191 protein-coding genes, 2 tRNA genes, 1 other RNA gene, 3 pseudogenes and 1 riboswitch (2 of these 198 running past the window's edge) are annotated in these 230,686 nt (G+C 46.9%); of the genes and pseudogenes, 139 read left to right on the top strand and 58 right to left on the bottom strand.

Translation table 11 applies throughout. The annotated features are described in order from the left end of the window. Positions 1-9, top strand: partial view of a DUF1254 domain-containing protein gene (locus AC4PM4_RS17060; RefSeq protein WP_095206068.1) — the final stretch only. The gene continues 1,386 nt to the left of window position 1, outside the view; only the last 9 of its 1,395 coding nucleotides appear in the window; its start codon lies beyond the left edge, outside the window; the stop codon is at positions 7-9. Positions 10-106: 97 nt separating this feature from the next. On the opposite strand, the gene AC4PM4_RS17055 is transcribed toward AC4PM4_RS17060, so the two are convergent. After that, a complete protein-coding gene (locus tag AC4PM4_RS17055; RefSeq protein ID WP_063564918.1) occupies positions 107-991 on the bottom strand; it encodes an SDR family NAD(P)-dependent oxidoreductase in 885 nt (294 codons plus the stop codon). Between the two features lie 205 nt (positions 992-1,196). Here AC4PM4_RS17055 and AC4PM4_RS17050 point away from each other — a divergent pair, with 205 nt between their 5' ends. Next, positions 1,197-1,634: a MerR family transcriptional regulator gene (locus AC4PM4_RS17050; protein WP_491614081.1), complete on the top strand. Its 438-nt coding sequence runs from the start codon at positions 1,197-1,199 to the stop codon at positions 1,632-1,634. A 61-nt stretch (positions 1,635-1,695) separates the two neighbouring features. Here AC4PM4_RS17050 and AC4PM4_RS17045 read toward each other — a convergent pair. After that, a pseudogene (locus AC4PM4_RS17045) lies at positions 1,696-2,109 on the bottom strand (helix-turn-helix domain-containing protein); the annotation flags it as partial. Positions 2,110-2,171: 62 nt separating this feature from the next. On the opposite strand from AC4PM4_RS17045, the gene AC4PM4_RS17040 reads away from it, so the two are divergent. From AC4PM4_RS17040 to AC4PM4_RS17030, 3 genes are all read left to right on the top strand, one after another. Next, positions 2,172-3,074: a LysR family transcriptional regulator gene (locus AC4PM4_RS17040; protein ID WP_053783582.1), complete on the top strand. Its 903-nt coding sequence runs from the start codon at positions 2,172-2,174 to the stop codon at positions 3,072-3,074. Between the two features lie 104 nt (positions 3,075-3,178). Continuing rightward, entirely contained in the window at positions 3,179-3,928 is a 750-nt protein-coding gene (locus tag AC4PM4_RS17035; RefSeq protein ID WP_491614080.1) for a spermidine synthase, read from the top strand. Positions 3,929-4,108: 180 nt separating this feature from the next. Beyond that, positions 4,109-5,725: a sensor domain-containing diguanylate cyclase gene (locus AC4PM4_RS17030; protein WP_063564913.1), complete on the top strand. Its 1,617-nt coding sequence runs from the start codon at positions 4,109-4,111 to the stop codon at positions 5,723-5,725. 77 nt (positions 5,726-5,802) lie between these two features. Here the strand turns inward: AC4PM4_RS17030 and AC4PM4_RS17025 are convergent, their stop codons facing one another. The 4 genes from AC4PM4_RS17025 to AC4PM4_RS17010 all read right to left on the bottom strand — a co-directional run bounded on the left by AC4PM4_RS17025 (position 5,803) and on the right by AC4PM4_RS17010 (position 9,043). Then, positions 5,803-6,162: a winged helix-turn-helix transcriptional regulator gene (locus AC4PM4_RS17025; protein WP_063564912.1), complete on the bottom strand. Its 360-nt coding sequence runs from the start codon at positions 6,160-6,162 to the stop codon at positions 5,803-5,805. Between the two features lie 207 nt (positions 6,163-6,369). Beyond that, positions 6,370-6,765: a DoxX family protein gene (locus tag AC4PM4_RS17020; protein WP_063564911.1), complete on the bottom strand. Its 396-nt coding sequence runs from the start codon at positions 6,763-6,765 to the stop codon at positions 6,370-6,372. Positions 6,766-6,822: 57 nt separating this feature from the next. Beyond that, positions 6,823-7,815, bottom strand: a complete 993-nt coding sequence (locus AC4PM4_RS17015; protein WP_090805049.1) for a Gfo/Idh/MocA family protein — start codon at positions 7,813-7,815, stop codon at positions 6,823-6,825. A gap of 40 nt (positions 7,816-7,855) precedes the next feature. Further along, positions 7,856-9,043 (bottom strand): adenosylhomocysteinase, encoded by a 1,188-nt coding sequence (locus AC4PM4_RS17010; protein WP_491614079.1) that lies wholly within the window; start codon positions 9,041-9,043, stop codon positions 7,856-7,858. A gap of 234 nt (positions 9,044-9,277) precedes the next feature. On the opposite strand from AC4PM4_RS17010, the gene AC4PM4_RS17005 reads away from it, so the two are divergent. After that, positions 9,278-9,361 (top strand) — tRNA-Leu (locus AC4PM4_RS17005). A 60-nt stretch (positions 9,362-9,421) separates the two neighbouring features. On the opposite strand, the gene AC4PM4_RS17000 is transcribed toward AC4PM4_RS17005, so the two are convergent. Then, a complete protein-coding gene (locus tag AC4PM4_RS17000) occupies positions 9,422-9,601 on the bottom strand; it encodes a hypothetical protein (RefSeq protein WP_063564909.1) in 180 nt (59 codons plus the stop codon). Between the two features lie 159 nt (positions 9,602-9,760). Between AC4PM4_RS17000 and AC4PM4_RS16995 the strand changes: the two genes are divergently transcribed. Continuing rightward, entirely contained in the window at positions 9,761-10,915 is a 1,155-nt protein-coding gene (locus AC4PM4_RS16995; RefSeq protein WP_491614078.1) for a sn-glycerol-1-phosphate dehydrogenase, read from the top strand. A 675-nt stretch (positions 10,916-11,590) separates the two neighbouring features. Here AC4PM4_RS16995 and AC4PM4_RS16990 read toward each other — a convergent pair. Next, entirely contained in the window at positions 11,591-12,187 is a 597-nt protein-coding gene (locus AC4PM4_RS16990) for a helix-turn-helix domain-containing protein (RefSeq protein ID WP_024629188.1), read from the bottom strand. Between the two features lie 439 nt (positions 12,188-12,626). Between AC4PM4_RS16990 and AC4PM4_RS16985 the strand changes: the two are divergent. The 10 genes and pseudogenes from AC4PM4_RS16985 to AC4PM4_RS16940 all read left to right on the top strand — a co-directional run. After that, positions 12,627-13,019 (top strand): annotated as a pseudogene (locus tag AC4PM4_RS16985) (phage holin family protein); the annotation flags it as partial. A gap of 284 nt (positions 13,020-13,303) precedes the next feature. Beyond that, a complete protein-coding gene (locus tag AC4PM4_RS16980; protein WP_491614077.1) occupies positions 13,304-13,591 on the top strand; it encodes a Dabb family protein in 288 nt (95 codons plus the stop codon). Positions 13,592-13,762: 171 nt separating this feature from the next. Next, positions 13,763-14,224 carry a DUF86 domain-containing protein gene (locus AC4PM4_RS16975; protein WP_063564905.1) on the top strand — a complete coding sequence of 154 codons (462 nt, stop codon included), beginning with the start codon at positions 13,763-13,765 and terminating at the stop codon, positions 14,222-14,224. Positions 14,225-14,235: 11 nt separating this feature from the next. Continuing rightward, positions 14,236-15,141, top strand: coding sequence for a DUF4261 domain-containing protein (locus AC4PM4_RS16970; protein ID WP_063564904.1), 906 nt, complete (start codon positions 14,236-14,238; stop codon positions 15,139-15,141). Between the two features lie 186 nt (positions 15,142-15,327). Continuing rightward, positions 15,328-15,714, top strand: a complete 387-nt coding sequence (locus AC4PM4_RS16965) for a YtxH domain-containing protein (RefSeq protein WP_063564903.1) — start codon at positions 15,328-15,330, stop codon at positions 15,712-15,714. 225 nt (positions 15,715-15,939) lie between these two features. Further along, positions 15,940-16,749: a glutamate racemase gene (racE, locus tag AC4PM4_RS16960; RefSeq protein ID WP_072733426.1), complete on the top strand. Its 810-nt coding sequence runs from the start codon at positions 15,940-15,942 to the stop codon at positions 16,747-16,749. 240 nt (positions 16,750-16,989) lie between these two features. Continuing rightward, positions 16,990-18,204, top strand: coding sequence for a M14 family metallopeptidase (locus AC4PM4_RS16955; RefSeq protein WP_371129211.1), 1,215 nt, complete (start codon positions 16,990-16,992; stop codon positions 18,202-18,204). A gap of 231 nt (positions 18,205-18,435) precedes the next feature. After that, positions 18,436-18,693, top strand: a complete 258-nt coding sequence (locus AC4PM4_RS16950) for a hypothetical protein (RefSeq protein WP_062322197.1) — start codon at positions 18,436-18,438, stop codon at positions 18,691-18,693. A 143-nt stretch (positions 18,694-18,836) separates the two neighbouring features. Then, positions 18,837-19,139: a hypothetical protein gene (locus AC4PM4_RS16945; protein ID WP_063564902.1), complete on the top strand. Its 303-nt coding sequence runs from the start codon at positions 18,837-18,839 to the stop codon at positions 19,137-19,139. A 21-nt stretch (positions 19,140-19,160) separates the two neighbouring features. Continuing rightward, positions 19,161-19,382, top strand: coding sequence for a YuzB family protein (locus AC4PM4_RS16940; protein WP_024629198.1), 222 nt, complete (start codon positions 19,161-19,163; stop codon positions 19,380-19,382). Between the two features lie 91 nt (positions 19,383-19,473). On the opposite strand, the gene AC4PM4_RS16935 is transcribed toward AC4PM4_RS16940, so the two are convergent. Then, positions 19,474-19,872, bottom strand: a complete 399-nt coding sequence (locus AC4PM4_RS16935) for a hypothetical protein (protein WP_079694868.1) — start codon at positions 19,870-19,872, stop codon at positions 19,474-19,476. Positions 19,873-20,075: 203 nt separating this feature from the next. On the opposite strand from AC4PM4_RS16935, the gene AC4PM4_RS16930 reads away from it, so the two are divergent. Both AC4PM4_RS16930 and AC4PM4_RS16925 read left to right on the top strand, forming a co-directional pair. Beyond that, positions 20,076-20,357: a hypothetical protein gene (locus AC4PM4_RS16930; RefSeq protein ID WP_063564900.1), complete on the top strand. Its 282-nt coding sequence runs from the start codon at positions 20,076-20,078 to the stop codon at positions 20,355-20,357. Between the two features lie 175 nt (positions 20,358-20,532). After that, positions 20,533-21,363 carry an aldo/keto reductase gene (locus tag AC4PM4_RS16925; protein WP_063564899.1) on the top strand — a complete coding sequence of 277 codons (831 nt, stop codon included), beginning with the start codon at positions 20,533-20,535 and terminating at the stop codon, positions 21,361-21,363. A gap of 379 nt (positions 21,364-21,742) precedes the next feature. Here the strand turns inward: AC4PM4_RS16925 and AC4PM4_RS16920 are convergent, their stop codons facing one another. From AC4PM4_RS16920 to AC4PM4_RS16905, 4 genes are all read right to left on the bottom strand, one after another. Continuing rightward, complete coding sequence (locus AC4PM4_RS16920) at positions 21,743-22,477, bottom strand: DsbA family oxidoreductase (RefSeq protein WP_491614076.1); 735 nt, start codon at positions 22,475-22,477, stop codon at positions 21,743-21,745. Positions 22,478-22,633: 156 nt separating this feature from the next. Continuing rightward, positions 22,634-23,059, bottom strand: a complete 426-nt coding sequence (locus AC4PM4_RS16915; RefSeq protein WP_063564955.1) for a cytidine deaminase — start codon at positions 23,057-23,059, stop codon at positions 22,634-22,636. Positions 23,060-23,147: 88 nt separating this feature from the next. Next, positions 23,148-25,145 carry an LTA synthase family protein gene (locus AC4PM4_RS16910; RefSeq protein ID WP_491614075.1) on the bottom strand — a complete coding sequence of 666 codons (1,998 nt, stop codon included), beginning with the start codon at positions 25,143-25,145 and terminating at the stop codon, positions 23,148-23,150. Positions 25,146-25,358: 213 nt separating this feature from the next. Continuing rightward, positions 25,359-26,510: a THUMP domain-containing class I SAM-dependent RNA methyltransferase gene (locus AC4PM4_RS16905; RefSeq protein ID WP_063564896.1), complete on the bottom strand. Its 1,152-nt coding sequence runs from the start codon at positions 26,508-26,510 to the stop codon at positions 25,359-25,361. A 241-nt stretch (positions 26,511-26,751) separates the two neighbouring features. On the opposite strand from AC4PM4_RS16905, the gene AC4PM4_RS16900 reads away from it, so the two are divergent. Continuing rightward, positions 26,752-27,384, top strand: a complete 633-nt coding sequence (locus tag AC4PM4_RS16900) for an O-methyltransferase (RefSeq protein WP_063564895.1) — start codon at positions 26,752-26,754, stop codon at positions 27,382-27,384. A 130-nt stretch (positions 27,385-27,514) separates the two neighbouring features. Here AC4PM4_RS16900 and AC4PM4_RS16895 read toward each other — a convergent pair whose 3' ends face one another. Next, on the bottom strand, positions 27,515-28,726 hold the full coding sequence (locus AC4PM4_RS16895) for an asparaginase (RefSeq protein WP_063564894.1): 1,212 nt from the start codon (positions 28,724-28,726) through the stop codon (positions 27,515-27,517). Positions 28,727-29,232: 506 nt separating this feature from the next. Between AC4PM4_RS16895 and AC4PM4_RS16890 the strand changes: the two genes are divergently transcribed. After that, the gene (locus AC4PM4_RS16890) at positions 29,233-30,435 is read left to right on the top strand and encodes a cytochrome P450 (RefSeq protein WP_090805079.1); all 1,203 of its coding nucleotides are present in this window, start codon (positions 29,233-29,235) and stop codon (positions 30,433-30,435) included. Between the two features lie 114 nt (positions 30,436-30,549). Here the strand turns inward: AC4PM4_RS16890 and AC4PM4_RS16885 are convergent, their stop codons facing one another. After that, positions 30,550-31,761, bottom strand: coding sequence for an MFS transporter (locus tag AC4PM4_RS16885; RefSeq protein WP_063564892.1), 1,212 nt, complete (start codon positions 31,759-31,761; stop codon positions 30,550-30,552). A 204-nt stretch (positions 31,762-31,965) separates the two neighbouring features. Between AC4PM4_RS16885 and hemE the strand changes: the two genes are divergently transcribed. The 6 genes from hemE to AC4PM4_RS16855 all read left to right on the top strand — a co-directional run bounded on the left by hemE (position 31,966) and on the right by AC4PM4_RS16855 (position 38,510). Next, a complete protein-coding gene (gene hemE / locus AC4PM4_RS16880; protein WP_063564891.1) occupies positions 31,966-33,030 on the top strand; it encodes a uroporphyrinogen decarboxylase in 1,065 nt (354 codons plus the stop codon). After that, positions 33,023-33,973 carry a ferrochelatase gene (hemH, locus tag AC4PM4_RS16875; RefSeq protein ID WP_063564890.1) on the top strand — a complete coding sequence of 317 codons (951 nt, stop codon included), beginning with the start codon at positions 33,023-33,025 and terminating at the stop codon, positions 33,971-33,973. The genes hemE and hemH overlap by 8 nt, the downstream gene beginning before the upstream one ends. Beyond that, positions 33,973-35,397 carry a protoporphyrinogen oxidase gene (gene hemY / locus AC4PM4_RS16870; protein WP_063564889.1) on the top strand — a complete coding sequence of 475 codons (1,425 nt, stop codon included), beginning with the start codon at positions 33,973-33,975 and terminating at the stop codon, positions 35,395-35,397. The genes hemH and hemY overlap by 1 nt, the downstream gene beginning before the upstream one ends. Positions 35,398-35,580: 183 nt before the next feature. Further along, positions 35,581-36,990, top strand: coding sequence for a CapA family protein (locus AC4PM4_RS16865; RefSeq protein ID WP_491614074.1), 1,410 nt, complete (start codon positions 35,581-35,583; stop codon positions 36,988-36,990). Between the two features lie 27 nt (positions 36,991-37,017). After that, positions 37,018-37,770, top strand: a complete 753-nt coding sequence (locus AC4PM4_RS16860) for a glycerophosphodiester phosphodiesterase (protein ID WP_090805083.1) — start codon at positions 37,018-37,020, stop codon at positions 37,768-37,770. A gap of 104 nt (positions 37,771-37,874) precedes the next feature. After that, on the top strand, positions 37,875-38,510 hold the full coding sequence (locus AC4PM4_RS16855) for a fumarylacetoacetate hydrolase family protein (protein WP_491614073.1): 636 nt from the start codon (positions 37,875-37,877) through the stop codon (positions 38,508-38,510). Positions 38,511-38,629: 119 nt separating this feature from the next. Here AC4PM4_RS16855 and AC4PM4_RS16850 read toward each other — a convergent pair whose 3' ends face one another. Then, complete coding sequence (locus tag AC4PM4_RS16850; protein ID WP_491614072.1) at positions 38,630-39,037, bottom strand: hypothetical protein; 408 nt, start codon at positions 39,035-39,037, stop codon at positions 38,630-38,632. Positions 39,038-39,396: 359 nt separating this feature from the next. On the opposite strand from AC4PM4_RS16850, the gene AC4PM4_RS16845 reads away from it, so the two are divergent. The 9 genes from AC4PM4_RS16845 (at position 39,397) to AC4PM4_RS16805 (ending at position 48,869) form a co-directional block, all read left to right on the top strand. Continuing rightward, positions 39,397-39,954, top strand: a complete 558-nt coding sequence (locus tag AC4PM4_RS16845; RefSeq protein ID WP_090805096.1) for a MarR family winged helix-turn-helix transcriptional regulator — start codon at positions 39,397-39,399, stop codon at positions 39,952-39,954. A gap of 46 nt (positions 39,955-40,000) precedes the next feature. After that, positions 40,001-41,440, top strand: a complete 1,440-nt coding sequence (locus AC4PM4_RS16840; RefSeq protein WP_090805100.1) for an aryl-sulfate sulfotransferase — start codon at positions 40,001-40,003, stop codon at positions 41,438-41,440. 21 nt (positions 41,441-41,461) lie between these two features. Continuing rightward, entirely contained in the window at positions 41,462-42,517 is a 1,056-nt protein-coding gene (locus AC4PM4_RS16835; RefSeq protein WP_491614071.1) for an ABC transporter substrate-binding protein, read from the top strand. A 27-nt stretch (positions 42,518-42,544) separates the two neighbouring features. Further along, on the top strand, positions 42,545-43,321 hold the full coding sequence (locus AC4PM4_RS16830) for an ABC transporter ATP-binding protein (protein WP_063564882.1): 777 nt from the start codon (positions 42,545-42,547) through the stop codon (positions 43,319-43,321). 16 nt (positions 43,322-43,337) lie between these two features. Beyond that, positions 43,338-44,111: an ABC transporter permease gene (locus AC4PM4_RS16825; RefSeq protein ID WP_063564881.1), complete on the top strand. Its 774-nt coding sequence runs from the start codon at positions 43,338-43,340 to the stop codon at positions 44,109-44,111. A 237-nt stretch (positions 44,112-44,348) separates the two neighbouring features. Further along, positions 44,349-45,158 carry a DUF92 domain-containing protein gene (locus AC4PM4_RS16820; protein WP_400343469.1) on the top strand — a complete coding sequence of 270 codons (810 nt, stop codon included), beginning with the start codon at positions 44,349-44,351 and terminating at the stop codon, positions 45,156-45,158. Between the two features lie 13 nt (positions 45,159-45,171). After that, entirely contained in the window at positions 45,172-45,750 is a 579-nt protein-coding gene (locus AC4PM4_RS16815; RefSeq protein WP_063564880.1) for a TetR/AcrR family transcriptional regulator, read from the top strand. A 79-nt stretch (positions 45,751-45,829) separates the two neighbouring features. Then, the gene (locus tag AC4PM4_RS16810; RefSeq protein WP_491614070.1) at positions 45,830-47,764 is read left to right on the top strand and encodes an ABC-F family ATP-binding cassette domain-containing protein; all 1,935 of its coding nucleotides are present in this window, start codon (positions 45,830-45,832) and stop codon (positions 47,762-47,764) included. Between the two features lie 166 nt (positions 47,765-47,930). Further along, positions 47,931-48,869 carry a hypothetical protein gene (locus AC4PM4_RS16805; protein ID WP_491614069.1) on the top strand — a complete coding sequence of 313 codons (939 nt, stop codon included), beginning with the start codon at positions 47,931-47,933 and terminating at the stop codon, positions 48,867-48,869. A 189-nt stretch (positions 48,870-49,058) separates the two neighbouring features. Here AC4PM4_RS16805 and AC4PM4_RS16800 read toward each other — a convergent pair whose 3' ends face one another. The 5 genes from AC4PM4_RS16800 to AC4PM4_RS16780 all read right to left on the bottom strand — a co-directional run bounded on the left by AC4PM4_RS16800 (position 49,059) and on the right by AC4PM4_RS16780 (position 53,155). Then, positions 49,059-50,099 (bottom strand): M42 family metallopeptidase, encoded by a 1,041-nt coding sequence (locus tag AC4PM4_RS16800; protein ID WP_063564877.1) that lies wholly within the window; start codon positions 50,097-50,099, stop codon positions 49,059-49,061. Between the two features lie 117 nt (positions 50,100-50,216). Then, positions 50,217-50,606, bottom strand: coding sequence for a LapA family protein (locus AC4PM4_RS16795; protein ID WP_063564876.1), 390 nt, complete (start codon positions 50,604-50,606; stop codon positions 50,217-50,219). Positions 50,607-50,741: 135 nt separating this feature from the next. Then, positions 50,742-52,532, bottom strand: a complete 1,791-nt coding sequence (gene pepF, locus AC4PM4_RS16790) for an oligoendopeptidase F (protein ID WP_274570512.1) — start codon at positions 52,530-52,532, stop codon at positions 50,742-50,744. Between the two features lie 200 nt (positions 52,533-52,732). Beyond that, entirely contained in the window at positions 52,733-52,918 is a 186-nt protein-coding gene (locus AC4PM4_RS16785; protein ID WP_024629224.1) for a hypothetical protein, read from the bottom strand. A 3-nt stretch (positions 52,919-52,921) separates the two neighbouring features. Continuing rightward, complete coding sequence (locus AC4PM4_RS16780) at positions 52,922-53,155, bottom strand: hypothetical protein (protein WP_024629225.1); 234 nt, start codon at positions 53,153-53,155, stop codon at positions 52,922-52,924. A gap of 163 nt (positions 53,156-53,318) precedes the next feature. On the opposite strand from AC4PM4_RS16780, the gene AC4PM4_RS16775 reads away from it, so the two are divergent. Then, positions 53,319-53,516 (top strand): cold shock domain-containing protein, encoded by a 198-nt coding sequence (locus AC4PM4_RS16775; RefSeq protein WP_017689394.1) that lies wholly within the window; start codon positions 53,319-53,321, stop codon positions 53,514-53,516. A 149-nt stretch (positions 53,517-53,665) separates the two neighbouring features. Here AC4PM4_RS16775 and AC4PM4_RS16770 read toward each other — a convergent pair whose 3' ends face one another. Then, positions 53,666-54,835: an MFS transporter gene (locus AC4PM4_RS16770; protein ID WP_063564874.1), complete on the bottom strand. Its 1,170-nt coding sequence runs from the start codon at positions 54,833-54,835 to the stop codon at positions 53,666-53,668. 36 nt (positions 54,836-54,871) lie between these two features. Continuing rightward, positions 54,872-56,212: a multi antimicrobial extrusion protein MatE gene (locus AC4PM4_RS16765; RefSeq protein ID WP_491614068.1), complete on the bottom strand. Its 1,341-nt coding sequence runs from the start codon at positions 56,210-56,212 to the stop codon at positions 54,872-54,874. 179 nt (positions 56,213-56,391) lie between these two features. Here AC4PM4_RS16765 and AC4PM4_RS16760 point away from each other — a divergent pair, with 179 nt between their 5' ends. Together AC4PM4_RS16760 and pfkA are read left to right on the top strand one after the other, a co-directional pair. Beyond that, positions 56,392-57,471 (top strand): tetraprenyl-beta-curcumene synthase family protein, encoded by a 1,080-nt coding sequence (locus AC4PM4_RS16760; protein ID WP_175381611.1) that lies wholly within the window; start codon positions 56,392-56,394, stop codon positions 57,469-57,471. A 54-nt stretch (positions 57,472-57,525) separates the two neighbouring features. Further along, entirely contained in the window at positions 57,526-58,497 is a 972-nt protein-coding gene (pfkA, locus tag AC4PM4_RS16755; protein WP_053783630.1) for a 6-phosphofructokinase, read from the top strand. A gap of 81 nt (positions 58,498-58,578) precedes the next feature. Here the strand turns inward: pfkA and AC4PM4_RS16750 are convergent, their stop codons facing one another. From AC4PM4_RS16750 to AC4PM4_RS16735, 4 genes are all read right to left on the bottom strand, one after another. After that, entirely contained in the window at positions 58,579-59,940 is a 1,362-nt protein-coding gene (locus AC4PM4_RS16750) for an MATE family efflux transporter (RefSeq protein ID WP_491614088.1), read from the bottom strand. Positions 59,941-60,147: 207 nt separating this feature from the next. After that, the gene (locus AC4PM4_RS16745; RefSeq protein ID WP_079694852.1) at positions 60,148-61,329 is read right to left on the bottom strand and encodes a putative glycoside hydrolase; all 1,182 of its coding nucleotides are present in this window, start codon (positions 61,327-61,329) and stop codon (positions 60,148-60,150) included. A 161-nt stretch (positions 61,330-61,490) separates the two neighbouring features. Continuing rightward, positions 61,491-61,679 carry a hypothetical protein gene (locus AC4PM4_RS16740; protein ID WP_170867818.1) on the bottom strand — a complete coding sequence of 63 codons (189 nt, stop codon included), beginning with the start codon at positions 61,677-61,679 and terminating at the stop codon, positions 61,491-61,493. Between the two features lie 175 nt (positions 61,680-61,854). Next, a complete protein-coding gene (locus tag AC4PM4_RS16735) occupies positions 61,855-62,667 on the bottom strand; it encodes a YitT family protein (protein ID WP_371121400.1) in 813 nt (270 codons plus the stop codon). Positions 62,668-62,981: 314 nt separating this feature from the next. Here AC4PM4_RS16735 and cshA point away from each other — a divergent pair, with 314 nt between their 5' ends. From cshA to AC4PM4_RS16715, 4 genes are all read left to right on the top strand, one after another. Continuing rightward, positions 62,982-64,574 (top strand): degradosome RNA helicase CshA, encoded by a 1,593-nt coding sequence (cshA, locus tag AC4PM4_RS16730; RefSeq protein ID WP_063564799.1) that lies wholly within the window; start codon positions 62,982-62,984, stop codon positions 64,572-64,574. A gap of 183 nt (positions 64,575-64,757) precedes the next feature. Further along, the gene (locus AC4PM4_RS16725; RefSeq protein ID WP_063564798.1) at positions 64,758-65,594 is read left to right on the top strand and encodes a YesL family protein; all 837 of its coding nucleotides are present in this window, start codon (positions 64,758-64,760) and stop codon (positions 65,592-65,594) included. Between the two features lie 51 nt (positions 65,595-65,645). Continuing rightward, a non-coding RNA gene (gene ssrS / locus AC4PM4_RS16720) (6S RNA) lies at positions 65,646-65,837 on the top strand. Between the two features lie 186 nt (positions 65,838-66,023). Next, complete coding sequence (locus AC4PM4_RS16715; RefSeq protein ID WP_024629239.1) at positions 66,024-66,416, top strand: DUF1499 domain-containing protein; 393 nt, start codon at positions 66,024-66,026, stop codon at positions 66,414-66,416. A gap of 73 nt (positions 66,417-66,489) precedes the next feature. Here AC4PM4_RS16715 and tpx read toward each other — a convergent pair whose 3' ends face one another. Next, positions 66,490-67,008: a thiol peroxidase gene (gene tpx, locus AC4PM4_RS16710; RefSeq protein ID WP_063564797.1), complete on the bottom strand. Its 519-nt coding sequence runs from the start codon at positions 67,006-67,008 to the stop codon at positions 66,490-66,492. A 148-nt stretch (positions 67,009-67,156) separates the two neighbouring features. Between tpx and AC4PM4_RS16705 the strand changes: the two genes are divergently transcribed. Together AC4PM4_RS16705 and gltC are read left to right on the top strand one after the other, a co-directional pair. Beyond that, on the top strand, positions 67,157-67,783 hold the full coding sequence (locus tag AC4PM4_RS16705) for a rhomboid family intramembrane serine protease (protein ID WP_063564796.1): 627 nt from the start codon (positions 67,157-67,159) through the stop codon (positions 67,781-67,783). Positions 67,784-67,853: 70 nt separating this feature from the next. Next, positions 67,854-68,765: a glutamate biosynthesis transcriptional regulator GltC gene (gltC, locus tag AC4PM4_RS16700; protein ID WP_024629242.1), complete on the top strand. Its 912-nt coding sequence runs from the start codon at positions 67,854-67,856 to the stop codon at positions 68,763-68,765. Positions 68,766-68,799: 34 nt separating this feature from the next. On the opposite strand, the gene AC4PM4_RS16695 is transcribed toward gltC, so the two are convergent. Then, positions 68,800-69,480, bottom strand: a complete 681-nt coding sequence (locus AC4PM4_RS16695) for a zinc metallopeptidase (RefSeq protein ID WP_063564795.1) — start codon at positions 69,478-69,480, stop codon at positions 68,800-68,802. Between the two features lie 29 nt (positions 69,481-69,509). Further along, positions 69,510-69,938: a MerR family transcriptional regulator gene (locus AC4PM4_RS16690; protein WP_063564944.1), complete on the bottom strand. Its 429-nt coding sequence runs from the start codon at positions 69,936-69,938 to the stop codon at positions 69,510-69,512. A gap of 354 nt (positions 69,939-70,292) precedes the next feature. Here AC4PM4_RS16690 and AC4PM4_RS16685 point away from each other — a divergent pair, with 354 nt between their 5' ends. The 3 genes from AC4PM4_RS16685 to AC4PM4_RS16675 are packed head-to-tail and all read left to right on the top strand — an operon-like array spanning position 70,293 to position 73,555. Further along, complete coding sequence (locus AC4PM4_RS16685; RefSeq protein WP_063564794.1) at positions 70,293-71,693, top strand: ammonium transporter; 1,401 nt, start codon at positions 70,293-70,295, stop codon at positions 71,691-71,693. Positions 71,694-71,726: 33 nt separating this feature from the next. Continuing rightward, the gene (locus AC4PM4_RS16680; RefSeq protein WP_465118277.1) at positions 71,727-72,821 is read left to right on the top strand and encodes a DUF294 nucleotidyltransferase-like domain-containing protein; all 1,095 of its coding nucleotides are present in this window, start codon (positions 71,727-71,729) and stop codon (positions 72,819-72,821) included. Continuing rightward, positions 72,818-73,555 carry an exonuclease domain-containing protein gene (locus AC4PM4_RS16675; RefSeq protein WP_063564793.1) on the top strand — a complete coding sequence of 246 codons (738 nt, stop codon included), beginning with the start codon at positions 72,818-72,820 and terminating at the stop codon, positions 73,553-73,555. The genes AC4PM4_RS16680 and AC4PM4_RS16675 overlap by 4 nt, the downstream gene beginning before the upstream one ends. On the opposite strand, the gene AC4PM4_RS16670 is transcribed toward AC4PM4_RS16675, so the two are convergent. Further along, positions 73,541-74,029, bottom strand: a complete 489-nt coding sequence (locus AC4PM4_RS16670) for a M67 family metallopeptidase (RefSeq protein ID WP_491614066.1) — start codon at positions 74,027-74,029, stop codon at positions 73,541-73,543. The genes AC4PM4_RS16675 and AC4PM4_RS16670 overlap by 15 nt on opposite strands. Positions 74,030-74,213: 184 nt before the next feature. Between AC4PM4_RS16670 and AC4PM4_RS16665 the strand changes: the two genes are divergently transcribed. Further along, complete coding sequence (locus AC4PM4_RS16665) at positions 74,214-74,765, top strand: TlpA family protein disulfide reductase (RefSeq protein ID WP_072733430.1); 552 nt, start codon at positions 74,214-74,216, stop codon at positions 74,763-74,765. A gap of 78 nt (positions 74,766-74,843) precedes the next feature. Here the strand turns inward: AC4PM4_RS16665 and cimA are convergent, their stop codons facing one another. Further along, entirely contained in the window at positions 74,844-76,463 is a 1,620-nt protein-coding gene (gene cimA / locus AC4PM4_RS16660) for a citramalate synthase (protein ID WP_269055319.1), read from the bottom strand. 546 nt (positions 76,464-77,009) lie between these two features. Here cimA and AC4PM4_RS16655 point away from each other — a divergent pair. The 3 genes from AC4PM4_RS16655 (at position 77,010) to AC4PM4_RS16645 (ending at position 80,288) form a co-directional block, all read left to right on the top strand. Beyond that, the gene (locus AC4PM4_RS16655; RefSeq protein ID WP_072732307.1) at positions 77,010-78,314 is read left to right on the top strand and encodes a DNA polymerase IV; all 1,305 of its coding nucleotides are present in this window, start codon (positions 77,010-77,012) and stop codon (positions 78,312-78,314) included. Positions 78,315-78,433: 119 nt separating this feature from the next. Next, the gene (locus AC4PM4_RS16650; protein WP_024629252.1) at positions 78,434-78,676 is read left to right on the top strand and encodes a ferredoxin; all 243 of its coding nucleotides are present in this window, start codon (positions 78,434-78,436) and stop codon (positions 78,674-78,676) included. A gap of 172 nt (positions 78,677-78,848) precedes the next feature. After that, positions 78,849-80,288 (top strand): L,D-transpeptidase family protein, encoded by a 1,440-nt coding sequence (locus tag AC4PM4_RS16645; protein WP_072732308.1) that lies wholly within the window; start codon positions 78,849-78,851, stop codon positions 80,286-80,288. An 86-nt stretch (positions 80,289-80,374) separates the two neighbouring features. Here AC4PM4_RS16645 and AC4PM4_RS16640 read toward each other — a convergent pair whose 3' ends face one another. Continuing rightward, positions 80,375-80,512 (bottom strand): hypothetical protein, encoded by a 138-nt coding sequence (locus tag AC4PM4_RS16640; RefSeq protein ID WP_162842436.1) that lies wholly within the window; start codon positions 80,510-80,512, stop codon positions 80,375-80,377. Between the two features lie 256 nt (positions 80,513-80,768). On the opposite strand from AC4PM4_RS16640, the gene AC4PM4_RS16635 reads away from it, so the two are divergent. The 3 genes from AC4PM4_RS16635 to AC4PM4_RS16625 all read left to right on the top strand — a co-directional run bounded on the left by AC4PM4_RS16635 (position 80,769) and on the right by AC4PM4_RS16625 (position 83,298). Then, on the top strand, positions 80,769-81,866 hold the full coding sequence (locus AC4PM4_RS16635) for a quinone-dependent dihydroorotate dehydrogenase (RefSeq protein ID WP_079694941.1): 1,098 nt from the start codon (positions 80,769-80,771) through the stop codon (positions 81,864-81,866). Positions 81,867-82,001: 135 nt separating this feature from the next. Continuing rightward, the gene (gene yjbM / locus AC4PM4_RS16630; protein WP_053783647.1) at positions 82,002-82,817 is read left to right on the top strand and encodes a GTP diphosphokinase; all 816 of its coding nucleotides are present in this window, start codon (positions 82,002-82,004) and stop codon (positions 82,815-82,817) included. Then, positions 82,804-83,298, top strand: coding sequence for a DUF309 domain-containing protein (locus AC4PM4_RS16625; RefSeq protein ID WP_063564787.1), 495 nt, complete (start codon positions 82,804-82,806; stop codon positions 83,296-83,298). Before yjbM ends, AC4PM4_RS16625 begins: the two co-directional genes overlap by 14 nt. A gap of 212 nt (positions 83,299-83,510) precedes the next feature. Here AC4PM4_RS16625 and AC4PM4_RS16620 read toward each other — a convergent pair whose 3' ends face one another. Beyond that, positions 83,511-84,059: a thioredoxin family protein gene (locus AC4PM4_RS16620; RefSeq protein WP_064639191.1), complete on the bottom strand. Its 549-nt coding sequence runs from the start codon at positions 84,057-84,059 to the stop codon at positions 83,511-83,513. A 221-nt stretch (positions 84,060-84,280) separates the two neighbouring features. On the opposite strand from AC4PM4_RS16620, the gene AC4PM4_RS16615 reads away from it, so the two are divergent. The 6 genes from AC4PM4_RS16615 (at position 84,281) to AC4PM4_RS16590 (ending at position 91,235) form a co-directional block, all read left to right on the top strand. Continuing rightward, complete coding sequence (locus AC4PM4_RS16615; RefSeq protein WP_400343511.1) at positions 84,281-85,954, top strand: RsmB/NOP family class I SAM-dependent RNA methyltransferase; 1,674 nt, start codon at positions 84,281-84,283, stop codon at positions 85,952-85,954. After that, entirely contained in the window at positions 85,951-86,697 is a 747-nt protein-coding gene (locus AC4PM4_RS16610) for a pseudouridine synthase (RefSeq protein WP_491614065.1), read from the top strand. The genes AC4PM4_RS16615 and AC4PM4_RS16610 overlap by 4 nt, the downstream gene beginning before the upstream one ends. Before the next feature lie 344 nt (positions 86,698-87,041). Further along, positions 87,042-87,845 (top strand): Cof-type HAD-IIB family hydrolase, encoded by an 804-nt coding sequence (locus AC4PM4_RS16605; protein WP_063564783.1) that lies wholly within the window; start codon positions 87,042-87,044, stop codon positions 87,843-87,845. A gap of 99 nt (positions 87,846-87,944) precedes the next feature. After that, the gene (locus tag AC4PM4_RS16600; protein ID WP_063564782.1) at positions 87,945-89,000 is read left to right on the top strand and encodes a hypothetical protein; all 1,056 of its coding nucleotides are present in this window, start codon (positions 87,945-87,947) and stop codon (positions 88,998-89,000) included. A gap of 101 nt (positions 89,001-89,101) precedes the next feature. After that, positions 89,102-89,656 (top strand): GNAT family N-acetyltransferase, encoded by a 555-nt coding sequence (locus AC4PM4_RS16595; RefSeq protein WP_072732310.1) that lies wholly within the window; start codon positions 89,102-89,104, stop codon positions 89,654-89,656. Positions 89,657-90,104: 448 nt separating this feature from the next. Beyond that, positions 90,105-91,235, top strand: coding sequence for a glycosyltransferase family 4 protein (locus AC4PM4_RS16590; protein WP_063564780.1), 1,131 nt, complete (start codon positions 90,105-90,107; stop codon positions 91,233-91,235). 90 nt (positions 91,236-91,325) lie between these two features. Here the strand turns inward: AC4PM4_RS16590 and AC4PM4_RS16585 are convergent, their stop codons facing one another. Further along, on the bottom strand, positions 91,326-92,384 hold the full coding sequence (locus AC4PM4_RS16585) for a YkvI family membrane protein (RefSeq protein WP_063564779.1): 1,059 nt from the start codon (positions 92,382-92,384) through the stop codon (positions 91,326-91,328). Positions 92,385-92,588: 204 nt separating this feature from the next. On the opposite strand from AC4PM4_RS16585, the gene AC4PM4_RS16580 reads away from it, so the two are divergent. From AC4PM4_RS16580 to AC4PM4_RS16565, 4 genes are all read left to right on the top strand, one after another. Continuing rightward, positions 92,589-93,170: a xanthine phosphoribosyltransferase gene (locus tag AC4PM4_RS16580; protein ID WP_063564778.1), complete on the top strand. Its 582-nt coding sequence runs from the start codon at positions 92,589-92,591 to the stop codon at positions 93,168-93,170. 98 nt (positions 93,171-93,268) lie between these two features. After that, the gene (locus tag AC4PM4_RS16575) at positions 93,269-93,598 is read left to right on the top strand and encodes a hypothetical protein (protein ID WP_024629266.1); all 330 of its coding nucleotides are present in this window, start codon (positions 93,269-93,271) and stop codon (positions 93,596-93,598) included. 123 nt (positions 93,599-93,721) lie between these two features. Further along, positions 93,722-93,940, top strand: a complete 219-nt coding sequence (locus AC4PM4_RS16570; RefSeq protein WP_063564777.1) for a hypothetical protein — start codon at positions 93,722-93,724, stop codon at positions 93,938-93,940. Between the two features lie 117 nt (positions 93,941-94,057). Beyond that, positions 94,058-94,387, top strand: a complete 330-nt coding sequence (locus AC4PM4_RS16565; RefSeq protein WP_062322073.1) for a carboxymuconolactone decarboxylase family protein — start codon at positions 94,058-94,060, stop codon at positions 94,385-94,387. A gap of 104 nt (positions 94,388-94,491) precedes the next feature. On the opposite strand, the gene AC4PM4_RS16560 is transcribed toward AC4PM4_RS16565, so the two are convergent. Then, positions 94,492-94,956 carry a C40 family peptidase gene (locus tag AC4PM4_RS16560; RefSeq protein WP_491614064.1) on the bottom strand — a complete coding sequence of 155 codons (465 nt, stop codon included), beginning with the start codon at positions 94,954-94,956 and terminating at the stop codon, positions 94,492-94,494. A 5-nt stretch (positions 94,957-94,961) separates the two neighbouring features. Continuing rightward, a riboswitch (cyclic di-AMP (ydaO/yuaA leader) is annotated at positions 94,962-95,093 on the bottom strand. A 413-nt stretch (positions 95,094-95,506) separates the two neighbouring features. Between AC4PM4_RS16560 and pelA the strand changes: the two genes are divergently transcribed. The 14 genes from pelA to AC4PM4_RS16490 all read left to right on the top strand — a co-directional run bounded on the left by pelA (position 95,507) and on the right by AC4PM4_RS16490 (position 125,052). Next, the gene (gene pelA, locus AC4PM4_RS16555; RefSeq protein WP_491614063.1) at positions 95,507-96,466 is read left to right on the top strand and encodes a pectate lyase; all 960 of its coding nucleotides are present in this window, start codon (positions 95,507-95,509) and stop codon (positions 96,464-96,466) included. 117 nt (positions 96,467-96,583) lie between these two features. Next, positions 96,584-96,667: transfer RNA gene (locus tag AC4PM4_RS16550), tRNA-Leu, on the top strand. Positions 96,668-96,997: 330 nt separating this feature from the next. After that, positions 96,998-100,888 (top strand): X2-like carbohydrate binding domain-containing protein, encoded by a 3,891-nt coding sequence (locus AC4PM4_RS16545; protein ID WP_491614062.1) that lies wholly within the window; start codon positions 96,998-97,000, stop codon positions 100,886-100,888. A gap of 419 nt (positions 100,889-101,307) precedes the next feature. Further along, positions 101,308-103,422 carry a helix-turn-helix domain-containing protein gene (locus AC4PM4_RS16540; RefSeq protein WP_240321374.1) on the top strand — a complete coding sequence of 705 codons (2,115 nt, stop codon included), beginning with the start codon at positions 101,308-101,310 and terminating at the stop codon, positions 103,420-103,422. A gap of 326 nt (positions 103,423-103,748) precedes the next feature. After that, complete coding sequence (locus tag AC4PM4_RS16535; RefSeq protein WP_143805411.1) at positions 103,749-104,633, top strand: ABC transporter permease; 885 nt, start codon at positions 103,749-103,751, stop codon at positions 104,631-104,633. Positions 104,634-104,648: 15 nt separating this feature from the next. Continuing rightward, complete coding sequence (locus tag AC4PM4_RS16530) at positions 104,649-105,548, top strand: carbohydrate ABC transporter permease (RefSeq protein WP_063564773.1); 900 nt, start codon at positions 104,649-104,651, stop codon at positions 105,546-105,548. 97 nt (positions 105,549-105,645) lie between these two features. Beyond that, positions 105,646-107,289, top strand: coding sequence for an extracellular solute-binding protein (locus AC4PM4_RS16525; RefSeq protein ID WP_090805183.1), 1,644 nt, complete (start codon positions 105,646-105,648; stop codon positions 107,287-107,289). Between the two features lie 155 nt (positions 107,290-107,444). Further along, positions 107,445-109,166: a right-handed parallel beta-helix repeat-containing protein gene (locus tag AC4PM4_RS16520; protein ID WP_491614061.1), complete on the top strand. Its 1,722-nt coding sequence runs from the start codon at positions 107,445-107,447 to the stop codon at positions 109,164-109,166. Between the two features lie 29 nt (positions 109,167-109,195). After that, positions 109,196-111,568, top strand: a complete 2,373-nt coding sequence (locus tag AC4PM4_RS16515) for a glycoside hydrolase family 95 protein (protein ID WP_491614059.1) — start codon at positions 109,196-109,198, stop codon at positions 111,566-111,568. A gap of 132 nt (positions 111,569-111,700) precedes the next feature. Beyond that, positions 111,701-113,755, top strand: a complete 2,055-nt coding sequence (locus tag AC4PM4_RS16510; protein WP_491614058.1) for an alpha-galactosidase — start codon at positions 111,701-111,703, stop codon at positions 113,753-113,755. A 154-nt stretch (positions 113,756-113,909) separates the two neighbouring features. Further along, on the top strand, positions 113,910-116,240 hold the full coding sequence (locus AC4PM4_RS16505; RefSeq protein WP_063564769.1) for a glycoside hydrolase family 95 protein: 2,331 nt from the start codon (positions 113,910-113,912) through the stop codon (positions 116,238-116,240). Positions 116,241-116,340: 100 nt separating this feature from the next. Further along, entirely contained in the window at positions 116,341-117,873 is a 1,533-nt protein-coding gene (locus tag AC4PM4_RS16500) for a response regulator (RefSeq protein ID WP_063564768.1), read from the top strand. Between the two features lie 296 nt (positions 117,874-118,169). Next, positions 118,170-122,765, top strand: a complete 4,596-nt coding sequence (locus tag AC4PM4_RS16495; protein ID WP_491614056.1) for an S-layer homology domain-containing protein — start codon at positions 118,170-118,172, stop codon at positions 122,763-122,765. A 166-nt stretch (positions 122,766-122,931) separates the two neighbouring features. Beyond that, positions 122,932-125,052 carry an alpha-galactosidase gene (locus tag AC4PM4_RS16490; RefSeq protein WP_491614055.1) on the top strand — a complete coding sequence of 707 codons (2,121 nt, stop codon included), beginning with the start codon at positions 122,932-122,934 and terminating at the stop codon, positions 125,050-125,052. A gap of 68 nt (positions 125,053-125,120) precedes the next feature. On the opposite strand, the gene AC4PM4_RS16485 is transcribed toward AC4PM4_RS16490, so the two are convergent. After that, complete coding sequence (locus AC4PM4_RS16485; RefSeq protein ID WP_161490576.1) at positions 125,121-126,878, bottom strand: cache domain-containing sensor histidine kinase; 1,758 nt, start codon at positions 126,876-126,878, stop codon at positions 125,121-125,123. A 223-nt stretch (positions 126,879-127,101) separates the two neighbouring features. Between AC4PM4_RS16485 and AC4PM4_RS16480 the strand changes: the two genes are divergently transcribed. From AC4PM4_RS16480 to AC4PM4_RS16470, 3 genes are all read left to right on the top strand, one after another. Then, positions 127,102-128,058, top strand: coding sequence for an ABC transporter permease (locus tag AC4PM4_RS16480; RefSeq protein ID WP_063564765.1), 957 nt, complete (start codon positions 127,102-127,104; stop codon positions 128,056-128,058). Positions 128,059-128,086: 28 nt separating this feature from the next. Further along, positions 128,087-128,977 carry a carbohydrate ABC transporter permease gene (locus AC4PM4_RS16475; RefSeq protein ID WP_063564764.1) on the top strand — a complete coding sequence of 297 codons (891 nt, stop codon included), beginning with the start codon at positions 128,087-128,089 and terminating at the stop codon, positions 128,975-128,977. A gap of 133 nt (positions 128,978-129,110) precedes the next feature. Next, positions 129,111-130,715, top strand: a complete 1,605-nt coding sequence (locus AC4PM4_RS16470) for an extracellular solute-binding protein (RefSeq protein WP_079694826.1) — start codon at positions 129,111-129,113, stop codon at positions 130,713-130,715. Positions 130,716-130,797: 82 nt separating this feature from the next. Here AC4PM4_RS16470 and AC4PM4_RS16465 read toward each other — a convergent pair whose 3' ends face one another. After that, a complete protein-coding gene (locus AC4PM4_RS16465) occupies positions 130,798-133,236 on the bottom strand; it encodes a glycosyl hydrolase family 95 catalytic domain-containing protein (RefSeq protein ID WP_491614054.1) in 2,439 nt (812 codons plus the stop codon). Positions 133,237-133,446: 210 nt separating this feature from the next. Between AC4PM4_RS16465 and AC4PM4_RS16460 the strand changes: the two genes are divergently transcribed. Together AC4PM4_RS16460 and AC4PM4_RS16455 are read left to right on the top strand one after the other, a co-directional pair. Beyond that, positions 133,447-134,343, top strand: coding sequence for an AraC family transcriptional regulator (locus tag AC4PM4_RS16460; protein ID WP_063564761.1), 897 nt, complete (start codon positions 133,447-133,449; stop codon positions 134,341-134,343). A gap of 76 nt (positions 134,344-134,419) precedes the next feature. Beyond that, positions 134,420-135,364 carry a divergent polysaccharide deacetylase family protein gene (locus tag AC4PM4_RS16455; RefSeq protein WP_240321373.1) on the top strand — a complete coding sequence of 315 codons (945 nt, stop codon included), beginning with the start codon at positions 134,420-134,422 and terminating at the stop codon, positions 135,362-135,364. On the opposite strand, the gene AC4PM4_RS16450 is transcribed toward AC4PM4_RS16455, so the two are convergent. Next, positions 135,339-136,112, bottom strand: a complete 774-nt coding sequence (locus tag AC4PM4_RS16450; RefSeq protein ID WP_090949000.1) for an N-acetylmuramoyl-L-alanine amidase family protein — start codon at positions 136,110-136,112, stop codon at positions 135,339-135,341. The genes AC4PM4_RS16455 and AC4PM4_RS16450 overlap by 26 nt on opposite strands. A gap of 194 nt (positions 136,113-136,306) precedes the next feature. Between AC4PM4_RS16450 and AC4PM4_RS16445 the strand changes: the two genes are divergently transcribed. Beyond that, positions 136,307-136,531 carry a YqzE family protein gene (locus AC4PM4_RS16445; RefSeq protein ID WP_063564759.1) on the top strand — a complete coding sequence of 75 codons (225 nt, stop codon included), beginning with the start codon at positions 136,307-136,309 and terminating at the stop codon, positions 136,529-136,531. Between the two features lie 95 nt (positions 136,532-136,626). Here the strand turns inward: AC4PM4_RS16445 and AC4PM4_RS16440 are convergent, their stop codons facing one another. The 3 genes from AC4PM4_RS16440 to AC4PM4_RS16430 are packed head-to-tail and all read right to left on the bottom strand — an operon-like array spanning position 136,627 to position 140,846. After that, positions 136,627-137,838, bottom strand: coding sequence for a hypothetical protein (locus AC4PM4_RS16440; protein WP_491614053.1), 1,212 nt, complete (start codon positions 137,836-137,838; stop codon positions 136,627-136,629). A 27-nt stretch (positions 137,839-137,865) separates the two neighbouring features. After that, the gene (locus AC4PM4_RS16435; protein WP_491614052.1) at positions 137,866-139,083 is read right to left on the bottom strand and encodes a YqhG family protein; all 1,218 of its coding nucleotides are present in this window, start codon (positions 139,081-139,083) and stop codon (positions 137,866-137,868) included. A gap of 2 nt (positions 139,084-139,085) precedes the next feature. Beyond that, the gene (locus AC4PM4_RS16430; RefSeq protein WP_072732325.1) at positions 139,086-140,846 is read right to left on the bottom strand and encodes a DEAD/DEAH box helicase; all 1,761 of its coding nucleotides are present in this window, start codon (positions 140,844-140,846) and stop codon (positions 139,086-139,088) included. 190 nt (positions 140,847-141,036) lie between these two features. Between AC4PM4_RS16430 and AC4PM4_RS16425 the strand changes: the two are divergent. Next, a pseudogene (locus AC4PM4_RS16425) lies at positions 141,037-141,729 on the top strand (HAD family hydrolase); the annotation flags it as partial. Positions 141,730-141,789: 60 nt separating this feature from the next. On the opposite strand, the gene msrA reads toward AC4PM4_RS16425, so the two are convergent. Next, entirely contained in the window at positions 141,790-142,305 is a 516-nt protein-coding gene (msrA, locus tag AC4PM4_RS16420) for a peptide-methionine (S)-S-oxide reductase MsrA (RefSeq protein ID WP_072733433.1), read from the bottom strand. Positions 142,306-142,524: 219 nt separating this feature from the next. Here msrA and AC4PM4_RS16415 point away from each other — a divergent pair, with 219 nt between their 5' ends. From AC4PM4_RS16415 to AC4PM4_RS16380, 8 genes are all read left to right on the top strand, one after another. Then, positions 142,525-143,085 carry a flavin reductase family protein gene (locus AC4PM4_RS16415; RefSeq protein WP_491614050.1) on the top strand — a complete coding sequence of 187 codons (561 nt, stop codon included), beginning with the start codon at positions 142,525-142,527 and terminating at the stop codon, positions 143,083-143,085. Between the two features lie 514 nt (positions 143,086-143,599). Further along, positions 143,600-145,693, top strand: a complete 2,094-nt coding sequence (locus tag AC4PM4_RS16410; protein ID WP_090805239.1) for an acyltransferase family protein — start codon at positions 143,600-143,602, stop codon at positions 145,691-145,693. Positions 145,694-145,918: 225 nt separating this feature from the next. Further along, positions 145,919-147,232, top strand: a complete 1,314-nt coding sequence (locus tag AC4PM4_RS16405) for an extracellular solute-binding protein (RefSeq protein ID WP_491614049.1) — start codon at positions 145,919-145,921, stop codon at positions 147,230-147,232. Between the two features lie 144 nt (positions 147,233-147,376). After that, entirely contained in the window at positions 147,377-148,255 is an 879-nt protein-coding gene (locus tag AC4PM4_RS16400) for a carbohydrate ABC transporter permease (RefSeq protein WP_063564751.1), read from the top strand. Positions 148,256-148,295: 40 nt separating this feature from the next. After that, positions 148,296-149,150, top strand: coding sequence for a carbohydrate ABC transporter permease (locus AC4PM4_RS16395; protein WP_371121405.1), 855 nt, complete (start codon positions 148,296-148,298; stop codon positions 149,148-149,150). 29 nt (positions 149,151-149,179) lie between these two features. Then, positions 149,180-150,985: a cache domain-containing sensor histidine kinase gene (locus AC4PM4_RS16390; RefSeq protein ID WP_491614048.1), complete on the top strand. Its 1,806-nt coding sequence runs from the start codon at positions 149,180-149,182 to the stop codon at positions 150,983-150,985. Then, positions 150,982-152,565 carry a helix-turn-helix domain-containing protein gene (locus tag AC4PM4_RS16385; protein WP_491614047.1) on the top strand — a complete coding sequence of 528 codons (1,584 nt, stop codon included), beginning with the start codon at positions 150,982-150,984 and terminating at the stop codon, positions 152,563-152,565. The genes AC4PM4_RS16390 and AC4PM4_RS16385 overlap by 4 nt, the downstream gene beginning before the upstream one ends. Positions 152,566-152,657: 92 nt before the next feature. Further along, on the top strand, positions 152,658-155,234 hold the full coding sequence (locus AC4PM4_RS16380; RefSeq protein WP_491614046.1) for a beta-mannosidase: 2,577 nt from the start codon (positions 152,658-152,660) through the stop codon (positions 155,232-155,234). A 102-nt stretch (positions 155,235-155,336) separates the two neighbouring features. Here the strand turns inward: AC4PM4_RS16380 and AC4PM4_RS16375 are convergent, their stop codons facing one another. Both AC4PM4_RS16375 and AC4PM4_RS16370 read right to left on the bottom strand, forming a co-directional pair. After that, complete coding sequence (locus tag AC4PM4_RS16375) at positions 155,337-156,443, bottom strand: FAD-dependent monooxygenase (protein ID WP_091000750.1); 1,107 nt, start codon at positions 156,441-156,443, stop codon at positions 155,337-155,339. 252 nt (positions 156,444-156,695) lie between these two features. Next, positions 156,696-157,220, bottom strand: a complete 525-nt coding sequence (locus tag AC4PM4_RS16370; protein WP_063564746.1) for an NAD(P)H-dependent oxidoreductase — start codon at positions 157,218-157,220, stop codon at positions 156,696-156,698. A gap of 189 nt (positions 157,221-157,409) precedes the next feature. Here AC4PM4_RS16370 and AC4PM4_RS16365 point away from each other — a divergent pair, with 189 nt between their 5' ends. After that, positions 157,410-157,892: a MarR family winged helix-turn-helix transcriptional regulator gene (locus AC4PM4_RS16365; RefSeq protein ID WP_274570410.1), complete on the top strand. Its 483-nt coding sequence runs from the start codon at positions 157,410-157,412 to the stop codon at positions 157,890-157,892. Positions 157,893-157,979: 87 nt separating this feature from the next. Here the strand turns inward: AC4PM4_RS16365 and AC4PM4_RS16360 are convergent, their stop codons facing one another. Next, complete coding sequence (locus AC4PM4_RS16360) at positions 157,980-158,279, bottom strand: hypothetical protein (RefSeq protein ID WP_072732330.1); 300 nt, start codon at positions 158,277-158,279, stop codon at positions 157,980-157,982. Positions 158,280-158,492: 213 nt separating this feature from the next. Here AC4PM4_RS16360 and AC4PM4_RS16355 point away from each other — a divergent pair, with 213 nt between their 5' ends. From AC4PM4_RS16355 to AC4PM4_RS16345, 3 genes are all read left to right on the top strand, one after another. Continuing rightward, positions 158,493-160,517 (top strand): Na+/H+ antiporter, encoded by a 2,025-nt coding sequence (locus AC4PM4_RS16355; protein ID WP_063564743.1) that lies wholly within the window; start codon positions 158,493-158,495, stop codon positions 160,515-160,517. A gap of 88 nt (positions 160,518-160,605) precedes the next feature. Beyond that, a complete protein-coding gene (locus AC4PM4_RS16350) occupies positions 160,606-161,544 on the top strand; it encodes an aldo/keto reductase (protein WP_072732331.1) in 939 nt (312 codons plus the stop codon). A gap of 67 nt (positions 161,545-161,611) precedes the next feature. Next, positions 161,612-162,388, top strand: coding sequence for a polysaccharide deacetylase family protein (locus tag AC4PM4_RS16345; RefSeq protein ID WP_491614045.1), 777 nt, complete (start codon positions 161,612-161,614; stop codon positions 162,386-162,388). Positions 162,389-162,524: 136 nt separating this feature from the next. Here AC4PM4_RS16345 and AC4PM4_RS16340 read toward each other — a convergent pair whose 3' ends face one another. Together AC4PM4_RS16340 and AC4PM4_RS16335 are read right to left on the bottom strand one after the other, a co-directional pair. Beyond that, positions 162,525-164,075 (bottom strand): DHA2 family efflux MFS transporter permease subunit, encoded by a 1,551-nt coding sequence (locus AC4PM4_RS16340; RefSeq protein ID WP_063564740.1) that lies wholly within the window; start codon positions 164,073-164,075, stop codon positions 162,525-162,527. Positions 164,076-164,083: 8 nt separating this feature from the next. Continuing rightward, positions 164,084-164,719: a biotin/lipoyl-containing protein gene (locus AC4PM4_RS16335; protein ID WP_053783698.1), complete on the bottom strand. Its 636-nt coding sequence runs from the start codon at positions 164,717-164,719 to the stop codon at positions 164,084-164,086. A gap of 200 nt (positions 164,720-164,919) precedes the next feature. Here AC4PM4_RS16335 and AC4PM4_RS16330 point away from each other — a divergent pair, with 200 nt between their 5' ends. From AC4PM4_RS16330 to AC4PM4_RS16320, 3 genes are all read left to right on the top strand, one after another. After that, positions 164,920-165,390: a hypothetical protein gene (locus tag AC4PM4_RS16330; protein WP_269055472.1), complete on the top strand. Its 471-nt coding sequence runs from the start codon at positions 164,920-164,922 to the stop codon at positions 165,388-165,390. 126 nt (positions 165,391-165,516) lie between these two features. Next, on the top strand, positions 165,517-165,723 hold the full coding sequence (locus AC4PM4_RS16325; RefSeq protein ID WP_063564738.1) for a YwbE family protein: 207 nt from the start codon (positions 165,517-165,519) through the stop codon (positions 165,721-165,723). Between the two features lie 21 nt (positions 165,724-165,744). Beyond that, positions 165,745-166,335 (top strand): DUF4269 domain-containing protein, encoded by a 591-nt coding sequence (locus tag AC4PM4_RS16320; protein ID WP_491614044.1) that lies wholly within the window; start codon positions 165,745-165,747, stop codon positions 166,333-166,335. A 13-nt stretch (positions 166,336-166,348) separates the two neighbouring features. Here AC4PM4_RS16320 and AC4PM4_RS16315 read toward each other — a convergent pair whose 3' ends face one another. Next, entirely contained in the window at positions 166,349-167,785 is a 1,437-nt protein-coding gene (locus AC4PM4_RS16315; protein ID WP_491614042.1) for a hypothetical protein, read from the bottom strand. A 369-nt stretch (positions 167,786-168,154) separates the two neighbouring features. On the opposite strand from AC4PM4_RS16315, the gene AC4PM4_RS16310 reads away from it, so the two are divergent. The 20 genes from AC4PM4_RS16310 (at position 168,155) to AC4PM4_RS16215 (ending at position 197,562) form a co-directional block, all read left to right on the top strand. Further along, complete coding sequence (locus tag AC4PM4_RS16310; RefSeq protein ID WP_491614041.1) at positions 168,155-169,954, top strand: sensor histidine kinase; 1,800 nt, start codon at positions 168,155-168,157, stop codon at positions 169,952-169,954. Then, the gene (locus AC4PM4_RS16305) at positions 169,929-171,548 is read left to right on the top strand and encodes a response regulator transcription factor (protein WP_063564734.1); all 1,620 of its coding nucleotides are present in this window, start codon (positions 169,929-169,931) and stop codon (positions 171,546-171,548) included. The genes AC4PM4_RS16310 and AC4PM4_RS16305 overlap by 26 nt, the downstream gene beginning before the upstream one ends. A 174-nt stretch (positions 171,549-171,722) precedes the next feature. Further along, a complete protein-coding gene (locus AC4PM4_RS16300; RefSeq protein WP_072732336.1) occupies positions 171,723-172,709 on the top strand; it encodes an ABC transporter permease in 987 nt (328 codons plus the stop codon). 17 nt (positions 172,710-172,726) lie between these two features. Then, entirely contained in the window at positions 172,727-173,635 is a 909-nt protein-coding gene (locus AC4PM4_RS16295) for a carbohydrate ABC transporter permease (protein ID WP_053783705.1), read from the top strand. Between the two features lie 182 nt (positions 173,636-173,817). Further along, the gene (locus AC4PM4_RS16290) at positions 173,818-175,344 is read left to right on the top strand and encodes an ABC transporter substrate-binding protein (protein WP_072732337.1); all 1,527 of its coding nucleotides are present in this window, start codon (positions 173,818-173,820) and stop codon (positions 175,342-175,344) included. Positions 175,345-175,466: 122 nt separating this feature from the next. Next, positions 175,467-176,165, top strand: a complete 699-nt coding sequence (locus tag AC4PM4_RS16285) for a hypothetical protein (RefSeq protein ID WP_072732338.1) — start codon at positions 175,467-175,469, stop codon at positions 176,163-176,165. Between the two features lie 331 nt (positions 176,166-176,496). Further along, positions 176,497-178,242, top strand: a complete 1,746-nt coding sequence (locus AC4PM4_RS16280) for a sensor histidine kinase (protein ID WP_072732339.1) — start codon at positions 176,497-176,499, stop codon at positions 178,240-178,242. 89 nt (positions 178,243-178,331) lie between these two features. Continuing rightward, positions 178,332-179,954: a response regulator gene (locus AC4PM4_RS16275; RefSeq protein WP_090949028.1), complete on the top strand. Its 1,623-nt coding sequence runs from the start codon at positions 178,332-178,334 to the stop codon at positions 179,952-179,954. Between the two features lie 124 nt (positions 179,955-180,078). Continuing rightward, the gene (locus tag AC4PM4_RS16270; RefSeq protein WP_063564727.1) at positions 180,079-181,764 is read left to right on the top strand and encodes a type 2 periplasmic-binding domain-containing protein; all 1,686 of its coding nucleotides are present in this window, start codon (positions 180,079-180,081) and stop codon (positions 181,762-181,764) included. 247 nt (positions 181,765-182,011) lie between these two features. Then, a complete protein-coding gene (locus AC4PM4_RS16265) occupies positions 182,012-182,902 on the top strand; it encodes an ABC transporter permease (RefSeq protein ID WP_062321959.1) in 891 nt (296 codons plus the stop codon). 29 nt (positions 182,903-182,931) lie between these two features. Then, positions 182,932-183,810, top strand: a complete 879-nt coding sequence (locus AC4PM4_RS16260) for a carbohydrate ABC transporter permease (RefSeq protein WP_064639146.1) — start codon at positions 182,932-182,934, stop codon at positions 183,808-183,810. Between the two features lie 32 nt (positions 183,811-183,842). Next, entirely contained in the window at positions 183,843-184,952 is a 1,110-nt protein-coding gene (locus tag AC4PM4_RS16255) for a glycoside hydrolase family 53 protein (protein WP_274570417.1), read from the top strand. 34 nt (positions 184,953-184,986) lie between these two features. Beyond that, positions 184,987-187,059 (top strand): beta-galactosidase, encoded by a 2,073-nt coding sequence (locus AC4PM4_RS16250; RefSeq protein WP_274570418.1) that lies wholly within the window; start codon positions 184,987-184,989, stop codon positions 187,057-187,059. A 281-nt stretch (positions 187,060-187,340) separates the two neighbouring features. Continuing rightward, positions 187,341-188,780, top strand: coding sequence for an NAD-dependent malic enzyme (locus AC4PM4_RS16245; RefSeq protein WP_400343610.1), 1,440 nt, complete (start codon positions 187,341-187,343; stop codon positions 188,778-188,780). A 1-nt stretch (position 188,781) separates the two neighbouring features. Beyond that, the gene (locus tag AC4PM4_RS16240; protein WP_072732342.1) at positions 188,782-189,507 is read left to right on the top strand and encodes an HD domain-containing protein; all 726 of its coding nucleotides are present in this window, start codon (positions 188,782-188,784) and stop codon (positions 189,505-189,507) included. Between the two features lie 257 nt (positions 189,508-189,764). Next, positions 189,765-190,832: an FUSC family protein gene (locus tag AC4PM4_RS16235; protein WP_063564722.1), complete on the top strand. Its 1,068-nt coding sequence runs from the start codon at positions 189,765-189,767 to the stop codon at positions 190,830-190,832. Between the two features lie 141 nt (positions 190,833-190,973). Continuing rightward, complete coding sequence (locus tag AC4PM4_RS16230) at positions 190,974-191,435, top strand: hypothetical protein (protein WP_072732343.1); 462 nt, start codon at positions 190,974-190,976, stop codon at positions 191,433-191,435. A gap of 240 nt (positions 191,436-191,675) precedes the next feature. Further along, the gene (gene helD, locus AC4PM4_RS16225) at positions 191,676-194,051 is read left to right on the top strand and encodes an RNA polymerase recycling motor HelD (protein WP_491614040.1); all 2,376 of its coding nucleotides are present in this window, start codon (positions 191,676-191,678) and stop codon (positions 194,049-194,051) included. A 343-nt stretch (positions 194,052-194,394) separates the two neighbouring features. Further along, the gene (locus AC4PM4_RS16220) at positions 194,395-196,251 is read left to right on the top strand and encodes an adenine deaminase (RefSeq protein ID WP_079694801.1); all 1,857 of its coding nucleotides are present in this window, start codon (positions 194,395-194,397) and stop codon (positions 196,249-196,251) included. A 390-nt stretch (positions 196,252-196,641) separates the two neighbouring features. Next, positions 196,642-197,562: a hypothetical protein gene (locus AC4PM4_RS16215; RefSeq protein WP_491614039.1), complete on the top strand. Its 921-nt coding sequence runs from the start codon at positions 196,642-196,644 to the stop codon at positions 197,560-197,562. A 154-nt stretch (positions 197,563-197,716) separates the two neighbouring features. On the opposite strand, the gene AC4PM4_RS16210 is transcribed toward AC4PM4_RS16215, so the two are convergent. Continuing rightward, the gene (locus AC4PM4_RS16210; protein ID WP_072732347.1) at positions 197,717-198,631 is read right to left on the bottom strand and encodes an AraC family transcriptional regulator; all 915 of its coding nucleotides are present in this window, start codon (positions 198,629-198,631) and stop codon (positions 197,717-197,719) included. 172 nt (positions 198,632-198,803) lie between these two features. Here AC4PM4_RS16210 and yicI point away from each other — a divergent pair, with 172 nt between their 5' ends. The 4 genes from yicI (at position 198,804) to bcbE (ending at position 206,687) form a co-directional block, all read left to right on the top strand. Continuing rightward, entirely contained in the window at positions 198,804-201,122 is a 2,319-nt protein-coding gene (gene yicI, locus AC4PM4_RS16205) for an alpha-xylosidase (RefSeq protein WP_274570422.1), read from the top strand. Between the two features lie 141 nt (positions 201,123-201,263). Then, the gene (locus AC4PM4_RS16200; protein ID WP_491614038.1) at positions 201,264-202,280 is read left to right on the top strand and encodes a phosphotransferase family protein; all 1,017 of its coding nucleotides are present in this window, start codon (positions 201,264-201,266) and stop codon (positions 202,278-202,280) included. 15 nt (positions 202,281-202,295) lie between these two features. Then, positions 202,296-205,208: a glycoside hydrolase family 3 C-terminal domain-containing protein gene (locus AC4PM4_RS16195; RefSeq protein ID WP_491614036.1), complete on the top strand. Its 2,913-nt coding sequence runs from the start codon at positions 202,296-202,298 to the stop codon at positions 205,206-205,208. Between the two features lie 177 nt (positions 205,209-205,385). Further along, positions 205,386-206,687 (top strand): bacillibactin exporter BcbE, encoded by a 1,302-nt coding sequence (gene bcbE / locus AC4PM4_RS16190; protein ID WP_072732351.1) that lies wholly within the window; start codon positions 205,386-205,388, stop codon positions 206,685-206,687. Between the two features lie 94 nt (positions 206,688-206,781). On the opposite strand, the gene AC4PM4_RS16185 is transcribed toward bcbE, so the two are convergent. Both AC4PM4_RS16185 and AC4PM4_RS16180 read right to left on the bottom strand, forming a co-directional pair. Beyond that, on the bottom strand, positions 206,782-208,104 hold the full coding sequence (locus AC4PM4_RS16185) for an MFS transporter (RefSeq protein WP_072732352.1): 1,323 nt from the start codon (positions 208,102-208,104) through the stop codon (positions 206,782-206,784). 31 nt (positions 208,105-208,135) lie between these two features. Then, positions 208,136-208,564 (bottom strand): MarR family winged helix-turn-helix transcriptional regulator, encoded by a 429-nt coding sequence (locus AC4PM4_RS16180; RefSeq protein ID WP_063564711.1) that lies wholly within the window; start codon positions 208,562-208,564, stop codon positions 208,136-208,138. Positions 208,565-208,863: 299 nt separating this feature from the next. On the opposite strand from AC4PM4_RS16180, the gene AC4PM4_RS16175 reads away from it, so the two are divergent. Continuing rightward, on the top strand, positions 208,864-209,337 hold the full coding sequence (locus AC4PM4_RS16175) for an RbsD/FucU family protein (protein WP_063564710.1): 474 nt from the start codon (positions 208,864-208,866) through the stop codon (positions 209,335-209,337). Between the two features lie 8 nt (positions 209,338-209,345). Here AC4PM4_RS16175 and AC4PM4_RS16170 read toward each other — a convergent pair whose 3' ends face one another. From AC4PM4_RS16170 to AC4PM4_RS16155, 4 genes are read right to left on the bottom strand one after another with little or no spacing between them, the layout of a single operon-like run. Further along, positions 209,346-210,464 carry a GerAB/ArcD/ProY family transporter gene (locus AC4PM4_RS16170; RefSeq protein WP_063564709.1) on the bottom strand — a complete coding sequence of 373 codons (1,119 nt, stop codon included), beginning with the start codon at positions 210,462-210,464 and terminating at the stop codon, positions 209,346-209,348. 14 nt (positions 210,465-210,478) lie between these two features. After that, a complete protein-coding gene (locus tag AC4PM4_RS16165; protein ID WP_063564708.1) occupies positions 210,479-210,685 on the bottom strand; it encodes a hypothetical protein in 207 nt (68 codons plus the stop codon). A gap of 43 nt (positions 210,686-210,728) precedes the next feature. Further along, complete coding sequence (locus AC4PM4_RS16160) at positions 210,729-211,880, bottom strand: Ger(x)C family spore germination protein (RefSeq protein ID WP_072732353.1); 1,152 nt, start codon at positions 211,878-211,880, stop codon at positions 210,729-210,731. Beyond that, a complete protein-coding gene (locus tag AC4PM4_RS16155; protein ID WP_063564706.1) occupies positions 211,877-213,322 on the bottom strand; it encodes a spore germination protein in 1,446 nt (481 codons plus the stop codon). Before AC4PM4_RS16155 ends, AC4PM4_RS16160 begins: the two co-directional genes overlap by 4 nt. A 208-nt stretch (positions 213,323-213,530) precedes the next feature. On the opposite strand from AC4PM4_RS16155, the gene AC4PM4_RS16150 reads away from it, so the two are divergent. Next, positions 213,531-214,028, top strand: coding sequence for a GNAT family N-acetyltransferase (locus AC4PM4_RS16150; protein ID WP_090805299.1), 498 nt, complete (start codon positions 213,531-213,533; stop codon positions 214,026-214,028). A 53-nt stretch (positions 214,029-214,081) separates the two neighbouring features. Further along, positions 214,082-214,702 (top strand): TraX family protein, encoded by a 621-nt coding sequence (locus tag AC4PM4_RS16145; RefSeq protein ID WP_240321372.1) that lies wholly within the window; start codon positions 214,082-214,084, stop codon positions 214,700-214,702. Between the two features lie 106 nt (positions 214,703-214,808). On the opposite strand, the gene AC4PM4_RS16140 is transcribed toward AC4PM4_RS16145, so the two are convergent. Both AC4PM4_RS16140 and AC4PM4_RS16135 read right to left on the bottom strand, forming a co-directional pair. Then, positions 214,809-218,516: a non-ribosomal peptide synthetase family protein gene (locus AC4PM4_RS16140; protein ID WP_488731899.1), complete on the bottom strand. Its 3,708-nt coding sequence runs from the start codon at positions 218,514-218,516 to the stop codon at positions 214,809-214,811. Positions 218,517-218,562: 46 nt separating this feature from the next. Next, entirely contained in the window at positions 218,563-220,305 is a 1,743-nt protein-coding gene (locus tag AC4PM4_RS16135) for a methyl-accepting chemotaxis protein (protein ID WP_090807422.1), read from the bottom strand. A gap of 631 nt (positions 220,306-220,936) precedes the next feature. On the opposite strand from AC4PM4_RS16135, the gene rpiA reads away from it, so the two are divergent. From rpiA to AC4PM4_RS16080, 11 genes are all read left to right on the top strand, one after another. Next, positions 220,937-221,608: a ribose-5-phosphate isomerase RpiA gene (rpiA, locus tag AC4PM4_RS16130; protein WP_064639125.1), complete on the top strand. Its 672-nt coding sequence runs from the start codon at positions 220,937-220,939 to the stop codon at positions 221,606-221,608. A 42-nt stretch (positions 221,609-221,650) separates the two neighbouring features. Beyond that, the gene (locus AC4PM4_RS16125; RefSeq protein WP_491614035.1) at positions 221,651-222,232 is read left to right on the top strand and encodes a GNAT family N-acetyltransferase; all 582 of its coding nucleotides are present in this window, start codon (positions 221,651-221,653) and stop codon (positions 222,230-222,232) included. Positions 222,233-222,246: 14 nt separating this feature from the next. Beyond that, complete coding sequence (locus tag AC4PM4_RS16120) at positions 222,247-222,705, top strand: MarR family winged helix-turn-helix transcriptional regulator (protein ID WP_024630132.1); 459 nt, start codon at positions 222,247-222,249, stop codon at positions 222,703-222,705. 179 nt (positions 222,706-222,884) lie between these two features. Beyond that, positions 222,885-223,397 (top strand): response regulator, encoded by a 513-nt coding sequence (locus tag AC4PM4_RS16115; RefSeq protein ID WP_090805307.1) that lies wholly within the window; start codon positions 222,885-222,887, stop codon positions 223,395-223,397. A gap of 55 nt (positions 223,398-223,452) precedes the next feature. Continuing rightward, positions 223,453-224,415: an alpha/beta hydrolase gene (locus tag AC4PM4_RS16110; protein WP_079694789.1), complete on the top strand. Its 963-nt coding sequence runs from the start codon at positions 223,453-223,455 to the stop codon at positions 224,413-224,415. 46 nt (positions 224,416-224,461) lie between these two features. Then, positions 224,462-224,812 carry a hypothetical protein gene (locus tag AC4PM4_RS16105; protein ID WP_063564700.1) on the top strand — a complete coding sequence of 117 codons (351 nt, stop codon included), beginning with the start codon at positions 224,462-224,464 and terminating at the stop codon, positions 224,810-224,812. Between the two features lie 17 nt (positions 224,813-224,829). Beyond that, positions 224,830-225,543, top strand: a complete 714-nt coding sequence (locus AC4PM4_RS16100) for a class I SAM-dependent methyltransferase (RefSeq protein WP_090805309.1) — start codon at positions 224,830-224,832, stop codon at positions 225,541-225,543. Between the two features lie 121 nt (positions 225,544-225,664). Beyond that, positions 225,665-226,651, top strand: coding sequence for an N-acetylglucosamine kinase (locus tag AC4PM4_RS16095; RefSeq protein WP_491614034.1), 987 nt, complete (start codon positions 225,665-225,667; stop codon positions 226,649-226,651). Between the two features lie 63 nt (positions 226,652-226,714). Next, the gene (locus AC4PM4_RS16090; protein WP_063564697.1) at positions 226,715-227,152 is read left to right on the top strand and encodes a GNAT family N-acetyltransferase; all 438 of its coding nucleotides are present in this window, start codon (positions 226,715-226,717) and stop codon (positions 227,150-227,152) included. A gap of 212 nt (positions 227,153-227,364) precedes the next feature. Then, positions 227,365-227,823 (top strand): MarR family winged helix-turn-helix transcriptional regulator, encoded by a 459-nt coding sequence (locus tag AC4PM4_RS16085; RefSeq protein WP_063564696.1) that lies wholly within the window; start codon positions 227,365-227,367, stop codon positions 227,821-227,823. Continuing rightward, positions 227,820-230,686, top strand: partial view of an MMPL family transporter gene (locus AC4PM4_RS16080; protein WP_491614033.1) — the 5' portion only. The gene runs 301 nt beyond the window's last position; the window shows 2,867 of its 3,168 coding nt (coding positions 1-2,867); its start codon is at positions 227,820-227,822; its stop codon lies off the right edge, out of view. Before AC4PM4_RS16085 ends, AC4PM4_RS16080 begins: the two co-directional genes overlap by 4 nt.

The following is a 230,686-nucleotide window of genomic DNA, read 5'->3' as shown; positions in this document are numbered from 1 at the left end:
ATACAATAGGAAGCCTGGATAGCATACATGTAAGGAGTAAAATGAATCCAAAGGAACAACAAAAAGACGTGACCGATACGCTCGGTCACGTCTTTTTGAAGAAAGCTCAGACACTTTTTTTGCTTACGGGATCGGTCTTGGAGTCAAGCTGCAAAAATTCATGCTCATAAATTTCATGCACTCTGTTCAGAATGGCTGGGCCTTGCTCCGTAAACCGGAGATTAGTGGGTTTGTTTTTCATCAGGAACGTACCGGATGTAAGTTTGGTTTGCGCAATGGCAGCGTTATAAAGCAGAGAAGCTCCGTGACTTGGATGTGGGAAGAACAGCTTCATGATTGGTTTGATATAAAAGGGCAGTCCAGATGTTTTATTACCTCTGAGTGTATTGTTGCCCCCGGGGTCCACACTGAGTAACCGAATTCCTTTAGCCGCAGGGGTAGAAGCAGCTTCGCGTGTCCATAAAGACAGTGCGAGCTTTGAAGTCGCATAAGGACCGAACAGTTTTTTGAACTCGGCTGGATGTTCCAGGATGTCCAGGTTAAACTGTTTAACCATATTGAACGCACTGGTGGATGTATTAATAACGGTTTTCAAGGTGCTTTTGTGAAGAAGATCCTGTAGTTCCATGTAAATGATGTACGGCACCACGGTCTGTAATTCAAAGTGCATTTCATGTCCCTGATCGGACAAACGAAGATCGTAACCGCTGCCCCCGGCATTATTGAACAACACATCGATGGTATCCGTTTCGGATTTAATTTGATTCAGTGCTTTTCTCAGATTATCGTACTGAGTAAGATTAGCTTGAACCCAACGGAGCTGACCGGAGCGCAATCCGTCCTGAATGTCACTGTCTTCCTTCGGAAAAGCGGAACGGTTAAGGCCGATAACTTGCCAGCCTTCCGCTAACAAGGTGCGGGTCAGTTCAAGGCCGATTCCCGAAGTTGATCCTGTAATTAAGGCTGTACGACGTGTATGGTTTGAATTCATATAAATACCTCCTGAGTGAATGGTGTGACAGGGCCAATCTGTCTAATGCGCTCATTCTACAATTTGGAGTCGACTCCAAGTCAAGCGTGCTGTTGGTTTATATTTTAATTCTTTGGATGCGGTATCTATAAACGCATAACAACCTTGACTTGGAGCTGACTCCAAGTTGTAAGATAGAGATCAATGAAGGCGGAGGAGGTCGACGATGATGAATGATACTGAAGTGTTCTCCATTAAAGAGACGTCAGAACAGGCCGGGCTATCGGAAGATACCATTCGTTATTATGAGAAGATTGGACTTCTTCCCCGGGCTGAACGCAAGGCCAATCGCCATCGGGTATACCGTCCGGAGGACATCCAGACAATGAAGCTTATTACTTGTTTGAAAAAAACAGGCATGTCTCTGGAGGAGATGAAGCCTTATCTACAGATGTCGATGGATTCGGACCTTGAAGATTTCCCGGATGAGCGTGAAATGCTGCTGAACCATCGGAAAAAGATTGAAGTCCAGATTTTATCCTTGCAGCAGATCGTCGATTTTATCGATGAGAAGATGGAGAAGCGTAGCATGTTTCCGGATGAGTGCCCGATTACCGGGGAGAATCAGATGTCTGTATTTGAAAAGAAGAACATCTTCTCCTGAGCGCTGCTAGCCAGCGGAACCCAAAAACCACGTCATTATGACGTGGTTTTTTTGCTTATATTTAGCATTCGATATGGAGTATATGGCGAAGGCGTTTGATATCACTTTTGGGAGGAAGACCATACATGCGAGCGTACTCCCCACTGAATTGGGAAGGACTCTCGTACCCAACCTGGAATGCAGCATCGGCTGCATCGGTTGAACCTGTAAGCAGCATTCGCCGTGCCTCCTGCAATCGAATCTGTTTTTGATATTGTAGTGGGCTCATGGCGGTAATGGCTTTGAAATGATAATGCAATGAGGATGTACTCATGTTGATTATGGAAGCCAATTGTTCGATTCGCAGTGGATGGGCGTATTCTGATTGGATCAAATCAATGACTTGAGCGATGTGCTGTGCATGACTGTTCTGAACTGAAAACTGCCTGATGGAATGTCCATGTTCATCCTGAATCAGGCTATATAGAACCTCGCGAGCTCTAGGCTGCAATATGGTATAGTATGATCAAGTAACGCACCAGAGAGGGGAATAATACATTGACGCTGCAACAGCTAAAATATGTGATTGAAGTCGCCACGCGTGGCTCGATGAATGAAGCCGCCAAGCGGCTGTTTATTTCCCAGCCCAGCCTGTCGAATGCCATCCGGGATCTGGAGCAGGAGCTGCGGATTACCATTTTTGAACGCACGAATAAAGGGATAACCTTGTCCAAAGAAGGCGTGGAATTTCTAAGTTATGCACGCCAGGTAGTGGAGCAGGCGGAATTACTGGAGAATCGTTATTTGAACGCGAAGCCGTCTCCGCAACATTTTTCCGTCTCCACACAGCACTATGCGTTTGCAGTAAATGCCTTCGTGAAGCTGGTGCAGCAGTATGGACAGGATGAATATGAACTGGCTCTGCGGGAAACGAAAACGTATGAGATTATCCAGGATGTAAAAAGCCTGCGCAGCGAAATTGGCATACTATATCTGAATGAATTCAATTCCAAGGTAATTAACAAATTGCTTAAGGATGCGGGGCTGGTGTTCAACAGTCTGTTTGTTGCCAAGCCGCATATTTTTATCAGTGTGCAAAATCCGCTGGCGAAGCAGGAATCGGTTGCGATTGAACAGCTTCAGGATTATCCTTACCTGTCCTTTGACCAGGGGGAGTACAACTCCTTCCATTTTTCAGAGGAGATCCTAAGCACGCTTTCTCATCCCAAAAGCATACAGGTTAACGACCGAGCGACGCTGTTTAATCTGCTGATCGGTTTGAACGGATACACCATCTCAACAGGTGTGCTTAGTGCCGACCTGAATGGGAATGAGATTATCCCCGTCCCGCTGGAGTGTGAAGAGACCATTAATGTTGGCTGGATCAGCCATAAGAATGCTTCGCTTTCCAATCTGGGCGTGGAGTATGTCCAGGCTCTGCATGAGGCGATTCAATCCTAAATGGTCATGGGGAAACCGTTTCCGTTCCAGCGGAGTCGGTTTTTTTTTTAGAAACACACTTATACTTATAATCATTGCGTAAAAGAACGAAGGGAGAACGGTCAGTGCGAGTTTTATACCGAAATAAGAGTGAACAGCATGAGTTGACGATATATGATACATCCAAGCTTTATGGAGATAAGGGCCGATTTCGTGTGCTAGAATTCTCCAATGCAGCAGTTCAGGGGGCAATGGATCTGGACGAGCCATCCCGAATGGTACTGGAGTATCCAAGAGCAATGGTTCACTTGATGGAACGAAATAATCCCGATTATGAATCGGTTTTTATAATTGGACACGGCATCGGAACCCTATCAAGCTACTTGTCTAACCGTCAAGTAAAAGTCGCTGAACTCGATGCGGAAGTCATTGAGCTCAGCAGAACTTTCTTTGGATATCGTGGAGATCATGTGCTGGTTGGTGACGGTCGTGAACTATTGGAGCAGGAGGCATCAGGCTCATACCATTATATTATTGTAGATGCTTTTACGGCTGCGGGAACACCTGCACAGTTTACTTCAAGCTCATTTTTCACGATGCTAAAAGACAAATTGCATTCTGGTGGTATCGTATTGCTGAATGTATTTGGGCGTGCGGGCAATGACAGACTGGTGAACGCGATTCATACCACGTTACAGGAACACTTCGCTTATACGCGCTCATTTGCATTGCCAGCTGAAACAACGGATGAAGTCCAAAATCGTATTTTGGTCGGTTGTGACGGACCGATTTCATTTCAAACGCGTCATATGGCTGGGTTTGTAGAACAGCAGCCTGGCGAGGGATATGTTATTGTGGATTCAAATGAATCTTAATCTCAAATACAGTTACAGATGATTTCGAAGAAAAGTGTCATATCATGTTATCAATTGTCATTAAATCGTCAATCTTACTATGTAATTATTCGAACTTCACAAACTATTTATTTCTTCTTAACAACTTTCATATAAGATAGAAGGAATATGCCTTTTCATGAAAAACCGGGGGAAGCAATAATGATCGCAAAGAATAAAACATCCAGATTAAGAAGAAAAGTAAGGGAGATCAAAAAAATCAGCCTTACCGCTCTGTTGAGTGGATTGGTCACCATTGCCGTTTTGATGACATTGACCATTATGTTTATTTCGTCTTATACATCCCAGAAGCAATCGCTGATTGATAATACGCTCTCACTTAATTATTCAAGTGCCGTGCAGATGAGCCAAACACTGGACTCGTTGTTTCAATCCATGCAGGGCAGTTTGAAGTATTCAGCCAACTATTTTCCGGATATAGACTATGCAGACGCCAAAAAACTAGATCCCACACTGGATTTGATTCGAAACAGCAGTAATTATTTCAATTCGGTTTCTCTGATAGATGAATCGGGAATAATCCGGGGTTCATCTCCTTATTTGGAAAAAAGCCTCGGACAGCCTATAACTTCTAATGCAGCGAAAAATGCGTTTAAATCGAGGTCTTCCTATATATCCGAAGCGTATCGTGCGCCTTATTCGGAACGCAGAGTCGTTTTTGTGAGTGAACCGATCTTCAGTCCATCAGGTGAATTCAAAGGTTTAATTAGTGGGAGCATCTATCTACAGGAAAATAACATTTTGAATCTGTCATTTGGCAGCCAACTGAGGACCAGTAATGGCTCTTATTTTTATATTGTGGATGCCAACGGGACGTTGTTGTTTCACCCGGATACGGAAAGAATCGGTGAAAATCTAAGCAAAAATCAAGTGGTGCAGAAATTGCTTAACGACCAGACGGGCAAAGAACAATATAAGAATCTGGCGGGTGTAGATTCACTCGCAGGTTATTATAAGGTCCCGACAACAGATTGGGGAGTTGTCGTTGTATCTCCAACCCAGATGGTATACGATCAGCTGAATCAACATATTCGCATGTTGCTGCTGTACACTTCAATTCCGTTTATCATTCTGACACTTATCGTTATTCGTGTAGCGCGCAAGCTGGCCAGTCCATTTGTTTATCTTGCAGACCTGGTTAACCAGGTGGATCAGGGTAAAGTAGATCTGCCTGTAATGAAGCCACATTGGAACAGGGAAGCGGATTTGTTAACACGAACCGTGCTGACTGCATTGGCGAATTTTCGCAAGCAGAAGGATCAACTTACTTATGATGCCAGAACGGATGTATTAACCGGAATGACCAATCGTAGAACATTTGAAGAAGTCATTCAGCAGTGGATTGATGAAGAAGTTCCGTTCTCCATTGTGGTACTGGATATTGATCGCTTCAAATCCATAAACGATACGTATGGGCATCATGCGGGGGATCAGGTTCTGAAGCATATCGCGAATATCATTAAACTGTCGGTTCGGACGCAGGATATATGTTCCCGGTTTGGCGGGGAGGAGTTTGTTGTGTTATTGCGACATACGGATTCGAAAACAGCGTATCAGATTGCCGAGCATATCCGTGTATCGGTGGAACAAAGTATATTGCCCATTGATCGTTCTGTGACGATTTCGGCAGGCATTGCCGAATATCCACTGCATTCCACAACGGCGACAGAGTTGTTCCATTTGGCGGATAATGCGTTATATCAAGCCAAGGAAGAGGGACGTAATCGGACCATTACCATTCAAACGGTCATAAAATAAGGTTTACTCATCTTTCATTTCGAAATCAAAAGAAGCTAATCCCATCTAAGAGAGGGATAGCTTCTTTTGTCTTTTGTTTAGACATCTTGTGATCTGGCCTGGACTTCATTTGTATACTGTTCTCCCCAGTCTCGCATGCTGTAAATAATCGGCTGGAGCGTTTCTCCAAACGGTGTAAGCGAATATTCCACTTTGGGTGGAACCTGAGGATAGATTTCCCTGTGAACAATTCCGCTGCTTTCCAGCTCTCTTAATTGGAGAGTTAACATCCGCTGAGTAATATCAGGGAATAACTTTCTAATCTCGTTGAATCTTAACGAGCCGGAGAATAGGTGATATAGAATCGCACCTTTCCATTTGCCTCCAATGACGCTCAGCGTGACTTCGACGGAACAGCCATAAGGCGAGGGGCACCCATCGGCCGGGTTTTTTCTCATTATAATTGCACCTCCAGTTCGTGGTGGTTATTTATAGTATCAATTTTAGTACTACAGCACATAAATGTACATATCACTCATCTATGAGCATATCACTTCTCCCTTGGATTATAAACCCCATCCCATACATCTACATGAAGATAAAACAACAAAGAACCCCGGTTTCGTATCACGAAACACCGAGGTTCTCAGGAATGAAAGGCTTGATTAGAATAAAGTGTCCAGGGAGTAAGCTCCTGCACCCGCAAGTGCAACACCGATCAGTGATCCGAGCATAACCAGATTGTACTCGAATCCTCCGTTCAGATTCCAAAGTCCTTTACCTGCATGAACTTTTGCTATGGCAACAACCATAGGGATGATGAGCAAAATGACAGCAAAACCAGTCCACAGACCTGCTCCAAACAGGAATCCGCCGATCAACTCAATAAGGCCTCCACAGACAGCCATAACTCTTGCGGGCCTCAGACCAATCGCCCCGAAAAATTCGGCTGTTCCTGATATGCCTTCTCCACCAAACCAGCCAAACAGTTTCTTGCATGCATGACCCATCATAATGAAACCAATAACAAGTCGAATGATAAGTAATCCGGCGTCTAACATGTGCTTCTTTCCTCTTCTCTAGTTGTATAAAATGATTGGTCTTATATCGTATGAATGTCAGATCAGCGACGCCAGAATGGTATCACATAACGCCATGGTTTCAATATTATCCTTACCACTGGAATGTGGATCAGATTTGTTCTGACAGCATTCCATAAAATGAGCCATCTCCCCTACAAATCCTCGTAAGTAGAGGTCGCGATAAGCGCCTGACATAGGAGAGCCGGAGGGAGTGAAAACAGTATCCTGCTCCTCAAGGGATTTCCAGGGAAGGTTATCCCCTGTACGAGATTGATGAACCGTAAGTGTATTAATCTCATCTGCTAACGCAAATCCGTCGTCAAAGGTGACTAGTACACTTTCGCTTTCGCGTGACCATGCACTCATGCCAACAAAGTAGGCACTGCCCACCACACCATGATCAAATTTCAGGGAAATGCCCTGGTTAATATGTTGTCCGTCCTTAACCGTTGTGCCTGTGACCTGTACGGCTTCCCCGAACAGAAAACGCATCAGATCGACCATATGAATGGCAGCGAGCTTCATGAATTGTTCCTCATCCTTGCAGAATGGTGTGCTATCTACAGCAAATTTCATTTGGAAAGAACGTGCTCTCCCCAATGATCCACCATCAATCAGTTCCTTGAGTTTCATGTAGACCGGTGCATATCGTTTCATGAATCCAACCATAACAACCACACCGGCCTTTTGGGCAGCTTCAGCCACAGCAGCAGCTTCGGCAGCGTTCCATCCGAGGGGTTTATCCACGTATACATTTTTGCCAGCCCGGATGCATTCAAGGGCAAGTGCTGTCTGATCCTCTGGTTGCGCCACAACAACGACGCCGTCACAGTCTTCATTCTGCAGCATCAGCTGAGTATTGTCATAGGCTTTCCCGCTGCTCCCAAAACGAAGGAGAGCCGCCTCGGACCGTTCAATACTGCGAGTGGCGATGGCCTGAATGTCTGCTCCTGCTTCAATAGCAGAAGGATATATATTCGTGGATGCATGGAATCCTGCACCGATAAAACAAAGTTTCGCTTTTTTCATGTGAACCTCTCCTTTAAATGCAGATCACCAATCACACTGATTAGATTTTGTAGCTTAAATGCTTCAGCATCTGTCCGGCAATGGTGTTGTTAACGCTATGAGGAACCGGCTGTGGTCCGAGGGTGAGATGTTGGCGTTGCTGTACAAGATATAGGAGGGAGGCGGCTTGCAGGGACAAGCCTAGATCCATCGTTTCGGCAGGGTTACCGCTGCCACCAGCCAGGTTCAGCATCTCGCCTTGAGTAAGTAGCATGAGTCGACGTCCGTTGGTTAATGTAAATTGTTCGATATCCGCTGTCAGTTGTTCCGTATGCTCCGCCTCCTGACGGAGACTTTCCAGATCCATCTCCCAAGAAAAATGTCCGGCATTGGCGAGGATCGTTCCATCATTCATTTGATTAAAATGTTCCTTCAGAATGGCGTTAGGACGGCCAGTGACAGTAATGTACACTTGGGCAAATGCAAATGTATCCTCCAATCGTGCCACTCTGAACCCATCCAGCGCCGCTTCCAGGCCAGCAATCGGATCGGTTTCAACAACGACGACCTGACTGCCCAGATTTCGCAAATATCTGGCGATGCCTCGTCCACAGGTTCCATAACCTACGATGACGAAACGACGTGTAGGCAGAATCAGGTTTGTAGTACGCATGAAACCTTCAATAATGGTCTGTCCAACACCATGTTCATTTTCCATGATTCTTTTGAGTGGACTATCATTAATAACAATGATGGGGAAAGGAATGTTCTCATCCGTCTCTTCACGCAGAAGATTGGCCCCGGTCGTTGTCTCCTCCGTACAACCAATAAGAGAGTTAGTATCATACTGTTGAATGAAGGTACGCGCCAGATCAGCTCCATTATCCATGAGGAGATGGGGTTGGTGACCAAGTACACTTTGGATATTTTGCAGGTGCTCATTGCGCCTGTCCGCACGTTGACCATATACCGTGATGCCTTCTTCTTGCAGAGCTGCTGCGACGGCGTCTTTGGTTGTACCCGGGCTGCCAGTCAATACAACGTTGGCTCCACCTGCTTGGAGTGTGCGGCATAATACAGCTGTTTTAGGTTCTACATGAATACATATACCGATGGTTAAACCAGCAAAAGGCAGCTCTTTGGCAAAATAGGATTTCAATTCCCCGAGCAGGGGCATGTGCATTTCCGTCCAGTGAATGCTGCGTTTTCCTTCTTCAATACGTTCATGTGTTGTGTTCTTGATCGTCATGCAAAACTCCCCTTTTCTATGCAAGGTATAGCGTGTCCAACAGGACACTTGATCTGCTTAATGTCTACGATAGGGAGTTTGATGGGGTTAAAAAAGGACATATGTCCTATTCATTGCAGCTTGGAAAAAAGGTATTGCAAACTTATTACAGAGCATGTATACTCTTAATTACGGTAAAACAAGCAATTGCTTGACCGGAGTACTTTTCATCCATGATGAGAAGATACATATTATGCGGTCGTGGCGGAATTGGCAGACGCGCACGGTTCAGGTCCGTGTGGGCTAACCCCCGTGGAGGTTCGAGTCCTCTCGACCGCATCGAAGAAAAAAGCTCGCAAAATTGCTCTAAAGGCAATTCGCGAGCTTTTTTTGTTTTTTTTATTTATTGAAAATGAATTGTTGCACACATAGGCCTGCAATCGCTCCAGCAATACCAAAGAGCGCAACACTTGCCATCACCTCATATGCCTGGAAGCGAAACAAAAAGGCGATGCCGCTGCCAAATGTCGTTCCTGCGAGAAATCCGAGAGAAATTCCTATTTCTTTGGTTAATTTCATAGGTTCACCTGCTTGGGAATGGGAGTTTGGGGTTTGCAAATTTTTAATACAGGAAGTAAAGTGTGATCAGGAAAATACTCACATTTTATTTCCTTTTTTCATTTTGTGGTTTTAACCATGTAATTATGCATGATATTTCTTAAGGGAGGTTAAAAACGGATGAATATGAACAAGCGAATTGCCGTATGGAACGAAGAAGCGCAAAATTGTACTTGTGGGCATGATCATCGGTTGGTGCAAATGCAGGTCTATCTGGAGCATGGAGCTATTCAGCGGTTACCTGGCTATTTGTCCGAGCAAGGGTACAGACATGTAACAGTGGTATATGATCGATTTACAGGTCTGGCAGCGGGACACGAGGTGGTAAAGAACATCCGAGAAGCGGGCGTTCATGTGGATGAGATATGCATGCCAGAGAACAAAGCAGGCGACGTGATCGCCGATGAGGGTGGGATTGTGCAGGTACTGCTCGGTGTGAAACAAGAAAGTCAGGCGATCATTGCTGCTGGTTCAGGGACCATTCATGATCTGGTGCGATTTGTTTGCTCCAAAATGAACAAGCCCTTTCTGTCAGTGCCTACAGCAGCTTCGGTTGACGGATTTACCTCAGTGGGTGCACCTCTTATTGTAAGCGGCGTCAAACAGACTTTCCAGGCGGTACCGCCTAAAGCTATTTTTGCGGACATCGATATTTTGGAGCAAGCCCCCCAAGAGATGGATGCAGCCGGATTCGGAGATATGCTTGGTAAATATACATCACTGGCGGACTGGGTGGTTTCCAGGGATCTGGGTGGAGAACCGTTCTGCCCCGTAGCTTATCGCATGACAGAAGAAGCACTAACTTCCTGTGTGGAGCATGTACAAGGGATCGCTGAAGGACGGGCCGATGGTGTGAGTGTATTGATGGATGCGCTGATTGCTTCCGGCATTTCCATGCTAATCATTGATCATTCTCGTCCGGCATCCGGTGGAGAACATCATCTGTCTCATCGGTGGGAGATGGATCTGATGGAGTCAGGGCACAAGCCTGTTTTGCATGGTGCCAAGGTGGGAGTGGCCTGTGCACTGCTTACCATAAAATACAAAGATCTTGCACAAAAATCCGACGAGCCGGTATTCCAGGTATACAATAATCTGCCGGATGCATCTCAGCTTATAGCTTGGCTTGAGCAAGTTGGGGGACCTACAACGACTGAACAACTAGGTGTATCCATGGAGATGGTGGAACATGCTTTCAACACAGCTCATTTGCTTCGTGATCGTTATACGGGACTGAAATATATCAACGAGATTCTAAACATGGGTTCGAAATAAGGATGGGAAAAATAATATGAACAAGTGTTATCTTATGGATTTAGTTGTACGTACAAATTATGAGTAGATCCTGTAATGTACGAGACAAGGTAGTGTTGTTGTTTGCGCTAGAGGTGCTTGTGCTTAATTCGATAGCAACAAATCACATGAATTTTTGAAAAACACGGTCTTACAAGGGATAAGGATAGATCGAACCAAACGTTATACGAGCTGAATTAGAGTTTGAATTAAGCCTACTCCCTTAAGGGACAGGCTTTTTTTATACTTCATATAAAGTGTTGGGTTAAATTGTTCGTACAAATATATTATGAAAATGAAGCTAACCATGAAGTTCTATTTCTTTAAATGATCCATGATTTAATGGACTGGTTGGTTATCATCAATGAGGCACATATGGGTATAAGTCGTCACGCATTTCGACAATGGGATTTTCGCCTCGTTCAGAGAGCACGCTGTACCGGCCCAGGTTAAGGAGTGACTGGGAATGAAGGGAATGATGCATCCAAAGCTGTTTGGAGGGCAGGAGGGCCGCTTATTGCCCCTGAGAGACGATGCTGAGTACACCCGACTGGAGAAATGGTAACCTAATAAAATTTGTACGATGAAAGTGGTATTTTAAAAAGGCTCTGTCTTTCCCAATGGGGAGAGGACAGAGCCTTTTGGTTGTTCGCTAATTTAGTTATTGTGGCGATCTTTCAAGATGACATCTGCGAACAAAATAGTTTTCGGGATGCGGAAAAATTGTTCCGCTTGTTCCTGAAACGCAGCAGAAGGCAGCGTTCCCTGATGCAGCCATTTGCGGAAAGTGCCGGGGTGAACCCCGATCCAGTGGCTGACATCTGTCACCGACAAATCATGGACCATACACAAGCCTGTTAGAATACGGTTGCTAACCGGAGAACGGGTCACCGTACGCTTCATGAAGCGGGAAGGCTCGGGCTGACAAATGACAGGGCTTTTGCGTACCACCTCTTCATTAAAAAGAATGTGGCGCGGGTAGCCGAGCAATTGGCATGCCTTGTCCAAATTGGTACTGCCGGGTATCCGTCCTTCATACACCCACGCGCTGACGCTGCGTGAAGAGATGGATAGATCTTCGGCGAGCTGAGACAACTTGATATCATTGGCCATCAGCACGGCAAGAAGAACACGGTTGCGGATTTGACAGCGTGTCGGTTTTCGGAATCGTTTAACACGGACGCCTTTTCCCAAATATTTACGGTTGATCAGAGACCACGCCTGGATGGAATGTTGTTCTGGTTGATTAGGCATATTTCCTCCGATTTTTTTAACCAAATACTACAATAAGTACGGGGGTACTTTCAAGTGCCGGGTGCACCTGTTTCAAAAGAGTGGATGCGCGAATCCGCTACAAAGGAGGAATTATGAACTAGACCAGACGCAATTCACATCCTAGTATATTCCTAGATTACAATGTTTCACTAAATTTAAGGGATCAAATAGATAATGAATAAAAATAAAATGAGTCTAATTACCTATTAGTGAGACTTTAGTACTTTTATCTATTTTTTGTTGATATGATGCGGTTTATTTCCCTGATTTACCCATAAATATTCGATTCCCGTTAAAGGAACCCATTTCCAATGTGCACAAATCTGAAATTAGAAATCCGCGTGTTCAGCAAGGCATGTGGACTGTCAAAATCTCTTATTCTTACATATCTTGTATGGAGATCAAGTGAGAGGGAGAGGTGAGAAACGTGAGTCCATCCGTAAGTACCTTTGCTGCCATTTCAGGGGCGTTCATGACGTTTGCTTTTGGTGGATGGGATCAGCTGCTTAGCTTGCTGGCGGTTGCAATGGCTGTGGATTATATTACGGGTCTCGCTGCGGCAGTAAGAACGGGTAAAGGATTGAATAGTAATGTTGGATTCTGGGGGCTCGCGCGCAAAGGTCTCATGCTAACAGTTATTCTGCTTGCCCACCGAATTGACATGCTCATGGGAACTGACATCATTAAAGGGGGAGCCATCTACTTTTATCTGGTGAATGAGCTGATATCCATTACCGAAAATTATGCCCGCATTGGGCTTCCATTGCCTGACAAGCTCAGACAGGCTATAGCGGTGCTGAAAAAACAGGAGGGGTTGTCTGACAGGGAGTGGCCTCAACCACAGCCGAACGTGGAGAATAAGGAGACAAAAGAACAAGCAGCAGAAGTCGTACCGGAAAAACAGACAAACCAAAGTGAACAGACGGATAATATGTCTCAGGAGAAATCCAAAGGGAATGAAAGCAGCACCGATTAGATTGTCTTTGAAGAGAACGTTTCCAAGTATCCTTTCGTAATAGAGGACGTTATGATATATTTTGGATACAAGAAAATTCATTCATACTAATTATTATACTTAAATGAGGTGCTTGTCTGATGATTAAACATATTGTTCTGTTTAAAATGAAAGATCGTTCTCCTGAAAGTATCGAAACGGCTGCGAATGTTCTTCGCAATCTGCAAGGGAAAATTGATGTTCTGGTCTCGCTTGAAGTGGGTATCGACGTGCTTCGTTCGGACAGATCTTTTGACATCTCACTTACGGCAGAATTTGCATCACTGGAAGATCTTCAGGCATATCAGGTGCATCCGCTGCATCAAGAAGTCATCAAGTATATGAACGAGGTCAGAGAGCAGTCGATTGCAGTGGACTACGAAATCTAATCTGTTATTCATTCTACTTTGGATAGGGGACTCTGCATGAGCGATTTAAGAGACGTTATGGAATTTTTATATATTTTTGTCGTGTTTCTGATCGCTTGTCCTGTGATGTTATTTTGGCTGAAGCGAAGAGGAAAAAGGAACCGATAATTCACTGAACGGGAAGTGAACACATTGTATTACGTAAACAGAGAACAGATTGCCCGCCGGCTTGCTGCCGTACCGGAGGTGGCTGAAGGTCTTCGTCGCGCGTCACAAGCTTGGGATGGCAGTCTCATGCTGGGTCTGGTACAGGAACGCTGTCTTCATCTGGCGATTGAAATCGTTACGGATGTTGGGAGTTATCTCATTGATGGCTTCATCATGCGTGATGCGAGCAGTTATGACGATATTATTGAAATTAACCACGAAGAGAAAGTTTTTGATCATGCAACCTATGAGGTGCTTAGTCGCCTCGTATCGTTGCGCAAGCCGCTCGTTCAGGACTATTACAGCTGGGAGCGGTCTGAACTGCATCCGCTGAGCAGTGACTTGCCGGGCGTGCTTGAACATTTTTCCCATCAGGTCAATACCTATGTGGAAAAAGAACTCGGACCTTTCCAGACTGCACAGGCCGAGGGACAGAGCAAGGAATGAGGGGAAACAGCATGACGAACGAACGGAAAGAAGCTCGAGAAGTAAATAATGAAACGAATGACATACCTTCCGGGTTTCATCCGGTATATATGATTGAGCTGTTATTTCAGGAACGTCCCGTTATAGATCAGGGGCGTTTGCATGATGCACTGAGCCGTCATACCGGACAAGTCCGGCTTGACGTGAAGCAGGGTAATGAGGAGCATAATCCTGAGATGCTGGTTTTCTACCACCTGGATTATAAGGTTTCTTTTCAGGAAGGTAATATTCCAGCACAGACTTGCATGCTCCCCATTACTGAAATTGTAGATCGTGCCCGCTTTGGAGGGGCTTTACAGCAAGCCTGGCATTGGCCAGAAGCAGGACAAGCTATGGAAACGATCCAATATTCTATCCGACTTCATGATATGTTCACTGCTGCCATGCCGCGCAAACAACGACTCGAATTGTTCCAAAAGACGATTCAGGCTGTCATGGAAGTGTTGCCTTGTGAGGCGTTATACTGGTACGGCAGTGACAAATTAGTTGAACCAGAAGCCTATGTGCTGTCACAGGAGCGTGAGGAGCATCTCTACGCTGCGATGAATGTGCGCATGTATCAGGCTGGGGGCACGGAGGAACAGCGTCAGCTGGTTATGGACACGGTAGGTTTGTCGGCACTTGGTGTGCCTGATGTACAGTGTCATTTTATTGGACTCGATCCGGATACGGTAGCCCAGACATTACTGGGTGCCGCCTATTACATATTTGATCAGGGAGATGTTCTACAGGATGGACAGACGCTGGGATCTTCCGGCGGACGACGCTGGCGTTGTGAGCATCAGGCGGCGTTGATTGCACCAGGACGATATGTAATTGATCTGGACCCGGGTGATGAACATGCTGCTGCTCCGCTTGAGCCGGCGCGGCAGACCTGAGACATATCTCGATAACGTCAGAAGGTGCGAAGACGACATCCAGAATTTTTTTTGGTATCCGAGTGTCAGGTCAAGCCCTTGCTGCTTATACTGCATCAACAGAGTAGGCATTCGCCCGGATTGACGAGCAACAGGCCGTTGCTTAGTTATTCGGTACTTCATTTAAGGTAAAGGGAGAGATGAGACGTGAAGGATTCTAACAAAAGTTTGTTGTGGGGAGCATTAATCGGCTCGGTTGTAGGTTCAGTGACAGCTTTGCTGCTGGCGCCAAAATCCGGACGCGAACTTCGTCAAGATATTTCGGAAGGTGCACGTCAGGTGAGTGAGAAGGGTCAGGAACTGGCTAGCAAGGTAGGAGAACAAAGCGCACAGATCGTATCCAAAGTAAAAGAGACGGCAGATGTCGTTATCCAGGATATCCAATCGTGGCGCAATTGCGCTGAAGGTAAAGAAGTGCGCGTATCCGCCGTCATTACTGATTCCGATTCTTCCATCGATGCAGATGCAGCAAATGAGTCTGGCATTGAAGTCATTGCGAAGCTTCCTGCCGACGACTCCAAAGATAACATCTAAAGCTAAGCTTGAACGCGAGCAGGCTTTCCTCCATCTGGAGGGGAGCCTGCTTTGTTGTGCGTGGTCGTGTAGGAGTTGTACGATGCGGCATTTTGTTTGAACCCTGCGATGAAATCGGGTAAGATGTAGGTACCTTTTTGCCTGAAAATTCATACGGTAGGAAGAAAGCTCTGGGAACCAATATGTTAACAGAACCAATTCAATGAAGAAGGAAGCGGTGTGTTCGTGCAGCAAGCAATCGCTATATTAGACTCCGGTGTAGGGGGATTGACGGTCGCCAAGGAAGTGATGCGTCAGCTCCCACGGGAAAAGATCATATATTTTGGAGATACTGCCCGGACACCGTACGGACCCCGTTCGTCCGAACAAGTTAAACAATTCACGGAACAAATCGTTGATTTCTTGATCCAGTTCGATCCGAAGGTTATCGTTATCGCCTGTAATACGGCTACGGCAGCAGCGCTCGACTATATTCGAGCCAAGGTGAATGTGCCTGTCATTGGTGTCATTCATCCTGGAGCACGAGCAGCCATCACAGCGACACGCACAGGACGCATCGGTGTCATTGGCACCGTGGGGACCATTGGAAGTGGTGCATATACGTCTGCACTCAAACAGTTGTCTCCCTATATTGATGTGGTCAGTCAGGCTTGTCCGGCACTTGTGCCACTGGTGGAGCAAGGCGAATTCCGTTCCAAGCAAACGACAAGTACGGTGGAGCAATCTCTAGGCCAGATTAAACAACAGCCGATTGATTGTCTTATTCTGGGTTGTACGCACTATCCTTTTCTCATGGATACCATTCAGGAGGTTATGGGGCAGGAAGTGAAGCTGATTAGTTCGGCAGATGAAACGGCAAGGGAAATCAGTACGATTTTGTATGATAAACGAAAGCTGGCCAGTGGGGATGAGACGCCGGTCCATCAGTTTTTTTGCACAGGGGACCCCCGCATGTTCCAGAATATTACCCGCCAATGGCTCGGAGAGCAGATCTCCAAAACGCCAGTTGTGTGGCAGGTTACCCAATTACCATAACTTTTTTTGATTTCAATGTTTATAAGAATCCCGGAACACTAAGTGTTCCGGGATTCTTTTGTTTATATCCGAAAGTATAAGAAGCTCAGATGTATCATCACGTTTTCTTATGTTGGAGGGATTTACGCGATTCATGTCACATGACGGACAACCAGACCCGCATACATATTACATACAGTAAGGACACAGGCGAGAAAAGGACGGGAGATTACACAATTTCCTAAGGGAAAGGAGATCGACATGGAGCTGCAATGGATTATTGTTCAACAGGGAGATACCTTGTCGCGTATTGCGGCAGCGAACCATATGACGAAGGAGTTACTGGCTGCTCTCAACCCTGAAGCAGCGTCCCAGCCCTATTTGCTAACAGGACAGATGCTGCGCATTACGCCGGGAATGGGACGAAGGTATGCAGTGCAACCAGGGGAGAAAGTGGCTGTGATTGCATTACGTTTTGGAATGAATGAAGAAGAATTGCGCGAGGCCAACCCAGAAATAGCGAACATTCCGGACTGGTGCGGACGATGTATTCATATTCCGGATTCAAATGGAAAAACTATCGTCAAGTTGCAGGGAGAGTATGGTTATCGTGAAATGAGCCGTGATATCGGTTTGCTGGAAAAGAAGTATCCATTTATCGAGATTGGCTCGATAGGCAGCAGTGTTATGGGCAAGGATTTGCCTTATCTGCGTTTGGGTCAAGGCCCCAGACATATTCATGTCAACGCATCAGTTCATGCAAATGAGTGGCTGACAACGGCGGTTCTAATGCGGTTCATTGAAGAATATGCGAAGGCCTACAGTACACATACGCCATGGCATCAATTCCAGACGGAACGCTGGATGCAGGAAACTACGCTGTGGGGTGTGCCCATGGTCAACCCGGATGGAGTTGAATTGGTGCAAGAGGGCGTGGTCAATGATCATCCCCATGCAGAAGAATTGTTGGCATGGAATGCTGGACGCTCCCATTTTACGCATTGGAAGTCTAATATCAGGGGAGTAGACCTTAACGATCAATTCCCGGCTTATTGGGAGGAAGAAGCAGCTAGAAGAGGGATAACGACACCAGGGCCCAGAGATTATGCAGGAACCGCTCCCTTATCGGAACCGGAGGCATGGGCACTTGCACAGTGGACCGAGCAACATCATTTCGATGCTGTCGTTTCGCTGCACAGTCAGGGACAAGAAATTTATTGGAACTACCGAGATTTGGAGCCAAAGGAGAGTGCCCCGCTTTCACGCAGACTGGCAAGGGCTTCGGGATACAAGGCAGTTAAGCTGGGTGGAAGTGATGCAGGGTACAAAGACTGGTTCATTCAGAAGTTTCGAAAGCCCGGCTTCACGGTAGAAGTGGGACTTGGGGTCAACCCGCTGCCCATGGATCAGTTCGATGACATCTGCGTAGAGGTTGGCATGCTGTTGGCTGAATTATTAACAGATCGAGAGCACTAACAGGGAAGACCGGGAATCCATGAAATCTGACTTCACATAATCTGGATGGGAAGACATGAAACTTAAAGGTTGTCCACTCGTATAACAGGAACGGGCGCTGTGACCGGCGTTCGTTTTTTTAATCTGCATATTGCATCATTCGTTCCGGATCGCTCTGGAACGGGTAATGATGGGTGTGACTATAACGTGTTCTGTTTTATTTCAGTGCAATAATCATACGGAGGGGTTCATATGAAGTGGAGAAGACTGCTGTCATTCAAACGATGGACACAAGTATTCAAACGGCTGCCGCGTCTGTTGCGGGCTCCTCAGATCCCTTTGGGTGAGAAGCTGCTGTTCATCATCCCGGCGCTGCTCTACTGGGTGCTTCCTGACGTGATGCCGTTTATGCCTATAGATGATATCGGGGTTACGTTGTTGCTGATGAACTGGTTTGTAAGTCGTGCGGAGCGCAAATATCCGGTACTTACAGCGGGTGCGTCGTCTTAATCCGACACAAAATGGGTGGTTTTAACATCGATTTTGCATCAATGTTATTGCGAAGCGCAGTAATTTTCTTTACAATAGATGCTGGAGTTTAGAAATACTGAAAATTGTTGGAACCAGCAATTACGATATAGGAGATGAATGAAATGAACTGCAAAATTACACGTAATGCCGCGAAAGTATTGAAACTTGAACTGGACAAGCCTGAGAACGAAGGTAAATTGCTGCGCGTTGTGATCACACATGCACATGGAGATCATGCCCACTACGGACTCGATATCGATACGCCAAAAGAAAATGATACGGTTGTATCTACCGATAAAGAGATCGACGTTATTCTTGAGAATGATCAGCCTTTGCTGGATGGAGTTAAAATTGATTACCTTTACTTCCCTGAAGAAGGCTTCGTTATTACGAATCCATCCCAAGGCAACCACGGCGACCACTAAGGGAGCGAAGAAGGGGAACTCATGGCTAACGATATCCGCGTATGCGAAAAATGTAATCATATCAGACTAAAATCGATTGTAGCCAAGTTGGAGAAAATGGCTCCGGATACGGAGATCAAAATTGGTTGCAAATCGTATTGCGGTCCCTGCGCGAAGCGTGCTTTTGTCTTCATCAACGGTAGGTACATCAGTGCTCCGTCAGAAGAAGAAGTGCTTGCAAAAGTAGCGAAATTCGTAAAGTAATTGTATGAATTTACATTGGGCAAACTTGTCCACGAAAGGAAAGAGAGGCCGCGGCCTCTCTTTTTTAGTTGTGATTAGGAACGGTACAGGGTTAGAACGTAAAGCCCTGCATCATTTCAAAAATCTTAAAGGTATCCTCTTGAATCTCAATGGCGATGATAGTATCGCTTTTTTTCAAATAATGAACATTCCCCATACGCTCTTCTTCCACTTCAACCCATCCGGCTTCGAATAATTTCTCAAAATAATCGGAGGGTACATATAATCCCTGTTCTCCCCCGATATGTTTCAATTCATATTTAATGCCTGTTTTAATGTTTGGATTGTCTGAATATGTCGTTATACTCAGCTGCTTTGCATTCACGGGAACCGGGATCTCGTTATTAATAGAGGAGCCTGTATATCCCGTTATTTCATACGTCGAAGGTGTACAGCCGCTGATGAGTAGCAATAAAGATAGCAGTATGAACATAATCCCAAAGTTCTTCAAACACACGCCTCCTTGTGAAAAGGTACTTATCAAATAAACGCAGTCAGACCGGAAAAGGTTATACACATCATGATATTTATCACTAATCGTTTAATGGGAACAGTGAAGCGATCCGTCATTGTTTTAGCAAAAGAAGAATAAGGAAGGCCGATGTCAACCATCCTAATGGGGTAACAGGAACATGATCCCAAGGAGGAATACTCATGCCGAAGCGTTATGATTCCAGTTTGCAAGCCGATACGACCGTATCCCAGGCGCAGAATGCAGTGAACAAACTTCATTATGCCGTTTCACAGGCAATGTCACATCCAACAGAACAGACCATTGAACAGGCAGAACGCCGTTTGGCGCATACCGAGCAGGCTATGCTTCAAGCTGAACGTTCGCTTGGAGGTCAGGGCGTTGAGCTGGCAGAAGAGATGTTCATTGAGGAGAAGAGAAGATTGAACTCGATCCAGAGTCAGAATGGGCAAGGGGATCTATAGGCGTTCCTGTCACACCAGAAACCCGCAGAGCAGCAGTGCTTTGCTGGTTATTCATGTCTCTTTTGAATGACCCCAAGAAGTGGATCTCAGTCAAACTGTGTGTAACGTGCCGCTTAAAATTTTGTGAGAAGGTTAATAGACCATGAGCAGGCAAATTTCACACAGGAGGTACAGAATGACAAAACATATTACAGATTGTACGATTCTGAACAACGGAGTGACGATGCCATGGCTGGGATTTGGGACTTATCGAGCAAAGGGTAAAGAAGTACAGCAAGCAGTGGAGACTGCATTGGAAGTTGGATATCGGAGCATTGATACGGCGTCCGTTTATGGAAATGAAGAGGAAGTGGGACAAGCCATTGCGAGCAGTGGTGTTGCTCGGAATGAGCTGTTTGTGACAACCAAGCTGTGGAACGAGGATCAAGGCTTTGATTCGACCTTGAGAGCATTTGAGGCCAGTCAAAAGGCGCTTGGATTAAATGTCATTGATCTATACTTAATTCACTGGCCTGGTAGAGACCAGTATAAGGAGACGTGGAGAGCTTTCGAACGTCTATATAGCGAAGGAAGTGTACGTGCCATTGGTGTAAGTAATTTCGAAGTACACCATCTGCGCGATATCATAGATGAAGGTGGAACGGTACCTGCGGTGAATCAGGTGGAACTGCATCCAGGTCTGATTCAACAGGAACTGCAGGATTTCTGCGGGGAGCAGGGCATTCAACTGGAGGCATGGAGCCCCATTATGAGAGGTAAACTGAACAAGGAATCGGCTTTGAAAAGTCTGGCCCAGAAATACGGAAAAACACCCGCACAGGTTATTCTGCGTTGGGATATTCAGAACCAGATCGTGACGATTCCGAAGTCGGTTACCCCGGAGCGAATTCGCGAGAATGCGGACATCTTTGATTTTGAATTGACTCCTGATGAGCTGAAACTGATTGATGCGCTGGATTCGGATAAACGGACGGGACCACATCCGGATCAGCTGTTTTGGGATTGAGCGTGTAGCTCAATTCCAAAATGAGTGTTTAATGATCTGCGTGGAGTTGTTCCGGATACGGATCATTCTTCGTGATATAAAATGAAAGCATAATCCTTTACAGTAGGCCACTACGTGTGCAGAACAATCTTTCGATCGCCGTTATCCCCGGATTTTTTGGAATTCCCTATCTTCAAAGGGTAAAATCCAGTGATAAATGCGAAGTATATGCTTCCGTTGCAGCTTTCTTTCAGAAAGCTTTTAGCGCCGCTTCTCCAGATTTGTTCTGCCCTCTCCGTTATAGTGTAAATTATGAGTTCATCTTAAGTGGATGGATTTAAAAGGGAAAAGTGAAAAGCAGCAGGATCAAGGGAAGCCCCTTGATCCTGCTGCTTTTGTGTTATTTGGATTGATCCGATTGCGGAACCTCGCAGCCGTCTTCGGTGCATACTCCACTGCCATCTGCGTCAGTGGTGTTGGACTCTACCATGGTGAAAGGGGAACGCTCGTCCCATGCTTTTTGGATAGCGTCAAGGAACATCTCATCCGGTTGAGCGCCAGATACAGCGAACTTGCGATCAAATACGAAGAACGGTACACCCCGGATACCTAACTGTTCGCCTTCGGCCTGGTCGGCACGCACTTGGTCTGCGAATTGATTACTGGACAACACTTCTGCTGCTGCATTGCGATCCAAACCTACTTCTTCAGCCAAATCGATCAGTACCTCGGAATTGCCGACATGTTTACCTTCAATGAAGATCGCTTGAAATAGTCGTTCGCTCAGCTCAAGCATTTTTCCTTGTGTTTCTGCCCAATGCGTCAGACGGTGAGCAGAGAAGGAGTTGGTAGGGATCATCTCATCAATGTTGTATTCCAGTCCAGCCGTACGAGCATTGGCATTCATTTGGGCATTCATGCCGCGTGCCTGCTCCACACTCATATTGTATTTGGCAGCCAGATATTCTGCGTTGGTTTTGCCACTATTCAATTCAGCATTTGGATCAAGCTCAAAACTTTTGAACTGTAATTGCACTTCATCGCGGTGTGGGAATTGTGCGAGTACATTCTCCAGACGACGTTTGCCAATATAACAGAAAGGACACATAAAGTCGGACCATATTTCAATATTCATTCATTAAAACCTCCATCATCTATAAATGAAACCAATACAGTTACAATTATATAGCGACTTTCCATCATTCGCAAGGTTGTGGTTATTACCAGCCTCGAAAAAAGAAGTGCTGAAGCATGCAACGGATTGCAGCCTCAACACTTATAATTTAACTTCTTACTTATCCCGGTATGCCTTGGTCCAATGGTAAGGCTGAATTTCGTCCAACCTCTTGTAAATTAAAGCTCCATCCGGATCGTACACGGCAGCCTTCACGTCTTCTCCCCAAAAAAACAATCGTTCCTGGCACACACCACAAGGGGTGAGGACCTTGAATTCTGAGTGCTCATCGTCACGTGCCACACAGATCGAGTGGGTGACCCGCTCGTTTAATTTGTGTGCTTCCAGGTAGGCTCCTGTTTCCATACATAAGTGCGTGGCGTCGTTAATCACTTCTGGAGCTACGCTGATTAACAGCGATCCAGCTTCGGTATAAACAGCAGCTGCGCCGCCCCACCCTTGAGGGTAGCGATGTTTGACAAAGTTTGCAGCTTCTTCGAACAGCTTTTGTTCGATATTGAATTGGTCTGGATGTGACGTCATGGTCATGCACTAGCTCCATTTCATTGTAGTATCGGGTTAACTTTGAAAAATGAATTATACAGTTCCGTCAGCTACCGTTCCATATCTGTTAGGATTCGGACGCAGGCGCTTGCTCCTCGCGAAAACGCGAGATCAGGTCAAACGTATTAACCGTATCTGACACATGCAGTCGCTTTGTTGCTTCATCATGACCAGATCGGCAAGCATTAATATCCGTTTTGGTACCAGTAGACAGATCGTAACAGGAGCCGCTGTCATAGATGTAATCATCCGAAGGGATATAGAACAGGGAGCCATCTGTAAATGCACCACTGCGCAATACCACCATACGGGAGGAACCGTCGTACACATCGTTGCCCATGTGGTAGTAGGATTGATCTGAAATACCGAGCAGATGCAGTACTGAAGGTGTAACATCCAGTTGTCCGGCAGGCTCGTCAATCGTTCCCGCTGCGGCTCCGTCAGGCAGATGCACCAGCAAAGGCACTTCGTTCATAATCTGCTCCATATCCAGATCAGTTAGTGAACGTCCGAGAAATTTCTCGTATTGTGGCTGCTCCTTAATGGAATTATCGTGATCCCCATAGAACATGAAGATCGTTTTGTCCCATAATCCCCGATTTTTCAGGTCTTCCACCATGTTACCGAGCGCAGAATCCACGTAATGAACGGATTGCAGATAGTTGCCAAACATCGTTCCTTTGAATTCACCCACATCCAACTGCTGTTTATCTTGGGGTAACGCGTATGGATGATGACTGCTGAGCGTAATGAGGAATGAGTAGAAGGGCTGTGTAACCTCACTGCTCATTTTTTCAACCGATTGGCGGAAAAAGGACTCATCCGACAGCGACCAGCCAAGCGGGTCATCCTGTTCGAAATCATTTTTACTGTAAAACTTGTCATACTTCATATTCTGATACATCGTATAACGATTCCAAAATCCGCTCTCATAGGCATGAAATACATTCGTACTATAACCATGATCCTTCAAGATAGAAGGCAGAGAATCATAACTGTGGTCTGCGTAACGGACAAACGCGGATCCAACCGACAGTGGATGCAATGAAATATTGGCCCCAAAGTCAGCATCCGATGTTCGCCCCTGACCTGTCTGGTGATAAAAGTGACTGTAGTACTGGCTTTCCTTCATCAGCTCGTTAAAATGAGGCGTAATTTCCTGTCCGCCAATGCTCTGACCAATCATGAAATTCATGAAGGCTTCACCTTGGACAATGATCACATTGCTGTCTTTGTACTTGCCAAACATCTCATCCTTCAGTGGATCAGCCTGCTGTCTGCTGGCGAAATAAGCTTCCGCCTGTTCGAGATCGGCAGGATCGACCTCCGGTCCAGAGCCGAGCTGGTCTTTGGCATAGTTGTACAGATCATAGCCATGAAAAGCAAGAAGTCCGGTAACATTGTACATGGATACGTTCCACCAGTTGTTATCGAACAAACCTTTTGCCCAGGTTTTACTATAAAAATATATCGGACCAACCGCCAGCCCCAGACCCAATACCAGAGCAATGCTGCCTGCGGTGAGTCGACGACGCACACTTGATTTGCCTGAATTTGACGAGTAGGAGTTCAACCCGTTCGAATATGCGCTGGAACGTCCACGACGGTTACGTTTGCTGAACAGCAGGATCGCTGCGTATGGGATAATCACCAGCCAATCGACGAAGAACCACAGATCACTGGCGTAAATAAGCGTAGCAATACTGTCTCCCAAAGCGTCAACCTGTCTGGCTTGCATCAGCACAGGGATTGTTAGGAAATCCTGAAAGTAGCGATAATAAACCATATCCGCATAGATCAGTGCAGTGAGCAGCAGATTGAGTATAACGAGTGATATAATCATGCCCCGGCGAGGCAGCCACCAGGTCCAGAAGGATAGAAGCAGCAGCGAACCGATGGCAATCACTTTGTCCAGAAGACCCATCGTAATGTTGTAAGCGTGCAGATTGTGGTGGAGCCACATTAATTTGAGCAGCATGAGTACAAGAAAAATAAGATATAACGTAAGTGGATGATTCAGAAGCCCACGCGGCGTAAGGCTGCGTGTTGGCTTAGTGACAAACATATATGTCTCCTCCCTGATGAATGGTTTTGTTAACGGAATGTAAAATAGGACTTTATCCATTATAGCGTGGTGTCATGGCTTTTCAACTATGCCCAGGGGAGAAAATCTTCATGCGGAAGCAATGTTAACAAGATCATCCATAAGTATCCCGAAATACATACAAAAAAACGCCCCAGCCGTGAACGGCAGGAGCGCTTGATCATTCCAATATTATTATTGTTGTGGTGTTTTATTACGTGGAGGCAGTGGGCCCAAATACTGATAATATTGGGTTTCAATGCGTCCATTGAACAACTTACGGCGCTTGTCTGCCTTGTGTCCAAAGTCTTCCTCGAAAGATTTGGTCGACGTGATGGCAAAAAAGGACCATGTCGGTAAATCGAGGTAACTGCGCCCTAAAGAACGTAGCAGCTTCTGCACTTCTTTCTCTTCACTCAAACGTTCACCATATGGAGGGTTGGTAATAATGACACCATATTCGCCCTGTGGTCTTGCACGATGAGCGGGCAGGACGCTGACTTCAATATCTTTGGCGAAGCCGGCACTCTTGATTGCTGCCTGTGCTACTTCAATAGCTTCCGGATCGATGTCGCTGCCCGAAATTTGCAATGGAATATCGTCGCGAACCGCGTCAAATGCTTCTTCGCGCGCCTGTTCCCACAATTCTTCAGGAATGACAGCCCAGTTCTCGGAGTTGAAGGTTCGACGAAGTCCAGGTGCAATGTTCCAGCCGATCATGGCGGCTTCAATCAGCATGGTGCCTGAACCGCAACATGGATCATAGAATGGACGGGAAACATTCCAGCGGCTGAGCTGAATAAGTGCCGCAGCAAGCGTTTCTTTGAGTGGTGCTTCGGTTACGAGTTTACGATAACCCCGTTTATGCAGACCTGGTCCCGTCGTATCTAAAGTAAGCAGGGCGCGATCGTTCAGCAGAATGACCTCAATCACATAACGAGACCCATCCTCTGGGAACCACTCCGTGTCATAAGTCAGCTTCAGTTTCTCTACGATTGCTTTCTTCACGATCCCTTGTGATGCAGGCACACTGCTCAACTGAGATTTTTGGGAGCGACCTTCAACCGGAAATTCGCCATCGGCTGGAATCCATTCCTCCCAAGGTAATGCTTTGGTACCTTCAAATAATTCATCGAAAGTTGTCGCCGGGAATTCACCCATTTTGACCAACACCCGGTCGGAACTTCTCAGCCACAGATTACACCGGCAAATATCAATATAATCTCCAGTGAAGAAAACCCGGCCATTGTCGATCGTAACATCCTCATACCCCAGTTGCTTCAGTTCCCGGGCGACAACAGCCTCGAGTCCCATCGCCGAGGTCGCAATCAATTGCAATTGAGCCATGTGATTCATTTCAACTCCATTTCAAGCTGGGGAAGGAATATCCTTCTCTCAGCTGTATAGTGACGGTGCGGCCTTGCCGCTTTCCGTGAAAAAACTTACAATGAGAAATGCGGTGAGCTAATGCACTCATCTTTCGAGCCGATGCAGCAGTTCAACCGCCTGTGTTTGACAACAAACATTTATTATAGAACATTGGCATCCATATGGAAAGCAGTCCAAGTGTCCAAGGAGGATTTTAGCGGTGAATCTGACCCCTGACGAATATGTAAATCAATTATTTCAAGAGGATGATCTCTTGTTAAAGGTAAAAGAAGCCATCCGATCGAACGGCATGCCGGAAGTTTCGGTTGCAGCGGCTTATGGCCGTTTGCTCACTTTTCTCGCGAAGACATCGAAAGCGGAGGCTGTACTCGAAATTGGCGTGCTGGGCGGATACAGCGGAATTTGTCTTGCTCGCGGTTTAAGTGACGGGGGGACCCTGACTTCGCTTGAACTAAAAGAGCAATACGCAGCGATGGCTCGTGGTCATCTGGAGGAAGCAGGCTTTGGGGATAAAGTCGAATATCGAATTGGCCCCGCAGCTGACAGTCTGGAGCAGCTGGCACAGGAAGGACGTACCTTCGATTTCTTCTTCATTGATGCAGACAAGGAGAATTATCCCGTATACCTCGATTACGCCATTAAGCTCGCGCGGCCCGGGGCGGTCATTGTGGGAGATAACTGTTTCCTGCGCGGCCGTACGCTGAATTCAGACAAGCAGGGTCCGGCTGTCCTCGCGGTTCGACGCTTCAACGAGCAGATGGCCAGTGACCCGCGCCTCGTAACAACGATGCTGCCGGATTATGATGGTCTGGCTCTGGCCTGGGTGAAGTAAGAAAAGATGCAGATCCGTTAAAACGGATGGAATGCGCATTCAATTCGAAAAGAAAGAGACGATAACACTCCTGAATCTCAGAGTATTATCGTCTCTTTCTGCTTATTGGAGTGAAGTGATGAGAGCCTTATTAAACTTCCGGCGTTCCGTAAGTCTCGAACCATTTTTGGATCGTGTCAAAATCGTCGCTAAAGGACAGGCCGAGCATCAACAAAATGCGTGCTTGCTGAGGACTAAGGTTGTCACCGGCAATAACGCCTTTCCCACCGCCATATACACTGCCTGAACCTGTCCGAGTGGTCGTTACGAAGATTACGCCATCCTCGACCGCTTTGGTACGTGCTTGTCCCATCGCTCTGGAGATACCGCCAGCTCCGGTACCGGACGTTACGATCCCCTTGGCGCCGCCCTTCACAAATCCTTCAATAGCTTCGCCGCCAGCTTCCTGATAGGAAATCGCAATTTCCACCTTGGCGAGATCTGCCTTCGTGATTTTGCTCAGGTCGAATGCCGGTTTCAATGTACCTTCAGGCTTCAAGGCACGTGCAGGAGCACGGTAAATTCGAATGTTTTCTTCATCAATGTAACCTACTGCACCAAGCATCGGAGTTTCGAACGTGTCTGTTCGATAATCATTCGTTTTGGTCACGCCGCGTGCCAATTGAATGGTATCGTTCAACATTAGCACGGTCCCAAATGAAGTGGTGCGCCCGCTGCCTGCGAGCTTGATGGCGTTGTACAGATTGGCTTGTGCATCTGAGCCGATAACTGTCCAAGGGCGCATGGACCCTGTAATGATGACGGGTTTATCACTTTGTACGGTCATGTCAAGGAAGTAGGCGATTTCCTCCATGGTATCTGTACCGGTGGTAACTACAACGCTGTCATACTGAGCCAGAGCCTTGTCTACGGTTTGAGATAAGTCATAGAGATCAGCCATGGTATAAGAACCTGAACCTGAATTTCCGAATTGGAGTGTGCTAACATCTGCAATCTTCTGTTTGTCCGGTAAGGCGTCGACCATTTCTCCAATCGGGAGTGTGCCAGCTTTATAGTTCTGGAAGCTGGTTGCATCCTCGGATTGACCTGCAATCGTACCACCCGTTCCAATGACCAGAACATTAGGCAGAGCGGATTGTTTGAACGAATCTGATAGAGCAGGGATGGTCGTATTGCGAGCCGGAGTGGATGATGCGGCCTGAACCGCACTAGTTGTACCGCTCACTTCTACCGTAGCCGCCTGAGCCGCATAGGTCCCGATGGGGGACAGGGAAATGGTCAGAGCTGTCAAAGCGGCTGTGCTCCATACAGCCCAAGGACGAAGATTTGAAGTTTTTTTCATGAATAGCACTCTCCTTCAGGTTAGTTTCGTGTGATGTTTGTTGAGGATGATATGTATATGAATTCAAATTGATTGTATTTCATGTTAAATAATATGACAATTGTAGATATAGATAGAGTAATCGGTTACATTGATAGAAATGTAGAGTATATAGCGTATTTATGAGGTTTTATGGATAAATATGAGAAGGTAAAAAAGAGAATGAGGAATATGAAATCATAATAAATAAACTTTTGTGTCATATTTTATTACATTTGAGTCTTTTGACCTGATAGATTTAGAAGGAAACTTTGGGGAAGTGTTGCAGTATCGTCCATAGCTGAAGTGATCTTATCCAAAACGAATAGCGGGGGTATTAGTTAGCAAGTCTTGACGATTTTTGTAATACGTTCTAGGAAAAGAGGCTCAATTATTGCCAAATATTTGTATGCCCGCAGTGTTGAGTCTATAATATATGGTGATTTAAATATGTAAATAAATATATATTAATGATTGGAGGAGAAACGATGAACCGAGCACCCAGAAAGTATGCCAATTACATTCCGATCCGGGAGCTGGAGGCGGTGGAGCAGCAATTATTTCCCTTCCAGGTGTACGCTGAACTTCGTGACAATACTCCAGTCCGCTATGACAACCATCGAGAATGCTGGGATGTTTTCCGTTATGAAGATGTGCAATATGTGTTAAAAAATCCTAAACTGTTCTCTTCTGAACGTGATCGCGCAAACGCCAGCATGCTTACTACAGATCCGCCGAAGCACAAACAACTACGGGATCTGGTTAATCAGGCGTTCACACCTAGAGCGATCGAAGCGTTAGCTCCGCGTATTCAGGAAATCGCTGATGAATTATTAAGTCCGCATTTTTCAGAAGGCCGTATGCGTCTTATCGATGATCTTGCTACTCCACTTCCAGTTATCGTGATCGCCGAATTGATTGGAGTCCCTGCAACGGATCGCCAGAAGTTCAAAGACTGGTCTGATGCACTCGTGAAGGGGGCGCGGGATGACAGTGACGAAGCTTTCCAGGAATTGATGGAAGAAAAGAAACGGAACCAGCAGGAGTTGGCGAGCTACTTCACGGCCATAATGGAAGAAAGACGTCAGCGACCAGAGGATGATCTGATCTCTATACTGCTTGCTGCAGAGATTGAAGGGGAGAAGCTAACGGCAGAGGAAGTGGTCGGATTTTGCATCTTGTTACTTGCTGCCGGTAATGAAACCACAACCAATCTGATTACCAATGCCGTTCGTATTCTGTTAGAGCAGCCTGAGCTTCAACAGCAGCTGCGAGAACATCCTGAACTTATCCCCACTGCGGTAGAGGAAACGTTGCGTTATTATCCGCCAATTGTGGCTATAGGGCGTATTGCCAAAGAAAACGTAGAATTGAACGGACAAACGATTCAGGCGGGGGAACAGGTGATATCCTGGGTAGGATCGGCCAACCGGGATAGCGCTCAATTCGATCAGGCAGAGAAGTTCGTGCCCGACCGCAAGCCGAACAGACATATGGGTTTTGGTTTTGGTATTCATTTCTGTCTCGGTGCGCCGCTTGCACGACTTGAGGCGAGGGTTGTACTTCAGACGATGCTTCGGCAAATGGAAGACATTCAGCTTGTGCCGGAAACCGTTCTGCAGCCGATTCAAAGTGCTTTTGTATTTGGAGTTAAAGAATACCCGATTCAATTCACAAGCCATCTGACTTAATGACTCAATGAATCAATTTTAAGGTTTGAACAAATGAATGCCAAAAGCCGCTTTCATGCCTAATAGGCGCTGAAAGCGGCTTTTTATAAGAACAAATAACATTGAATCCAAGCGTCAGGATTCTCTGATCAGAGGGGGCTTTTTGTACAGCTTGAGTCTTACCCACACCATGTTGAGCAGCAGCAGCCCACCAGAGACGATGAACAGTCCTTCGATGCCAATGAACCCGGCCATAAAGCCACCGATTACGGCTCCAAGCATGTTACCGAGCGCGAGTGTACTCGTATTAAAGCTGAAGGCCCGACTAATCATGCTATCTGGCGTATAGGAGCGAATGAGCGCGTTGACACTCGGAAGCAGGCCGCCCATGAACACACCCATCATGAAACGGACGATGATGAGCTGCCATACCGTCTGCACGAAAGCTTGAGGTATAAGCATGAGCCCTGTTCCTATGAGAGAGAAGGTAAGTACCTTGTGTGAACCTACCCTGTCACTGAGTTTCCCGAGTATCGGGGACATGGCCATGTTAGATAGTCCCGTGACTGCACCGACAAGCCCTGCCCAGAAGGCGACGTTGACATCCGAACCGTGTAACTTCTGTACATACAGCGGCAAGAGTGACATCGGGCTGATCATGGCAAATTGCAATAGGAATGTTACAGCGAATAGCGCAGGTAACTGGGGAGACTTGTTCAGTTCCTTCAGACCGGACAATACGGATTGTTCCGGCAGTTTGGCCGCTTCCTTGCGGTCAAACTTCTCTCTGACCAGGAACATGGCGAGCATGGAAGCCGCAAAGATCAGTCCGCCAGTAATATAGAAGATAGGGCGGAAGCCCACTGCATCAGCAAGCAAACCGCCGATCAGCGGACCTAGAATCGTACCGGCCACTTGGCCGGATTGGCTGATGCCCATGGCAAAACCCATGCGATCCTTCGGCGTTGTACCCGAGATCAATGCAACTGCTGCCGGGTTGAATCCGGAGATCGTACCGTTGAGCAGTCGTAATAAAAGGAGCTGCCATGGGTTCTGTGCAAAACCCATCAAGGCAATAACAATCGCCATCCCGAATCCGGAACGCAGCAACATAATTTTCCGTCCGTACTTGTCAGACAATTTGCCCCACAAGGGCTGGAACAAAAATGAGGTGAGGAAGTTGGCAGCAAATATAAATCCCGCCCATATGCCAATTTCATGCTCACCAACCACGCCAAGATCCCTGGCGAGATAAAGGGACAAAAACGGGGTAATCATGGTCATGCCCGAGTTGACCAGAAATTGTCCAAACCAAAGCACAATGAGGTTTACTTTCCACGTTTTCAAAGTGCTTTCACTTCCTTTCCGATCGTTTCTGCAACGTTTCAAAAAAACACGATTCTTTCATTATAACATAATTTGCATATAGATGAGGGGATGTAAGGAATGTCATAGTATTGTCATCGGAACAGATCGACACGTGGTTGTTACCGCTCTTTAAAAAGGGCATAATGTTATTTATGAGTCCAAAAACTATTGGAGGCTTCTTACATGAGCTATAATGATCGTCTGATTCAGGCCAGTTTCAAACAGCAGGTGGACCGTGTTCCCGTGTGGTACATGCGTCAGGCTGGGCGTTATGATCCCGAATATCGCAAGATTAAGGAAAAGTATTCTTTGCTCGAAATTTGCCGTCAACCTGAGCTAGCAGCTGAAGTTACACTCATGCCGGTACGTAAACTCGGTGTGGATGCGGCTATTTTGTATTCCGATATTATGAATCCGGTTGCTTCCCTCGGTATAGATTTTGATATTGTTAAAAATATTGGACCTGTTATAGACAATCCAATCCGCACGGCGGCAGATGTGGATCGTTTGCGTCCCATTGATGTTGAAGGAGATCTGTCTCATATTCTGGAGACGATTCGAATTCTGGACAAGGAACTGGATGTACCCCTGATTACGTTTGCCGGTGCACCGTTTACCATTGCCAGCTATTTGATTGAAGGCCGACCTTCCAAAGGGTACATACGGACCAAAACGATGATGTACAGTGAACCGGAAGTGTGGCATAAATTGATGCAAAAACTGGGCGATATGGTGATTACATATGTCCGTGCTCACATTGCGAACGGCGGCAAGGCATTCCAACTGTTCGACAGCTGGGTGGGCGCACTTTCGCCAAACGACTTTAGAACGTATGTGTTGCCGACGATTACTCGTATCTTTACCGAATTATCGGATTTGAATGTACCGAAAATTTATTTCCCGGGTGTGGCTTCTGGTGAATTGCTGCCAACCCTGCATGATCTGCAAGCTGATGTGATTGGGCTGGATTGGAGAGTATCGATCTCCGAGGGACGTAAACGACTGGGCGGAAAATTTGCTGTGCAAGGTAACTTGGACCCTTATGTGCTGACTGCACCGATGGATCTGATCAAGCAGCATGCCAAATTGATTATTGACGAAGGTATCAAGGAGCCAGGGTATATTTTCAATCTGGGGCACGGACTATTTCCTGAAGCGTCTTTGGATAAATTAAGAGAACTCACGGCGTATATTCATGAATATTCCGCTGAAGCATTGAAGACTGGGGTGACGGTTACTAATGACTAATACGGTAGGTGTACTGGTGATGTCGTATGGCACACCTGAGAATATGGAAAGTATCGAAGCGTACTACACACATATCCGGAGAGGACGTCCGCCTGAACCGGAACAACTGAAGGAATTAACCGACCGTTATGAAGCGATCGTTGGGGGTGTATTCCCTCTTCGAGAAAACACGGATAATCAGGTTAAGGCCCTCCAGGAGACGTTAAACAAGGATGACCGTTCCAATGAGGTTGAATTCCGTTGTTATCAAGGGTTGAAGCATGCGTATCCGTTCATTGAGGATGGCGTGGAACAGATGGCGAAGGATGGAATTCAGACTGCAATAGGCATCGTACTGGCACCACATTTCTCCACGATGAGTGTAGGGAGCTACATCAAGCGTGCTCGTGAGAAAGCGGAAGAACTCGGTATCCAGATGTCATTCATTGAGAGTTATCATCTGCATCCGAAATTGATTCAGGCTCTCTCCACACGTGTTAGCGCCAAATTGGATGCTTTCGAGGAAGCGGGGGCCAAGCGCGGGGATGTACGAGTGCTGTTCAGTGCACACAGTCTGCCTGCGCGAATTGTAGATATCGGTGATCCATATCCGCAGCAACTGCTGGAGACTTCGGAAGTCATTGCTTCCCGTTTAGGAATTACGAACTGGCAGTTCACGTGGCAAAGTGCGGGGCGGACGGCGGAGCCGTGGCTGGGCCCTGATATTCTGGACACACTTCAGGATCTTGCTCGTGAACAGGTGGAAGATGTGCTTGTAGCACCGATTGGATTCGTATCGGACCATCTGGAAGTACTCTATGATCTTGATATTGAAGCTAAAGCGATTGCCAAAGAGATCGACATGCGCCTTATGCGTATCGATTCTCTCAATAGTGACCCACTTTACATGGAAACGTTAAGTGACGTCATTATTAGCAAGTGGCAGCAAGGAACGGATGAGTAATGGAAGACCATAAACGTCGTGTCGTTGTTGTCGGCGGAGGTCTGACCGGCCTAAGCGCGGCATTTTATATTCGGAAGCATTACCGGGAAGCAGGGGTTGAACCTGTCATCACCTTGGTTGAGAAGAGTTCTTCCATGGGTGGCATGATTGAAACGCTGCACCGGGATGGGTTCGTCATTGAGAAGGGACCAGATTCTTTCCTTGCCCGCAAAACGGCGATGATTGATTTGGCTAAAGAGCTGGAAATTGACCATGAACTGGTCAGCCAAAATCCGGAATCCAAAAAAACGTACATCATGCAGCGTGGCAAGCTGCATCCTATGCCGGCAGGACTCATTCTCGGTATTCCGACGGAGTTGAGACCTTTTCTGAGAAGTGGTCTTGTATCTCCGGCAGGCAAGCTGCGCGCATTAATGGATTTTGTCATCCCTCCCCGTCGTACAACAGAGGATGAATCGCTTGGTTATATGATTGAGCGCCGCCTTGGAGCGGAAGTGCTGGAAAACCTGACTGAACCGTTGCTCGCAGGCATCTATGCAGGTGATATGCGGCGATTGAGTCTTCAGGCAACCTTTCCGCAATTCGGTGAAGTGGAGCGGGATTATGGTAGTTTGATCCGAGGAATGATGACGGGCCGCAAACCGACAGAGACCCATACGGGAACGAAGAAAAGTGCTTTTCTGAACTTCCGTCAGGGCTTGCAGAGCCTGGTTCATGCGCTTGTACATGAGTTGCAGGACGTGGATCAACGGCTGAACACTTCCGTGAAATCTCTGGAGGTTCAGACTGGAGATGCGGCCAAGTATAGCATTCAACTGGATAACGGAGAACGTCTTGAAGCAGATGATGTAGTCATTACCGTGCCTACGTATGTTGCATCTGAACTGCTGCAACCACATGTGGATACAGCGGCTCTGGATGCAATCAATTACGTATCGGTAGCGAATGTGGTGCTGGCTTTTGAGAAAAAGGATATCGAACATGTATTTGATGGGTCTGGTTTCCTCGTTCCGCGTAAGGAAGGTCGAAATATTACAGCATGTACTTGGACATCAACCAAGTGGCTGCACACCAGCCCAGATGACAAAGTACTGCTTCGCTGTTATGTTGGCCGTTCCGGAGACGAACAGAATGTGGAGCTCCCGGATGATGCACTAACAGATCTGGTACTCAAGGACTTGCGTGAAACAATGGGCGTTGAGGCCGTTCCGATCTTCTCGGAAATTACTCGGCTCCGCAAATCCATGCCACAGTATCCGGTAGGTCATCTGCAGCAGATTGCAGCACTGCGCGAACAACTTGGCAGCAAATTGCCGGGGGTATACATTGCCGGCGCTGGTTATGAAGGGGTAGGCTTGCCTGACTGTATCAAACAGGCGAAGGAAATGTCAGTTCAAGCTACGCAATTGATTGCTGCAAAGTAATTAACGTATTTGGCTGTCTCGAACGTAGATTTTTTCTACAGGGAGACGGCCTTTTTTGCACCATAAAGCGAAAAGGGGAGAGGTCGGAACTCTTTCAATATTTGCAGTTCCAAGGAATGATGGAAATCCAGAATATGCCTGATATAATATGATAAGGATTGCTGTGAAGAAGAGGAGCTGCCTATGTATCCCCCAAGATCAAAACGAAGTGTACAAAAGAAAAAAGTAAAACGTGCCCGAAAACGCCGGATTTGGATCATTAATCTGGTATTGATTGCTGCAATTGGACTCGTCGGCATCTATTACGCAGTAGGCATGCAGGAGCATCAAATAGACCCGGCGGTGACAGAAACGGCTGTGAATCAGGAACCTGTGAATGAAGAGGGCCCTCAGGGCGGTGACCAGGTGAATTCACCTGACACGGATTCGGAGGCAAGTAATACCCCGGATGAAGAATCGGAGGATTCTGATAAACAGGTAACTGAAAATTCCGGCGGTACGTCGGGTGAGAAAAAGCCTGATGCTACAGACTCCAAGGTAAATGGAAAGACAGATACGGGAACGAAAAAACCGACGGATACTCCCGCTTCTTCCGGCTCAAAGGGAAGCGAAGGTGCCGGAACTGGGGCGACACAGCCATCTCATTCGGCGAAGGATGTAACCATTAACTTTGTTGGGGATATTCAGTTTTCCGGCAAAGTGGCTGAATTGTTGGAGAAGAACGGTTATGACTACCCCTTTGCAAAGCTTGGCAACTTGTTCAAGGAAGATGATCTGACCATTGGAAACCTTGAAACTCCCGTAACCCTTGGTGGAACTGGTGCTGCAGACAAAACCTATGTATACAAGTCTTCGCCAAAGGCGCTCGAAGCAATGGCTTCAGCAGGATTTGATGCTGTAAATCTGGCCAATAATCATATTTTGGATCAAGGTGTAGAAGGTTTGGTCGATACGTTAACTTACCTTGAGCAATATGGTATAGCGCACACAGGAGCCGGTATGAACAGGGATGAGGCTTATGCACCTGAATATCTGGAACGCAAAGGCATGAAGATTGCACTGCTTGGATTCAGCCGGGTTGTACCTGAAACAAGCTGGAAAGCGGAAGGGAATCGGGCCGGTGTTGCCGAAGCTTACGATTCTACAGGTGCAGTAAAGGCGATTCAGGAAGCCCGTGAAAAAGCTGATCTGGTTATCGTTGTTGCACATTGGGGAGAGGAAAGGGTCAGCACTCCAAATAATGATCAGACTCGACTGTCTCATGAATTTGTAGATGCCGGAGCCGATCTGGTCATAGGTGGGCATCCCCATGTCTTGCAAGGGGTAGAGTACTACAAAGGCAAATGGATTGCATATAGTACAGGCAACTTTATTTTCTCGAAATCAACGACAGAGGAAACGTGGAAAACAGCGGTTTTTCAGGCGAGTTGTAGTAAGGATGCCAAATGCAGCATGAAGGTTATCCCTTATGAAGCGGGGTTGGGTCAGGCCATTCCGATGGTGGATCAAGCCAACAAATTGCTACTGGAGCAGATGGCCCAGCTCTCGCCAGGTATTCGTTTTGATGCGAACGGATTCGCATCGCCAAATTAAGATGCATTTTTTTGAGGAGGGGATGGAATGAACAACCTTTGTGTAGCGCACCGTGGATTTTCGTCCATTGCACCAGAAAATACGATGGCTGCATTTCTGCTTGCCATGGAACAGCCAGAGGTTCAGTGGATGGAACTGGATGTACAGTTATCACGTGATGGTGTGCCGGTTGTTATTCATGATTTTACGTTAAATCGGACCACGAACGGTGAAGGCTTCGTACGAGAAAAGGACTGGGCAGATATACAGCAGCTGGATGCGGGATCATGGAAAGGAAAAGCCTATAAAGGGGAACGTGTTCCTGCGCTTAGTGAAGTGTTGGACCGCACCTGTGGCAAAGTGAGATTGAATATCGAACTGAAAACGCAAGGTAATATGTATCCCGGTCTGCCGGCAGCGGTTATTCATGAGGTGAGGAAGAGACATATGCAGCATGATGTGGTCATCACTTCGTTTGAACCTGCGGCTCTGGTTGAAGTGAAGAAACTGGCCCCGGAGTTCAAAACGGGATTGATTATTGATGCACGTCCAGGGGATCTGGCAGCAGTGCTGCGGCAGATGAATTGCAGTTTCCTTTCCATCGGGTACACCAATGTGGACAAATCGCTGATGCGTGAGATGCGTATGGAAGGCATTCAGGTAATGGCTTGGACAGTGGACGACAAAATTATCATGAAGCGGCTTGCGGCGATTGATCCGGAGCTGATGTTATGTACAAACCGGCCTGATGTGTGGGAACAGGCTTTTCAGGAAACGAGCAGCCGATTTTTCAGACCATAAACTCCATTTTTTTGAATAGCGAAAATATGATATGTACTTATATAATAAAAAGATGAACATGCTCCATATACGCTAATGAATCCGATAAAGGTGGTCGTAAACCCATGCTGACAAACATTCGCAATGTATACTGTGTAGGACGAAATTATAAACTTCATGCAGAAGAATTGGGTAACGCGGTTCCGGATGAACCGATGATCTTTATGAAGCCTTCCCATGCGGTTGTGGTCTTGAATAGTGAAACGCTGCAATTGCCTGCGACAAAGGGCGAAGTTCATTATGAGGCTGAACTAGTAATCCAAATCGGGCGCAGTTATGAGCCGGGTATGGCTGTGGATGAATTGATAGACGCGTATGCGTTTGGCATTGATTTTACATTACGTGATGTACAGACGGTTATTAAGAAAAAGGGCCATCCGTGGACAGCGGCCAAAGGGTTCAAGAACTCGGCTCCGGTTACTGCATTCCAGCCATTTCCGGGGGCCCAGGCTCTTCTTGAGAAAGACTTTACACTCACCAAGAACGGTGCCGAGGTCCAACGTGGCAATATTCGTAACATGATCTTCAGTCTACAGGACATTGTGGATTATGTAGGTCATCATTACGGCCTGGGACCTGGAGATGTCATCTTTACAGGTACACCAGAAGGGGTTGGACCAACGGCAGCAGGAGATGTGCTTGAACTGGCCTGGGACGGAGAACCTTTGGGTAAATGCACGATTGCAGCAGCAGTTAAGTAAGTATCATGCATCATCAATCTGCTTACTTTGAGCAAATATGAAACAGATAAAAGGGGCGCTTCGACGCTCCTTTTTGCCATGCCCTCATTCTCTGCCATAGCACATGGGAGACTTTTCATTTACGCCAAGTTGTAGGCTGTATTGGCACTCTCCGTGACCAACTCCTCCAGTTCACTGCTTTGCACTGCGTGTTGCTCCGCGCTAATACTTCCACTTGCGAGTCGTTGATCTAATTGCTCCCTGAGCTGCCTTATTTGCAATGCGACAACCTCGTTAAAATCACCATCATTTTCATCTGCAATCATCCTCAGCGATTTACCCGCGAACAGATCCTGAACCAAGTCATCTTCCGACTGTTGATTCAGAGCACTCAGCAACTCATCTCCGCTCTCGTCTTTGGTATCGATGTTAACGATGGACCATTTCGTCAAAGGTATAGGGGATATCGCTGATCTGCCCCAGGCTGTTCCGGCGAAGGACATGGTAACAATCATTGTTCCGACAATGATTACGCGCTTCATATTCATATGTGTTATCCTCATTTCTATGGTTAAGTACGAACTGAATCGTAGCTGGTTTGATGTAACGCTCTGAGGATAGTGTAACCGGGAAAGCTGAAGTGAAACTTAAAACCGGATAAGTTATCTAAATATGAGGGACATCTGGCTACGAAAAAACAAATTTAAATTCACACTTGACAGGTTGGGTTAGTGGGTTATATGATGAACTCAATTATTTTAACACTAATTAAATGAACAGTGAAATAATTTGAACTGAAGCGAGCTGATTGGACCACCAAAGGCTCCCGGGACTACTCCACTATGGAATGTCCACGGGAGCCTTTTTTTCGTATTTGCTGTCGTTTCAGTTAGACAGGGAGGATGAAATGAGCAATAACGACTGGGAAGCGTTGGAGAAGACAGATTGGTTGTTTCGTAAAATGGTCAGACGATTCGTGAAAGAACGAGATCGCATATCGGTAGAGGGGGTCAGTTTACCGGGTATGCTCATCCTGCACAAAATCATTCGTGAAGGGGAACAGCGGTTGGGGGATTTGGCCGAACAACTGGATTTCACTTCAGGTGCCATCACAGCTTTAACAGACAAGTTGGAGAAAAAGGGACTTACGATCCGCAGACGCAAGGAAGATGACCGTCGGACGGTTTTGCTCGACATTACTGCAAGTGGACGGGAGATGTTTGCGCGGAACAGCAATATCGGTGCCCGATGTATCACGCTTCTGTTTGAGGGCTTTACGACGGAGGAACTGGAGCAGCAAAGCCAATTTTATGAGCGGGTAATAGCGAATCTGGAGGGGTTCTCGAATACGCTGCTGGAATTGGCAGAGAACAACGGGAAGCAGGACCACGATCCGTCCATCAAAAGTGACCCTGAACAGAAGCAGAGGGAGAATACCGGAAAGAGCAATTATCTCAGTTATTAACGTTTGATCCAATGTGAAAACAAACAATCCAAGGGAGAGATGATCAATGGGGCATTCAACAATTTATCCAACCGGGGCAACCGTATATAACCCTGATAAGGCTTGGGGCGGTTATACCGTCTATCAGGCAGGCGAGGAAGGTGTTGTACTGATTGATATGAATGGTAAGGAGGTTCACCTGTGGAAGGGGCTGCTGGGCTTTCCGGCCAAAGTTTTCCCCGGTGGCTTCGTATTGGGAAGCACGGGGCGAAGAGATCCGAAGTTTGGTATCCAGGACAACGTCGATTTGGTTCAGGTGGATTGGGAAGGCAATATTGTATGGAAATACAACAGCTACGAACACATTGAAGATCCAGGATATGAACCATTGTGGTACGCACGTCAGCACCATGATTTCCAGCGTGAAGGCAATCCTGTCGGATATTACGCCCCCGGGCTTGCACCAAAGACACAGAGCGGGAAGACTTTGATTCTTGCTCATAAAAATGTGAACAACCCGTCCATTTCGGATAAGCCTTTGCTCGATGATGCGATTATAGAAGTGGATTGGGAGGGCAATGTATTATGGGAATGGCTGCCGAACGAGCACTTTGAGGAACTTGGATTCGATGAGGCCGCCCGTAATGTTCTGTTCCGTGACCCGAACACACGCTCATTTGGACATCTCGGTGGTGGGGTGGGGGATTGGCTACATATTAATTCAGCTTCTTATGTTGGTCCAAACCATTTCTATGAAAATGGAGACGAGCGGTTCCATCCCGACAATATTATCTGGGATGCCAGAGAAGCAAATATTATCGCAATAACCGACAGACAGAGTGGAAAGATCGTATGGAGACTAGGGCCGGATTACTCTTTGCCTGAAGTGAAGCATATTGGCACCATTATTGGACAGCACCATGCACATATCATTCCCAAAGGTTTGCCTGGAGAGGGGAATCTGCTGGTATTCGACAATGGCGGCTGGGCCGGTTATGGCCTGCCCAATCCGGCTTCTCCATACGGCTTGAAACACGCCGTTCGCGATCATTCACGCGTACTGGAGATCAATCCGGTGACCCTGGAGATCGTTTGGCAATATACATCCGCAGAAGCCGGATTTTCCGTTCCGACAGATTCCTATAAATTTTATAGTCCGTATATCAGCTCCGCTCAGCGCTTGCCTAATGGAAACACGCTAATTACGGAAGGTTCCAATGGCAGACTGTTCGAGGTTACATCCGAGTATGAGCTAGTGTGGGAATATGTATCCCCTTATAAGGATGGACGGAACACCAATATGGTCTATCGTTCGTATCGCGTGCCTTATCACTGGGTACCACAGCTGGAGAAGCCGCAAGAGGTTGCTATTGAAGCCATTGATGTTTCCGACTACAGAGTGCCGGGAGCAGCACCCAAAGGTTCTTCATCCGTTGTAAGTGTTGAGATAACACTGCCGTTTGTTGAAGGTGCAGCCTGTGTGGCAACGTCAGATGAAGGCAAGTAAGGTGGCGAAGAGTGATGAACAATGATTAGAACGAATGGGGTGCATATTGTGAGAAAACCATCCACCTTAACTGGTGCGTTATTAATGCTCTTATCCATGTTATTGATATTATCGGGATGTTCTGCAAACGAATCGGTATCCGAAGCAAAGGGTGCCTCCGGCACAGAGGCCCAAAAAGTGAAAGTCCGGATCGCAGATACAAGTACGAACCCAACATTCAGGGTAGCCATTGCCAAAGGTTTCTTTGCAAACCACCGCATTGATGCAGAGAGCATTACGTTTGGTTCGCCAGCGGAAGGTGTAAATGCACTGTTTATCAAGCAGGTGGATATTGCGTACGGAGCTGACTTTCCTGTATTGAATGCTTTGGCAAAAGGGGATTACTCTGTCATTGCTTCCGCAGGTCAGGCTACGAATGAAGCGGCAGCTGCGTGGAAGTTGTATGCCAAGAATGATATACAGAGTGGAGCCGATCTGAAAGGTAAAAAAGTAAGTTTCATCCGCGGTACGTTTATTCCTTATCTGTGGTATGAATATTTGAAGGACCAGGGACTGGAACTAACTGATGTAACCCAGGTGGGTCAGGGAGCATTTGACGAAGCCTACATTGCACTAAAGCAGGGTGATCTAGATGCAACCTGGGTCATTGGTTCCGCCTTGACTGATAAATTCGATGCGCTTGAAGGCGTGCATCAGCTCACCGATATGTCCCAAACCCCTGTACGTCTTGGAATGGGACTCGTAGCAAGCAATGAATTCATCCAGGGGAACCCTGAGACGGTGAGTGGTTTTCTCGCGGCGCTGAATGAAGCCTCCGTGTATGCCCAGGCACATCCTGAAGAGGTTGCAGACCTGATGTATAAGGAAACCAAGCAGCCTAAGGAGGCCACATTGAAGGATCTGCCAATCAATCCATGGGAAGTTGGATTTACCCAGGCAGCTTATGACAGTCTGGCAGGGCAGAAGCAATATATGGTGGATAACGGGATCATCGAACACGATTTCGATCTCGATAACAAACTGAACCTGGAGCTCCTGAAGCAGGCACTGCCAGATAAAGTGACTTATAGCAAATAACTCGCAAATTGCATTGGAGGTGTTCTCATGTCCTTACCTGCAGATCAGCATACGATTCGTATTGAGCAGCTTCGTAAAACATACAATGCCCCCACCCATGGGGATGTACACTATATTATCAAGGATGTCGATCTGGTCATCAAGGGAGGGGAATTCTTTGTCCTGCTCGGTCCCAGCGGATGTGGCAAGTCCACGCTTCTAAATATGATTGCAGGCTTTATCTCTAAGTCGGGCGGTCAGCTCAAGGTGGATAATAAGGAGATTGATAGGCCAGGCAAGGATCGGGCCGTGGTATTCCAGCAGGCGGATTCTTCTCTTTTCCCGTGGCTTACCGTAAGGGAGAATGTGGAGTTTGGACTTCGGATGTCCAAGGTGCCAAAATCTCAGCGGCGTACGATATCAGACCGATACATCGAGCTTGTTGGACTGGGTAGTCATGAAGCCAAATTTCCGAAGGAGCTGTCAGGTGGCATGAAGCAGCGGGTGCAATTGGCCCGGGTGCTAGCCAACGATTCGGCCATCCTGTTGATGGATGAACCCTTTGGAGCATTGGATGCAATGACTCGGCGTACGATGCAGAAAGAGCTGGTCAATATTTGGCAGGAAACCCACAAGACCGTTATTTTTGTCACTCATGATATTCAGGAGGCGCTCTTGCTGGGTCAGCGGATAGGAATTATGTCAGTAGGGCCTTCTTCCAAGATAACGGATATTTACGACAATACTCTGTCTTATCCAAGGAACATTGCCTCCTCTGAGTTCAACACGCTATATGATCAGATTCAAAGCCATTTTGAAGAATAATTGAGGTGATAGCAAGATGAGATGGTTGGAGAAGAAGTGGGTGTCTATCCCTCTATTGTGGGTGACGGTTATTCTGATTTGGCAGCTTGGAGCCATGCTCTATGGACCCGACGTGATTCCCGGTCCTTGGGATACGATTCTTGGTGCTCGCGAACTGATTGCTGACGGTACACTGATGCAGTATATCGGAATTAGCTTTACACGTGTGCTTGCGGGTTGGGTACTTGGCAGTGTGATAGCGATCCCGGTAGGGCTGATTATCGGCAAGGTTCATATGATCCGGCTGTTTGCCGAACCTTTCCTTAATTTTATCCGCTTTATTCCGCCGATTGCATTCATTACTCTATTCCTGGTCTGGTTCGGAATCGGGGAGCAATCGAAGATTGCACTCATCATGTATGCAACGTTCTTCATCGTTGTGTTAAACACGCTGACAGGTGTACTCTCCATTGAAGAAGACAAGGTCCGGTCAGCCCGCAGTATGGGAGCCAACGAATGGCAGATTTTGCTGCATGTCGTTGTTCCGGCGACGACTCCGTATATCTTCACGGGGGTACGACTGGCAATGGGCACTTCCTATATGGCTATTATCGGCGCAGAGATGATTGCTGCGAATGAAGGTGTGGGTTATCTGATCTGGAATTCCCGATTATTCTTTCGCACAGATTGGATCTTTGTCGGCTTGATTTCTCTGGGCTTTATGGGCTTTCTCACCGATCGGTTGTTCAATTGGTTTGGTCGCAGCGTGCTCTACCGTTATGGTGTAATTGGTGGGACGAAGCGGGTCTGAACTGGAACTTGAGGTGATGTAATCCTCGAATTCTTGGTCAAACGGAAGAAGGATCACTCATCTCAGTTTTATCGCAATATCATAGACCTGATTTGGTAGCTTTCAAAGCTGCTGAATCAGGTTTTTTGTATGCGGGGCTAGGGAGTTTCGGCATTGGGATCAAACCGTGGTATAATTGAATTTCAAAAATATAAAACGTCATGTGGGCCATGGATGCTGCCACATGCAGGAGAACTTATGGACTGGATTATTGGCGCCGTATGCGCTTTTATTGTGGCGGGTGCTGCCTACGCGAAGAAGTCGCTAACCCTGTCCGGCTGCCTCGCGGCTGTGATCATGGGTACGATATATTACGGAGCGGGCAACCTGTTCTGGTTTGGAACACTGCTGTTGTTTTTCATTACCTCAACGCTGTTCTCCAAATTTCGCAAGGATCGCAAGCAGGAGCTTGAGAAATCGTATGCCAAGACGGGTAATCGTGATGCTGGACAGGTTATGGCTAACGGTGGAATCGGCATGTTTCTTGTTCTGGGGAACTGGGTCCTCCCACACCCAGCCTGGATGTATGCTTTTATCGGTGTCATGGCTACCGTTACTTCAGATACATGGGCAACCGAGTGGGGAAGTCTCAGCCGTAAGCCGCCACGCTCTGTCGTGACGTGGAAGGTGCTGACTCCAGGTACCTCTGGAGGTGTTTCATTACTTGGGACACTGGCTGCTGCCATAGGTGGAGCTTTAATCGGCGTGGGTGCGTTTTTATTTTCCTGGATTGCCGGGATTGGAAGCTTGAGTCTGCTCAGCTGGACGTGTGTCGGCCTTGTAGGCGGATTGGCAGGAGCTTTTGCCGATTCTTATCTGGGCGCAACGGTTCAGTATATGTATCGTTGTACTGTGTGCGGCCGTGAGGTCGAGGTAATTGAGCATTGTGGACACAAAACCGTTCGATCGCGTGGCTGGTCTTGGATGAGTAATGATCTGGTAAACGTGCTCAGTTCGTTGATCGGCGGATGTTTGGCGATCGGTTTGGGTATCATTTTGGCGTCGTAGGGAGGGAGTGCATTTGAGCACTGTGCAAGGAGACAAATCGGAGGCTATTCTGGATGCAGCTTACGGTATTTTCGGTTCAAAAGGATTCTATGAGACGAAAATGTCCGATATTGCGGACGAAGCGGGCATCGCGAAAGGCACCATTTATTTATATTTTAAAAATAAGGAACAATTATTTGTTGCCGTATCCAAGCGTGACTGCGACAATTTTATCAGTCGCCTGGTTTATGCGTTGAACTCACATCAGAGTACGGGGGATAAGCTCGGTGCGATCGCCAAGACTCACCTGACGTATTATTATGAGCGTCGCAATCATACCAAGATGTTTTTCATGGCACCCAATAATGATCCGGATCTGATGAAATTCATGAAGGCATTTATGAATGAATATATGAGCATGGTGCGTGAGGTGTTAGAGAATGCTGGCGTACCTGAGCCTGTGCTGCTTGCAGAAGCTTATATCGGGATTCTCGATCGGCTAAAGATGGATATTATGCTGAATCCAGAGTTTAACGAGGAACATCTGAACAAACGAATTGCCTTTGCAGCAGCTCTGTTTCTGGACGGATGTCGTTCCTTTTTGCAAGTATAGCGTGAGTGAGCGTAGTTGCATTGCATCTTAAGTGCAGCTTCATATTGAATTTATTTTACAGAGAAGTAGGTTACGACCAATGAACATAATGACGGTAGAGCAAGTTGCAAAAAGCTATGGTGAGAAAATATTGTTTAAAGACGCCTCATTCGGTATGGGCGATCAGGACAAGATTGGCGTCGTTGGTGTCAATGGAACCGGGAAGTCCACATTCTTGCGTGTCATTGCAGGTATGGAGCCAGCGGATGAGGGACAGATCTCGATTGGTAATGACGTGCGTATACAGTTCCTGGCACAGAATCCGCAGTTTAACCCGGATAATACAGTCTTGCAACAAGTATTTGAGGGCGACAGCCCGGAGATGAAAACGGTACGTGAGTATACAGAAACAATGGAGCTACTGGAACTTAATCCTTCCGATCCGGTGCTGCAAGAGCGTTTGCTGCGCTTGAACCAGGAGATGGAGCAGCTTCAGGTCTGGCAGATGGAAAGTGAAGCGAAGAGCATTCTGTCCAAACTGGGCATTCGTCAATTCGATGCGCTGATGGGTACGTTGTCTGGTGGACAGCGCAAACGGGTAGCGCTTGCCTCTGCACTGATTCATCCCTGCGAACTGCTCATTCTGGATGAGCCTACGAACCATATTGATAATGATTCCGTAGTTTGGCTGGAACAGTATTTGCAAAAACGACGCGGCGCCCTGCTCATGATCACGCATGATCGGTATTTCCTGGATCGTGTAGCAAATGTGATGCTGGAGCTGGATCATGGACGTTTATTCCGATATGAGGCCAACTATACTCGCTACCTGGAACTGAAGGCTGAGCGTGAAGAGCGTGAATCCGCATCTGAACAAAAGCGGCAAAATCTGCTGCGTACGGAGCTCGCCTGGATTCGTCGCGGTGCAAAAGCACGGACCACGAAACAAAAAGCGAGAATTGATCGTTTTGAAGAGTTAAAGGATCAACAAGGACCAAATCGGTCAGGCTCTTTGGAGGTATCGGTGGGTTCCACTCGTTTGGGTAAAAAAATACTGGAGATCGAGCATCTGTGCAAATCGGCAGATGGCCGCAAATTGATTGAAGATCTCAGTTACATTGCGGTACCTGGTGACCGGGTGGGCATTGTCGGCCCGAATGGCAGCGGTAAATCAACCTTACTGCAAATGATTTCCGGCAAGCTTGAACCTGATGCTGGGGAGGTTGTTGTGGGCCCTACGGTTAATCTGGGCTACTTCACTCAGGAGCATCAGGAGATGAATGAATCTCTGCGGGTTATTGAGTACATCAAGGAAGTGGCCGAGAATGTGAAAACGGCTGATGGATCTCTCATTACAGCAGCTCAGATGCTGGAACGTTTCCTCTTTACCCCAGCGTCACAGTGGACACCAATCTCCCGTCTGTCTGGCGGAGAAAAGCGTCGTCTGTACCTGCTGCGTGTGCTGATGGCTGCACCGAATGTTCTGCTGCTGGATGAGCCTACGAACGACCTGGACATTCAGACACTTGCAGTACTCGAAGATTACCTGGATGATTTCCCGGGTGTTGTATTTGTCGTATCCCATGACCGGTACTTCCTGGATCGGACGGTGGGTAAAGTACTGTCTTTTGAAGGTGGCGGTGCTGTGCGTGTACATGTCGGGGACTATAGTGAATATGCAGAATGGATGCTGAAAAATGCCCCTGGCTCTTCTCAGGAAAGTGCGACGGGAACAGCAGCTAAAGTGAAACCGGCAACGGAGGAAAATAAACCTGCTGCCTCGGCGGCTAAACCTAAGCTGAAGTTCAGCTTCAAGGAACAGCGTGAATATGACCAGATTGATGAGAATATCGAGAAGGCTGAAGCCAATCTCGCCCGAATTAATAAAGAGATGGAAGAATCTTTCAGCGATTCAGCTCGTCTGCAGGAGTTAATGGCAGAGCAGGCGGAGGCGGAGTGTCATTTGGATGAACTGATGGAACGCTGGACCGTTCTGAATGAGCTTGCGGAACAGATTGAAAACAGCAAGTCTTAAAGTATATTTTATTGAATCGTCCTCTCTTCAAAAGCGACTTGCAGTTGTCTTTTGGGGGAGGGCGATTTTTTTTGAATTGATGTAAATGAATTTATATGAAACGTTAACCATATTCAAACCGTTTATTAAATAAAGAATTCCATAGAAGGGGGAGAACTCCACATCCATGTACAGAGAACTGAATGAACAATTGGCAGTGATCAAGGAAAAGGGAAGAATGTACGAGAAATGGAATGATCGGCTGGAGAAGCTGAATCAGGAGGAAGCGGAATGGAAAACGAAAGTACAGCAGCGTCTGGAGCACCTACAGAAGGAACAAAACGATGTTGATCGACTCAACAGCATGACTTTATCAGCATTCTTTTATCATTTAATCGGCAAAAAAGAGGATCGACTGGAGAAAGAAGAACTGGAGTTGATGGAAAGTAAGGCAGAGTACGATACAGCAAGCCAGATGTTAACGGATATCCAGGAGCAGCGTTCGCGTGTGCAACAGGAGCTGGACGGACAGCGGCAATATCAATTCTGGCAAAGTGATTACAAGGTGTTATGGGGCAAAAAGGAAAACGATCTGCTGGAGAAAGATGCAGAATTGCAGCAAATTGCTGAGGATCGGGAACATCTCTCAGGAGAGCTTCAGGAGCTGAATGAGGCGGATCGAGAGGGGCAGTATCTGCTCGATGCACTTGAACGCGCTGAAAAGGCTTTGTCCTCTGCGGGAAATTGGGGAGTTTACGACATGATGGGTGGGGGGATGATCTCGACTCATATTAAGCGCAGTAGAATGGATGATGCTCAGGTTGCCATTATGGATGCCGGAAGACGTCTTCGCCGATTTCAGAAGGAGCTAGAGGATGTGAAGATGGCTGTAAACACGGAATTACACCTTGGAGGTCTGCTTTCATTCGCAGACTATTTCTTCGATAATCTCTTTGTAGACTGGATGGTTCAAGACAAAATTCGCAAAGCAGAAACACAGGTGAAGGATGGACTGAGTGCAGTGCGAAGCACGATGCGTGTACTGAAGAATCAGATTCGGGAGCACAAGGTGATGTTGGAACTTCTGGAACGTAGGTATTGCGAACATATTGAACGAGCGAATTAAGCCATCTCAAAGAAGAAGGACACTTCCAGCTTACCTCTAAACGGAGAAGCTGAAGTGTCCTTTTTTATATGATATAGGTGAATTATAGATGATCCATGTCGGCATGCCCAACAAGATCGAGATCACAACTCTGATCATTTGTTCAAATGCTGTATTGCCATTCTACTTGTCCATGTGTGTGTTCACAATTTACTTGGTTGTAATATATGCAGCGAGCAGTCTCGCTGTATTCAGGACAGCGTCTTTATGCGTACGTTCCATGGAGTGAGAAGCGTGAACGCCCGGCCCAATCAATGCAGCGCGGATGTTATTTCCTCCACGTAATGCTGCGCTGCCATCGGAGCCGTATTGTGGATAAATATCAACGACATAATCAAGGCTTGCTTGTTTGGCCAGTTCAATCAGTCGAGTGGTCATATCGTAGTCATATGGTCCGGACGAATCCTTGGCACAGATGGATACATCCGTCTCTTTGCAGCTAAGGTCGTCACCCATTGCGCCCATGTCTACAGCAATCAATTCGCTGATTTCGGCAGGAATATAAGAAGCTCCGTGTCCAACTTCTTCGTAGTTCGAGATAAGTAGCGAAACGTTATGTATTGGTTTCCAGTTTTCTCGATGTGCAGATTCCAGGATACCGAACAAGGCAGCTACGCTGGCTTTATCATCAAGGTGACGCGATTTGATATATCCGCTGGGGGTAATGACCGCACGGGCATCGAAGGAAATAAAGTCCCCTACAGAGATACCCAATGCTAGAACATCTTCCTTGGAAGAGACCACTTCATCAATACGCACTTCCATATGGCTCTCGCTTCGCTCAAACGTGCGTGCATCTGGATAGACGTGTACAGATGGGTGCAGGGAGAGGATGGTGCCTGTATAGGTCTTTCCATCACGTGTGTGGATGTTGCAATACTCATTCTCGATACTGTTCATGGTAAACCCACCGACAGAAGTGAGCTTCAGTGTGCCGTAGGAAGTGATGGAACGCACCATGGCTCCCAATGTATCCACATGTGCGCTCAGTCCGATCGTTCTGGAAGAATCCTGCCCAGGCAATGTGAGCACGGCTCCGCCTTTGTTGTTCAATTCAAAAGCGATATTAAGTGATTCAGCTTCCTTGCGGATCATCTCAATAATATCGTGGGTATAGCCACTAGGGCTGGGAGTATCGAGTAACTTTTTCAGAAAAGATAGGACATAGGATTCGTCAATGGTAAAACTCATATAGAAATTTCCTCCTCGTTAATAAATATGCAGAAAGTTGTTCTAAAAACAGAATACAGCCTGTCTGGCAGAATGTACAATTCCATTCTCGATAGCCAGCAGGCTGCCTCTGATGTGTTACAGCGTACCCGAAGGATTTCCTTTTCGTTGACTCTGAATGGAATCGGACTCCACAGAAGCGTTGTCCGAATCGGTCGTTCCGAATGTATCCATCGATTTAAACGAATCCAGAGAGGAGGAAGAGCTGCTTGCTGCGGAGCTTTCCAATTCGGATACACGCAGCTTCAATTGCTTGTTCTCGCGTTGCAGTCGATATTGGCGGAAGATGCCATAAGACCCTACAATGATTCCACCGATTAGGGTGCAGCCAAGAATGAGCAGAATCAGCGGGATTTGAACCGTGTTAAATAGCAGGTTGACTTGAACGGAATCCACATTAATGACCGCAAAAATTCCGGTAAGTAATGCAAAAACGAGACCTGCGATGAGTGCCCATTGCATTTTCATGGTGGTGCCTCCTTGTTGAACAATTCAGAACTATGTAAGCAATTACCCTAATTCATGGAGCTTGCATCTTGCTTGATTATAAAATCCCTTGCCCATTTGGGCAAGGGATCAGGTCACATGGACGAGAAAGCAACCTTATTTCGTTAGTTGTTCCATTTGCTCAATCAGTTCCTTGAACACACTCATAGCTTCGCGAATCGGCTCTGGCGTAGACATATCCACTCCTGCTTTTTTCAGGATGTTGATGGAATAGTCACTGCCACCGCTCTTGAGGAATCCAAGATAACGGTCCACGGCAGGTTGGCCCTCTTCCAGAATTTGCTTGGAGAAACTGGTCGCTGCTGAGAAGCCGGTCGCATATTTGTACACGTAGAAGCTGTTATAGAAGTGGGGAATACGCGCCCATTCCATTTCAATTTCTTTGTCCACCACCATGCTGTTTCCATGGTATTTGACGTTAAGGTCATAATAAATTTCCGAAAGCAGTTGAGGTGTGAGAGCTTCACCCTGTTCAGCACGCTCGTGAATAATTTTTTCGAATTCTGCAAACATAGTTTGACGGAATACGGTGGTACGGAACTGATCTGCATAATACGTCAGCAAGTACAGTTTTTCCTTGGGGTCCGTCGATTTATTGAGCAGATAATCCATCAACAAGGCTTCATTCGTTGTGGATGCAACCTCAGCCAGGAAAATGGTGTACTGTGCATCACGATACGGAAGTGTAGTGTCCGAATAGTGGGAATGCAGTGCGTGGCCCATTTCATGTGCCAGTGTAAACATACTATTCAGGTTATCTTTGTGATTCAACAAGACGTAAGGGTGGGTGCCGTAGGCTCCCCAACTGTATGCGCCTGAACGTTTATTCTCATTTTCGTATACATCAATCCAGCGATCATCATAGCCGGCCTGCAATGCGTCTGCATAATCCTTGCCAAGCGGCTTCAGTCCATCTTTAACCGTTTGTTTTGCTTCTTCGTAGGTAATATCCATTTTGTATTCATCCACTAGTGGGGCGAAAAGGTCATACATATGCAATTTATCTACGCCGAGCAATTTTTTGCGCAGGTCCATATAACGGTGTAACAGCGGAAGGCTCTCATGAATCGTATCCACAAGATTGGTATAGACATCCTTCGGAATGTTGTCGCCGTAAAGGGACATTTCCATGACGGAAGGGTATTTCCGAACATCGGCATAAAACATGTTTTTAGTTACGTTAGCGTTCAGAGCTGCAGCAATGGTGTTCTTTTGCTTGCCATAGGTTTCATACACCGCTTTGAAGGCACGTTCGCGAACTTCCCGATTCGGATTTTCCAAGAACTGAATATAGCTGCCATGAGTCAGTTCCACTTCGTTTCCATGCTCATCCTTGATTTTCGGGAACTTGAGATCTGCGTTGTTCAACATGCTAAAGATGGTCTGTGGTGCCTGGGACAGGTTACCCACCTGTGCGAGCAATGCTTCCTCGGCTTGGCTCAGTACATGAGCCTTTTCACGTTTCATCTCTTCCAATGTGAACTTATAGGCAGAGAGTTTCTCGTTGGAGATGAGGGCATCCAACTGATCATCCGGAAGGGACAAGATTTCGGGTGTAACATAAGATAGTGCTTCACCAACCTGCACGCTTAACTTTTGTGCTTTTTGGGACAGGTTTTGATATGTAGGGTTAGCTGTGTCTTCATCTTGATGCATCCGTGCATACACAAAGAGGCGTTCGGTTTTGAGACTGATCTCATCTTCGAGTTCAAAACAGCTTTTGAGTGTCTCAGGTTTGTTCAGTTTGCCCTTGAATTCGGAGGCTTTCTTGGTCAAAGACGATACTTCTTCATATTCCTGATCCCAAGCTTTCTGATCGGCAAATAGATCTTCCAGTTTCCATGTTTGTTCAGTAGGTACCTCGGAACGTTTCAATAGTTGACTCATGGGAATCCTCCTTTGATGAAGTAAAGAATATATAGACGAAGCTGCCTTCGTCCCACTCGCTTGTGCGGAGAGAGACGAAGGAATCAGACTAAGTACCAGCAGAATGAACAGCGATTTGCGGTATTTCAACGGCCTTCCTCCTCACTATACGAATAATCCCGTATAGTATGACCTGAGGGGCATTGAAATATTTAAAGAAGCTAGGCTCCCATATTGACCAAAAAGTAAACGATCAGGAAAAATGCGAAACAAATCAGCAGGGTGGCAATCAGAGCCATGCCCCGTCTTAAACGATCCGGGATGGAGTTGCGTCCCAGAATCAGCACGATTCCTAGGGAAAAAGCAAGAATAATAAAGATGACAACATTGCTTGAGTCAAGCTGCATGGGCTAGACCCCTTTGAAGGCAGCCATCAGTTGACGCCATTCGTCCTCGCGGTTCTCAAAATCTTCTTTCGGGAAGCGACGTTCAGCCCAGTGCATCAACGCAGGACGGCTGAGGAATGTATGGCATTCTTCTCCCCATTCTTCCGAGATTTCACGAAGCACCAGATATTTGCCTTGAACTTCTACGGTCATCATATTCCACTTGTCTGTTTTGTATATTTCATGTTTTTTTATCATAGGTAGTCTCCAAACTAACGGTTTTGGTAAAATGATACCGTACCCTTGGATTCAAAGCAAATTTTTTCGACTTTTATGGAAAAGATAAATTGCAATGTAGGAGGTCATACAGTATAATAAGGGTATTCGCCATAGATGGCGATATTTTTAGGAGGTTGTTCATTTGAAAGGTACAGTTAAATGGTTTAACGCAGAAAAAGGCTATGGCTTTATTTCAGTTGAAGGCGGCGAGGACGTATTCGTACATTTCTCCGCAATCCAAGGCGACGGCTTTAAAACATTGGAAGAAGGTCAAGCGGTAGAATTCGAAATTACTGATGGAAACCGTGGTCCTCAAGCAGCTAACGTAAACAAATTGTAAGAATATTTCCGGTTAAACGGATTTCTTATAAATGATTGGCTTCTAGCTGAATATATGAACCCAAGCGCAGTCCCCCCCCATGGGAGGCTGTGCTTTTTTTGATATGTTTTGATATGTTGAGATCCATAAGGGAAATCCTTGTTGGATGCTTATGTGCGGCTAGTCATGCTTGACCAAAGCTTCATGGAAAATCCAACAAGTGCGGCCAGGGAAAACGCCATCGCAGTGAGATAGAAGGTGTTTCTGTTGGTATGCTCCAGCAGCAATCCTCCCAGTGTTCCGCTGAGCAGACCGGAAGCGCTGGACCACACAATGGTGAACAGGGCCATACCAGTGGCGCGATAGCCATCCGGAACAAGGCGGGTAATATAACGGACTGCAGTCACGTAGAAGATGCCAAAGGTCACGCTATGCATCGTCTGAATAGCAACGACTGCTGCAGGTGTATCTGAGATGGACATCAGAAATAAGCGAATCGTATACATCAGTGCAGCGATCGTGAGCAAAGGAAGTTCTTTGTAGCGATTGCCGTATCTGCTTAGCAGCAAAAACACTGGAATCTCACTGACCGAAGAGATCAACAGGGACCAGCCGATCAGCCCTTCACTGGCACCTAGATCTTTCAGCGTAATGGTAAGAAAGGCTTCATTCATCCGGTGACCCAGAGCGAGCAGGAAAACGCAACCGAAAAAGGTGAGGACATCCCTTCGTTTCAAGATGGACCACAGACCCGAAAGATCCATTTTAGTGCTGCTGCCCGAAGGCTGCTCTTTTAATCGAAAACCGATCAGAAGAGTAGTCGCGGCCAGGGCGATACATACCCACATCGTCCATCCCGGTCCGAAAGATCCGAGAAAATATCCAATGCTTAACGCAAAGAACGCATATCCGATCGAGCCAAATACACGAATGGAAGTGAAATTACGTCCATACTTGCTCGCGGTTGTAATCGCCATCGTATCGGAAAGTGGATAAACCGGGTAGTAGAAAAAGTAAAACAGGGCCACCAGTACAAACACCTGACCAAAGGTTGTGGCATTGGCAAGCATGACACCTGTGATCAGTTGCCCGGCAAGCAAGATGATCATCACTTTGCGTACAGTTTTGTAGCGGTCACTGGCCATACTCCAGAACATGTTGGAGAATACGGAGACGAGAGGACCGATTCCGTAGAGGTAACCGATTTCGGCCCGACTGAATCCCAGATGACTGAAGTAAAGCTGGAAATACGATACCACCAGTACAGTGGAACCGAAGATGGTGAACATAAGTGCCCGCAGCCAGTTTTGATCTGGCCGGGCGGTATGACTTGATTTCATGATGAAAGCTCCATTCTTGATTACAGTTCAAATTTATTATCCCTTGAGGGAAGATGATTTCCCGGATGAGGGTACAGACATGGTAGGTTCCTTCTTTGTACGCCGGATGACAAGCCAGACAATGACAAGCTCGGCAAGCAGTCCGAGGGATTGAGCCACTGCACCGATCATGCCGTTCCACGCAGGGAATATACTGACCAAAATGAGCAGGACGATCACCGTACATATGGCATTGGCCGTCTGGGAGCGGAACATCGTTTTGGTCTGTCCGCGCAGCAGAATCAAACCATTGCTGAAGTCGAGAAAAGGTGAAATCAGCGGAAACAGTACAAACGCACGCAGCGTCCACAAACTTTGCTGTAGCAGATTGCCCTGAACGCTCATTACATTTTCCAATACCCACGGTCCAATCGGGGTGTAAGCAATCGATACGGTCATGGCAAAAGGAACAAATCCGGTGACCAGAGCGAACTTCTTCACCAGTTTGGCATCAACAAGATAGAAATTCAGCACGATTTGGTGGATGTATGTAAAAAAGCTTAGCATCAGCTGCATTAGGCTACTCGCAACGGCAAAGGAAGAGATGGCCAGGGCAATCCCGGTCGTTTTGCCAAGTACGATATTAATAACGGGTCCGATAAACAGGGCCACGAAACTGGATAATAACAGCGGCTTGTAAAAGCGAAAGACGTCTGCCTTGTTTTCAACGGGATGATCCTCCAACTTGGCTGGCATCTTGCGTTTGATGCTGTTACCTTCGAGAAAACTGACCAAAGCCTCAATCATCATACCCGCGGCGAAAATGATAGCGCCTACACGTCCACTGTCAATGCTGTCTGTATATATGAAATACAAGGACAGGCCATACATGCCGGCAAGACGGAATAACATGCCGATCGTCAGCCATTTTGTACGGTTATTCGTAATAATGATGCCCTGATAGATATTGCGGATGACCGAAAAGATGCTGACATACATGAGAATCTCGTAGACGTCGATCACTTTGGATAACAGATCCGGGCTTACGCCAAACAGATATTTGAATACACCTGTTCCAATGGGAGAATATACGATGAGAAATCCGATGAGAAGTACACAAGCGAGAAATATTTTGGTCACAAACGTGAGGGCCTGAAAGGAAAGGCGATCCCGAACCAGCGCCGAACAGGTTTGACGCAGCAGGGTTGAAGGGCGCTCGGTGAGAGTTAGCAGGCTACCGGCGATAGCGTAGCTGGCAATGACCGTCTCGGGATGAGCGGAACGTGCGAGTGTGCTGTTAATGATTACGTGCGAAATGGTAACGAGAGAGGCGGATATGCCCAGCGGCACAAAAAATGCAAATAACCGTCTCCACGAAAGTGGTTCACTTGACGTCATGTCAACGACTCCTTTGATGGATGAAATATGCCTAGTATATCACAAAGCCTTGGAAGCGGATGCGATTTTTTGTGCGGAATATGCGGGAGATCATTTGTACAATTAAGGGGATCATATTATAATAGGATTGGTTAAAAATCGCTCTAATACGTATTCAACCAAGTGGAGGCACATTTATTTTGAGCCAATCAAATCGAAATCGTCATCAATATCCGCGTGGACCGTTGGCATTGATGAGAGGGGTGTACAAATACACCATTCCGGAAACGCGGAAGGAATTGGATGGATGGCGTGCCCAGGCTGAGAAAATTCCGAATGAGGAATTGCGCAATCAGGCACTGGCCAGTCTCAGGGACAAGCAGTTCCACTGTGAAGGCGGGACCGTTTATGCTTTACCTGATTTGCCGAACAGGCACATTCTGATTCCACTGATCGTTTCATATCAGACTATTAGTGATTATTTGGACAATCTGTGTGATCGCAGTACATCGATGGACCCGAATGACTTTCGGCTTCTCCATCAATCAATGCTTGATGCGGTAGATCCCGAAGCAACCCCTGTCAATTATTACGCGCTCCGTGAGGAGCAGGATGATGGTGGATACCTAAGGAATCTGGTGACCTCATGTCAGGAGCTGACCCGTCAGCTGCCAGGCTATGCATCCGCCAAGCCTCAAATTCAGGATCTGGCAGGCCTATACACGGACCTGCAGGTATATAAGCACATCAAGCCGGAACTGAGAGAAACGGCATTGCTGGAATGGTGGTCGGAACATCGCCACCGCACACCTCAGTTCCGTTGGAACGAATTTGCCGCCGCTACCGGCTCTACGCTGGGCGTATTCATGCTGTTTCTGGCTGCGAGTGATGATCAGCTGACAGAAGAGCAGGCGGCTTCGATCCACACTGCCTATTTTCCTCATGTATGCGCATTGCACATTATGCTCGATTATTTAATCGATCAGGATGAAGATCGCATCGGAGGAGATCTCAACTTCTGCAATTATTATGAGAATGTGGAGACAATGCTGGACCGAATTGCTTTTATTGTGGAGATGGCCCGCAGTGATGTGCAGAAGATTCCGGGAAGTTCGTTCCACCGGATGATTATCGAAGGACTGCTTGCCATTTACCTGTCTGATCCCAAAGTCAGCGAACAACAGGAAGTTCGCGTCGTTTCCAAGCGTTTGATGAAGAATAGTCCGATGACAAGAGTATTTTTCTTTATCTTTAGCCGCTGGATTCGTAAGCATATGTAAGTCAGGCGTATTGTGGTGGGAGCCTGAAGTGAAACTAGAGGAGGAAGAAACATCATGACAGCAGTAAAGAAAATCGCAGTTTTAACGAGCGGTGGTGATTCACAAGGGATGAACGCGGCTGTTCGTGCGGTTGTTCGCAGCGGACTGTTTCACGGTCTCGAAGTGTACGGGGTTCAACGTGGATACCAGGGTCTTTTGAATAACGATATTTTCCCAATGGACTTGCGGAGTGTAGGGGATATCATCCAGCGTGGGGGAACGGTTCTGCAATCGGCACGCTGCAAGGAATTCTATACCGCTGAAGGTCAGCAAAAAGGTGCAGACATTCTGCGTGCACGCGGCATTGACGGGCTGGTTGTTATTGGTGGGGACGGTTCATACAACGGCGCCAACAAACTGAGCAAGCTGGGCATCAACACGATGGGTCTTCCGGGAACGATTGATAATGACGTTTCTTTCACCGATTACACGATCGGATTCGATACAGCAGTAAGCGTAGTAGTAGATGCAGTTAACAAATTGCGCGATACCATGTCTTCACACGAACGTTCTTCCATCGTTGAAGTAATGGGTCGTCACTGTGGCGATATCGCTTTACATGCAGGACTCGCATCGGGTGCAGAAACCATTCTTGTACCGGAAGTTCCGTTTGACATGGACGAAGTGGCAGATCGCATGAAAGCCAACTTTGCACATGGCAAACGCCACAGTATCATCATCGTTGCTGAAGGCGTGGGCAAAGGTGAGGATGTAGCAAAAGAACTGATGGAACGCTGCCCAACATATGAGCCACGTGTAACTGTTTTGGGTCACATTCAGCGTGGAGGTACGCCAACTCCGTTTGACCGTAACCTTGCCAGTCGTCTGGGAGATTTCGCTGTTCGCAGTCTGATTGCAGGTGAGACAGACAAAGGTTGCGGTATTATCAAGGGAGAACTGACCCTGACCGATATTGATAAAGTTGTTAATACGAAAAAAGACTTCGATATGGTGACTTACGAGCTTGCACAGCGTTTGTCCCAATAATCCAGTTATCATCAAAAGTTCAAAACAAAAAGAGCACAGTCCCGATTTACAGCGGGCTGTGCTCTTTTTGTTATATTTCCATTATTTATTTTCAGCCATACGAACCGAGGCTTGCTTCTGCACAAGGAACAATCTCCAGAGAAGCGCCGTTGCTCCAACGGCGAGGCCGGCAATGAGTCCAACCCAGTATCCAAAGGCACCGAGTGAAGTATACGTAGCCGTGATGTAGCCGACAGGTAGACCGATGATCCAGTACGCGACAAACGTTATGATCAATGCAGGGTTCACGTCCTTGTAGCCCCGAAGTGCTCCCTGCGTTGGGGTGGCAATGGCATCAGAGATTTGAAAGAAGATGGCGTAAATCAGGAAATGCTGTGTCAAAGCAATAACCTCTTGATCATTCGAGTACACGCCTGCAATTTGTTCCCCGAATACCAGTAATACCACAGCTGTTAACAGAGAGAGCCCAATGGCACCTCCGATACCCAGGAGACTATATTGCTTTGCGTCTCTCACACGCCCTGCACCCGCCTCATAGCCCACAAGAATTGTAAGGGCCATACATATACTCACAGGCAGCATATACAGCGTAGAAGCGAAATTCAGGGCTGCCTGGTGGGCAGCAATCGTAATAGTGTCGAACCGGCTCATTAATAATGTGACTGCTGCAAAGATGGAAGTTTCAAAAAAAGTAGCGAAACCGATGGGAACGCCGATCTTGAGCAGCTCTTTCCATTTGGTCAATGAAATTTTGGGCATTTTCCGAAAGATACCATATTGGGCAAAGGGCTCAATCCGGTGTACGAAAAAGAGGCTGAGGAGAAAAATGAGCCAATATGTACTTGCTGTAGCCACACCTGCTCCAACACCTCCCAGTTGTGGGAAGCCCCAACGTCCGAAGATAAGTAAATAGTTCAGGAAGATGTTTACTGGCAGCGAAACCAGCGTAATCATCATGGTGATCCGTGTCTGTCCCAGTGCATCCATAAAACTCCGCAGCACAGTGTAGCCGAAAAGGGGGATAACCCCAAAAGCCAAAGCACACAGGAAATAGAAGGCGACTTGGGCAACTCGGGGCTCCAAAGGCATTCCGTTTAGAATCGGACTGAGCAGCAATGTGCCTGCTGCAAGAACGACGATTCCGACCGCCACACCGAGATATAAGGCTTGAATGACGCTATGACCAATCTTGTCATTACGCTTCGAACCGAGCAGGTGGGAAACGACAGGTGTAATGCCAATCAGAATTCCACTTAGTCCTGTCTGCACCGGCAACCACAGACTTGTGCCAATGGCGACACCCGCGAGATCAGCAGGGGAGAACTTGCCTGACATATTGGTATCGAAAAACGACATGGCAGAGAGGGCAATTTGTGTGGTGAAGATGGGTAGAAATATAATCAGGAATTGCTTTACTTTTTGAGAAAAGCTGGTGGTGGTCATGTTCACTGGCAGTGCCTCACTATTCTTAAGAGTTATCACTAAACTGTCATGTACGGACAGCTATTTATTGTAGTGGATTTTGCCCGATTTGAATAGGGAGGGGGAACGTGGTTATGTGGAAGGTAAGGTTGAGAGCATAGTAAAAAACCTCGCTCCAGAGAATATGGAACGAGGTTATTGGAGTAAAGTGAACAAAAAAAGAGTGCATTATTTATAGTTTACATCTGGTGTATATCGATTGGAGGCATTCCAGAGCAGGTACTCATCCACATCCATGTCTTTCATCGCGCGAATTTGGTCCTCTACCTGTTTTTTACCGTATTTGATGTAATGTCCACTGCCTAACCAGCTTGCTGTAAAGTCCTGAATCCATGGGCGGATAACGGGTTTCAGTTCCTTGGTTGGATCCAGTTTCTTATGTGTATCTTTCATGGAGCCTTTGATGGTTGTATAGGGATCTTTGTCAGGGTCCTTCACACCGTACCAGCCGGTGGAGTAATGACTCGGGTAAACCATCGGTGAGATGACATCCACGTTTTCAGATATCTTCACAAAATCCTGTCCAATACCCTCGGCTGCTGGAACAGAGGCGGCGTAACCGAATATATCAACCGAGACTCGAACACCCAGCGGTGCGAGCTCCTTGCGTGCATACTGCACGAATTCGGCTACAATGTCGACCCGGGACTTGTCAGACTTGGTGTATTTCAATGCGTCTGCACGCGTTTCAAAACCTTCCGGAAAACGAACATAGTCGAACTGGATTTCCTTAAATCCCAATTTAGCAGCTTCCTTGGCAATCTCTATATTGTAATCCCATACTTCCTTGCTGTAGGGATTCACGAAGCTGTCGCCTTTACCATTGGCCCATACAGAACCGTCCTTATTGCGGAAAGAGAGCTCCGGATTTTTCTTGGCGAGAATCGTATCCTTGAAAACTACCACTCGTGCGATCGGGTAAACATCGTGTTTTTGCAGACGTTTCATCAAGGCATCAATATCACGGATAAAAGGCTGAGATTTGCCCATTTCCTGTAACGTCTTGTTCTCCGTAGGGTAAGTTATGTATCCGAGATCGTCCTTGATATCAATGACCATGGAATTGAGCTCTGTGTTATCCATCAGATCGAGTAATGATGTCATCCGTGCACCACCGGCGCTGTAAGCCGTCACATAGATGCCTTTGACAACGGGTGCATCGGGTTGTGGGTCAATTTTGGCAGGTGGGTTATCCGCATCAATAACGACTTGATCTTTTTGAGATTGAATGATGGCGGTGTTGAAACTGTTTGTTAATGATTGAAAGGGTTGATTCCCTTGATCAGCTGTAGCTGGTGTACCACTGAAGGTTCCCCAGGCCATAGCCAGTAAAGCCCAAAACATGTTCATTCATTTCCACTCCCCTATGTGCATTCCATGTTTGAATTATACAATAAAGCCTCTGGGCTTTTAACCATATTATTCAAGTGATGAAACACATGGGGAAAATGAAAACCGCTTCCTGTTGAGGGGTAACCCCCACAAGAAGCGGCGTGATCAATCTAAAAAAATTATTGAATGTAGATCTCATTTTGATGCTCACAAATACTGTACTGAATGATTTCCATTGCGTCTCCCTGTTCCAGGATGCCCAGCCCATCCCGGAGAACAATCAGTGAGTCGAGCTCATTCGGTTTTAAGAAAGGGAGCATTTCCGGGCACCATTTGTTGACGATTTCAAACAGTTTTACCGTTTCCATATCCACAATAATCACCCTTCCCTACTCGAATTCCAAAATGGTAAGTCATTCGGCGCGATTCGGAAAAGCACATGGTTCTGTGAAATTGAAGGGCACATTCTGCTATACAACATATTTAGGAGCCGTACACCGTTATTATACCACAATGTTTAGAATTGTTAACCGTACATCTGTCTCAACTTCTGCGGAAAGAGCCCATAACTCCAACCGTTTCCACAATATTAACAAAGGCGTTCGGATCCGTTTCCTTGATAATTCGTTTGATTTCAACGAGTTCGTAGCGAGTAGTCACTGTCATTAACATGTCCTTTTCGATGTCTGTATATGCTCCCTGGGTTTTGATTTTGGTGACCCCACGAGGGCGAACAAGCAATTTTTTCAACATCGCTTCGGTTTCATTGGTAATAATGTACAATGTGACTTTGACATGGCTGATATGAATCAGATCCAGCACTTTACCGGTGATATAGATCGATACCATGGAGGCAAGCGCGATGTTCCAGTCATCATTCAGATAGCCTGCCAGCATAATAATGGCTCCGTTCATGCCAGCCATTACCGTACCAATCGGGAAATCACGATTACGAGTGAAAATGGAACCAACAATGTCCAGCCCGCCCGTCGAGCCGCCGACTCGGAAAGAAACTCCGGTACCCAGTCCCACTAACACGCCGCCAAATACACAGCTCAGAAGGGGGTCTGTTGCCACAGCAAAAACAGGCAGAAGCGCGATGAACCATGAAGTGGCTGCTACCGAAACAATACTTAATGTAATGAAGCGTCGTCCAAGAATAAACCAACCTGCAATGAGCAGAGGGATGTTCAGAACAAAATACATTATACTAAGATTCAAATTCGTAAAATAGCCAAGAAGCATGGAAATACCGGATACCCCGCCGCTAAGAAGCTGATGGGGAACCAAAAACCAGTTGAAGCCGCAGGCAATAGCTGCAGCACCCAATACGATCACTAAAAAGTGCCAAATCATTTTGGGCAATTTAATCACCTCATTTATATTTAAAGCCAGATTGCTGGTAATCTTGAATTGTTTTGTGATATAATAATTTGTGGATATTCTTGAGTAGGAAACTTTTCCTAAATGGAGCAATAAAATTTTGAAATGTTTCAAACACATGTATGTAGTTTTAGTCTTATGTTTGGGACCCATTCATGGAATTATATTCGTTCGTGAAAATAATTTGGCTTGATGGGATACCCTATAAATATTAACGCTACTTAAGAATACAGACAACAAAGTGGATTGTCCACCATGTCCACCATATAAAAGGAGCATGAATAATTTTGACAAATTTAAATTTCACAGATTTCAATCTTGAACCACTGGTGCTGCAAGCCATCACTGAGCTCGGGTTTGAAGAAGCAACACCGATCCAATCCAAAGCGATTCCTTTGGCACTCGAAGGCAGAGATTTGATTGGTCAAGCACAAACAGGTACGGGTAAAACAGCTGCATTCGGTATTCCGTTGATCAGCAAAATCACTAAAAGTGACGAGAAAATCCGCGCCCTCATTATGGCACCTACACGTGAACTTGCAATCCAAGTTGCTGAAGAAATCGAAAAACTCACTCGCTTCAAAGGTCTGCGCTCCCTGCCAATCTACGGCGGACAAGATATCGTTCGTCAGATTCGTGCATTGAAAAGAAAACCACAGATTATTATTGGTACACCTGGACGTCTCCTTGACCACATCAACCGCAAAACAATCAAACTTGATGATGTACAAACTGTTGTATTGGATGAAGCAGATGAAATGCTCGACATGGGTTTCATGGAGGATATTCAATCCATCCTGAAACAAGTTCCAGACGAGCGCCAAACAATGCTGTTCTCAGCAACAATGCCTCCTAACATTCAAAAATTGGCACAACAATTCTTGAACAATCCTGAGCACATTTCTGTGATCCCGAAACATGTTAGTGCACCATTGATTGACCAATCTTATATCGAAGTACCTGAGCGTCAAAAATTCGAAGCACTTAGCCGTTTGTTGGATATGGAATCTCCTGAGCTGGCGATCGTATTCGGACGTACAAAACGTCGTGTTGACGAATTGGCTGAAGCTTTGCAAAAACGTGGATATTCTGCAGACGGTCTTCATGGTGACTTGTCCCAGAATCAACGTGATGCGGTAATGCGTAAGTTCCGTGACGGCAGCATTGACGTTCTCGTTGCAACAGACGTGGCTGCACGTGGTCTCGATGTATCCGGCGTAACTCACGTTGTGAACTTTGACCTTCCGCAAGATCCGGAGAGCTATGTTCACCGTATCGGCCGTACAGGTCGTGCGGGTAAAGAGGGTGCTGCATGGTCTTTCGTTACTCCGCGTGAGATCGACCACCTGCACTTTATCGAGCGTGTAACACGTCACCGTATTCCGCGCAAACCACTGCCAACAATGGCTGAGGCTGTAGAAGGAAAACAACGTTTGACAGCTGAGCGTTTGCTCGAAATCGTACAATCTGGCGAACTGAACGAATACAAAGGTATCGCGATTCAAATGCTTGAGCAATATGATTCTGTTCAACTGTTGTCAGCTGCTCTGAAGCTCCTGACAGGTGACAAAAAAGATGCTCAAGTTGATCTGACTCCTGAAGATCCGATCCGTGCAAAACGTCGTAAACCGGATGTTCGCTCTGGCGGACGCAAACCATCTGGTTACAGCGGCAACCGCAGCAGCAGTGGTGGTGGCGGTAGTTACAACCGTGATCGCAACAGCAGTGGCGGCGGACGTGGTGGATACAACCGCGATCGTAACAGCAGTGGAACTGGAAGTGGAAGTGGAAGCAGAGAAGGTGGTTACAACCGTGACCGCAAACCGCGTCCAAGCAACAACGAAGGACGTCGTCCTGCCAAAGATTCTTCTTTCGAATAATATACAAGTGTGAACTGGAAAATGGGGCAGGGCGACTGCTCCATTTTTTTATGTGCAGATTATGCCAAACCAGTGAGCCGTCGATCTCTTTTCGGGAAGGGCTGGCTTTTCCTATCTATAATAAGGTATATTAATATTATTAGAATTAAGGCTAGACGCAAGGCTGCGGAGGAGGAGAATTGTTTGGAATTTAAAGGAGCTATGGGTGGGATCTACCGACTTACAGAGTGGATTACGAGACTTGCCGCAACCAATCTGTTGTGGGCTATTTGTTCGTCTCCGTTCTTGTTTTTCTTGTTTATGAAACTGCTCGTGATGCAGCAGAACCTGGCTAACGAATCACTACAAATGAACTGGGCTATAGCCATTGTGGCACCGCTTACACTATTTCCGGCAACGTCGGCGCTGTTTACGGTTGTTCGTAAATGGAATATGGGTGATACGGACGTGCCGATCTTCCGTACTTTCTTTGTAGGTTACAAAGAGAACTACAAGCAGAGTTTAATCGGAGGCATCTTCTATACATTGCTGTTTGCCATCATGTATCTGGATTACACAGTATACATGACACAATTCAAGAATATGCAGCTGGTTGGAATTATTATGCTCGTACTGTTGCTGCTGCTCTTTGTTTCTCTATTTAACTTCTTCTCGATGGTTGTACATTACCACATGTCCATCGGATTGATTATCAAAAATGCGGTTCTATTGACGCTGATTAGACCATTCCGTGTATTTTCCACGTTGTTGGGAAGTGGATTGTTGTTCTATATCGGTTTTCGTTATCCGGTCTTGTTCATCTTCTTCATTATTAGTATTGTTGCCTGGTTTGCTTTCTTCAACTTCTACGCAACGTTTAATAAGATGCAGGAGCAGATGGAGAAGATGCAGCTGAAGAAAGAAGAAGAGGAAGCTGCACAAGCCGCTGAACAGGCAGGGGAGTCAGTTGAGACGATAGAGACGGCTGAACCATCTGAGCTTAAATCATCTGACGAAAAACACGATAATCTCCAAAAATAAAACATGAGCTGTCACCATTTACTTTTTACACAGTTAGGGATATAATAATTGTACATCCTGCGATGTACGTTTCGGTTATTCGTTGTTTTGAACCAATGATGATGTCTTCGGGAGATCAATACAGAATGTTGCTGAAACGCCCTGTCTATATGACATGGGGACTTCAAAAAACATTTTTGCGGCCACCCACCTGCCAAGCAGGTTCATAAGACAATGTAGCCGGACGGCATAGGCGGGTTCCTATTTTATCATGTACAGCACCCTGACTCTTTCCTCTAATCGAGGAATTTCAGGGTGCTTTTTATTTGAGCTTATTTTGTTGAATAGGCTGTATTTTGTTAAAAGTGTCGCTTGCCCTTTTGTTACTACATGAACAATGTTACACTAGTATACATAAATGGAACGGTTACATTCAAAGGAGGAAGGGTCTTGACCTTAAAGAGAACGCTCGTCGGTATCATCCGCAGCATGGAGGGAACCAGCGATCGAGCCAAGGATCCCAAATTAAAAACACGGTATTATAACTTATCCAAAGACAGAGCCTGGGAAGAGGTTTCTTCGACACTCAAAAAAATTCCGGGTTATAAAGTGCTGCATGAAGTGCCTTCTGTAGGAGAGGTCATACTGGAGAAGCGGACTACCTTTGGACGGACGATGGATATTACGGTTTCCATTATATCGGTAAGTCCTGTACGCAGTGCGGTCGATATGTATTCGGCTTCACGTGGTTCACTTGGAGATCTGGGTTCTAATTATCGCACGATCATGAACTTGTTCTCCGTATTGGATAAGAAGCTAAGTAAGTATAAGTCAAATGATTGAAATAGATGGGTGAATAACAAAAAGCGAGAGAAGGTTAACCTTCCTCGCTTTTGTTCTGAACGTGAACTACCTTTTACAGCAAGGCTTTTACAGCGGAAATCGCTTGCTCGAAGTTAGGGGAGTCTGTCATTTCAGGCAGATATTCCACATATGTAATTCGGTCTTCAGCATCCAGCACGAAGATGGAGCGCATGTCCAATTGGAATTCTTTGATCAGAACACCGTAGTCTTCACCGAATGAACGTGTTTTGTAATCAGACAGTGTTACGACGCGATCAACTCCGGCTGCTCCACACCAGCGTGCTTGTGCAAATGGGAGGTCAACGCTTACTGTCAATACGACAACATTGTCTCCAAGATCTCCTGCTTCAACGTTGAAGCGACGGGTTTGGGCATCGCATACGCCAGTATCCAGTGAAGGAACAACGCTGATTAATTTGATTTTACCTGCGAAGTCTTTCAAGGATGCATCTTCAACCAGGTTTTTACTCAGTGTAAAATCGGGTGCTTGATCGCCCACTTTCAATTCGGGTCCGATCAATGTAATAGGGTTGCCTTTAAAGGTGGCTGCGCCTGTACGTTCTTGTGCCATAATAATGTTCCTCCTTATAAGTTGGTGATCCGTGCCAAAATCCATTATAATCTTTTATGAAAGGCATTGTCCAATTCGGACGAAGGATCATTAGAATGGGTCAGACTTACAGGCCGATCTGAACAGGGTGGAGTGAAAGCAGAAACTTATGATATTTATAAGGTATGAGAACTGGAAAAGTTATTTGAAATTTTTTCCTTTGACGTCGATTCTTTTAATTGCCAATGTTGTTATGTTTATTGTATTGAGTTTGAACGGTGGTTCCACAAACAGTATGACGTTGCTTAAGTTTGGAGCGCTTGTTAACCACGAGTTATTTGCAGCAGATTGGTGGCGTTACATTACGTCCATGTTCTTGCATGCTGGTTTCAGTCATTTGTTGTTTAACAGCTTTGCTCTCATCGTATTTGCACCACCAATGGAACGGCTGCTTGGGTCGGTAAGATATGGTGTGTTGTACTTGGGTGGAGGCATTCTGGGCAACATTCTGGCTGTTGCGTGGTATAACTCGGTTGGAGCGACGACAATCTCGGTGGGTGCTTCAGGAGCAATCTATGCAATCTATGGTGCGTTTCTGTATGTAGCTTTGTTCCAGCGGACAATGATGGACGAGACCTCACGTAAAACGTTGTATACACTGCTTGTATTCGGAATTATTTTTTCCTTTGCCATGACAGGCATTAACTGGATGGCGCATTTGGGTGGGTTGTTAGGTGGATTCTTCATTTATGGACTTCTCATCCGCTTGTGGAAACCCCGCAGCTTTAAGCAGTAGTCGGATTGATCTGAAGACGGAATGCAATCAAGGATAAGTAGGGTATAGCAGATTGGAGAGATCAGTGGCAGTGGAATTAAGACAGTTGCATTACTTTTTGAAAGTGGCACAGAAGGAGCATGTTACGCAGGCGGCGGAGGAATTGCACGTAGCGCAGTCTGCGGTGAGTCGTCAGATTCATCAGCTGGAGGAAGAACTGGGAGTAGACCTCTTTATGCAAAAAGGGCGAAATCTGCAGTTGACCGCCGTTGGGCAGCTCTTTTGCAAACGGGTTGAAGGTATATTGAAAGATCTGGACAAAGCGGTCGGGGAGGTTCATGAGTTTCTCGACCCGGAGCATGGTGAAATTCGTATCGGTTTTCCTCATAGTCTCGGTATTCACTTGATTCCTTCGGTTGTAGCAGCGTTCCGTCAGCGTTATCCTAACGTCAAATTCAGATTCAAGCAAGGCATGTTCCCAACGCTCATTCGTGATGTGTTATCGGCTGAAGTGGACTTGGCATTTATATCTCCATTTCCGGAAAAGCACGACCAGGTAGATGGTGACATTGTGCTTACGGAAGAACTGCATGCAATCCTTCCGCCCAATCATCCATTGGCTGGTGAAGAGAGCATTGCGTTAGAGCAACTTAAAGATGATAAGTTTGTATTATTCAGTAAAGGGTATTCTCTGCGTCCGATTGTTTGGCACGCATGTCTTGAAGCAGGGTTTACGCCCAAGATTGCTTTTGAGGGTGAAGAGACGGATACCATTCGTGGGCTGGTTGCTGCTGGTATGGGAGTGAGTTTACTGCCAGAAATGGCGCTTTTCCAGACGAATCCGCTGCAACCGGCACATGTAGCCATTTCTCATCCCAAAGTCACGCGTACGATTGGGTTGATCCATCGAGCGGATGACAAGCTTCCGCTTGTTGCGCAGTCATTTCGTTCATTCTTGCTTAATTATTTCGGTTTACAGCAAAACAATACCCCATCCGATTAACGGTGGGGTATTGTTTTTTTGTTTTTGTATTGAATTAGTCGCGGCTATTGAAAATTCCGATGTAACGAACCAGTTCCAGCAATGAGATTAACGCTGCAGCGACGTAAGTTAATGCTGCGGCATTCAATACTTTGGCGACGCCTCTTTCTTCTTCGTTCCGGATATAACCTTCCGATACCATAATCTCTCTTGCGCGATTACTAGCATTAAACTCAACCGGCAACGTAATGAGTTGGAACGCAACGGTTACGGAGAAGAAAATAATACCAATACCGACAAGGTTCATTGCATTAAAGATGAATCCGGCAATGAGCAAGAAGGGCGCAAGTCCGGATGCAAAGTTGACGATCGGGAAAATCCGGTGACGTAGTGCCAACATTGGATAACTTTCCTTGTGCTGGATCGCATGGCCAACTTCGTGACACGCAACGGAGACAGCTGAGATTGAATTTTCATAATATACAGGCTCAGACAACCTTACGACACGATTGATTGGATCGTAGTGATCGGAGAGTGCTCCACGCACGGGTTCAATAGGGACGTCGTGTAGGCCATTGGAATCAAGCATGTGACGGGCAGCATCGTAACCGGTCATTCCATTCAGGTTTTTAACATTAGACCAACGATTGAATGTACTCTTAACGCGAAATTGCGCCCATAAGGAGAGCAAAAAGGCGATAATGATCAAAACGAACATACCGTTATTAAAACTCATATTCATTCCTCCGCTTTCTAAATAATAAGCTACATCATGGTGTTCTCAAGCAAGATTTTCAAAGCTTCCATCGTACCAGCACTTTTGGTGAGCAGTCCGGCCATCATCTTGCGTGCTTGTACAGGTTTCATCTCGCCTAGCAGCGGTTTAAGCTCATTCACCTCTCGCTCCAGCTGTTGCACGTGGAGCTCCAATGTTGTCAGTTTGCTGGCAACCTGTTCTTCCGTGCTCACCAGACTCCACTTCTCAAGAGATTGTTTAATCTCGTCGAGACTATATTTCTCTTGTTTCATGTGTACAATACGTTCGAGCCTGGTTAAAGTTTCATTACTATAAAGACGATAGTTTTTTTCTGTGCGCTCTTCAGGAGCGATGAGACCGAGCTTTGTGTAATAATCAATCGTCCGTTCGCTCACACCTGCAGTTTTGGCAAGTTCGCCAATCCGAAACAATTTCATATCCCCAATGATATTCACCTCGCTTGCAAGTTCAAATGTAGGGAATTGTAGATTCCAGTTGCGGCTTTGCATAACCCGCCCAATTTTTTTCTTACTATTAGTTATGATACATGATCTTTAACCATACAGTCAAACGTTACGCTTTGGCGGCTGTCAAGCTGCGTTTCTATATCTATGTACTCATGGGACATGATTATGTACTTAAGTGCAAGAAAAAGACGTATGACTTTATTCCCAGAAATATTTTTCAATTTTGCTGAAAATACTCTTGTCAACTTTCCTGTCTTCTGCTTATAATGGCATTAAGAGTTTCACGATATGTGAAGAAACTTAACATAAGAGGGAGTGGGGTATATGAGAAAGAAATGGTTGGTTTCGGTGTTAATAATGCTTACTTTATTGGCTTTCCCGGTCAGCGCATTTGCAGCTGCGGAGGGGCCGACTAACATCGAACTTCAAAGCGGTCTGAACTCAGCCTTTACGTTTCTGGCTGTTGTGCTGGTTTTCCTGATGCAAGGGGGATTTGCTTTACTTGAAGCGGGTTCAACTCGAATGAAAAACGCAGGACACATTGCGGGTAAAACAATCCTGACATTGGGAATTTCAGTTATTGCCTTCTGGGCTCTAGGCTTCGGTCTTGGTTTCGGTAATGGTAACAGTTTCTTCGGAACAACCGGATTTTTCCTGAGTGGGGACGGAATGGCTGCTTCGTTCGAATCACTGGCCTTCTCTGATGTTCCGCTAACAATCAAGTTTGTATTCCATCTTGCCTTTGCAGCAGTATCCCTGGCCATTGCCTGCGGTGGTATGGCTGAACGTGCAAAGATGAGTGTATATATCGTTTTCGGTACGCTGTACACCATTATCATGTATCCGGTTGTTGCTCACTGGGTATGGGGCGGCGGCTGGTTGGCTGAGCTTGGTATGCAAGACTTTGCAGGTTCGACGGTTGTCCACTTGACAGGTGCAACTGCCGCACTGGTAGCTACCATCTTGTTGAAGCCGCGTATCGGAAAATATAACAAAGATGGTAAACCTAACATCATTCCAGGTCATAACCAAGTTTATTCGGTACTCGGTGTAATTATCCTTTGGATCGGTTGGTTCGGTTTCAACCCAGGTAGTACATTATCTGCCATGGGTGATGGATTCTTCGGTTATGTAGCATTGACTACAAACGTAGCTGCGGCTGCTGGTGGTGTTGCAGCACTGTTGATCTCATGGGCTGTATTGGGTAAATCTGATATTCCTAGCATGCTGAACGGGGTGCTTGCGGCACTCGTTGCCATCACAGGTGCTTGTGCTTTCGTTGAACCATGGGCAGCGCTGGTTATTGGTGCTCTGGCAGGTATTATCACATTCTTCACTGCTCAATTCTTTGAGCGTAAAGGAATTGATGATCCAATCTACGCCTTCTCTGTACACGGTATTGCCGGTATGTGGGGAGCGATCTCCACAGGTTTGTTTGCAACACCAGAACTGGCTGAGAATGCAGGCGTAGGTCAAGCGGGTCTGTTCTATGGTGGCGGTTTCCACCAACTGGGCGTTCAGCTTCTGGGTCTGGCAGGCGCATTTGCCTTCGTACTGATTATGTCCTTCATTATTCTCGGTGGTATGAAAGCTATCATGGGAATCCGTGTAACGGAAGAAGAAGAAACGATGGGTCTGGATTTAAGTGAGCATGGTACTTACGGGTACCCTGAACAAATGAAAAATGTAGAAACTAAATCCAATGGCGGTACGTTCAGCTCCTAAGAGGAATGATTGCTGAATCATGCTTCAAGGAGGCTGGACATGATGGAACCCATCCCGTATATAAATCAATCCTGGTCCTATCAGGGAATAGATGGTGCGGCATCTTCTCAAGAACTGCGCCAGGCACGTGTGATATTGCAGAATGAGCTCCAGGAACTGTTGTCCGCTTCCTTGTCGCCGATTGAATGGTACCAGACGGTAAATGAACTGCATGACAGGGTTGCTCGGCGGGCAGTAGAGTTATGCATCCAGGGGATGGTAGAGGAAGGCTTAGGCCGACCTCCCGTCCCCTATGCCTTTATCGTATTTGGCAGTTCCGGCAGGCAAGAAGCGACGTTATGGAGTGATCAGGATAATGGCATGATTATCAGCGATACCCCGGATGAGGGGAAAGAGGTATATTTTGCCGAACTTGGACTTCGAATGACCGATATGTTGGAGGCACTTGGCTACGCCAAATGTGAAGGCAAAGTGATGTGCTCGGAGCCTTTATGGAGGAAAACGCTGGAGTCATGGAAGGAACAACTGAAAGCATGGGGATCGGACCTGTCATGGGAGCCGGTTCGCAATCTGATTATCGCTTCAGACATGCGTTTTGTTGCAGGTGAGCCACAGCTTGCGGAGGAATGGATTTCTGCATTTTACGAAGGATTCAGATCGGTTCCTGAGCTTTCTGATGCTGTGCTGCGCAATACCGTTAAACATAAGGCAACACTGAACATCCTCGGAAGGGTAGTGACCGAACGATTCGGTGAACATGCAGGTGGATTCGATGTGAAATACGGCTTGTATATTCCGCTGGTGAACAGTGCGCGTTTTCTGGCTTTACAGCACGGTATCAAAGAAACGTCCACGCTCAAGCGGATTCAGAGATTGGTATCACTCGAAGCAGTTCCGCTTACTTTGCTGGATTCAGCTCAGCGAGCCTTTATGACGGCTTTGAAACTGCGACGCAGTACACCCGTTGTGATTAAACAGGGGTTACAGCATAGCGGTGGTTTCCTAAATGAGAGACAGTTGAAGGAAAAACAAATGCTTTATGAACTCCGGGATACGTTAGGGTTGGTGCGGCGAGTACATCGTGCGCTGCAAAGACAACTTCGTTTTGCAGAAAGGAGACGTCCATGAGAGAGCCGGCAAGGGGCAATACTGGATTCTGGAATTCGCTGCGCCAGGGAGGGGTTCCTTCCGCCATCGCTTCCATAATGGGAGCCCCTACGGCGCAACATATGGCGTTCATCCGTTCGATGATGAGAGAACAGCGCAGACCCGAGGTACTGCACACACCCTTGAACGAATTGAATGCTGTCGTATTCGATCTAGAAACGACGGGCTTCTCTCCTCAGCATGGGGATGAGATCCTTTCCTTTGGGGCGGTGCGTATTAATGGCGGTGTGATGTTGGAGAATGAGCAGTTCTATACGTTGGTTCAGTCCAAAGTCTCCGTTCCGGAACATATTACTGAATTGACGGGAATTACTCAGGAAATGACGATGCATGCTCCGTCGTTGCTAGAAGGCTTGCATGACTTCATGTCTTTTGTTGGCGGGAGTGTACTGGTTGCCCATGCAAGCGCGCATGATCGGGCTTTTCTGAATGCGGCCTTGTGGCGGACATCCAAAGTAAGGTTAACGCACCGGCTCATCGATACGATGATGCTGGCACGTTGGCTAGAACCAAACAGGCCGGGCTATGGTCTGGATGAATTGCTGGAATCCAAAAGCATTCCGATCTATGGACGCCACCACGCTTTGGAGGACGCCAAAATGACTGCACAGTTATGGTCCTGTTACCTGGAGGATATGTCTCGCAAAAATGTAGAAACATTGGGTGATCTGTACACCCAGTTAAGTCACGCATAGCTGGGCGGGCTGTAAGCTGTATGATTGGACATGGCTCATTCCAATGCTTGAATCAACATTTGAATGAATTTGATAACCATTTAGAAGCATCTTTGATTGTGTACCAGTTGTCTGATCAGGCGAGCCTATAAAATATACCTGGAGTAGTCTGGCGAAAATCGGTAGGTTACGCAGATCCTCATTGGAAGGTACGGGAGTGGTTCGGGGGTGGGAGTGAAAGAGTCCGATAAGTTGTGGCTCATTGAACACACACCGGATCCATTCTGCATCATCCAATGCAAAATGGTGCAGCGGGTCAGGCGCTACGTTACGAATGGGCTGAAACCGACTGATTCGTATGCCGCCCGCTGCGGCTTCACCCAGCACAACCCCGCAGGTTTCCTGTGGCAGTAAAGCGAACATGTACTTAGACATCTCCTGTTCTACGGAGGAAGGGATGTATAAGGTGTTTTGCTGCCCGTGAAGTGCTGCCATTTGTATTCACCCCTCTCTCTTTGGCTCCTGCTTCGGCAGGAGTCCTTTTTTATTTTATTTTGTGTGACTCCGATTGTAAAATTTTAAAGGAAAAGGGTACAATATGATAGAGATCTTGAAATATCTCACATGTTAGAAGAGCGTGAATCTCAATATGTTTGATTATACAAAAGGGTGGCTGGTCATGAAACGAAATATATACATACTGCTGGGTGTTGTTTTGCTTGTGGGCATTGCTTTGGCCCAAAATGCAGATAACGGAATCGCAGCCGTGTTTAAGCAAGAGGAGCCAATGCCGACGGAGACGGGGCCGAAAGCGGGTTTACTGGCACCAGCATTCTCTTTGAAAGCCATGGATGGGAAAACCTACGCTGTAGGTGGAGCCAAGGAAAAGGCCATCTTCGTCAGTTTCTGGGCATCCTGGTGTGAACCGTGCAAGCAGGAAGCTCCTGCGCTCAATACATTGGCAGCGAAATACAAGGAGAAACTGGATCTCTACGGTGTGAATGTAACTTCGTACGATAAAATCAGGGATGCCAAAGCTTTTGTAGATGAATACAAACTGACGTTCCCTATTCTGCTTGATGAAGACGGAACAGCATATGCCAAATATAACGGTTTAGCTTTTCCGACGAATGTACTGATTGATTCCCGAGGTGTCGTTCAGGAAATTATTTTGGGGATTTTGCCTGAGAAAGAGCTGGAGCGCAAAATCAAGGAGTTAATTGAGGATTAGCCAAGCGAGAAGCAAAAGCGCCTGTCTTCCAATGTTTTTTGGAGACAGGCGCTTCTTTTATTTTCCGGGAAATATGCATTAATGGTTGCTTAGTCCGTGAGCAGGGATGTTGACTACGCCAGGCTTGTCCTGCAATTTTTCCTGAAGAAGGGCATAACGGAAACTGTGTACGAGGGCTTCCCAGCTCGCTTCAATCACGTTCTCGGATACACCGACCGTATTCCATGTGTTTTCTGTGTTTTTGGATTCAATTAATACACGAACCTTCGCGGCAGTAGCATCTTTCTCATCCAGAACACGTACTTTATAGTCGGACAGATGCATGTTGGCAAGGGAAGGGAAATACTGCACAAGCGCTTTCCGAAGTGCGTTATCCAGTGCATTAACCGGACCGTTGCCTTCAGCTGCGGTGTACGCACTTGTTCCGCCTACGTTAAGTTTAACAAAGGCTTCCGAAACAACAGACTTGCCAGCCACTTTTTCAACAAGCATCTTGAACGATTCAAAGGTAAACAATTCTTTCATGTCACCGTTGGCTTCACGAATCAACAATTCAAGAGAGGCATCGGCGCCTTCGAACTGATAGCCCTGATGTTCCAGATCTTTGATTTTCTCAATGATCTGACGTGAGTTGGCACTGCTTGGATCGAATTCAAGACCCAGTTCCTGTGCTTTGGACACAATGTTACTTTGTCCTGCCAGTTCGGAGACGAGCACACGCTGTTTATTACCAACCAACTCAGGAACGATGTGTTCGTAAGTTCGGGAATCACGCAATATGGCAGAGACGTGAATACCGCCCTTGTGAGCGAAAGCAGCATTTCCGACATAAGGCTGGTTGATTGGCATATTTACGTTGGCAATCTCACTGACATAACGGGCAACATTCGTGAGCTGTCTCATTGAATCCTCAGAAACGCACTCATATCCAAGCTTCAGTTGCAGGTTAGGGATAATGGAAGCCAGATTAGCATTACCACATCTCTCTCCATAACCGTTCATCGTACCTTGCACCTGTCTGGCACCAGCTTGTACAGCGCTTAAGGTGTTGGCTACAGCAAGTTCACAGTCATTATGTGTATGAATGCCCAGCTGGGCTTGCGGAAGTCGTCCAGCGAGAGTGGACACGATCTCGTACACTTCATGCGGCATCGTTCCACCGTTGGTGTCACACATTACAAGCCAGTCCGCTCCAGCTTCATGGGCTTTGGTCAATACAGCCTGTGCATATTCTGGATTGTTCTTAAATCCATCGAAGAAATGCTCTGCATCAAAAATGACTTCCATATCGTTTTGTTTCAGATAGGCAATGGAGTCGTAGATCATCGACAGATTTTCTTCCAAAGTAGTCTGCAAAGCAGTGTGTACGTGGAAATCCCACGATTTTCCTACCAGAGTCGCTGCCTGAGCACCGGATTCAATCATGCGCTTCAAGTTGGCGTCTTCACTGGCGATGCTACCTTTACGACGCGTACTGCCAAAAGCGACAACCTTCGCGTTCAGGTTCAGTTCCTTGACTCTTTTGAAAAACTCAATGTCCTTGGTGTTGCTGCCTGGAATTCCGCCTTCAATATAATGAGCACCCAGGTCATCGAGCTTCTTGGCAATTTTGAGCTTGTCATCTGCCGATAAGCTGACTCCCTCCCCTTGTGTGCCGTCACGTAAAGTCGTATCGAAGATGGAGATGGCCTTTGACATGAAGATCCTCCTTTAAGATGAAGCGCTTTTTTTAGAAAGTTTAATGGTGTGTTTAAAAAACATATGGGCATGTTGGTGACGAATCCTTCGATTCTGTACCGCTACACTGTATTAAATTCAAAGTGTAGATTTGTCCTAAAATCGTGAATTTGTATAATTAATTATTATAGCACCATTATCGCCAAATGCTACATCGAATTCACCATTTGGTGTAACAAATGATGGATTGTAGAGTTAAGTGAGCTGTAAACGTAGTCTTGTAATATGTTATGCTTCATCTAAATACAAGTATTCCAGGATTGCATAGGGATTCAAATCCTGTCTTTATAAATGGAGGGAAGAGGATGCATTTTGTGTGGGAGAATACAATTATTTCATTCATTATAATTGCTATTATCGTCGTTGCCGTGTGGGGTATCATTCGATCGATCGTTAAATCTCGCCGATAACAAGGGGATATAAATGATTTTTACATAAGGGAATTTGATATAATAGAGTAGAGATTGCATGTAACGGAATTGTGTATACGAAAGGGCGGTGGGGATCATGTCTTCAGACCAAACGCATAACAACATTAATGTAGATCGATATTATCCTACCGCCGGACGAGTGATTTTGCATGTCGATATGAATGCTTTTTATTGCTCTGTACATGAAGCCGAGGAACCGGAATTATATAGAGGAAAAGCGACGGCAGTTGCTGGCAGTAGTGAAGTGCGCAAAGGTGTCATTGTAACTTGTTCTTACACGGCACGAAGCAGGGGTATTTCCACAGGTATGGTCGTTCATCAAGCATTGAAGAAATGTCCTGACTTAATTGTGATTCGTCCGGATTTTCATTTATATCGTAGGTATTCGAAAGAATTCATGAAAATAGCTTACAGTTATACACCATTGCTTGAAGCGACCTCAATCGATGAGTGTTACCTCGATATTACGGGGTCCAGACAGTTTGGTACACCGCTGGAGATTGCGGAAAGTATTCAGACCAGAATCCGGGATGAGCTGGGGATGCCCTGTTCGATCGGAATTGCACCCAACAAGCTGCTTGCCAAGATGGCCTCTGATTTGAAAAAGCCTAATGGCATTTCGATTTTGCGGATGAGGGATGTACCTCAGATTTTGTGGCATAGACCTTGTAACGAGATGTTTGGGATCGGGAAAAAGACAGCGGAAAAGCTGAAGAAGCTGGGCATTGAAACCATAGGCCAGCTGGCCAAATCAGACGAGCGGATGTTAACCGATGTGTTTGGAATTAATGGTTCTTGGTTAAAAAATTCAGCAAACGGCATTAATCATTCGGCAGTTCAGGCTGAACGTGAAGCGAACAAATCGATCGGACATACAACAACGCTGCCTGCGGATATATCTGAAATGGATGATGTACATCGGGTTTTGTTGAATATAAGTGACCAGGTTGCCAGACGGTTGCGCAAGCACGAAATGCTCAGTCAGGGCATTCAGATTACGATTCGTACACCGGATATGAAGACGATTACGAGATCACGGATGATGGAAGTGCCTACTGAAGATGCTTCGATCATATACCGGGAGGCCTGTGCTTTATTTGCGAAACATTGGCGCGGCGGGAAGCCTGTTCGTATGTTGGGTGTGACCCTCCAAACGCTGATTCCACGTGAGGAGTCCGCGATACAGCTTGATCTGTTTGAATATGAGCAGAAACCGAAGAAGGAAAACCTGATTCGCATTATGGATCAGTTACGTGACAAATTTGGTGAGAATGCTGTCGTTACAGCTGGCATGCTGGGGGATGATCCTTCCGTATTACTGCGCAATCATAAAGTCCGGGGAACATCGCTGCAAAAAGATAATTTGCAAAGTCTCGATTAAATAGGGCATAATGGAGTCTTGAGGCTGTTAAAATTATTTGTAATAACTCTTACTTTGTATTAATATGTTTCTAGATAAAAATACTGTACGTTTTTGAATAATAGGAGGAGAGATTGGTAATGAGTAAATTTACTTGGGTAGAAAAAGATACATGTATTGCGTGCGGAGCGTGCGGAGCAACGGCGCCAGACATTTATGACTATGATGATGAAGGTTTGGCAGAAGTGATCTTCGATGGAGATGCCAACAAAGGGATCAAAGCAATTCCGGATGACTTGTTCGACGACATGCAGGATGCTTGCGACGGCTGCCCTACGGACTCCATTAAAGTTGCGGATGAACCTTTCAACAAAGAAGGTTAATTCCTTTCATATGAACATACAAGAGTACATTCTTCTGTCATTGGGACAGTCGAATGTGCTTTTTTTTGTCGAATGTTGAGGCTTAGATCCGGGTACTCAAGTCCTATGGATTTCTTGTCATCATTTGCCGATATATATAGAAACGGAAAAAGGCGAAATGATGGAGGATCGGATGCAAAATACTCATCTACGAACATATGTAAAGAAACATCCAGATAATAAAATGGCCTGGTATTTACTCGGTAAGGAATATTTGGGTGAAGGGCAGGAAGCCAAGGCGAACTATTGTTTTCAACAGGCGGGTGAAGTCTACGAGGCTTTCGAACGAAGCAAGGCACCGGCAGATATATGGGTGGATTATCAGGAGAAGCTGGTTGAGATGGCTGAGCAAAAGGAGAAAAAACATCGTGTTCGCAAGATGTGGCTTACCCTGCTTATGCTGCTTGTACTGGCAGGATTACCACCTGCAGACGCTCCTGGTTTCAATCGGGATGCAGCCGAGGCTTTGGCTTCAGCGTTGGAATCGACGGACGATTCCATGGATAGCGAATCAGGGAATAACCCGATGGAAGACTTGGCTCTTGTTGCAAAATCCAATGTGTTTACAGCTGGAGCATTCGGTGGAGGGGACCAGGGTGAGGCTGCACTTGCAGCTGCATGGTCAGGCTCTGGTGCGAAAGTACAGACATCGGCTGTGCTTGGAATGCAGGTCGCAGGTAACTGGACATTATGGAAGCGAAATATGGCGGTGAAATACATCGTTCAGACAAACAGCAGTGGCAAATTAACGGCACAGAGTTATGATGCCAAACAGTGTAACTGTGAACCGCCGGAAGTATCACCGGAGATCAAGCGTCTGGCACAAGCCTGGACAGCCAAACAGGAATCCGCTGCAGCTCTGTCGAGTGCAATGATTACATATAAAAAACAAAACGGTAGCTGGCCGAAAAGTGTGGCGCAACTTGCCCAGCCGTTTCCAAATAATATTCTGGGCGATACTGCACCTGGCATGACCCGGATGTTTTCGGCACTACTAGCCATGCATCAACAAGGGCAAATGGGAAAAGGGAAAAACACAGGTGAGGGAACACGTGAAGGTTCAGATTTGCCGCAAGGCAAAAACGCTGCATTTGTGGATACGTTAGGCGGAAAGCCTTTTTTACAGGATCGGCTTGAAATCATCGTGGACAAGAGCAGACATAAGCTTGCGCTGATTAGTGGCGACACCATTATTCGTAATTACGAGGTGGGGCTCGGAGGAGATCGCACTCCAGAGGGTTCGTTTGTCATTTCAGACAAGGTTGTAAATCCAAATGGTCGCTCTAATGGCGAATTTGGAAGTAGGGGCATGCAGCTATCGGAGACGAATTATGCCATCCATGGGACCAACGAGCCAAACAGTATCGGGCTGGATGAATCCCTTGGATGTGTGAGAATGAGTACTGAAGATGTGGAAGAGCTATTTGCTCTTGCTCCTCAGGGAACTCCGGTACGCATCGGGAAAGATCTGCTGCCAGAGACAGCTATGGTTCCAGAAGCGAAGGATCGCTACCGGTACACACTTGTTCCCAAGCAAAATAATCCGAATAAGACGTATCATTGGTTGAATTAAACGATAAACCAAGTGATTCAGACCGAAGAAAACGTAAAATCCATGCTGGATTGGTATGTAGATGCAGAAACAGTCGGTTGAAGCATTTACAGGTTGGCGATAATAATAAGCGCACCAATGATAATGATCAGTCCACCGACGCTGGCTGCGGTCCAGATAATGGCTTTCCGGTTGACCTCATCTTTCTTTTGCTGCAAAGTAGGTGGTTTGCGTTTGGGAGCCATGGGCTGTTCCTCCTTCATGGAATAAGGCTATATAGATGTAGCCATGCTCCCATTGTAAAGAATTCAACTCGCCATTTCCAGTAGGCGGGTGGATTTCTTGTGAGCATTTTGCATAATACGATTCCTTCTGTCTATGCTCAAACTACTTTCCTTTTGAAGAAGAAACGGATAGACTTGTGTATAGAGTGTTTTTTTACATATGAAAAAGACGGAAAGCAGTTTTTTCAGCGTACCGGACCAGAACGGAGTGAGTGATTTGTTATACAGAAGTCTTGCTAAACCCTTGTTGTTCAAAATGGACCCTGAGCAGGCCCATCATCTAATTATCGGCGGCCTCAGTGGAATGGGGAGTATTCGCCCGGTTCCTTCCGGTTTGCGTGTCATGTATGGCGTGCGTGAAACATCGGATCTGGCTGTGGATATGTTTGGATGTCATTTTCCTACACCTGTAGGACTTGCGGCTGGTTTGGACAAAAACGGACAGGCTGTAACGGGCTTTTCTTCCATCGGGTTTGGCTTCATGGAAGTGGGCACAGTCACACCGCTTGCACAGCCAGGTAACGACCAGCCACGGTTATTCCGCCTGCCTCCCGATGAGGCATTGGTGAACCGGATGGGATTCAATAACCTTGGAGCCGAAGCGATGGCGGGTGAATTGGCACGCCTCACGGAGCGCCGTATTCCAGTGGCCGTAAATATAGGTAAAAATAAGGCGACTTCGAATGAAGAAGCACATTTGGATTATGCAAAATGCATTCGAGCGCTATACGATTATGCGGACCTGTTTGTGGTGAATATCAGTTCACCAAATACACCGGATTTGCGTAATCTGCAACATGGGAATGAACTGAAGGAATTGCTTGCCGCTGTGATGAATGAGATGGAGACGCAGCGCAAGAGAGCGGGCGGTTCCGTTAAATCGGTACTGGTCAAAATCGCACCTGATGTGAATGACCAGGAGCTTCAATATATGGTAAGTACCATTGCAGATAGTGGAGTTGCCGGTATCATCGCAACGAATACAACGATCAGCCGCGAGGGTCTGTCTCATCAGCATGCTAAAGAGACAGGTGGACTAAGTGGCAAGCCGCTGCGTGATCGTTCCACGGAAATCATTCGCCAAATCTATCGCCAGACGGAAGGCAAACTGCCAATCATCGGATCGGGGGGCATTTTCACAAGCGAAGATGCTTACGAAAAGATTAAAGCAGGGGCTAGCCTGGTGGAAATATATACGGCATTGATCTATGAAGGACCTGAAGTGAACCGGCGCATTCATGCCGGACTGCGTGAATTGCTGCGCAAAGACGGTTACAGTCATATTTCGGAAGCTGTCGGTGCAGAGCATCGTTAAGCAATGTTTCGGAGTTCCCCGGATTGGAAATTAGAAGCGTGGAAGAGGGTAATGTCGTACGGGACTCTTCCCCCCGCTTAACATCATGTATAATGGATAAGAACAGGGGAAGCTATAGAGACAGGAGGCATAAGCATGGACGGTAGAGACTGGGGTACATTTTTACTTCCTTATGAGCAAGCGGTAGAGGAATTGAAAGTTAAGTTTAAAACGATGCGGGCGGAGCTTAAGAAAAGGGAAGAATACGCCCCGATCGAATTCGTTACCGGTCGTGTCAAAAAAATATCCAGCATTCTGGAGAAATCCAGACGCCTGAATGTGCCGCTTGATCAGGTGGAAACAGGCATTGAGGATATTGCAGGTATCCGCATTATGTGCCAGTTTGTGGATGATATTCGGCGGGTAGCCGAGTATATACGTGGACGTAAGGATTTGACGGTATTAATCGAGAAAGATTATATCACCAATTTCAAAGAAAGCGGCTACCGCAGTTTCCATATGATTATTGAGTATCCTGTTCAGACGGCTCTTGGGCAGAAGAATGTACTGGCCGAGATTCAGATTCGGACGCTGGCGATGAACTTCTGGGCCACGATCGAGCACTCCCTTAGTTACAAGTTTCGGGAGAGTCTGCCGGATGATATGCGCGCACGATTGAAAAAGACGGCGGAAGCCGCTTTTGTACTCGATAATGAGATGTCGGCGATCCGTCTGCAAATTCTGGAGGCGCAAAAGGCCTTTGAAGATGACTCCAATATTGTATCAAGAACGCTGAACATCATACATCAATTGTACTTCTACCACCTCGTGAACGAAGCGATAGAGGCACAAAAGCGCTTCAATGACTGCTGGGAGCGTCATGATATGGAAGGGTTAAAAGACCTTCTGGATGATGTGAAAGCACTTCTGAATGCGGCTAGAAAGGGCGAAAACCCGGATGAGCAGCTATGAGCCGTTGTATGTTGACTATCTGATCTACTTCAATCGCGATCGGGACTACTTTGAATGCCATGAGGTATTGGAAGAACTGTGGCTTGAACGAGATCGAGATTCTCTGTACAAAGGATTGTTGCAGATTGCAGTGGGGCTGTATCATTTCAGGAATGATAACCTTCGCGGAGGACGCATGATGTTACAGAGTTCGGTAGATCTGTTAAAGTCATATCCGGAAACTTCGCGAGGTATTGCCCTTGGACCGTTGGTGCAGGAAGTACAGGAGCTGGTTCATGGACTTTCGGGTCCTGAGCCGCAGAAGTTTCCTTACAGAGACTTGCATATTCAGATTCAGGATGAGGTACTGGTGCAGGAGGTTCGAGAACGAGCTCTTGAACTGAAGCCTAATATTCCCCAACGCCGGAGTCCTACACGTGGACGAATCTATGAAGAGAAGATGAAAGCATTGCAGCAGGAGCAGAACTTGCAGAGTGAGTAAGCTTGTAATAGAAAGACATCATTCACTTTATCATTAACATGTTCTCAGACATATGATCTTTAAAAAACACCCCGACCGTTCCTCTAGAGGAATTGGCCGGGGTGTTCGATATTAAAGGACATCATTAAAGGTTGGAATGATTCCAGAGCTTGTCCATGAAAAGGACAATATAATCCATGCGGGTCCATCAAATCCGCTAAGGGAATATACGATTAGCTTGCCGATGGAGTGGCACTGCCTTTATATTTCTCGAAAAATTGCTTGTAGTCATCCAGTGTATAACCGTTGGCACTGCCATTTTCCTGCAGCCCGCCAACCATGCGGTCTTTCTCAACACCATCCTGATAATATACCAGAGTTGGTGTGTACTCAATGTTATAATCGGTCCAACCGGAATCGAATTCACGCAGATTGAACTGAGGCAGTTGAATCCCCTCCTCATCGACTAGTGGCATCAACTGAGGTGTTGTCGCACGGCAGTGTGAGCAGTCGGAGGCGAAGAAATAGACAAAGAAGCTGTCTTTGTTATCAATTCTGGCTTTCAGATCATCAGGCAAAATGATTTGTTGGTAGTTCGGATCGTCCAGCAATTCGCGTGTTGCGGGATTAAGCTTGGAGGCGGCGATGCCATAAGCATTCCCCACGGCGTCCATTTGTTTCTTGGATTGCTGGTTCACCAGGACGAGTGCTGCAATCAAAACAACGAAAATACCCAGGAAAATAAGGATCGCAGCGCTTTTCTTTTTCTTCTTGGATTTCATTAAGACATCCCCCATCGATCATATCGAAATATAGTTTTGGCAAAAATACGGGATGGGATAATATGCATAAACACCCGAATTTTTGCACATCAATCAATCTACTTGCCATTATACTACATTACACGCTGTAGTGGAATATGTATGAAGCAATAGGAAAGCATTGCCCGGATATGATAACATAGAACTATATGCAATTTTAACAAGACAGGATGAGTGGGATTATGGCTGTACAGCTGCCTTCGATATTTGCCGAGCGAATGAAAAGCTTGTTAGGCGATGAATTTGAACAATTTATGAAATCTTATGAGCAGTCGCCACATGCGGGGCTGAGAGTGAATACGTTAAAAATATCGCTGGAACAATTCAAGGAAATTGCTCCATTTGATATGCGACCCATTCCGTGGTGCGGAACGGGTTTTTATGTGCCTCATGGAGTTAAGCCGGGGTTACACCCTTATTATCATGCGGGTTTGTATTATATCCAGGAACCAAGCGCCATGGCCCCAGTTGAATTATTGGATGTGAAACCCGGGGAACGTGTGCTGGATCTATGTGCGGCTCCTGGCGGGAAAACAACCCAGATCGCTGCCAAGCTTCAGGGGAAAGGTGTGCTCGTTACGAATGATATCCATGCGGAACGTACGAAAGCCCTCGCCAAAAACGTGGAATTGTATGGAATACGCAATGCCGTTGTATTGAATGAATCACCGGAACGGATTGCGAGTGCATTTCCTCATTATTTTGATAAAGTTTTAATCGACGCGCCTTGCTCGGGTGAGGGCATGTTCCGCAAAGATGAGGACATGGTGAAATCCTGGGAGAATCATTCGGTGGAAAAATGTGTGCTGATGCAGCGCGATATTCTGGAGACTGCGGCCAAACTGCTTGCTCCAGGGGGTACCATCGTATATTCCACATGTACATTTGCACCAGAGGAAAATGAAGCGATGATAGCGGAATTTCTGAACATCAATCCTGATTTTGTGGTGAATGACATCCCGGAAAGTGCAGGATTTGCTCCAGGACGACCGGAATGGGTGCGTCAGATGTTGCCCGAGAAAGCAGAAGAGACGGAATCTGTGCTGGACCAAACGCGTGGCACCGCGAGGTTGTGGCCTCATCTGTTGGAGGGGGAGGGACATTATGTTGCTGTATTGCAGCATCGTGGGGAATCTCTTGCAGAAGAAGACGGCAGCGTTTTACAAATTGGACAGGCAGTGGGCGCAGATTTCACCGAACCAAGTGAATTGGTAGAACCATTTATCCGTGTATCTGCACCAATCAGTAAAGAAGAGCGGAAACGGGAACGTCTAATGAGAACCGAATCTAGAGAACGCGATGATAAGCATACCCGTGGTGGTAAGGCTCAGGGAAAACAGGGCACAGGAAACGAACGTGGTGGTCGCAAAAACGAACGGGCTCAGGGACGAGGAACCGACCAGGCAAATGTCGATCCAGGAACGGTGTATGCTCAATTTGTACAAGAAAATCTGGAAATCGAGCTTGCTGGAGAAACGGTGTATTATGGCGATCGAGTGTATCAATCTTCTGTGGGTGCTGCCCGTCTGGAAGGGCTCAAGGTTATTCGACCAGGGTGGTTTATGGGTACCGTAAAGAATGGGCGATTTGTGCCCTCTCATCCGCTTGCATGCGCTTTGAATGCAGCCGAAGCCCAGAGATCCGTTAACCTATCTTCCGCAGACGGTGAAGCAGTAAGGTATCTCAAAGGAGAGACGTTGAACATCGAAGAATCACGAGTTGAACGTCAAGCAGATACGGCGGCCAAAGGTTATGTGTTGGTGTGTGTGGACGGATTTGCGGCTGGCTGGGGGAAATGGCTGGATGGTGTACTGAAAAATGAATATCCGGCAGGCTGGAGGTGGACATCGGTATGAGTGGAAAAGGCAAACAAACGCTGCGTCTGGATAAAATATTGAGTCATATGGGCGTGGGGTCACGAAGTGAGCTCAAAAAGATGGTAAAACAGGGCAGAATCCGTGTGGACGGTAAACCGGTGAAAGACAGCGGTGTGCAGGTTAATCCAGACGTAAACGTAATTGAAGCTGACGGAGAGCGGATTGTGTATCGTGAAATGATCTACCTGATGCTTCACAAACCACCTGGCGTGGTGTCGGCAACCGAAGATAATCGGGATAAAACGGTGATTGATCTGCTGCGTAAAGAGGAGCGTGTCTTCGATCCGTTCCCTGTGGGACGACTCGACAAAGATACCGAGGGCCTGCTCATTCTAACGAATGATGGGCCACTTGCCCATGATCTGTTGTCCCCGCGCAAACATGTGCCCAAGACGTATGAAGCCCGTGTGCTGGGAAATGTTGAAGAAGAAGATATTGAAAAATTCAAAGCCGGCATTCAGCTGGATGATGGATATGAGACGTTGCCTGCGGAACTGACTGTGCTGGATCGTGAGGAAACGGATGAGGGCGTGTTTTCTTCCATTTCATTGATCATTCATGAGGGCAAGTTCCACCAGGTGAAGAGAATGTTCCAGGCTGTTGGCAAACGTGTGGTTTATCTGAAACGTGTTGCCATGGGTGACCTGGAGCTGGATGCCAATCTTGAAATTGGCAGTTATCGCGAATTAACCGCTGACGAGTTAGAACGTTTGCGGAAGTAATAGTTCCCTACTTCGCGAAGCGAAGCAAGGAGTCTGGGCAGTGTACGAAGCCTTGCCCACCGTGCCAAAGGTGCGTCAGCTCCCGTCCTTCGCGAAGCGGAGCAGGGAGCCGGGCAGAAGGCGAAGCCCTGCCCGTAATGGTCCCGCTTGAGCTTGGGCGGGGCCGCCGCTGTCAAGCGGCAGACCCGGCAACCAAGCGCTCCCACACCGACCGTCACATAGCAAGATCGAAACCGCCGCCGGTAAACGAGACGGGAGTCCAGAGGGCAGAGCCCTCTGGGGCCCTCCCTCGGAAGGGAGGGTTTGGGTGGGTGCGACTCTTTTACAGATAAGGAATGAAGACAATGACAATTAAATTAATCGCACTGGATGTCGATGGAACGCTGCTTAATGATCATCATGAACTTACCGAATTGACACAAGAGACCTTAATTCGTGCTTCCCGTCAGGGAGCTGAGATTGTTCTGTGTTCAGGCAGAGGTCCTGCGAACACGATCCCGTTTATGGAGCAGATGGGACTTGACGGATATGTCATTACACATAATGGGGCAGTAACTGCACAGGTTCAGACTCGTGAAGTGGTGCACCATTTTGCCATGGATGGACAGGGGCTGGAGCCTTTTATATCTTACTGCCGTGCGCAAGGTGTACATTTTGACATCAACACGGCGTTTGGACTCTATGTGGATCAGCCCGAAGGTTTGGAGTTACAGGTACGCGAAATGTATCAAAACTTCATGGCAGAGCCATTAAAGCTGCCGCAATGGGCGGATATGACAGAGCCGCTTGCGAAATTCACAGCGTTTGGACCCATCGAGCAGATGAATGCGGTGCAACAGGAGTGGTCGACCTGGAATCTTCCATATTATATGACGCGTAGCGGTGATTTTTTCATTGATCTTATGCATCCAGAAGCCTCCAAAGGTGCAGCTCTAAAAAGACTGGCCGAAGCAAAAGGAATTCTTCCTTCCGAGATCATGGCGGTAGGTAACTACTACAATGACATCACCATGTTGACCTTTGCAGGCAAAGGGGTTGCGATGGACAATTCCCCGGAAGAAGTCAAGGCAGCCGCGGATGAGGTTACACTTTCGAACAACGATCAGGGTGTGGCCCACGCTATCCAAAAATATGTGTTGTCCGTCTAATAGTTCGCTCTTAAAATCTGAATAGCGTTGTATCTTATAAACTGTCGCTCTCAAGGGTAACCTAATAGAATAACGTTAGGAACCGAGGAGGACAGGTGCATGGAACTGAAAGTAGAGCTGATTCCTGATCTTCGAACATCAGGTGGCGAAGTACAGGATATTATGGTGGGCGGTCAATATATGGGTTCGCTGCTGCTTGTGTTCAGGGAAGGAGATCGGGTATCCGGCAGCCTTCAGATTGAGCAGAATTCGCTACCTGACGAGACAGAACAATATATTGTGGAGCAGGTGCACGAATATATTCGTTCTCTCGCGGATGCGGTAAGTGCTGCTGAGTATGAAGTGCTTGTAAGCTGCGGTACATTGTATTCTGTGTTACAGAAGCCAGAGTCTCAAACGGATATGTTCAATCAGTCGTCACGGTCTGAAGATAGCTACAGTCACGATGGACAGAATGATCGGGCTGGTGTAAATGAAGTACACGTCATTCCTGGCTCACAAGCCGAATCATTTACATATGAAGACCCGGAACATTTGCTTGAAATGGAGCTGGTAAGCGCCGGACGCAGCATATCTACCTATGTATTTAATGACGCCAATGGACAAGAACTGGCTGAAGCCTCTCTGAAACAATATGGCGCTGATGTGCAGGGTGAGATCCATTGGTATGATGAACCGGCAGAGAATTATCAGGATGCGGCTGCCGAGCTGCTGGTACGAGAGCTGGATGAAGAAATCATCGATACAATTACGATCCGCATGTGGCATCAAGGGCAGGAGATGGAATCGGCGGAATGGGTGCACCGGGATTTTGCGGATGAGGATGAGATAGAGTCCGAAGAAGATCTCGAAGAGATTGAAGCTGCTGAAGAAGCCTGTTATGTCATGTTGGTGCGCAAAGATCGGGAGTTTCGGGTATATGAACTGTTTCTACAAGAACGCGGAGGGTTACCTGTAGGTACAGCAACGATTGATACCTCAGAAGCGGATTTGTCAGGCTATATTGATTATCAGGTACCCGGCACAAGTGTTCAGCGAAAGAGTCTGGTTGAAGTTCTGATGCGAGAGCTGGACAAAGAGCTTGAGTTTGATACATTACATCTCACGATGTTATATCGTAATCAAATTATCGATGAAGCGAAGATTGAAGGGTAAGAGGCACAGCCTCTTGCCTTTTTTGTTTTCTTTTTGACGAACAAGCCATTTCCCGGTATAGTACCATTAGTTTAAGAGAGACCTGGAAGTGGAGGAGAATCATGAAGCACTCATTCAGTATCACAACAGACTACATCAATGATGAATTTAAGGCATTGCAGGCTCAGCCGGAAGACACGGAGGATGTGATGTCCCTGCTCATGGAAACAGCCGAGTGGTTGCGGAGCCAGGGCTCTTCTCAATGGAATGCGTTGTTAAAAGGTGAGGATTCTCATAATACGGCGGAGGCTATTCAGCGTGGCGACGTATTTGTATTTAAAAAGGGTTCTGACGTAGCTGGCATGGTTATTTTGATGAGCCAGCCAAGTGCATGGGATGTGCACTTATGGGGAAGCAAAGCGCATGCCGGGGATGGTGCACTTTATCTGCACCGATTAGCCATCCGCAGAAAGTACGCCCAGAGTGGATTGGGAAGGGCGATTTTGCAATGGTCCAGCAGCGGGATACAGTTTGAGGACAAACATATTGTCCGATTGGATTGCGGAGCCGAGAACGCGACATTGAACGCATTCTATGGGCGTAACGACTATACCTTTGTGGGAGAGACAGACGGCTTCAGTACGTACGAGAAGGCGGTCACACACTTGTCTGTATAAACGCTGTATTCAAACATAAGAAGTACATTCAAAAAGCCGGGGGCTACCATTGCTCACTGGCTTTCATTTGTATGTCGGCAAAAGAGGCTTAACTTTCAAAATCATACATCCGCTTCTTAGCCGAGCATCTTCTGAATATGTTGTATATACGACTCCGAAGTGAGGGCGTACGCTCAAACAAGATGAATAAGATAACGTATAGTAGAATAAAGGCAGACAGAGAGCGATGATTTCCATTGGAATTGCCCCTAGTACCTAACAGTACTCGTAATATCGTCAGCGTCAGATGCAACATGGTACAATTGATATTGAAATGAATTCTATTATTCGGCTGTAAATGAGCGAGTGATAAGAAATCTCATTTTGTACCTTTACTGAACATATGTTCTGATATATCATGATTGAAGATGTAATGAAAAGATTTATGCTAGAAAGGGGGAAACTAACGGTGAGATTGCTGCAGGCGCTTTTCTTTCCTCCGGAGCAGCCCGGAGGTGTATCCTCTATGATTCCGTATATGCAAGAGAGGTTTACAACCCCGAGGTGGGAGATGGATCTGTTCTCGTTGCCTAAGCGAATTCGCAACAAGGGCAGGGAAGATATCCAGTTTGAGACGTTCGATTGGACTCAGTATCAGGATAGTCCTGTCGTGCAAAAATATATGCAAACCTACCGGGATTATTTGTGGTGGACCAAGCTGCGTATTCAGAAGCCTTACGATCTGATTCATGCCCATCATCCTATTGCGGGGCTTGCAATGAAGAAGGTTTTCCCGGATGTTCCTCTCATTCAAACGATCCACTCCAGTTATGAGCGAGAGCTGATACTGAATGGACGCATTGAGCCGAACGGACCGGAGCATCAATTCCTGCTGGCCATCTATGGTGAGCTGGAGCACCAGGCGGAGCGATTGTTAACGGTATCGGATTCTTTCCGTCGTTATCTGGCGCCTTATGTACAGCATCCCGATGTTATCGGTGTGATTCCGAATGGTTTTGATGAGAAAAGGTTTAAGCCAATTCCCCATGAGAATGCGATACCACAGTTGGTCACGGTATGCCGTCTGGTTCCGGCGAAAGGGCTGGATATTCTGTTCAAAGCCTGTGCCGAACTGAAAGCCCGGGGACATGATTATGTGCTTCATATTATTGGGGACGGACCGATCCGTCCAGACTTGGAAGAATTGGCCCAGCGGCTGGGCATTTATAATGAGACTATTTTTTATGGTTACACGCTGCACCCTGAGGAATTCATGCCATTTTTTGATATCTTTGTACTTCCTTCACGGGCGGAGGCGTTCGGGTCTGTTTTCGCGGAAGCAGCGCTTAGCTGTCTTGCCCTTGTAGGTACAGATGTTGGCGGCATACCCGAACAGATTGAGAACGGCAGTAACGGCTTGCTGGTGCCTTCAGAAGATCCGTCTGCACTGGCAGAAGCGCTGGAGAAGGTGATGGTTGACCCGGCGTACCGTTATGAGCTCGCTCGTTCGGCATGCGAGAAGGCCAAAACCCATTACTCTTTGGGTAGATCGGTCAATGAACTGAAAAAAATGTATTTGCAATTCTCGAGCCAGTTTTAACTTCTGGAAAGGGAAAAGAAGGAAGCCGCTGTGTGAACAGCGGCTTTTTTTATGTTTAGGGAAATGATACTTCGCAACAAAAATACGTTGTTATAGGTGTTTGTTACGACCTCGAAAGCTTCCCCATCGATCCATTACTAATTTTGCACCCCAGACCAGTGCCAAACTGCCGAAAATGGGGTAAAGGATAGAGAGCAGGGAGCTGAACCCAAACTGGCTAAGCGAATAACATAGCAGCATGATAGCCAGTATGATTAGTTTGGGATGTACGTGGACATGCTGTCTGAGTTGGAGGGTCATTCCATAAATATCGGCTACAAATGTACTGAAGATTTCCATAAAAATCAGGGATACATAGATAGACTGGACTACCCATCCAAGTTGAAAGGCAATGCTGCCCATTGGAATTTCAAATTGCGTGATGCCAGGCATCTGGGCTGACATGGCGAAGTGGGCTGCCATAAGCATGAATCCTACACCAATCCCGCCCAGAACGCCGCCCCATTTCAGTACCTTTCGGCTGCGAATCTGATTCCCCACCGGAACAAGAACAGCTTGGGCAAGTGCCAGGTTGAATGAAGTATACAACAGAGGAGATAACCAGACCTGGATTGGATTGCTGTCCGTGGTTAATGTAATAAATCGGTTTGCGCCGGGATGATGTATGGTGCTGGTGATCATAAGCAGAGAGAGCAGGAGCATCATTGGCACTACGATACTGTTCATTTGCAGAATAGCCTGAATGCCCCGTCCAAGCAGCAGATATGTACCGATAAGGGTAACAATCAGTCCGGTCTGGTAATGAAGCCCCAGATGCTCTACAAAGACCGACCCTGCTCCGGCCAGCATGACACTGTTTACTCCGATGAGAATAAGAAGGGTAACCCAGGTAATCCAGTTTCCTGCTTTATGACCGAATAGATGCTTGTTGAGATCTTCGTATGAGCGCGAGCCGGTATCATGGGCAATCAGCATCATTTTTGTACCTAACCAGACAAAGAGCATGGTCGATAAGCCAATGGTAATGGTGGCCCATTTGCCATACTGGGTAAAAAACTGCAATATCTCCTGTCCTGTTGCAAAGCCGGCTCCTACTACCGTTCCAATGTATGTAAATGCGATCTGCAGCACCCGAAATGCCTGTTTCATGCGTTTCCCCTCTCAGGCCCCTGAATAGTTTGGACATGCGGGTGCCATGGTACAAGGTATGCTTGACCCATCAAAGTCATGACAATTGAAGTGTGACATAGGGTCATTTCTATGCTCTGGACAAGAGCAAAGGCAATTTCGCTTGAACTGATAGCCGGATCTATGATACTTTTACGTCATAGGATAGGCTTGGGAGGTCAAATTATGGAAGTATTGAAACAACGAATTTTACAAGAAGGTGTAGTCATGTCAGATCAGGTGCTGAAGCTGGATGGTCTGCTGAATCACCAGATTGATCCTGCATTGACGATGGAAATGGGACGTGAATTTGCCGCTCGTTTTCGTGAGAGTGGTGTAACTCGGGTCATTACAGTGGAGTCTTCCGGGATTCCGGTCGCCTTTGCTGCCGCACATGAACTGGGTGTTCCTCTGGTATTTGCCCGTCGCAAAAAAACACTTTTGGCTGACCCCGACGCCTACTGTGAAAGAGTACCTTCTTTTACGAAAGGGATCGTAACAGATATTATGGTGTCCCGTGAATATATTCATGAGAATGACCGTATTTTGTTTATTGACGATATCATTGCGAATGGCGATGCCGCTCGTGGTGTCATCAAAATTATCGAACGTTCGGGTGCGGAACTGGTCGGATTCGGTGTCGTGGTCGAAAAATGTTTTCAGGCCGGAGCGCGCACTATTCGTGAGCAGGGTATCCCGGTTGAAGCGTTGGTGCGCATTCGTTCACTGAACGATGGCACCGTGCAATTTGACGATAACGAATTGTGACTTTTTAAAGGAAAAAGTGCCTATTTTTATAACAATGCCTTTGCATGACCGCTGATTTCATTTATAATGGGGTTATGTTAGGGAGAGGAGGCAACACCATGGGTAACCAACCGGCAACAGAACAATTTTTTATTGATAAGCTGGCGGAATCGAAAGTACATTTTGAGCGTGCCCTGGATTGTAAACATACGGAATTCGATGACCTTTATCCCTATATGATTGAACATCCTCAATTTTTCTGGTACAAACGCTACGTTGCCTGGTCAGAATTGCTGACGATTGTAGGCTTGTGCGAAGAGTTGTCCTTCTCTTGGAAAGAACAATTTACACCGCATCAAGTGGAGTACCTTGAAGAACGTGTGATGTCCGCCAAAGTGCTTGATTTTTGGTTTGAGAAGAACGACAGCAAAGAGCACGCGCAGCGGTAACTTTCAGTCGGGACATACTTTCGAATGACATGACAGTCCAATACAGTCACGTGAGACCTAAATGACTTTTCATTTAGGTCTCTTTTTGTAAATAATTTTTTTGGGAAAGTAGGCGCCATAAATATGATCAGTGATGCACAATTGGATGCACTGCGTTTATCGGGTGAAAAAGTAAGGGTAGTACGGGACGAGATTCAGTCCAATGATGTGACAGGTATTGTAGTGGCTTGGGACGGGGAGCAGGTACTCATTCGCCGTCAGAATCGTCGTGTGGTCAAGCTTGATCGGAATTATCGATATCAATTGTTCAGCGAACCACGCGAGAGCCTGCTCGAAGAATAGGACATGCCTATTTAGGTTCATTTACCATGGATGTTTTGGCATAATTACACCTCTCGGGAGAGAAGATAGGTACAGTGAGAGCTTGTAACATATCAGCCGAGAGGATGTGCGGTAACCATGACACTGATGAATGATAAGGTTCATGCCTATAAAGATCAGATTGGTGAATTAAGCGATGTGCTACCAGCAGTGGTGAAGTCTTATCATGAGTTCACTGGAGAATGCTTTCAGGCAGGGGCGATTGATGCCAAGACCAAACAGCTGATTGCGCTGGGTATTGGACTGTTTGCGAACAATGAGGTATGTACGTTTTACCATGTGGAAGAGGCACGTGCCAAAGGAGCGACCGATCAGGAGATTATGGAGACGGTTGCTGTGGCTGGAGCGGTAGGCGGAGGCCATGCGCTGTCTCAGGGTGCAATGAGAGTACAGAAGGCTTTACATTAAGTATAGAAGTCTACAGCACACCGGATTTGTAAACAAAAGCCCCAAACAAAGAGGAGGTCCCGGATTCAACCGGAGCCTCCTCTTAGCGCTATATCAAATCAAACTTATATTTTGCCCAGCATTTTGTTATACATAAATTGTCCTGTTACCCGGCGTGCTGTTACGTAACGATCATTGAAGTAAGGATTGGATAATTGTGTGATGCTGACACCCTTGCTGCTTGAAGCATGAGCGAACTGTCCGCCCCCGATATATACACCTGTATGTGAAATGCCATTGCCCATCGTATTAAAGAATACCATGTCACCAGTACGCAGATTAGCTTTGGATACCGGAGTTCCGGCCTTAGCTTGTTGCTGGGAAGTGCGTGGTAATTCAATGCTATATTTGTTGAAAATATATCTCATAAATCCAGAGCAATCAAATCCGGCCATTGTTGTGCCGCCCCATTTGTAAGGTATGCCTGTCATGTTGTTAACGACGGTGTTGATACTGCTTGCCTCTGTGCTTGCTGCACCGGATGTAAGTAGAACTGCTGCTCCAAAAATGGAGATGATAAGCTTTTTCAAAATTTTTGTTCTCCCTTCGATGCCTACGGAGTTAGCTAAGGGTTCGGTAGAAGGTTCCCTATATTTCCTATGTATAAGAATAATTCACCCAAAATGGTTCCCCCGTTTTCAAACATGAAACTCGGCAAATGAATAATTAAGTTTTTGTAACCTTTTGAAACTATATTGCATAAATGCGAAAATGTCAAACCGATTTTGAACACTTCTTATCATCTCAATGTTAACGGAATTATCGCTATTTATGTAGAAATAACTCGAATATTGGGTTTTAATAGATGACAAAAAAGTAACTACTGTTTCAAATGGAGAAAAATTGGATAATTTATTGGCTTTCTCACATTTCGATTAGACGATACCTATAGGTTAAGACAAAGAATTTGTTACATATTGTTGCAATTATTGACAAAATTCATTGTTTTGCATAGAATTCTTTTTGTATAATCCACTTATTGGATGAAAAGAAATAGTTTGAGTTTAAAAACAAATATAAGGAGGGGAGACGCTCAAGGAAAACAGTTTGCAGAAAATGAATTGGGGAGTGTTCTAAACGATGTTGAAGGCACAAGCAAGGTTTGCATCTTTGGTAATGGCATGTACAATGATTTTCTCTGTTGTCGGAATGGTATTTCAGCCTGCTGCTAAGGTATCTGCTGCAGACGCATCTGGAACGACAGCAAGTATCTCAGATATTTTGAAGAATCAACGTCCTGACGGGGGATGGAAGAAGGATTACAAAGAAACAAGTGGTGAGTGGGCCAAATCTACGATTGATAATAAAGCTACATACTCAGAAATTAGAAGATTAGCCAAGGAATTTAAAAAGACAAATGATCCGCGATATTCGGCTGCTGCCATCAAAGGAATCAACTTTTTGTTAAATATGCAGTACTCCAATGGAGGATGGCCACAAGTATACCAGAGCTCAGGCTATCACAAACACATTACCTTCAACGACGATGCCATGATTAATGTCATGTACATGCTGGATGAAGTAGGTGCACGTAAAGGTGATTTCTCATTCATCGACAGCTCTCTTGCGGATCGCAGTAAAAAATCAGTTGCCAAAGGTGTAGATGCTATTCTCAATACACAGGTTGTAGCAAATGGTAAACTGACTGCATGGGGACAGCAGCATGATTCCAGCTCCCTAAAACCTGCAGGAGCAAGGATTTATGAAGTGCCTTCTCTAAGTGCTGGAGAGAGCAGTACGATTGTAAAGTTTTTGAAAACAAGACCGTCGAACTCGAAAATTAAGGTTTCCATTCAAGCGGCAGAAGCCTGGTTCAACAACGTGAAAATTACAGGATACAAGTATGTCAGAGAAAACGGAGATAGCAAACTCGTAGCTGATTCAGGTGCAGCGCCAATATGGGCACGTTTTTACGAAATTGGAACGGATAAACCGATCTTCGTAGGACGTGATGGGGTTTTGAAATACAAACTCAGCGATATCGATAAGGAAAGAAGAGGCGGGTATGCCTGGTATGGCAACTGGCCTTCAAAGATATAATTTATAAAAAGCTTTATCATTGAAACTGAAATTATATTTTTTTGTTGACACTAATTACCTGCACATGATATATTATCTCTTGTCGCCGCGATATAATTTCTCGGAGATAAGACATACGCGGTCGTGGCGGAATTGGCAGACGCGCACGGTTCAGGTCCGTGTGGGCTAACCCCCGTGGAGGTTCGAGTCCTCTCGACCGCATCATATGTAACACGAAAAAGGTTCCTAGAATGGCATTGCTGCCACTCTCGGAACCTTTTTTATTTGTTTACAGATTTTGATCTTTGCTTTTCCTGATTCTTTTCAACCCATTCCCTCGGCTTGAGCAAAGATGAAGTTTCCATTTGTTTATTTATCCATTAATGGAAATATGTTTGTTCTGCGACGGTTTGCCCCTATATTTCAGGTTAATTGTACGTAAAATACCGAATTGTACCTATCTTGGGAATGCCTCATCCACTATTCTCTTCTCGTGTGGAAGCGCTATCAACAGGAATTTGAATGACCAAATTCAGAGGGGGTAGGGATAATTTGAAACGAATCGGAAAAAGGATGGCAATGTGTTTCATGGTATTTATGATTGCGGCGGTGCAGTTCGGGATTATGGGAACGACAGGTAATGTGGCACAAGCAGCAGATAAGAGTCTGGCCCAAAAGCCGTATATGGGTTGGAGCAGTTACAGCATGCAGGTATATGACGGGCCGGGTAACTGGACATCGGCCGAGAGTATTAAGAAGCAATCGGACGCCATGCGTGAGAAGCTGCAAGCCCATGGATATGAATACATTAATATTGATGCTGGCTGGAACGGTGACGAAGATGAATACGGCCGTCCTATTCCGAGTACTGTTCTTTATCCAAATGGATTTCAGGAGGTCATTGATTACGTCCATAATAACGGACAGAAGATCGGAATCTATCTGATTCCGGGATTATCAATCACCGCCTATGATAAAAATCTTGAGGTTTATGGGTCGGGCGGGGCATGTCGTATGCAAGATATTGCAGTAAAACCGCTCGTTGTTATGGATGCTTGGGATTCGTACACGTACAAAATTGATTTTTCGAACCCTTGCTCACAGAAGTATATTGACTCCATCGCGGATCTTCTTGGCGAGTGGGGTATCAACTTTGTCAAATTCGACAGTGTGACGCCAGGATCGGGAATCAATAATCTGAGCCGGGATGCACGTGGTGATGTGGAGGCATGGTCCAAAGCCCTGGACAGAAATAACATCTGGTTTGAGCTTTCCTGGGCGCTTGATCACAATTACGTGGACTTCTGGAAAAAGTATGCAAACGGCTGGAGGATCGACTGGGACGTTGAAGCTTACGACAGCAGTAAGGGATTGACCGAATGGTCGAGTATTTCCCGCTTGTTCCCCATCGCTGCCCTCTGGTGGCGGGATGCAGGTCCCGGAGGCTGGAACGACTTCGATTCACTGAATGTCGGGAATGGCTCGATGGATGGTCTGACCAAGGTTGAGCGGCAAACGGCCACGACCTTCTGGTCTATCTCTTCAGCACCGCTTTATACAGGTGATGATTTAACAAGGCTGGACAGCTATGGATTGGAATTGCTTACGAATGACGAAGTCATTGCCGTCAATCAGGCCGGACGTCCAGGCCATCCGGTTTCCATGGAGACCAAGCAGCAGGTTTGGTATGCCAATAACGGAGATGGTACTTACAGTGTAGCCTTGTTCAATTTGGGCGACCAGAGTGCGGAGGTTAAAGTCAAATGGAGCGATCTTGGCCTCAACGGTCCGGCTTCTGTCCGTGATCTCTGGAGCCATTCCGAGCTGGGGAATTTTAATCATGAATTCAGTGGCGGCGTGCTAGAACCCCATGCTTCCCGGATGCTTAAAGTAACCGCACTGAACGGCACATCAGCCGTCAATGACGATGATACAGGCATGCTCTATAGCGGGGATTGGCAGCGCAACGGGGGCAAGGAGCAGACAGATGGGAGACAGGATCTGAGCATAGCGATTACGGATTCCTCTGGCACTGGTCCAGCGAATAGCAGTCAAGGGGGTGCCTTGGACGCTGAAGCTGACAATGCTGCAAATTCAATCTCCGTGGAAGATGCCACTGTTACCAATGAGGTCTACATTAATGATGATGACAGCAGTATTAAATACACGGGCTCATGGAACTCCAATACCGGCAGAAGTTACGGTGATTACAATGGCGATGTGCATTTTACTGAAAAAGACGGCGATTATTTTGAGTATAGTTTCACGGGCACAGGCATTGAGCTGCTGACGGAGAAGGATAAAGACCAAGGAGACATGATTGTCACCCTCGATAATGGAGCACCTGAAACTGTAAACGCCTATACCAGTGGAGAAAGGGAAGTCCAGCAGGTTTTGTACAGCAAACTTGATTTGGACAACGGCCCACATACCTTGAAGGTGGTCAAGGGCTCGGGCCAGTATATGTTGCTGGATGCGCTTAGAGTAACCATGGAAATTCCTCCTGGAGGGCAGAACAGCACCATTAGTCCGACCTCTGCAAACTTTGACAAGGAGACGGAACAACAGAAGGATGTCACCGTGAGGCTGTCCTTGAACGGCAATATGCTGACCGGCGTTGAAAATGACGGGGTGCTGCTCAGTGATGACGACTACACGGTGGTCAATGACAAGCTGACTATCAGGAAGCAGTACCTCACGCAGCTGCCTATAGGGACAACGAGTCTAAACGTAATCTTTAGCGCGGGTGATCCCCAGTCTTTGGCAATAAGGATCAGCGATACTACGGGCATTCGATTTATAATGATCAATAACGACGATCCGGCAATCAAGTACAACGGCTCCTGGTCACGAAGCACTGGCAGAGGTTTGGGTGACTATAAGGACGATGTGCAGTATACCGAAAAAAACGATGATTCTTTTGAATACACCTTCAAGGGAACGGGGATCCAGTTATTTACGGAGGTTGACCAGTCACAGGGAGACATGGATATCTATGTTGACGACCAATTCAAGGAAACAGTCAGCGCCCATCGTAACGGTCGGCTGGCACAGCAGAACCTGTACAGCATCTCGGGGCTGCCGGATGGGCAGCACACGCTCAAGGCAGTGAAGAAATCGGGGGAGTACATGCTGCTCGATATGCTCAAAGTTGAGCTTCCGAATCTAATTAATCCGGTAACCGCGGATTTCGAAAAGTCAGCTTCCGCTCAGACGGACATTGATGTGACGCTGCTGCAACAGGTGGAAAGCTTCAGTGGTATTACTAACGGATCACTTGATCTGGTTCCGGGGTCCGATTATACAGTTGCAGGGAACCGAGTTACACTGAAAAAATCGTATCTTGCTGCGCAGTCAGTGGGGACGCTGAACCTCAGCTTTGCCTTCGGCGGTGATTATCTCAATGATGTGCATTCCACGGTGGTGGACGGGGATTCTTTCGAATACGCCTTCAAGGGCACTGGAATAAGTATGATTACACCGACTGGACCAGAACAGGGCGAAGTGGACATTTATGTAGACGGACAGCTGGTGCAGACCGTGAACGCCTACAGTCCAAGCCGGCAGATTCAGCAGGAGATTTATAGCATTTCAGGACTGGCAAAAGGCCAGCATACACTCAAAGCTGTGAAGAAATCCGGTGAGCTCATGCTGGCCGATCAACTGAAGTTTATTGTCCCTACTGGAAACGGTGAACCAACGAATCCGTCGAATCCAGGTGGTCCATCCAATCCAAGTGGACCATCGACTCCAGTCGTCCAGCCTTCAGACACTTCTGTGCCTGCGCCAGCTCCTGAATCTGGAAATACAGACGGGACAACAGGAACAGAGGGTGGTCAAGATATTCCGTACAAGGCGTATATTCAAGGATATCCGGGCGGGTTGTTCAAGCCGGATAACAAGCTCACCCGTGCAGAGATGGCAACCATACTCGCAATGGTATCTGAGAAAGAAGGCACAGGATCTGCTGTTGTATTCAGTGACGTTAAGTCAGAATATTGGGGAGCCGACGGCATTGCTAAGGTAAGCAAGATGGGGTTGATGAATGGTTATAAGGATGGGACGTTTAAGCCAAATCAGCCATTGACTCGTGCGGAGATGGCCACTCTCGTAGCCCTTCTCGGTCCGGATTCCGAGCATTCAGGCGATGGATTTTCTGATATCAGCAGCCACTGGGCCAAGGAAGCCATTTTGAAAGCGCAAAGCGCAGGCATTCTGAAAGGCTATAAAGATGGAACTTTTCGCCCGAATGCTTTATTGACAAGAGCGGAAGCCGTTGTAGCAATCAACAGAGCTTTGGGCAGAGCACCGCTCACGAACGTTTCGCAGCCACAGTGGAAGGATGTTCCTTCCACACACTGGGCCTTTGGCGATGTTGAAGCAGCATCCGTCGATCAGGTTGTAAAAGCCCGATCAGAGGTGGAAGAACCAAAGAAGAAATGATGTAAACTAGGATTGGGGGGCCATCTCGGCCCCTTTTTTCTGAATGATAAGGAGTTATCATCTCAAACCAAAGAACTTCGGAAATGTTAAAAAAAGCAATGATAATCGTCTTTTTATCGTTGCCTTTTATTCATTCCCGAATGAAACACGATTGAAGAATGAGATAAAACAATTGACTAACCCGGAAAATATTATTATCTTTGATAACGCTACCAATACCTCAAGGAGGGGGAGGAGGGTTACCCATTAAATATTCCAATGTTTTTCGTAAATTTTTAATTTCCTACGTGATCATTTTGGTTATACCCAGCATTGGCGGTTATATGTCTTATCTAACTTCCATCTCCGTAACACAGTCCATTTCCATTGAGAATAGTGTTACCCAACTCCAGAAAAGCCAGGAAATATTGGAGGGCCGCATGGCGGAAGTGGAGGGCTTCACCCGACAGCTTGCAGTTAATCAGGAACTGAACGTTCTGATGAATGAAAGGGACAACGAAACCAACGTATATGGAATATGGAGAACGATGGAGAATGTGTTGACCTTTGGACAGACCAATGATTTTCTGCAAAATTATTATATTTATCTTGCGAATTACAATCTAATTTTGACCCCGGGCTCTTCTTACAGACCGAATCACTATTATACTGATTTTCGTTATAACGATCTTTCGTTGGAAGAATGGATGAAGGACGTGTTGGGGAAGACCCACCGGAGTGAGATTAAACCGCTTAGTTCCTATGTTAGTAGGGGGAAGCAGACTTCGGTAATCACATATATGCAGTCATTGCCTCTGGACAGCTTCAATGATTCTTCACCGGCTGTCGCCGTTGTAATCATTGACGAGAAAATGATTCTTAGTCTGTTGTCCAGCCTGAATGACCGATACGGTGGCTGGGTTCATATCAGCGATGCGGAGGGCAATACCATTGCGCTGCAAGGGAGCTCTGAGCCCGAGATGGTGAAAATGGCCTCGGACTCTCATTTTGACCCAAGCAGAGTCAGCCAGTTCTATGGGGATGATCTCGTGATCACTACAAGATCTGATAAGAACGGATGGGTATACCAGGCGGGTATTCCCCGTCATGTCCTGATGGAGAATGCAAACAGGATCAAGGGGATGACGATGCTGATTACGGGCGGCACACTGCTCATCGGACTGATTGTTGGACTTGTGCTGGCTTATCGCAACAGCGTTCCAATCAATCGACTGTTAAGTGTAATGAAAGAGCAGTTTGGGAAGGATGAATCGGCTCCCAAAAATGAATTTGACTTTTTGAGTGGAAATATCGCTGCTATGCTCACCAAGAACAAGCTGCTTGAATCCGAATTAAATCGCCAGCTCCCACTGGTCAGGGATGCCTTCCTGAAGCGGCTGATCTCCGGCGAATTCAAATCGCGGGATGAGATTCTTTCCGCTGCCGAACAGGCAGATATTAATTTGTATCAAGGCACGGGATATGCTGGAATTGTCCAGATTAAGGGTTATGCCAGTATGGACAGCGTCGAGATCCTGAATGAACTGAATGCCTCCCGATTACTGTTGAAGCAGGCTTTGGCTGAACTGGACGTGGATGTCCTGATGACCGATATGGGTTCGGATAAAGTGGTCATCCTGTTCTTTTCCAAGGAAACCGACTCCGAATTGGATCGTGAAAAGGAAGATATCACGCATATCATGGAGAATCTGGCACAGTATGTGTTCAATGAATACAGGATCACCATCCAGTCAGGATTCGGAAATCTCTTCACATCGTTGACAGAGGTCAGCCTTTCCTTTGATCAGGCCAATCAGGCGCTGGAGTATGCAGTCTACATGAATAAAAAAGGCATGATGTGGAACAACGAAGCCCAAACCGAAAATACAACGTATTATTACCCGCTGGATTCGGAGCAGCGACTGATTGGTACGATCCGTGCAGGGGAACTTGAAGAGGCCAAACGGATTGTCGATGCAATTATTGTGCAGAACATGGAGCAGCGGGAGTTGTCCATGGAAATGAAGCATCAACTTGTTGGAGAAATGAAGGGGACTTTTCTCAAGTTGCTGGATCAAAAGGCGTTTACGGAATATGCCTCCATCGAGAATGTGAAACGGCGGGTCATTGATATTGGTTCCTCGGAGCCGCTCGAAACGATCAAAGCTGAGTTTTATGAGATCATGGAAGAGCTCTGCTCCGTTATTGCAAACAAGAAGAAGGATGCTCATATTCAAATCATCAAACAGATTAAGGAATATACTGCGAAAATGTATTCAGATACAGAACTGACTCTGTATCGGGTGGCAGAGCATGTGGAGCGGCCTGAGAAATACATCTCTCAATTGTTCAAAGAGTTTACGGGGGTTAATTTCTCCGATCACCTGATCAAAGTCCGAATGGATCAGGCTGTGATTTTGTTGAAAGAGAGCAATTATACTGTTGACGAGATTGCGTCACGGGTAGGTTACAATAGTTCTCACTCCTTTAGGAGGGCCTTCAAACGATTGAATGGCGTTTCGCCCAGTGTGTATAGACAATCGGTTGACGATTAAATGAAAGGAAGACCCATAGACTGTGTTGTCCGTGTTCCGGACAATGCGGTCTTTTTTTGCGAATACGCCTCCGTAATGGAAAAATGGCTGTCGTACTGCGGATGTGTGCCCCCAAAAGCAGGATAACTGTACGTGTAACGGCGCAGGTGTACCTGTTTATAGGACATCAAAATCGACTATGATCAGAATCAAGAAAGCGCTATCATAATTTACGCATCGCAGACAGCTAGTAAGGGGGGATTGTTCTGGAGAAGGAAATCGTATTAAATCACAAGACATCAACACAGCCGAAGGCACCTGGTTTTCTGACCAATGCCCGCAAAAGAATGATGAAGCACTGGCAGTTACACCTACTGGTGATTCCGCCCTTGCTATTTTTTCTCATCTTCAAGTATTATCCGATGATCAATGCGGTTCTTGCCTTTAAGGACTATAACGTCATCAAGGGGATATGGGGAAGTGATTGGGTTGGTTTTCAAAACTTTCGTCTGTTCTTTGAGAACCCATTATTTTGGACCCTGGTGAAGAACACCATTTTACTTAGCGGTTATTTAGTGTTGGCCGGATTTCCAATTCCGATTGTGCTCGCACTCATGATTAATGAGGTACGAGGAGCCAAGTTCAAGAAATTCGTCCAACTCGTATCCTTTGCACCCTATTTCATCTCAACAGTCGTGATGGTGTCCATGATTATGCTGTTCCTGGCACCACGGCTTGGATTTGTGAACATCGCCATGAACTTCTTTGGGCTGGATTCCGTGAATTTTCTGGGTGAGCCGGGTATGTTCCGTTCGATCTATGTCTGGTCCGACATTTGGCAGACTGCGGGCTACAGTGCGGTTATTTATTTGGCAGCACTAGCCGGAATCGATCCCACATTGTACGAAGCGGCCAAAGTCGATGGAGCCTCGCGTTTTCAAAAAATCCGTCACGTGGATCTGCCCGGGCTGGTGCCAACCATTGTCATTATTTTGATCCTGAATGTCGGAAATGTCATGGCGATTGGCTTTGAGAAAGTCTACCTGTTACAGAATCCGCTCAATCTGGCTAATTCTGAAATCATTGCAACTTATGTCTACCGAGTCGGCCTGTTGAATGCCAACTATAGCTTCGCAACTGCGGTGGGGCTGTTCAACTCACTGATCAATCTGGTCTTACTGGTTACGGTGAATGGTTTGGCGAAGAGAGTTACTAAGAATAGCATTTGGTAGGAAAGGAGTTCACCTATGGCTGCAAACGTTCAAACCAAGATTAAAGAGTCCGCTGTGGACAAAACGTTTCTGATTACAATTTACATTTTGCTCAGTATCGTGGCGTTGGTGGTCATTTACCCACTGATATTTATCGTCAGCAGCTCAATCAGCAGCCCGGCAGCAGTAACTTCCGGTCGAGTATGGCTCTGGCCCGTAGATATTTCCTTCAACGGTTACAAGGCATTATTTAATACACCTGAGATTCTCATCGGCTATGGTAACTCCATTTTCTATACGGTCGCAGGTACCCTGATCAGTGTAGCGTTAACCATCATGATTGCTTATCCGTTGTCACGCAAAACCTTTTTCGGCAGGAACACCCTGATGATGATCATTACCTTTACCATGATTTTCAGTGGTGGGCTGATTCCGACTTATATGGTTGTGAAGCAGCTTCATCTGATTGATACTCGCTGGGCGTTACTGATCCCGAATGCAATCTGGGTATGGCAGGTCATTATTGCTCGCTCGTTCTTTCAATCTTCTATTCCGGGGGAGCTTCTGGAAGCCAGTGAAATTGACGGCTGTAGTGATATGCGATTTATCTGGAGTGTTGTACTCCCGTTATCGAAGCCGATCATCGCCGTGCTGGTTCTCATGTATGCTGTGGGGCAGTGGAATGCGTACTTTGATGCCCTGATCTACCTCAAATCGGCAGACCTGTTCCCGCTGCAACTCATCTTGCGAAGTATCATCATTCAAAATAATGGTTCGGGTGCCATGGACGTCGCGAAAATGGTGGAAAGACAGCAGCTTACCGAACTGTTAAAATATTCGTTAATTGTGGTCGCCACTTTGCCTGTACTTGTCATCTATCCATTTGTACAGCGTCATTTTGTACAGGGGATGCTGGTCGGTTCTGTTAAAGGTTGATCCTTAGATTCGGTGTATGGAGCAAGAAGATATAGACAGTTCATACGCAAGGTACCATCGTCTCAACTGGTAAACTACAAAAAGGGAGTGATCAGATTTGAAGAAAAGTATGGTAACGTTATTGATGCTGGTAGTGGCATTCACAGTTGTCATGAGCGGGTGTTCCAATGGTAGCTCATCTACTGCACAACAGGGGAGCTCGGAAGAGGGCGGCAAGGTGAATATTAGCGTGTTCGCGGTTCAGGACTCTAGCATTGATATTCCGACCAATAAATTCACTGCATTTGTGGAAGACAAATTCAATATCAAATTCAATTGGGAGATCAACCCATCGGATGGAGCCAAGGAAAAGCGGCAAATCTCGCTGGCAAGCGGCGACTACCCTGATGCCTATCTGCTGACCCACTATATAGACCAATTCTCTCAGGCAGATCTGCTGAAGTATGGCAAGCAGGGTGTGCTCGTTCCTTTGAACGATCTCATTGATCAATACGCTCCCAACATCAAAGCAGCTATGGAGAAGAACCCTAATTTGAAAACGCTTAATACAGCGCCTGATGGTAATATCTATGGACTTGTTGCGTATACGGAATGTTTCCACTGCTCCTATCCGAGCAAGATGTGGATTAATACTGATTGGCTGAAAAAGCTGAATCTGGAAATGCCAAAGACGACCGAAGAATTCAAAAACGTGCTGCAAGCTTTCAAGACGCAGGACCCGAACGGAAACGGCAAAGCAGATGAGGTACCTCTGAGTGGTTCCATAGAGGAGTTCGGCGTACGAATTATTCCGTTCCTGATGAATGCATTTGTCTATGATGATGACCGAAACTACCTGCAAATGGAAAATGGAAAAGTTCAATCTGCGGCAATTACACCTGAATGGAAAGAAGGATTGACTTACATTAAGTCCCTCTTTGATGCAGGTCTGATTGACCCTGGCGCATTCACACAAAACGCAGAAGCGTTCAAGAAAATCGGTGAAAATGCTGACGCTGAAATTTTGGGTGCTGGTGCAGCTATGCATCCCGCAATTTTCGTGAACATTGACGAAGGCAATACTCGCTCGGCGCACTATAACCCGCTGGCGCCGATTTCTGGACCACAGGGTGTGTCCTATGCGACGCATGATGCGGGCGGTGTATCTCCAGGAGCGAAATTTGTAATCACAAACAAGGCAAGTGAAGAAGCGCAAATTGCCCTGATCAAAATGGTTGACTACATGTTCACACCAGAAGGTCAAACGAACGGTGCAAGCGGTATGAAGGGGATTGACTGGACTGACCCGGTGGAAGGTGATGTGGCACTGGGTAAAGACGTTAAACCTGTAGTGAAACAAATCCCTATGGCTGAGGGTGAGGCACCACGTAATGCGGGCTGGAGTGGTATGGCTCACTTCTATATGCCAAAAGAATATCGTGATACCTTCGTTCAAGGCACAGATATTTATGCATCCAATGGTTATGAGCGCAGATTATATGACGCATCGCTGTTGTACGAAGGGCATGAGCCGAAAGAGCTGTTCCCGATCTGGTCCGTCTGGATTGATCCAAACGAAATTGACGAAGCCAGTTTGCTGCAAACCAACATCAGAAACTACATTGAGCAAAATGAATTGCAATTCATCACAGGCAACAAGGACTTGAATAAGGACTGGGATGCTTATGTGAAAGGTTTACAGAACCTGAAGCTCGATCGTTATCTAGAAATTTTGCAAAAAGCATATGATACAAGCAAGTAATTAAGAGGGATATCGGAATCAGGTGCCTATGATGTACCGGCACCTGATTTTCCTTGTATTTAGGCAGAAGCGAAGTATGATGATGGAGTATATGTGATGATAGAGAAGAAGCAATGGATGTGTTACATACCAAGAAGGGTGGGATCATCATTTCTGTGACAGAACAAGAAGATATCACGAATTTCACGACGATAAGTTTGACGGATTATGGCGCTGTGCCTGACTCTGAGTTGGACACCCAGCCAGCCATGGCTCGTGCCATTCAGGCGGCGGCCGAAATTTCTGGTCCGGTGGTGCTGGACTGTGCGAGAGGCAGATATCATTTCTACCCGGAGGAGGCGATTCGGGCGCCTTATTATATCTCCAATACGACGAGTGAAGAAGAGAATCCAGACGTAACCAAGACCATTGCCATTTTGCTGAAAGGGATGAACGATGTAACCCTGGAGGGCAACGGCTCCCTGTTTATTTTCCACGGCAAACAGACCCTGTTTTTGCTGGACAAATGCACCAATGTAGAGATTCGCAACCTGCGTACAGACTATTACCAGCCGACGGTGACGGAGATGACGATTATCGCAAGCGGAAAGCATTATTTCGATGCGCGGGTTCACCCCGATTCCCGTTATCAGATTCGGGACAACAAGCTAACCTGGCTCGGTGAAGGCTGGAGTTTTGCGGAAGGTCCCATGCAAACCTATGATCCATTGCGGAATACAACCTGGCGAATCGACAATTGGCTGGAATTGGCCCAATCTGTGGAAGAGCTTGAGCCCATGACCATCCGTTTGCATTTTGATTTTCAACCTGATGTGGTCCCTGGTCATGTGCTACAAAACCGCGATGGCATTCGTGATCAAGTTGGAGCTTTTATGACCGAATGCTCGGATATAACGTGGAGAGACGTGAGTCTGCATTTTCTGCACGGACTCGGTGTCGTTGGACAGTTCAGCACAAATCTGACCTTCTCACGAATGAACCTGGCGCCCCGCACCGAAACGGAACGTACAGTTGCCGGCTTTGCGGATTTTCTGCACATCTCCAGCTGCAGAGGCAAGGTTGCCGTAAGGGACAGCTATTTTTCCGGTTCGCATGATGATCCTGTCAATGTCCACGGTACCTATTTACGAATTGTAGATCAGCCAGCAGTGGATTGTGTGAAGGTTCGATTCATGCATCCCCAGACGTATGGGCTTCCAGCATTTTATCCTGGTGATGAAATCGAATTTGTCCGTTCCGGTTCGTTGACGACCTACGCCTCCAACAATGTGGTTGCGGTTGAGCGTTTAAGTGCTCGTGAGCTTTTGCTGACTCTTGCTCATCCGGTACCGGACGGTATTGGCAGCCATGATGTCATTGAGAATGTAACCTGGACACCTGAAGTGGAAATTACAAATAATCATTTTGCCCGAGTACCAACACGAGGCATCCTCGTAACGACTCGTCGGAAAGTGCTGATTACCGGGAATACGTTTGAACGCATGTCCATGAATGCCATTTTGATTGCGGTGGATGCCGAGTCCTGGTATGAGTCCGGAAGGGTAGAGGATGTGACGATCTCCGATAACCATTTTATTGAATGTGGCGGCAGTGAGCATCCCGTGATATTCATATCCCCGGAGAATGTGGTGGTTGATGAGAGCGCTCCGGTCCACCGACAGGTCGTTATCCTGAATAACCGTTTCGAAACTTGTAGTGATGTCCCGATTCTAAGCGCCAAATCCACTTGTGGGTTGGTTTTCAAGTCGAATAAAATATGTTCCTCCAGCGAGACAGGAAAGTTATCCGGCGTTGAAGAAGCAGTCTATGCAATAGCCTGCAGCGAGGTTGACATTGCGGATAATACGTTCACTAATGTTCCAGAAGGTACTGACTAGCAATTGAGAAATCATGAGGGAGAGTGCACATGAAACTTCAATATGACAAACCTGCACATGTATGGACGGAAGGGCTTCCCATTGGTAATGGCCGTCTGGGCGGTATGATCTTTGGTGGAGTGGGGCAGGAGAAAATCAGCTTAAATGAGGATACTTTATGGTCCGGTTATCCGAAGAACGGCAACAATCCTGGCGCAAAGGACGCTCTGCCAAAGGTCCGCAAGCTGTTACAGGAGGAACGTTATACAGAAGCGGACACGCTGACCAGAGAAATGATGGGACCTTACACTCAATCGTACCTGCCTTTCGGGGATTTACTCCTACGTTTTGAGCACGGGAACATCTACCATTCCTATAAGCGGACGCTGGATGTAGAACATGCAGTGCACAGCCTTGAATATCAGATTGGCCATGTTATATATACCCGTGAAATGTTTGCGTCGCATCCTGATCAGGTACTTGTACTGCGGCTGGCTGCGAGTGTGGAAGGTGCGTTGAATGTACATGCGTCACTGGATAGCCCGCTTCGGCATGTGACTAGTGTTAGGGAAGGCCGCTTTGTTATGGAAGGAACGGCCCCTGAACATGTCGATCCCAGCTATGTTGCAAGCGACGATCCGATCCGATACGGTGACCCCGGAAATAACAAGGGCATGGTCTTTGAAGGACAGCTAGCGGTAAAGACAGAGGACGGACAGGTAACTGTGGATGGCAGTGGAATTCATGTATTGGGTGCGACAACGGCAACTTTTTATTTCAGTGCGGCAACAAGTTTTAATGGTATGGATGCCATTCCGGGAGTCGAGGGGAAAGATGCTTCCTTCACAAGTTCATTTCTGAATGAGGCGGTAGCCAAGCCATATGACAGCCTGCTTGACTCCCATATTGCGGATTATCGTCTGCTCTTCGATCGGGTGAAGCTTCAGCTGGGGAATTCACCTGCTCCGGAGCAGATGTCCACTGAACAGCGGATTACGACCTATGGGGCGGAGGATCCGGGGCTTGTGGAGCTTCTCTTTCATTATGGGCGCTACTTGCTGATCGCAAGCTCCCGTCCGGGAACGCAGGCTGCGAATCTTCAGGGCATATGGAATGCAGTAACTCGTCCTCCATGGAGCAGCAATTACACGCTGAATATTAATACTGAAATGAACTATTGGCCGGCTGAAATATGCAATTTGGCTGAATGCCATGAGCCATTGCTGGACTTGATCAGCAATTTGGCGAAGAAGGGCGTTGAGACCGCACAGGTCAACTATGGTACCCGAGGCTGGACCACGCATCATAACACGGATATTTGGGGACAGACGGCACCGGTGGGCAATTATGGTGACGGTGATCCAAGCTGGGCTTTCTGGCCGATGGGAGGTATTTGGCTGACCCAGCATTTATGGGAGCATTATGCCTTCAGCGGAGATGAGACGTATATGCGGAATTCCGCGTATCCAGTGATGAAGGAAGCTGCGCTGTTCGCACTGGACTGGCTCATTGACGATGGTAACGGTCACCTTGTGACTTCGCCTTCAACTTCGCCGGAGCATAAATTCCGGACAGCGGAAGGTGTAGCAGCGGTCAGTCCGGGTTCAACCATGGATATCTCATTAATCTGGGAGTTGTTCACCAACTGTATTGAAGCCTCGGAAATACTTGGAACGGACCTGGATTTCAGAAAAGAACTGGTGAGCATCCGTGAGCGTCTGCTGCCGCTGCAAGTCGGGAAATATGGCCAATTGCAGGAGTGGGCGAAGGACTATGAGGATGAGGACATTTACCACCGGCATACCTCGCATCTGGTAGGCGTGTATCCGGGTCGACAGCTTTCGGACGAAGAGACACCAGAGTTGTTTGTCGCCGCCAGAACCTCCCTTGAGCGGCGGGGAGACGAAAGCACGGGTTGGAGCCTGGGATGGCGTGTTGCACTTTGGAGCCGTTTCAGGGAAGGAAATCGTTCCCTGCATCTGCTCTCCAACATGCTGCGTCTGGTCAGAGATGGAGCGTCGGAACAATACAACCATGGCGGTGTATATCCGAATCTTCTGGGCGCACATCCTCCGTTTCAGATCGACGGCAACTTCGCGGCCTCTGCCGGGATAGCCGAGATGCTGCTGCAATCTCACCGTCCTTATATGGAACTGCTACCTGCACTGCCGGATGCTTGGCAACAGGGCAACGTTTCCGGCCTGCGTGCCCGAGGTGGATTTGAGGTCAGTATCCGGTGGGACAACGGACAACTCGTAGAAGCGCACATCACTTCACACCTGGGTCGGGAGTGTGTGCTTAGAGGTGAAGGCCCAATTGTGGTAACGCTTGACGGCAGCGTGGTTGAGACGGAGAACACCGATTTAAATATCATAAGTTTCCCTACATCTGCAGGACGTACCTACAAGATTAAGTTGAGTTAAATCGCGTTATGGATCGGAAGATCGTTGCATGGAAAATGCTCTATTCGGTCTTTATAATGAGGGCAGACTTGGGCAGGAGAGACATAACCAGCTTCGCTCAGGGCACAGCATGCAACAATAAGGAGGCATATGATGCTAACTAGCGATACAGCCGTACAAGTGCAGCAACAGAATGTTAATCTTGTAAGCGTTACAAATGGCCACGTGAGCCTGGAGATCAATCTTGAAAATGGTGAAGTGTCCTTCATCGGCAAGCATTCTTCCCATGTGAAGGGCATTCGTAGTGCTTTTCGCTGGCAGGGCCGGGAATACAGCACGGATCATTATCAGAACCATGAGCTGACGGCACAGGAAGATATTGTTCGAGAAGGATTTGGAAAAGGCATCCGCTTGGTCGTTCTGCATAAAGCCTCGTTGCTGCCGCAACTGGAGCAGCATTTCTATATGTATGAATCCTCACCGTATGTACTGGTGCAGACCACTATAGTCGGTGATGAAGAGCTTAAGGCGAATCGCATGGCTGTCATCCAATCCAAAACCATATCCCTCGGCGGAGAATCCGGCCAGAATGAACCAAGCATCCTGCGTGTTCCGTTTGACAACGATAAATGGGTCAGATATACGGTGGTTAAGCCGCCGCTTGATGTGGAGAGTTACGAGGCGACAGCCCTGTTCACGCCTGACAGCCGCCGGGGAATTGTGATGGGCTCCCTTACGCATAAGGTATGGAAAACAGGAATTCATATGCAAAGCGAAAAAAGCGGACATATCGAGGGACTTGATCTGTATGGCGGTGCCGTGAGTGAATTGACTCGCGATTCCCAGCCTCATGGTTATGTGAAGGGAAATAGAGTTGAATCTCCATTGGTATTCGTTGGGTTCTATGAAGACTACCGTGAAGGTCTTGAAGCCTACGGTCAGGCTAATAGCTGGATTGAGGCTCAATTACCTTGGGAGGGCGGTGTCCCGATCGGATGGAACAGCTGGTCTGCGGCCATGAGTGATCTGGACTACGATCTATATACAGCGACCAGCGATTTTCTGAAAAATGAAGTACAGCCGCTTGGATTCGAGAATGAGGAAACGTTATACATCAACTTTGATGCTTTCTGGGACAATTTCACGCCGGAAGAGATGAAGAGCGCACTGGACCGAGTACGGCAAAACGGACATAGAGCGGGAACGTACTGGACCCCATTTGCCTTCTGGGGAGGACCTGATCAGTTCGGTCAAGCGGTCGAAGGAACGAACGGCAAGTACACCTATGCAGATATCCTGCTGCGTGACAGTGAGGGCGAAATTCTGCCAGATGTAGACGGTGGTCTGGCAATAGACCCGACACATCCTGGCAACCTGCAAAGAATCGACTGGTTCACGGATAAATTCATCGCGGAAGGTTTCGAATATATCAAACTGGATTTCTTGGCACATGGCTCGTTGGAGGGACAGCACCACAATTCGGATATTACAACAGGGATCGCGGCTTATCACTATGGCATGTCTTATTTGCAGCATAAGCTCTCGCCAGAAGTAATCGGACGGCCATTTTTCATAAACTTGTCCATCGCTCCATTATTTCCATATGCATTTGCCCACAGCCGCCGTATTTCCTGTGATGTCTTCGGTACACTTGCGGATACGGAATATATGCTGAACTCGCTGACACACGGTTGGTGGATGAGCAATACGCTCTATCGCTACAATGATCCGGATCATTCGGTGTTATACAAGAGCTTCAACCAGGAAGCTACCGGCTGGCATGAAGGACGTAGCCGCCTGACTGCTTCAGTCATTGCCGGTACGGTGCTTCTACTCGGGGATGACTTCCGCAAAGAGGATGCTGCCGAACGAGCAAAAGAATGGCTTGGTAACAAGGAGATTTTGAACGTTGCTCGTATGGGCAAAACCTTCCGACCAGTTGAAGGTGATTTTGGGAAGCTGTCTTCTGACGTGTTTGTCCTTGAATCGTCGGAAGAGAAAAGTTTCTATCTCGCCGTCTTCAACTTTGATGCTGCACAGGCTGCGGTGAAATCCATCTCGCTGGAGCGGGCCGGACTAAACACCAATGCCGTATACAGTTTGCAAGATCTGTGGGAAGGCTCACAAGGGGAAACGTCTGGAGAGCTTACGGTCTCACTGGAACCGGCGGAATCCAAAATCTTCAGATTGACCGTGAAGGGAAACTGACCTGGGAGAAATGATAACCCAGAGATGTGAACGGTTTTAGAATATAAAAACAAAGTCAAACGCGCGCTTTTGTATCTCACAGATCGCGCGTTTGTCTGTTTTGGGTCATGAGTCTATCTGTAAAGATAATCACTATTGGACTGGAGGATATGATATGAACGATTTTACTTTATGGTATTCAACCCCTGCAGCGGATTGGTCTCAAGGCCTGCCGCTGGGCAATGGAAGAATAGGGGCGGTTGTTATGGCGTCTTCGCATCGAGAGGTATGGAGTATGAGCGAGGTCACCTACTGGTCGGGTCGAATTGATCCGGAGCACCCTTCCGAAGGAGGCAAGGCTGCACTTCAAGAGATGCGAGATCATTTTTTCTCTGGGGATTATGATGGAGGAGACCGTCTTGCCAAGCAGCATTTACAGCCAAAGAAACGTAATTTCGGCACCCATCTTGGATTATGTGATGTTGTTATTGATTTTGGGAAGAAGAATTCGGGTTCTGATGAAGCTGGAAGCTTCCAACGCGAGCTGGATCTGACTCATGCGCTGGCCGGGGCGTTCTGGAAGGATGACAACATCACGATTCTTCGTGAAGTTTTCGCTTCTCACGCCGATGATATAGTGGCCTCAAGAATTTGGAGCAATGCTCAGGGTTGCGTATCCTTTACACTTGGCTTGCAGGCAGGCACGGACTCATTCGAGGTAGTAGCCTTAGATGACAACACGCTTGAATTCCAAGGGCAGGCAACGGAAAATGTACATAGTGATGGGACTTGCGGCGTATGGGCCAAGGGTTTGGTCAAGTTGGTTGTATCCGGGGGTACCATCGTAAGTAGAGATGGTCGATTGAACGTGACCGGAGCGGATGAGGCATGGATTTATTTTAGTGTAAGCACGGATTATCGCCGTACAGATCAGGATTGGAAAACAGAGAACGAGTATACGCTGATGAAGGCTTTAAACAAGGGGTATGCCTTGCTTAGGGAGGATCATATCCGCGATTACGGCAAGCAATATGACAAGGTTGATATTCAGTTGGGGCTCAAGGGGAAATCCGGTCTGGCTACAGATCAACGTATTCGTTTGTTGGAACAGGGTAATGGGGATGAAGATCCGCAGCTGTACTCATTGTTTTTTCAATATGGACGGTATCTGACCATTGCGGGGTCTCGCGAGAACTCTCCGCTGCCACTCCATCTCCAAGGAATCTGGAATGATGGTGAAGCGTGCCGAATGGGCTGGAGCTGTGATTATCACCTTGATATGAATACCCAGATGAATTATTACCCCACAGAGATTACGAATCTAGGAGAGAGCCATCTTCCGTTATTTAGGTATGTTGAGGATCTGGCACAGGCGGGCAGGGAAACGGCTCGTAATGTATATGGATGCGATGGGTGGGTCGCTCATGTCTTCTCCAATATATGGGGCTTTACGTTGCCTGGATGGGAGACCTCATGGGGGCTGAACGTTACAGGCGGATTATGGCTGGCTACACACCTGATTGAGCATTATGAGTATAGTCAGGATCGTGTTTTCCTAGAGAATGTGGCCTATCCTGTACTTAAGGAATCCGCGGCTTTCTATCTGGACTACATGTGTGAGCATCCTCGGAACGGTTGGCTGGTGACGGGTCCTTCCAATTCGCCGGAAAATCATTTCTATTCTGATAATTCGAGAGAGGGGGCACAGCAGCTGTCCATGGGAACAACAATGGACCAGATGCTGGTGCGCAGGCTCTTCGAATTTTGTCTTAATTCAGTTGAACTTTTGAACAAAGACGAGGAACTTGGACGCAAGCTGGAAGAAGCAATCAGCAAGCTACCACCTCTACAGATCGGCAAGAAAGGTCAGTTACAGGAGTGGCTGGAGGATTATGAGGAGGTGCAGCCGGAGCATCGGCATTTGTCTCATATGTATGCGCTGTATCCGGACAATCAGATTACACCTGACCATACACCGGAACTCAGTACTGCAGCACGAGTAACGCTGGAGAACCGCATGGTCCAGGAAGAGCTGGAGGATGTTGAATTTACAGCTGCTTTGTTTGGACTGGGTTTTGCGAGATTGCACGATGGGGAGACGGCATATAAACACCTCTCACATTTGATCGGCGGCCTGTGCTTCGATAATCTGTTCACCTATTCCAAATCCGGAATTGCTGGAGCAGAGAGTAATATTTTCGTCGTTGATGGAAATTTCGGCGGTACAGCTGTCGTAGCGGAGATGCTGCTGCAAAGTTATGCGGGCGAGATCCACCTTCTCCCAGCGCTTCCACAGGCATGGAGCACCGGCTCGATAACTGGGCTGAGAGCAAAAGGAAATGCCGAGGTTGACATCGTCTGGGAGAATGGAAAGCTGACTTCTACGAACATTCACACTTTCTCGCCGGGAACGTTCACCATTTGTTGGGGCAACCATAGAACGATCCTTCATGCCGAAGCAGGCGAAAGTTACTATTTCAATAGCGAGCTGGAGTTGGTAAAATAACGATCTATACTTGAAAATAACTTTCATTTATATGGACCATGGTCCAACGGGGGGAAAAACATATAATAGAGACAGAAAGAGACAAAGGGAGGGGACGTTGATGTACAGTATTTTTTTGGTAGACGATGAAGAACTGGGACTTGAGATGATGAGGGATTACATTCGTTGGGAAGAGATGGGTATCTATATCATGGGAACGGCGAGTAACGGCAGGGAGGCCTTGGAGAAGATTGAGGCCACCCAGCCTGATATCGTTCTTACCGATGTTCAGATGCCGATAATGAACGGTATTGATCTGGCGAGAAAGATACATGAGAGCTACGACTCGATCCAGGTGATGTTTCTGACCGGGCACGATGAATTTCAATATGTAAAATCGGCTATCAACGTAGGGGCCGTGGGATATATGCTAAAACCTTTGGATTTAAACGAAATTGAAAGCGTTATCAGTAAAGTTAAACAGCGTTGTGAAGAAGTTGCAATGAAGAACCGTTCCATGGAGGCGGCCAAAGCCAATATCCTGAAGGAGTTATCTTACGAAAAAAATGAGGATCGTGCTCTTGATCTCGCTTTTAGTTTCAGCCGTCTAACCCGACAACCGGAGACCACCCGATATGCAATGGCCTTGTTCAGTATCGATCCCAAGGAGGCTGAAGAGGAACAGCAAAGTCTGGAGGAATGTACAGGACGGCTGGTGTCTTTTCTCGACCATTTCTTCAAGGCGAAGAACCTGAAAGCGATCTTTGTGGATTACAAGGAAGGAGAGACGGGTGTATTTATGGAAGCGGCCCAGCAGCCGGGACATTATGCGTGGGAAGACTTGGCTGAGGCTATTCGTAGTGCCCTCGATTTTACGGTGACGGCAGCTGTAGGAGGACAAGAGACAGAGTTATCCCATATTCACTGTCTGTACGAACAGACACGCATCGTTTTGAATGAGCGTTTCTATGAAGGTACAGGCACCATTATTCATGCGGAGTCGCTTTCGAACCAGTTTTATACGGAGCATATGCCCCCTTTTGAACAAAAGGAATGGTTTGAGGCCATTAACCGACTGGATTTTGAATGGGCGGCACAGAAGCTGCACGGGTATATTGAGGGGTTGGCAACACTGCGAGTTAAGAAGAAAATGATCTGCGACTGGTCGATAGATCTCGTTAATGAGCTGCTGGAGCAACTTCATAAACCTGTTCCGAAGCGGGCAGAGCTGTATCATTCCATCTATAATGCACTGACTCTGCATGAGATCGAGGATCTGATTCTCGGTACTGCGGAAGATGCCGTGAGTATGCTGGGTGAGCGGTTTATGGACAAAAATGCAAAATTGATTCACAAGGTCCGTACTCTCATCGATCAGAATTACAATCAGCCGATTACCATCAACAGCCTGTCTGATCAGGTCTATTTGTCACCAAACTATTTGAGATCCATTTTTAAGGACAAAACAGGTATGACCATTCACGATTATCTGACACGCATCAGACTGGATAAAGCCAGGGAACTGCTGGCAGATGGCTCGCTCAAGATTCACGATATCGCGCAGAACGTGGGCTATGAAAGTTCATCTTATTTTATATCTCTTTTCCTGAAGACAGAGGGCGTAACACCCAACGAATACAGGAAAAGTATATGAAGATACAGGCTGTCTGGTAACATCATGATCCTCCCGTTTTCCTTGAACATGATTTGGATAGGCTCCCTCTTATTAACCCATGATATGGCGAATGAAAGAGGCTTTCCTGTATGAATAGTAACAATGTGGTATGGAACATCCCCCTCCTCCTTTTTACAATTAGGCATATAGGAAAGGAAGGAGGAGAGAGGGGATTTAACAGCTCTTTATGAAAGCGATTACAGATGATGGCTGTGAACCGCCGCAGGATAGGCATATGGAGACCTAACTCAATCATAAGAAAATGGAGGCATGTTATGTTGGGACGGATTATGAAAAAAGGATTTGTGTTCTTTATCATTTTTTGCTTGGTAGTTGGCGGGGGCCAGTTCGTCCGAACAGCTCACGCCGATGATATGAATACCTATGAAGCCGAGGCCGAGGGGAATATTTTGCTTGGTAACGCGAAAATCTCTGATAGCCCGACGGCTTCAGGCGGCAAAAAGGTCGGAGGCATGTACCAAGGCAGTTCCTTGCAATTTAACAATGTTACTGTAAGTGAGACAGGAAATTATAAGATTTCCGTTTACTACATTTCAGGTGATTCGCGGCCGTTTAATATTAGTGCGAATGGCGGGGAGAAGCAATTTGAAGAACCGCCCAAGACAGTCGACTGGGATACGGTGGGAACGTATGATGTGACTCTTGCGTTGAACGCGGTTACCAACACAATCCTGATTGATGACAACAACTGGTATTCTCCCGACATCGACAAGATTGTGATCCGCGGTTTGGACAGTGACCACCCGGGAGAAGGTGGCGGAGACGGCTGGAAGAAAAATCTGCATGGTGCAATCATTGAGGCAGAAGCAGCCGACAATATTTTGAAAGGCAATGCCAAAGTGGTGGACAGCAGTATCAGTTCAGGCGGGAAAAAAGTAACGGATCTGAACAAAAACAGTTCACTGCAATTTACGAATGTTACTGTACCGGCAGATGGTACATATTTGATCCGAATATCTTATATTTCTGGTGACCAGCGACCTGTCTATATGCAGGTGAACAATGAGACGGATGAGATGATTGATCTGCCCAAAACGGCAAGCTGGAATACGGTAGGCACGTATGATGCAGAAGCTTCCCTCGATAAGGGAGTTAATACCATTACGTTCTCGGATCATGATGGTTACTCCCCCGATTTTGACCGAATTGAAGTAATCCCGTATACGCTTAGCTATGAAGCCGAAGATTCGGGCAATACACTGACTGGTGAAGCGCGTGTAACAGAGAGTCCGAATGCTTCCGGAGGCAAAAAGGTCGGCTACCTGAATGGCGGGAGCTCCTTGACGTTCAATAAAATTATAGCCCCAATGACAGGTGATTACCGCGTTAAGGTAGATTATTTTTCCGGTGATCCGCGGAGTTTCTATGTCCATGCGAATGATGGGGAAGAACAGTTCCACGACCTGCCTAAAACCCCGGATTGGGATACGGTAGGTACGTATGATCTTACCCTCCCATTAACTGAGGGCGAGAATACGATTACCTTTTCAGATAACAATGGCTATTCTCCCGATCTGGACCGAATTATCGTAGAGCCTGCGATAGAGACAGAACCCGAAAATCCAGGTGAAGGAGATGACGATCTGGGAACACCGGGTGACTCGCAACAATACGGGGATATCACGGTGACTGATTACACGTATGGCCTTCTGGTATCGAACGGACAATACGAAGTGTCTTATAATACCCAGACTGGATTCGTCGGCTATAGCTGGGCAGAAGGGCAGAAGATGCGGGGGATTTTCAGCAGCATTAAACTTGGTGACGGCCTTGTGGAAACCAAAGGTTATGAGAGTCATAAGAGCGGTGGAACACCTGTGGAGATTCAGGATGGATTCGGCAAAGGCATTGAGTTGAACTTTGTTCATACGTCAATTGGCAAACCAACCCTGAAGCAGGTCTATCGGTTTTATGAAGATAAATCGTATTTCCTCAACCGTCTGGATGCCTTCAGTGACACAGAGATCCAGAGTAATTACATGTCACCAATTACTGTGAAAAATACGGGTGGTGTGGATATCGGCGTCAGCTCGGATAATCGTGTACTGACAGTACCTTTTGACAATGACGCCTGGATTCGCTATAAATCTCAAACGATGAACCGGGCGGATACTAGCTACGAGATGACGACGGTATTCAATAACTCAACTCGTAACGGTCTGGTGATCGGTTCAGTAACCCATGATACCTGGAAGACCGGTATTGACTGGAAAGGCTCAGCTAATCGTCTGAATGAATTTGCTGTGTATGGTGGTGCAGCGAGTGACGTTACTCGCGATACCCAACCACATGGCAGCCTGACCGGTACTGAACTGTCCTCACCGCTGATTATGGTAGGTGGTTTCAGTGATTACCGCACAGGGCTTGAAGAATACGGTAAAGCCAATGCGATTATTACACCTCCGCTGGCGTTGAATCCGGAGCTGCCACAAGGTGTTCCAGTAGGTTGGAATAGCTGGGGAGCTTATGACAGCGGGCTTTCGTATCAGAACGTAGTGGATGTGTCCAATTATTTCAAGAATAACCTTAAGAAATTCAACAATAACGGAAATGTATTCATTAATATGGATTCCTACTGGGATAATCTAAGTGATGCAGAGCTTGCCCAAGCCGTATCTGTAATTAAGGACAATGGTCAGCATGCAGGCATCTATTGGGGACCATTTGTGTATTGGGGCAACGATATGAGCCAAAAAGTAGATGGTACCAACGGGCAATATACGTATGGTGATATTGTGCTCAAGGATGCTCAGGGGAAACCTCTGCCTACGCTGGATGGAGCATATGCACTGGATGTGACACATCCGGGGAGTCAAATGCGTATGAATTATTTTCTGGATAAGTTTAAATCACTTGGATTCACATTCATCAAACTGGATTTCCTGACCCATGGATCACTGGAAGGCCAACACTATGACACTACCGTGACGACAGGAATCCAGGCATACAATGAAGGGATGCGTTATGTCGAAGATCGATTGGATGGGAAAATGTTTATTAGTGCGTCCATTGCTCCGATTTTTCCAAGTCAATACGCGCATAGCAGACGGATCTCTTGTGACACCTATGGCAAAATCAATGAGACGGAGTACATGCTTAATTCATTGACATATGGTTTCTGGCAAAATGGAACGATCTATTCTTATACAGACCCAGATCATTTGGCATTAAGCAGTGCTTCAAGCCTGGAGGAAGCCCGTAGTCGGGTAAATTCCGGTGTGATTGCCGGCACGGTGATGATGGATTCCGATGATGTGAACGATCCCAAGGCACAGGAATACATGACAGCATTGTACAATAACACGGATGTTCTTCAGGTGGCGCTGAAAGGAAAAGCATTCAAGCCGCTTGAAGGGAATACGAATGCAAATGCTGCGGATACGTTTGTTCTGAAAGACGGCAATAATTATTACCTTGCCGTATTTAATTACAGCGCCAATAGTTCAGCGAACAAAACGATTAATTTGGGTCGTGCCGGATTGAATGAATCCAAATCCTACACGTTACAAGATTTGTGGACAGGTGAATCTTCGTCAGCCACGGGTTCATGGTCCATCTCGCTTGGACCGGCTGAATCGAAGTTGGTTAAATTGACCGAAAAACCAGTCAATCCGGAAAATCCAGGCAACCCAGGCAACCCAGGCAACCCAGGCAACCCAGGTAATCCAAGCAACCCTGGCAACAATGGCAATACCAATAATACTAGCGGGAACTCCGGAAATAGCTCGACCCCGGAGAACGATACAGCAAAACTGGTCATCACAGCCGATATGCTGAAAGTGGACAGTGGGGCAGGGAAAGCCGTTGTGGACATAAAGGCTGGTACTCAGGAGCTACAATTGTCATCTGATGTTTTACGCCAGCTCGGCGACCGTGCACTGGAAGTGAAATCAGGCATATTAACCCTGCAAGTACCTGCGAGTTTGTTCCAGCAGCTGTTGAGCAAGCTACCAGCGGGGCAACAGGAAGATAGTACCATTTCCTTGAAAATGGTTTTGCTTGGCAGCAAGGCCAAGGAGGTCATTGCTGCAGTGGAATCATCTTCCCGGGCAACGGTTTCCCTTAAGGGAGAAATCTATGAATTCAGCCTTTCGGTAACAACTAAATCTGGTACAACCGAAACACTCTCTGCGTTCGATCATCCGGTTACGCTGAGTCTGGAAGCGGCTGAAGGCTTCGACCCTTCACAGGGGGGGATTTATTATATTAACGAAAATGGGAAATTGGAATTTCTCAAATCGGATTACGTGAATGGCGTATTAACGACTAAAGTGAGCCACTTCAGCAAGTATGCCGTTCTGGAACTGAATCGGACGTTTGCCGATGTTCCGGCCAATCATTGGGCTAGCTCTGTAATCAAGGAGTTAGCAGCAAAGGGGTATGTTGAAGGCACAAACGAAGATCAATTTGAGCCAGGACGTGCAGTCACTCGCGCTGAATTCACCGCCATGCTCGTTCATTCTCTGGGACTGACCGTAGCAGGGGAAGTACAATTTACAGATGTAGCGACAGATGCCTGGTACGCGGAACCTATCGCGATCGCGACCCAAGCTGGTATTGTCAACGGCCGAAGCACAACCAGTTTCCAGCCGGACGCACGGATTACCCGAGAGGAAATCACGGTGATGCTGATGAAAGCATACAAACTGAATGATGGGAAAGTGCCTGTTGGTTCTACAGATATCTTGTTTACAGATATGGCTCAGGTTTCTTCATGGGCAACTGCTTCGGTAAAGGATGCAGCCAAACTAGGACTAGTTCAAGGCCAAAGACAGGGGCAGTTTGTGCCTAAAGGGATAGCTTCCCGTGCAGAGGCGGCTCAGGTCATCTATAACCTGATTTTGAAGTAAGATTTAAGGCTGCGAATTGCATCGCAGCCTTATTTTCATAATTTGAAATGAGAGATGATTTCCCCTATGGATTGTAAGAATGCGATATGGCTAATTTAACTCCTGCTTCCTACAATAATAGGTATGTTCACAACACACAGCACGAGGGTAACAGGAACTCGAAAGGATGATAAACTTGACGATTCAATATAATGAACAACTACGTATATTTGCAATACAGACGCAAAATTCGTCCTACATTTTCGGAATCAATGAGAGAGAACACCTCCAGCATCTGTATTGGGGTGACCCCGTAGACATCGAGGACAGCGCTCCGTTGCTCCATCTACAATCCCATAGCTCTTTTGATGCGGAAGTGGAAGGAGAGATGGAGGAATATAGCTTCTGGGGAGGTGCATCTTATACAGAGCCATCTCTGAAACTGCGTATGCCTGATGGTGTCCGCGATCTTCAGGTAAGGTATGACCGTCATGAGATCATTGAACAGGATGGCAGACAGACGTTGATCATCACGTTGAAGGATCAGGTGTATGCACTTGAAACGCAGCTGGTATATCGGGTCATTCCGGAATTCGACCTGGTGGAGCGTTACGCCAATATCGTAAATACGGGACAGGAGGATATCGTGCTGGAAAGCATGCAATCTGCAGCCTGGACTTTGCCATATCTCCAGGATTACCGCCTGACGCATGTTACGGGGAAATGGTCGGGTGAATTCCAACTGCGCAATACCGTTTTGACAGAGGGAAAAAAGATACTTGAATCGCGGAGAGGTTTCACGGACGGTCATGCCAACCCATGGTTTGCGATTGATGATGGTCTTTCGACAGAAAGCGGCGGCGGGGTATGGTTTGGTGCTCTGGCCTGGAGCGGCAACTGGAAGATTGTTGCGGAGAAGACCCCATTCACGCATGTGCGGGTAACAGGTGGCATCAATGATTTTGACAATGAATGGTTGCTGGGTGCGGGCGAAACGTTTGAGACGCCTGTCTTTGTCGGCGGATTCAGCCCAGAAGGCTTTGGCGGAATGAGCCACCGCTTGCATCAATATCAATACAATTACATACTGCCTCGCAGTGAAATCGGGAAAGTGCTTTACAACTCCTGGGAAGCTACCTACTTCGATGTTAACGCACAGGACCAAATGGCGCTTGCCGAGCGGGCAGCCAAGATGGGCGTGGAGCTGTTCGTCGTGGATGACGGCTGGTTTGGACAGCGGCATTCTGACCGAGCGGGGTTGGGCGACTGGAACGTGAATATGGAGAAGTTCCCGAACGGACTTGTTGAGCTGATTGACCGGGTTCACGGACTTGGGATGGAGTTCGGCATATGGGTAGAGCCGGAGTCGGTCAACCCAGATAGTGATCTCTATAGAGCACATCCAGACTGGGTATATCATTTTGAGACCCGGGGACGTACGGAGCTTCGCAATCAGCTGCTGCTGAATATTTCCAAGCCGGAGGTTAAGCAATACATTATCGATTTTATGACCGAACTGCTTGGCAACCATGAGATTAAGTTCATTAAATGGGACATGAACCGGACCATCACGGAGCCTGGCATGAAGGGGCACCCTATTAACCGCCAGAAAGAAGTATGGGTAAGGCATGTCCAGAGTCTCTATGATATCTGGGCACAGCTGAGAACCAAGTTCCCGGATGTGGAGTTTGAGACTTGCGCAGGAGGTGGCTCGCGGATTGATTTGGGTATCTTCCGTTATGCCGACCAGTCCTGGCCGAGTGACAATACGGATGCGTTCGACCGTCTGAGCATTCAGGAAGGCTTCTCCTATACGTACGCACCACGTATGATGACCTGTTGGGTAACTGAGTCACCTACAGGAATGAACGGTCGAAACGTCTCCCTGAAGTATCGTTTCCACAGTGCAATGATGGGCACGCTTGGTATTGGCTCCAATCTGAACGAGTGGAGTGATGAATGGATTGGGCAGTCCGGGGAATTCATCGGTCAGTACAAAGCCATTCGCCATCTCGTGCAATTCGGCAGACAATTCCGCCTGACTTCGCTTCGACATAAGGGGGTTACGGCTGTCCAGTACAGCGATGCTGCAGGAAGTGATCATGTGCTGTTCGCTTTTCTTTACTCGCAGAAGCTGGGTGAACCGTTGCCTAGACTCCGTTTGGCAGGTCTTCATGCTAACAAGACCTATCTCATTGAAGAGCTGGGATTATCGGTCAGTGGCCGTGCGCTGATGAACATCGGGGTGGAGCTGCCTCTACGTGGCGATTTCGACAGCCTAGTGTATCGTATCCGTGAGCAGGTATAAAAGGATGCTGTAGAATGGTTTAAAAGGAGTGCTTTGCAAGCCACTAGTGGCTGCACTGCACTCCTTTTTTATTGGATCTCTTTTTGTGGCAGACGGATTTGGACCGTGGTTCCCATGCCTAGTTTGCTATACACTTTTACACCGTAATATTCACCAAATTTCAGCTTAATTCTCCGATCCACATTTGAAATGCCATAGCCGCGTCCTTCTTTCTCTTCAAACAAAGACTGAAGCGTCTCACGCCGCATGCCCATTCCATCGTCTATAACAGATAAGATGATACTATTATTCTCGATGACGCCCTTGATATGGATATTTAGGGGCCGATCCTGGTTCCAAAGTGCATGAATCACTGCATTCTCCACAAAAGGCTGTAACGCAAGCTTTACGGTCGAATAGGGCAAGATCGATTGATCTATCGTGTAGGTGATATTCAGCTTGCCTTTAAATCGAATAAGCTGAATGGCATTATAGCTCTGCGTCAATTTCAATTCCTCATTGATGGTCAGGATGCTCTTTCCTTTATTCAGGGATATCCGATAAAACTTGGCTAGATGAAGGACCATATCCTGGATCTGCGGATCCTGATGCTTTACGGCCAGAGAGGAGATCGAGCCGAGTGTGTTATACAGAAAGTGAGGATTGATCTGAGCTTGAAGCAGGTCAAGCTCGGCTTCCTTACTCTGTAGCTCCTTCTGGTAGACCTCCGTAACCAGACTTTTCAGCCGGGTTGTCATCTGTTCGAATGCAAAGTGAAGCTGTCCTATCTCATCATTGCCCATTTGTTCCTCATGGGTAGGATTGAAATCCCCCCGTTCAATGCGCCGAATCATGCGAATTAACGTCCTGATACGTTTGCTGAACAGCGATGCAGTAATATAAATGAGCAACAGCGCCACGCCGATGAAGCCCAGTGAAATTTTGATAATAAGCTGAGAGAGAGATTTGGCATCTTTGATAATACTGTCGTAAGGGAAGATGGACACCGTTTTCCAGCCATTTTTAAGCGTGTTATAGACCGCTAGAGCCTTCACGTCTTGATACGTTGTATCAAATCTGCCTGAAGGCGTCTCGTCAAAATTTTGATGAAGCAATTCGGGCAAGCTTGTATTGATTAACTGTTTGTCCGCTGAAGAAAGAATAATGCCCTTGTCATTTATAATAAAGATATCTTTGCCGCCTGCTTCTTTTTCCATGAGAGAGTAGATGACAGACTCGGAAATTTGAAAGACCAGCATTCCGTAGGGATACTGATTACTGTTGTTGTTCAGCAGCCGGGCAAGCGTAAACATGGCGGGACTATTCTCTGTCTGCGGCGATGAGAGATGAATAATGTTCCCATAGGATTGTTTCAATTTGTGGAACAGTTCCGTGTTCTGAACTTCGGGTGTAATCGGCCGGATATAATAATTGTCTTTGGGCAGAGATGGATTGTCCGAATAAATGAATGCGCTATCAAAATCGGGGTAGGCAGCCATCACGGTGTCGATTCGATTGCCAATATAATTATAGACATCCAAATAAGACGGATCATCCTGATACTCGTTCGTAAGGTAATTGGCAAGGCGGTTATCCAAATAAATGGAGGCGGAAATATGTTCGTAGCTATCCAGTTTATTCTCCAGATTTTTAGTGATCTGAGCTGTGGAGTTCGTCATGTTGATGTAGATCTGCTCGGTAAGTTTCGTTTTGGTAAGTTCATAGGAAAAATAAACCAATAACATCATTGGAATGATGGTGACGAGTACAAATACCATAAATAGTTTGGAACGAAAGCTCAGGTTAACAAAAGGCATGTATATGTATTTTCGATAGAATTGGCGCATTTGGAAGCCCTCTCTTGACTGATTATTCGTTGCACAATTCATCATAGCAGAGTGAATATGGAAAACCAATCCTCTCTTTTTACAAAAACATCTTTAAAAAGCGGTATCTTTCGGAGAATTCGACTATGGCAAGCGATCTGCGTCAAATTTATGATAAATAGGAGAGAAGTTGAATCAAGATATGGCCGGCCATGCTGCTGTATAGAAAAAGGGAGGGTACTTAATGCATAAGGTAAGCGCTATCAAAACAGTCAGGAGCAATAATCTGATAAGCAGACTAAAAGAGCAAAAATGGTTATTCGTGCTTATGCTTCCTGCCTTCATTGCGACATTGCTATTTTCCTATGGTCCGATGTTCGGACTGTATATGGCGTTTACGAATTATCAGCCGGGTGGGGGATCTTTTTTATACCAGTTCTTCCATGCCGAATTTGTAGGTTTCCAGTGGTTTGAGTATTTCTTTACAACAGGGGATTTCTATCGGGTTATGCGTAATACGCTTGCGACAAGCTTGCTGACGCTGTTCTTCGGATTTCCTGCGCCAATCATTCTCGCGCTTGTACTTAATGAAGCGAGACAGGGATTTTTCAAACGTTTTGTACAGACGGTTTCTTATCTGCCGCATTTTATCTCATGGGTTATTGCAGCCAACATTGTAATTACGCTGCTTGCTTCGGATGGAATGCTTAACAATATTCTGGTTCTGCTGGGCATTGTCAAAGAACCAGTCGCATTTTTGCAGAACGGGCCTCTATTCTGGTGGATTATCGCATTGTCGAACATGTGGAAAGAGATGGGGTTCAGCGCCATTATGTATCTCGCCGCAATCGCTTCCATTAATCCGGAGCTCTACGAAGCGGCCAGGGTGGACGGAGCCAGCCGATTTAAGCAAATGTGGCATATAACGCTGCCATCCATGCGCCCTACTATTGTCATATTGGCTATTCTCGCGGTTGGAGGCATTTTGAATGCAGGATTTGAACAGCAATACCTGCTGCAAAATAATACCGTGCTTGAATACTCCGAAGTTATTGATATTTATGCTTACAAATACGGACTACAGAACAGCATGTTCTCTTACGGTGCTGCCGTGGGGATGTTCAAATCCGTTGTTGCCTTTATTCTTGTCCTCATCGTGAACCGGATTTCCAGAAAAGTGAACGACCAGGCGTTGTTCTAACTACAAAAGACAGAGGGGAGCGCTTGTGATGATTCTGAACAGATTCGGGGATCGTATTTTCAAAATTATTGTGTATTTCATTCTTATTCTCGTATTACTGGTTACATTTCTTCCGTTTTGGAATATACTCGTTCTTTCATTGAACAGCGCGGAGGATACGGTACGGGGCGGCGTTTACTTGTGGCCCAGGGACTTGACCTTGGACAGCTATCAGCAGATTTTGAAAGATAGTGAGATTTTAAACGGGCTGTGGGTAACCGTCAAACGGACGCTGATTGGCGCACCGCTATCGGTTCTCGTCATTACGATGCTTGCGTATCCGCTAAGTCGGCGGAATCTGGTTGGCCGCAAAGGCTGGAACCTGTACTTTATCTTTACCATGTATTTCAGTGGTGGACTCATTCCGTTCTACATGGTGCTTAAGGCACTGAACATGATCGATACATTTTCGGTGTTTATTTTGCCAAGTTTGATGAATGTCTTCTATATGATTATTGTCCGTACCTTTATGGAGCAGCTGCCCCATGAGATTGAAGAATCGGCAAGGGTAGATGGGGCTAACGATCTGACGATTTTCTTCCGGATTGTGATGCCGCTGACAACACCTGTACTTGCCACAATAGGACTTTTTCAAGCGATTGGGCATTGGAATGCCTGGTTTGATTCCTATGCGTTCACCTACAGCTCGGACCTGAAGACCCTGCAGGCCGTGCTCGTCAAAATCTTGAATCAATTTCAGACTGGCGGCATGATTTCACAATCGCAGATGCTGGCCAACTCTGCTAAACGAAATGCTGTTTCGAGTGATACCATTCGAATGGCTGCTACCATGGTGGCCACCTTACCAATCGTTATGGTGTACCCGTTCCTGCAAAAATACTTTGTTAAAGGCATGACTTTGGGAGCTGTTAAGAGTTAATCTATTCCGTGATCCGGTTGCAGGGAAGGCTTGTCCGGTGGCTTCTCCCTGAAAGGGGGTGGGCAAAGATCGTTTTGGAAATGCTCAATCTAGCACTACAGGAATTTATTCATTGGGAGGAATTAGGGTGTCAATGATAAAGACAAAAAAATGGATGACCATGGGAATTACGGCTGCATTAGTCGTTGGTTTGCTTGCGGGCTGCTCCTCCAATGATGGGGAGAATAATACAGCGGGTAAAGATGGGGAACAAGGGCCGATTACGCTGACGTGGTTTGATGGCAATACCAAAGGAGAACCATTTACCGATGCAATTGCCCAGGAAATTACCAAAAAGACGGGCATAGAGATCTCCATCCAACAACCAACAGGTAATCCAACGGAAAAACTAAGCTTGATGCTCGCCAGTGGTGACTATCCGGATGTGGTGGTCATGAGTCGGGGAGACGCTTCACTTGATAAGTACATTTCAAGCGGTGCATTCATTCCACTGGATGAGTTAATTGAAAAGTATGGTTCTGACTTGAAAGAGATGTATGGCGAAACATTGACCAAAACACGTTATACAGACGGCAAGAACTACTATCTGGCAAACTGGTATGGACTCGACAGTGACCCGGTCTTCGGTATGCTGATGAGACAAAACCTACTGGAAGAGTTTCTTCCAGACAAAGCAGATGGTTCAAAGCCACTTACAACGGATGAGTTTGAAGCACTCCTGAAAAATTTTAAAGAAAAATACAACACGATTGATGGCAAAGAGTCCATTCCCATGACGATGAACGGTGAGAACATGGGCGCGAATTTGGGAACATTCAAAGGCATGTGGGGCTTAAAAGCCTACTATGACAACAATGGACGTCTGCAATATGATGTTAAAGACCCCAAATATCGCGAGATGCTGTTATATATCAATCGCTTATATAGAGAAGGTCTGATTGAGAAGGAATTTGCGATCAGCAAAACACAGACTTGGATTCAAAAGCTGACGACTGGCGCAGTATTCTCTACACCAGGTGCCTATTGGGACCCAGGTAACGGCAATGGAGCCTTGAAGAAAGATGGCGGGGAAAAGAATCAGTTGTTCGCATACAAGGTTGTTGCTCCAGGTGTAGACCCGGCTCAAACAACATTTGGCCCAAGAAGCTCGCTTGGATGGGATGCCATTGCGATTACCAAAAACAACAAACACCCGGAAGAAACCATAAAGCTGTTTAATTATCTGGCGAGTGATGAAGGACAGCATTTGCTGCTGTGGGGCAAGGAAGGCGAGCAATACACTATGGTGGATGGCAAGCGACAACCGGACCCTGCATTCCTGAAAAGCTTCAAGGATAACTGGGATGATACGGTGAAGAAAAGTGGCGTTCGTAAATGGTTATGGTTTGTCAAAAATGGCCTGGATCCAAATGGACAGCCGTACGACATGGCCGTTAAATTCCAACGCAGTGAAGTGGATGAACTGGCCCTCAAGAGTCTTGGTGATTCCGTATGGGATACAGCACAGTATGATAACCTGAATCCGGATGGGGGAACACCTCAAGCACTGACGGCCCAGAAGGTGAAGGATATTATGGATCAGAGCATTACGAGAGCCATTATTGCTCCAAGTGAAGCTGAAGCCAACTCCGTATTTGACAAGATGCTGGAGGATATGAAGAAGGCTGGCGATGAGAAAGTGGAAGATATCATTAACGAGAAATATGCTCAGCGTATGGAACTGTGGTCTTCCAAGTAATTGAAGAGTAAATTTGGTAATAAGAAGCGTCCCGGGATGGTCAGGGACGCTTCTTATTTATGGTCACATTTTACAAGATACGCTAAAACGTCGCTTTAACAATGGAGATGATATCTCCTGCTACGGTTGAGATCTTGCCAACCTGACCAGAAAACATATATTGTTCACCAGAAGAAACTGTGCACAATGCCCCTTCTGCCCATGGGATATAGAAGGTTAGGGAAGTACCAGCTTCGCTCTCAATCTCGATCCAATCCGTCTCCCCATCCACAAAAGCCGCGCTGACAAGGAAGCCTCCCACAGCACGGAGAGTATGGAACTCTGCTTTTTGTCCATTCGGCCAGTTGGGAAAGAAGCGCAGGGTGCCATTATAACTTTGAAGAAGGCATTCATTGATAACGGCAGGCAGGGAGAAATTTTCGAACCAGATGCCCATGCGTGACATGAAATCGAAGTTCTCCGTGTCAGCATAGCGACCACCGCTCATCAGGACCCGATCTGTACAAGTACCGTTTGGTAGCAGACAATACTGGATTTGACGCTTGAAGCGTTCCAGATCCAACACGCCAAGCCGGGCTCCTGCAAGATGAAAGAATACCAGTTCATTCCCGCCTTCGTTGCGGTGGTTAAGGTAGGAGTTTACTGCGGTCTGATATTCCTCCTCTGACGAATGAAGCCCGTGATCTTCACCTGGAAATACAGTCGTAATAGGAATTGGGACGTTATACACCACGTCAGGATCTTCCCCCTCCACCGACACAAAGACTGGACCGTTGCGTGATTCGGCTGTGGGATAAGAAGGGAACTGGTTTAAAATCTCCTCTACATTCTCTAGCAGTTCCTGCTCGGATTTTATCCTTTCAAGAACACCGCAGGCCTGGGTGAACGCATTGAACAGAAATCGCGTCAGTGTCAGGTCGATCAGGCAGTCTTTGTTTTTGGCAAAGCCGGGTGAAATCTCATATAGCTCCGGCACCACCGTCGGAAAAATGTGATAATTACCATCTCCCCAGCGTTCACCCTGTGCTTCCGGACGATTCATGTAATCGACCATGAACAGCACGGCTTCCTTCATGGGTTGAAATGCACGATCACGCAGGAACGTCTCGTCCATGGAATATCGATAGTGCCACCATAGACTTTGTACGGTCCAAGGCGTCTCACAGATTTCCCATCCCCAGTGCGGGACAGGGTAGGGCATCATGGACATCTCAACAGGATAGGCTGAGTGGGGGAAATAAGCTCCGCTTAGTCCGTAATAATCACGTGCCCATGCTCGGCTGATGGGAAGTACATGATCAACCATATCCACGTAGGGCAGATGTTTGTCGAGATGATTGCTGGAGAATGCGAGCCAAAATGGCTGCTGTGTGTTGTAATTCATGTGGTAATCCCCATGCCAGTCTGCACCGATGGTACGGTAGCTCCAGTTGGCGAATAGGCCTGGACAGGTAACGCCCTCTCTCACGGCACAATTAAAAAAGTAAAGATTGTGGTACCAGATACGCTCCAGAAATTCATCTTCCAGAGAGACGGAGGAGCGGCTCCAATAATCACGCCACATTACATTCGATTCTTCCTTAGCTTGACTAAAGGAAGACAGTTTTGGCGGGTCGGCCTCAATATTGAGTTCACTGTAAAGGCCTTCCCAGAGCTCTGCACAGGCCAAAAAGCCGAGTTCAGGTTCTCCCAGAGGACAGCCGTTGGATGCGAGCGTCTGATGATGCAAAGCATGTTTCTTCATTGCTGTTAATCCAGACCAGCGAACAGCGAGCCGGAAAGCTCTATCTTTTTCATGTGTGATATAGGGCGTAGCGGGATGCTCAACATGCGGCAAAATTTGCGTAAATGACTGTCTACCCGTAATTTCACTGGTTACGATTGCTGCTTGAGGAAATTCAGGCGGTGTTTCGGGATCAGGAATGAGCTTGATCTCCTCGAATAAGGGGATCGGAGCACCCGTCGCAGTATCACTTACCTTCATCCAGATCCGGTCGTGCGCTCCTTCCACAAAGAGTTCGAATACAGCAGGTTTGCCATCGATCAGGAAATCAATCGTGCAAAGGCCGTTGGCAATATCCATGGTGTGGCCGATGACTTCGGCCTTTCGCCGATCATACCGCAGCAGTAGTGACCCGCAGGGCATGGGCTTGGGATATGCCTTACTGTAATTTTGGCCAGCCAACTCACAATATTGTTTGTACCACGGATGATCCGTTAATCGCGGTAAATCAGCTGGCAGAGCAGCAAATCTGTCATATACCTCTTGGAAAGTCATGAGCTCTTCACGGTGTTCTTCGGCGAGACGAATATCCCATACATTGTTGTGCCCAAAATGGAGCATCACAGCGTCTGGACGGGTTGTTACGACAACACCTAGTCCTCCATTGCCCAGTAGTGCGCCTTCAAAAAAATCCGGCGCAGGACCAGTGAAGGAAATGGGATGCTGCTTGGCCCGTTCATAGCCTCTGTTCTTTTTTATCTCGTTTTTTCTCTTCGTTAGACTATCCTTCTTCTGCACAAGTCGTCCTCCTCATGAAGTCATGCGATGTACAGTTATTACTGTATCTGAACAGCAGTTTGCTGTATTTAGCAAGACGTCCATGATTTGCACGATCGTCAGATCAATTGGTGCTCTGCTGATATGTACCTCTAGTCCCCAATTGTACCTTTCGATGATGGAGATGAAAGGTTAACATCGAGAAAAACGGAGTCGGAAAGGAAACTTCCAATGAATTTTGCTTCCTTGCATCCCTATGTATATTTGGCGACCCGATACCCTTTTGCGAAGGGACAGTCGAGTTCTCCGCGAATTTGTTATACCAGTTCCATTTACTTGATCAGCGAAGGGTATGGGATATTAAGTATAAATGGTCTGAGCAGCAGGCTCGGTCCTGGTTCGCTGGTCTATATTCCAGCAGGGCAATTACATGAATGGGTGGCTGATGGGAATAACCCTATGGTACATCTGTGTTGTTATTTTGATTGGCACTATGTGGAGCGAAAAGAGGTATTTGATACGTCCTGTCCGATCTGTTATCCGCCGCAGGTGTTGCAACAAGCTTTTGTTGGCCCAGCCTTTCCATATGAACTTAGGGAGATTTCAAAGGTGGAGTCGTTGCGAATCTGGCAGGATCTGTTCCAAGACTTTTATAAAAGTGGTTCATATACCAATGAGCAGACTTTTATGCGGAGCTTGACGATTCAGCGTCATTTTCAAACGTTTATCGACTACTTTCTGAACTGCTGCATGGAGAAGGGGCATTTAATCCCTGATCGCCGTATAGCCCATATTCTTAAAATTTTGGAGAAAGACTTACTTCACGGAGCACCCAAGCCGCTGGATATCTATCACAAAAGTCTCAAAATGAGCCGTGGTCATTTTTTCGAGCTGTTCAAGAAATCTACCGGATACTCCCCCATCCAGTATATGAATCACTTTCGTATTGGACGGGCGAAGTATGATTTGCTTCACACGACATTAAATATCACTCAAATTGCTGAAAAATATCATTTTAGCTCGGTTCATTACTTCTCTCGCCTTTTTCATCAACTGACAGGTCAGGCTCCTCGCCAATATCGCTTACATCATTCCAACACAGCGGCCTTCAGCGCTCCATTGGAATGAACAGGCTTTTTTTGTCTACATATTCCCCCTTCATTGTTCAAATAATGATGGGACAGAACAAAGGAGGGAACGATGGATGAATAAGGCCGGACGAAAAGGGTGGTCCTGCACCTGGAAATTTAAAATGTCAGTGGTACTCACAGGTACGATATTCATGGTTTATGGTTTTGGCTTTTCTGCCAGCAGTGCGGAATCACAAATTCGTTCAGGGCAGCCAGAGCAAATGTTAACGGAGCAAACCATAATACAAGCACCTGGTTCAACTTCAGGTCAGATATCACCAACTCCGGCAGACAAATCGCAGCGTAAACGAATGGCGATCATCATTGATGATGCGGGGAATGACATGAAAGGTACTTCTGAAATTTTGGCGACCCCGGTTAAGTTAACGTTGGCCGTGATGCCATTCTTGCCAACGACGAAGAAAGATGCGATTGCCGCACATGAAAAAGGAATGGATGTGATTGTTCACATGCCAATGGAGCCCAAAAAGGGAAGACCAGAATGGCTTGGGCCAGGTGCGATCACAACCAATCTGACGGATGAGGAAGTGCGTGATCGAGTCGAGAAAGCCATAGATGAAGTTCCTTATGCCGTCGGCATGAACAACCATATGGGTTCCAAAATTACGTCTGATAAACGGATCATGTCCATTGTATTGGATGTATGTCAAGAGCGCGGGCTATTTTTTGTGGATAGTCGTACCAATTTTCGATCTGTGGTGGGGGAATTGGCCATCACCAAAAATATGCCACCCGTCGGCAACGATATTTTTCTAGATGACCACAATTCCAAACAACAAATACGCAAGCAAATGGATTTGGCGGCCCAACGTGCTCTCGACAAAGATGTGTGTGTAGTGATCGGTCACGTTGGTCATACCGGATTAAATACCTCTGCTGTTGTCCATGAATCCGTATCTCGGCTCAAAGGTCAGATTGAGTTCGTCGGTATTAGCGATCTGGTCCGAGATGTGTGGCATTGGCAAGCTGAGCCTAAACTGCCGACAGATAATAAATAATGCCATTAGCAATGGACTGTGCAATCCGTTTCTGTTCGCCCGGGTCGCTGATCATTGCGCGATCGTGTGCATTGCTCAGAAATCCGGTTTCAACAATTACAGCGGGTTGCTTCACATGATTTAACAGGTAAAAGGGCTTGCCCCATACCACATCGCGCTCCGTCTTGTACAATTGATTTAGCTGATTCTGAATGGAACTTGCGAGCATGTAGCTTCTTCCTTCGTTCTGATGTAAAACAACTGGGCCACGAGCAGCTGATCTTGGACTCCAGTTGGCATGGATACTGACGACGATGTCGGTGCTGACCTCTTCGCTAAGGCTTTTGCGTTGAGCCAAATCTCTGCGATGGCGTGAGCGACTGTTTAACCAGCGATTCTCGTCACTCAGCGCATAGTCTCCAAGTCGGTTGATGATGACTGCATAACCCTTGCTGCGAAGCAGAAGATACACTTTTTGGCTAATGGCTAGGTTGATGTCTTTTTCCAGTACGCCATGGTCTGTTGTTCCACCGTCAATGCCGCCATGACCAACGTCTAGAAGGATGACAGGTGCTGCAAACGCATGATGAGTGGAGTGATAGGCATCCCCATCGGTTACCGGCAGCATGGATGGGCTTATGGGTGATCGTTGTGAATGCAATATAGGCAGGTCGGTTAAGGCAAATTTTGCCGCGCTGGCATGGGAGGTCAGAGGGATGGAACTGATGCTGATTAGCAATGCCATCGATGCGGCCAGCAGCTTATACATGAGAATACACGCTCCTTCTTGAAATAGGCATCTTATGCCATAAAGTGAGTGGATGGATACCTTTGGCATTAGACTGTGCATTCTTCTGTTTTTCATACTCTTTGCAGCAAAAAAAATGTTTATTGATGATCCCTTCTGCACACAATAGAGATAACATAAGCCCCGGCTTTGCCGGAGCTAAGGAGGCAGAGGTTATGGCCAAAAGTGATGAGCTGGTGAAATACATTACAGAGCGAGTTGTTCATTATATCGACACACCGAAGGATGAACGTAAAGGACGAACCAAGACCAAAGAGCCATGGACTATGAAGTGGTTTGGAATGATTCCTTTTGCTGTATCTCTATGGGTTGGAAAAAAGGAAAAAGCAATGAATTCGCAGGGGAAAATGCAGAAACGAAGCTCTTCAGGTAAAGGGTGAATCAAGAACCAACATAGGTAGAAGCTTCTTCCAAAGAAAAAGACGCATTCCTATGAAGAACCAGAGGAAGGCGTCTTATTTGTTGTATAGATCGGTCAAGGTTTCACAGCATAGAAATGCCCGTCCCGCAGCAAAGTCTGAAGAGGTACAAATCGTCTTACCGAAGTATTCCCGCCAATAGCTACATATTGTTTTTGAACGGTTCCACGGTCGTCACGCCAGATTTGATAACCACTGACAGGCAAAGCCCCGCCATACAAGACATTTTTCTCATCTGCAGAGAAAACGATCTTTTTATGCTCTTTCCATTGCTGATTCAATGTTTTTACGCCATTGATCGAAAGTGCTTTTGACGTGATCCATAACAGATTGTCCGCGGGATCAAAGAGAGGTTGCAGATCCATGGAGTCAACGGACAACGACAACGAGGAGACTTGTGGCGAATCCTCGGGGGTCATCACGACAGCTTGTACAGATATTGACCTTATGAACTTCATTCGACTCGTAGCCTGCCGTGAGTCCGTATCCAGTGCATCCAAAATACCCGTTGGTAAGGTGTCGCCGTTGGTTGCGTCAATATAGATTGCATCATCGTTAGGTCTCTCCACTTTCCAATAAGCGAGCAGGGGAGGCGCATAACGTAATTGAAGCCCTCCTCCGTCATTAATCATTTTCTTCAAGTCCAGTTGCTGTCGATCCAGAGCTTGATCCAACAAGGAAATGTTGTACGGTCGTTGTTCTCCCTGACCATACTCGCTGAGCTGTAATTGTCCTTGCTCGTTAGCTGAAATGATCATATAACCAACGGGTGACTCTCCAACATTAGCGTATACCAACCAGCTGCGTGTGCCTGGACCGAGGGGATAAAAGTCCAATTGAGCATGATCCCAATGGTTCCCTTCATGTTCAGTACTTAGAATGATAGCTTGCTCGCGAGCAAATTGTTGAACTGCATCAGGAGCCAGTGTGTCGGAATGAAGTCCCGCCGTACTTGTGGCCAATGTATTGGATAGTACGGGCCTATATGCATTTTGGATTCCAGCACCTTCAGCTTGGAGTATGGGGAGCAGGGTGATTATACATAGAAAACACATTACAATGCCGGTTATACGGCGAATCACGTTCCATCCCTTGTGGAAGGGTCGTTTCATGCCAACACCTACTTTTCTGGGGTACATATCCTGACAAAACGGACTCCATTTTCGCTGCGTGATCGTTTCTAGTTCCATTTTAGAGGACAGGTTATGCAAAGGTTGCTGCAACCTGTCGGGCTGCCACTCATGAATAAACACTACTTTTGCCGTCATTTGCGGGAAAAGTAGTGTCTTCGTCGTCTATCTCAAATGAAACATGCCGCTGCTAATCGCGGTCACCTTCACTTTGGGCTCATATTGCCAGATCATCTCGGTACGCCGTGTTTCATATTGCAGCTTCATAGCTTCCCGGTCCAGGACCGCTTGGCGGGCTTTCTCCTGTTCCAGGTCCGTTTCTGGTTCTGCCTGAACAGCAGCTTCAGCAGCGAGTTCGACATCTGCTCCAATCATCACGCCAGTTGGTTCGACGGGCTGTAGATGTGCTTTCTGGATACGAGTAGGGCCGGAGCGAGAAGTCTGAATTTGGGTAAATGGCCCGGTCCCTGCATGTTCCTGATCCGTTGAACTACCGTCTGTGCTGGAGGCAGAGGTTGTATCAACGTCGACCTCAGGGGTGTCCTCTCTAAGAACTGCTTCATAGTACGTATCCACAACAGCAAGCTCCAGATCAAGCCGTTCTTTGGCTTTCTCTGCCCAGCTATAGTCGAGTTCCAGCAAGCGATTTGTCAAATGCGATTCCAGAGCTGCCCCGGCATCGGCTAGCGACACTTTGGCGGTCTGTACGTGCATATTTTCAGCCAGCCTTGGGCTAAGGTCACGCCTGTTCAGTTTCGAGCCGAACTTCTCGACAATTTCCCCTGTTCTGAGGGAGATGCCGATAAAATGAAGTTCCTCTTTTTTCAGATCACAAGCGAATTCCACTTTAAAACACACACCAAGCCATGGCTCATATACTGCTGGCGCGGTAGCTCGCAATTGCCTTTTTGCAGCCTGTTCGAACAGGTTCACGAATGCGCCGCCTTCACGCGCTGCATTGAAGATCTGTTGCAACCTGCGACTGCCATATACAACATCTTCTTTCAAAATCCGTCCGGGTCCCAGCTGAGGCAGAGAAGGGACAATACCGAAGTACCGACCTAGAATGGTATCTTTGGGAGCCTCGGGGGTACCGGTACCTGGTGAGGTTGGAGGAGCTAACTGTGCAGCTTTTGCTTCTTCAGCTTCCAACGCTTGCTGATGGGCATCCGGATCAAAGACGAATGTAAAGGACATCGTCTCCGCAGGTGCACCGGTTCGCTCCACAAATCCCCAATAATACGGACGGTTGGTTAATGCCTTGTCGGCTTCAGGTGAAAGTTTTACCGTAACATGGGCAGGGGAGCGCTCCATAATCTGACAATCAAGTGTTTCCAGGTAAGTGAGCACATACGCCTGCACTTCATGGGGTGACATGGTCATGATCAGAGGCCTCCTTTACGAATATCAAGCCCGGATACGGCTGGTGCCTCATCTGCGACTTCGCGCTGAATGGAGTTCAACGATTGTCCAAGCGAGTCCATTTTACGGCGGATATCCTCTTCGTTTTGTGATTCAAGCATGATTTTGTACAAACTCTTTTCGATCGATTCCTTCTTCTCCAGCCGCTCCAGAATGACATCCAATCCACCAATAACCATCTCGAACATATTGATCTTCTCATGAAGCAGATTCAGAATATGCTCCTCGATTGTGCCTGTCGTCGAAAGGTTGTAGATGTTCACATCATTCTGTTGTCCCAATCGGTGTACGCGACCGATCCGCTGCTCGACACGCATAGGATTCCAGGGCAGGTCGAAGTTGATCATGTGATGGCAAAATTGCAGGTTGATACCCTCACCGCCCGCCTCGGTTGCAATCATTGCCTGTACGCGGCCACGGAAGAGGTCCATCATCCAGTCTTTTTTACCACGGTTCATGCCGCCCCGGTAGGGAACAGCGGTTAGGCCGTTGTTGCGAAAATAATTGAGCAAATACTCCTGCGTGGCACGGTATTCGGTGAAAATAATAACCTTCTCATTCATGTCACGAACGAGTTCCATTGTTTTTTCCGCTTTGGTATTTTCCTTGATCGCTTTAATATGGGCAACGAGTTCCCAAATCTTATCCCGCAGTGGGGAGTCCAGTGGAAGCTTCTTCGACAGATTGACCAACGTCACAAACACGGCATCCCGACTGCTGCATACTTCGCGTTGCAACGTCACTAGCGAAAGCATGCTGCTCAGATTGCCGCCGGCTTCCTGGTACTGATCCTTCACAAAGGAAGTCACCCCATCGTAAAGGGCTTGTTCTTCAGGCGAAAGCTGTAAATTCACATTGGACACGTTTCGTTTGGTAAATTGAACAGGTCCTTCACCGCGACGGTTACGGATCATGACTTTGGACAACTCATCCTTAAGCTGCTCCTGATTTTTCGGAATACGTTTGTCGACGACAAAGTTGGCTGCAAAATCACCCTGACGGCCAAGCTGTCCCGGCTTGAGCAGATTAATGAGGTTGAACAGCTCGCTCATGTCATTCTGTACGGGTGTAGCCGTAAGCAGCAGGCAGTACTTTTTCCGCAATTTCAGCATGAATTGATAGTTCGTTGTTTTTTTATTTTTGAGCTTATGAGCCTCGTCGATAATAATCATGTCGTAATCTGTATTCAGCAGCATATCTTTATGCGGGTCACGCTTTGCTGTATCCATAGAGGCAACCACGATTTCATTTTGCCAGGAATAGGCTTTTTTCTGTGCAATCGCTGGGATGCCAAATTTGGAATTCAGCTCCCGGACCCATTGTAGTACAAGGGACGCAGGCACGAGAATGAGCACTTTGGATACAAGTCCACGGACCATATATTCTTTCAAAATCAGACCAGCTTCAATCGTTTTGCCAAGTCCAACTTCATCGGCGAGAATGGCACGGCCTGACATTTCAAACAGTACTCTGCGTGCAGTATCCATCTGGTGTGGAAGAGGGGTGAGTCCCTGTAAATGCTTCAGACATTGGATTTCATCAAAGTTGGGAATCAGATTCGTCTCTTCGGCTTGAATGCCAAGTTGAAAGAGTCTGTAATCGCCCCAAGGGCCGCCTTTATCGAGTCTGGACTCCAGTTGGGTGATCCAGCTGCGATCGAATTCAAGCGGAACGGGTAGTTCTGCTGCAGGTTGATTAAGTTGATGCGGGTTTTTCCGGTTCATGGTGCTTCCTCCCCTGCCATTCGTGATGACGGTTTATTCGTAGGTAATAGTATGGACGAATGAGAGGCAGTTCATAACCAACCTTGGAATAAGGGGTGATTTCAATCAGAAAGTTTGGAAGGGTTGTAAAATGATAGGTATTCACGTATGTTGATGAATAGTCACTTTACTTAAGTAGAGTGACTATTATATCTCAAACTATATCCTGAATATGAAGGAGGAGAATCTGTTGATGCTTTCATTGATTTTTGATATGGATGGTACGTTATTTCAGACAGATCGAATATTGGAAAGTTCTCTGCATGACACTTTTAATCATCTGAGATCAAAGGGATTGTGGGAGCAGAATACGCCAATAGAAAAGTATCGTGAGATTATGGGAGTTCCTCTGCCCGTCGTCTGGGAGAATTTATTGCCCGGATACTCGGACCAGATTAGACAACAAGCGAATGAATGGTTTCATGAGAAGTTGATTGCGAATATCGAGGCAGGCCATGGTGCCCTGTACCCGTACGTAGAAGAGTTCTTTCTATACTGCAAAGAGAAGAGTATACCGATATACATAGCGAGTAATGGACAAATCGAATACTTGAATGCCATCGTAACCTATTATCATTTGGATGAGTGGGTAACGGAAACCTTCAGCATACAGCAGATTTCATCACAAAATAAGTCTGATCTCGTACGCTCCATCGTGGAGAAATATAAGATCACTCATGGCATGGTTATCGGGGATCGCTTGTCTGACATTAAGGCGGCGAAGGATAATGATTTAATTTCCATTGGATGTAATTTTGACTTTGCTCAAGCCGATGAACTAGCTCAGGCGGATCGGGTTATTGATAGCTTCGAGGAGTTGAAGACTTTAATCGGTGTACTGTAAAATGGATGCGACAAAAAAGCGGCCCATGTGGCCGCTTTATTAATTAATTATTTAAAGAGATTAACTCCAATATTTCTTGATAATTTCGTCACGTCCGGAATAAATCCGGGATTCTTTATAATATTTCGGATCTTTGCGATGGAAATTTTGATGATATTCTTCTGCCGGATAAAATACGGAGGCTTCCTCAATGGCAGTAACGACAGGTTTATCGAATCGGCCTGTGTTGGCAAGTTCCTCTCGGGATTTCAGGGCCAATTGGCGTTGCTCTTCATTGTGATACAGGATGGCAGCCCGATATTGGCTTTTGCGATCATTACCCTGACCCGTGGCATCTGTGGGATCGATCTGCGGCCAGTACAGCTCAAGCAATTTCTCATATGGGAAAATGGCTGGATCAAACGAGATTTGCACAACTTCCAAATGCCCCGTTTCCCCGGTCAATACTTGCTCATATGTAGGGTTTTCTACGGTTCCACCCATGTATCCGGATATAATCCCGTGAATGCCGGGCTGCTCTTCAAAGGGACTTACCATACACCAGAAACATCCCCCGGCAAACGTTGCTTTTTCAATCACTGCTATTCCCCATTTCTCAGTTGTGTTTAATCAAGATTACTATGAATGCTAATTATAACGCAATCCATTTGATAGTTCACCCAGCCTCTTCTTTTCAAAAAGTGATTTGTGATAAGGAAGTAATTCTTTTTCATCCTTTACTTATATTGTATAATAATGGATGAGAAAACGGCCTGTTACAGCTTTGGGGCCAATTGAAAACGAAGAGGTGATCAGATGCGGAAACCGATAGATGAACCTATGTTTTATTCATATCCAGGCATGGTGGCGGTAGTGACGTCTCGTCATAAGGACATGCAGAATGTGATGGCCTCAGGCTGGCATACCTATATTGGGTCGTCTCCCGGAATTTACGGGATATCGCTGAGGAAGGAAACGTACTCTTATGAATTGATTGAGCAGAGTGGAGTATTCGGGGTACACTTCCTTCCGGGTCATCATTCGGAGTGGATTCAGGCTGCGGGAACCTTCAGTGGAAGAGACACAGACAAATTCTCGAAATTCGGGATTACATACGAAGAAGGAATTAAAGTGAATGTACCCATTCTGACTGAATCTTATTTTGCTTACGAGTGCAAGGTAATCGATATCACAACATATGGGGATCATGAATGGATTGCAGGTGAAGTATTACAGCGGTATCAAGACCCGGAATACTTCTTGGAAAATGGAATGGTTAATCTGGACAAATTGCAGATTCCAATGTACGTAGGACGATCCTCTTATCGGATTCTTGATGGGAGTGCGGAGGAGAAGGTTCATCCGTTTTACCTCTAGGGTCCTAGGCACCAAGATGCAATTATGAGCAAAACTTTCAATCCGGCAAGAGATAGGTTTATAATGGTTATTGGCTGCTGAGCAAGTCGGCAGCCTTTTCCTATTGGCATAAGTGTACACTCCAGACCCTCAGAAGGATCTGCTCATATATGAAATAAAAGGTAAGGTAATATTAGCCATTCTATGAAAAATGCTGTATTTAAAAATAAAATTAGAGTATGATTTTACAGCTATATATGCTTGGCAGGAAAGGTTACATCGTTTCACTGGATTGTAACTATTACTGTAATTTGTGAATAATCTTTCGGGCGTATAATGCTAAACGGGACATAACGACAAAGATATAAAGAAATCGTAATCATAAAACATCATGGTTAAGTAACACGTCTTCTTTATGTTGTAAATGAATGATGGAAGGTGCAATACGTATGTTAATGACAACCAGAACCACAAGGAGTTCTCGAACGCCCCAGACATGGATGATGTCGACTCACATTGTCAAGGAGGGGCTCGCATGTCACAATCGTTGAAAAGCAAGCGGCATATGAACGGACTGGATGGTTTGCGAGCCATCGCTGTGCTTGCAGTAATAGGGTATCATCTGAATTTAGGTTTTATTCCGGGCGGTTTGCTCGGTGTAGGCATTTTCTTTGTTCTATCAGGGTATTTGATTACAGATATTCTTTTGACACAATGGCAGGAGCGTGGCCGGATTTCGCTCGGTGATTTCTGGGTGCGAAGAGTAAGGCGCTTGTTACCTGGCATGATCACGATGACTGCAGTGGTGATGATTTGGCTGCTTTGCACAGATCCATCTCGACTGGCTGCGTTGCGTGGTGACATTGTCTCGGGAGTATTATACATAAGCAATTGGTGGTATATCTTTCATAACGTTTCCTATTTCGAAAGTTTCGGCCCTCCATCACCCTTTGGACATTTCTGGTCGCTGGCTGTGGAAGAACAGTTTTACATTGTTTGGCCCCTTCTACTGGTCGCAGCAATCGTCTTGTTCAAAAGAAAGGGATGGCTGGTCGTCTTTATTGTCGTAGCAGCTGAATTGTCTGCTGGTGCGATGGCCATCATGTATAATCCGGATCTGGACCCGAGCCGTGTTTATTATGGAACAGATACAAGAGCATTCGCCTTATTGGCTGGTGCTGCACTGGCCGTGGTATGGCCGAGTCGCAAACTATCGTCATCCCTTGCCCGCATCAATCGCCTTGTCCTGGACGTGTTAGGTTTAGCTGCGCTGGCTTGGTTAATCTACATGATGCTGAATAGCAGCGAGTACGACCCTTCATTGTATCGAGGAGGAATGGTACTTCAGGCTATAGCGACGACTTTGCTCGTAGCTGTACTGGCTCATCCATCATCCTTCCTGGCAAGGCTTATTGGCGCCAAGCCATTGCGCTGGATCGGGGAACGATCCTATGGTTTATATTTGTGGCACTATCCTGTCATTATTCTGACGAGTCCAACGGTAGACACGGGTGGAGCACATCCTGTGCGAATGGTTTTGCAGGTTGCAGCGACGGTTGCACTGGCCTCCTTGTCACTTAAATATATTGAAAATCCAATTCGTCATAACGGATTTCGTGATTCCTGGTCCCGGTTATGGGGAAGAGGGCGCAATGCAACAGGTATTCGCAACGTATGGTGGAAGCGCGCTGGATTGCTGATGAGTATTCTGTTGATGTGCTTTACGGTGTCACAGATGATGATTACGTCAGCAGCGAATTCTGATTCCCATTCGGTATCGATGTCGGCCACGCTGAATGGAGATCATTCCGTAACGGAGGAAAAGGGGCAGGACGTTCTTCCAGCAACAGTGAGCACCTCCGGGGCCAACAACCAACCTGCGCCACAGAAAAACGATAAACCAGCGGCGAACGCTGGAGATCCACCAGGCAAAGGAGAACAGCAAACGACGAAGCCAGGTAATGCTCCGAAATCTGAGGAACCAACTTCAGGTGAGCAGAAAGGATCAACTCCTGGCGACTCGAACCATGCTGTTGGTAAACCCAAAGGAAGCACCGACAATCCTGGAAATCCAGAAGACAACGGTAATGAACAACCCGAGGATCCTGTCAATACATCAGATTCGTCCAAAGAGCAAGAGGAAACAGCCCCTCCAGCCAAAGATGGCAAGATTCATTATACGGTAATTGGAGATTCAGTTATTTTGGACGCCAAGCCTTATCTTGAACAAACCATTTCGGGCGTGCACGTGGACGGTCATATCGGCCGTCAGATGTGGGAGGCTGCCGATGTACTGGATGGCCTGAAGAGAAATAACCAAATGGGCAGTCAGGTCGTACTGGAGCTTGGAACAAACGGTTCCTTCAATTCCAAAAGTCTGAATTCCGTGTTGGATTATTTGAAAGATGAAGAACATGTTTATCTGGTTACTGTGCGAGTCCCTCGCCCATGGGAACGAACCGTGAATAAAGCACTGAACGAAGCGGCGTCAGATTATAGCAATGTATCTCTCATTGACTGGCACACTGCAAGTGAAGGACATGACGAATATTTCGAAAAAGATGGTGTACATCTGACGAAGGAAGGTTCGGAAGCTTTTGCAGCACTTGTGAAAGACAGTATGAAATAAATCAGAACTTATCTATTCATTTATTTATAAATTCAAGAATGGTTCCCGAATCCACATACAGAAAGAGCTCTCATGATGAGGGCTCTTTCTGTATGTAGCAAAGATTGCAGGATCAACGGGGAATCCGATATTTTTCACCCCTGCATCCGTGCATCGTCACCTTACAGAATGATAGCGTTACCATTTACAATAAGTGTATACAAATCGCCAAGGGGGACTATAGAGATGTTGAAAAAATGGCTTTCGGGAATGTTGGCAATGACGCTATTTTCCATCGTTCTGGCTGGTTGCGGCGGCGGGGACAGCTCAGAAGGCAGCGACAGCAAGGATAAAGTAACCGTCACTATATGGCACAACTGGACTGGACAGGACGCCAAAGCGGTGGCGATGCGCAAAATCATTGAAGACTTCCGTGGGTCGCATCCGGATATTGAAGTCGTGGATGAAGGTCTGCCGACAGATGGCCTCAAAACAAGGCTCCGGACGGTGGCAGCGGCCAATGAAATGCCGGATCTGTTCGTCATGTGGCCGGATGCGATGACCAAGGAGTTTGTGAAAGGGGATCTGTTGCAGCCGATCAATGCCGAGCTGGACGCGAAGCCGGAATGGAAAGACAACTTTATTCCGAACGCTCTGGATGGATATACGGTGGACGGGGATATCTACTCGGTACCGATGAATCTCGCACCCACTTCCTTTATTTATTACAATGAAGCACTGTTTAAGCAGTACAACGTGAAAGTACCTGAAACGTGGGCTGAGCTGGAGCAGGCCATCGCTACATTTAATGAGAACAAAGTAATACCGATGGCACTGGGGAACAAGGCCAATTGGGTGGCTCAATCCACGATCTTCAGTACACTGGCTGACCGGGTAACCGGCACAGACTGGTTCTTAAAAGCAACAGCGCAGGATGGGGCCAGCTTTACAGACCCACAATTCATCCAGGCGCTGGACAAAATGCAGGAACTCGGTAACAGCAAAGTATTTCAGGATGGTTTCAACAGTATTGACGAAACACAGATGATGCAGCTGTACTTCCAGGGAAAAGCAGCGATGGTGATGAACGGCGGATGGGCATTGGCCAACCTCGTCAACAACGCACCGGAAGACATTTTGAACAATACACACATTACGATTTTACCAGCAGTAGATGGAGGCCAGGGTGAGGCCAGGACGACATCTGGCGTTGTAGGGACAGGCTTGGGTGTAAGCAAAAAGTTAAGCGGTGCCCAGAAAGATGCGGCCATGGAGCTATTCTACGCTTTGGCAGGCCCTGACGGTCAGAAAGCAACTCTGGATAGCAGCACACTCGTCAGCTACAAGATTGATCTGGACAAATCAAAAGCCCATCCATTGTTTGTGGAGCTCTATGACTTAATGCAGGAAGTAAAGATTACTCCGGTGTATGATTCCAAACTAGGATCTGCAACCGTCGAGGTTATCAACAATGGATTGCAGGAGCTATTGATGGGTGGTAAAGCCGCAGATATCGCGAATAAAATTCAGGCATCGCAAGCCAGTGCAGTCGGAAATTAAGGTCATAGGTCATTCCGATCCAGATCTGGATGAGCTGAAAGATGCTTTGCGGTAAGATTCAGACCCCTTCCCGGTAGGGGAGGGGTTTTGCATTGATATCAAGGGTTGTAATTACCAAAGGTTTGATGAAAGGAAGTGAGCAAGATGAACGCATTGCGCAGTCGACGTTTTATTATGCTGGGGCTCGCTCCGGCAGTTCTAATTTACGCTTTGTTTGTATTTGTGCCGGTTGTATGGTCAGCGTACTATGGATTCTTCAACTGGTCGGGAATCGGAGAGTCAAAATATATCGGACTGGATAACTATGTGGAAATATGGCATGATTCCGTATTTTGGCGGGCACTGAAAAACAACGTCATTTTTGTTCTAGCTTCAGTATTTGGGCAAATTCCGTTAGCGTTGATGCTGGCGGTCATTTTGCACAAAAGCAATCCGTTACAGCGTTTTCTGCGTTCAGCCGTATTTCTGCCGATGGTATTATCCACAGTAGTTATCGGTATGATCTGGCAATATATCTATCACCCGCAGATCGGGATACTGAACTTTCTACTGGATGCATTAGGGCTGGAAAGCTGGAAGCTGCAGTGGCTTTCAGATGAGAAAATCGCCATTTTCTCCTTGGTGCCACCGCTGCTCTGGAGTTTTGTCGGTTTGTACTTGATTATCTTCATCTCGGCGCTGCAGAATATTCCGGGCGAAATCCATGACGCTGCCAAGATTGACGGTGCTTCCGGAATCCGCAAGCTGGTTTCCATTTCTTTGCCCATGATCTGGGGAACGGTTCAGGTGGCGATCATTCTATGTATCTCGGGCAGCCTAAAATCATTCGATCTGGTGTACATCATGACCAAAGGCGGCCCGGCGCATGCGACAGAGCTGCTGGCAACGTATATGTATAATTCAACCTTCAACACGTATCGCTATGGCTTCGGGAGTGCTATCTCGACCACCATTGTGCTAATCTCCCTGCTGCTGATCGGAACAAGCCAGTGGGCGACAAGCCGTAAGAGAAAAGAGAATTAGGAGAGAGGGGGGGAATGTAATGAGTGTTACACCTTTATCGATGCCAACACCAGGGAATACTTCAGGCCATCCGGTTCGCCAATTCCGTAGTGGAATTGTTTGGACGCTGTTGACGGTCTATGGTATTTTAACATTGTATCCGTTCTATTGGCTTGTGATCAGTGCATTCAAAACGAATGAAGATTTCTATAGCAGGCCCTTCGGGCTTCCGGAGAAATGGAACGTGGAGAATTTCAGTAATGCTTGGGAAAGCTCCAAGCTGGGAACCGCTTTTGGCAATTCCCTGATCGTGTCCGTAGGTTCGCTTATCATAACGCTGTTTATAGCAGCGCTGGCCTCATTTATACTTGCACGTTTCCAGTTTCGTTGGAAAGGGTTGATCATGACCTTCTTCGTTGTAGGTATGCTGATTCCCATTCATAGCACATTGGTTCCGTTATTTATTTTGATGAAACAGATGTCCCTGCTGAATACGTATTGGGCACTGATATTGCCGTATACCGCATTTGCGTTGCCAACCGCGATATTTGTGCTAACAGCTTATTTGACTAGCATTCCACGTGACATTGAAGAGGCCGCTTTTATTGATGGAACAGGTCTATGGGGGCTGTTCACCCGGATCATGCTTCCCATGTCTGTGCCTGCCTTGTCAACGGTCACTATTCTGAGTTTTCTACACGCATGGAATGACTTTTCATTCGCACTCGTGTTTATTAACAAAACAGGTTTGAAAACGTTACCGCTCGCGATCGCAAACTTTGCCGACGGATATCAGACCGATTACGGCCTGACTCTTGCTGCCATGACCTTGTCCGTAATCCCGACCATCATTCTATACCTGGTATTTCAGGAACAAGTCATGAAAGGCATGACGGCCGGAGCAGTCAAAGGTTAAATGAGAGCGCATCCAGAGGAGGAAAAGGTGTGGGACGCTGGCTAACATCTTCACTGCAGCGGAAGCTGTCCGTCGTGGTTACGGCTTCCATGATTGTGCCGCTGCTGGCACTGGGACTGTTCGCCTTTCTGATCTCTTCCCGCATCACAGAGCAAAAAACAAAGCTTTCCGGCATGGACACACTGAAGCAGGTGGAAGCGAATTTGCGCTATATGCTGCAGGATGCCGAGACATTATCGATTTTTTTGATTGGAGAAAGGGACATTCAGCAGTATTTAAGTAACGATGAGGACGATGTGCAGGAGCGTGTGGATATTCTGGGCAGGATGACTAATCTGGCCGCTTCCAAAAAATATATTGCCAACATTGCCATCTATCCGGAACGTTTCCATGCGGCTCTGTTCACGGCTACATGGTATGAATCATCCAATGTAACTTATCCTCCTGCTCCGCGTGGTGATGCGGTTAAAGCATGGACTGGCGTATATCCGGTTCAGAATTATGCGGGTATCCAAAATGTAATAACATTGGTTCGACCCATTCGCAGCATTCATGATTATGCGCCCATCGGATGGCTGGCGATCAGTCTAGACGAGAAGGCAATCTCGAAAGGATGGGCAGCGCTGGGACTGGGTATGGGCGAAGGTCGACTGGAACTGATCGGTCCCACTGGAGAGATTTTGTCTTCCATGGACAAATCCCGTCTTGGACAGTCACTGGAGAAGATCGAGCCTGAAGTACATACGCTGATCCAACAAGAGGGAAGCGGAGCAGCCACGTATGGCAGCGGCGATGAGAAACGTACTTTGCTCTATTATCCGGAACTGTTGACAGGCTGGACGCTGACCGGAACGGTTCCCTACGATCAGTATAAGTCCGAAAACGGTTATATTCTGATCCTAACTGCTGTTGCAGTGAGCCTGTCTGCTGCGATCAGTGCAGGACTGGTCTGGTTTACGGTGCGACGAGTCACAAAGCCGCTGCGAGTTCTTACGAGACATTTGTCCCGAATGGACCCGGATCGACCGATGCCCCTATTTCGATCGGAAAGTGATGATGAAATAGGCAAGCTGGGAGAGAGTTATAATTTGCTCGGTGCACATATTGAGAGACTGAAGGAAGAGGTAATTCGTGGTGAAACCCGCAAGAAGGAAGCTGATCTCAGGGCACTTCAGGCGCAGATCAATCCTCATTTTCTGTATAACACCCTTTCATCCATTCACTGGATTGCCTTGATGTCTGAGGAAAAGCGGATCGCAGAGATGGTTGAGGGATTGAGTGATTTTTTGCGCATCAGTTTGAATCAGGGTAGGGATTATTGTCCAGTTGGGCAGGAGATTGCCCACATTCGCCATTATGTTCGTGTACAATCCATCCGATTTCCCGACAAGTTCGCCGTGCATTATATTGTGGATCCGGCACTTGAACAGCGAATGATGCTGAAATTGCTGCTCCAACCACTTGTCGAAAATGCCATGATTCACGGAATTCAGCCGAAAGCGGGTACGGGCACAATTACAATCATGATTCGGCAAGAACAGGAACGAATGAATGTGCTGGTTCTGGATGATGGAGTTGGCATGGAGCTGGGCAGACTGGAGCATGTCAGAAGCAATCTTGTGTCATTGGATGAGGAAGAGCAACATGATTCAACCCACCATTGGACGGAGAAAGAGCCAATGAATCAAACATCCCAAGGGGGTTACGGACTCCGCAATGTGAACGAGAGACTACTGCTTCATTATGGAGCGGAGGCGCAGCTCGAAGTGGACAGCCGGGTTGGAGGTGGAACCCGGATTTCATTTTCCATTCCAATCCTGGAGGAATCACGATGAGATTACTGATTGTTGATGATGAAGTAATTATCCGCACAGGGCTCGCCAGTGTAATCGCTTGGCATGAACTGGGGATTGAGCTGCTTTCGCCAGCAGCCTCGGCAGAAGAGGCGTTAACACGCATGGCCGAGGAGAGGCCGCATATTCTGATGACTGATATTCGGATGACGGGAAGGTCGGGGCTTGAACTGGCTGAGGAAGGGCGGCATATGCTGCCGGAACTCGAGGTCATTATTTTATCGGGATACGATGACTTCTCTTACGCTCAGCAAGCGATTCGTCAAGGTGTCACGGATTATCTGCTTAAGACGAGTAAACCGGAAGATATTATCAAGACGGTGCTTCAGGCCAAACAACGGATTACCGAACGATGGGCTGAGAAATCAAGAGAAGGGCAGCTACTGCGAGAGAACAAACAGCGCCTGTTCGCTGTATGGATCATTGATGGAGACGTTGAATCAAGCCCTTGTCCTGTATTTCTCCAGTCGGGAATGAATGTGCAATCGGAATATTCCTCAGACAAGGAGCAAGTGCAGAGACAGATTCTTATTTTAAAAGCTGAGGGGTGGAATCATTCTTCGGTTACTTTACTGAACTTTGCCGTGCAAAATATGCTGGAGGATGTTCTGTCAGGCGCAATTGCACACATTCAAAAAGACCGGATTATCTGTGTTGTACAACTGCCGCCGAATGAGCAGGATTTCCAATTTACTTTGGGGATTGCGTTAACCCGGATGGAGCAACTGTTGAAATGTACATTGCGTGCAGCAGTAGGTCGACCCTGTATGGAGGTTCAACTTCTGCATGAGAGCTACCGAACAGCGTCGATTGCATACCGTTACCATGGGTTACTTGAAGACAGAATATGGCAATATGAAGACGTTTTGCACCGCATAGGAGGCAAAGCCGTCCTTCAGCATGAGGAAGAAACTACCCTGGGGACATTGTTAATGGATAACGACTCGATTATGCTGACCACATGGACGCGAGAACTGGTGAATGAACTCCTGTTGGACCCCGAAGTAACGCCAGAGTCTTTTGATGCCTGTCTGCATGCTGCGGTGAATGCCGGACAGCGCTGGTTGATTCGCACGATGCGGGCCATTGGAAGAGACGATCTGGAACGATTCGAACCATGGAGGCCAAACCCGGATGCCGATGCTGGTGAACTTCGTGATCTGCTGTTTCATCATTTATATGGGCTGATGCATACCTATCACAGCCAGATGGGGCAAGGGCGGACCACCCATGTACAGAAGGCTATTGCTTATATGGAATCTGGATTGGCACAGGATATTAGCCTGCAATATGTCGCAGGTCAGGTTCATCTGCATCCGGGCCATCTCAGTGAACTGTTTAAGAAGGAAACGGGCGTCACTTTTGGTGATTTTGTAACAGGCATGCGAATTCGACGCGCGATGGACATGCTGGTGGTTTCTCCCGCAAAAGTAAGTGAAGTGGCGGCTATCAGCGGATATGAGGACGTTAAGTATTTTAGCAGGCTGTTCAAAAAACATACAGGCAAGACTCCGAGTGAGTTTCGCGAGGAGGCCGTGTCGTACAAGACTTCCGGACATTAAAGGTTAGCAGGCTAAAGAACGAACGAAGTCATTTTTATATTGCAAACGTTTTCGATATTTTATTACCAAGGAAACTGGGGAGCGAGGCAAGGATGAAGATGATTAATTCAAGTCAGGATTTGTCAGGACAATGGAAAATACAGCATTTCGAGGTTGGGGAGAAGCGGCCCATGGATGTTGCAGCGGCAGCGCTGGATGATCGATTTTGGATCGGAGCGGAGGTGCCAGGGGATGTGCACACCGCTCTGGTGGAACGCAGCATCATTGATCCGCCCTACTATGGGCATAACGATGCCAAGAGTCGATGGATCGAGCAGAAGGAATGGTGGTATCGTACTAGCTTCAACCTGTCGAAGGATGCGGAAGCAGAGGAGTACTTTGAGTTAATATTCGACGGGTTGGATACGTTCGCCACCGTATATGTGAACGGACATGAAGTGGGGCAAACGGCTAATATGCTCATGTCCCATAATTTCGATGTGACTACACTAGTTCGTAATGGCTGGAACGCCCTAGCGGTCAAGTTCGATCCCCTTTATCTGCATCACAGAGACAAGGAAACGTTTGACTGGTCTTCGTATACGAAGGAACGGCCATGGTTGCGCAAAGCTGCGATGAATTTTGGCTGGGACTGGGGTCCACGGATGGTCACCGTAGGAATTTGGGGAGGGGTACGTCTTGAAAGACGAACGATTGCAAAGCTGGAGAACGTATTTGCACGTACCGAATCAGCCAGCAAGCAGCAAGCAGTTGTCCATGTCACTGCGGATGTGAAGTCCGTATTGTCTTTCCGTAGCAGACAGAAACGTGAAAAAGCGGTGGCCCTGTCTTGTGATATCCGTTTACTGGACGCGAGTGGACATGAAGTGGCACGGTCAGCCGAAGCAGTTGTGGAAAATGGTCTCGCCGATACAATACTAAAATTAGATTCACCACAATTATGGTGGACGCATGATTTGGGTGAACCTTACTTGTACAGGATGGAAGTTACGCTATTTGCCGATGGGGTGGAAGTAGATCGTTACAACGAGCCTTATGGTGTACGAACCATTGAACTGGCGCTTCATAATGAGCAGGGTGAGGATGCTTTTACGTTTATCCTGAACGGAGTGCGTGTGTACGCGAAGGGAGCCAACTGGATTCCGGCCGACCATCTGATTGGTGCCATCCCGGCCTCCCGGTATCGTGAGCTGATCGAGTTGACCGTGGAAGGGCATATGAATATGCTGCGTGTCTGGGCGGGCGGTATATATGAAAAGGACGTCTTCTATGATGAGTGTGATCGGCAAGGCGTACTGGTGTGGCAGGATTTTGCTTTTGCCAACGCCTTATTCCCTGATTTCAATCGGGACTTCATGAACAATGTACGGGATGAGGTTGAAAATAATGTCTTGCGCCTGCGCAATCGTGCCTCGCTTGCACTCTGGTGTGGCAATAACGAAATTGACTGGCTATATGACATGAAGTCCGCCAGTGGAGATATTACCAGCCCCTTCTATGGAGAGCTGATCTACCATGAGCTGATACCGGAAGTGCTGGAGCGGTTGGATTCGTCTCGTCCATACTGGCCTTCCTCACCGTATGGGGACAGTCACGGCAATGATGCCAACGATCCGGCTGTGGGGGATCGTCATAACTGGCAAGTATGGCATGGTTCCGTGTATCCCCGAAAACACGGCGAGCCGCCACTGCTGAATTACAGTATTGAGGGCGTGACTTTCAAAAACTATAAAAAAGATAATGCCCTGTTCAGCAGTGAATTCGGCATGCACGCCTCGGCCAACCGCTACACACTGGAGAAAAACATGCCTGCAGGGCAATTTTACTGGGGCAGCCCCGAAATGGCCTATCGGAATAAGGATACCAATCATCAGAAAGGCATTCTTCTAATGGAAGGATATACGGGCATTCCGCAAAATATTGAAGAGTACATGAACTACTCGATGCTGACACAGGCGGAAGGATTACGGTATGGCATTGAACATTTCCGGCGGATCAATCATCGCAATAGTGGAGCCCTTGTGTGGCAGCTGAATGACAGCTGGCCAGGCACAAGCTGGTCCATGATTGACTACGAGCTACTGCCGAAGGCCTCCTTTTATTACGGAAAAGTATTCTTTCACCCGATACTGCTGTCTCTGGAACATGAACCGGGTGAGCCGCTTACGTTATGGGTTGTGAATGATACACGTGACACTCTGAAGGGACAGCTTCGACTTAATGTCTATGGATTGAATGGGGAAAAAGTATATTCCAGCTCGCATCATGTGGAGACAGGTTCGCAATCCGCTAATCGCATAGCAGAGCTGAGCGAAGCGGAAGTATTGGGAGGCAAATTGGCAGATGAAGTGATGGTTGAATTGGTAGCCGAAGGTTTCACTGCACCACTCAATCGATATTTCTTACGTGATCCGAAGGATGTTAACCTGCCTCAATCTCAGCTCAGTGTGCATGTGAACGAAGAGGAGCAATCCGTGTCGGTTACAGCCATTGGTGCAATTGCACGGTTGGTGAAGCTCGAGCTGCCCCTCGGACGCGTTCGTTTTAGTGATAACTATTTTGATCTTCTCCCTGGTGAGAGCCGTACGGTGAGATTACGTCATCCCGATAAGTTGTCTCTGCCGATGACTGAGCTACGGGTAAGCGCTATGAATGGTAGTGAAGCCTGATCCCTAATTGTTTTTCCACAAAGAACAAAACAGCCGATGCTTCCCCAACAGGGAGTCATCGGCTGTTTGTTGATTTACGCGGTGCGTGAATAACACGCCCCATTATTGAAAAGATTCGTACCGCTGCTGGAACGAAGACTCCATCTCCAGTTGCCTAGCCAACTGCTGCTTCACTTTTTCTCCACGTCGGGCCTGCAGCTCTTGCAGCCGTTCTGTAGAAGTGAATTGATCGGCTGCCATATCAATGAGCAGCTCAGCAAGCACGTCCGCATCTTCCAATGCGGCATTCAATCCAAAAGCGCCCGTTGGAGTCATTGTGTGAGCAGCATCACCAAGCAAGACCACATTGTCCTGCGCCCATAATTCGGCGAAACTGCTCTCTACGGATAACAAAACAAAATCACTCCATGTCTGGATATGTTGAGCTACCGAATCAGCGAGACAGGGGAAGGCCGCCACGAGTTTCTGTACAAAGGGAGCAAAAGGCTGTTCACGCAGCTTGGAGAAGGACCCTTGCGGGATGTTCCATCCGATCTGTACGTATCCTCCAAATTGTGAGAATAGCGCCAACTGCTGACCATCCATACTGGCCATTCGAACAGCAGGTTCCCAGCCTGCTGGAGCAGGAATGCGAGCCCATAACAGATCGTATCCATGTTTGCGGATATCCGGGGTCAGACCAGCGTGTCTGCGTACAGCTGAATATCTGCCGTCTGCACCAACAATAACCGCTGCTTCAATGGAAGCAGGCCGTCCTTCTTGCCGAATGTTGATGCCAACCGTGTGGTCAGCCTTATTCCGTAATAATCCAGTCATAACCGTATTATAAAGGACTTGTTCGTTTTCCTGGTTCTGTGATTGTGACACGATGACTTCCAGCAGATGATCCTGAGGCACATGAATGCCCACATGGGATTCTTGCTCTCCAGGGAAAATGGTGTGGATGATCTGACCGTTCTCCCAATATTGAATTTGCTCCAGAGGCAGCACGCCACGCTGGGTGACAGAAGGGTATAACCCATGTTTATTCAATACATGTTCACCATCTGCATTAAGAACTTCGCCACGAAACGACTTAAGAAGGTGCGGCTGGCGCTCGATCAGAATGGTGGATATTCCCTGCCGTTTCAGCAGGAATGAGAGTAGAGCCCCACCAGGACCAGCTCCCACAATACAAACGTCAGTTTTTAAATACGAATTTTGATTCATGTGTAAAATTCCCTTGCAATATAATGGATGAATAACCTATTACTTTATAATAACAGATTTATAAAAATCATTAAGTAACTAAAAGTAACTTTAAAGATATACGTTATTATAAACAAATTCAATCCAATAATGCAATAGAATCCTTCTATTTCTCTACAGGAAGGAGGATTCAAGCCTGCGGTACTGCTTTTCAGCTTATGAGCGCAGGCTTGATAAGAACAGCAAATTCTTTTAAGGGAAATACTCTGATATCTATGTGATCAGTCGGTTGGTTATGCGAGCCACGCGTTCTCCCAGAGCTTTACCCAGTGCTATGCCCTGTTCGCTGAGCAGATCATCACTGTCCACCGGACAAGTCACCCCAACACCATAATAGGAGCCATATAATGCATTATCTGCAAAGTTTCCAGGTAGTCCGGTAATGATCATGCCCTGATGGAGCATGGGTGTCAGCAGATGAATTAACGTTGACTCCAGTCCACCATGCTCGGTTGCGATGGTACAGAACACCGCACCTACTTTGTCTACAAGCTTGCCCTCTGCCCAGAGGTAGCCCAGCTTGTCGATCCAATTTTTCAACCCGGAGCTGATGGAGCCAAAATGTCCGGGGCAGCCCCAGATAATGGCGTCCATTTCCACCAGCTTGTAAATGTCGGCTTCTTCTGTGGAATGCAAATGAACGGTTGCACCATGCACGCTGGCTGCGCCAGCAGCAATCGACTCGGCAAGCGCTCGTGTATGACCGCCTTCACTATCGAAAACAATATAAATGTTCATTGCTTGATTCCTCCTTGTGTGGTTATCTGTTCATGCTATAAGGTAGCTTGTCACATGAAACGGCAAAATAAGCATGAACTTTACAGACAAGTAAAGGGTTTTGGGAAACAAGCACATTTTTCACAAACAAAATAGTACAAATATGTTACAATATAAGGTAGGTTATGATCAAAGGTAGGAGGAACGTTTATGAGCCCGGATACGGAGCGAAACTCTCAATTGGCAAATGTCGATCAATTGTTGGAGGCCTTCTTCAGATATAAAAATAAAGTATTGGATCAGCAGCAAAGAAATGAAACAAACTGCAAATTGAATCCGACGAAAAGTCATATATTGGGCATGATTTTGCGTGAAGAACGCTGTATGGCTGTGGATGTGGCCAGACAACTTAGTCTATCTTCTGGAGCAACCACAATTGTGCTGAATCAACTGGAGAGCGAAGGTCTGATCCAGCGGGTGCGCAGTGAAGAGGACCGAAGAATTGTATGGTTATCTTTAACTGAAGATGGGAAGCAGCTTGCAAGAACGTTGATTTATAATCGCGGTCGGATGACGTGGGAACTTTTGCAGGCGCTTACGGAAGAGGAACAACTGCAGATGTTTGGCATGCTGAAGAAAATTGAGCTGAAACTGCTGGAAAAAATGAAAACGTTGGAACAAACGCATCGCTAAATATATGGTGTGTAAAACGCCAGCCTTCAAGAATTTGAGCCCGCTTTGGGACTTGAATCTTGAAGGCTGGCGTTTTAATTTTTTCAATTAAAGATGGAAACGTTGAATGTGATCAGTCAGACCTTCCTGGATCAGAATTTCCTTCTGTTTTTTACCGAGCAGGTCAAAATGGGGGAAAGGCTGACGCCGATGGATGTAACGTGGGTCGAGTCCATGCTCTCTACACCAGTCCTCAAGCCGTTTCAGATCCGAACAGCCCACTTTGGTCACACTGGTAATGCCCGGAAAACGGTTGTCGATCCAGAAATGAGTGAGATAGGCAAGGTCGCCACGAGATACACGTTCTTTCCACTCGGCCAGCTCCTGTCGTTTAATTCCAAATGCCATAGACACCAAGTTCCTTTCCAAACGGGTATTGTCCTGAGCATATTGTAACATCTTATAAACAGAACCAATCAGAAATCTGCAATCGGACTGTTGTCCATTCGCTTTGGACGGGTATTAATATGACAACATTTTTATAATAAACTTTGGTTTATGTTAAAATAAGGTACACAAAATGGTTTTCACCACTTCATTATACGGAAAGGGATTGTCATCATGGAACTATTTATCGCCGTGCTTGTTTTGCTGGTACTGATCGGTTTATCGAATATTTTGAACCGATTTGTACCCTTTATCCCCATTCCGTTGATTCAGATTGTTCTCGGTGTAGCCATTGCACTATTACCTGCGGGTGTGCATCTGCCACTGAATCCGGAATTGTTTTTCGTACTCTTTATCGCTCCGTTGCTGTACAACGACGGGAAGCGAACACCGAGGCACGAGCTGTGGAATCTAAGAGCGCCCATCCTTCTGCTGGCCCTGGGCCTTGTATTTGTAACGGTTGTCGTGGCAGGATATGCCATTCACTGGCTCATTCCAACCATTCCGCTTCCTGCGGCTTTTGCACTTGCGGCAATTCTGTCCCCGACAGACGCTGTGGCTGTAGGCGCTATGGCAGGTCGTGTGCATTTACCCAAGAGCATACATAGGCTTCTTGAGGGAGAAGCATTAATGAATGATGCATCCGGTCTGGTTGCATTCAAATTTGCGATTGCCGCCACGGTTACAGGGGTATTTTCCCTGGCTCAGGCGTCATTTAGTTTTATACTTATCGCGATTGGCGGGTTGCTGATTGGTGCCTTATTATCGTTCCTGTTAATCCGATTGGGTGTCTGGATTCGGCGTCTGGGGATGGAAGATGTAACGATTCATATGTTATTGCAAATTCTAACGCCCTTCGTCATTTATCTGGTCAGTGAAGAGGTCGGTGTTTCGGGCATTCTTGCGGTCGTCGCTGGCGGGATCATTCATGCTATTGAGCGTGATCGGACCGAGTCTGTACAACTGAAGATGCAGGTGGTATCTGCCAGTACCTGGTCTGTCATTTTATTTATTTTGAACGGATTGGTCTTTGTCATTCTGGGGGTACAGATCCCGGATGTGCTGAGTACCATCTTCGAGAATGTCTCGTTTGATAACCTTCAAGTACTCGGATATGTGGGCCTCATTTCAGTGCTATTGTTGGTACTTCGTTTTGTCTGGATCTATCTGTTCTGGAAAGGAAATGAAAATTCCGGTGAGGCGTTGTCCAGCGGGAAGCCTCGGCTGAAAGAAGTTACGATCATTACTCTTTCGGGTGTGAGAGGGGCTGTAACGCTGGCGGGGGCATTCTCCATTCCTTATGTTCTCCAAGACGGGTCTCCTTTTCCTGAAAGGGATTTGATCATTTTCCTGGCAGCAGGTGTGATACTGTTCACTCTGATTGCTGCAAGTGTGTTCCTTCCTATTCTTGCGAAGAACGAAGATAAAGCGGAAGAAGGTACACCGCAAACGACAGAAAGAAAAGCACAGGATATTATGCTGAATGCTGCCATTCGTGCAGTGAAGTCGGAAATGAACGACCAGAACAAAGCTGCTGCGCTTGCGGTAGTTTCCGATCTGTCGAAATATATCAGGCAGGCGGCTGGCGAGCTTACTGCCGGTAAGCGCAAGGACATTTTAAAACAGGAAACAGCAATTAATCTCATCGGTACACGGGCTGAACGCAAAGAAATTGAGAATATGATGGATGAAAATGTAATTGCTTCGGAAGCCGCCTTTAGATGTAACAGCTGGTTAGATCGAAAGGAAATGATGCTTGCAAACCGCACGAATACACAGATGATGTTCTCACTCAGTGAAATTGGACGATTGTTTGGACATGTGTTTACGAATCGTTCACGGAAGCCGGATCAGCCATTTATGATTGAAAATGCAGATCTGTTCCGTCAAGTGAAGATGCGTACCTCTGAAGCAGCGATCAAGGCGATTCGTGCTCATATGAACGATAGTAACCGGATTGTGGCTCTGTCGGTCATCTCTAGATATGAGCGGGTAATTGCCAAATTACGCACCTGGAATCAGGGCAAAACGGAAGATCCATTTGATCAGGAAAAGCTGGAATTGCAAATGGTGGCGATGCAGGAGCAGCGCAATACCATACAGCAGCTATACGAAAATGGCGAAATTAACCGCGATGTGGCTGCAAAACTCCGCCGTTTCATCAATGATGTGGAAGCTACAGCGCTGAAAAACACCTAATCCGATAAACCCGATATTTTAAATATGCTTAACCCTCTGATATAATATATGTGAGTTACCAACGCTCAGAAAAGGAGATGGATGAGACATGGCAGAACAACGTACTCGCTTGGGCAAAACCGATCTGATTGTTAACCCGATTGGATTGGGGGCTAATGCAGTAGGAGGACATAACATCTATCCGAATATGCTGAATGATGAGACAGGTAAGGATGTCGTTCGTACAGCTTTGAAACAGGGCATTAACTTTTTGGATACTGCTTTCATCTATGGACCTGAGCATTCAGAACGCTTAATTGGTGAAGTGCTGAAAGAAACGGGTCAGCGTCAAGATACTATTATAGCAACAAAAGCTGCACATAAATTCGTGGATGGCAACGTAGTCTTTGATAACTCGCCTGCTTTCCTCAAAACCTCTGTAGATGAGGCATTGAAACGCTTGCAGACAGATTATATTGACTTGTTCTATATTCATTTCCCGGATGAACTTACACCGAAGGATGAGGCTGTAGGTGCGCTGAAACGTTTGAAGGACGAAGGTAAAATCCGTGCCATCGGAGTTTCCAATTTCTCCATTGATCAGCTGCGTGAGGCAAATCGGAATGGAGATGTGGATGTGCTGCAGTCTGAATACAATTTGTTCAAAAGAGAAGCGGAGAAGGAATTGCTGCCCTATACGGCAGAGCATGACATTTCTTTTGTACCTTACTTCCCTCTGGCAGCAGGTCTGCTGGGTGGCAAATATAATCGTGATACAACCTTCCAGGATGGACGGGCGAAGAACCCGTTATTCACAGGGGAAGCCTTTATTCAGAATCTGGACAAGGTGGAACAACTACGCAGCATTGCACAGTCCAAGGATGCTGAGGTCGCCCATCTCGTTCTGGCCTGGTACCTGACTCAGCCGTCCATTGATGCGCTCATTCCTGGTGCCAAGAAACCAGAGCAGGTCATCAACAATCTGAAAACACTGGATGTTGAGCTCACAGCTGAGGAAATTGCAGTCATTGATCAAATATTTCGTTAAATAGTTCTGGTGAATCGGGAAATGCTAACAGGGAGTTTACGTTTTAAGATAAAGAGAGGACATAAACATGAACCTGAAGGCAGCCCGATGCATCGGATTGTGTACGCTGGTTTTTTTGCTTGGCAGCAGTTCTGCCTACGCCAAACCTGTGCAGAAGAACCGACAGTATTATGAGGAACGGGGAGAGATTGTGTGGGAGGTTCCCACACATGACAAACTCATCGCACTGACCTTTGATGATGGGCCAGATCCGGTCCAGACCCCGCAAATTCTAGCTTTACTCGAGCAGTATCAGGCCAAAGGCACTTTTTTTGTGCTTGGCAAATGGGCGGAAAAGTTTCCTGACCTGATCAAACAGGAGCAGCGGGAAGGACATGAAATCGCCAATCATACGTATGCACATACGTACGCGGTCAGGTCAACAAGGGCGGATAAGTACAGCCATGAAATGAACATAGCGGAGAAATCCATTGTTGGAGCAGGGGCGCAGCGTCCTACGTTGTTTAGACCCCCGGGAGGCTATTACAATGACATGGTCATTCAGGTCGCCAAGCAGCAAGGCTATACGATTGTGCTATGGTCCTGGCATCAGGACACACGTGATTGGGCTTCACCAGGCATATCAGCCATTGTGAACAAAGTGCTGAAGAACGCACGTAACGGGGACATTGTTCTGTTTCATGACAAGGTGGAGGGCAAGTCCCAGACGGTTGCTGCGCTAAAAACGATTCTGCCTAAGTTGCAGGAGCAAGGTTATCGTTTTGTAACTGTATCGGAACTGCTTGCCGTTAAGGCGAGAGAGGCTGCCAAGGATGACAATTCATCCTTACCCCAGCATCCATAGCGAAAGCCAAAAACCGCAGGTCTCTGGATTAAAGAGACTTGCGGTTTTTTATTGTTTCAATTGATCTAAGTGAAGCTTGCGGATCTGATCTGTGATACAGGGTTGTATAGGGGATATAGGGTGGTCCAACGCCATTTTAGCGTTCAGTTTTGACTTTACGAGGACGGGAGCGAGCCCGCCGCAGGAATAACGACAGAAACAGACCAATGATCGAAATCCAGGTCGCTACAATGAAAGCATCATTAATGCCTTCGATCGTTGACGTCTGAACAGCGATACCATAGAGCTGCTGTAATGCTAGACTGGTGCCTTGTTCAGGCGGCATTCCCGCCGCAGTAGCCATTTGCGTGCCAAGCATACCGACTTGTTCTGTCAGTGCTACATTGGTTGTAGTCACGGTGTTGCTGTAATCCGCCAAATGAATGCCTGCACGTGTCGCCATTACGGTGATGAGCAGGGCGGTCCCGATTGAACCTGCGACCTGTCTGACCGTATTGGACATGGCCGTACCATGACTGGTGAGATGAGGCGGTAATTGGTTTAACCCCTCTGTCTGTACAGACATCATCAGCATGGACATGCCGAAGCTACGAAACGTGTATAGCATCATGATGTGACCATAAGGCGTCTCCCCCGTCAACTTACTAAACTCAAAGGTGGTGATGGCGGTAATGATCAAACCGACAATGGCTAGGGGGCGAGAGCCAATCCGGTCAAACAGCGCTCCTGAGATGGGAGACATGACGCCCATTAGCAATGCACCAGGCAGCAGCAACAACCCGGATTGCAGGGGAGAGAATCCCCTTATATTTTGCAGATAGATCGGTAACAGCAGCATCCCGCCAAAGAGTGCCATATTAATCGTTGCACTGACTAGCGTCGAGATGGTGAAGATGTCGTATTTGAATACACGAAATTCCAGCAGGGGGTTCTTCATAGCCGTTTCTCGGAGAACAAAGAAGACGATGAAGAGCACTCCGATAATGAGTGTCAACAGCACTGTCGCGCTGGTCCAGCCTTTATCTCCGGCAGAGCTGAATCCATATAACAGAAAGCCGAAACCGATGGTGGAGAATAATGCGCCAAAACCATCAAATTTCGGCGAAGTAAGCTTGGACACATTTCTCAGCCAAATGAAGGCAAACAAAATATCAAGCAAGGCAAGCGGAATGACCATATAGAACAGAATGCGCCATGTATAATGTTCCACGATCCATCCAGATAATGTCGGGCCAATGGCCGGAGCAAACATCATGGCAATACCCATCGTACCCATGGCGGTTCCCCGTTTCTCTGGAGGAAACACAGTCAGAAATACGTTCATAACCAAAGGCATAATAATACCGGCCCCACTGGCTTGTACGATACGACCGATGAGCATGACCGTAAATCCAGGACTGATGGCACAGATCAATGAACCTAACGTAAACAACAGCATCGCAGTCACGAACAATTTGCGGGTTCCGAACGACTCGATCAAGTAGGCGGTAATCGGAATGAGTACCCCGTTCACCAGCAAATAAGCTGTGGACAGCCACTGCACGGTCGTTGCTGAGACGTTAAAGTCATTCATCAGATGGGGGATGGCTACATTGAGCAAAGTTTGGTTCAGAATGGCGATAAATGCGCCAAGTAGCAAGACAGCGATGGTTTTTCCAAGTGGCAGTTGGTTTTTTTGATTATCCATCAGCAGCCTTAGATATGAACGCGCACGGTAGCGCTCATGCCGGGAACCACACCCAGTCCTTTATATCCTTCGATTGTAATGATGATCGGGATGACTTGTGTTACTTTGGTGTAATTCGCATTGGTATTGGACGACGGCAGTAGTGAAAAGGAGGACGCAGTGGCAAGTCCGATCTGGTCTACTTTGCCAGTCAATGTGGTGTCTGGAAATGCATCGACATATACATCGACGATCTGACCTGCTTTAATTTTATCAATCGCGGTCTCGTCTACATTGGCCGTCACGTACAGGTTATTGAAATCATAGGCCCGTGCGAGGGGCGTACCTGCAGATACTAGTGAATTTTCGACGGCGGTCTGTTGTACAATGGTCCCATCAACAGGCATCGTCACGGATGTTGATTTTCCCGCAGCGGTGACGGTGGCAACAGTATCGCCTGCATTAAATGTTGTACCTACCTTGCCTTTCCAGGATCGAAGTTCACCGCCTACTGCGGAAGCCACGGAGATAGGCTGCCCGGTAACAAGCGCATTATCGGTTTTAACGTAGCTGGTGGATTGGTTGTAATAGTAGATCCCGGCAGCCCCGGCTCCCAAAATCACCAGTATAACAATGATATTGATCAAAATGGCACGTGAATTCATGCTGATCATTCCTCCTCAATTCGGTTTTCTGTAAACCTTCTCTTTGATTGGTGCTGAAAGTCTTCTGCTGACAATCCTGTTTGGAGCATTCCCGCTACTTTGTCGCTCTATACGAAACAAGGTGAAATATTATTCGCAGAATAGGGCACCAATATATTGATTAAGGCTGCCTACAGGCGGATGATAAGGAGGATGCTCATATGTTGATCATTTTGGTGGTAATTGTTGTTATTGGGGTTGTGTTTCTGATGATTTATAACTCCAGATCGTCCCGCAAGGCTGCAGAAGCACGAGCTTCCAAAATAACAGAGATGGATGAAGGGCCTGTCCTGCTGCATGAAGAAGATCGAGCCCGGAAGGAAGACAGAATTTACGAACAGGCAAAGCATAAAGAAGTTTTGGAACATGAGGATCGTAGGCAAACAGAAATTCATCAGATGGATTCTACATCGGAAGTGACCCCTTCACCACAGAAAAGAGAGACGCAGACTACAGATGGTGATCAAGCTTATCGCCAAGCATTGCTTCATTTCCGTAAACCTGCCGAAGTGGAAGACGAAACGGTGCTGACGGAGACAAAAGAACCTGAAAAGAGTGCAGATGAAGTCTATCGATCGGCTCTGAAAGTGATGAAAAGCAAATCTTCTGATCCCTCTTCAAAGCGGAAATAACAGTTCAGTTATGTTTTTGAACATTGGACATGGCTTTCGTTTTCAATCCAAAACGTCTACAATAGATGAAGCTTTCTAAATTATGGCTACATGACATGGAATACGTTGAAGAGGAGAGGGAAACCCATGAATGGACAACAACGAGTAAATATCAAACCGGGTCTTGAAGTGGATATCGTGCTCAAGCAAGATCAGCCGACAGGCAAACTGACACGCGGTATCGTGAAGGATTTGTTGACCAAATCGCCCACACACCCGCATGGGATCAAAGTACGTTTGACCAGTGGACAGGTGGGTCGAGTAAAACAAGTCGTTACAGGAGCGTCAGAATGAACCGCTACCCGAGGGTGTGACATGATTACAACTACGGATGTAATGGCACATTTGGCCTCGGGGAACGAGCGTCAGCAGGATGCGTATAAGGTGTTGCAATCCAGTGGATTGTTAAGCATATTGGCAGCTTACCAGCCTTATCCGGCTGGAACAGTGCCGATTGATATTGATATTCCTGGAAGTGATCTTGATCTATTATGTGAGGCAGCGGATCTCGAGGCGTTCCAAACATTGGTGCACCAACAACTGGGCGGAATGCAGGGTTTTCGATGCGACAGGGGGGATGGGCGTGCTGGCCAGCGTCCTTATGTGACCTGTAGTGTGGAAATTGGAAACTGGCCTGTAGAGATTTTCGCTCAGTCCCTATCTGTACGCAGGCAGAATGCTTATATTCACATGCTGGTAGAGTGGGGATTGTTGCAACTCTGGGGTGCAGCAGGACATCGGGAGATTCGCAAACTGAAGCTGGAAGGCTTGAAGACGGAGCCTGCATTCGCTACTGTATTAGGACTTCAGGGAGACCCGTATGAGGAATTGCTTCATCTGGCCGCAATGAGTAAGGATGAGCTTTGGCAATGGGCCCGCGTGCGTACGTCTTTTCAGTTCGAATAGCACGGTTAAGTAATCAGATTAGAAAGATAGCAACGATAGTAGTAACTGTTAATCCCAGCAGTACCGGTTTCAGATTGCGTCGTGCCAGTTCAAATGGACTGACTCCACAGATGGCAGCAGCTGGAATTAAGGCCCATGGAATTAAGGTCCCACCGCCTACCCATATGGCGGCGACCTGACCCAGTGCCGTCAATACAGGTGCGGAATCTGCCGAGCCTGCAAACATGGACGCAATGGAGCCGACCAGGGATATTCCAGAGAACCCCGAACCATCCATTCCCGTGACCGCTCCGGTCACAGTCATCGTTATAGCACCTACCGTATTATTCAATGGCACTAGCCCTGCAAGAGCAACCCCTAAATCATTCACAATACCGTGTGATCCAGCAGGAAGCGGGTTGTTGAACAGTTCTGTGATCGCAGCATCCCCAAGATAAAAGAAAGCGGCAATCGGGATAACAGGACCAAACACCTTGAATCCGAACTGAAATCCTTCAATTAAATAGTTTGTTGTTTCTTCCGGACCTGTATGACGATGCGCGGCAAGTGATACGGCAATCAGAATGAGCACGGCCGTTCCACCAATTAGTGCTGTGGCATCACCGCCTTGTAATTTAAGTAAAAACATCAGAATGACATCGACTAAGAATAACAATGGGATGATCAGAGCGAATGCCTTTTGCAAACGTGGGGGCATTGCTTGACGTTGAACGGCTGGCTCCTCGGAGATCGGCGCAGAGTCTGACGAAGGTGGATGAACGGTTACTGCTTCACCAGAGATCGGATCACTGAGTTTAACGGGGGAACCTGACTTCATCTCCTTGCGCAGCATCCAGAATGCCGTTACGGTAGACACCGTCCCCATCACTATGACAAGTGGGATACTTGCAGTCATAACAGCGGTAACGGGAAGGCCAGCTGCATCAGCTGTCAGTTTGGGTGCCCCTTGGATAATGTAATCCCCTGATAAGGCAATGCCGTGACCGAACAGATTCATGGCAATGGCAGCGCCGATGGGAGGAAGTCCGACTCGTACTGCTACCGGAAGAAGTACAGCTCCAACCAGGGCAACGGCAGGAGAGGGCCAGAAAAACAATGATACGATCATCATAATGAATCCAATTCCCCAATAGGCGACCTGTGGAGAACGGATGAACCGGGTGAGTGGTGTCACCATGACTTCATTGATCCCCGTCCGGATTAATACCCGGCTCATGGCGACAATGATCGAGATGATAAAAATGGTGCTGAGCAGCTCCTTGGCTGCGTAGATAAAACTGCTGAAGATTCCGGAAACCGATCCGCTTAATGTTTCAGTCGCCAGGAGTCCAATGGTCATGACACCTGCGACACAAATGATGGTTGTGTCTCTACGCCGAACCATGACGGCGATAATCAAGACGATAAAAGCCAGATATACATAATGCAATGGGACGAGTTGTATATTCATCGGACATGCCTCCTTACATCCTTGATGTCAATCCAAGGAGTGATATATCGTATGCATGTCATCACCGGGCGTTCGTGGAGTGTGGAGCAGGATTTTTTTTACAGATGGAGAACTAATTAGAGCATGGACCCTCGAACACGTACTGAAAGCCAAAAGCAAGTCACCAGAATTGACACTGACAGGTCACGGAACCACATAGACAGATGCAAGCAAGTATGACTACAATAAACATGCCATTATAAGGAAGAAGATGGAAGAAATACAGTGGTGGAGCATCAAAAAAAACAGGAGAAATCGCTTGATCTTGATAGCGGTTACAACAATGTGCAAAAGAACTGAAATCTAGATTAAACAAAAGGGCGGGAATTCATGAATTTCATCCGTTCACTGCGCTTTAAGTTTATTGTGGGTCTGACATTGATCATGCTGCCACTATTCATGCTGCTATATTACAACAACGTATATGCCATGAAAGTTGTACGTGATCAAGTGTCTCTCACCAATATGAATCATCTTGCAAAGAGTGTGGAGCAGAACGAGCGTGTGCTGCAGGAGACCAATCGGTATTTATACAGTCTGGGCGAGCGAGACCCGGACATTATTTCCCTGTTTTTTCTCAAATACGGCAGCGGCGATTATATTATTGCGAAACAGCGCATTATGAACAAATTCATGACCGATATCGGATTTTATAATCTGATCGATTCATTTTTTCTGTACGATGCCGTGAATGATGATCTGTTACTCGCTACCTCAGGCAATTATGATGTCAAAATGTCGATTGTGCAGGAGAGCATGCCGGTACAAATGCAGCAGCTGGAGGGGGAAATCCAGAAGCCAGAGTGGAGCATCGTTCGGGGAGGCACTTGGAATGCCTTGGTCAAAACGGTGCGGATCAATGCCCAGTTCTATGCGGGAGCGCTGGTGGACATGAATGCACTGAATCACCCCGAGCAATTCACGGAGTCCGGTGACCGGGGAGGTGCAGTCATCTTGGGAGCAGATGGCGGGGCGCTGTCCGATTCAGCCCTGAACTCGGCACAAATCAAACTGGCCGCAGCCCATATCACTGGATTGAATAATCCGTACCAGGTGATCTCTGAAGTGACGTCTATAGGCAGTGCACGTCAGTACCTGATGCTTGGCATTCCCTCAGCCATGTCTGAGATGAACTATGTTGTTCTGCTGCCCGAGGAGGATATGATGCGAAACCTGCCATTTTTTCAGCAGATCATTCGCCTGCTTCCAATTGGTGCAGCGGTCATTCTGATAACAGCTATGATTTTTCTCAGGCAGCTCCTGTTCCGTCCAATGAATGTGCTCATACGTGGGATGAGGAGGGTCAGCCGAGGAGAACTTGATGTGAGGCTTGAGACGCCGTCTTCATCTGAACTGGAGTTTGTCACACACAGCTTCAATCAGATGACAAGTGAGATCCAGCATCTGAAGATAGATGTGTATGAGGAACAATTGCGCACAAGAGAAGCAGAGTTTAAACAATTGCAGATGCAGATTAATCCTCACTTTTACCTGAATTCATTGAATATCATTCATAGCCTGGCTTCGTTGCAAAAGCATGAGCTGGTGCAGCAGATGGCGGGGCATCTGGCAGATTATTTCAGGTTCAGCCTGCGTGCAGGCAAACGTGTTATTCGATTGGATGAAGAATTGGAACATATCAGTCATTATTTGGAGATTCAGAAGCTGAGGTTTCCCAACAAGCTGGATTTCGTTCTGGATGTCGGACCGGATCTGGGGCATTATGTGCTGCCGCCTTTAACGATTCAGCCTTTTGTGGAGAACGCCATTATTCATGGCTTCCAGCGGCGCAAAGAGCCTTTTGTTATTTGCATAAGAGCATGGAAGTCGAAAACGTTATCTGATCCTGAACCGTCTTCGGTTCTTCAACTTTCAATTACAGATAACGGTGTTGGATTTGAGCAAGACATACTGGAGCGCCTGCAACAGGGGCAATACGCCGAAGATCCGGGTGGACAGCACATTGGCATCTGGAACGTTATTCATCGGCTGCTTGTAAAGTACGGCGAACATGCCGGATTGCAGTTCAGCAATCAGACTGAAGGAGGGGCAGCAGTCCATATTCATATGCCCGCTCAGACGGAAGAAGAAGAAGGGAGAGCCTATGCGGAACCTGTTGATCGTGGATGATGAAGTATACGCCTTGCAAGCGATGGTGGAAGGGGTGAACTGGAGCCTGGCCGGAATCGACCAGGTATTCAGTGCTGGTGATGCGGAAGAAGCGAGAATGCTGATGAAATCCCATCCCATTGATATTATGATCTGTGATATTGAGATGCCGGGTGAAACGGGACTGGATCTGCAAAGCTGGGTGTTAAAGCATGATCCCGGCATGCAGACGATTTTTCTTACAGGTCATGCCCTGTTCGATTATGCCCAGACGGCAATCAAGCTGAACAGCTTCGATTATGTGCTGAAGCCTGCTCCCGCAGACCAGCTGATCAAGGTTGTGAGCCAGGCAATGGACAAAATCAAGGATGACGAGCAGCGTTCCCGCACCAATGAAGTATATGAGACGGTGTACAAACGCTGGCAAACGCATAAACCACTGTTGACCGAGCGTTTCTGGAAAGACGCCATCTCACAGCGCGTAACCTTAACCCAGCAAAAGCTGCAGGAGCTGGCCGAGGTCTATGGAGCCGAGATTGATCCGCACGTGCGCGTGTTGCCGATTGTCATTTCCGTCGAAGAATGGGTGCGAGACTTCGATCTGCGTGACGAGGAGGTGCTGGAATATGCGCTCCGCAATGCTGCCAAGGAAATGCTGCTTGGTGACAAACCTGGGGAAGTGTTTCAGGATCACAGTGGGCTAAATATTGTGCTTGCATACGAACAGGACGGTATCATACCTACGGCGAGTGAAATGGCACAAGGATGTCAGAGCTATATTCAGGAGTGTGGTACCTATTTTTATTGTCGATTGTCCTGTTACGTCGGAGTCCCGGTTGCTGTTACAGATTTACAGGGGATGCTGAATGAGCTGATGGACATGGAGCGTCGCAATATCAACGAGCTTGAAGGGGTCTTCATCTATGACGAGGTAGGCCGAGATACGGAGGATCGTTTTCTGCCAATACCGTGGTTCTCCGAGCTGTCCATCCTGTTCGAAACGGGAAAGTTTGACGACCTGCGCGAGCGTGTGGACGAAATCTTTGAATTACTGGCTTCACAGGAGCGTTTGTCACCGGAAATTCTGCGCTTGTATTATCATGCGATGCTGCATGTAATCTACCCGTTGCTGCATCAGAAAAATGTATCTGTACGCAGCCTGTATCCCGGAGAACGGGAGCCGGAAGAAAACGTTGTGACACGTTCTTTGCCCCAACTGAAGCAGTGGACATCAGACCTGATCAGTCGTGCCATACCGGTATTGTACCCGGACGATCACAGTCCAATGACGATTGTGGACCAGTTATGCATTTACATTGAAAATCATATTGGTGAAGAGTTGATGCGAGAAGAACTTGCATCCTTTGCCGGATTTAATCCAGCCTATCTATCCCGCCTTTTTCGTAAAGAAAAGGGCATGTCGCTTTCCGAATTCATTCTCCAGCGCAGAGTAGCCAAAGCGAAGACATTATTGTCCCAGTCTACTGTGAAAGTGACGGATATCGCAGGCAAGGTCGGTTACTACAATTACTCTCATTTTACGAAAATGTTCAAAAAGTGCACGGGCATTACCCCACAGGAGTTTCGCAAACAGTCCCGAACGGTACAGATTTGACGCAGCATGCTGCGTCTTTTGTTTTTTTGTGCCCTAAAGTCATAATTTGATCAGTGAACAGGTCACCACAGCAGATAGTGGACCTGAACGCCCCGCCGTATACTTGAACCACAGGAGACACAGCGGTGTTTCATCCTGAGGATGAAATTCAAGAGGAGTGAGGGAGAACAAGTTATGAAGACACAACCCCAGGTGGGTAAGGCAGCACGTCTATCGGATGGAAGGGACATACCGGTTCGAAAACGAAAGTCTGTCCTGTACAATCTAGGTAAATTCAAGGTTTTGTATCTCATGTTTGTGCCAGGCATTCTGTTTCTGCTGGTGAACAACTATATGCCGATGTTCGGCGTTCTGATTGCATTCAAAAATGTAAACTATGCCGACGGTATTTGGGGCAGTCCGTGGAGCGGCTGGGATAATTTCAAGTATTTATTCTCCACCAGCGATGCTTGGGAGATCACACGTAATACGCTCGCATATAACACGGTATTTATTGCTCTGAATTTATTTGTAGGTGTAGGGCTTGCGATTTTGTTGAATGAAGTGAAAAACAAGGCGATGTCCAAATTGTATCAGTCACTCATGCTGCTTCCGTATTTTCTGTCGATGATTGTAGTCAGCTATCTGGTGCTCGCGTTTCTCGGCAAGGATTCGGGTTTCATGAACTCAACGATTCTTCAGCTCTTTGGCGGACAACCAATTGACTGGTATTCGGAGCCCAAGTACTGGCCGTACATTTTGCCACTGGTGAACACATGGAAGAATATCGGTTATTATGCCGTCATTTATCTGGCAGCAGTGGTAGGCATCGATGAGGAATATTATGAAGCAGCCGTGCTGGATGGCGCGAGCAAGTGGCATCAGATTCGCTTCATTACCGTTCCGTTTCTCGTACCGCTGATCGTGATTATGACATTGCTGCAGATCGGTCGTATTTTCTACGCGGATTTCAGTCTGTTCTACCAGGTTCCGCTGGAATCGGGCGCATTGTTCCCGGTTACGAACGTTCTGGATACGTATGTGTACCGAACCTTCCTTATTGGAGGCGATATCGGGATGTCCTCGGCAGCCGGGCTGTATCAGGCTGTTGTCGGATTTGTACTTGTTCTCGTATCCAATACCATCGTTAGGAGAATGGACAAAGATAATGCATTATTTTGAGAGGAGGCAAGCCAGCTGTGAAATCACGTGATCCATTAGCCGTGTCGCGGCGTTCCGCGTCTATCATACACGCTATGTTTATATTCTATGCCATTGCCTGCATCGTGCCGATCCTGCTTGTCTTCGCGATCTCATTCTCGGACGAGACGACGGTCATTGCAAACGGGTATAAGCTGATTCCGGAGAAGTTTAGCCTGACTGCCTATGAGTTTCTGTTCAAGGACATGGATCAGATCATCCATTCCTATGGCATTTCAATTATCGTAACCGTGATAGGTACAATAACGAGTGTTGCACTGACTGCATTGTACGCATATCCGCTTTCCCGAAGAGATTTGCCGTATCGTGGGTGGTTCGCCTTTTTCATCTTTTTCACCATGCTGTTCAATGGCGGTCTGGTCCCTTGGTATCTCGTCTATGTAAACGTACTGGATTTGAAAAACTCGATTCTGGCACTGATCATGCCGCTGCTGTTGTCGCCGTTCTTCGTGCTGGTCATGCGTACGTTCTTCGCTAATTCCATTCCGGTATCGATTCTTGAATCGGCACGGATTGATGGAGCGGGTGAATTGAGAACGTTTACACGTATTGTGCTTCCGCTCTCCCTTCCGGTGATGGCGACCGTTGCACTGTTCAGCACATTGAATTACTGGAACGACTGGTATCTCAGCATGATTTTTATATCTGATAACCGGACGATCAGTCTTCAGTACCTTATGTACCGGACGCTGCTCGATATTCAATATTTAACATCCAACTCCAATGTCTCTTCACAGATTTCGTCACAGGGCGGATTGCTAAATCTGCCGAATAAAACACTGCAGATGGCGATGGCTGTTGTCGGTATTGGTCCAATCGTACTGGCATATCCATTCTTCCAGCGGTATTTCATCAAAGGCCTAACCGTAGGCGCAGTGAAGGGATAACTCCGGCCGGTTAGCGGAGAGGGCAACGGATAATTGAAGATGGACCTGAGAGGGCATATACAAAAAGCAGCGAGTACAGACACGCCGGAGGGCCGGCAAGCGAACGGACTTTTGCAGATTGGGGAACATTGCGAATTGGGGCAATCGGTTGCAGGGTCCAACATATGACGGGAGGGGTTCACTTGGTTAGAACGTTTAAGGTATGGCCGCGTTTCGCGGCAGCAGTTATGGCGCTGAGCCTGGTGCTGGCAGGTTGCTCATCAGACAAAGGCGGAACAACACCGGAAGCACAGGGTGGCGGTGCAGCGGAGACTGGGGGCAAGCCCTATGAAGTGACGTTGTATTATCCAGGGACACCACAGAAAGATGTAGCTCTGGTGGAAGCCGAGATCAACAAAAAGATGGAGCCCAAGATCGGTGCAACACTCAAGATTAATGCGATCGACTGGGGGCAGTGGGATAACAAGCTGAATCTTATGATCTCTTCCGGCGAAAAATCAGACATTATTTTCACAGCTGCTTGGCAAAATTATACGGTCAATGTGGCAAAAGGAGCTTTCTTGCCGCTCAATGATCTGCTTGACAAGTATGGGCAGGATATCAAGAAAAATCTCGATCCAGCCTTTCTGGAAGGTTCTCAGGTGGATGGCGTAAACTATGGCGTTCCTACCAACAAGGAGTTAGCTGCGACGCGTGGTGTACTCGTACGCAAAGATCTGGCTGACAAATACAAGCTCGATCTGACCGCAGTAAAAACATGGGCTGACCTGGAGCCGCTGCTCAAAACAATCAAGGAAAACGAACCAGGCATCACTCCATTCTATATGTCCAATACCAATGGTAACGGGCTGTTAGAAAATCTGGACTGGGATTATCTTGGTGATGCATCCGTTCCAGGCGTCATCTCCAAAACAGCGGGTACAACGACGGTACTGAATGAAGTGGAGACCCCTGAATTCAAGGAAGCGGCTGAGCTTGCACGCAAGTGGTATCAGGCTGGATACATTAACAGTGATGCAGCAACTTCCAATGTATTCCCGAAAGATCAGGCGAAGGCAGGCAAGGCCTTCCTGTGGACCGATGGCATGAAGCCGGGCAAGGATAAGGAAGAAGAAGGGTATGTCGGATATCCATTGACCCAGATCGAGATGACACAGCCTACGATTACAACCGGAGATGCTTCCGGTGCGATGCTGGCGATCTCCCGTTCCTCTGAGCAGCCGGAGAAGGCGATGCAAGTCATTAACCTGCTGCATTCCGACAAAGAAATCAACAACCTGCTCAACTTCGGAATTGAAGGCACACATTATGTGAAGAAAGACGGCCAGGACAACATTATTACCTTGCCGGAAGGTGTAGATGCGAACAGTCGCACATATAATCCTGGTGCACAATGGCAGCTAGGTAACCAGTTCCTGAACTATCTCTGGGATAATGAAGATCCGCAGAAATGGGAAAAGTTCAAGGAGTTTAATGCCAAAGGCGTTAAGTCACCTGCACTGGGCTTTACGTTCAATAGCCAATCCGTCAAAAACGAAATTGCTGCGGTCAACAACGTGAACAAACAGTTCAAACCGGGTATGACCTCGGGTGCAGTAGATCCGAATGAGATGATCCCGAAATATCTGGAGAAGTTGAAAGCCGCAGGTATTGATAAAATCATTGCAGCCAAACAAGAACAGCTCGACGCATTCCTGTCGAAAAAGTAGAATTGAGTTGCAAAACCAAAGACGTTTTCGGTTAAAAACCGGAGCGTCTTTTTTTATTTGGATCGTAAACCATAATAAGGAAATATATGATATAATCAGGTGGTTGATTAGGGGGTGTTCGTGTGTCGAGAACCAGACTTGTGTTCTCTGCGATGTTATTGCTGTTTGGCATCATTTTTACGTTTAAGCATCACCTCGGTTTCTCTGTGGGGGACACGATGTTGTCTGCTATAGGCATGTCGCCTTATACCACATCCTATGTAAGTGGTGTGCATATCACGTTATTTTTTGGAATGGGTATATTAGCGTGCAGCTACTATCTTACACGCAAAGAAATCATGCCATTATATCCGGTTCTGGCCAAACGGCTCTGGCTGATCGTTCTCGCTATTGTTCTCAGTTATTCCTACATGACGGATAAATTGATGTATGTAGCCAAATGGGGGGCATCCGGTATCAATGGTGTTTCCTATGTCCAAAACGATAGCTCCTGTACCTATGATGTACTGGAAAATGGCATTACACGAGTAAACTGTGACCTGACACTCAAAAATTACACCAGAGAGCCTGTAGCAGCTGTGCTTTTGCCTGACTTGGCCCGCAGTTACAAACACCAGGATGATCCGCTCTATGAATCCCTGCAATCTGTCCAGCTGAAGCCTGTGCATATAGAGATTGAGCCGCATGGAACATTTAAAGGTCAACTGGCGTTTTCCGGTTTGGCTGCCTCCCCACTGCGAGTCAAAGGAAAGCTAACCGATATTGTAATGGATGTCGCCGTAGATGGAGAGAACACTGTGTTTGACTACGATATTCCATAATGATTTTGCGTTAGCAAGATAGAATGAATACATAAGAAGAGCATTGCGAATTAGAAGAAATTAATCAATATATAGTGTTTAGAAAGGAGCTGGCGGTTGTCAGCTCTTTTTTTGCGTGGAAGTTGCAATTAGTGCAGAAAAGTTGGTTTTGTCACCTTTATGTATGTATATGGTAACGCTTACGATATATAGACAGTCTCTTTAAAGAGATTAAGTCAGGAATAACAGATGTGCTGTGGAGCGGATTCGCCTAGAAAAAATAGTTTATGTTTAACGCTTTCATCGTTAAAATTAGATTCACTGACTAATGAAGGCAAGGTGAGGTAAGCAGATGTCATACCGGACGAATCTATTTTCCAAAATGGTCATTTTAATTCTAATTATGCTGGTTCCAGTCGTGCTGCTGTACTGGTATTCCAACCATAAAACGACAGCAGTTCTGCGGGATGAACTCAATCGCTCCAACAGTAACCAACTGGAATTTTTTCAAAATCAAGTGAACACACACATCGAGTTGTTATCCTCGTGGCCGAATCTGCTCATCCATGATCCTGATATTGCGAGCTTCCGGCGGATCTACGCCGACAGTAAATATTTCGATCTGGATACGATCAATTTGGTTAAACGTATTCAGAACAAGCTGAGCATCCAGGAGAGTTCATCCAACTGGACAACGAAACTGTACCTCTATTCGCCGACGCTGGGCAGAGTCATCTCTGAAAGAGATGCTGGCTATTATGATCAGCAGACGCTGAGAGGCAACATATCATCCGGATGGAATGTTCGAAAGACTCAGGAAGGTGAAGATGATAAATTCATCTTCAGCTGGATCACCGTATCTCCGTACGGCATTAGCGATCCCGCAGCCAATGCGCAAACCGTGATTAAGCTAGAATTCGACAGTGACAACATTCGAGATATGTTGGACAAATTCAAGGACGATGGTCGCCATGATCCATTTTATTACCGGGAAGAGACGGGGGTCATCTATAACCGCACCTCGGATCGTGCCCTGACAGGTCAGCTGATGGACAAGCTGGCCATTGATAAGCTTAAGGATGTGGATAACCGGACGGTAGTCATTAACGGCGAGCCTTATATGGTTAATACGGTAAAGTCCAGCACGACCGGCTGGTATCTGGTCGATTACATGCCACTATCGGCTATTCTGAAGCCGATTCATCAATCTAATATACTGTTCTACTCAGCGATGATCTGTCTGCTATTGATGAGCTTTGCCGTAGCCTATCTGTTATATGTACAGGTCCAAGTTCCTGTCAAACAGTTGATTCGTGGATTCCAACGATTGAAGCAGGAGGATTATTCAGTCCGAATTACACCCAAAGGACGCAATGAATTCAGCTTTTTGTCCGAACGATTTAACTCCATGGTGGCGCAGATTCAGCAGTTGTTTGAACACGTGTACCTGGAACAGATTCATGTGCGTGAAGCCCGTCTGAAACAGCTGCAATCGCAGATTAATCCACACTTTTTCTATAATTGTTTCTCATTCATTACGAGCATGGCCAAGCTGAAGCGTGTCGATGCCGTCGTTGCCATGTCGCATAATCTGTCCCGATACTATCGGTATACGACGAGGCAGGAGCGTGATGTGGTACCGCTCACAGAGGAAATTGAGTTCGTCACCTGTTATCTGGAGATTCAGCAGATGCGTATGGACCGAATACGTTTCAAAATTGACTTATCGGAAGACCTCTTAAGGCAAGAGGTGCCTCCTCTAATCGTACAGCCACTGGTGGAAAATGCGGTCATTCATGGAATTGAAGCCGATGCCGAAGCTGGGGAAATACGGGTGTCCGGAGAACAGAGAAATGGCATGATGATTCTTACCGTAGATGACGACGGGCAAGGTATGGATGACTTGGCCCGGCAGATGCTGCTCCACAAACTCACAGGCGGTATGGACCAAGAGATGGGATGTGGGTTGTGGAACGTTAACCAGCGTCTTCAGCTCAGGTATGGGGAGCAGGCGGGAATTAGCGTCACGGAATCACCGCTTGGTGGGCTGCGTGTTACCTTGTCCTGGCCTACTGACGAAAAACATCTTATTGAATAGAAGGATAGAAATAGAGACGCCATATGACCACAGAATTAGAACTATAGAAAGAATGCACTGCATAACGAAGCAGATAGGGAGTGACTGTCTTGATTGATATTTTACTGGTGGATGATGAAACGTATGTAACTGAAAGTCTAGAATTGACCATTCCTTGGGGCGAGCTCGGGGTTACGACGGTTTTGCGTGCAGCATCTGGCAAGGAGGCGCTGCAGATCTTGGAAGAGAATGCAGTGGACCTTGTGGTGACCGATATTCGAATGCCGGGCATGTCCGGGCTGGAACTGGTGGAGGAGGTAAGCAGTCGATGGGCGCATATCCGCTGTATTCTGCTGACCGGGCATAGTGATTTTCAATATGCCAAAAAAGCAATTCAGCTGCAAGCTGCCGATTATATTCTCAAGCCAGTGAACGATGAGGAATTCATGGCTTCGGTCTCCGCTGCCATCACGTCCCTTCGGGATGATTGGGATGAATTTGATAAATACCATCGGTTGTTATATAGCCGGAAGTCAGATTATAAAATTTTGCGGGAGAATCTGATGCACGATTTGTTATTGGGCCGCGAGATTACAGCACGGGCACTGGGTGAACAGCTTGAGAAGTATGAGATTGTGCTTCAGCCGGATCAACCGGCAGTTATGATGCTAATTCGCCTTACAGGCAGGTTCTCGGCAATGGACCAGCAATCACTGGATTTGATGGAGTTTGCGGTTGGCAATATTGCCGAAGAGGTGTTTGGTCCCCAATTCAACGTATGGTTTGGACGAGGTCCTCATGAGAGTTTGGTCATGATGATACAGAGTCAGGACTGGACAGAGCCTGCTCAGACCAATGTGGAAGAACTGAAACAGCCAGTTGGAACTTTCCGCGAGCATGTCATTCGATATCTGCAAGGTGATCTATCCATGGTGGTTACTGCACCGTTTCAATTTGCCGATCTGACAACCGCTTATCGTAAAGGTTTGGGATCACTCGTACTATCGGGTCCAGAGGAAAATACAATCATTTACATGGATAAAGAGCTGTCCAAACGACCGGAGAACGATGCGGCTCAAGCGCTTGAAGAGCTCTATAAGCCACCCGTTCTGCCTCAATTGCTTGAAACCAAACAGTGGGAGGCTGCGGCACGTAAACTGAATGCTGTCTTTGATGCAGCGGACCGTGTATGTCTCTCCAGAGAGCATGTATATGAGATGTATTTGTCAGTAACGAATGCTTTTATGTACATTGCGCACAAGCAGGGGCATCTCGTACATGAGATTGATCATGCGGGATTTGATCTGCTATTGGCACATCAGTTGATTCAATCACCTGACAAGCTTCGCCGCTGGGCGACTGAGATGCTTGCCAAGTTGCAGGAGGAGCTGTCGGATCAGGAAGGCGTGCAGAGTCGCAGACACGTCATCAAGCAGGTTCAGGAGATGGTAACCAGAGACGCAGGACAGGATCTATCCGTGAAGATGATCGCAGACAAGGTGTATTTGCATCCCGTTTATTTGTCCAAGATCTACAAAGCCGAGACAGGTGAGGGGCTGGGCGATTATATGATTCGCATGCGGATGGAGCGTGCATTGTATTTGCTCAAAAACACCAACAAAAAGATATACGAGATTACCAGTGAACTTGGGTACCAAAATCCGCAATATTTCAGCAAAATGTTCAAAAAACATTACGGCATGACACCGAATGAATATCGGGATCAGGCATAATTTCAACATCATTCCAATATATAGGTTGCCAAAGGTGCAGAAATCTTGTTTTCGTGACATAGGCTGAAAGACCCGGCAGGCCTATAATGAAAGGGTAACCAAAATGATTGAAGGGGGAACAACATTGAGAGCGAAATCCACGAAAAAGAGATTACTGTCGCTTCTCGCAACGGCGGTGTGTCTGACCGGCGTCCTTGCAGGCTGTACAGGAGGAAATAGCGGAGGAGATAGCGAGGCATCAAGTACGCCAGCTATTGAAAACGAATACAAAGAAAAATATGATCCTGCAGTAACGATTACAACGGCATGGGGAATTGATCCTGAGCTAAAATTCAAAAATGGCGAATCGATGGAAAATAACGTAGCAACCAAGTGGGCCAAAGATCAATTTGGCATCGACATCAAATCCTTGTGGTCTGTAACGGATACGAACAACGCATTTGCGACAAAACTTCGTCTTGCTATGTCATCCGGTCAGGAGATGCCTGAAGTGGTAATGGTAGGGGACAACCTGCTTGCACAGGATCTGATTGATTCTGGCATGTACCAGGAAGCGGGTCCGCTGTTCGACAAATACGCTTCCGACACATGGAAAAAAGCGATGGAGCAGGATCCCAATGTATGGAACCAGTATAGCCGTGACGGCAAAAGAATGGGTATTCCCGTACTGGACTATGCGTACAACAATGATTACCTGCTGTGGATTCGCCAGGACTGGCTGGACAAGCTGAATCTGGAGGCGCCAAAAACAATCGATGAACTGGAAAAAGTCATGGATGCGTTCAAAAATCAAAATCCGGATGGCTTAGCTCCAGATAAGGTCATTCCGCTCAGCATTGGTTTCAAAACATCCATGAACACATGGATGGGAGATCCATCCTGGATCTTTGGTGCATACGGAACATTGCCGTTCCAATGGAATGTAGCTGAAGACGGCAAGCTGGAGTATGGTTCCATCAATCCTGGCATGAAGCAAGGTCTGACCAAATTGAGCGAATGGCTCAAAAAAGGTTACATCCCGCAGGAAGCAGCATTGTGGGATGAAAACAAAACAGCCGAGCCAGCAGTGGCAGGTACAGCCGGTATTATTCCAGGTCCATACTGGATGAGTGGATGGCCGCTTCTGGATACGGTGAAAAATGTGCCAAGTGCCGTTTGGAAACCGATTGAAATCCCGACCGGTCCAGAAGGCAAAGCTATGCGTCATGGTACACAGTTTGTTAACGGCGTCATTCTGATCAAGAAAGACATGGAGCACCCTGAAGCGTTCTTCACGTATGAGAACTACCTGTTCGACAATTATGCAGACCCGGCACCGGGTAGCCAGTATGATAACGGTCTATTTGCAAAGTATGACTATCAATTGGATGCCAATGGCAAACAATTGCCGATTGACCAAATTGAAGGCGGATATGTGAACGTTGTACGTTATTTGCTCGTTCGTGACGGCGCCCGTATTCCCGATGCTCAGATGAAAGCCCTGCTCAATCTGGCAGATGGCAAAGAGCCTGAGACGAAGCTTGAGAAGGATGTTGCTGTCAACTACGGTAAAGAGACCCCTGCCGCAGCGAAAGTGTTGCTCAGTCAGGAAGAAATCTCCTACAAAAACATGTTCACAGGTCCTACAACAGCGACAATGAAATCCAAGCTGGACTACCTGAACAAAATTGAGAATCAAGCCTTCAATGAAATTATTTATGGCAAAAATCCGGTAGATGCGTTCGATACATTTGTACAAACGTGGAAATCGGGTGGCGGTGACCAAATCACACAAGAGGTCAACGAATGGTATGACAGTGTGAAAAAATAAGGATACAGCAGCGTGCAGACCAACCAGGTCTGTGCGCTTTTTTGTCGTTATGAGAGCCTGATTTGCCTCGGGGAGGTGCGGGTCAGCAGTGGATGAATGACTGGAATGACAGCGAGTCCAAACTGGTTGCTTTTGTGCCATTTATATTGCTTTTATGTGCTGTTTGACCTATGCAAACGGTTGATATAATCGCAGTATAAGCCGCTCAGGGAGCACTTGAGTAGGAAGAATTACAGGGGGAGCAATCATGAGAACTTTAAAACGAACTTGGCCATTTCACGTAATGCTGCTGCCAGCCATCATCTTTTTGATCATATTCAGCTATGTGCCTATGGGCGGAATCGTTATGGCATTTCAGAACTACAAACCATGGCTCGGCATCAGCGGCTCGGAGTGGGTCGGGCTAGATAATTTTAGATATTTGTTTGAACGTGAAGACAGCCTGCAAGTCATATGGAATACTCTGATCATTGCTGTACTCAAACTCATTTTTAACTTGTTTGTCCCGTTTGTGTTCGCGATTTTGTTGAATGAAGTTCGCAAGATGGCGATCCAGCGAACGATCCAAACCTTGGTGTATCTGCCTCACTTCTTGTCTTGGGTTATCCTGGGCGGAATTCTGATTGATCTGTTATCCACCGGAGGACTGGTGAACCGGGTACTCGGAACATTCGGACTTGGGCCATATTTCTTCCTTGGAGATAACAGCTGGTTCCGACCGACGATCATTCTAACGGATGTGTGGAAAGAATTCGGCTATAACATGATTGTCTTCTTGGCTGCCCTTGCCGGCATTAACCCAGCGCTGTATGAAGCAGCAGAGATTGACGGAGCGGGTCGCTGGAAACAGACACTGCATATTACCATCCCGTCTCTTGTACCGATGCTGATGGTGGTTGGAACACTGGCACTGGGTAACGTGCTTAACGCTGGGTTCGATCAGATTTTCAATCTGTACAACCCGCTCGTATATCAAACGGGCGACATTATTGATACATTCGTTTATCGCTCGGCGCTGGAAAACGGAGAGATGGGCTTCGCGACCGCAATTGGATTATTTAAATCGGTCATCAGCATGGTCTTGATCCTTGTATCATACAGCTTAGCCAAAAAATACGCCGGATACCGCATATTCTAATCGAATGAACAGAGAAAGAAGGGACCACGATGTATCATAAATCAACGCCTTATCGCGTGTTCAATGTCATCAATATTTGTTTTCTCATTTTGGTTGCCATTATGTGTATTGTACCGATGATTCACGTTCTGGCTGTATCCTTCAGTAACAAGGCTGCCGCAGATGCCAATCTCGTTAACCTCTGGCCGGTAGGGTTCTCACTTGAAGCATACAAAAAAACGATGAATAACCCGATTTTCCTAAACTCTCTCTGGATTTCCTTGCTTCGGACAGTCATTGGTACGGGAATTACGTTGCTGATCACCTTTTTGGCAGCGTACCCGTTGTCGAAAGAAAATAATGAATTTAAAGGAAGAACCGTCTATTCATGGATTTTTGTTTTTAGTATGATCTTCAATGGGGGACTCGTTCCCTTCTATATGGTCATCCAGAAGATCGGCCTGATGGATTCCTTCTGGGTGCTGGTGCTTCCGGGAGCGGTTAACACCTTCCTCGTTATTCTGATGCTAAACTTCTTCCGGGGTATTCCGAAAGAGCTTGAGGAAGCGGCGCTGATGGATGGAGCCAATCACTTCAGAACGTTGTTCAGTATCTTCCTGCCGATTTCCATGCCATCTATCGCAACGATTGCATTGTTCAGCATGGTGTTTCACTGGAACTCATGGTTTGACGGATTGCTCTACATGAACAATGCCAAGGATTATCCGCTGGCCACTTTCATGCAGACCGTAATTATCAAACGTGATATGAGTACGATGGCCATGAACCCTAAAGAGATGGAAACCATTTCTCAAACCACAGTAAGAGCGGCACAAATTTTTATTGGAAGTGCGCCAATCCTCATTGTGTATCCATTCCTGCAGCGCTTCTTTGTCAAAGGTATGACCTTGGGTTCAGTTAAAGGCTGAATCTGCATCTAAATTAAACGGAGGTTGATGAAGTGAGCAATTTAAAGGAAGAGGCATTCGTTCTCGGAATGGATGTGTCATTTATGGATGAAATTGAGCAGCATGGTGGGAGCTATCGTGATGAGCATGGGCAGCAGGCGGACTTGCTGACCCTTCTCAAGCTGGGTGATGCCAATGCAATCCGGTTGCGAATCTGGAATGATCCTGTAGGCGGATTCTGTAATCTGGAGCGGACGGTAGCGGTAGCCAAACGGATCAAGGAACAAGGATTACAATTTTTGCTGGATTTTCATTATTCGGATCGCTGGGCTGATCCAGCCAATCAATGGAAGCCGAAGGCATGGGAGAAGCTGTCCTATGAGGAACTACAACGCGAGGTATGTACCTATACGGCGGATGTGCTGAGAACACTCAAGGAGCATGATGCATTGCCGGACATGGTGCAGGTGGGGAACGAAATAACACCTGGCATGTTATGGGATGAAGGACGTGTTGGTGGGGAAGAGCATGATACCGATGAACAGTGGGATCGTTTTGCTGGACTTGTGAAGTATGGCATCGCTGCTGTTAAATCCGTTGATTCGGAAATCAAAATTATGATTCATATAGACCGCGGTGGTGATAATGCGGAGAGTCGCAAGTTCTATGATCGGTTTGAGGCGCTAGGTGTGGAGTTCGATATCATTGGGCTCTCATATTACCCTTGGTGGCATGGAACACTGGATGCACTGCGGGATAATCTGCATGACTTGGCTGAACGCTACGGCAAACCAATCAATGTTGTTGAAACCGCTTATCCTTGGACATTGGAGCAGCCTGAAGGTCACGAGTGGATTCTGAATCAGGAAGAACTGTTGCTGCCCGGGTATCCGGCAAGTGTGGAAGGACAGACACGTTATCTGAAGGATTTGCTGCAGATTATTCGTGAGGTTCCCGGAGGTCTAGGAGCGGGATTCTATTACTGGGAGCCTGCCTGGATTCCTAGCAAGGAAGAGTGGTCTGTTGGACATCCGAATAACTGGGGCAACCTGACGATGTTTGACTTCAAGGGTCAGAAGTTGCAATCGTTTTCAGCGCTGAAGGCTGGAGAGGAAAATGACACTACATTGGATGAGCAGCCGAGTGCTGCATTGATCAAATAGATAATTAAAATGAAATGAATAAGGAGTTGTCAGCATGACATACAAATATCCACCTGTGAGTTCCAAAGCACCTCATATGTTACATGGTGCAGATTATAACCCGGAGCAATGGCTACGCTATCCTGAAGTCCTTGAGGAAGATATCCGATTGATGAAGCTTGCCAAATGTAATGTGATGTCCATTGGCATCTTCTCATGGGTATCCCTTGAACCGGAGGAAGGCGTGTACACGTTTGAATGGCTGGATCAAGTGCTGGATCGTTTTGCGGCCAATGGAATTTATGCATTTCTGGCTACCCCAAGCGGTGCTAGACCTGCCTGGATGTCGGCCAAGTATCCAGAAGTGTTGCGTGTTGGGGCCAATCGGGTTCGCAACCTGCATGGCTTCCGTCACAACCATTGTTACACATCTCCGGTATACCGAGAGAAGGTTACTGCAATCAATACAAAACTTGCAGAACGTTACTCGGATCATCCGGCAGTAATTGGCTGGCACATTTCCAATGAATTTGGCGGGGATTGCCACTGTGATTATTGTCAGGATGCTTTTCGCGGCTGGGTGAAAAACAAATACGGCACACTGGACGAGTTGAATCACTCTTGGTGGACGACATTCTGGAGCCATACCGTGACAGACTGGAAACAAGTGGAGTCTCCTGCCCCGCATGGAGAGACACAGGTCCATGCGATGAATCTGGACTGGCGCAGGTTTGTCACCGATCAGACCGCTGATTTTATCGTGCACGAAACGAAACCGCTTAAGGCCAAAAATCCCGAACTGCCGGTAACGACCAACCTGATGGAGTTTTATGAAGGATTGAACTACTGGAAATTCGCTGACATTCTGGATTTTCTGTCATGGGACAGTTATCCGACATGGCATGATGCGGACGAAGAAGATACACTGGCATCCAGAGTGGCGATGATGCATGATATCGTTCGTTCCATCAAGGGCGGGCAGCCGTTTCTATTGATGGAGAGCACACCAAGCTCAACTAACTGGCAAGAGACCAGCAAATTGAAACGTCCGGGTATGCATTTGCTGGCATCTCTGCAAGCAGTAGCACACGGCTCGGACAGTGTACAGTACTTCCAGTGGAGGAAGAGTCGGGGTTCCAGTGAAAAGCTTCATGGAGCGGTTGTAGATCATGTTGGTCATGAACATACCCGCGTGTTCCAGGATGTAACTGACGTAGGAGCAGCACTAGAAGGAATGCAGGCGGTGGTTGGAACGTCCGTTCCGGCTGAGGTTGCCATCATCTTCGACTGGGAAAACCGCTGGGCAGTAAAGGATTCCCAAGGGCCGCGTAACATCGGAGTGAAGTACGAGCAGACGGTCGAATGGCATTATGATGCCTTTTGGAAAAAAGGTGTGCCTGTGGATGTCATCGACATGGACGCTGATCTCTCCAAGTACAAACTGCTCATCGCACCTATGCTCTATCTGGTACGTGAAGGCGTGGGCGAACGCATTGAGCGATTCGTGGAAAATGGCGGTACATTTGTGGCCACGTATTGGTCAGGTATCGTAAATGAGAATGATCTGTGCTTCCTTGGAGGATTCCCTGGACCGCTTCGCAAGACACTAGGGATCTGGTCAGAAGAGATCGACGGCTTGCATGACCGTGATCTGAATGGGGTTGTGCCTGTGAAGGATAATGAGCTTCAACTGAATGCCGAATATGATGCTTTCGAATTATGCGACCTGATTCATCTGGAAGGTGCAGAAGCTCTGGCGACATATCGCTCCGACTTCTATGCCGGACGGCCTGCTTTGACCGTTAATCGTCTTGGTTCAGGTAAAGCCTATTATATGGCTACACGTTTCAAAGCTCCATTTTACGATGATTTCTATGGCAGTCTAATCGCTGATCTGGGTATAGAGCGTGCTCTTGAAACTCAGCTTCCTGCTGGAGTTACGGCACACATTCGTACAGATGGCACAGCGGATTATGTATTTGTGCAGAACTACACACCGGAGACGAAGCAAGTACAACTGGACAACCAGTCCTATCGTGATCTGCTGAGTGATGATGCTGTAGAGGGCAGCCTGGATTTGCAACCATATGATATCCGAGTACTGCGCAGAGCGGCTGAGCGTAAATAATATATTTGTTACTCATTTGGCTGAAAAATGTAGGGATAACAGCGATCGGAAGGTTGTTCTATCATCGGAGTGGCAAGTGTAAATATTCTTTAGTTTAACTTATATAGTGTGCAGAAGGGCCACCCTTAACGTCTCGATCAGACGGAGAGGGTGGCCCTTTTTGTCGTATTTAGATCACACTGAGCACTTTTTTTGGGCAAGATAAAGGATAAACGTGTCCGCGCAGCGAAGACAAACAGGTAACATTGCAACTCATGACTTTCAGTCTGGGAGGAATTGGAATGAATCAAAGGAATTTAGACGGTAACAGCTTTATTATTCGGCTGGAAATGACAACAAAAGACATCAAGTTTGGTGAAGTGGCCTCGGCCATCTCGGAAGCTGGCGGAGACATTATCGCCATCGACGTAATTTCGACCAATCAGGATGTAAGTGTGCGCGACTTAACTGTCGCTGTAACGGATGCACAAGATAATAGCAAAATTATAGAAGGGGTGCGCCAGCTTAAAGGAGCATCCATCATAAACGTATCGGACCGGACGTTCCTGCTGCACTTGGGCGGCAAGATCGAAGTTACGCCGAAGGTCCCGATTCATAACCGTGAAGACCTGTCACGTGTATATACACCGGATGTGGCCCGGGTATGTTCGGCTATATCAGAAGAGCCTGGAAAGGCATTTTCGCTGACAATCAAGCGGAATACGGTTGCCGTAGTATCCGATGGTAGTGCCGTGCTTGGCCTTGGCAACATTGGACCACGTGCCGCGATGCCAGTCATGGAAGGTAAAGCGATGTTGTTCAAACAGTTTGCAGGAGTGGACGCTTTCCCGATCTGCCTGGATACACAGGATACCGAGGAAATCATTCGAACTGTGAAAGCGATCTCACCAGCGTTTGGCGGGATTAACCTAGAGGATATTTCTTCACCACGTTGCTTCGAAATTGAGCGTCGCCTGAATGAGGAACTGGACATCCCGGTATTTCATGATGACCAGCACGGTACAGCAGTTGTGTTGTATGCAGGTCTGATCAATGCGCTCAAGCTGGTTGGTAAATCCATCACGGATGTAAAAATTGTCGTCTGTGGTATCGGTGCAGCAGGTGTGGCATGCAGTAATATTCTGCTGTCCGCGGGTGCGAGTCGGGTTGTCGGGGTGGATCGTGATGGTGCGCTGGTACGGACGAATACCTATGAAAATGAAGTATGGAGCGACTATGCGGCTCGTACCAATCCGGAACTGGAGACAGGTTCACTTCGTGACGTGATTCGCGGAGCAGATGTCTTCATCGGTCTGTCGCGCGGTAACCTGTTAACCCGTGAAGATGTGCAAACCATGGCCGCCGATCCAATTGTTTTCGCCATGGCGAATCCTGTACCGGAGATTATGCCGTCTGTGGTGGAAGACATCGTGGCTGTCATGGCGACAGGTCGCTCAGATTATCCGAATCAGATCAATAACGTATTGTGTTTCCCAGGTATGTTCAGAGCCGTTCTGGATTGCCGTGCCAGTCAGATTAATGAAGAGATGAAGCTCGCAGCAGCTCAGGCGATTGCTTCAGCCATTTCCGATGAAGAGCGCACCCGCTATTATATTATTCCGAGTGTGTTTAACGATAAAATCGTCAAATCGATGCGCAATCGCGTGATTGAAGCAGCGGTCAAAACGGGTGTGGCAAGACGTATACCGCGTGAACAAACTCGCGAAGGCGGGGACGTGTAAGATGCAAGAGAATTCCCCTCAACATCTGAACCTACACACGCAACAATTAGGGCATGGGGATCAGGTTGATGGAACGTTAACAGGAGAGGCTATTCTTCGGGCGGCTCGTGCTTTTGTACAGGGAGATGCGGCCGCACATACGGATGGTCATGACTGGCCGCATATCGAGCGGGTGACCGCACTTGCGGTCGAGCTTGCACACCGTATGGGTGCCGATCCCTTTATCTGTGAACTCGCTGCATTGCTTCATGATGTGCCGGATGAGAAGCTTAACGAAAGTCTTGAAGCCGGAATGGCGAAGCTGAATGCATGGCTGGATACCCAGCCGCTTGAAGCGGGTACACGGGAAGCTGTGGTACGCATCATTAGTTCCATTTCCTATGCAGGAGGGCAGCGACCTGCCGTCTCATCCCTGGAAGCCCAGGTGGTGCAGGATGCGGATCGCCTGGATGCGCTGGGCGCTATTGGTATTGCGCGTACGTTTGCTTTTGCCGGCGCGAGAGGTCGTGAGATGTATGATCCCGCCCTTCCGCCACGAGAGCAGATGACGCGGGAGGAATACCGGAATGGACGCAGTACAACGATCAATCACTTTTACGAAAAGCTGTTTAAGCTAAAAGATCTGATGAATACGTCCTATGGCAAGGAACTGGCAGAGCAGCGTCATGACTTTATGGTGCAGTTTGTGGAGCAGTTCAAGCGTGAATGGGAAGGAAGGTTTTCATAACTTTCTCCGTTTGAGTTAAACATACAATACCCCCTACTTCCGAGAGTGGAGTGTGGGGTATTGTTTTGTGTACATAGAAGTAGTAGGGAATGGAATTTAACTCATCAACAGGATACAGGGCATGGTAACCCAAAGGCTTCCATGATACAATAAATCGTTCTCCTGAATTGATTTCGGGCAAAAAAAGAAATATGGGGTAATAATGATAATGATCATCCAACGAATGAAATCAGTTTCGAAAAAGAGGAGGGGTCACCATGTCATTTGGTGCACGTGTACTTAAGACAGGGATTGCGGTCACGCTGGCCCTGTACCTTAGCAGCATGTTCCTGAACCCGCAATCTCCCGTTCCCGCCGCAATTGCGGCCATCTTTGCGATGCAGCCATCCATTTATCGTTCCTGGAAGTATTTCCTGGATCAGCTGCAGACCACCACACTTGGGGCAATTGTGGCCCTGCTGGGAGGCATGGTGCTGTCCAATGAGCCCATCGCCGTCGGGTTAATTATTGTGCTGGTTATTATGATTTGTCTTAAATTGAATATGGGCGAAACGGTTGGCCTGACGCTGGTAACCGTTGTATCAATTATGGAAGCGTCGGGTGACTGGCATTTTGCATTGAACCGTTTCCTGCTGACACTTGTCGGCATTGTATCTGCTTTTCTTATTAATATTACCGTATTTCCACCCAAGCCGAAGATTCAGTTCGTGAAACAGATTCAGAGTGTGTTCAGTGGCATGTCACTGCTGCTGCGGACATCGATCTCGGATGAGATTAAGGAAGTGGTGTTCCGGGATGAGAAAAATAATCTGGGCGGTTCCATTAAATCTTTGTCAGATAAATATAATTTGTTTGAAGAAGAACAGAAGAAGATGAAACGTTCCACATTCAGCGAGACCCGGCAGATGGTCGTATACAAACAGATGCTGCTGAGTCTGCAAAAAGGATTCGATGTGCTGGATTCGGTAGAACGCCATTATTTCCAGGCATCGCGAACACCGGAAATGGATCAGTTCTTTGATACACATCTGGAGCTTGTCATCAAATTCCATGAACATGCGCTGCTCAAATTCGAGGATAAGCTGAAACCGAACGGGGAAGAGGCGGCACAGTTCATTTTGGATAATGATCGCTTCATGGAGCAGGCCATTTCCCAGTTTGATATTGATCAGGAAGGGATGCTGAGACTGTCCATCGTAGCTGCCGCGATCTATGACTATGGCTATCAGCTGGAACGATTGAACCGGCTTGCCGAACATGTGCATAGTGCCAGTGAAGACAAGGAGTCACAGGATAAAATTCTGAATTGGCTTAAATGGCCGTAAACATGGTAGTACAGTTTGCGGTGATGTGGTTTCATCATATACAATGGAACCACAACCAGCCCGGACAGCGTGTCCGGGTTGTTTTGTCATACATAGCGCAAACCTTGCGCAACCAACTCAATCGAACCGAGGTAGATACGTATGAATTTAACACAGCTTGACCCTAAATGGACGCAGTGGTTCAATGGACAGGATCTGGAGCAGAAGCAGCACGAAGCGATGCAATTACTGACTGTGTCCGAAGATGGCTGGCCACATCAGGCGATGATCAGTATGGGGGAAGTTATTGCCGTCACGCCCAACCTGCTGAGACTGGCTTTATGGCCGGGAACACAGACAAGTATGAATATGAGTCGAACAGGCAAGGCTACCTTGATTGCTGTTCATCAGAAATGCTTGTTATCTATTCGTCTAGATGTGACTTCACTGCCACAACTCATGGAAGCTGTGCATCCGAGAGATCGTTTCGAGGCTAAGGTGTTAAACGTTCGTGTAGATCATGCACCTTATGCGGAGATTACTTCAGGGATAACATTTCAGTTAAAAGATGAGTCTGGGGCCATCACACGCTGGAGAGAGACCATTGAAGAATTACGACAATAGTATAGGAGCGTTCTATATTCAACCAATTTGAGGGTAATAATAGAATGAAGACAACAAAAAACGCCTCCGCTTGCATCGGGACGTTGTCACTGGTACAATAAAAAATGGTTTTCAGAAAATTAGAACTAATTAACATAAAATAAAAATGTTTACTTTCTAATTAATTATACCATAGCCTTTTCGGGCTTGTCAAATGGGCTTTTGAGGACACAATCCGGGGAAAGAGGGGCGTATTAATATATGAGTACAGACCAGCAATGGAGCGAGGAGCAACAGCGGGTCAACATTGTAACAGAACAGATTGATCGGAAAATCGACATCCTAGAAAAAGAGGTAGGTTCCTTCAGGGACGAAGTTGTGGGGATGAGAAAAGATTTCTGGGACGAAGTCACCATGAACTTCAGCGAAGCGGATGACGTGGGTGAGACCTCCACCAGTATGAGGCAGCAATCACAGGTTCTATCGGATCGGGAGCGCAGTCATCTGAATACGGCAGCAGCGCTGGACAAAATGAAACGGCTGCATCATTCACCGTATTTTGGACGCATTGATTTTAAGGAAAGTGGCTATCCGAAAGCAGAACGAATCTATCTGGGGATCGCATCATTGCTGGATGAGAAGGAGGAGTCCTTCCTTGTCTATGACTGGCGTGCACCCATATCGAACCTGTATTACGATGGTGCGCCAGGTCCGGTCACGTATCATACACCGAGTGGTGAGATCCGTGGCGATATTGAGATGAAGCGGCAGTTTGTTATTCGGGACGGACGTATCCGTTTTATGTTCGACACCGGAGTTACGATTGGGGACGAACTGTTACAGGCCGTTCTCAGTCGAACCTCGGATGCACAGATGAAAAGCATTGTGGCGACCATCCAGAAGGAGCAGAATCGGATTATCCGTAATGACCGGACTCGCATGCTGATCGTTCAGGGAGCTGCTGGCAGTGGTAAAACATCCGCTGCACTCCAGCGTGTGGCGTATCTTCTCTATAAATACCGCGAGCATCTGCAAGCGGATCAGATGGTCCTTTTTTCGCCAAACCCAATGTTCAACAGTTATGTTTCTACCGTACTACCTGAGCTTGGGGAGGAAAATATGCTGCAAACGACCTTCCAGGAGTATCTGGAACGCCGTCTGGGTCGTGAATATCAGCTGGAAGACCCATTCATTCAGCTTGAATATGTACTGACCGGAACAGAAGATCCTCAGTATGAAGCACGCATGTCCGGCATTCGATTCAAGTCATCCGAATCTTTCCTGAAGGTGATAACACGTTATAAGGACAGCATGATGTCGGAAGGCATGAAGTTCAAGCCGGTTCGTTTCCAGGGACGGGCTGTGGTTACAGCTGAGGCCATGGCAGAGAAATTCTATAGCTTCGGGCCATCCGTCAAACTGGTGAATCGATTGGAAATCCTGCGGGACTGGATGCTGAAAGAGTTATCGGCCTTTGGCAAAGGTGAATTGGAAGCCCCTTGGGTAGATCAACAAATGGATCTAATGGAGCCGGAAGATCTGCAGCGGGCCTATCAGCGCCTCAAGCGAAAGCAAAAAGGGAAGGCGGACACGTTCGATGATTTCCAGCAGGAACGGGAGATCCTTGCCCGGATGGTGGTCAGTGATCGGCTCAAGCCTTTACGCAAATGGATCAAATCGCTACGTTTTGTCGATGTCCGTCAACTGTACGCGCACTTATTCAACGACCGGGCCCAGATGGTTCGCCTGTTGGGAGAGGAAGAACTGCCTTCACATTGGGAAGAGATTAGTGAGATGACACTTCGCAGACTGAAAGTACAGGAGCTGGCCTATGAGGATATCACACCTTATTTGTATCTGCGTGAGTTGCTGCTTGGTTTCCATATTAACTCCAATATCCGCCATGTGATCATAGACGAGGCGCAGGATTACTCTGCCTTCCAGCTGGCCTTTATGAAAAGATTGTTCCCGAGATCGAAAATCACCGCACTTGGAGATTTTAATCAAGCTATCTATGCTCACTCTTCGGTATTGAGTGGTACGGGACCGCTGACTAACCTGTATGGACCGGAAAATACGGAAGTGATCGAGCTGACGAGAAGTTATCGTTCAACACAGGAGATCGTGGAGTTTACACGCGGCATGGTTCCCGGTGGAGAAGAGATCGTTCCATTTAACCGAGGCGGGGAGAAGCCGAAAGTGATCGTTTCTTCCAATGAACAGGAGCATCTGGATGTTATTACAGCCGATCTCAAGCATCTGATTCAGGAAGGGTATGAATCAGTTGCGGTCATCTGCAAAACCGCGGAAGAGAGCAAGGACATTCATGAGGCGTTAAGCAAAGTACTGCCTGCGGCACCGAAACTGATCAAGAAAACAACACTTGCCTTTGAACGGGGTGTTCATGTCATCCCGGCGTATCTGGCCAAAGGTGTGGAGTTTGATGCCGTTCTGATCTATGACGGATCTGCATCACAATATGCGCAGGAACATGAACGTAAGCTGTTCTATACGGCATGTACCCGTGCAATGCATTTACTGCATGTCTATTGCATGGGTAAACCGAGCCCATTTATTACATCCCAGTCCGAGGAATTGTATGATATGGGCAAGGTATCTGCGGCTCAGGCCGATTGACTTCGTCTTTCAGGTTCATGAAGAAGGCTTCCGTTCGATGGGACGGGAGTCTTTCTGTGTATTGCGGAATACGATGTGGGGAATAAGAAGCTCCATGGGGTTGGTATTTGGTGTGTGAGAAGTATGGAGGAGATCACTGGACATCACTGGACATCACTGGACATAGTAATTCCATCTCTTCTGACATGAGATCAGACGGATTAGGTTTCATGGATAAAAAATGATCCATCCTTTGTGTTCATGTACAATAGGTGTGAATTTTCTTTACACATGACGGCGAGACTCATATAATCGTAACAATCTATTTTTTTTGGATCGTTTATTTAATGAAGGAGGCAGCAACATGAACACACCATCTTTTGAACGCCCATTAATGGCGGATTGCGTACCGGATCTGGTGGCAACAGCACGGGGAGACTTGCCTGCTACCTTGGTCATTAGGGGCGGAACGCTGGTTAATGTGGTTTCGGGTGAAATTTTGCCGGGCATGTCTGTAGCGGTACAGGGAGCCCGGATTGCATATGTTGGTAAAGATGTAAGCCATACCATTGGAGAGAATACACGCATCATTGAGGCTGAAGGCAAATACATTGCTCCCGGATTGCTGGATGGGCACTGTCACATTGAAAGTACACAAATGAAAGTAACGGAGTTTGCGAGAGCCGTTCTACCTTCCGGTACAACGGGAGGGTTCTTTGACCCGCATGAGATCTCCAATGTGCTTGGACTCAAAGGTCTGCGATTGATGCTGGATGAAGCACGGACGACGCCAATGGCTGCTTATATGCAGGTGGCTTCCTGTGTTCCTTCCACACATCCTGGACTGGAGACAACAGGCGCTTATATTGGACCGGAAGAAGTGGCGGAAGCCCTCTCCTGGGGTCCGGATATGATTGGTCTCGGAGAAGTGATGAACTTCCCTGGGGTCGTGTACGGGGACGAGACGATGATCGGTGAGATTCAGGCGACGCTCCGAGCGGGCAAGGTGGCAGACGGTCACTTCACCTGGGCAGCGGATGACTGGCGTCTGCCAGCCTACGCAGCAAGCGGCGTTACGGGGGATCATGAATGTGTTACGAAGGAAGATGTAGTGGAACGCCTGCGGCTTGGTATGTACGCCAAAATGCGTCAGGGCTCTGCTTGGCATGACGTTGCGGAAACGATCAAAGCCTGCACAGAGCTTGGCCTGGATACACGTCGCATGATGCTGGTGACTGATGACCGGAGTTCGGAATCGCTGCTCAAAGAAGGCCATATGGACTTTGTTGTGCGTTTGGCCATTTCTCAAGGGGTGAAGCCGGTTACCGCTTTCCAGATGGCAACGATTAATACGGCTGAACGTTTCGGTGTAGCACGCGATATTGGTGCGGTTATTCCGGGGAATATCGCCGACATTATTTTGCTGGATGGACGCTTGGCTGATGTCCGTGTAGGCATGACGATTGCCGCAGGGCATATCGTGGCAGAGAACGGAAAAATGACAGCGGTCTGGGACAGCTTCACATATCCGGAAGAGGCGCTGAACACCGTGAAACTGGAAGCCAACATCCAGCCGAAGGATATGGAGCTGTCTGCGCCGATTACCGAAGGTACGATTGGAGCGAAAGTCATTCATGTGACGGAGAATCATGTGGATACCAAGGAGAAGCATGTTAATGTCACGGTGGAACATGGCAATGTCGTCGTTTCAACATCAGGTGAAATCTGCAAAATTGCAGTGCTGGAGCGTCACAAACAAACGGGCAATCGCGCTGTTGCTCTTGTTGGGGGCATAGGCTTCACAGGTCCTGCGGCCATTGCGATGACCGTTGCGCATGACAGCCACAATCTGCTCATTATCGGGAATGATGACGCATTGATGGCTGAAGCGGGCAACCGGGTCATTGGAATGCAGGGCGGCGTAGCTGTCGTGACTGCCTCTGGTGTGACTGAATTCCCGCTGCGCATTGCAGGCTTGATGTCCACGGAATCTTTTGAAGTGGTAGCAGCTCAATCTGCGGCTGTCAGTGAAGCGTTACAGTCTGCGGGCTGTACGTTAAATAATGCGTTTATGACGCTATCTCTGCTGGCACTTGTTGTTATTCCGGAATTGCGCTTGTCTGATAAAGGACTGGTACGCATTTCGGCAGAAGGCATTGAGCTGGTATCCCTGTTTGATGAGATGGTGGAGAATACACCGGCTGCTCCAGCTGGTAATTAATGAATAATAGCGTATCCATTCTTCCTTGAAATGGGAAGAGAAGTGTAGGTCGCCTTTGGGTGGCCTTTTTTTATTTTCACAGGAAAACGCTTACTAGGTCTTGAGTCGTCTGTTGTACATATGCAAAAAATGACCCATGTTGGGGTGGAATTAGGCTTAAATTAAAAATCTTTTCATAAATGAGACTTTAGAACTATAAATACAGAAGTGTGAATACCCGAAATAATGTTATATGATTCTTTCGTCGTGAGTCTAAGAGATGATGTTGCATATAAAAGCAATGTAAATAGTCGTACATCGAAATCGTATCCAATGAATGAATATAAAACGACAGAATTTCATCGAGATTTGCACGTTAGAGCTGCATAACTTCAAAGGGAGTGTACAAATATGAAAAGCAAAAAGAGATACCAATTCATTTTGTTAATTAGTTGTTTCATGCTGTTTACGGGAAATACTTATGTTTGCAAAGCCACTGCACTTGGCTCAGTCGACAGTTATGAAACCATCCATGGAACGGTACAGGGAACCGTAAGAGCAACCTGGGTATGGGACACGACGCAGATTCAAAGTAACCCTCAGCTAGTGCTGAAGTTTGCCACAACGAACAAAATCAATACGATCTACCTACAAATGAATCGGGATGTAAAGCTTCCGTACTATACGGATTTCATTCGTAAGGCCAGAGAGAAAAATATTGCCGTAGACGTTATGGATGGAAGACCTGCTTGGGGACTGACGGAGAGCCGGGATCAAATTGCAGATTTTCTGGACTGGGTTGAAGCGTATCAAAATCAAGTAGAGCCCAATGAGAAGTTTGCCGGCATCCATTTGGACATTGAACCTCATGTACATCCAGAGTGGAAAACCAATCAAGCCAGTGTGATTACGCAGTGGCAGGGGAACGTTCAATACATTGTCGATCGAGCCGCACGGATGAAGATGCCTGTTGCCGCTGACCTGCCTTTCTGGCTGGATGGTTATAAAATTCCGGGTTCCACGATGAATGTAAGCAGCTGGATGATCCGCAAGTTTGACTCGATTACCATTATGGCTTACCGGGATACCGCTGCGGCCATCTATAATGTAGCGAAGGATGAGCTTGAGGAAGCGTCACTTTTGGGTAAAACGGTATCGATCGCCGTGGAGACCAAGCAAAGCAAGGAAGGCGATTTTATTACCTTTTATGAAGAGGGTACAGCGTATATGGAGGCACAGCTTAAGCTGGTCGAGAAAATGGCAAGTGTGCACTCGTCCTTTAACGGATTCTCTGTGCATGAGTACAGCTCATGGGAGACTTTGAAAAAGTAAAATGGAATTCCATTCATCAGAATGATAAAGAAGGTGCTTACGACCGAACAGGTTGTAGCACCTTCTTTGCATCTTCTATCTGAAATATAAGTGGAGAGCATTGAACAATCGTCAATTCAATGTGCTGAGTACCGCACCGGATAGGAGTTTAAGCTTAGACCAGTGCAGGTTCCATCGCCACTTTCTCATAAAACATTTTGCGATATTGGGACGGGGTAATATTCTTGTGTTTCTTGAATGTTGTAATGAAGTAGCTCAAATGCTCGAACCCAACGTCCATGGCAATATCCACAATTTTGTGATCGGTATTCTCAAGCTGAACACAGGCCTGCTGGATGCGATAATAGTTGATATAGTCGACCGGACTTTTCTGCACCATCTGTTTGAAAAAGCGGCAAAAATGTCCTTCGCTCATGTTGGCCTCATCTGCCAGTTCTTTTAACTTGAGTGGTTCGGGGTAACGATTGTGAATATAGCTTAGAACTGATTTCAGGCGCTCCACTTTATCGTGGCTGCCTGACGGAACGGTCCCTTTGAGTGCAGCAGGTCTCATATGTTCAAACATTTGTGCAAATATTAAATAGAGGTAAGCTTTGGTTGTCATCTCGCAGGTTGGTGTGCCAGTGGCATGATCGGCGAAAATTCGTTTCAAATGAAAAATGATTTCTTGCCCCCACGCTTCATCGGTTTGGATATGGTAAGGGGGAAGAACAGTTTTGTGCACTAGCGGGCCAATGAACTTCTCCTGTACGGCATCAAACGTCCGACTGCCTAACAGCTCCGGATTAAATACAATGGATGAAAAAACACAGGGGACATCGCCTTTCAGGTAGCCTGCGTGAATTTCCCCCCGATTAATAAAGATGGCTTCTCCCGCCTGAACCTCTACCGTATTCATATCAATTTGAAAAACAGCACTGCCCTGTGTCACCATGGTGAACTCCATCTCGTCATGCCAATGGCAATCGAGAATGCTGTCGCCATTCAATTGTTGAATATCCGGGTACACACTGACTGGATACATGGCATTGCCGTGAATCCGGTCTTCCCGTAATCGTTCACGTTCCATATGTGAATCTCCTTTTGCATCATTATTAATGTAAACGTTCCCATAGATTGGTGGTGTTTATAAAGAATCGGATAAGAAATATCAGAATCGTGATATATTTGGTCAAAATATGAGAAGAAATTCGTTATTAATGTCAATATTATTATAGTATAACCGAAGGGGGAAAGAAAACATGAAATTTACTGATGGATTCTGGATGACTCGTGAAGGGTACCACGTTCAAAACCCGACTGACATTCGTGATATTGTGCAAAAAGAGGATTCTTTAACCGTACATGCGGCTACTAAATATATTCGTACCAAAGGCGACACGTTGAACGGTACATTACTTAAAGCAACATACAGCTCCCCTATGCCTAACGTTATTCGCGTAACCTTGAATCACCATAAGGGCAGAGTGAAAAAAGGGCCTGAATTTGAGCTTAACCATCAAGATGTGAAAGTAGACATCTCGAAAAATGAACAAGGCGCTGTTTTGAAAAGCGGCAATCTGGAAGTTCAAATCGACAAAACGAACGGTTGGGACGTCAGCTTCCTGTATGGAGGAAAACGGATTACAGGTAGCGGTCAAAGAGCGGCTGGTTATATTACTGGTCCAAGTAAGGAAGCGTACTTCCGCGAGCAGCTTGATCTTGGCATTGGTGAATACGTTTACGGACTCGGTGAGCGCTTTACGCCGTTTGTTAAGAATGGCCAAGTGGTGGACACTTGGAATGAGGACGGCGGTACTAGCAGTGAGCAGTCATATAAGAACATTCCTTTCTACTTGTCCAACAAAGGATATGGCGTATTTGTAAACCATCCTGAACGCGTATCGTATGAGATTGCATCTGAGAATGTATCTAAAGTGCAGTTCAGCGTAGAAGGCGAGACTTTGGAATACTTCATTATCGGTGGGGACAATCCAAAGGATGTACTTGATAATTATACGAAATTAACAGGTAAACCAGCGCTTCCACCGGCATGGACGTTTGGTCTGTGGCTGACAACATCATTCACAACGGATTATGATGAAGCAACGGTTAACCATTTCGTAGATGGCATGGCTGAACGTGATCTTCCGCTTTCTGTATTCCATTTTGACTGCTTCTGGATGAAGGAATACCAATGGTCTGATTTCGTATGGGATGAAGCGATGTTCCCAGATCCGGAAGGTATGCTTGCACGTCTGAAAGAAAAAGGACTCAAAATCTGCGCGTGGATCAATCCATACATTGCAGAAAAATCCTACTTGTTCGATGAAGGTATGGAGAACGGTTATCTGGTAAAAACAGCGGATGGCAGCGTATGGCAATGGGATTTGTGGCAAGCAGGTATGGCACTGGTTGATTTCACGAACCCAGATGCTGTTAATTGGTATAAGAGCAAGCTGGAAGTCCTGCTTGATCAAGGTGTTGATTCATTCAAAACAGACTTCGGTGAAAGAATTCCGACAGATGTCGTGTACTTCGATGGCTCTGATCCGGTTAAAATGCACAACTATTATACACAGCTCTATAACAAAGCTGTATTTGAATTGCTGGAAGATAAGATTGGCAAAAACGAAGCTGCCCTGTTTGCACGCTCTGCAACAGCAGGTGGTCAACAGTTCCCGGTTCACTGGGGCGGAGATTGCTCTTCTACTTATGAATCCATGGCTGAATCACTTCGAGGCGGCCTCTCACTTGGACTTTCCGGTTTCGGATTCTGGAGCCATGATATTAGCGGCTTTGAAAGTACAGCGACCCCTGACGTATACAAACGCTGGGTACAATTCGGACTTTTATCTTCTCACAGCCGCCTACACGGAAGCACTTCGTATCGTGTGCCTTGGCTGTTTGACGAGGAATCCGTGGACGTTGTTCGTGACTTCACCAAACTCAAAATCAGCCTGATGCCGTATCTTTACAATTCTGCGGTCGAGTCGACTGTGAAAGGTATTCCGATGATGCGCGCTATGCTGCTTGATTTCCCAGAGGATCCAACAACATACAGCCTGGATACACAATACATGTTTGGTGATTCGATCCTGGTGGCTCCAATCTTCAACAAGGAGGGTGATGTTCGTTATTACCTGCCTGAAGGTACATGGACCAACTATCTGACAGGTGCCAAAGTTGAAGGTGGACGTTGGATTAGCGAAAACCATGACTTCAAAACACTGCCAATGATGGTTAAGCCAAACAGCCTAATTGCTGTTGGTGCTGTGGATAGCAAACCGGATTATGACTTTGCGGACAATGTGTCCCTTCACTTGTTCGAACTGGCTGACAGCAACTCCGCTCAAGCGGTGGTTGTAAACCAAAGTGGTGAGCAGGAGCTGGTTGTTAACGTATCACGTAACGGTTCTGTTCTGGAAGTTCGTGCTGAAGGTGCAGGCAAACCATGGAATCTCGTGCTGCGTGGCATTGAGAGTGTATCCGGCGTAGAGGGTGGTTCCCAAATGTCTGGTGCAAATGGTGTTGTCGTTACGGCAGCAGCAGGTGCTAGCTCGCTTACAATTCAACTGTAATGTTTATTGGATGAACAGAAGGACGGTACCGCAAGGTGCCGTCTGTTTGTCTACTGTCGTGCCATGGAAGTATGGTTCTAACAAAGAAATGGTAGTATCATTTAGTTGCTAGCGACAGATAAAGATAGGGGATTATATCAAATGAGTACAACGAATTCAGGTTTACACCAAACCATTACAGCAGAGATGCTGCATCAGTTGGTAGAAAACACTTTTGGAACCGCTACCATTGTGAAGAGTTTTGCACTTTTACAGGGTGGACTTTTTAATACAACGTATCGAATTCAGCTTGAACATGCGTCGTACACGGATGTGATCTTACGTTTGGCTCCAGAGCGTGTAGAATTTCCATTGGGCTCTGCTGGAGATCCGTTATTTTCATTTGAACGGACGATGATGTCTGCTGAACCTGTCGTTTATGAATATTACCGTAAAGCAGGCATTCCCGCTCCAAACATTATTGCCTGTAATGACAGTGGATCGATCATTCCGAGAACCTACATGTTTATGGAGTTTATCCCCAGTAATCAATTGGATCATCCATCGATCTCGGAGTCAGATAAAGAGCGATTATATCATCAGCTCGGCGCTTATACCGCTGTCATGCATCAGATTGAGGGTGCATCGTTTGGCTGGCCGCAAGGGGATGGGACGATTAAAGGCTCGGATCATTGGTCCGAGGTGCTGCACTCTTTTGCAGAAGAGACGGCACTCAAAGCTTCACAAGCCGGGTATATGCCAGGTGTGGGAGAAGAAATCTCAGATATGTTCATAACCAATAAGGATTTATTTGATCAGGTGACTGTTCCGGTTCTTGTTCATAATGATCTGTGGGAAGCCAACGTGCTTGTTCATGAGGAGAACGGGCAACTAAACATAGCCGCCATCATTGATGGGGATCGTTCCATGTTTGCGGACAGGGCGTTTGAGGCGATTTTATCGACAGAATCATCAGCTGGTTTTCATGAAGGTTATGGCCGGCCACAGGATATGTCCGATGAGGGACAGGCACGCCTTCTTGCCTATCGCATACTTTCCTCTTACTTTAACGCATATGTGCATGAACATCAGGTGGATCAGCCGGAGGCAGGACAGAAGTATCGTGAGCGTACACTGGATCTATTGAAAGAATGGAAGAGACTCAAACTTAACGAATAAGTAGGAGGGTTTAGTATGAAAGAGTATATGCAATATCCGATGTGGGACGCAACATTACCTTTGGAAGAACGATTGAATGACTTGATTGCGCGTCTGACAACGGAGGAGAAAATCCGATTAATTCCTACACGCGAAGCCGCAGTACCCCGATTGGGAATACCCGGTTACAATGTGGGAGGCGAAGCGGCTCACGGGGTTGCCTGGATAGGTGAAGCTACCGTTTTCCCGCAGCCACTCGGTCTGTCGAGCACCTGGAACACCAAGCTCATGCGCGAAATTGGTTCCGTCATCGGAGATGAAGCCAGATCATACCACCATCGTGCACCGGAGCGTCACGGCTTGACCTTATGGGCGCCAACTGTCGATCTGGAACGTGATCCCCGTTGGGGGAGAACGGAAGAAGGATATGGTGAGGACCCCGTACTGACAGGTGAAATGTCGGCAGCTCTTGTGAAGGGTATGCAGGGTAATCATTCTTTCTATCTTAAAATGGTAGCGACGTTGAAGCACTTTTTTGCCAACAATAACGAGAAGGATCGGTTGAATTGTTCATCCAGCATCGATCCGCGGAACTTGCGTGAATATTATTTAAAAGCATTCGAGACGCCTTTCGTAGAAGGCGGGGCCTTTTCCATGATGACAGCCTACAATTCGATCAACGGCACACCCGCTATTGAAAGTCCATATGTGAATGATGTGGTCAAGGGTGAGTGGGCTATGCCTGGATTTATCGTGTGTGACGGGGGAGATTTGTCCCAGACGGTCAATTATCACGGTTATCATGCTACGCATGCGGAATCGGCAGCAGGGGCTATAAAGGCAGGTATGGACTGTCTGACGGACGATGTTGACTTGGTGGTATCTGCCTTGGAAGAGGCGCTTGAGCGTAACTTGCTGGAGGTCGAGGATCTTGACCGGGCCATTCGTAATATTTTTGGCGTGCGAATGCGGCTTGGACAACTGGATCAGACGGGACTTAACCCGTATGCTTCGATATCGGAATCTGTATTGTGTGCGCCTGAACATGCCAAATTAAGTTATAGAGCAGCAGCCGAGTCTATCGTTTTACTCAAAAATGACGGACTGCTTCCTCTCCAATCGGAAAGATTGCAGAAGGTTAGCGTAATCGGTCCCCTCGCGGATGTGGTCTATACCGATTGGTATAGCGGCACACTGCCTTATCGTGTTACCGTTTTGGAAGGACTACGCAAGCAGCTTGCTGGAGCTGAAATATCTTTTGCAGATGGGAATGATCGCATCAGCCTGAAGACAGCCAATGGAAAGGTGATCACGCTCGGTGCTGAAGGAAAGCTTGTAGCCGTGCCGGAAGGTAGTGCGGAGGCCGCTGAGTTCATCCATCAGGACTGGGGCTGGGGAAGTCATACGCTTCGCAGTGTGAAAAATAATCGCTATGTTTCGTTAACCGAACAGGGCATCTATCAGGCGAATGCGTCGGAGATTGGTGGCTGGTTCGTCAAGGAAGTGGTACAGATTGATTCACAAGCGGATGGAACCAGCACGTTGCGTACGTGGAACGGACTGCCACTGAGGCTGGATGAACATCAGGGGCAACTGGTGCTGTCCCCAACGCCGGAACAAAAAGACGAGGACTTGAGTTCATCTGGTAATCCGGATGCCGTAGAAGGGAAGCAGAAACCTCCTGTGTTCAAGCTGGACATTGTTGCTAACGGAATAGAGCAGGCGAAAAAAGCTGCTCAGAATAGTGACGTTTCTATCGTTGTTGTAGGTAATAGTCCATATATTAACGGCAAAGAGGAGATCGATCGCCCAAGTCTGCTGCTTCCGCCTGAGCAGGCCCGACTGGTAAGAGAAATCTGCCAAGTGAACCCGAATACGGTCGTTGTCATTGTTGGCAGTTATCCATTTGCACTGCAAGAGTTAAAAGACGTGGCTCCGGCAATCGTATACCTGACGCACGCAGGCCAGGAACTGGGGAATGCGGTTGCGGATGTTCTGCTCGGAAATTATGCTCCTGCTGGTAGACTGAACATGACATGGTATGAGGATGAATCACAGCTGCCAGACATCATGGATTACGACATTATTCATAACGGTACAACCTATATGTATCTTGAAGGTCCAGTCCTGTATCCCTTTGGTCATGGGTTGACCTATTCGGAATTTGAATATAAGTCGATTCGAGTGGAGCGGGCACAGGGATCTTCTGGAGATGATGTGCTGAAGATTGAAGTGCAGGTCGAGAACAAAGGGGCACGTGCCAGCGATGAAGTGGTGCAGCTGTACGGGCACGCCCAAACTTCACGGGTAAAGCGACCACAACGTCAGTTGATCGCTTTCCGACGTATTCATCTTGCTTCTGGCGCAGTGGAAACTCTATCTTTCGAAATTCCTGTTCAGAAACTGGCCTTCTGGGATGTAACTCGAGACAAATATTGTCTTGAATCCGCCGCCTGGTCGATCATGGCTGGACGTTCCTCAGCAGATATTCGTCAGACCGCAGAAATTCTCATCGAGGGTGAAACTATTCCTGCACGCGCGCTGAATCTGCCTACATTTGCGGAAAATTACGATGCATATGCAGGCGTTCTGTTGGATGAGTGTCTGGAAGGGCGTTCAGCCGTCCGAGCCATTGCTTCAGGCGAACCGCTGTATCATGAAGGTCGTTCTTCCTGGATTTCATTCCACGACAATGTTTTCCGGCAAGCTAGTGCGTTTGAGGGTCGGGTGGCAGCCTTCGGAGAGGGTGGCGAATTGGAGATTCGGGCGGAAGGTCCGGAAGGCCCACTGCTCGGCACTTGTGTCGTTCCTGGTCCCGCTGGAACAGTCAACGGGAAGAATCTTCAGTGGAGCACAGTTCGCTGTTCCCTGAAGGGAGAGCGTGAGATTGACCAGCTCTGCATTGTTTTCAGGGGCGGTGCAGCCCTTCAGCAATTTGTGTTGAAATAAGTTGATTTGTTGATCTTCATAATGCATGGCCAAAAGGCTGTCCTGGCACTGAATTTAGTGCGACAGCCTTTTTGCGCTGTTATCCCCAGTGACCTTTTTTACATAGGCCGTATATTCAACTGCAGAACAACCCACAATAACGTTGTTGTTTTCTGATTCTGTAAAGGTGGTTGAGGTATGAAAGATAAAAAGTGGGACCTCGTCGCACTCGCTTCCATCCCGGTTATTATGACACTGGGTAACTCTATGCTGATCCCCATCCTTCCGCAGATTGAGCGTGAATTGAAAGTGTCCTCATTCAAGGTCAGCATGTTAATTACGGTTTATGCGGTCGTCGCAATCCTGCTCATTCCACTTGCAGGATATCTGTCGGATCGATTCGGCAGGAAAGCCGTTATTATCCCCAGTCTCATCATTGCAGCCGCAGGAGGCGCGGTAGCAGGAGGAGCAGCCTGGATGCTAGATGGAAATGTGGCATACTGGAGTATTCTCGGTGGCAGACTTTTGCAAGGGATAGGAGCAGCAGGGGCTTTCCCGATTGTCATTCCATTGGTGGGTGATATGTTCGATGATGAAAACGAGGTAAGTAAAAGCCTTGGCATTATTGAAACCTCGAATACCTTCGGCAAGGTACTAAGTCCGATTTTGGGTGCAGCTTTGGCTGTATGGATTTGGTATTTGCCTTTTATGGCTATTCCGGTACTTTGTGTGCTTTCATTGGTTCTGGTTATTTTCCTGGTGAAAACACCCAAGAGGAAGGAAGAACCAAAGAGCTTTCCCGAATTTGTTGCTTCCATCCGCAGTGTGCTGAAAGAAAAGGGCCGCTGGCTGTATGCGATTTTTGCGATTGGCGGTATTTGCATGTTTGTTCTCTTTGGTGTGCTCTTTTATCTATCGGAGACGTTGGAATCGGAGTTCAAATTAAAGGGTGTACTTAAAGGACTTGTACTTGCTATACCACTGGCAGCCTTGTGTCTGGCGTCTTTCTTTGCTGGAAAATGGATAGGAAAGAACAAGACACGGATGAAATGGCTTGGTTTTATCGGACTTGCTGTTTTAACTGTATCTCTTGGCGTGATCGGGCTTTTTGACAACATTTATGTAGTTGTTGGTTTGTTCACCCTTGGTGGAGCGGGAATAGGCGCTACACTGCCATGTCTGGATGCTATGGTTACTGAAGGGGTGGACAAGGAACAACGCGGCACCATCACGGCGTTATTCAGCAGCATGCGTTTTATCGGTGTGTCTCTCGGTCCTCCTGTCGTGTCATTGTTGATCTCTTCCCACCATTTCCTTCTGTTTGGTATTCTCGCCGCGTCGGGGGCGGTGGGAGGACTACTCACGTTATTGGCAGTCAAGCCAGATAAGGGAAATCAGCCCACATCAGGCAGTGGTCAAAATCAACGTGAACGTGATTATGATGAAGTGAAACAGCCCAGTGGTTATCTGCCGGGGCGGAGAAAGAAAAGTCCACTCTGAATTAAAATATAAAAACGCGTTTACTCTGAGGGATGTATCTTTCCTCACAGAGTAAACGCGTTTTAATGAATCGAAGGATAACAGTGTAGTTACATCAATTATCTTTTTGCTGAGTAGTTGTGTTCTTCTCGGTTGCAGTCTCGGTAAGCTCATGCCGATCGGAATCCTGGGCAGCGATATGTGTATGCGTCAATAACGGATGCACAGGCACCGCAAACCCTCCATTTCGTTTCCCTTGAATCAGGTATATCAGGAGGAATAGAATCATGAACACAATGGAATAACGGTACATATCGGTATAACTGGTTATGGAAGCAATAGCGCCCAGCAGAAGTGCTCCCAGAGCAATCCCCAGATCCAGCGTATTCAGAAACATGCCGTTAGCCATACCGCGCTGTGAAGGGGAGACAATCTGAATCATCCAGGTCTGCATGGAAGACTGTATTGAACCATATCCAATTCCATATAAAAATGCAGCGACAAACAAGATGGACATCGACGAAGCGTAAGAGAGCGTGATCAGTCCAGCAGCGATGAATATCGCTCCGGGAATCAGTAAGGCTTTTGGACCTTTACTGTCATAGATCCGACCTGCAAACGGTCTAACCAGCAGTACAGCGAGAGCATTAAACAAAAAGAACAGTGCAGGGTTAGCCAGGTTGGCTTCCTTTCCGTACAAAACGATGAATCCGACCAGTCCGCCATACGTGATGGACAGTAAACAATTCAGTACACTTGGCAGAATCAGTTTGCGGTTGAAAGGCGTCTTTACTTTGGTGCCTGATATCGCAGCTGTTCCAACAGGAGGTGTTGGTATCACCTCATCATTGACCCTACGAGCTTTCTTGCGTGTCAGTGAATAGCTGAGCGGATAGATGACCACAATAACACCTGCCGTACATAACATGAGTGTCATGAACCCGGCACCCTGAAGCAACGTGACCCCAATAATGGGACCCATGGACATGGCCAGACTTGTAGACAGGCCGAAATAGCCCATACCTTCACCCATCCGTTTCACAGGCACAATATCCGACGCCATAGTCGGGAAAGCCGTGCTACTCATACCGAATCCGATACCGAACACCATGCGCAGCAATAACAGGACCGCAATCCCGGCAGCAAAATAATATCCAAGTGTAGCGAGTAAGGCAACTGTCAGGCCAATATAGATCATGGCATTACGAAGACCCTTCTCCAATGCTTTGGCTGAATAGAGCCGGGCAGCAATGGCGCTAAGGGCAAAAAGACAGGTAAAGAGGCTGACTTCAAAGGCATTGGCGTGAAAACGGTCCTGCACATAAGAAGGCAGTGGGGATACAATCATGTGGAGTTGTAGAAAGAGTAGAAAGTTACATAACATGAGCAGAATAAAATCTGTGGTCCATAGTTTGACTTGCGATGATTGTGATTTCATTAGTTGTTCATTCCCCCTGGTGTAAAATTCGTTACAGGTTGCTGTTCATGAGGGAAAGAGTATGTCTAAATGCTTCCATCTGGTCTTCGGGTATACCTTCAATCAGATTTTTATTCATTTCTCTTTCGAGCGGAACAAGCTGGTCAAGCAATATCTTTCCTTCATCGGTCAAGTAGAGCAAGTAGGCTCTGCGATCCTGTTCGCTGGTCCGGCGTTCGACCCAGCCTTTCTTTTCCAACAGATCAATAATGCGGGCAGTTGTGGGCTGGTCCTTATAAACGCGATTGGCGACTTCCTTCTGGTTCACGCCTTCTCCTCTGCCGATATTGAACAGAACGGAAAACTGCTCTGTCGTAATATCATAGGGTTTGAATCGTATGGCTAGTACAGCCGACGCCTTGCGATGTGTCATGCCCAGCATGAATCCAATGGATTGATCGAGTGAATAATCGTTCCCCATATAATCCTCTCTTTCTTAAAATAAAAATAGTCTCAATTCATTTACTTGTTATAACAACTATATGCTAAACAATTAATTTTGTCAAAACGGATTTATGAATATCGGCGTCATGATAAGATCTTTTCATATGTGATTAGCAGTGGAATAATGTTTTATGTGAACATTGAAATATGCAAACGCTGGTAAATACTGATAAAATAGAAGTGCCGCTGTATCGCGGTAATTGGGCCACATGATGGTGAGGTTACGAAGACGAATCCGCTCCAGCTGATTCTGGAGCTGACTGAGGAGAGCTGAGTATGCTGAAGAACATTCCCGCAATAATACCTCCGGAACTGCTGAAGATCATGTCTGAAATGGGTCATGGAGACGAACTAGTACTGGCTGATGGCAACTTCCCCGCAGCCAGTCATGCCCAACGGTTGATTCGCTGTGATGCGCTGGGTACCGTGGAGTTACTGGATGCCATTTTAAGTTTGTATCCACTCGATACGTACGCTGAGCGGCCAGCAGCCGTTATGCAGGTCGTCAAGGGGGATCAGGTGGTGCCTATCATCTGGGAAGACTATCGCAGGCTGATCCTTGACCATGAGGGCATCACGGATGCCTTTGATCATGAAGAGCGTTTTGCTTTTTATGAGCGGGCTTCTCGCGCCTATGTCATTGTTGCAACCGGTGAACGTGCGCAGTATGCCAATTTGATTTTGAAAAAAGGTGTCATTTTTCCAGATACAGAGCCTTACCCACAAGCGAAAAAAGTTGAACTGAACTGAATCCAAACTCAAGGCGACGGGGCGGCAGAAGCCTCGCTCGCCTTTTTGCTTTTCCCAAATCGCAGCCAATAAACAACAACATATAATATAGGCATACTCTCGATAAGCACGGCATATGTAGCAATGGCGTAAGAACGAATGGCTAATTCATAGGAAGCCGCGTCTTTTGCATATTGAAGCACATAAGAAGCCGCAGTTCCGGCTAGCAAGTAAACTACCGTTTTTTCCTGCCGAACTCCGGTAAGTTTAGCAAGACAAACGGAGGCGACGTATAACAGAAACGAGCTGCGAGTAAACATGGTCGTAGACCAGATGGCAATTAGGAAAGGGTCCAGGTTATCCAGAAAATCGCCGTAACGGGCAAAACGTATCATCTCCAGCAAAGGGTAGCGAAGACTGCTGGCTTCGTAAGGTCCAAAATTCATTAACGTAAACATCCAGAACACGATAATGAATAATGCAAGCGTAGAACCTGCAAATAACATACTTCGTAGAAGCGGCCGCCTGAAAGCAATGGCAGGGGCGAGGAACAGGAACATCATCCATTCGGAAAACCAGGGCATGGTTGAAATCGAGCCTGTTAAAATTTCTTTCAGATCATGATGCGTTACCATGGCAAGCAGTACATCAGGATTCCCCCCACCCATTACAGCAGGCATGAGAAAAGTAGAGGTGAAGATTTGCACCAGAAATATCCCTTCTGATAAATAGACAATGGTAATCAAACCTGAGCGCGCTGAAAGACTAATACATAAAATAGTTACGGTTGCTGTCAGCCATATGGGTGTCTCGGGTAAATACATGGATTGCAGAAAAACGATGAAATTCTCTACGTCAACGGATATCAAATACAGGCACAGTAACACAATGAGACCGAGGAACAGCTTGTGAACGGCCTTGCCCACAATTTCTTCACCGAAATCAATCCAGGGTCGATCCGGGTAAACCGCTCCCAATCTGTATGTGAAAAAGAGAAGAATCAGACTGATCGCAAACCCGCCAAGGATGGATATCCATCCTTGATAACCGCTCATTTTGAACAAGCGCTGCAGAAGGAAAGCGATGGGTTCGGAATACAGGTAGACAAACATAAAACGGTACGCTTGTCCGGCAGACAATTTGATCATGGCGTGCTCCTTTCTTAGCCAAACAAGCGGTCTGCCCAGCCAAAGACCAGCCTGATGACATCATTGGGATTAGGCCAGCCCGGTACAGAGACAGCCAACGTATTCCACAGCAGAAATATCCCCAGCAGAATGAAATAGGCCCGTTTCATCCCTTTTTTGCTGGACTTGATCATGGGCCACTCCAGTATGTACAGTACGGCAAACAAAACAACAGCAATCATTGGTTTACCTCCTAAAGTGGCCTGAAGCTTTCCTCTGTTCCTATCAGTAGCTGGATTCCGAACCTACGAACTGGATGTTGATTTGGGCATGCACGTTAAACTGCAATTCGTTTTTGACATAATCATTCCAAACGGGACGCAACTTTTCCCAGATCTGAGGATATGCCCATTCCAGGCGATAACCGAGCATTAGAATATCGGCGTTCTTGCGTTGGCCACTCCTTATTGCGTCGGTTAGATAGGCACTCACTTTTTCATTGGCCTTTTGCTCGATCTGATTCACGCCCACAATATCTTTGACCTTGAGAATCGGAATCACGGAATTCAGTTCTGCCTGCCCCCGCAAAGTGATGTCGAAGAAAGGCTGTCCGTTGACAAGCCTGACCTTAATTTTGGAATTCATATTATAGATCGTCATGCTCGCTTTTTCTTTATCGGTTTCCACGGAAAGGGCCACGGAATCCAATTTGCGATTGGCCCAGGCTATGGTCCTTGCTTCATTCGCCGAGATTGAATCGACCATCTTCATCTGTTTGAAAAGAGCACCACCTATTTGACTGGTCCATTGCTTTCGTTTATTATCCTCACTTGCCATCGAGGTTCCTTTCGATTCCAGAAAGGGGGCGGCAAAGCCCTGATTCATTTTGTCAGCCATAAGTACACTGAGCATTTGCGTCTTTAACATGTTTTCTTGGGTTGCAAATTCTCTTAACACATCACTAGGTGTTTCCTCGAAAACGGGAGTCAGATCAGCCACGTCTCTGGCTCTGCCCTTCGCAACCATGACGTAACTGCTAAGATGGAACAAAGGTTCACGTGAGATCCATTCCATCGCATCTTGAATGCCCTCTCTGGCGTATGCCTCACCGAATACCACTACCCGTGTGTGCCCCCAGGAAATCTTTCGTGTGAGATCGGTTTGGATTTTCTCTATGGCGTCAGCGATGGTGGATGCGGTAGCTGAAACGAGAGCATATGGATTTTTTCCGGGTCCGCCCGTACCTTCCGGAGAGAGACGGTTGGGAAGTGGCATACTTAATGAAATATCGATTTCACCCGGTTTTTCACCCTTATCCACATACATGGTTGTAATAAACGTACGTTCATTTATTTCAACTTTGGACCAGCAGCCACTGCAAAGTAACACGCATACCAAAACGACACTCAGTTTGGGCATAATCATCCACGTTTTCATGTTTTTTGCCTTTTCTTATTCGCATCTTCGTAAGCTGCTGGTCGCTTCTTCATTAGGAACCAAGGCACACGAACGATAGTATCCTTGATATCACGCAGCACGAGGGGGGCAAATGGCTGCATGTATGGCACGCCAAATGAACGCAGACTAACCATATACCAATAGATCAGATAGATCGAGATCACGATACCGAACAGACCCAGCGTTCCACCCATAAACAGCACCGGAAATCGAAGCAGCCGGAAGGCCAGTCCGAGCTCGAAGTGCGGGATGATAAAGGCGGCAATACCTGTGATAGATACGACAATAACCAGTGGTGCTGAGACAATTCCAGCCTGTACAGCCGCCTGACCAATAACAATCCCACCGATAATAGACACCGTTTGGCCCAGTGGCTTCGGAATACGAATCCCCGCTTCGCGCAAACCTTCAAAGGTCACTTCCATAATGAGCGCTTCAATCAAGGCAGGGAAAGGAATGTTTTCTCTAGCAGAAGCGATCGTAATCAGCAGGTTGGTCGGAATGATTTCCGGGTGAAATGTAGTTACGGCGACATAAAAGGATGGAAGCAGGAAGGCTATAAAGGCAAACAACAGACGAATAAGTCTAATAAAGGAGGCAGAATAAAATCGTTGATAATAGTCTTCCGAAGACTGCATTAAAGAGAAAAAAGTAACCGGAATGAGCAGGGAGAACGGTGTTCCATCCTGCATGACCCCAATCCGTCCTTCAACCAGTGCAGCAGCCACCGTATCCGGTCTTTCCGTATATTGATATTGTGGAAACGGAGAGAGAGGATGGTCCTCCAGAAATTCAGATAGATAACTTACACCCAGGCTGCTATCCATATCGATATTACCAAGACTTTCCAATACATTTTCCAGAATGTCTGGCTTGCATAACCCTTGGATATATACAACGAACACCTCGGTTTTGGTGTATTTTCCAATGGTGAATTTGATCATCTTCAAATCAGGGTGTTTGATTTTGTGCCGAAGCAGAGACATGTTCACATGAATATCTTCAATGAAGGCTTCCTGAGGGCCAACAATTACAACTTCATTGGTTGATTCCGCTACGGAACGCCTTTGATAATTTTGAAGTGCAAAATGAATCATTCCCGAAATACCCTCGATATATAAGGCTGCATTACCTGACACGATATCATCCACAATTGCTTCTGGTGAATTCGAGTGGTGGCTGTTAAGGGTGAAAAATGATCCGGTCAGGACTCGGGTAATGAATTGATGATCTATTTCATTTCTCGAGGCTTCCTCAAGCAGTGGTTTGACGATGGCTTCCCGCATAGTAGGGGTATCTACAATGGACTGAATATAGATGAGTTCACAATGGAAAGGTCCAATTTGAAAAGGCTGATAGATTATGTCGGCAACACCCAACAGATTAGCTCTAACCTGTTCATAGATATTGTCTTTTTCCATTTCAGTTTCGCCTCCCTATGCTGTAATGCCGAGCCTGTAATCTGACTATAGTGTGCGACGCTTCCAATGAAATATACTTTTAAGTTTGGATTATCGAAATATATTACAAACTTTGATGCAGATGATGAATGGGGAGATCATCAGATCTGCCTTAAAATAAGAGGATGGAATGAAGTAAGTAGAGGATTTATATAGGAGTTGAGGGAAGATGGCGTATCGGATCAGACTTGCTGAGCTTAGCGATGTTAACGGAGTGGCACAGTTGTTCAATGACTATAGAATGTTTTACGATCAGCCGACAGATCTGAAGGGAGCAAGTGAATACATAAAAGAACGAATGGAACGGAATGAATCCGTTATTTTGGTTGCCGAATCGGAATTGGAGACAGAAAAGGAAGAGGAGTGCAGTTTGACGAATAAACCCTTAGCGGGTGAGTTTGGTGGATTTATACAGCTCTATCCTAGCTTTAGTTCAGTGTCCATGAGGCCAATCTGGGTACTAAATGATCTGTACGTACATGCGGATCATCGCAAGCGAGGAATTGCGCGTAAGCTGCTGGAAGCTGCACGACTATGGGGAAATGAGAGTGGGGCTGTACGAATAGTGCTCTCTACGGCGATAAGCAACAAGAAGGCTCAGGTATTATATGAGTCGGAAGGCTATACGCTGGACACCAAGTTCATGTATTATGAACTTCATATATAAGATAGACTTTGAGAAACCTGAAGTTGAGGATAAGCAGGAGGGATTAGCACAAGATGATGCAATGGATAGCCATGATTACGATGTTGATCGATCATATAGGAGCCGTCTTTTATCCACAGGTCGGTGAGCTGCGAATCATTGGTCGAATTGCTTTTCCAATCTATGCTTTTGCCGTTTATATCGGTTATAAACATACTCGCAACGTACAAAAATACATATGGCGTTTGTTCTGGATTGCAGTGATTTCTCAATTGCCGTTTATGGTGGCTTTTAATCATTTTTCGCTGAATGTGGTATGGACATTGTGGTCTGCCCTGCTTGTATTGCTTGTGCTCGATAAACTTCCGGTCCGTTTGCTGGGAATTCCGATTGTGATCGTGGCTGGTTTGGTCATGGAGATGACCCATATGGATTATGGTATGTATGGCTTACTGCTTGTATTGCTATTCCGTTACTTCCAGGGCCCAGTACTGGTAATGGCTCATTTGCTCTTAAATGTGCTGTATATTTATCTGCACAGCAGCTCTATTCAGATGTACAGCGTGATTGCTACGGCAGGAATTGCAATGGCCCAGTATTATAACGCAGGCTTCCGTCTGAAAGGTCCGCGTTGGATTTGGCGTTATTTTTATCCTGCACATTTGGCTGTCATTGCTTTGATCCGCTTGATTTGAGAATTCTTCACGAAGAAAAGAAGCCATCTTATCCGTCATCACTGACGTTGAGGTGGCTTCTTTATATTCATTAATGGATGCAATATAGGCATTCACTTTATTGGAGTTATTCCATTGTTGGCGAAGTACCAAACTGCGGTCGGACGGCCTTAGGGAAATAACCAATCTCGATGGCATGTTCCATCATTTTTGAGATGAAACGATCATCAGTTTTGGCGCATATAATGCCGGCTGGTTCTACATAGGCGGTTGTTACAGGAGAAGCATATACGTAGGCAGAATCCTTGGCACCGTCTCCTTCAAGCTGGGCGATAGCCAGTTGAAGTGCCTCAGGGTCCTTGCTGACACTGCCATCGAACAACCAGTTGGTGTATTCTGCAAAAGGCAGAGTCTCTACTTCATAACCGGCCCGATTCACAGAACGAATCAGATCATCGTAGCTGATAGGTTCCGGATTACAGATATGGAATACACGTCCTGCTGTGTCCTGGCGTAATGCCAGATGCACAATGGCCTGACTTGCATAATCAATAGGTGTAAAATCAACCATCCAGTCGGCTGCCGGTGCCTTGCCCAGCAATAACATTGCTTTAATCATGCGATAAAAGGCGTTGCTATCAATATTAGACTGGAAACGTCCCGTCTCGGAATGACATGTCAGGTTACCTGCACGATAGATGCTAACAGGTACACCTTCTTCAGCAGCAATCATAAGCACTTTCTCGGCTTCAAGCTTGCTGTCCGAGTACAGGTTGTCCACGTGCAGGTCCGCTGGGAAGCGATCATATTGCAATGATGACTCCCACTGTCCACTGAGTGCAAGATCTTCCGGTATCCCCATCGTGGATACATGGTGGAAGGAGGCACCTGGTTTGCTGCGAACGAGTTTGAGCAATGCAGTGGTTCCATCCACATTGGTTTTGGCGAATTGTGCTGCATCCCCGAAATGTCGTACATCCGCGGCGCAGTGTATCACACGGTCAATTCGTTCTTGCACGTAAGTTGTCTGCTCGACTGAAAGACCAAGATTCAGTTGCTCCAGATCGCCTTCAATAATCTCGACGCGGGATGCGAGGAGAGGTAGAAGCTCCGGTCCAAAGTAACCTTTCATGACGCTGCTTAGTCGTTCCATCGCAGAGCTTCCGTCTGCGGGACGGCGCACAAGAGTATAGATGCGTGTATTCGAAGTTAGAATCAACTGTTGCAGCACATGGGATCCAAGATATCCGGTAGCCCCGGTAAGGAGTACATGCTCGGGATTCAGAATTTCAGGATATCCAATCTGGGATCTCAGCTCTACAGGATGTTCTGACAATTGGGTGATCATGCCCTCATTCACTGAGGAATGGGCAGTTTCTTCTGTAGTTTGAGCCAGCTTCTCCACACGTTGTGCCAAGGCACGAACCGTCTTCTCGGCAAAAAAGTCGGCAATTTTCAGCTGCGGATAATGCGGCTTCAGAATAACCAGCACATGGATGACCCGAAGAGAATCACCGCCAATGGCGAAGAAGCTATCCTCCACACCAAAGTCATCGTGCTGAAGAATTTCTTTCCATGCTTCCAGAATAATCGCTTCGGTTTCCGTCTCTGGCAGTACCCGATCAGGTCGATCTTCATGACGCTCTACGTGAGGCAGAGCTACCATCGCTTTACGATTGATTTTCCCTGTCGGTGCGATTGGCATTTCATCGAGCTGACAGATCCATTTGGGTACAAAATAGGAAGGAAGCTTCACCGTTAGCTCCGCTTTAATATCCGCAACGGAAAGTGTACTGCCATCTTTGGATGTAAAGTATCCTACGAGCATGTTTTGACCATCCGATTCCTTCTTGGGAATCACGGCCACATCCTGAACCTGATCCAGACGGGCAAAATGATCCTCGATCTCTCCAATCTCAATCCGGTGACCCCGGATTTTTAACTGGGAGTCGCTGCGTCCGACATATTCCAGCAGTCCGGTATCGAGCATTTTGGCAATATCGCCAGACTTATAGATTTTCTCATCGATGGCAAATGGATTATCAATGAATGCCTGCGCTGTACGCTCTGGCTGGTTCAGATAACCTTTGGCCAGGGCGGGTGTTGCTATATATACCTCGCCGGGAACGCCTACCGGGCATAATTGCTGTTCTTCATTGACGATATACACTTTATAGTTATGAATCGGTCTGCCGATTGGAATGTTAACAACACTTTCCGGAACTTGCTCACTAATTCGGTGAGTCGCTGTCGCTACTGTACATTCCGTAGGTCCGTATACATTGACGATATCAATCTGGTTGCCGAATTTGCGCTGGAAGGCACGAACCTGTTCACCGTACAGTGCTTCTCCAGCCACGGTAATGATTTTGACTTTGGCCAGCTTGTGGAAGCCTTCATCAGACAGGAAGGAAGCAAGCTGGTTGAAAAAGATGGTTGGCAGTATCGTAATAATTGTTGTGCCTGTGCGCTCAATTGCACTCGCAAATTCTTCAACGGATACACGTTCTTCCGCCGACAACAGGTACAGTTCTGCTCCGTAGAACAAGGCGCCAATCGTATCCCACACTGATGCATCGAAGCTGTATGTAGCAAACTGGGTTAATACGTCACCTGGTTGAATATCGCAATCTCGCTGCACCACACTACCAAGATTGGCTACACCCCGATGGGCAATAAGCGCACCTTTGGGCTTGCCGGTAGATCCCGAGGTATAAATGATATATGCCAGGTCGTCTGGCTCAATATCGAGATTGGGGTTACTTGCAGCGAATCCGGCAAGGCGTCCATCTACGGCCAGGATTTGGCGAACGCTAGTAATTCCTGAGAATAACCGTGAAGCTTCAGGTAAAGAGGACTCTTTGGTCAGGACAAAGGATGAAGCTGTATCTTCGACAATATAACTGTTGCGTTCTTGTGGGTGCTCAGGATCGACAGGAACGTATACTCCGCCAGCTTTGAGAATACCGAGCAAAGAAATAATTGTTTCCAAACTCCGCTCCATAAAGATGCTGACGAATTCTCCTTTTTGCAATCCGTTGGATAACAGCACACGGGCAACCTGATTGGCACGTTCATTCAATTCTCTATAGGTGTACCTGCCAGTTGGTGAAGTAATTGCTGGAGATTCAGGATATTCGGCTGCTGTTGCTTCGAACCAGCCATGAATCGTCTGATGTTCTGGTTCGTGAACGGCGGTATCATTCATTTCTCGGTATAGCAACCGGTCTGAAGCGGATAAAATGTCCACTGTGCCGATGGCCTTGTCTTGGTCACGCAACATAGCCAGTAAAAGAGTCTGATAATACTCTGCATATCTTGTGACCGTAGATTCATTTAGAAGTGAACTGTCATAGAACAGATCCAGCGTGAGCATATTCTGATCATCACGAATATTCCAATTTAACAATTGAGGAGCTTTAGGGAGCTGTACACTGTTAAACATGAACAGCGTTTCCGGATTACCTCCCGCTTGCAGCGTGTAATGCAGCTGGAGTTGATCTGAAATCTGATGAATCAGTTCGATAAAGGTTAACTTTCCTTGAATCTGCAATAACACATGGGAGGCTACCTGATCGGGAGCCAGCGTGCCGATGGCAAGTTCCTGCTCAGCTGATAAACGGAACAACAAGGCTGCGTAGGCAGACAATAATGCTGGATAAACGCCCTCTGAACCGAATTTTTGTTTCAGTTCCCGACCCAGGGACGATTCCAATGAAATATGAGCAGACTCATAAGTGAATGCTTGTTGACGGCGCCCAAAATCCAGTGGAATCTGAAGAACCGGCAGGCCAGATTCCACTGTTTGGGTAGATGATGATTGATTTTCGACCACTTCAGTTGTTCCTCCTTGGTTCAAACCGTTCAAGTTGTGGGTTGAATTATTGTTTACTTACATTAAAATGCGAAATCAGTTCTTGCAGTTCCTCAGACATGTTGTTCAAACGGGTAGAGGAATCAACAAGTGTAATCAGAGATGCTTTTTGTTCATCTACGGATGAAGAGATCCGTTCACTGTTGTCAGCTGTCTTACTCACACTCGCAGACAAATCATCCGCAGTTGCGGTCATTTCTTCTGTACCTGCAGAGATTTCTTCTGTAGCACTCGATACTTCTTGAATCTGATTCGATACTTTCTTGGCTGCTTCCAGAATCTCTTTGAACAATTGACCGGTTTGATCAGCTACGCTGAGTCCGGTATCCACTTCAGACGTTCCTTGTTCCATCGCACGAACGGCTTGTCTGATTTCAGCCTGGATCTCTTGGATCAGTACAGCAACCTGGCTCGTGGATTGTTCGGACTGCTCAGCAAGCTTACGTACTTCACCTGCTACAACTGCGAATCCTCGACCTTCTTCACCAACACGTGCTGCTTCAATAGATGCGTTGAGTGCAAGCAAGTTCGTCTGGCTGGAAATGCCTGAGATGATATTCAGAATATCGCCAATTTCCTGAGAGCGGCTCTCCAGAACCTGAATGGCCGAAGCGGTGTTTTTAACAGATTCCGTAATCAGATTCATCTGTTCGGATACCTGACGAACCACACTGTTTCCTTGTTGGGATCGACGTTCCATCTCATAGGCCTCGTCAGCTACACTCGCTGAACTGCTGGCAATAGTCTGAATGACGATAGCCATTTCGGACATCGCACGGGCACTATCCCGGGTTGCCTGTTCCTGTGCACGAATGTTGGATGTAATCTGAGTAACGTTGCTATTGATAGAATCAGCATTCTCGCTGTTTCTCTCCGAGACTTCATACAGTTCCTTAGCAGACTCGTTAACTTCTTGCGAAGTGATTTGCACTTTGACGATGGTATCGTTGATCTTGCGAACCATTGTATTGAACTTTTCGTTCACAATGCCCAGATCGTCTTTGCCTGTCGGAATTTTGACATTCAAATTACCCCGGCTTACGTCATCAATCCCTTTGATCAGGTGACGAATAGGGGAAAGCGTGTTTTTAACAACAAGATATTGGATAATCAGGAACAACAGTAGGAACGCTACCAGGATGATAATTCCGTTCTTGAGCAATTTGTTCAGTCCGGCAGGTACTGCTGATGCGTCTGCATCGACTGCAAAGTAAGAGTAAATCTTGCCGTTGCTATCCTTGATAGGGTAAGCAATGGTTGTCCAGGTTCCGAAATCATCGGAATAAAATGTGGTGAACGTTGGGCGATCGGTATTCACCATTTCTTTCAGTGCATTTGCCACAACGACTGGCTGTTCATACATGTCGCCGATATTTACATTTTCACTCTGGAAGGCTTCCTTCAGATTGGTTGGCATGGCAACAAGGGAAGTTAACCGTTGGTTATCTCCACCCAGCTCGACGCCAAAGATGTAGGCTTGTGCAATGTTAGGATAATATTGCTGCATTTCATCGAAATAGGCACGCAATTTGGTTTGGGTTTTTCCATCATAATTGGCTTCTGCAATAGCAGCCTGCACTTCGGTGGAATCAATGCCTTCTGCCCATTTTTTAGTAATTTGTTCTACCTGACCATGTAGTTGGTCTACGAGGATTGTTTTTTGAAAGTAATAGCTGCTGGCAATAAGTGCCACGCCGATGATAATAATGTTAGTAAATGAAAGCAACAGATTTTTGGAGAAAAAAGACATGCTTTTCCAACTTAATGATTTCACTAAAGTCCACTCCTGATCTTCTTTGAATTGATAATATGTTGGTGCCTTCATGTTGCAAATTAAGTCATTCCAGTATCCCCTCCAAAGGCATAATGTGCGACCATGGTCTTGGGTTCCTGGTCGCTATGTAGAGATATTTTTACCTAGATACCCATAGGTGTCTAATTATTAAAACACATCTATACTTAATATGTCGTATAAAATGTCGTCAAATTGAATAGTTTTGTTAAAACTTTTTTAATATTTTACGTACTTATGGACATATGAAAGTGAAAAGTAGGTATTTAGAACTGTTTATTTAAAATAATTCCCATTTTTTAGTTTCATTCTGTATTCTATAACATGGTGGGTTAAAAAACATCCTAAAACATTGAAAAAATAGTGAAAACGACAGAAAACGGACTTTCTTTTGCCACACAAATCAGATATCAGGGAGGAGAATCTAACCAAGAATGTACATAAGCAACATTATTGATACATGTGAAGCAGAGAAACAGGCCAAGTTTCCCAGTTGAACACGTCATGCACAGATATACATCGGAAGCGGTTTTATCTATAATAACTACAGTATGCATTTCTCAAATCATGAGCAGGCGGGGGTTTATAGATGAATCTTAAACAGATAGCAGCTGAGCGCGCGGCAGAGTATGTTCAAGATGGAATGAAGGTTGGATTGGGTACAGGGTCAACGGCGTATTACGCTATTTGTCGAATTGGTGAGCGAGTACGTGAAGGGTTGAACATTCAGGCTGTAGCTACTTCGGAAGCATCGGACAAGCTTGCCAAAGAGTGGGGAATTCCGATCGTTCCCTTTGATCAAATTGGACGTCTAGATCTGACCATTGACGGTGCAGATGAAGTAGATCCTGAGTTTAACCTGATCAAAGGTGGCGGCGGTGCGCTTTTGCGTGAAAAAATTGTAGCTGCAAACAGCGACAAACTGATTATTGTAGCGGATGGCAGTAAAGCCGTACAAAAGCTAGGAAAATTCCCGTTGCCAGTTGAAGTGGTTCCGTTTGCTTCAGAGTGGACCTTCCAAGCGCTGGAGAAACTCGGGTGTCACCCAGAATGGCGTATGGATGGGGATCAACGTTATCTTACGGATAATGGCAACCTCATTGCAGATTGCCGCATGGAAGCCATAGAGCATGCTGCAGAGCTTAACATTCAGTTAAATATGCTCCCAGGTGTTGTCGATAATGGACTGTTTATTAAAATGGCGGACACCGTCATTCTTGCGAAGGATGATGGTAGCATCGATGAGCGTCATCGTTCATGAACGGAAAGTGAGGTCATTGCATAGATGAGGGAAAACCCGTTAGTGGATGGTGAGATTGTTCTTCGATGTGTGGAGAAAGAGGATCTGACTGAACTCTATGAATTGATCTACAGTGAAGACGTACCGGAATGGAAACAATGGGATGCGCCATATTATGCCCTTGAACATGAGAGCTACGAAGACTTCGAACGGAGCATGTTAAAAAGACTTGAAGCAACTCAGAACAATTCTGATCCGGACTCCATTCGAATTATTGAGCTGAATGGCCGAATCATCGGTACAATCAGCTATTATTGGGAACATCGTCCATCCATGTGGCTGGAAATGGGAATAGTGTTATATCGATCAGCCCAATGGGGGCGCGGGATCGGCACGCGAGTACTTCAGATGTGGTCCAGTCACTTATTCGAGCAATTGCCCGTGGCCCGGGTTGGATTGACAACCTGGTCGGGCAATGAACGGATGATGCGTTCAGCTTCGAAGGCGGGAATGCAGGTGGAAGGACGTATGCGCAAATGCCGCATCGTGGATGGCAAACATTATGATTCAATTCGTATGGGAATGCTGCGCGAAGAGTGGGAGCAGATGCAATCTGCAGGAGCAGGTCGAAATGTAAACAACTGATGGAGGATTAAGAAATGCCGAACAACGAGGACAATCGGGAACTGTCTTTACAATTATTTGTGGTTCTCGCTCGCGCATACAATTCCGTTACATCCAGGTCCAACCGGGATATCCAGAGTCATGGACTGAATACAACAGAATTTGGCGTGCTTGATTTGTTATACCATAAAGGGCCGCAGGCGTTGCAAAAGATCGGTGAGAAAGTGTTAATGTCCAGTGGCAATATCACGTATGTGGTGGACAAGCTTCAGAACAAAAATCTGCTGATTCGTCGAGCGTCCAAGGAAGATCGACGTGTCATATACGCTGAATTGACGGAGGAAGGAAGACATCTGTTTACACAAATCTTTCCTCAGCACCACCAGGTGATCATTGATGCGGTGGATGGGTTGGAACCTTCGGAAAAGGCAGATGCGATTCGTTTGTTAAAAAAGCTTGGACTCGCCGCAGAGGGGAAAACTGACTTGCGTTAATAACGCAGGTCAGTTTTTTTATATGAATGTATGCCATTCGTCGTTCATGTATAATGAATAGATGGATTGTATTTGAACGGGGAAGATCGAAGCTGCCGAAGCTTTTGCAAACGATTGGATGAGTGAAGCCTTCGTATAAGCAGTATGGCATAATTCGCGATTAGGAGAGTGATCATGTGATGTCTAATGAACATGGAAAGATGAAATCATCGCACAGAACGATTGAATCGTTATCCAATCAGATGATTCGCGGTAAGGAGAACCAGAAGCAGATTCGTACATCCCTTCCGATATCAATCTTGCTAGCAGACGATAACGTCATCAATCGGCAGGTTGTGCAGATGCAGCTCAAAAAGCTGGGCATGACCGAAGTGCATACCGTCTCCAATGGGGAAGAGGCTAGTGAAGCTTTTCTCAGCAATAAATATAGTATGATCCTGATGGATAACATGATGCCTGTAATGGATGGACTGGAGGCGACACGCCATATCAGAGCTTTAGAACAGGATAAGATGTGGCATCCCACTCCGATTATTGCGATGACAGGAAATGTGATGGATGGAGAGAAAGAGAAATGTTTTGAAGCCGGGATGGATGATTTTATTGGTAAACCCTTCACCCTTGAAGCTCTAAACAACGTGATTCAGAAGTGGCAACCATCATCCGTGTCTGAAGAAATTACGAAACGATAAATAATATACATACATGTTTCACGTGGAAGATCGACTGAAAGAGAGGAAAATGTTCATGTTATTATACAGCCTTGCCGTTCTGGTCCTAATCGTTCTTGCCTTACTATGGTTAGGTGGACTTTACTTCTTCAAAACCGCCATTCGGCGTGCTCCAAAATCATTTTTGGTTGATAATCCGAATCTGATGCCCGAACCGGATAACGAAATAATCAGCAGTGCTTCTGACTTGACGTGGCTTGATACGCAGCCAACCGAAGATATATATATTGAATCACATGATGGATTAAAGCTGCATGGAACATGGCTTCCTACCCACTACGGATCGCAGCGACCAACGGTTATCCTGGCCCATGGCTATTCGGGAAAAGGCAGAGAAATGGCGGGTTTTGCCCGCTTTTATGCTGAAAAACGGGGCTACAATGTGTTGATGCCGGATGATCGGGGTCATGGCCAAAGTGAGGGCAATATCATCGGATTCGGCTGGCTGGATCGTAAAGATTATGTTCAATGGGTCCATTGGGTTCTGAGCAAGGTTGGTACGGAGACGGAGATCATTTTGCATGGAATTTCGATGGGAGGCGCTACAGTATTGATGACAGGTGGTGAAGCTCTCCCTGATCAGGTAAAGGCCATCGTATCGGATTGTGCTTATACCTCCGTGAAGGAGGAGCTGACCTTCCAGCTCAAGCAGCTATACAAGCTGCCCGCATTTCCGTTTATTCCCGTTACAAGTTTCATTTCCAAATGGAAGGCGGGCTACTTCTTTGGGGAGGCATCGGCACTAAATCAACTCGCCAAAGTTCAAGTTCCGGTTCTTTTTATTCATGGTGAGGCAGATACGTTTGTACCGACGGAAATGGTCTATAGACTATTTGAAGCATGTCCGACAGAAAAGGAACTGTTGACTATTCCCCGTGCGGGTCATGGAACAGCATTTCAAGTGGATCGTACCCGATACGAGCAGGTACTTGAATCCTTTTTGACAAAGAACCAGCAGCATTCATCTGATTCCAATTAAGCATCCTGGGTATTAAGTAGAAGATGTACTTAAGGGGAGGTGCGAGATGCCCTATACACCTAGAGTTTGTTCGTATTGTCATGAAAAAATGGCAGAAGATGAGTTCAAATGCAAATCTTGCGGCAATCTGGTTACTACCAAAACGGTTCAGCCTGAACAACCGTACATGATTGAAAATGATGAATTTATATTGGATCGATATACGATTGTGTTGCTTGTTCTGATGACACTGTTTCTTCCTCCCGTAGCCATGACCATCGGCGGCGTGATGTTATTTAATGACAATACGTATAAGCAGGATACGGGTAAATTGCTCGTCACCGGGGCATTTGTAGTGATGGTTATTCTCATCATTATTCTGTTTGCAGGTTCGGGGACATTGACGATTAACATCTAAGCTATGGAGGTGCTTGTATGGCAAATGAACAATTTGAGGCTGCACGGAAAGCAGAGGCAGGTTACCATTCTAACTTCTATCAGAATAATGAATTATTCGCGTCCGGTACCTGGATGGCGAGACCCATGCCGATGGTTATGGATATGCTTGAGCGTTTGCTTACCCATAAGACAGAGCTGCGTGTTCTCGATTTGGGATGTGGTGTAGGCAGACATACGATACCCATTGCGCAGCGTCTTGGGCAAACAAATAGTGAAGTTATCGGGGTGGATTTGCTGGATGAGGCTGCAGATGGACTTCGTAAATATGCGAAAGAATATCAGGTTGATCATATGGTGCAAGTAGAGAAGGCGGATGTTGAGCATTACGCTGTCAAGCCGGATCATTTTGATTATATTGCTGCTTGCTCTTGCCTGGAACATGTTTCAAATAAACAAGCCTTAGTGGAGGCTATTGAACGTTTGCAAGTGGGAACTCGTACAGGCGGCATTCATTGTATCACGATGAGTACGAGTGTAGAGGAAAAGGAAATCAACACAGGCCGGGAGATTGAGCCGTTGATTGAATTGAATCTGCCCACAGCTGAGGCTATAGCATTACTGGAGAAGGCTTATGCTAATTGGAACATTCTGCTTCAGGAACATGTAACACAGACGATCGAAGAGGAAAAATATGATGAACCGACACAGTTCCGTTGTGAACTGCTTCGTTTCGCTGCACAGAAGCAATAGTAGCCTGCCGGGATCGCGTAGTAAGGTCCCGGTAGTTCGTATTACTCCGCAGCTTAATAGAACATCACGAGAAGCATCATGGGATAGGGGACATCATCACACCAGAACATGGGGGATCAGAATGAGTACATATGTGATTGGCATGGATGGCGGGGGAAGTCATACACGTGTGGCATTGGCCGATGAGAACGGAAAGGTTTTGTCTTATGTGCAAAAAGGCGGTTGCAACCGCTATCATGATGCCAATGCAGAGCAGAACGTATTGGAGGGCATCGCTGAAGCTATTCGCAGAGCTGGGCTAGAAGTGGATCAGATTGCTTCCATTCAGGCGGGGATGGCAGGCCTGGATCAGCCAGAAGATACAGTCTGGGCTGAAGCTTTACTCGCTCAAACCGGGATATTAGGCAGAATCAGCGCAGTAAATGACACGCATATTGCACATACGGCAGCCTTTGGCGGTGAGCCAGGCATCGTAGCTATTGGGGGCACAGGCTCTCTGATTCTCGGTAAAACGGAACAAGGGAACTGGCTTCGCAATGACCAGTTCGGCCACTATGCGCCAACAGCAGCTCGTTTTTTGGCTTATGACGCGGTGCATTCCATCCTTGCGGGACGTTATGGTCCGCAGGACCAACCCTGGATCGAACAGATATTAGCCTATTGGAATGTAACTTCGATTCAGGAGCTTGCTGCACTAGGCGTATCAGGTTTTGCTGAAAATAGACAGGCCATCAATCGGATATTTGGTCAAATGGCTCCTTTGGTTACCGAAGCAGCAGCCGAAAATATTCCCCTTGCGGTCAGAGTATGCGATTCAGCAGCGGATACGGCCGTTGTGGGTATTCTCATGCTTGCATCGTGTTTTAAAGATCAGCAGGTGCGCATGACGCTTACAGGAAGTTGTCTGAGTACACCTTATATGGTGGAGGCCGTTCGAAAGGGGCTGGATGCAGCCTATAAACCGGGTCGACAACAGATTCATTACATTACCAGCCATGTGCCGGCAGTCGGTGGTGCGCTGCTGGATGCATATCATTTGGTAGGAATTCAGGTGCCTGAAGGTATCACGTCTGATCTCCAATCGGAGCTGAAACGGCATACGACTTGAACTTTTAAAGGCTAACGACTACAATACGATAACGGAATCAAGCAAGTTATAGGAGGAATCAGGGTGTTAATTCAATTGAAATCACGCATACAGGAGCCGGAAGTGCAGGAGCTGTTGTCCTACTCGGTCTTTCCCGACCCGGATCACCTGAATCGTGCGTTACAACAGTATGTTAATAAGGACGAGCTGCATTTGGACGGTTATGAAGACGAAGGCCAGCTGATCGGTCTGATTGGATATGAAAGTACAGGAACGAGTGAGATCACTATTCATCACATCGCTGTCCTGCCTGAGAACCGTTTTAAAAATTATGGTCGTGGCATGATTTCACAGGTGCTGGCCAAATATAACCCCGACAGACTAATCGCTGAGACCGATGTGGAAGCGGTAGAGTTTTATCGAAATACGGGATTCGTAGTGTACAGCCTGGGTGAGCTGTATCCGGGTGTGGAGCGATTCCGCTGTGTATTAGAGAAGGACGAGGAGCAAGACGAAGACTAGCAACTGTCTACTACTGTGTAACGTAAAGAGAGCATAATCATAACAGGATGTTGGATTTGGCGAAGCAGCTGAGTCGGACGTCCTGTTTTTTTGTCGTTTGTTTGAAAAAATAGGAAAAACGTATTGCTTTGCAATATAGTTTCATTATAGAATAGTTTCATTGAAGAATAGTTCTATGAGTGAACTATATTTTTAGGGAAGGAGAATGAAGAATGAACACACCGGATGCTAGAAGTTTGGTTAACCGCTATTTGGATGCTTCTTTCCTAGTAACCAAACGGTTTGATACCCAGATACGTGAGCGCTTGGGGCAAACCATTACCACAGATCAGTTCTGTGCACTTCGTATGATTGAGGAGAAACCGTTATGTACGCCTTCTGATCTGGCAGAGCTTTTGTGTGTAGGCAAGAGCAGTATCACTGCTCTGGTCAACAAGCTGGTGGATCGGGATCTGGTCCATCGGGCCGGGGATGAGCGTGACCGCAGAGTTGTTTATTTGACCCTGACGGACAATGGACGTGAAGTATACAGGGAAACGGAACAGGAAATACAGCAGCTTCTGGAGCCGTATTTGGTCCATTTCAAACCGGAAGAGGTTCAGAATTTCATTGAATCTTTTGAGAAGCTCGCAGCTTTGCTAACGCATGAAGGAGGACAGGAGAACGAATGAGAACGATTTTGAAAGCGCGATGGTGGTTGATGGGGCTATGGGTCGTTGTGGCCGCCGTATTAATGTTCACCGCCCCTAACATGAGTGAATTGATTCGGGAAAAAGGACAGTTTTCGGTTCCTGAAGGACACTCTTCCACCCAGGCAGCGGCGATTCTGGAAGAAGCCGCTGCACAAAAGGGTGAGCAGCAGGGCAGCCAGTTGGCTCTTGTATTTTATAATCCGGATGGTTTGGGTGCCGGGGGTAAAGAAGAGGCAGAACAGGCCGTTAAGAAACTGGAGGCCGAAAAAGAGAAACTGGGCATTCTGTCCATACTGGAACCGTTCTCTCAACCAGAATTATCAGACAAAATGATCTCTGCCGATGGCAAGACGATCTTAACGTCGCTTTCTATTGATCAGGGAGATCGTACAGTCAAGGAAATGCGCGAAGATCTCAATGAAGCTTTGTCATCGGTCAATGTGGAGCATTACATAACCGGTAAAGGTTTAATTGATGAGGATACGGTGGAAAGCTCCCAAGAAGGACTCAAAAAATCGGAGTACATTACCGTAGTATTTATTTTGCTCATCCTATTCCTTGTATTCCGCTCTTTTGTCGCTCCATTTGTTCCACTGCTTACGGTGGGGATCAGCTACATTGTTTCACAGCAGATTGTCGCGTTCCTTGTGGACGGTCTAGACTTCCCTATTTCGACATTTACGCAGATCTTTATGGTGGCAGTCATGTTCGGGATCGGTACGGACTATTGCATCCTGTTGATTAGCCGGTTCAAGGAAGAATTGGCTCATCATGAAAATACGTGGGATGCCATTATTGCTACGTACCGTACAGCAGGCAAAACGGTATTCTTCTCCGCACTCGCCGTGCTGGTTGGATTCATTGCCATTGGTTTTGCTCAGTTTATGTTGTATCGTTCCGCGGTAGCGGTTGCTGTCGGTATTGCCGTGATGATGCTGGCATTAGTCACGATTGTTCCATTTTTCATGGCAGTGCTGGGCAAAAGGCTGTTCTGGCCTTCCAAGGGTTCACTGGAACATGCCGAGAGCAAGATTTATGGTGCAGCCGGTCGTTTCTCCCTAAAACGTCCATGGGCAGCCCTGCTCATCGTTGCAGCGGTATGTGTGCCATTGCTGGCAACTTACGACGGCAAACTGTCGTTTAACAGTCTTGATGAGATTGGTGAGAAATATGATTCGGTCAAAGCATTCAATATCATTTCGGACAGCTTCGGTCCGGGTGAATCCTTGCCGGGTCAGGTCGTTATTCAAAATGATGAAGCTATGGATAACGCCAAGTATATGGCGCTCGCCGAAAAGATTAGCCGGGAAGTGGAGAAGGTGCCAGGGATCTCTGGTGTCCGCAGCATGACACGTCCAACCGGTGATGAGATCAAAGATTTTGAAGTGACACAACAAGTAGGGACATTGTCTGATGGTTTGGGCGAAGGTAAAACGGGTCTGGATAAAATCCGTGATGGTCTGAGCGAAGCCAGCACTCAGTTAAGCAAAAATGAACCTCAACTTAAAGAAGCAGCGGATGGGGCTGGAGAACTGACCAAAGGTACTTCACAGTTGCAGTCTGGTATTACACAGCTGTCGGAAGGACTTCAGCAGATTGAAAAAGGCATTCGTGACGGCTCCTCAGGCGCCGGTGATCTAAAAGCAGGTTTGCAGAAAGCCAAAACGAGTGCAGATCAACTTGCACAGGCCAACAATCAGCTGCTTCAAGCCTATCGTCAGGCAGGAGCAGGTGTCGCAGCGCTGGGTGATGGTGTAGGTGAACTGCAACAACAACTCAAAGGTGTATCTACAGCGTTGACCAGCTTGAATGAATCGTTCACAGCGCTTGAAGAGCGCTATCCTGATTTGCTGCAAGACGCCGATTATCAGCGGGTCAAAGGCACCCTTGGTGAAACAGGTACCGGCACAGCACAGCTTGCTCAAGGTTTGGGTCAAATTCAAACCAAGCTGGGCGAAGCCGCGGCTGGAATCAATCAGGCTAACAAAGGCTATGCCTCCGCAGCTTCCGGACAGAAGGCACTTGCCGATGGTCTGGGTCAGATTGTGACGGGAATCAGTCAGTTACAATCCGGTCTCAAACAGGCCGCTGACGGTCAAGGTAAAGTGATTAGTGAAATTCCTTCCATCCAGAACGGACTTGGTCAGCTTCAGGGTGGTCAGGAGAAAATTCAGCAAGGCTTCTCGGATCTGAGTGGTCAACTGACTCAATTGACAGATGGTCTTAATCAGAGTGTAGATGGAATCGAACAGGTTTCAGGTGGACTCGATTCAGCACAGGACTACCTGACACAATTGCAAAACTCACCTGATTCCGATCTGGCAGGCTGGTATGTTCCTGAAGAAGCACTGAATAGTAAGGACTTCACACAGGTATTCGATACGTATCTGTCCAAAGATCGGAAAACGATGACGATTGACGTTATTTTTGCCGAGAATCCATATGGAACTGAAGCGATTGATCGTGTTCCGGATATCGAAGCTGCTGTACATCGTGCTGTACAGGGAAGTGCGCTTGAAAAAGCAGATATTGCCATTGGCGGGGTAACCAGTACATTTGCAGATCTGCAGGAAGTCTCCAACAATGACTACACACGCACAGTTATGCTGATGCTTGCAGGAACGTTTATCATTCTGGTCCTGCTGCTCCGTTCGGTTATTATGCCGCTGTATCTGATTGTCTCGTTGTTGCTGGCTTATTTCACATCCATGGCCCTGACGGAAGCGATCTTTGTGAATATACTTGGGTTCGCGGGCATCAGTTGGGTTACGCCGTTCTTCGGCTTTGTCATGCTGATTGCACTGGGAGTGGATTACAGTATCTTCCTGATGGACCGGTTCAA

The organism is Paenibacillus sp. MDV22-iso6 (assembly GCF_058408365.1).
The sequence above is the reverse complement of the archived record's forward strand: the minus strand, read 5'-3'. Positions and strand labels throughout refer to the sequence as shown.

Coding starts and splice junctions, on each gene's coding strand:
- AC4PM4_RS16305 (WP_063564734.1), top strand. CDS start 169,929: ATGCGGAACCTGTTGATCGTGGATGATGAAGTATACGCCTTGCAAGCG.
- AC4PM4_RS16940 (WP_024629198.1), top strand. CDS start 19,161: ATGGCTAACGATATCCGCGTATGCGAAAAATGTAATCATATCAGACTA.
- AC4PM4_RS16400 (WP_063564751.1), top strand. CDS start 147,377: ATGAACGCATTGCGCAGTCGACGTTTTATTATGCTGGGGCTCGCTCCG.
- AC4PM4_RS16375 (WP_091000750.1), bottom strand. CDS start 156,443: ATGAATCAAAATTCGTATTTAAAAACTGACGTTTGTATTGTGGGAGCT.
- AC4PM4_RS16315 (WP_491614042.1), bottom strand. CDS start 167,785: ATGAATATACAACTCGTCCCATTGCATTATGTATATCTGGCTTTTATC.
- AC4PM4_RS16980 (WP_491614077.1), top strand. CDS start 13,304: ATGATTAAACATATTGTTCTGTTTAAAATGAAAGATCGTTCTCCTGAA.
- AC4PM4_RS16380 (WP_491614046.1), top strand. CDS start 152,658: ATGAAGATGATTAATTCAAGTCAGGATTTGTCAGGACAATGGAAAATA.
- AC4PM4_RS16515 (WP_491614059.1), top strand. CDS start 109,196: ATGAAACTTCAATATGACAAACCTGCACATGTATGGACGGAAGGGCTT.
- yicI (WP_274570422.1), top strand. CDS start 198,804: ATGAAATTTACTGATGGATTCTGGATGACTCGTGAAGGGTACCACGTT.
- AC4PM4_RS16865 (WP_491614074.1), top strand. CDS start 35,581: ATGTATCCCCCAAGATCAAAACGAAGTGTACAAAAGAAAAAAGTAAAA.
- AC4PM4_RS16450 (WP_090949000.1), bottom strand. CDS start 136,112: ATGTATAAGCTGCTGGCCGCATCGATGGCATTGCTAATCAGCATCAGT.
- AC4PM4_RS16800 (WP_063564877.1), bottom strand. CDS start 50,099: ATGAGTTTTACCATTGACGAATCCTATGTCCTATCTTTTCTGAAAAAG.
- AC4PM4_RS16830 (WP_063564882.1), top strand. CDS start 42,545: ATGTCCTTACCTGCAGATCAGCATACGATTCGTATTGAGCAGCTTCGT.
- AC4PM4_RS16685 (WP_063564794.1), top strand. CDS start 70,293: ATGAGAAAGAAATGGTTGGTTTCGGTGTTAATAATGCTTACTTTATTG.
- AC4PM4_RS16385 (WP_491614047.1), top strand. CDS start 150,982: ATGAGATTACTGATTGTTGATGATGAAGTAATTATCCGCACAGGGCTC.
- rpiA (WP_064639125.1), top strand. CDS start 220,937: ATGAATCTTAAACAGATAGCAGCTGAGCGCGCGGCAGAGTATGTTCAA.
- AC4PM4_RS16180 (WP_063564711.1), bottom strand. CDS start 208,564: ATGGGGAACGATTATTCACTCGATCAATCCATTGGATTCATGCTGGGC.
- AC4PM4_RS16145 (WP_240321372.1), top strand. CDS start 214,082: ATGATGCAATGGATAGCCATGATTACGATGTTGATCGATCATATAGGA.
- AC4PM4_RS16115 (WP_090805307.1), top strand. CDS start 222,885: ATGTCTAATGAACATGGAAAGATGAAATCATCGCACAGAACGATTGAA.
- hemY (WP_063564889.1), top strand. CDS start 33,973: ATGGAAGACCATAAACGTCGTGTCGTTGTTGTCGGCGGAGGTCTGACC.
- AC4PM4_RS16355 (WP_063564743.1), top strand. CDS start 158,493: ATGGAACTATTTATCGCCGTGCTTGTTTTGCTGGTACTGATCGGTTTA.
- AC4PM4_RS16470 (WP_079694826.1), top strand. CDS start 129,111: ATGATAAAGACAAAAAAATGGATGACCATGGGAATTACGGCTGCATTA.
- AC4PM4_RS16185 (WP_072732352.1), bottom strand. CDS start 208,104: ATGAAATCACAATCATCGCAAGTCAAACTATGGACCACAGATTTTATT.
- AC4PM4_RS16360 (WP_072732330.1), bottom strand. CDS start 158,279: ATGGCATTTGGAATTAAACGACAGGAGCTGGCCGAGTGGAAAGAACGT.
- AC4PM4_RS16345 (WP_491614045.1), top strand. CDS start 161,612: ATGAACCTGAAGGCAGCCCGATGCATCGGATTGTGTACGCTGGTTTTT.
- AC4PM4_RS16695 (WP_063564795.1), bottom strand. CDS start 69,480: ATGAGTTTTAATAACGGTATGTTCGTTTTGATCATTATCGCCTTTTTG.
- AC4PM4_RS16805 (WP_491614069.1), top strand. CDS start 47,931: ATGTACAGAGAACTGAATGAACAATTGGCAGTGATCAAGGAAAAGGGA.
- AC4PM4_RS16905 (WP_063564896.1), bottom strand. CDS start 26,510: ATGGCTCAATTGCAATTGATTGCGACCTCGGCGATGGGACTCGAGGCT.
- AC4PM4_RS16490 (WP_491614055.1), top strand. CDS start 122,932: ATGATAAACTTGACGATTCAATATAATGAACAACTACGTATATTTGCA.
- AC4PM4_RS16340 (WP_063564740.1), bottom strand. CDS start 164,075: ATGGATAATCAAAAAAACCAACTGCCACTTGGAAAAACCATCGCTGTC.
- pfkA (WP_053783630.1), top strand. CDS start 57,526: ATGACAGCAGTAAAGAAAATCGCAGTTTTAACGAGCGGTGGTGATTCA.
- AC4PM4_RS16770 (WP_063564874.1), bottom strand. CDS start 54,835: ATGAAATCAAGTCATACCGCCCGGCCAGATCAAAACTGGCTGCGGGCA.
- AC4PM4_RS16930 (WP_063564900.1), top strand. CDS start 20,076: ATGCCGAAGCGTTATGATTCCAGTTTGCAAGCCGATACGACCGTATCC.
- AC4PM4_RS16435 (WP_491614052.1), bottom strand. CDS start 139,083: ATGACCATGTCACCCCATGAAGTGCAGGCGTATGTGCTCACTTACCTG.
- AC4PM4_RS16240 (WP_072732342.1), top strand. CDS start 188,782: ATGCAAGAGAATTCCCCTCAACATCTGAACCTACACACGCAACAATTA.
- AC4PM4_RS16365 (WP_274570410.1), top strand. CDS start 157,410: ATGAGCCCGGATACGGAGCGAAACTCTCAATTGGCAAATGTCGATCAA.
- AC4PM4_RS16615 (WP_400343511.1), top strand. CDS start 84,281: ATGGCTGTACAGCTGCCTTCGATATTTGCCGAGCGAATGAAAAGCTTG.
- tpx (WP_063564797.1), bottom strand. CDS start 67,008: ATGGCACAAGAACGTACAGGCGCAGCCACCTTTAAAGGCAACCCTATT.
- AC4PM4_RS16750 (WP_491614088.1), bottom strand. CDS start 59,940: ATGACCACCACCAGCTTTTCTCAAAAAGTAAAGCAATTCCTGATTATA.
- AC4PM4_RS17000 (WP_063564909.1), bottom strand. CDS start 9,601: ATGAAATTAACCAAAGAAATAGGAATTTCTCTCGGATTTCTCGCAGGA.
- AC4PM4_RS16920 (WP_491614076.1), bottom strand. CDS start 22,477: ATGAATATTGAAATATGGTCCGACTTTATGTGTCCTTTCTGTTATATT.
- AC4PM4_RS17010 (WP_491614079.1), bottom strand. CDS start 9,043: ATGACGATCAAGAACACAACACATGAACGTATTGAAGAAGGAAAACGC.
- AC4PM4_RS16405 (WP_491614049.1), top strand. CDS start 145,919: ATGTTGAAAAAATGGCTTTCGGGAATGTTGGCAATGACGCTATTTTCC.
- AC4PM4_RS16665 (WP_072733430.1), top strand. CDS start 74,214: ATGAAACGAAATATATACATACTGCTGGGTGTTGTTTTGCTTGTGGGC.
- AC4PM4_RS16675 (WP_063564793.1), top strand. CDS start 72,818: ATGAGAGAGCCGGCAAGGGGCAATACTGGATTCTGGAATTCGCTGCGC.
- yjbM (WP_053783647.1), top strand. CDS start 82,002: ATGGACGGTAGAGACTGGGGTACATTTTTACTTCCTTATGAGCAAGCG.
- AC4PM4_RS16845 (WP_090805096.1), top strand. CDS start 39,397: ATGAGCAATAACGACTGGGAAGCGTTGGAGAAGACAGATTGGTTGTTT.
- AC4PM4_RS16740 (WP_170867818.1), bottom strand. CDS start 61,679: ATGGAAACGGTAAAACTGTTTGAAATCGTCAACAAATGGTGCCCGGAA.
- helD (WP_491614040.1), top strand. CDS start 191,676: ATGAGTACAGACCAGCAATGGAGCGAGGAGCAACAGCGGGTCAACATT.
- AC4PM4_RS16785 (WP_024629224.1), bottom strand. CDS start 52,918: ATGCAGCTTGACTCAAGCAATGTTGTCATCTTTATTATTCTTGCTTTT.
- AC4PM4_RS16690 (WP_063564944.1), bottom strand. CDS start 69,938: ATGAAATTGTTTCGGATTGGCGAACTTGCCAAAACTGCAGGTGTGAGC.
- AC4PM4_RS16950 (WP_062322197.1), top strand. CDS start 18,436: ATGAAGTGGAGAAGACTGCTGTCATTCAAACGATGGACACAAGTATTC.
- pepF (WP_274570512.1), bottom strand. CDS start 52,532: ATGAGTCAACTATTGAAACGTTCCGAGGTACCTACTGAACAAACATGG.
- pelA (WP_491614063.1), top strand. CDS start 95,507: ATGTTGAAGGCACAAGCAAGGTTTGCATCTTTGGTAATGGCATGTACA.
- AC4PM4_RS16500 (WP_063564768.1), top strand. CDS start 116,341: ATGTACAGTATTTTTTTGGTAGACGATGAAGAACTGGGACTTGAGATG.
- AC4PM4_RS16335 (WP_053783698.1), bottom strand. CDS start 164,719: ATGAATTCACGTGCCATTTTGATCAATATCATTGTTATACTGGTGATT.
- AC4PM4_RS16350 (WP_072732331.1), top strand. CDS start 160,606: ATGGCAGAACAACGTACTCGCTTGGGCAAAACCGATCTGATTGTTAAC.
- AC4PM4_RS16840 (WP_090805100.1), top strand. CDS start 40,001: ATGGGGCATTCAACAATTTATCCAACCGGGGCAACCGTATATAACCCT.
- AC4PM4_RS16440 (WP_491614053.1), bottom strand. CDS start 137,838: ATGACGGCAAAAGTAGTGTTTATTCATGAGTGGCAGCCCGACAGGTTG.
- AC4PM4_RS16135 (WP_090807422.1), bottom strand. CDS start 220,305: ATGTCTTTTTTCTCCAAAAATCTGTTGCTTTCATTTACTAACATTATT.
- AC4PM4_RS16915 (WP_063564955.1), bottom strand. CDS start 23,059: ATGACGTCACATCCAGACCAATTCAATATCGAACAAAAGCTGTTCGAA.
- AC4PM4_RS16310 (WP_491614041.1), top strand. CDS start 168,155: ATGAATTTCATCCGTTCACTGCGCTTTAAGTTTATTGTGGGTCTGACA.
- AC4PM4_RS16855 (WP_491614073.1), top strand. CDS start 37,875: ATGCTGACAAACATTCGCAATGTATACTGTGTAGGACGAAATTATAAA.
- AC4PM4_RS16300 (WP_072732336.1), top strand. CDS start 171,723: ATGAAGACACAACCCCAGGTGGGTAAGGCAGCACGTCTATCGGATGGA.
- AC4PM4_RS16085 (WP_063564696.1), top strand. CDS start 227,365: ATGAACACACCGGATGCTAGAAGTTTGGTTAACCGCTATTTGGATGCT.
- AC4PM4_RS16155 (WP_063564706.1), bottom strand. CDS start 213,322: ATGGAAAAAGACAATATCTATGAACAGGTTAGAGCTAATCTGTTGGGT.
- AC4PM4_RS16535 (WP_143805411.1), top strand. CDS start 103,749: ATGATGAAGCACTGGCAGTTACACCTACTGGTGATTCCGCCCTTGCTA.
- AC4PM4_RS16670 (WP_491614066.1), bottom strand. CDS start 74,029: ATGGCAGCACTTCACGGGCAGCAAAACACCTTATACATCCCTTCCTCC.
- AC4PM4_RS16120 (WP_024630132.1), top strand. CDS start 222,247: ATGCCGAACAACGAGGACAATCGGGAACTGTCTTTACAATTATTTGTG.
- AC4PM4_RS16195 (WP_491614036.1), top strand. CDS start 202,296: ATGAAAGAGTATATGCAATATCCGATGTGGGACGCAACATTACCTTTG.
- AC4PM4_RS16825 (WP_063564881.1), top strand. CDS start 43,338: ATGAGATGGTTGGAGAAGAAGTGGGTGTCTATCCCTCTATTGTGGGTG.
- AC4PM4_RS17055 (WP_063564918.1), bottom strand. CDS start 991: ATGAATTCAAACCATACACGTCGTACAGCCTTAATTACAGGATCAACT.
- AC4PM4_RS16540 (WP_240321374.1), top strand. CDS start 101,308: ATGGCGGAAGTGGAGGGCTTCACCCGACAGCTTGCAGTTAATCAGGAA.
- AC4PM4_RS16210 (WP_072732347.1), bottom strand. CDS start 198,631: ATGGAACGTGAACGATTACGGGAAGACCGGATTCACGGCAATGCCATG.
- AC4PM4_RS16110 (WP_079694789.1), top strand. CDS start 223,453: ATGTTATTATACAGCCTTGCCGTTCTGGTCCTAATCGTTCTTGCCTTA.
- AC4PM4_RS16175 (WP_063564710.1), top strand. CDS start 208,864: ATGCTGAAGAACATTCCCGCAATAATACCTCCGGAACTGCTGAAGATC.
- AC4PM4_RS16780 (WP_024629225.1), bottom strand. CDS start 53,155: ATGATAAAAAAACATGAAATATACAAAACAGACAAGTGGAATATGATG.
- AC4PM4_RS16745 (WP_079694852.1), bottom strand. CDS start 61,329: ATGAACATGTTTTGGGCTTTACTGGCTATGGCCTGGGGAACCTTCAGT.
- AC4PM4_RS16580 (WP_063564778.1), top strand. CDS start 92,589: ATGGAAGTATTGAAACAACGAATTTTACAAGAAGGTGTAGTCATGTCA.
- AC4PM4_RS16955 (WP_371129211.1), top strand. CDS start 16,990: ATGGAGCTGCAATGGATTATTGTTCAACAGGGAGATACCTTGTCGCGT.
- AC4PM4_RS16220 (WP_079694801.1), top strand. CDS start 194,395: ATGAACACACCATCTTTTGAACGCCCATTAATGGCGGATTGCGTACCG.
- AC4PM4_RS16165 (WP_063564708.1), bottom strand. CDS start 210,685: ATGATTGCTGTTGTTTTGTTTGCCGTACTGTACATACTGGAGTGGCCC.
- AC4PM4_RS16495 (WP_491614056.1), top strand. CDS start 118,170: ATGTTGGGACGGATTATGAAAAAAGGATTTGTGTTCTTTATCATTTTT.
- AC4PM4_RS16735 (WP_371121400.1), bottom strand. CDS start 62,667: ATGATTTGGCACTTTTTAGTGATCGTATTGGGTGCTGCAGCTATTGCC.
- AC4PM4_RS16330 (WP_269055472.1), top strand. CDS start 164,920: ATGTTGATCATTTTGGTGGTAATTGTTGTTATTGGGGTTGTGTTTCTG.
- AC4PM4_RS16595 (WP_072732310.1), top strand. CDS start 89,102: ATGAAGCACTCATTCAGTATCACAACAGACTACATCAATGATGAATTT.
- AC4PM4_RS16605 (WP_063564783.1), top strand. CDS start 87,042: ATGACAATTAAATTAATCGCACTGGATGTCGATGGAACGCTGCTTAAT.
- AC4PM4_RS16810 (WP_491614070.1), top strand. CDS start 45,830: ATGAACATAATGACGGTAGAGCAAGTTGCAAAAAGCTATGGTGAGAAA.
- AC4PM4_RS16455 (WP_240321373.1), top strand. CDS start 134,420: ATGAATAAGGCCGGACGAAAAGGGTGGTCCTGCACCTGGAAATTTAAA.
- AC4PM4_RS16320 (WP_491614044.1), top strand. CDS start 165,745: ATGATTACAACTACGGATGTAATGGCACATTTGGCCTCGGGGAACGAG.
- AC4PM4_RS16105 (WP_063564700.1), top strand. CDS start 224,462: ATGCCCTATACACCTAGAGTTTGTTCGTATTGTCATGAAAAAATGGCA.
- AC4PM4_RS16485 (WP_161490576.1), bottom strand. CDS start 126,878: ATGCGCCAATTCTATCGAAAATACATATACATGCCTTTTGTTAACCTG.
- AC4PM4_RS16200 (WP_491614038.1), top strand. CDS start 201,264: ATGAGTACAACGAATTCAGGTTTACACCAAACCATTACAGCAGAGATG.
- AC4PM4_RS16645 (WP_072732308.1), top strand. CDS start 78,849: ATGCAAAATACTCATCTACGAACATATGTAAAGAAACATCCAGATAAT.
- AC4PM4_RS17050 (WP_491614081.1), top strand. CDS start 1,197: ATGATGAATGATACTGAAGTGTTCTCCATTAAAGAGACGTCAGAACAG.
- AC4PM4_RS16860 (WP_090805083.1), top strand. CDS start 37,018: ATGAACAACCTTTGTGTAGCGCACCGTGGATTTTCGTCCATTGCACCA.
- AC4PM4_RS16245 (WP_400343610.1), top strand. CDS start 187,341: ATGAATCAAAGGAATTTAGACGGTAACAGCTTTATTATTCGGCTGGAA.
- AC4PM4_RS16835 (WP_491614071.1), top strand. CDS start 41,462: ATGATTAGAACGAATGGGGTGCATATTGTGAGAAAACCATCCACCTTA.
- AC4PM4_RS16235 (WP_063564722.1), top strand. CDS start 189,765: ATGTCATTTGGTGCACGTGTACTTAAGACAGGGATTGCGGTCACGCTG.
- AC4PM4_RS16170 (WP_063564709.1), bottom strand. CDS start 210,464: ATGATCAAATTGTCTGCCGGACAAGCGTACCGTTTTATGTTTGTCTAC.
- AC4PM4_RS16575 (WP_024629266.1), top strand. CDS start 93,269: ATGGGTAACCAACCGGCAACAGAACAATTTTTTATTGATAAGCTGGCG.
- AC4PM4_RS16625 (WP_063564787.1), top strand. CDS start 82,804: ATGAGCAGCTATGAGCCGTTGTATGTTGACTATCTGATCTACTTCAAT.
- AC4PM4_RS16655 (WP_072732307.1), top strand. CDS start 77,010: ATGTCTTCAGACCAAACGCATAACAACATTAATGTAGATCGATATTAT.
- AC4PM4_RS16475 (WP_063564764.1), top strand. CDS start 128,087: ATGATTCTGAACAGATTCGGGGATCGTATTTTCAAAATTATTGTGTAT.
- AC4PM4_RS17030 (WP_063564913.1), top strand. CDS start 4,109: ATGATCGCAAAGAATAAAACATCCAGATTAAGAAGAAAAGTAAGGGAG.
- hemE (WP_063564891.1), top strand. CDS start 31,966: ATGAGCTATAATGATCGTCTGATTCAGGCCAGTTTCAAACAGCAGGTG.
- AC4PM4_RS16260 (WP_064639146.1), top strand. CDS start 182,932: ATGTATCATAAATCAACGCCTTATCGCGTGTTCAATGTCATCAATATT.
- AC4PM4_RS16530 (WP_063564773.1), top strand. CDS start 104,649: ATGGCTGCAAACGTTCAAACCAAGATTAAAGAGTCCGCTGTGGACAAA.
- AC4PM4_RS17025 (WP_063564912.1), bottom strand. CDS start 6,162: ATGAGAAAAAACCCGGCCGATGGGTGCCCCTCGCCTTATGGCTGTTCC.
- AC4PM4_RS16620 (WP_064639191.1), bottom strand. CDS start 84,059: ATGAAATCCAAGAAGAAAAAGAAAAGCGCTGCGATCCTTATTTTCCTG.
- AC4PM4_RS16095 (WP_491614034.1), top strand. CDS start 225,665: ATGAGTACATATGTGATTGGCATGGATGGCGGGGGAAGTCATACACGT.
- AC4PM4_RS16395 (WP_371121405.1), top strand. CDS start 148,296: ATGCCAACACCAGGGAATACTTCAGGCCATCCGGTTCGCCAATTCCGT.
- AC4PM4_RS16890 (WP_090805079.1), top strand. CDS start 29,233: ATGAACCGAGCACCCAGAAAGTATGCCAATTACATTCCGATCCGGGAG.
- AC4PM4_RS17020 (WP_063564911.1), bottom strand. CDS start 6,765: ATGTTAGACGCCGGATTACTTATCATTCGACTTGTTATTGGTTTCATT.
- AC4PM4_RS16215 (WP_491614039.1), top strand. CDS start 196,642: ATGAAAAGCAAAAAGAGATACCAATTCATTTTGTTAATTAGTTGTTTC.
- AC4PM4_RS16570 (WP_063564777.1), top strand. CDS start 93,722: ATGATCAGTGATGCACAATTGGATGCACTGCGTTTATCGGGTGAAAAA.
- AC4PM4_RS16265 (WP_062321959.1), top strand. CDS start 182,012: ATGAGAACTTTAAAACGAACTTGGCCATTTCACGTAATGCTGCTGCCA.
- AC4PM4_RS16765 (WP_491614068.1), bottom strand. CDS start 56,212: ATGACGTCAAGTGAACCACTTTCGTGGAGACGGTTATTTGCATTTTTT.
- AC4PM4_RS16970 (WP_063564904.1), top strand. CDS start 14,236: ATGACGAACGAACGGAAAGAAGCTCGAGAAGTAAATAATGAAACGAAT.
- AC4PM4_RS16325 (WP_063564738.1), top strand. CDS start 165,517: ATGAATGGACAACAACGAGTAAATATCAAACCGGGTCTTGAAGTGGAT.
- AC4PM4_RS16230 (WP_072732343.1), top strand. CDS start 190,974: ATGAATTTAACACAGCTTGACCCTAAATGGACGCAGTGGTTCAATGGA.
- AC4PM4_RS16650 (WP_024629252.1), top strand. CDS start 78,434: ATGAGTAAATTTACTTGGGTAGAAAAAGATACATGTATTGCGTGCGGA.
- AC4PM4_RS16370 (WP_063564746.1), bottom strand. CDS start 157,220: ATGAACATTTATATTGTTTTCGATAGTGAAGGCGGTCATACACGAGCG.
- AC4PM4_RS16990 (WP_024629188.1), bottom strand. CDS start 12,187: ATGCCTAATCAACCAGAACAACATTCCATCCAGGCGTGGTCTCTGATC.
- AC4PM4_RS16100 (WP_090805309.1), top strand. CDS start 224,830: ATGGCAAATGAACAATTTGAGGCTGCACGGAAAGCAGAGGCAGGTTAC.
- AC4PM4_RS16250 (WP_274570418.1), top strand. CDS start 184,987: ATGACATACAAATATCCACCTGTGAGTTCCAAAGCACCTCATATGTTA.
- AC4PM4_RS16160 (WP_072732353.1), bottom strand. CDS start 211,880: ATGAAAACGTGGATGATTATGCCCAAACTGAGTGTCGTTTTGGTATGC.
- AC4PM4_RS16430 (WP_072732325.1), bottom strand. CDS start 140,846: ATGAACCGGAAAAACCCGCATCAACTTAATCAACCTGCAGCAGAACTA.
- AC4PM4_RS16600 (WP_063564782.1), top strand. CDS start 87,945: ATGGAACTGAAAGTAGAGCTGATTCCTGATCTTCGAACATCAGGTGGC.
- AC4PM4_RS16565 (WP_062322073.1), top strand. CDS start 94,058: ATGACACTGATGAATGATAAGGTTCATGCCTATAAAGATCAGATTGGT.
- AC4PM4_RS16910 (WP_491614075.1), bottom strand. CDS start 25,145: ATGTTTGTCACTAAGCCAACACGCAGCCTTACGCCGCGTGGGCTTCTG.
- AC4PM4_RS16150 (WP_090805299.1), top strand. CDS start 213,531: ATGGCGTATCGGATCAGACTTGCTGAGCTTAGCGATGTTAACGGAGTG.
- AC4PM4_RS16280 (WP_072732339.1), top strand. CDS start 176,497: ATGTCATACCGGACGAATCTATTTTCCAAAATGGTCATTTTAATTCTA.
- bcbE (WP_072732351.1), top strand. CDS start 205,386: ATGAAAGATAAAAAGTGGGACCTCGTCGCACTCGCTTCCATCCCGGTT.
- AC4PM4_RS16995 (WP_491614078.1), top strand. CDS start 9,761: ATGAATATGAACAAGCGAATTGCCGTATGGAACGAAGAAGCGCAAAAT.
- AC4PM4_RS16795 (WP_063564876.1), bottom strand. CDS start 50,606: ATGAAAATGCAATGGGCACTCATCGCAGGTCTCGTTTTTGCATTACTT.
- AC4PM4_RS16925 (WP_063564899.1), top strand. CDS start 20,533: ATGACAAAACATATTACAGATTGTACGATTCTGAACAACGGAGTGACG.
- hemH (WP_063564890.1), top strand. CDS start 33,023: ATGACTAATACGGTAGGTGTACTGGTGATGTCGTATGGCACACCTGAG.
- AC4PM4_RS16505 (WP_063564769.1), top strand. CDS start 113,910: ATGAACGATTTTACTTTATGGTATTCAACCCCTGCAGCGGATTGGTCT.
- AC4PM4_RS16850 (WP_491614072.1), bottom strand. CDS start 39,037: ATGAATATGAAGCGCGTAATCATTGTCGGAACAATGATTGTTACCATG.
- AC4PM4_RS16895 (WP_063564894.1), bottom strand. CDS start 28,726: ATGAAAAAAACTTCAAATCTTCGTCCTTGGGCTGTATGGAGCACAGCC.
- AC4PM4_RS16480 (WP_063564765.1), top strand. CDS start 127,102: ATGCATAAGGTAAGCGCTATCAAAACAGTCAGGAGCAATAATCTGATA.
- AC4PM4_RS16610 (WP_491614065.1), top strand. CDS start 85,951: ATGAGTGGAAAAGGCAAACAAACGCTGCGTCTGGATAAAATATTGAGT.
- AC4PM4_RS16510 (WP_491614058.1), top strand. CDS start 111,701: ATGCTAACTAGCGATACAGCCGTACAAGTGCAGCAACAGAATGTTAAT.
- AC4PM4_RS16585 (WP_063564779.1), bottom strand. CDS start 92,384: ATGAAACAGGCATTTCGGGTGCTGCAGATCGCATTTACATACATTGGA.
- AC4PM4_RS16460 (WP_063564761.1), top strand. CDS start 133,447: ATGAATTTTGCTTCCTTGCATCCCTATGTATATTTGGCGACCCGATAC.
- AC4PM4_RS16445 (WP_063564759.1), top strand. CDS start 136,307: ATGGCCAAAAGTGATGAGCTGGTGAAATACATTACAGAGCGAGTTGTT.
- AC4PM4_RS17015 (WP_090805049.1), bottom strand. CDS start 7,815: ATGAAAAAAGCGAAACTTTGTTTTATCGGTGCAGGATTCCATGCATCC.
- AC4PM4_RS16415 (WP_491614050.1), top strand. CDS start 142,525: ATGCGGAAACCGATAGATGAACCTATGTTTTATTCATATCCAGGCATG.
- AC4PM4_RS16705 (WP_063564796.1), top strand. CDS start 67,157: ATGATATTTATAAGGTATGAGAACTGGAAAAGTTATTTGAAATTTTTT.
- AC4PM4_RS16820 (WP_400343469.1), top strand. CDS start 44,349: ATGGACTGGATTATTGGCGCCGTATGCGCTTTTATTGTGGCGGGTGCT.
- cimA (WP_269055319.1), bottom strand. CDS start 76,463: ATGTCAAAGGCCATCTCCATCTTCGATACGACTTTACGTGACGGCACA.
- AC4PM4_RS16945 (WP_063564902.1), top strand. CDS start 18,837: ATGAACTGCAAAATTACACGTAATGCCGCGAAAGTATTGAAACTTGAA.
- AC4PM4_RS16640 (WP_162842436.1), bottom strand. CDS start 80,512: ATGGCTCCCAAACGCAAACCACCTACTTTGCAGCAAAAGAAAGATGAG.
- AC4PM4_RS16410 (WP_090805239.1), top strand. CDS start 143,600: ATGTCACAATCGTTGAAAAGCAAGCGGCATATGAACGGACTGGATGGT.